At 70.5% G+C, this 166,422-nt stretch carries 141 protein-coding genes, 1 tRNA gene, 4 pseudogenes, 1 riboswitch and 1 other annotated feature; of the genes and pseudogenes, 84 read left to right on the top strand and 62 right to left on the bottom strand.

The window, feature by feature from the left end:
• The 5 genes from Q8W67_RS10950 to Q8W67_RS10930 all read right to left on the bottom strand — a co-directional run.
• Nucleotides 1-1,889, bottom strand: a 1,889-nt coding sequence (locus Q8W67_RS10950; RefSeq protein ID WP_305545069.1) for a TRAP transporter large permease subunit, incomplete at its 3' end; no start/stop codon positions are given.
• Nucleotides 1,890-1,948: 59 nt separating this feature from the next.
• Nucleotides 1,949-3,679, bottom strand: a complete 1,731-nt coding sequence (locus tag Q8W67_RS10945) for a thiamine pyrophosphate-binding protein (protein WP_305545067.1) — start codon at nucleotides 3,677-3,679, stop codon at nucleotides 1,949-1,951.
• Between the two features lie 24 nt (nucleotides 3,680-3,703).
• Entirely contained in the window at nucleotides 3,704-4,636 is a 933-nt protein-coding gene (locus tag Q8W67_RS10940) for an AEC family transporter (protein WP_305545064.1), read from the bottom strand.
• Between the two features lie 58 nt (nucleotides 4,637-4,694).
• The gene (locus Q8W67_RS10935; RefSeq protein ID WP_305545061.1) at nucleotides 4,695-6,272 is read right to left on the bottom strand and encodes a class I adenylate-forming enzyme family protein; all 1,578 of its coding nucleotides are present in this window, start codon (nucleotides 6,270-6,272) and stop codon (nucleotides 4,695-4,697) included.
• A gap of 38 nt (nucleotides 6,273-6,310) precedes the next feature.
• A complete protein-coding gene (locus tag Q8W67_RS10930; RefSeq protein ID WP_370693856.1) occupies nucleotides 6,311-7,276 on the bottom strand; it encodes a TRAP transporter substrate-binding protein in 966 nt (321 codons plus the stop codon).
• Between the two features lie 401 nt (nucleotides 7,277-7,677).
• On the opposite strand from Q8W67_RS10930, the gene Q8W67_RS10925 reads away from it, so the two are divergent.
• Nucleotides 7,678-8,397, top strand: a complete 720-nt coding sequence (locus Q8W67_RS10925; protein WP_305545058.1) for a GntR family transcriptional regulator — start codon at nucleotides 7,678-7,680, stop codon at nucleotides 8,395-8,397.
• A gap of 602 nt (nucleotides 8,398-8,999) precedes the next feature.
• On the opposite strand, the gene Q8W67_RS10920 is transcribed toward Q8W67_RS10925, so the two are convergent.
• The gene (locus Q8W67_RS10920) at nucleotides 9,000-9,908 is read right to left on the bottom strand and encodes a LysR family transcriptional regulator (protein ID WP_305545055.1); all 909 of its coding nucleotides are present in this window, start codon (nucleotides 9,906-9,908) and stop codon (nucleotides 9,000-9,002) included.
• A 150-nt stretch (nucleotides 9,909-10,058) separates the two neighbouring features.
• Between Q8W67_RS10920 and Q8W67_RS10915 the strand changes: the two genes are divergently transcribed.
• From Q8W67_RS10915 to Q8W67_RS10880, 8 genes and pseudogenes are all read left to right on the top strand, one after another.
• Nucleotides 10,059-11,270, top strand: a complete 1,212-nt coding sequence (locus tag Q8W67_RS10915) for an ABC transporter substrate-binding protein (RefSeq protein ID WP_305545053.1) — start codon at nucleotides 10,059-10,061, stop codon at nucleotides 11,268-11,270.
• Nucleotides 11,271-11,289: 19 nt separating this feature from the next.
• Nucleotides 11,290-12,198: a 3-hydroxyisobutyrate dehydrogenase gene (mmsB, locus tag Q8W67_RS10910; protein WP_370693855.1), complete on the top strand. Its 909-nt coding sequence runs from the start codon at nucleotides 11,290-11,292 to the stop codon at nucleotides 12,196-12,198.
• Between the two features lie 26 nt (nucleotides 12,199-12,224).
• Nucleotides 12,225-13,736, top strand: a complete 1,512-nt coding sequence (locus tag Q8W67_RS10905; RefSeq protein ID WP_305545050.1) for an aldehyde dehydrogenase family protein — start codon at nucleotides 12,225-12,227, stop codon at nucleotides 13,734-13,736.
• A 22-nt stretch (nucleotides 13,737-13,758) separates the two neighbouring features.
• Nucleotides 13,759-15,114 (top strand): NAD(P)H-dependent oxidoreductase, encoded by a 1,356-nt coding sequence (locus Q8W67_RS10900; RefSeq protein ID WP_305545048.1) that lies wholly within the window; start codon nucleotides 13,759-13,761, stop codon nucleotides 15,112-15,114.
• A gap of 42 nt (nucleotides 15,115-15,156) precedes the next feature.
• Nucleotides 15,157-15,438: a YciI family protein gene (locus tag Q8W67_RS10895; RefSeq protein WP_305545045.1), complete on the top strand. Its 282-nt coding sequence runs from the start codon at nucleotides 15,157-15,159 to the stop codon at nucleotides 15,436-15,438.
• Between the two features lie 138 nt (nucleotides 15,439-15,576).
• Complete coding sequence (gene dctP / locus Q8W67_RS10890) at nucleotides 15,577-16,596, top strand: TRAP transporter substrate-binding protein DctP (protein ID WP_305545042.1); 1,020 nt, start codon at nucleotides 15,577-15,579, stop codon at nucleotides 16,594-16,596.
• A 58-nt stretch (nucleotides 16,597-16,654) separates the two neighbouring features.
• Entirely contained in the window at nucleotides 16,655-17,431 is a 777-nt protein-coding gene (locus Q8W67_RS10885) for an enoyl-CoA hydratase/isomerase family protein (protein ID WP_305545039.1), read from the top strand.
• A 194-nt stretch (nucleotides 17,432-17,625) separates the two neighbouring features.
• Nucleotides 17,626-18,602 (top strand): annotated as a pseudogene (locus tag Q8W67_RS10880) (IS3 family transposase); the annotation flags it as partial.
• A gap of 257 nt (nucleotides 18,603-18,859) precedes the next feature.
• Here the strand turns inward: Q8W67_RS10880 and Q8W67_RS10875 are convergent.
• Together Q8W67_RS10875 and Q8W67_RS10870 are read right to left on the bottom strand one after the other, a co-directional pair.
• Nucleotides 18,860-19,268 (bottom strand): annotated as a pseudogene (locus tag Q8W67_RS10875) (transposase); the annotation flags it as partial.
• Nucleotides 18,869-18,987 (bottom strand) — a sequence feature (AL1L pseudoknot). It overlaps the preceding pseudogene by 119 nt.
• 307 nt (nucleotides 19,269-19,575) lie before the next feature.
• Nucleotides 19,576-19,651 (bottom strand) — tRNA-Ala (locus Q8W67_RS10870).
• A gap of 122 nt (nucleotides 19,652-19,773) precedes the next feature.
• Here Q8W67_RS10870 and Q8W67_RS10865 point away from each other — a divergent pair.
• Both Q8W67_RS10865 and Q8W67_RS10860 read left to right on the top strand, forming a co-directional pair.
• Nucleotides 19,774-20,076, top strand: coding sequence for a YggT family protein (locus tag Q8W67_RS10865; protein WP_305545037.1), 303 nt, complete (start codon nucleotides 19,774-19,776; stop codon nucleotides 20,074-20,076).
• Nucleotides 20,077-20,088: 12 nt separating this feature from the next.
• Nucleotides 20,089-21,132: a MaoC family dehydratase gene (locus tag Q8W67_RS10860; RefSeq protein WP_305545035.1), complete on the top strand. Its 1,044-nt coding sequence runs from the start codon at nucleotides 20,089-20,091 to the stop codon at nucleotides 21,130-21,132.
• 40 nt (nucleotides 21,133-21,172) lie between these two features.
• Here Q8W67_RS10860 and Q8W67_RS10855 read toward each other — a convergent pair whose 3' ends face one another.
• Entirely contained in the window at nucleotides 21,173-21,775 is a 603-nt protein-coding gene (locus Q8W67_RS10855; RefSeq protein WP_305545032.1) for an outer membrane protein, read from the bottom strand.
• Nucleotides 21,776-21,914: 139 nt separating this feature from the next.
• On the bottom strand, nucleotides 21,915-22,475 hold the full coding sequence (locus Q8W67_RS10850) for a L,D-transpeptidase (protein WP_305545030.1): 561 nt from the start codon (nucleotides 22,473-22,475) through the stop codon (nucleotides 21,915-21,917).
• 305 nt (nucleotides 22,476-22,780) lie between these two features.
• Between Q8W67_RS10850 and Q8W67_RS10845 the strand changes: the two genes are divergently transcribed.
• From Q8W67_RS10845 to Q8W67_RS10810, 8 genes are all read left to right on the top strand, one after another.
• On the top strand, nucleotides 22,781-23,173 hold the full coding sequence (locus Q8W67_RS10845; protein ID WP_305545027.1) for a hypothetical protein: 393 nt from the start codon (nucleotides 22,781-22,783) through the stop codon (nucleotides 23,171-23,173).
• A gap of 148 nt (nucleotides 23,174-23,321) precedes the next feature.
• Nucleotides 23,322-24,617, top strand: a complete 1,296-nt coding sequence (locus Q8W67_RS10840; RefSeq protein ID WP_370693854.1) for an efflux RND transporter periplasmic adaptor subunit — start codon at nucleotides 23,322-23,324, stop codon at nucleotides 24,615-24,617.
• Between the two features lie 9 nt (nucleotides 24,618-24,626).
• Nucleotides 24,627-27,791: a multidrug efflux RND transporter permease subunit gene (locus Q8W67_RS10835; protein ID WP_305545024.1), complete on the top strand. Its 3,165-nt coding sequence runs from the start codon at nucleotides 24,627-24,629 to the stop codon at nucleotides 27,789-27,791.
• 177 nt (nucleotides 27,792-27,968) lie between these two features.
• On the top strand, nucleotides 27,969-29,585 hold the full coding sequence (locus Q8W67_RS10830; protein WP_305545022.1) for an ABC transporter substrate-binding protein: 1,617 nt from the start codon (nucleotides 27,969-27,971) through the stop codon (nucleotides 29,583-29,585).
• A 9-nt stretch (nucleotides 29,586-29,594) separates the two neighbouring features.
• Nucleotides 29,595-30,575, top strand: coding sequence for an ABC transporter permease (locus Q8W67_RS10825; RefSeq protein WP_305545019.1), 981 nt, complete (start codon nucleotides 29,595-29,597; stop codon nucleotides 30,573-30,575).
• Between the two features lie 25 nt (nucleotides 30,576-30,600).
• The gene (locus Q8W67_RS10820) at nucleotides 30,601-31,572 is read left to right on the top strand and encodes an ABC transporter permease (protein ID WP_305545016.1); all 972 of its coding nucleotides are present in this window, start codon (nucleotides 30,601-30,603) and stop codon (nucleotides 31,570-31,572) included.
• Nucleotides 31,573-31,735: 163 nt separating this feature from the next.
• On the top strand, nucleotides 31,736-32,716 hold the full coding sequence (locus Q8W67_RS10815) for an ABC transporter ATP-binding protein (RefSeq protein ID WP_305545014.1): 981 nt from the start codon (nucleotides 31,736-31,738) through the stop codon (nucleotides 32,714-32,716).
• Entirely contained in the window at nucleotides 32,713-33,693 is a 981-nt protein-coding gene (locus Q8W67_RS10810) for an ABC transporter ATP-binding protein (RefSeq protein ID WP_305545010.1), read from the top strand. Before Q8W67_RS10815 ends, Q8W67_RS10810 begins: the two co-directional genes overlap by 4 nt.
• Before the next feature lie 362 nt (nucleotides 33,694-34,055).
• On the opposite strand, the gene Q8W67_RS10805 is transcribed toward Q8W67_RS10810, so the two are convergent.
• Together Q8W67_RS10805 and Q8W67_RS10800 are read right to left on the bottom strand one after the other, a co-directional pair.
• A complete protein-coding gene (locus Q8W67_RS10805; RefSeq protein WP_305545007.1) occupies nucleotides 34,056-34,961 on the bottom strand; it encodes a neutral zinc metallopeptidase in 906 nt (301 codons plus the stop codon).
• A gap of 145 nt (nucleotides 34,962-35,106) precedes the next feature.
• A complete protein-coding gene (locus Q8W67_RS10800; protein WP_305545004.1) occupies nucleotides 35,107-35,970 on the bottom strand; it encodes a uracil-DNA glycosylase family protein in 864 nt (287 codons plus the stop codon).
• A 262-nt stretch (nucleotides 35,971-36,232) separates the two neighbouring features.
• Here Q8W67_RS10800 and Q8W67_RS10795 point away from each other — a divergent pair, with 262 nt between their 5' ends.
• The 3 genes from Q8W67_RS10795 (at nucleotide 36,233) to Q8W67_RS10785 (ending at nucleotide 41,969) form a co-directional block, all read left to right on the top strand.
• Nucleotides 36,233-37,906 (top strand): electron transfer flavoprotein-ubiquinone oxidoreductase, encoded by a 1,674-nt coding sequence (locus Q8W67_RS10795; RefSeq protein WP_305544999.1) that lies wholly within the window; start codon nucleotides 36,233-36,235, stop codon nucleotides 37,904-37,906.
• Between the two features lie 152 nt (nucleotides 37,907-38,058).
• Nucleotides 38,059-39,927 (top strand): tetratricopeptide repeat protein, encoded by a 1,869-nt coding sequence (locus tag Q8W67_RS10790; RefSeq protein ID WP_305544997.1) that lies wholly within the window; start codon nucleotides 38,059-38,061, stop codon nucleotides 39,925-39,927.
• 368 nt (nucleotides 39,928-40,295) lie between these two features.
• Entirely contained in the window at nucleotides 40,296-41,969 is a 1,674-nt protein-coding gene (locus Q8W67_RS10785; protein ID WP_305544994.1) for a formate--tetrahydrofolate ligase, read from the top strand.
• 328 nt (nucleotides 41,970-42,297) lie between these two features.
• On the opposite strand, the gene Q8W67_RS10780 is transcribed toward Q8W67_RS10785, so the two are convergent.
• The gene (locus Q8W67_RS10780) at nucleotides 42,298-43,659 is read right to left on the bottom strand and encodes an 8-oxoguanine deaminase (protein ID WP_305544991.1); all 1,362 of its coding nucleotides are present in this window, start codon (nucleotides 43,657-43,659) and stop codon (nucleotides 42,298-42,300) included.
• A gap of 186 nt (nucleotides 43,660-43,845) precedes the next feature.
• Between Q8W67_RS10780 and Q8W67_RS10775 the strand changes: the two genes are divergently transcribed.
• Together Q8W67_RS10775 and Q8W67_RS10770 are read left to right on the top strand one after the other, a co-directional pair.
• Nucleotides 43,846-44,397 (top strand): MarR family winged helix-turn-helix transcriptional regulator, encoded by a 552-nt coding sequence (locus Q8W67_RS10775; RefSeq protein ID WP_370693853.1) that lies wholly within the window; start codon nucleotides 43,846-43,848, stop codon nucleotides 44,395-44,397.
• Complete coding sequence (locus Q8W67_RS10770; protein WP_305544988.1) at nucleotides 44,394-45,101, top strand: response regulator; 708 nt, start codon at nucleotides 44,394-44,396, stop codon at nucleotides 45,099-45,101. Before Q8W67_RS10775 ends, Q8W67_RS10770 begins: the two co-directional genes overlap by 4 nt.
• 26 nt (nucleotides 45,102-45,127) lie before the next feature.
• Here Q8W67_RS10770 and Q8W67_RS10765 read toward each other — a convergent pair whose 3' ends face one another.
• The 5 genes from Q8W67_RS10765 to Q8W67_RS10745 all read right to left on the bottom strand — a co-directional run bounded on the left by Q8W67_RS10765 (nucleotide 45,128) and on the right by Q8W67_RS10745 (nucleotide 49,700).
• Complete coding sequence (locus Q8W67_RS10765) at nucleotides 45,128-45,367, bottom strand: hypothetical protein (RefSeq protein WP_305544986.1); 240 nt, start codon at nucleotides 45,365-45,367, stop codon at nucleotides 45,128-45,130.
• A gap of 112 nt (nucleotides 45,368-45,479) precedes the next feature.
• Nucleotides 45,480-46,304, bottom strand: a complete 825-nt coding sequence (locus Q8W67_RS10760; RefSeq protein ID WP_305544983.1) for a 2-keto-4-pentenoate hydratase — start codon at nucleotides 46,302-46,304, stop codon at nucleotides 45,480-45,482.
• A gap of 42 nt (nucleotides 46,305-46,346) precedes the next feature.
• Nucleotides 46,347-47,237 (bottom strand): TIGR01459 family HAD-type hydrolase, encoded by an 891-nt coding sequence (locus Q8W67_RS10755; protein ID WP_305544980.1) that lies wholly within the window; start codon nucleotides 47,235-47,237, stop codon nucleotides 46,347-46,349.
• A 279-nt stretch (nucleotides 47,238-47,516) separates the two neighbouring features.
• On the bottom strand, nucleotides 47,517-49,052 hold the full coding sequence (hisS, locus tag Q8W67_RS10750) for a histidine--tRNA ligase (protein ID WP_305544977.1): 1,536 nt from the start codon (nucleotides 49,050-49,052) through the stop codon (nucleotides 47,517-47,519).
• Nucleotides 49,053-49,196: 144 nt separating this feature from the next.
• On the bottom strand, nucleotides 49,197-49,700 hold the full coding sequence (locus tag Q8W67_RS10745; protein ID WP_305544974.1) for a DUF3429 domain-containing protein: 504 nt from the start codon (nucleotides 49,698-49,700) through the stop codon (nucleotides 49,197-49,199).
• A gap of 402 nt (nucleotides 49,701-50,102) precedes the next feature.
• Here Q8W67_RS10745 and rho point away from each other — a divergent pair, with 402 nt between their 5' ends.
• From rho to Q8W67_RS10685, 12 genes are all read left to right on the top strand, one after another.
• On the top strand, nucleotides 50,103-51,458 hold the full coding sequence (rho, locus tag Q8W67_RS10740; RefSeq protein WP_305544971.1) for a transcription termination factor Rho: 1,356 nt from the start codon (nucleotides 50,103-50,105) through the stop codon (nucleotides 51,456-51,458).
• Nucleotides 51,459-51,875: 417 nt separating this feature from the next.
• Nucleotides 51,876-52,487, top strand: coding sequence for a nucleoside triphosphate pyrophosphatase (locus Q8W67_RS10735; protein WP_305544968.1), 612 nt, complete (start codon nucleotides 51,876-51,878; stop codon nucleotides 52,485-52,487).
• An 11-nt stretch (nucleotides 52,488-52,498) separates the two neighbouring features.
• Nucleotides 52,499-53,470, top strand: a complete 972-nt coding sequence (locus tag Q8W67_RS10730; protein ID WP_305544966.1) for a cation diffusion facilitator family transporter — start codon at nucleotides 52,499-52,501, stop codon at nucleotides 53,468-53,470.
• Between the two features lie 8 nt (nucleotides 53,471-53,478).
• Complete coding sequence (locus Q8W67_RS10725) at nucleotides 53,479-54,321, top strand: shikimate dehydrogenase (RefSeq protein WP_305545097.1); 843 nt, start codon at nucleotides 53,479-53,481, stop codon at nucleotides 54,319-54,321.
• On the top strand, nucleotides 54,318-54,971 hold the full coding sequence (coaE, locus tag Q8W67_RS10720) for a dephospho-CoA kinase (RefSeq protein WP_305544963.1): 654 nt from the start codon (nucleotides 54,318-54,320) through the stop codon (nucleotides 54,969-54,971). Before Q8W67_RS10725 ends, coaE begins: the two co-directional genes overlap by 4 nt.
• 74 nt (nucleotides 54,972-55,045) lie before the next feature.
• Nucleotides 55,046-55,255, top strand: a complete 210-nt coding sequence (locus tag Q8W67_RS10715; protein WP_305544961.1) for a hypothetical protein — start codon at nucleotides 55,046-55,048, stop codon at nucleotides 55,253-55,255.
• 87 nt (nucleotides 55,256-55,342) lie between these two features.
• Nucleotides 55,343-56,062 (top strand): DNA polymerase III subunit epsilon, encoded by a 720-nt coding sequence (gene dnaQ / locus Q8W67_RS10710; protein ID WP_305544958.1) that lies wholly within the window; start codon nucleotides 55,343-55,345, stop codon nucleotides 56,060-56,062.
• 153 nt (nucleotides 56,063-56,215) lie between these two features.
• Nucleotides 56,216-57,511: a PHB depolymerase family esterase gene (locus tag Q8W67_RS10705; protein WP_305544955.1), complete on the top strand. Its 1,296-nt coding sequence runs from the start codon at nucleotides 56,216-56,218 to the stop codon at nucleotides 57,509-57,511.
• 454 nt (nucleotides 57,512-57,965) lie between these two features.
• Nucleotides 57,966-59,108, top strand: coding sequence for an ATP phosphoribosyltransferase regulatory subunit (locus Q8W67_RS10700; protein ID WP_305544952.1), 1,143 nt, complete (start codon nucleotides 57,966-57,968; stop codon nucleotides 59,106-59,108).
• Nucleotides 59,105-60,088 carry an ATP phosphoribosyltransferase gene (gene hisG, locus Q8W67_RS10695; RefSeq protein WP_305544950.1) on the top strand — a complete coding sequence of 328 codons (984 nt, stop codon included), beginning with the start codon at nucleotides 59,105-59,107 and terminating at the stop codon, nucleotides 60,086-60,088. The genes Q8W67_RS10700 and hisG overlap by 4 nt, the downstream gene beginning before the upstream one ends.
• Nucleotides 60,089-60,099: 11 nt before the next feature.
• On the top strand, nucleotides 60,100-60,960 hold the full coding sequence (locus Q8W67_RS10690) for a LysR family transcriptional regulator (protein WP_305544948.1): 861 nt from the start codon (nucleotides 60,100-60,102) through the stop codon (nucleotides 60,958-60,960).
• 208 nt (nucleotides 60,961-61,168) lie between these two features.
• Nucleotides 61,169-61,882, top strand: a complete 714-nt coding sequence (locus Q8W67_RS10685; protein WP_305544946.1) for an aspartate/glutamate racemase family protein — start codon at nucleotides 61,169-61,171, stop codon at nucleotides 61,880-61,882.
• A gap of 7 nt (nucleotides 61,883-61,889) precedes the next feature.
• Here the strand turns inward: Q8W67_RS10685 and Q8W67_RS10680 are convergent, their stop codons facing one another.
• From Q8W67_RS10680 to Q8W67_RS10670, 3 genes are all read right to left on the bottom strand, one after another.
• Complete coding sequence (locus tag Q8W67_RS10680) at nucleotides 61,890-62,234, bottom strand: lysozyme inhibitor LprI family protein (protein ID WP_305544944.1); 345 nt, start codon at nucleotides 62,232-62,234, stop codon at nucleotides 61,890-61,892.
• An 82-nt stretch (nucleotides 62,235-62,316) separates the two neighbouring features.
• Complete coding sequence (hemJ, locus tag Q8W67_RS10675) at nucleotides 62,317-62,748, bottom strand: protoporphyrinogen oxidase HemJ (RefSeq protein ID WP_305544942.1); 432 nt, start codon at nucleotides 62,746-62,748, stop codon at nucleotides 62,317-62,319.
• Nucleotides 62,749-62,752: 4 nt separating this feature from the next.
• Nucleotides 62,753-63,895: a uroporphyrinogen decarboxylase gene (locus Q8W67_RS10670; RefSeq protein ID WP_305544940.1), complete on the bottom strand. Its 1,143-nt coding sequence runs from the start codon at nucleotides 63,893-63,895 to the stop codon at nucleotides 62,753-62,755.
• 465 nt (nucleotides 63,896-64,360) lie between these two features.
• Between Q8W67_RS10670 and Q8W67_RS10665 the strand changes: the two genes are divergently transcribed.
• Nucleotides 64,361-65,191: a pyruvate, water dikinase regulatory protein gene (locus Q8W67_RS10665; RefSeq protein WP_305544937.1), complete on the top strand. Its 831-nt coding sequence runs from the start codon at nucleotides 64,361-64,363 to the stop codon at nucleotides 65,189-65,191.
• A gap of 10 nt (nucleotides 65,192-65,201) precedes the next feature.
• Here the strand turns inward: Q8W67_RS10665 and crcB are convergent, their stop codons facing one another.
• From crcB to Q8W67_RS10615, 10 genes are all read right to left on the bottom strand, one after another.
• Nucleotides 65,202-65,594 carry a fluoride efflux transporter CrcB gene (gene crcB, locus Q8W67_RS10660; RefSeq protein ID WP_305544934.1) on the bottom strand — a complete coding sequence of 131 codons (393 nt, stop codon included), beginning with the start codon at nucleotides 65,592-65,594 and terminating at the stop codon, nucleotides 65,202-65,204.
• Nucleotides 65,595-65,678: 84 nt separating this feature from the next.
• A riboswitch (Fluoride riboswitch) is annotated at nucleotides 65,679-65,752 on the bottom strand.
• 90 nt (nucleotides 65,753-65,842) lie between these two features.
• Nucleotides 65,843-66,352, bottom strand: coding sequence for a hypothetical protein (locus tag Q8W67_RS10655; protein WP_305544931.1), 510 nt, complete (start codon nucleotides 66,350-66,352; stop codon nucleotides 65,843-65,845).
• Between the two features lie 179 nt (nucleotides 66,353-66,531).
• Nucleotides 66,532-66,975: an EF-hand domain-containing protein gene (locus Q8W67_RS10650; RefSeq protein WP_305544928.1), complete on the bottom strand. Its 444-nt coding sequence runs from the start codon at nucleotides 66,973-66,975 to the stop codon at nucleotides 66,532-66,534.
• Nucleotides 66,976-67,077: 102 nt separating this feature from the next.
• Nucleotides 67,078-68,310: a hypothetical protein gene (locus Q8W67_RS10645; RefSeq protein ID WP_305545094.1), complete on the bottom strand. Its 1,233-nt coding sequence runs from the start codon at nucleotides 68,308-68,310 to the stop codon at nucleotides 67,078-67,080.
• Nucleotides 68,311-68,564: 254 nt separating this feature from the next.
• A complete protein-coding gene (locus Q8W67_RS10640; RefSeq protein ID WP_305545091.1) occupies nucleotides 68,565-69,506 on the bottom strand; it encodes a tetratricopeptide repeat protein in 942 nt (313 codons plus the stop codon).
• 14 nt (nucleotides 69,507-69,520) lie between these two features.
• Nucleotides 69,521-70,453 carry a VWA domain-containing protein gene (locus Q8W67_RS10635; protein WP_305545088.1) on the bottom strand — a complete coding sequence of 311 codons (933 nt, stop codon included), beginning with the start codon at nucleotides 70,451-70,453 and terminating at the stop codon, nucleotides 69,521-69,523.
• Nucleotides 70,453-71,514 carry a VWA domain-containing protein gene (locus Q8W67_RS10630; RefSeq protein WP_305544925.1) on the bottom strand — a complete coding sequence of 354 codons (1,062 nt, stop codon included), beginning with the start codon at nucleotides 71,512-71,514 and terminating at the stop codon, nucleotides 70,453-70,455. The genes Q8W67_RS10635 and Q8W67_RS10630 overlap by 1 nt, the downstream gene beginning before the upstream one ends.
• Complete coding sequence (locus Q8W67_RS10625) at nucleotides 71,511-72,044, bottom strand: DUF4381 family protein (RefSeq protein WP_305544922.1); 534 nt, start codon at nucleotides 72,042-72,044, stop codon at nucleotides 71,511-71,513. Before Q8W67_RS10625 ends, Q8W67_RS10630 begins: the two co-directional genes overlap by 4 nt.
• A 24-nt stretch (nucleotides 72,045-72,068) precedes the next feature.
• Nucleotides 72,069-72,932, bottom strand: coding sequence for a DUF58 domain-containing protein (locus Q8W67_RS10620; protein ID WP_305545085.1), 864 nt, complete (start codon nucleotides 72,930-72,932; stop codon nucleotides 72,069-72,071).
• Between the two features lie 152 nt (nucleotides 72,933-73,084).
• Complete coding sequence (locus Q8W67_RS10615) at nucleotides 73,085-74,086, bottom strand: MoxR family ATPase (protein WP_305544920.1); 1,002 nt, start codon at nucleotides 74,084-74,086, stop codon at nucleotides 73,085-73,087.
• A gap of 236 nt (nucleotides 74,087-74,322) precedes the next feature.
• On the opposite strand from Q8W67_RS10615, the gene Q8W67_RS10610 reads away from it, so the two are divergent.
• Together Q8W67_RS10610 and Q8W67_RS10605 are read left to right on the top strand one after the other, a co-directional pair.
• Complete coding sequence (locus tag Q8W67_RS10610) at nucleotides 74,323-75,033, top strand: MgtC/SapB family protein (RefSeq protein ID WP_305544918.1); 711 nt, start codon at nucleotides 74,323-74,325, stop codon at nucleotides 75,031-75,033.
• Between the two features lie 95 nt (nucleotides 75,034-75,128).
• A complete protein-coding gene (locus Q8W67_RS10605; RefSeq protein WP_305544915.1) occupies nucleotides 75,129-75,815 on the top strand; it encodes an SDR family oxidoreductase in 687 nt (228 codons plus the stop codon).
• Nucleotides 75,816-75,868: 53 nt separating this feature from the next.
• Here Q8W67_RS10605 and Q8W67_RS10600 read toward each other — a convergent pair whose 3' ends face one another.
• Nucleotides 75,869-76,201 carry a hypothetical protein gene (locus Q8W67_RS10600; RefSeq protein WP_305544912.1) on the bottom strand — a complete coding sequence of 111 codons (333 nt, stop codon included), beginning with the start codon at nucleotides 76,199-76,201 and terminating at the stop codon, nucleotides 75,869-75,871.
• Nucleotides 76,202-76,490: 289 nt separating this feature from the next.
• Between Q8W67_RS10600 and Q8W67_RS10595 the strand changes: the two genes are divergently transcribed.
• From Q8W67_RS10595 to rnhA, 4 genes are all read left to right on the top strand, one after another.
• Nucleotides 76,491-77,336 (top strand): C40 family peptidase, encoded by an 846-nt coding sequence (locus Q8W67_RS10595; RefSeq protein WP_305544909.1) that lies wholly within the window; start codon nucleotides 76,491-76,493, stop codon nucleotides 77,334-77,336.
• A gap of 134 nt (nucleotides 77,337-77,470) precedes the next feature.
• Nucleotides 77,471-78,472 (top strand): 4-hydroxy-3-methylbut-2-enyl diphosphate reductase, encoded by a 1,002-nt coding sequence (gene ispH, locus Q8W67_RS10590; protein WP_305544906.1) that lies wholly within the window; start codon nucleotides 77,471-77,473, stop codon nucleotides 78,470-78,472.
• A gap of 238 nt (nucleotides 78,473-78,710) precedes the next feature.
• On the top strand, nucleotides 78,711-79,676 hold the full coding sequence (locus tag Q8W67_RS10585; RefSeq protein WP_305544904.1) for a homoserine kinase: 966 nt from the start codon (nucleotides 78,711-78,713) through the stop codon (nucleotides 79,674-79,676).
• Between the two features lie 7 nt (nucleotides 79,677-79,683).
• Nucleotides 79,684-80,157, top strand: coding sequence for a ribonuclease HI (gene rnhA / locus Q8W67_RS10580; RefSeq protein WP_305544901.1), 474 nt, complete (start codon nucleotides 79,684-79,686; stop codon nucleotides 80,155-80,157).
• A 176-nt stretch (nucleotides 80,158-80,333) separates the two neighbouring features.
• On the opposite strand, the gene zwf is transcribed toward rnhA, so the two are convergent.
• The gene (gene zwf / locus Q8W67_RS10575; RefSeq protein WP_305544898.1) at nucleotides 80,334-81,860 is read right to left on the bottom strand and encodes a glucose-6-phosphate dehydrogenase; all 1,527 of its coding nucleotides are present in this window, start codon (nucleotides 81,858-81,860) and stop codon (nucleotides 80,334-80,336) included.
• Between the two features lie 116 nt (nucleotides 81,861-81,976).
• Between zwf and dmeF the strand changes: the two genes are divergently transcribed.
• Complete coding sequence (gene dmeF / locus Q8W67_RS10570) at nucleotides 81,977-82,951, top strand: CDF family Co(II)/Ni(II) efflux transporter DmeF (protein WP_305544895.1); 975 nt, start codon at nucleotides 81,977-81,979, stop codon at nucleotides 82,949-82,951.
• A 154-nt stretch (nucleotides 82,952-83,105) separates the two neighbouring features.
• Here dmeF and Q8W67_RS10565 read toward each other — a convergent pair whose 3' ends face one another.
• The 6 genes from Q8W67_RS10565 to Q8W67_RS10540 all read right to left on the bottom strand — a co-directional run bounded on the left by Q8W67_RS10565 (nucleotide 83,106) and on the right by Q8W67_RS10540 (nucleotide 94,224).
• Complete coding sequence (locus Q8W67_RS10565; protein WP_305544892.1) at nucleotides 83,106-84,611, bottom strand: efflux transporter outer membrane subunit; 1,506 nt, start codon at nucleotides 84,609-84,611, stop codon at nucleotides 83,106-83,108.
• A 275-nt stretch (nucleotides 84,612-84,886) separates the two neighbouring features.
• Nucleotides 84,887-88,327, bottom strand: a complete 3,441-nt coding sequence (locus Q8W67_RS10560) for an efflux RND transporter permease subunit (protein ID WP_305544889.1) — start codon at nucleotides 88,325-88,327, stop codon at nucleotides 84,887-84,889.
• A complete protein-coding gene (locus Q8W67_RS10555; protein ID WP_305544885.1) occupies nucleotides 88,324-88,923 on the bottom strand; it encodes an endonuclease domain-containing protein in 600 nt (199 codons plus the stop codon). Before Q8W67_RS10555 ends, Q8W67_RS10560 begins: the two co-directional genes overlap by 4 nt.
• Entirely contained in the window at nucleotides 88,920-92,039 is a 3,120-nt protein-coding gene (locus Q8W67_RS10550) for an MdtB/MuxB family multidrug efflux RND transporter permease subunit (protein ID WP_305544883.1), read from the bottom strand. The genes Q8W67_RS10555 and Q8W67_RS10550 overlap by 4 nt, the downstream gene beginning before the upstream one ends.
• Before the next feature lie 343 nt (nucleotides 92,040-92,382).
• A complete protein-coding gene (locus tag Q8W67_RS10545; RefSeq protein WP_305544880.1) occupies nucleotides 92,383-93,780 on the bottom strand; it encodes an MdtA/MuxA family multidrug efflux RND transporter periplasmic adaptor subunit in 1,398 nt (465 codons plus the stop codon).
• Nucleotides 93,781-94,032: 252 nt separating this feature from the next.
• Nucleotides 94,033-94,224, bottom strand: coding sequence for a hypothetical protein (locus Q8W67_RS10540; protein ID WP_305544877.1), 192 nt, complete (start codon nucleotides 94,222-94,224; stop codon nucleotides 94,033-94,035).
• Between the two features lie 331 nt (nucleotides 94,225-94,555).
• Here Q8W67_RS10540 and Q8W67_RS10535 point away from each other — a divergent pair, with 331 nt between their 5' ends.
• The 7 genes from Q8W67_RS10535 to Q8W67_RS10505 all read left to right on the top strand — a co-directional run bounded on the left by Q8W67_RS10535 (nucleotide 94,556) and on the right by Q8W67_RS10505 (nucleotide 104,053).
• Nucleotides 94,556-95,710, top strand: coding sequence for an aminotransferase (locus tag Q8W67_RS10535; protein WP_305544874.1), 1,155 nt, complete (start codon nucleotides 94,556-94,558; stop codon nucleotides 95,708-95,710).
• Nucleotides 95,711-95,791: 81 nt separating this feature from the next.
• On the top strand, nucleotides 95,792-96,298 hold the full coding sequence (locus Q8W67_RS10530) for a DUF4112 domain-containing protein (protein ID WP_305544871.1): 507 nt from the start codon (nucleotides 95,792-95,794) through the stop codon (nucleotides 96,296-96,298).
• A gap of 124 nt (nucleotides 96,299-96,422) precedes the next feature.
• The gene (locus Q8W67_RS10525; protein WP_305544868.1) at nucleotides 96,423-97,634 is read left to right on the top strand and encodes an ABC transporter permease; all 1,212 of its coding nucleotides are present in this window, start codon (nucleotides 96,423-96,425) and stop codon (nucleotides 97,632-97,634) included.
• Between the two features lie 406 nt (nucleotides 97,635-98,040).
• The gene (locus Q8W67_RS10520) at nucleotides 98,041-98,583 is read left to right on the top strand and encodes a MucR family transcriptional regulator (RefSeq protein WP_305544866.1); all 543 of its coding nucleotides are present in this window, start codon (nucleotides 98,041-98,043) and stop codon (nucleotides 98,581-98,583) included.
• A gap of 204 nt (nucleotides 98,584-98,787) precedes the next feature.
• Nucleotides 98,788-99,297 (top strand): GAF domain-containing protein, encoded by a 510-nt coding sequence (locus Q8W67_RS10515; protein ID WP_305544864.1) that lies wholly within the window; start codon nucleotides 98,788-98,790, stop codon nucleotides 99,295-99,297.
• A gap of 15 nt (nucleotides 99,298-99,312) precedes the next feature.
• Nucleotides 99,313-101,007, top strand: a complete 1,695-nt coding sequence (locus Q8W67_RS10510) for a bifunctional diguanylate cyclase/phosphodiesterase (RefSeq protein WP_305544861.1) — start codon at nucleotides 99,313-99,315, stop codon at nucleotides 101,005-101,007.
• 253 nt (nucleotides 101,008-101,260) lie between these two features.
• Nucleotides 101,261-104,053 carry an EAL domain-containing protein gene (locus Q8W67_RS10505; protein WP_305544858.1) on the top strand — a complete coding sequence of 931 codons (2,793 nt, stop codon included), beginning with the start codon at nucleotides 101,261-101,263 and terminating at the stop codon, nucleotides 104,051-104,053.
• Nucleotides 104,054-104,065: 12 nt separating this feature from the next.
• Here Q8W67_RS10505 and Q8W67_RS10500 read toward each other — a convergent pair whose 3' ends face one another.
• Nucleotides 104,066-105,499, bottom strand: coding sequence for an FAD-linked oxidase C-terminal domain-containing protein (locus Q8W67_RS10500; protein WP_305544856.1), 1,434 nt, complete (start codon nucleotides 105,497-105,499; stop codon nucleotides 104,066-104,068).
• Nucleotides 105,500-105,704: 205 nt separating this feature from the next.
• Here Q8W67_RS10500 and Q8W67_RS10495 point away from each other — a divergent pair, with 205 nt between their 5' ends.
• Nucleotides 105,705-106,730 carry an SIS domain-containing protein gene (locus tag Q8W67_RS10495; RefSeq protein ID WP_305544853.1) on the top strand — a complete coding sequence of 342 codons (1,026 nt, stop codon included), beginning with the start codon at nucleotides 105,705-105,707 and terminating at the stop codon, nucleotides 106,728-106,730.
• A gap of 220 nt (nucleotides 106,731-106,950) precedes the next feature.
• Here the strand turns inward: Q8W67_RS10495 and Q8W67_RS10490 are convergent, their stop codons facing one another.
• The 3 genes from Q8W67_RS10490 to Q8W67_RS10480 all read right to left on the bottom strand — a co-directional run bounded on the left by Q8W67_RS10490 (nucleotide 106,951) and on the right by Q8W67_RS10480 (nucleotide 109,656).
• Complete coding sequence (locus Q8W67_RS10490; RefSeq protein WP_305544849.1) at nucleotides 106,951-107,745, bottom strand: SHOCT domain-containing protein; 795 nt, start codon at nucleotides 107,743-107,745, stop codon at nucleotides 106,951-106,953.
• Nucleotides 107,746-107,904: 159 nt separating this feature from the next.
• A complete protein-coding gene (locus tag Q8W67_RS10485; protein WP_305544846.1) occupies nucleotides 107,905-108,504 on the bottom strand; it encodes a nitroreductase family protein in 600 nt (199 codons plus the stop codon).
• 84 nt (nucleotides 108,505-108,588) lie between these two features.
• Nucleotides 108,589-109,656 carry a GSCFA domain-containing protein gene (locus Q8W67_RS10480; protein ID WP_305544844.1) on the bottom strand — a complete coding sequence of 356 codons (1,068 nt, stop codon included), beginning with the start codon at nucleotides 109,654-109,656 and terminating at the stop codon, nucleotides 108,589-108,591.
• A 73-nt stretch (nucleotides 109,657-109,729) separates the two neighbouring features.
• On the opposite strand from Q8W67_RS10480, the gene Q8W67_RS10475 reads away from it, so the two are divergent.
• On the top strand, nucleotides 109,730-110,764 hold the full coding sequence (locus tag Q8W67_RS10475) for a WcbI family polysaccharide biosynthesis putative acetyltransferase (protein ID WP_305544842.1): 1,035 nt from the start codon (nucleotides 109,730-109,732) through the stop codon (nucleotides 110,762-110,764).
• A gap of 12 nt (nucleotides 110,765-110,776) precedes the next feature.
• Here Q8W67_RS10475 and Q8W67_RS10470 read toward each other — a convergent pair whose 3' ends face one another.
• A complete protein-coding gene (locus Q8W67_RS10470; protein ID WP_305544839.1) occupies nucleotides 110,777-111,181 on the bottom strand; it encodes a response regulator in 405 nt (134 codons plus the stop codon).
• A 373-nt stretch (nucleotides 111,182-111,554) separates the two neighbouring features.
• On the opposite strand from Q8W67_RS10470, the gene pal reads away from it, so the two are divergent.
• The 5 genes from pal (at nucleotide 111,555) to glmM (ending at nucleotide 118,106) form a co-directional block, all read left to right on the top strand.
• Nucleotides 111,555-112,064, top strand: coding sequence for a peptidoglycan-associated lipoprotein Pal (gene pal, locus Q8W67_RS10465; RefSeq protein WP_305544836.1), 510 nt, complete (start codon nucleotides 111,555-111,557; stop codon nucleotides 112,062-112,064).
• Nucleotides 112,065-112,182: 118 nt separating this feature from the next.
• Nucleotides 112,183-113,199, top strand: a complete 1,017-nt coding sequence (gene ybgF, locus Q8W67_RS10460; RefSeq protein ID WP_305544833.1) for a tol-pal system protein YbgF — start codon at nucleotides 112,183-112,185, stop codon at nucleotides 113,197-113,199.
• A gap of 71 nt (nucleotides 113,200-113,270) precedes the next feature.
• Complete coding sequence (tilS, locus tag Q8W67_RS10455) at nucleotides 113,271-114,332, top strand: tRNA lysidine(34) synthetase TilS (protein WP_305545082.1); 1,062 nt, start codon at nucleotides 113,271-113,273, stop codon at nucleotides 114,330-114,332.
• Between the two features lie 27 nt (nucleotides 114,333-114,359).
• The gene (gene ftsH / locus Q8W67_RS10450; protein WP_305544831.1) at nucleotides 114,360-116,282 is read left to right on the top strand and encodes an ATP-dependent zinc metalloprotease FtsH; all 1,923 of its coding nucleotides are present in this window, start codon (nucleotides 114,360-114,362) and stop codon (nucleotides 116,280-116,282) included.
• Nucleotides 116,283-116,765: 483 nt separating this feature from the next.
• Nucleotides 116,766-118,106 (top strand): phosphoglucosamine mutase, encoded by a 1,341-nt coding sequence (gene glmM, locus Q8W67_RS10445; RefSeq protein WP_305545079.1) that lies wholly within the window; start codon nucleotides 116,766-116,768, stop codon nucleotides 118,104-118,106.
• A gap of 148 nt (nucleotides 118,107-118,254) precedes the next feature.
• Here glmM and Q8W67_RS10440 read toward each other — a convergent pair whose 3' ends face one another.
• Entirely contained in the window at nucleotides 118,255-118,593 is a 339-nt protein-coding gene (locus tag Q8W67_RS10440; RefSeq protein ID WP_305544828.1) for an MmcQ/YjbR family DNA-binding protein, read from the bottom strand.
• 288 nt (nucleotides 118,594-118,881) lie between these two features.
• Between Q8W67_RS10440 and Q8W67_RS10435 the strand changes: the two genes are divergently transcribed.
• Both Q8W67_RS10435 and Q8W67_RS10430 read left to right on the top strand, forming a co-directional pair.
• Nucleotides 118,882-119,856 carry an outer membrane protein gene (locus Q8W67_RS10435; RefSeq protein ID WP_305544825.1) on the top strand — a complete coding sequence of 325 codons (975 nt, stop codon included), beginning with the start codon at nucleotides 118,882-118,884 and terminating at the stop codon, nucleotides 119,854-119,856.
• Between the two features lie 261 nt (nucleotides 119,857-120,117).
• Nucleotides 120,118-121,014, top strand: coding sequence for an outer membrane protein (locus Q8W67_RS10430; RefSeq protein ID WP_305544822.1), 897 nt, complete (start codon nucleotides 120,118-120,120; stop codon nucleotides 121,012-121,014).
• Nucleotides 121,015-121,311: 297 nt separating this feature from the next.
• On the opposite strand, the gene Q8W67_RS10425 is transcribed toward Q8W67_RS10430, so the two are convergent.
• Nucleotides 121,312-121,860: an HNH endonuclease gene (locus Q8W67_RS10425; protein WP_305544820.1), complete on the bottom strand. Its 549-nt coding sequence runs from the start codon at nucleotides 121,858-121,860 to the stop codon at nucleotides 121,312-121,314.
• A 515-nt stretch (nucleotides 121,861-122,375) separates the two neighbouring features.
• Here Q8W67_RS10425 and Q8W67_RS10420 point away from each other — a divergent pair.
• Nucleotides 122,376-125,030 carry a DUF3772 domain-containing protein gene (locus tag Q8W67_RS10420; RefSeq protein ID WP_305544815.1) on the top strand — a complete coding sequence of 885 codons (2,655 nt, stop codon included), beginning with the start codon at nucleotides 122,376-122,378 and terminating at the stop codon, nucleotides 125,028-125,030.
• Here Q8W67_RS10420 and Q8W67_RS10415 read toward each other — a convergent pair.
• A complete protein-coding gene (locus tag Q8W67_RS10415) occupies nucleotides 125,010-126,023 on the bottom strand; it encodes a GGDEF domain-containing protein (protein ID WP_305544813.1) in 1,014 nt (337 codons plus the stop codon). The genes Q8W67_RS10420 and Q8W67_RS10415 overlap by 21 nt on opposite strands.
• A gap of 175 nt (nucleotides 126,024-126,198) precedes the next feature.
• On the opposite strand from Q8W67_RS10415, the gene Q8W67_RS10410 reads away from it, so the two are divergent.
• On the top strand, nucleotides 126,199-126,702 hold the full coding sequence (locus tag Q8W67_RS10410; RefSeq protein ID WP_305544810.1) for a CAP domain-containing protein: 504 nt from the start codon (nucleotides 126,199-126,201) through the stop codon (nucleotides 126,700-126,702).
• 24 nt (nucleotides 126,703-126,726) lie between these two features.
• Here the strand turns inward: Q8W67_RS10410 and Q8W67_RS10405 are convergent, their stop codons facing one another.
• Together Q8W67_RS10405 and Q8W67_RS10400 are read right to left on the bottom strand one after the other, a co-directional pair.
• The gene (locus tag Q8W67_RS10405) at nucleotides 126,727-127,560 is read right to left on the bottom strand and encodes a flagellar motor protein MotB (protein ID WP_305544807.1); all 834 of its coding nucleotides are present in this window, start codon (nucleotides 127,558-127,560) and stop codon (nucleotides 126,727-126,729) included.
• A 1-nt stretch (nucleotide 127,561) separates the two neighbouring features.
• Nucleotides 127,562-128,335, bottom strand: coding sequence for a motility protein A (locus Q8W67_RS10400; protein ID WP_305544804.1), 774 nt, complete (start codon nucleotides 128,333-128,335; stop codon nucleotides 127,562-127,564).
• Between the two features lie 275 nt (nucleotides 128,336-128,610).
• Here Q8W67_RS10400 and Q8W67_RS10395 point away from each other — a divergent pair, with 275 nt between their 5' ends.
• Nucleotides 128,611-130,395 (top strand): glucan ABC transporter ATP-binding protein/ permease, encoded by a 1,785-nt coding sequence (locus tag Q8W67_RS10395; RefSeq protein WP_305544801.1) that lies wholly within the window; start codon nucleotides 128,611-128,613, stop codon nucleotides 130,393-130,395.
• 232 nt (nucleotides 130,396-130,627) lie between these two features.
• Here the strand turns inward: Q8W67_RS10395 and Q8W67_RS10390 are convergent, their stop codons facing one another.
• A complete protein-coding gene (locus Q8W67_RS10390) occupies nucleotides 130,628-131,500 on the bottom strand; it encodes an alpha/beta fold hydrolase (RefSeq protein WP_305544798.1) in 873 nt (290 codons plus the stop codon).
• The gene (locus tag Q8W67_RS10385; RefSeq protein WP_305544795.1) at nucleotides 131,479-132,381 is read right to left on the bottom strand and encodes a YihY/virulence factor BrkB family protein; all 903 of its coding nucleotides are present in this window, start codon (nucleotides 132,379-132,381) and stop codon (nucleotides 131,479-131,481) included. Before Q8W67_RS10385 ends, Q8W67_RS10390 begins: the two co-directional genes overlap by 22 nt.
• 204 nt (nucleotides 132,382-132,585) lie before the next feature.
• Between Q8W67_RS10385 and Q8W67_RS10380 the strand changes: the two genes are divergently transcribed.
• The 4 genes from Q8W67_RS10380 to Q8W67_RS10365 all read left to right on the top strand — a co-directional run bounded on the left by Q8W67_RS10380 (nucleotide 132,586) and on the right by Q8W67_RS10365 (nucleotide 137,334).
• Nucleotides 132,586-133,476: a DMT family transporter gene (locus Q8W67_RS10380; protein WP_305544792.1), complete on the top strand. Its 891-nt coding sequence runs from the start codon at nucleotides 132,586-132,588 to the stop codon at nucleotides 133,474-133,476.
• 115 nt (nucleotides 133,477-133,591) lie between these two features.
• Nucleotides 133,592-135,142 (top strand): FAD-dependent oxidoreductase, encoded by a 1,551-nt coding sequence (locus Q8W67_RS10375; RefSeq protein WP_305544789.1) that lies wholly within the window; start codon nucleotides 133,592-133,594, stop codon nucleotides 135,140-135,142.
• A gap of 89 nt (nucleotides 135,143-135,231) precedes the next feature.
• A complete protein-coding gene (locus tag Q8W67_RS10370) occupies nucleotides 135,232-135,438 on the top strand; it encodes a hypothetical protein (protein ID WP_305544786.1) in 207 nt (68 codons plus the stop codon).
• A 213-nt stretch (nucleotides 135,439-135,651) separates the two neighbouring features.
• On the top strand, nucleotides 135,652-137,334 hold the full coding sequence (locus tag Q8W67_RS10365; RefSeq protein WP_305544783.1) for an acyl-CoA dehydrogenase family protein: 1,683 nt from the start codon (nucleotides 135,652-135,654) through the stop codon (nucleotides 137,332-137,334).
• A 54-nt stretch (nucleotides 137,335-137,388) separates the two neighbouring features.
• Here Q8W67_RS10365 and Q8W67_RS10360 read toward each other — a convergent pair whose 3' ends face one another.
• Both Q8W67_RS10360 and Q8W67_RS10355 read right to left on the bottom strand, forming a co-directional pair.
• Nucleotides 137,389-137,568: a hypothetical protein gene (locus Q8W67_RS10360; RefSeq protein ID WP_305544780.1), complete on the bottom strand. Its 180-nt coding sequence runs from the start codon at nucleotides 137,566-137,568 to the stop codon at nucleotides 137,389-137,391.
• A gap of 282 nt (nucleotides 137,569-137,850) precedes the next feature.
• Nucleotides 137,851-139,119: a glycosyltransferase family 4 protein gene (locus Q8W67_RS10355; protein WP_305544777.1), complete on the bottom strand. Its 1,269-nt coding sequence runs from the start codon at nucleotides 139,117-139,119 to the stop codon at nucleotides 137,851-137,853.
• A gap of 211 nt (nucleotides 139,120-139,330) precedes the next feature.
• Between Q8W67_RS10355 and Q8W67_RS10350 the strand changes: the two genes are divergently transcribed.
• The 5 genes from Q8W67_RS10350 (at nucleotide 139,331) to Q8W67_RS10330 (ending at nucleotide 146,021) form a co-directional block, all read left to right on the top strand.
• On the top strand, nucleotides 139,331-140,605 hold the full coding sequence (locus Q8W67_RS10350; protein ID WP_305544774.1) for a glycosyltransferase: 1,275 nt from the start codon (nucleotides 139,331-139,333) through the stop codon (nucleotides 140,603-140,605).
• Nucleotides 140,606-140,920: 315 nt separating this feature from the next.
• The gene (locus tag Q8W67_RS10345) at nucleotides 140,921-141,274 is read left to right on the top strand and encodes a phasin (protein WP_305544772.1); all 354 of its coding nucleotides are present in this window, start codon (nucleotides 140,921-140,923) and stop codon (nucleotides 141,272-141,274) included.
• Nucleotides 141,275-141,508: 234 nt separating this feature from the next.
• Entirely contained in the window at nucleotides 141,509-142,021 is a 513-nt protein-coding gene (locus Q8W67_RS10340; protein WP_305544770.1) for a hypothetical protein, read from the top strand.
• Nucleotides 142,022-142,158: 137 nt separating this feature from the next.
• Nucleotides 142,159-143,421 (top strand): N-acetylmuramoyl-L-alanine amidase, encoded by a 1,263-nt coding sequence (locus Q8W67_RS10335; RefSeq protein WP_305544767.1) that lies wholly within the window; start codon nucleotides 142,159-142,161, stop codon nucleotides 143,419-143,421.
• Between the two features lie 170 nt (nucleotides 143,422-143,591).
• Nucleotides 143,592-146,021, top strand: coding sequence for a penicillin-binding protein 1A (locus Q8W67_RS10330; RefSeq protein WP_305544765.1), 2,430 nt, complete (start codon nucleotides 143,592-143,594; stop codon nucleotides 146,019-146,021).
• A gap of 410 nt (nucleotides 146,022-146,431) precedes the next feature.
• On the opposite strand, the gene purQ is transcribed toward Q8W67_RS10330, so the two are convergent.
• The 5 genes from purQ to Q8W67_RS10305 all read right to left on the bottom strand — a co-directional run bounded on the left by purQ (nucleotide 146,432) and on the right by Q8W67_RS10305 (nucleotide 149,946).
• On the bottom strand, nucleotides 146,432-147,112 hold the full coding sequence (gene purQ, locus Q8W67_RS10325; protein WP_305544762.1) for a phosphoribosylformylglycinamidine synthase subunit PurQ: 681 nt from the start codon (nucleotides 147,110-147,112) through the stop codon (nucleotides 146,432-146,434).
• On the bottom strand, nucleotides 147,112-147,351 hold the full coding sequence (gene purS, locus Q8W67_RS10320) for a phosphoribosylformylglycinamidine synthase subunit PurS (RefSeq protein ID WP_305544760.1): 240 nt from the start codon (nucleotides 147,349-147,351) through the stop codon (nucleotides 147,112-147,114). The genes purQ and purS overlap by 1 nt, the downstream gene beginning before the upstream one ends.
• A 188-nt stretch (nucleotides 147,352-147,539) precedes the next feature.
• Entirely contained in the window at nucleotides 147,540-147,773 is a 234-nt protein-coding gene (locus Q8W67_RS10315; RefSeq protein ID WP_305544757.1) for a hypothetical protein, read from the bottom strand.
• 141 nt (nucleotides 147,774-147,914) lie between these two features.
• Complete coding sequence (locus Q8W67_RS10310) at nucleotides 147,915-148,514, bottom strand: ActR/PrrA/RegA family redox response regulator transcription factor (RefSeq protein ID WP_305544755.1); 600 nt, start codon at nucleotides 148,512-148,514, stop codon at nucleotides 147,915-147,917.
• Between the two features lie 46 nt (nucleotides 148,515-148,560).
• Nucleotides 148,561-149,946: an ActS/PrrB/RegB family redox-sensitive histidine kinase gene (locus Q8W67_RS10305; protein ID WP_305544753.1), complete on the bottom strand. Its 1,386-nt coding sequence runs from the start codon at nucleotides 149,944-149,946 to the stop codon at nucleotides 148,561-148,563.
• A gap of 325 nt (nucleotides 149,947-150,271) precedes the next feature.
• On the opposite strand from Q8W67_RS10305, the gene Q8W67_RS10300 reads away from it, so the two are divergent.
• The 10 genes from Q8W67_RS10300 (at nucleotide 150,272) to Q8W67_RS10255 (ending at nucleotide 162,268) form a co-directional block, all read left to right on the top strand.
• Nucleotides 150,272-151,549, top strand: coding sequence for a polyhydroxyalkanoate depolymerase (locus Q8W67_RS10300; RefSeq protein WP_305544750.1), 1,278 nt, complete (start codon nucleotides 150,272-150,274; stop codon nucleotides 151,547-151,549).
• A 624-nt stretch (nucleotides 151,550-152,173) separates the two neighbouring features.
• Nucleotides 152,174-153,760 (top strand): ABC transporter substrate-binding protein, encoded by a 1,587-nt coding sequence (locus tag Q8W67_RS10295; RefSeq protein WP_305544747.1) that lies wholly within the window; start codon nucleotides 152,174-152,176, stop codon nucleotides 153,758-153,760.
• 122 nt (nucleotides 153,761-153,882) lie between these two features.
• Nucleotides 153,883-154,824, top strand: a complete 942-nt coding sequence (locus Q8W67_RS10290; RefSeq protein WP_305544745.1) for an ABC transporter permease — start codon at nucleotides 153,883-153,885, stop codon at nucleotides 154,822-154,824.
• Nucleotides 154,821-155,765 (top strand): ABC transporter permease, encoded by a 945-nt coding sequence (locus Q8W67_RS10285; protein ID WP_370693852.1) that lies wholly within the window; start codon nucleotides 154,821-154,823, stop codon nucleotides 155,763-155,765. Before Q8W67_RS10290 ends, Q8W67_RS10285 begins: the two co-directional genes overlap by 4 nt.
• Nucleotides 155,762-156,775: an ABC transporter ATP-binding protein gene (locus Q8W67_RS10280; RefSeq protein ID WP_305544742.1), complete on the top strand. Its 1,014-nt coding sequence runs from the start codon at nucleotides 155,762-155,764 to the stop codon at nucleotides 156,773-156,775. The genes Q8W67_RS10285 and Q8W67_RS10280 overlap by 4 nt, the downstream gene beginning before the upstream one ends.
• Entirely contained in the window at nucleotides 156,772-157,785 is a 1,014-nt protein-coding gene (locus tag Q8W67_RS10275) for an ABC transporter ATP-binding protein (protein ID WP_305544740.1), read from the top strand. Before Q8W67_RS10280 ends, Q8W67_RS10275 begins: the two co-directional genes overlap by 4 nt.
• A 177-nt stretch (nucleotides 157,786-157,962) precedes the next feature.
• Nucleotides 157,963-159,102, top strand: coding sequence for an amidohydrolase/deacetylase family metallohydrolase (locus Q8W67_RS10270; protein WP_305544736.1), 1,140 nt, complete (start codon nucleotides 157,963-157,965; stop codon nucleotides 159,100-159,102).
• Between the two features lie 396 nt (nucleotides 159,103-159,498).
• Complete coding sequence (locus Q8W67_RS10265; protein WP_305544734.1) at nucleotides 159,499-160,491, top strand: Ldh family oxidoreductase; 993 nt, start codon at nucleotides 159,499-159,501, stop codon at nucleotides 160,489-160,491.
• 233 nt (nucleotides 160,492-160,724) lie between these two features.
• Entirely contained in the window at nucleotides 160,725-161,930 is a 1,206-nt protein-coding gene (locus Q8W67_RS10260) for a molybdopterin-dependent oxidoreductase (protein ID WP_305545072.1), read from the top strand.
• An 11-nt stretch (nucleotides 161,931-161,941) separates the two neighbouring features.
• Nucleotides 161,942-162,268, top strand: coding sequence for a cytochrome c (locus Q8W67_RS10255; RefSeq protein WP_305544732.1), 327 nt, complete (start codon nucleotides 161,942-161,944; stop codon nucleotides 162,266-162,268).
• A gap of 15 nt (nucleotides 162,269-162,283) precedes the next feature.
• On the opposite strand, the gene Q8W67_RS10250 is transcribed toward Q8W67_RS10255, so the two are convergent.
• Entirely contained in the window at nucleotides 162,284-162,532 is a 249-nt protein-coding gene (locus Q8W67_RS10250; protein ID WP_305544729.1) for a hypothetical protein, read from the bottom strand.
• A 146-nt stretch (nucleotides 162,533-162,678) separates the two neighbouring features.
• Here Q8W67_RS10250 and Q8W67_RS10245 point away from each other — a divergent pair, with 146 nt between their 5' ends.
• Together Q8W67_RS10245 and Q8W67_RS10240 are read left to right on the top strand one after the other, a co-directional pair.
• Nucleotides 162,679-163,764 (top strand): YeiH family protein, encoded by a 1,086-nt coding sequence (locus tag Q8W67_RS10245; protein ID WP_305544728.1) that lies wholly within the window; start codon nucleotides 162,679-162,681, stop codon nucleotides 163,762-163,764.
• Nucleotides 163,765-164,043: 279 nt separating this feature from the next.
• The gene (locus tag Q8W67_RS10240; RefSeq protein WP_305544724.1) at nucleotides 164,044-164,493 is read left to right on the top strand and encodes a MucR family transcriptional regulator; all 450 of its coding nucleotides are present in this window, start codon (nucleotides 164,044-164,046) and stop codon (nucleotides 164,491-164,493) included.
• A 45-nt stretch (nucleotides 164,494-164,538) separates the two neighbouring features.
• On the opposite strand, the gene Q8W67_RS10235 is transcribed toward Q8W67_RS10240, so the two are convergent.
• From Q8W67_RS10235 to Q8W67_RS10225, 3 genes and pseudogenes are all read right to left on the bottom strand, one after another.
• Complete coding sequence (locus Q8W67_RS10235) at nucleotides 164,539-164,793, bottom strand: hypothetical protein (protein ID WP_305544721.1); 255 nt, start codon at nucleotides 164,791-164,793, stop codon at nucleotides 164,539-164,541.
• A 203-nt stretch (nucleotides 164,794-164,996) separates the two neighbouring features.
• Nucleotides 164,997-165,569: pseudogene (locus tag Q8W67_RS10230) on the bottom strand (ATP-binding cassette domain-containing protein); the annotation flags it as partial.
• A 13-nt stretch (nucleotides 165,570-165,582) separates the two neighbouring features.
• Nucleotides 165,583-166,286: pseudogene (locus Q8W67_RS10225) on the bottom strand (IS5 family transposase).
• Nucleotides 166,287-166,422: the final 136 nt, after the last annotated feature.

Genomic DNA, 166,422 nt, shown 5'->3' with positions numbered 1-166,422 from the left:
AGGAATCCGATGGAGAACCAGGGGACGAGGATGATGGCGAGGAGGCCGACCAGGAGGGCCAGGATGTAGCCGACGATCGGGCGCATGCCGGCGTCCGGGTGGATCCGGCTGATGGCGCAGGCGGCGTAGTAGCCGACGCCGAAGGGCGGCGCGAACAATCCGATGCCCATGGCGAGGATCACCACCATCGCGTAGTGGACCTCGTGCACGCCGACCTGCCGGGCGATCGGGAACAGCAGCGGGCCGAACAGCACGATCGCCGGGATGCCCTCCAGCACCGAGCCCAGCACGATGAAGGCCGCCGCCGACACGAACAGGAAGCCGATCGCCCCGCCGGGCAGGCTCTTCATCGTCACCGCCAGCGTCTGCGAGAAGCCCGACTGGGTCAGCGCCCAGGCCATGCCGGTGGCCGCGCCGATGATCAGCAGGATCGCCCCCGACAGCGTCGCGGTCGTCACCAGCATCGGGTAGAGCCGCCGCCAGTCGAACTGACGGTAGATCAGCAGCCCTGCCAATGCGGCATAGACGATCCCGATGGTCGAGACCTCGGTGGCGGTGGCGATGCCCTCGACCACCGCGAAGCGGATCACGAAGGGCAGCGCCAGCGCCGGCACCGCCACCACGAAGGCCCGGCCGATGACCCGCCGCGCGGGCCGGGCGACGTGGCTCAGGTCCTCGCCGCGATAGCGCCACCACACGAGCGCGCAGAGCGTCACGGCGAGCACGAGGCCCGGCAGCAGGCCGCCGGTGAACAGGGCGGTGATCGACACCCCCGTGACCGAGCCGATGGTGATCAGCACGATCGAGGGCGGGATCGTCTCGGTCTGCGCGCCCGTCGTGGCCAAGAGCGCCACGAGGTCGCCCTCCTTGGCGCCCCGCGCCTTCATCTCGGGGAACAGCACGGGCGCGACCGCGGCCATGTCGGCCGCCTTCGAGCCGGAGATGCCCGACACGAGGTACATCGCCCCGACCAGCACGTAGTGCAGCCCGCCGCGCACGTGGCCGAGCAGGCTCGCCAGGAAGCCCACCATGGCCCGGGCCATGCCGGTCATCTCGATCAGCAGGCCGAGGAAGACGAACAGCGGCACGGCCAGCAGGATGAGGTGGCTCATGCCCTCGTCCATGCGCCCGACCACCACCATCGAGGGCGCGTTGGTGGTGAGCGTGATGTAGGCGAAGGTCGACAACCCGAACGCGAAGGCGATCGGCACGCCGGAGAAGACCAGCGCGCCGACGCCGAGGACGAAGAACAGCAGCAGATTGAGGTTGCCCAGCCCCGCGAACCAGGGCTGGAGCGCCACCAGCCCGGCGGCGAGGCCCCCGCCCAGCGCCAGCGCGCCCACGGTCAGGCGCCAGTCGGCGGTCTCCAGCAGGCGGATCGCCGCGACGACCAGCATGAGGCCGAGGCCGACCGGCAGGGCGGCGGCCCGCCAGGCGTTGTTGAGTTCCAGCGCGGGCGTCTGGACGAAGGCCTCCTCGCTGGCGAACTCCCAGGCCGGCTCCAGCAGCAGCGCCACGAAGATCAGGCCGGCCACCAGGGCGACCGTCTCCAGGAAGGCGCGCAGGCGCGGGCCGCTCATGGCGACGAGCGCGGTCATGCGCATGTGCTCGGCGCGGCGGAAGGCGACCACGGCGCCCAGCATGGCGAGCCACAGGAACAGGATCGAGGCCAGTTCGTCCGACCAGACCAGCGGTTCACGGAACACGTAGCGGCTCACCACCCCGCCGAGCAGCACGCCGATCTCGGCCAGCACGAGCAGCGCCGCCGGGATCTCCACGAGGTAGCCCAGCCCGTCGTCCAACCGGCGCAGCCACGGCCGCGCGCGCAGGGGCGGACCTGCCAGCTCAAGACCCGCCGCACTCTCCACCGCCGCGATGTCGATCTGCATGGCGCCCTCCCTTCAGGCGGTGACGCCGGGACTGCCGCCCGGTTCGTCGCGTTATCGATCTACGGTGTCTCGGTCGTACCCGTCGCACGCCATTTCCGTTCCGCCTCGTCCCAGGCGGCCAGCGGCTGAAGGTCGGGGACCCAAGCGAGGCCGGTTTTGGCGTCGGATGAGACGGCTTCGGGGGTCACCACAATGTCGAGAAGCGCCGGCCGATTGGCGAGCGCGCGCGCGATCGCCGGTCCGAGCTGCTCGGCGGTTTCCACGCGCTCCCCATGCATGCCGAAGGCGCGGGCCATCGCGGCGTGATCGCTGAACTGAAGCCGGGTTCCGACGATCTTTCCGTGGGTAACGGTCTGATCATGCACCTCGATCTGCCACGCGCCGTTGTTGGCCACGACGATCAGCACCGGCGCCTTATGACGCGCTGCCGTGTCCAGTTCGATGGCGTTGAAACCGAAGGCGCCGTCGCCTGTCGCGACCAGTACGGTCTTGTCCGGCTGAGCGAGGCTCGCGGCGATCCCATAGGGCACCCCGACGCCGATGCAGCCGAACGGCCCCGGATCGAGCATGGTCGGCGCCGACAGGCCGACGCGGGCAAAGCTCAGGAAATCGCCCCCGTCGGTGATCACGATGGCTTCGTCGCCGATCGCTTCCTGAAGGGCGGAGATCACGCGGTTCGGGTGAAGCCGGCCATCGCTGCCGTTGGGCGCCTCCGCCATCGTCTGGCGGAGCTTCTTCGCGCGGCCTTCGTGGTTCGCGCGGAGCTTGCCCGCCCAGTCCCGGTCGACGGAGGAGGGGCGGTTCCCCGCGATCTCGACCAGGGCCCGGAGGGCGGGGGCCGCCGCCGAGAGGATCTCCACCGCACCGCGGCGGTTGTCGCGCAGTTCCTGCGGGATATCGGCGATGCGCACGAACTGGGCGTTCCCGAATACCGCCGGGGAGCCGTAGGCGAGCTGGAAATCGAGGCGGCGGCCGACGGTGAGAACCACATCGGCATCGCCCATCACAGCGCCCCGCATGGCGGCGATCACCGAGGGGTGACTGTCGGGCACGAGGCCGCGGCTCTCGCCGGTGTCGAGGTAGACCGCGCCGAGCCGGTCGAGGAGCGCCGTCAGCTCCGGCCCGGCTCCCCGGGCGCCGCGCCCCGAGATCACCAGGACGCGCCGGGCGGACCACAGCAGCTCGACGGCCGCGGCGATCCTGTCGGGGTCGGGCCGGCCCAGGGAATACGGCCGGCGCGTGAGGTGCTCGGGCAGCTGCAGGGCCTTCGGCACCGGCGCGCGCAGGGTGTCGGTTGGGAAGTCGATGTAGGCGGGGCCCGGCTCGCCGCCCTCGCCAAGCGCGCGGGAGATCGCCTCGTCGAACTCGGCCAATGCAAGGGACGGCTCGCGCACGGTACGGGCGTAGCGGGTGATCGAGCGCACGATCGCCGTGTGGTCGAGATCCTGAAGGCCCCCGCGGCCCTCCTGCGCCCGCGGGCTCGTTCCCGAGATCACCAGGACCGGCGCGCGCGAGACGTGGGCGTTGGCGATACCCGTCACGGCGTTCGTCATGCCGGGGCCGGCCGTCACCAGGGCCACGCCGAGGCGCCCCGTCACTTCGGCATGCGCCTGCGCCATGTGCACGGCGGCGCGTTCGTCGCGCACGTCGACGATCGCGATGCCCTCCGCGTCGAGCCACATCCAGATCGGCATGATGTGCCCGCCGCACAGGGCGAAGACCCGCTCGACGCCGCGCGCCTTCAGCGACTTGGCGAGCAGGGCGGCGACGCTATCGGCGGTGACCTGCATGGGTAGGATCCTTTCCTGGCTGGCTCAGCCGAGCCACGCGACGAGGGCCGAGACGGTGAGGACGGAGACGAGGTGCGAGATCAGGATCGCCCCGGACGTCACGCCCGTCTGCAAGCCGTAGAGCTTGGCGATGGTGAAGGGTCCCGAGCCGATCGGCAGCGCGCTGAGCAGCACCGCCGCCCGCGCCCAGAGCGGGGGCATGTCGAAGAGCCCGAAGACGAACAGGGCTGTCACGGCCGGCTGAAACAGGAGCTTCAGGACGACCAGAAGGCCGATCTGGCGGGCATTGCCGGCTAGCGCACTCTCTTGTGCGAGGAACAGTCCGATGCAGATCAGAGCACAGGGAGAGGCCGCGCCGCCGAGGAGCTTGGCGGCGGTCTCCAGCGGCAGCGGCAGCGGCAGACCGGTGAGGCCGACGCCGAGCCCGGCGATCGGCGCGAGAAACAACGGGTTGCGCAGCAGCGAGACCGCGACCCGACGCATGGCGCCGAGACGACCGGCGCCCCGGCGCAGGTCGAGTTCGACCAAGACGATCGCGGTGAGGAACAGGACGCAGGCGGTGAACAGCGTCGCGATCACCGCCGCCGGCAGCCCGTCCGGTCCGAACACGAGCAGGCACAGCGGAATGCCCATGAAGCCGACGTTGCTGTAGCCCGCGTCCAGCCCCTCGATGCTGGCATCCGCCATCGAGCCGCCGCGCCGCCGCGCGAGCCAGAAGGCCAAGGCGAAGGTGACGGCGATTCCCCCCGCGAACCCCGTGGCGAAGCCGAACTGCCCGATTTCGGCCGGTGTGATCCGGGCCATCGTGGTGAAGATCAGCGCCGGCAGCGCGAGATAGACCGCGAAGCGGTTGATGCTGTCGGTCGCCTCGCGCGCGAACGCGCCCAGACGGCCGCACAGGAAACCGACGAGGATCAGCGCGAAGATCGGGACGGCTGCGTTCAGGACGGCCTGCATCGGACCATCCGCGGGCGGCGACAGAGACGGGCGGCGGGAGCGGCATCGCGAGCGTTCGTCAAGCCGGCACGCCCGTGCCGGGCCCGGCGCTGAACTGCTCCTTGAGCACCCGGTAGAGGACCTTGCCGGTGGCATTGCGCGGCACGGTCTCGGCCGCGACGAACGAGCAGGTGCGCGGCCGCTTGTAGCCGGCCAGCCGCTCCCGGCTCCAGCCAATCAGGTCGGCCTCGGCCAGGGTGGCGCCCGGATGGAGCACGATGACGGCGTGGACGCGCTCCCCCCACTTCGGATCGGGCAGGCCGATCACCGCGACGTCCTGCACGCAGGGATGGGCGCCCAGAGCCGCCTCGACCTCGGACGGATAGACATTCTCGCCACCGCTGATGATCAGGTTGCTCTTGCGGTCGACGAGCTGGATGAATCCGTCCGCATCACGCCGGGCCATGTCGCCCACCGTGCAATGGTCGCCCCGGAAGGCGGCGGCCGTCTTCTCCGGCAGCTTCCAGTAGCCGTCGAACGTATAGGGGTTGCAGGAATAGAGTTCGCCAGTTTCTCCGTCCGGCACCTCGTTGCCGTCCGCGTCGAGGAGCCGGATCGGCGCCGAGCCGACGCATTCGCGCCCGACTGAACCGAGCTTCGTGAACTGGTCGCGGGGGTGCAGCATCGTCACCCAGCCAGTCTCGGTGGCGCCGTAGAGCTCGTACAGGCCCGAATTGTGGAACAGGCCCATCACCGCCCGCTTGGTCTCCTGCCGGGCGGGCGCGGAGGAGATCATCAGCTTCGTCACGCGGTCGAGGTCGTAGCGCGAACTCTCCTTCGCCGAGAGGCCGAGCATCATGATGTAGTGGGTCGGCACGAGCGACGTGAAGGTCGAGCCGCCCTCGGCCAGGGTGCGCAGGCAGTGTTCCGGGTCGAAGCTCTTGCGCGAGTAGATCGTCGTCGCGCCTCCGCAATAGCTGAACGCCCCGAAGAAATAGAGCGAATTGGCGTGGCACATCGGCATGACGAGGAGCGCCCCGTCGTCGCGGTGGATGCCGAGTTCGATCTCGGTGCACAACGCCATGAGGCTCGCACCGCGATGGCTGCGGATCGCGCCCTTCGGGCTGCCGGTGGTGCCCGAGGTGTACATCAGCATCCAAGGGTCGGCCGAGGCGACGGCGACGTCCGGCTCGGCGTCGCTCGCGGACGCGAGGAGCGTCTCGTAGTCCCGGTAGCCCTTCGGGCAGGGGGCCCGACCGAAATGGACGACGTTGCCCTCCGGCAGGCCGAGCCCGGTCTTGACCTCCTCGAGGACGCCGGCCAGCTCGTCCTGGACGATCAGGGCCGACGCCTCGGCGTTGGTCACGATGAAGCGGATCTCGGGGCCGACGAGCCGGAAATTGATCGGCACCGCGACGAGTCCGGCCTTGGCGGTCGCCGCATAGATCTCCGCCCACTCGACACAGTTATAGGCGAGGACCGCGACGCGGGCACCCTTTTCCAGGCCGAGACCGAGGAGCGCGTTGGCCAAGCGACAGGCGCGCGCGTTCCACAGGCGGAACGTCATCGACCGTTCCAGGTCGCGGGCGCCGAGGCGCTCCGGTGCGAGTCGGGCATGCACCGCGAGCATCTGCCCGAGCGTCAGAAGCTCTTTCATAGCGAGTCCTCCCGAGTCCGTCTTCCGAGCCGGGCGCTTCAACCAATGGTGCCGGCGTATTTCTCAAGGAGAGCCCAGGCTTCCGGACCGAATTTTCCCTTCCAGGTCTTGTAGAAATCAGTCTTTGCGAGGGTCTGCTGGAATTGCACCGGATCGGTCGTGTTGAAGGTCAGCCCCTTGCCCTCCAGGGCCGCCTTCAGGGCCGCGCTGTCTTTGAGGTTGTCTTCGCGCTGTTTGAGAGCGGCGGCATTGAAGTGCTTGGCCATCACCGCCTGGAACTCGGTGGGGACCGTCTTCCAGACGCGACCGCTCGCCAGCAGCCAGAACCCGTCCCAGGCGTGGTTGGTGAGGGAGCAGAACTTCTGAACCTCGTAGAATTTCGTCGCGTTGATGATCGCCAGAGGGTTCTCCTGCCCATCGGTGATCTTGGTCTGGAGCGCGGCATAGGCCTCGCTCAGGGGGATGCTGGTCGGCGCAGCGCCCAGCGCCGCGAACAGCGAGACCCACAGCGGGACCACGGGCACGCGGATCTTGAAGCCCTTGAGATCCTCAGGACCGCGGATCGGATTCGTGCTCGTCGTGACTTGGCGGAAGCCGTTGTCCCACATTGCTTCGAAGGGCTGCAGGTTGGCCTTCTCGATGCTGCGGCGCATGTAGGCGCCGACCTCGCCGTCCATCGCCGGCCAGACCTTGTCGTAGCTCGGGAAAACGAATCCGATGGCCGGCAAAGCGGCTGCCGGCACCAGCGTCGACAGCAGGGTCGTGGGCATCGTCGCGAGTTCGAGGGCCCCTGAGCGCAGCTGCGAGATCATGTCCGTATCGCTGCCGAGCTGATTGTTCGGGAACACGGAGATCGATAAGCGCCCGTTCGTCTCCTGCTCGATGGCGCCGATGGCCTCGGCGAGCCGGACGTTGAGCGAGTGCGTCAACGGGACATCGTTGCCGAACTTCAGCTTCAGCGGCGCCCCCTGCGCACGGACGAGCGCCGGGCTGAACACGCCCACGGTGCCGAGGGCAGCGGCGCCCGCGAGTCCGAGGACGGTGCGGCGGTCGAGAACGGCGGTCCGGTTGCGGCGTGCGAAATCGTCGGTCGGCGTGATCACGGCGTCTCTCCCATCTTCGCCGTGTCGTGGACCTTCGTCCCGCGCGGCTTTTTTAAAGGCTCGGCGGCCGGGGCCCGCCGGGATCAGGTCTTGCGCCCAAAATCCGCGCGAACGACGTCGGCGCGGTTCAGGAAGGGCGTTCGAGTTTCGTTGCGATCGGCTTTTCCAGGCTGCAGCGCTGCCGATGATCCGGACCGGTCAATATTGAATTCAGATATCGTATGCGAATTTCGAATTTGCACAAGCCGGAAAATGGTGCAGGATCGCGAGGACGGGTGGCGCGGAATGTTCGGGCGGGAGTGATGGCGGACGGTGCGCCGGTGCCAAGTTTGGTCGAGCAGGTGTACGAGCGGATCCTCTCCGAGATCTGTGAGGGCACGCTCGCGCCGAACGCGCGGCTGATCCAGGATGAACTCGCGGCTGCCTACGAGGTCTCGCGGCAGCCGGTGCAGCAGGCGCTGATGTTGCTTCGCGAGCGCGGCTTCGTAGCCGACGCCCCGAAACGCGGGGTGATCGTGACGCCGCTCGACGCCGACGTGTTGCGGGACGTCTACGAGACCCGGGAAGTGCTGGACGGCTTGTCCTGCCGGCTGGCGGCCGAGCGGGGATCCGATCGCGCGCGGATTGAGGGGCCCGCACTGATAGCGCGGGGCCGGGAGGCGATCGCCGGGGGATCGGTCGCCCGGCAGATCGCCGCGGACGTGGACTTCCATCAATTCATCTACGCGATTTCGGGCAACCGGTCGGTGGAGGAGGCCGCGCATCCGCACTGGCACTTCATGCGCCGGATCATGGGTGCGGTGCTGCGGGTCGAACGCAACATCTCCAGCGACATCTGGAACGAGCACGCCGCCATCCTGAACGCGATCATTGCGGGCGAGCCCGGCAAGGCCGAGAAGCTGGGGCGCACCCACATCGCTCGTGCTTCGAAGAAGTTTTCGGGCCAACTCCGGGCTCTCCAAGAGCAGACGGCCGCCCGGCACAGGAGCCGTTCGCTAACGGCCTATCCCAGGGTCGGGTAACTGGGCGCCATCGAACGCCGCAGGACAAAGCGTTCGACGTGGATGTCACGATTTGAGCTGGCGCTCACGGACCAGATGGTTCCCGAGCTGGAGCGCCCGCGGAAGCGGTCGAAATGGCGGCACAACTGTAGACGCCGCGGGCGCCTGGCAAGCAATCCGCAACATCGGTTTTATCCTTATGAGCGGAGATGAAATCCAGCATTCGCTAACGACGGCAACTGAATGATTTAATTCTCATCCGATCTGATCGCTTCTAATTCAGCCGATACGGCTATGGCTGCTCGGAAGCTCGCTGTTGAAAAATAGCAAGCTGAGCATTGAAGATCTGAAAGGCGCGTGCGACTTCTAGCACTGCGGCCGAAGGAACGCGCGCCTTCAGAAAAGGCTTAGGCCAGCCTCTGTGACGGGGTTGGGCCGACGCCAGACGAGCAGGGAATGTCTGCGACGTCGTTCAATACCCCAGAAGCTGCCATTCTGCTTCCGACCAGATCCGGCCGGCCATTGGACTCCGCAACGAACGTTCAGCCGCAGCCAACGACTTCTGAGGGGCTACCATCGAGGCTTTCGCGGCGGAGCGACCGGCAGCCTCAAGCGTCGACGCATCAGGGACTTGAGGGCAAGAAAGCCGAGCGCGCCACGCGGACCACCGAGGCTATGAACTCGGAGGCGGTCTTGATCCGCGCCAGATGTGCCATGTCCGCATGCGTGAGCAGCCAGTAGGTGCGGGTGATGCGAACGCTCTGTGGCAGAAGGCGGACGAGGTCCGGGCACTTGTCGGCCATGAAGCAGGGCAGGATGCACAAGCCGGCGCCGGTCCGGGCCGCCGCCATCTGGGTGATCACGTTCGAGATCCGGATGACCGGCTGCAAGCCGGGCAGTGCGGTCGCGAAATAGTCGAGCTCCGGCGAGAAGACGAGGTCGTCGATATAGCCGATGAAGCGGTGACGATTTAGGTCGGCATGGCTCTCGGGTCGCCCGTGGCGGGCGACGTAAGCCGGAGCGCCGTAGAGCCCGAGTTCGTAGTCGCCGAGCTTGCGCGCATGGAGGCGCCCCGTCGCCGGCCGTGTGAGGCCGATCGCCAGATCCGCCTCGCGCTTCGACAGGCTGAAGGCTCGTGGCGTCGCCACGAGTTCAATCGACAGGCCCGGATGTAGCTCCGACAGTTCGCCGAGCCGTTCCGCGAGGCAGAAGGTCCCGAAGGCTTCCGGTGCCCCGATCCGCACCGAGCCCGTGAGGCCGACGACGGGATCGAACCTGTCGAGCCAGATGCCCAGCGCCGCCCGCTCGATCTCCTCGGCCCGGGGCAGCAGGCGCTCGCCCTCCGCCGACAAATCGTAGCCGGTCGGCCGCCGGTCGAACAGTTTGGCTCCGAGCGCCGTCTCCAGCCGCGTGATCCGGCGGCTGAGCGTCGTGTGCTCGACACCCATGCCGCGGGCAGCCTCGGTCAGCCGTCCGGCTCGGGCCACGGCCAGGAAGGCCTGAAGATCGTCCCACCGGTGCGTCGTCGCCATCTGTCAATCCGCGAGCGCGTGTTGTGCGGAAATTGACATAGACTGTCGGGAGCGTGTGCGCTTTTTTCGCTGCCATCCCGCCCTGCTCCAGGGGAGCCGGCGCAGGGACGAACGAGCGGCATCAGACCGCGACCCAGGGAGGATGGTGCGATGGCGCAGGCCCTTAGCCGTGCGGCCGCCGCGTTCCTGCTCGGCATCTGCTCCGCCTCGGCGGCGGAAAAGAGCGTCAGGATCGGCGTCATCAACGATCAGTCGTCGATCTATGCCGACATGGGCGGCCCAGGCTCCGTCGTCGCGGCGAATCTCGCGGTCGAGGATTCCGGACTCCGCGCCCGGGGCTGGAACGTCGAGATCCTGGCCGCCGATCACGGCAACAAGGCAGACGTCGCTTCCACGATCACCCGGCAATGGTTCGACACGCAGGGCGTCGACGCAGTGGCCGACGTCACGAATTCCGCCGCCGCGCTGGCTGTGAGCCAGATCGTGCGGGACAAGAACAAGGTCATGCTCGCCTCGGGGCCCGCCGTCTCCGATCTGACCGGCAAGGCCTGCACGCCGAACACGGTGCACTGGACGCACGACACCTGGGCCTTCGCCAACGGCATCGGCAAGGCCGTGGTCGAGACGGGCGGCAAGTCTTGGTTCTTCCTCACCGCAGACTTCGCCTTCGGCTATGCACTGGAGCGCGACACCGAAAAGATGGTCCTGGCGAGCGGCGGGACAGTGCTCGGCCACGTCCGGGCGCCGAACAATACCTCCGACTTCTCCTCCTACCTTCTCCAGGCGCAGGCATCGGGCGCGCAGGTGATCGGGCTCGCCAATTCCGGTGGCGACACCGTCAACAGCATCAAGCAGGCGGCCGAGTTCGGCATCGCCGGCTCGAAGCAGCGGCTGGCGGGGCTGCTCATCTACATCACCGACGTCCATGCCATCGGGTTGCAACTGGCGCAGGGATTGTCGCTGGTCTCACCGTTCTACTGGGACTTGAACGACGGCACGCGCGCCTTCTCGGTACGCTTCGCGGCGCAGCGGTCGGGAGCGAAGCCCTCGATGGTTCAGGCCGGCGTCTACGCCTCGATCCTCCATTACCTCAAGGCCGTGGAGGCCCTCGGCGAGGCGGGCGACGGGGCGAAGGTCGTCGCGAAGATGAAGGCGATGCCGACCGACGACCCTCTATTCGGCAAAGGCTATATCCGCGCCGACGGCCGCAAGATGCATCCGATGTACTTGTTCAACGTCAAAGCACCGTCCGAATCGCAGTATCCCTGGGATTATTACACTTACAAGGCGACGATCCCCGCCGAGGTCGCATTCCGGCCGGTGGCCGAGGGCGGCTGCCCGCTCGTCGCGAAGTCTCAGTAACGGACCAAGGGGAAAGAGAATGGCCCGGATCGGGTTCATCGGCCTCGGGCGCATGGGACTGCCCATGCTCCGCCATCTCGTCGAGGCGGGACACGCCGTGCGCGCCTTCGACATCAGCGAGGCGGCATGCGAGGAGGCGCGGGAGGCCGGCGCGGAAGTGTCCGCGACCTGCGCGGAGGTCGCTGCGGAGGCCGAGGGCGTGATCTCGATGGTCCCGACCGGCCGCCACGTGCTGGAGGTCCATACCGGGCCGGAGGGGACCCTTGCCAGGCTTCCGGCCGGCGCCCTGCTGATCGACTGTTCCACCATCGCGGTCGCGGAGGCGCGGGCCCTTCACGAGGCTGGGCGGAGCCGCGGGATCGCGGTCCTCGACGCCCCGGTCTCTGGCGGTGTCATGGGCGCGCAGGCCGGCACCCTGACCTTCATGGTCGGCGGGGAGCAGGCCGATCTCGATCGCGCCCGGCCGATCCTGGAAACGATGGGCCGCAACGTCTTCCACGCCGGACCCGCCGGCAACGGCCAGGCCGCCAAGGTCTGCAACAACCTGCTCGCGGGCATTTCGATGATCGCCGTGTCGGAGGCCTACACCCTGGGCAAGCGTCTCGGGCTCGACCCCGCGACGATGCGGGACATCGTCTCGACCTCGACGGGAAGCTGCCACGCCCTCGTGAGCTATCCCCCGGTCCCAGGCCTGCTGCCGAACGTCCCGTCGAGCCGCGAGTACCGGAACGGCTTCGCGGCCGACCTCATGCTCAAGGACCTGCGCCTCGCCGAGCGGGCGGCGATGGAGACCGGTTCGAGCCTGCCGCTCGGCACCCTGGCGGCGGCGCTCTACGGCCTGTTCTGCGGCGGCGGCTCCGGAAACCTCGACTACTCCGGCGTCATCCGCATGATCGAGGGTGCGCCGTCGCCTGCCGCGAACCCGTGAGCGCCCGACGCGCCGAAGGAGGCACCATGTCGAATCCGCACGCCGCGACCGGCTCCCCGCCGGCCACCCTCTCGAAGCAGATGCTGATCGGCGGCGCGTGGCGGGCCGCCGTCTCCGGCAGGACCATCGTCGTCGAGAATCCGGGGCGGCGCGAGCCCCTCGGGGAGGTTCCGAGGGGCGAGAAGGCGGATGTCGACCTCGCCGTCGACGCCGCCGCGGCGGCGTTCCCGGCCTGGGCCAAGGTCGCGGCCCGCGACCGCGGACGGATGCTGCTCGCCATCGGCGAGGCGCTGGAGGCCCGTCTGGAGGAACTGGCGCGCCTGATCGCGAGCGAGACCGGCAATGCCCTGCGCACCCAGGCGCGGGGCGAGGCGCGCATGGTCGCCGACGCCTTCCGGTACTTCGGCGGCCTCGCGGGCGAGTTGAAGGGCGTCACGATTCCCCTCGGTGAGGGCCAGCTCAGCTATTCGCGGCGCGAGCCTCTCGGCGTGGTCGGCGCCATTGTGCCCTGGAACGCCCCGGCCCAGCTCGCCTCCCTCAAGATCGCGCCGGCGGTCTGTGCCGGCAACACCATCGTGCTGAAGGCCGCCGAGGACGCGCCGCTCGCGGTGTTGATGATCGCCGGGATCTGCCAGGACCACCTGCCGCCGGGCGTCGTCAACGTCGTCACCGGGTACGGCCAGGAATGCGGCGAGCCGCTCGCTGCCCATCCGCGCGTGCGCAAGCTCAGCTTCACCGGCTCGACCGCCGTCGGAAAGGCGATCATGCGGGCCGCCGCGGAGCGCGTCGCGCCGGTCTCACTCGAACTCGGCGGAAAGAGCCCCTCGATCGTCTATCCTGACGCGAACGAGGATTGGGTGCTCGACGGGATCGTGGCCTCGATGCGCTTCACCCGGCAGAGCCAGTCCTGCACGGCCGGATCGCGCCTGTTCCTGCACGCGGACATCTACGACGCGTTCCTCGACCGGCTGGTCGCCCGCACCTCGGCCCTCAAGATCGGCGATCCCCTCGACGAGGCGACCGATGTCGGCTCGATCATCAATGAGCGGCAGTTCACGAAGGTCTGCGGCTATATCTCGGACGGGCTAAGGCGCCCCGAATCGCGGCTCGTGACCGGCGGCCTTCCGCCCAAGGAGGGGCCGCTCACCCGCGGCTACTTCGCGGTGCCGACGATCTTCGCCGACACCTCGAACGACTGGCGCCTCGCCCGGGAGGAGATCTTCGGGCCGGTCCTCGTGGCGATCCCCTGGCGGGACGAGGACGAGGCAATCCGCATGGCCAACGACAGTCATTACGGGCTCGCTGCCTACATCTGGTCCCGCGACATCGGCCGTGCCCTGCGGGCGGCCCACGCCGTCGAGGCCGGCTGGGTCCAGGTCAACCAGGGCGGCGGGCAGGCGCTCGGCCAGTCCTACGGCGGCATCAAGGAGAGCGGCATCGGACGCGAGATGTCGCTCGAAGGCATGCTCGACAGCTTCACCGAGACGAAGAGCGTGAACGTCAACCTGGCGCTGCCCCCGCCTCGCGAAGCCCGGTGACGGCAACGGGGAGACACCTGCGATGAACCTCTATCGATTGCTTCTGGAGCGGCAGGAGGCCGGCAGGCCGGTGACGGTCGGCCTGATCGGCGCCGGAAAGTACGGGACGATGTTCCTGGCGCAGGCCCGCACGACGCCGGGCCTGCAGATCGTCGCCGTCGCCGACCTCGACGCGTCGCGGGCCGCCCGGCAGCTCGCCTCCTGCAACTGGCCGTCTGAGCAGTACGCAGCCCGTTCCTGCGAGGACGCGATCCGCACCGGCGGGACCTACCTGACCGACAGCGCCGACGAGGTGATCGGGGCCGGGGGCATCGAGGTCGTCATCGAGGCGACGGGCGATCCGCGCACGGGCATCCGCCTCGCTCTGGCTGCCATCGCGGCAGGCAAGCACGTGGTGATGGTCAATGTCGAGGCCGACGTGGTGGCGGGCCCGCTGCTCGCCCGCCGGGCCAAGCAGGCCGGCGTCGTGTACGCGCTCGCCTACGGCGACCAGCCGGCGATCGTCTGCGAGCATGTCGACTGGGCCCGCGCCTGCGGCTTCAGGGTCGTCGCGGCCGGCAAGGGCACGCGCTACCTGCCGCGCTATCACCAATCGACGCCCGATACGGTGTTCGACAACCTGCCGGGGCTGATCGAGATCGAGGACCGGTCGTCGATCAACCCGAAGATGTTCAACAGCTTCGTGGACGGGACCAAGTCGGCGATCGAAATGACGGCGATCGCCAACGCGACTGGCCTCAAGGCGCAGCCGCAGGGCCTCGCCTTCCCACCCGCGAGCCGTTTCGAGCTCGCCGACGTGCTGCGCCCGAAGGCGGAAGGCGGCAGCCTGGCGATGGCCGGCGTGACGGAATGCGTCTCCTCGCTCGCCCGGGACGGGTCGGCCGTCCCGCACAACCTCGCCCACGGCACCTTCGTGGTGATCGAGGCGGCGGAGGACAGCGCCTACACGCGGGAATGCTTTCGCGAGTACCACATGCTGCCGGATTCGAGCGGGCGCTACGCGGCCCTCTACCGGCCCGTCCACTTCAGCGGGCTGGAGCTCGGCATCTCGGCGGCCTGGGCCGCACTGCTCAAGCAGCCGACCGGCGCCCCGACCTGCTTCAGCGCCGACGTGGTGGCGACCGCCAAGCGCGACCTAAAGGCGGGCGAGACGCTCGACGGCGAAGGCGGCTACTGCGTCTGGGGCCGGCAGACCCCGGCCGAAGTCTCGCTGAGCGAAGGCTACCTGCCCCTGGGGTTGGCGCAGCACGTGAAGCTCACCCGCGACGTGCCGATGGGTTCGGGACTTCGCTGGGACGATGTCGCCTTCGACGCGGACGATCCCGTCGTGCGCCTGCGCCGCGAGATGGAAGCCGCCTTCGATCCGCGCGCGGCTTGAGGCGGGAGTCGGGGACGGACGGCGCGAGAGGGGATCCCGGACATGCACTTCGTCATCCACTGTCTCGACACGGCCGATCCCTCGATCAGGCAGACGCATTATCCGGCACACCGGGCCTATCTGGCCGCGGCCCCGCTCAAGATCCTGATCGCGGGCCCCCTCCTCGACGAGGCTGGCGAGGCCCCGATCGGGAGCCTTCTGGTGATCGAGGCCGAGACCATGGAGGCCGCCCGAGCCTTCGCGTCCGGCGATCCCTTCGCCGTCAACGGCGCATGGGACAGCATCCGGATCTATCCGTTCACGAAGTCGGTCGAGAACCGGTGAGCGCGGCACAAAGCAGAGGCGAGCCCAGGCATCGGTCGCAGTCTACGCAGCGCACGTCAGCTTCGCCGCATGTGTCGGTCCGCGCGTGGCGCTCAGCGCGTCGTTCCAGATGAAACCACCGCACCATGAAGGTCAGCCATGCCGACGCGTCGCGATCTGCTGTCAGCTGCCGCGGCAACGCCGGCGATCTTCGGGCTCGGGGCGCAGGCGGCGACAGGGCGCGATCTGAAGATCTCGCATCAGTTCCCGGGCGGCAGCGAGGCGGATGGCGACTTCCGGGACAGGCTCTGCCGGACGTTAGCCGGCGAGCTGCGGCGGCGCTCCGAAGGCGCGCTCACTGCAACGGTCTATCCAAACGCGTCCCTGATGAAGACCAACGCCCAGTTCGCGGCGCTCCGCAAGGGTGCACTCGACCTCAGCCTCTTCCCGCTCGCCTATGCCGGCGGCCAGGTCCCCGAAGTCAATATCGGGCTGATGCCCTGCGTGGTCGCCTCCTACGCCCAGGGCGCGGCATGGAAGACGGCCCCGGTCGGGCGCAAACTCGAAGCGATTCTGGCCGAGAAGGGCATCGTGATCGTGGCCTGGGTTTGGCAGGCGAACGGCGTCGTGTCCCGCACCAGCCCGATCACCGGGCCCGACGACGTGCGGGGCCTCAAGACCCGGGGTGGTTCCCGGGAAATGGACATCCTGCTTCAGGCGGCCGGGGCGGCTGCCGTGTCACTGCCCTCGAACGAGATCTACGCGGCGATGCAGACGGGGGCGGTGGACGCTGTCGTCACCTCCTCGACCAGCATGATCTCCTTCCGCCTGGAGGAGACCGCCAAGCATCTGACGACGGCGCGCGACCGCACGTTTCTGTTCACCTTCGAGCCGCTGCTGATGTCGAAGGCGATCTTCGACGCCCTCGCGCCGGGCGAGCGCGATCTGATCATGGCGATTGGCGCCGAGTTGGAGCCGTTCGGGACGATGGGCTCGAAGGCCGACGACGACAGGGTAGCCCAGGTTTATCGGAGGGCTGGGGTGCAGGCGCACGAGATCGACGCGGCCGCCTTTGAGAAGTGGCTGACGCTCGCCCGCAATTCGACCTGGAAGGATTACGCGGGGCGCAGTGCCGACGCGGCGGAATTGCTGAAGCTTTCTCAGGACGTCCGGGCCTGAGCCGAACGGTGCACCGACGGCCACGGCCGAGCCGAACGTCGCGACAGGCGGGATCGACATGACCGGAACGATACTCGCGGGAAAGTCTGGCTCCCGCGCGACGCTGACGATCAGCTACCCGGAGCGGCGCAACGCGCTGACAATCCTGATGTGGCAGGAGCTGGCGGCGCAGGTGCGGGCCCTCTCCCGGGATGGCGGGATGCGGTGCGTTGTGATCCGCGGCGCGACCGCGGAGGCGTTCTCCGCCGGCGCGGATATCTCCGAGTTCGGCACCGCGCGCTCGACCTACGAGCAGGTGGTCCGGTTCCACGAGGAGTACGTCGGCGGTTGCCTCGGCGCGATCGCCGCCTGTCCCACCCCCGTCGTCGCTGCGATCCAGGGCGCGTGCTTCGGTGGTGGCCTCGGGATCGCCGCCGCGTGCGACATCCGGATCGCGGCGGAAGGTGCCCGCTTCGGGGCTCCAGTCGGCCGCATGGGGTTCCCACTCGCCCTCGGCGAGACCGAGGCGTTGTTCCGGCTGGTCGGGCCGTCGGTCACCGCGGAGCTGCTGATCGAGGGACGTCTCTTCGACGCGCGCACGGCCTGCGAGAAGGGTCTGGTGTCCCGAGTTGTCGAAGAGGACGACTTCGAGCGAGCGGTCGCTGCCACAGTGGAGAACATCTGCGCCAGCGGAATCCTGGCCGCGCGGTCGCACAAGCGGCAGATCCAGCGCCTGATGCGGGATGCCACCGCCGTAACGAGCGCCGAGCGGATGGAAGTGTACAGCTTCGCGGAGAGCGAAGAGTACCAGCATGGGGTCGCAGCCTTCCTTGCAAAAACGGATCGCCAGCGCTGATCGCGAGGGTATCGGCGGCGCTCTTCCGTATCCGGGACGCAGGTGTGTTCCGTCACATCATGTAATTTTGTGTGAGCCTCCGCGATCGCCGGCTGTGTTCAAATTGGTTGTCCTGACCAGATGGAGGGCTGACGCAAGGATCATCGCTGATCGGAGCGATCCTCCCTCGGATTCACGGACACCTCTGATACGCTCTGGCTGAGCGGGGAAGGTGTCGGAGGGCGAAGGCGAGACGGGCGTTCACGCCCGAGTTCAAACGCGAAGCGGTCGCCCTTCTGGAGAGCTGCGGCCGGCCGCAGATGCAGATCGCGGCCGAGCTCGGGATCCAGCCCTCGATATTGCGGCAGTGGCGTTCAGCGCTGAACGGGGCCTCACCCCGACCACGTCCGGCAGGATCGACGGCGATCTCGGCCCCAAGTCCTGTGGCCTCCCCGTCCGATCAGGCCGCCGAGATCGTCCGGCTGCGGTGCGAGCTCGACCGGACGCGCATGGAGCGCGACGTGCCAAAAAAGGCGATCGGCATCTTCGCGGAGATGCCCAAGTGACCTTCGCCTTTATCGAGCAGCATGCGCGGACCTGGCCTGTGCGTCTCATGTGCCGCGTGCTCGACGTCTCCCCCCAGCGGCTTCTACGGCTGGCGGTCACGGCCTGAGAGCGCCCACTCGGCCTCCAACCGTCAGCTCCTGGACGACGTCCGGCGCATCCATGCCGCCCACCATCGGCGCTACGGTGCCCCGCGCGTGCACGCCGCCTTGCGAGCGGAGGGCCGATCGGCCAGCCGTGGGCGAGTGGAGCGCCTGATGCGTCGGCACGGCATCCGCGCCCTGGGGGACCGTCGGTTCCGGCCCTGCACGACCGACAGCCGTCACGATCTCCCGATCGCCCCGAACCTCCTGAGGCAGGACGTCTCGGCCGCGCGGCCCGACACGGTCTGGCTGACCGACATCCCCTATCTGCCGACCGCAGAGGGCTGGCTCTACCTGGCCGCCGTCCTGGATCTAGCCACGCGCAAGATTGTGGGCGGGTCGATGCGCGATCATATGCGGACCGAGCTGACCGTGGCCGCGCTGATGATGGCCGCCCAGCGGCAAGCGACCGGCTGCCGGGCTTATCTGTCACTCGGCTCACGGGAGCGAGGCCATCCATGAGCCGGACGGGCGGCTGCTACGACTGTGAGAAGGTGCGTGCAGCCTGGGAGGCCTGACCCGTGCTTACGATTGACCACGTGTCATGGCGTTGATCTGTCGGCCCTCCAGGCTGCACCCGGGGCGTCACGAGACGTGACCTGATAGGAGCTTGAGGGAGTGCCGTCCCGTCACAGTCCTGTCCGCTCGCAGATCGCCTTCGGGTTCTACCGACCTGAAGGACCCGTATGCACGCTATCGCATCGGACGCCGTCGTCATCGGCGTCGACACGCACAAGGATGTCCACGTCGCCGGGGCGATCAGCAGCATCCTGCAGATTGGCTCGACCCCGTAGAGGCGTCCCGGTGCTTGTCGATGAAGGCGATCATGTCCGCGACCGGCGGTCGAGCTCCGCCATCGCAAAATACGCCGACGCCTTCCTCAGGATCTCATTGGCCAGCCGGAGTTCGCGCACTTCCCGCTCCAGCGCCTTGATCCGCTCGCGCTCGTCCGTCGTCTGCCCCGCCCGCACGCCCCGGTCGCGCTCGGCTTGGCGAACCCAGTTCCTCAGTGTCTCGCCCGAGCAGCCGATCTTGGCCGCGATCGAGCGGATCGCGCCGTATTGTGAGGCGTTGTCCCCTTGGTGCTCCAGCACTATCCGCACCGCGCGCTCGCGGACTTCAGGCGAAAAGGGTGGGGTTCTCTTCGTCATGGCTCCATCCTCGCAAGATCTGGAGCCTCCGGAAAACCCGGAGCGGTTCAGTTCCTGATCCTCGCGGCACGGCTCCTCGACAGCGCACTATCCCTGCGAACCCGCGTCTCATGGCGGGATGCGGAACGGTCTCTGAACTTCCGTCAGCCGGAGGGTCGGGAAAACGACAGACCCGCCGTCGAGAACGGGGGCGCCTTCAAGCCTGCGGTCAGCCGGTGGCGAGCGTCCCTGTGGATCACCGCTAAGCGCCTGCCGCGACAGCACTATCGCCACGAGCGCAGGACGCTGACTTTTCACCAGGAAAGCCTGGTGGAGCTGAGGGGATTCGAACCCCTGACCTCCGCAGTGCGATTGCGGCGCTCTCCCATCTGAGCTACAGCCCCGTCGAGGCGCCGGCCTTGTAGGCGCGGGCGGCTCAGCCTGTCAATTCCTGTTTCAACGCCGCCCGCCGCGCGCCGATCCGGCGCTGGGACGCGGGCGCCCCGAGGATAGCGCGCGGACCCGCATGAACGCCCTGATCTGGCTCTTCGACACGGTCGTCCAGCTCTTCATCTACGTCCTCATCGCCAGCGCGGTCTTGAGCTGGCTCGTGGCGTTCAACGTGGTGAATGTGCGCAATCCCCTGGTCGCCCAGATCGGCGAGGTGCTCTACCGGATCACCGAGCCGGTGCTGCGGCCGATCCGCAACCTGCTGCCCAATCTCGGCGGCGTCGACATCTCGCCGATCATCCTGATCCTCCTGCTGTTGTTCATCAGCCGCTTGTTGCATGAATACGCTGTGCCTCAGGCCTATATCTACGCGCAGTAGGATCGAATGCCCGTGAAGACCAATCCAGGCCGCTTCTTCGAGGATTTCCGCCTCGGCGAGACCATCCGCCACGCCACGCCGCGCACCGTGACGGTGGGCGATGTGGCGCTCTACACGGGCCTCTACGGCCCGCGCTTCGCCGTGCAATCATCGGACGCGTTCGCGCGCGCCTTCGGGTATCCGAAGAGCCCGCTGGACGACCTGCTCACCTTCCACATGGTGTTCGGCAAGACCGTGCCGGACGTATCCCTCAACGCGCTGGCCAATCTCGGCTACGCGGAGGGCGGCTTCCGGCGGCCGGTCTATCCGGGGGAGACCCTGTCGACCGTCTCCGAGGTGATCGGCCTCAAGGAGAGCTCAAACCGGCAGACCGGCGTGGTCTACGTGCGCTCGGTGGGCTCCGACGAGGCCGGCGAGACCGTGCTGAGCTATTGCCGCTGGGTCCTGGTGCGCAAGCGCGACCCCGGGGCCGCGATCGCCGAGGAGCACGTGCCGAGCCTCGCCAAGGTGGTCGATCCGCAGGATCTTGCGGGCGCCCTGCCGAAGCTCTCGGCCGGCGCCTACGACACGGACCTCGCCGGCAGCCCCCACCGCTTCCATGACTACGCGGTCGGGGAGAAGATCGACCATGTCGACGGCATGACCGTCGAGGAGGCGGAGCACCAGATCGCCACGCGCCTGTTCCAGAACACCGCCAAGGTCCATTTCGACGGCTTGGCCGCCAAGGATACCCGCTTCGGCCGCCGCCTGATCTACGGCGGACACGTGATCTCCCTGGCCCGGGCGCTCAGCTTCAATGGTCTGGCCAACGCCTTCGCGCTTGCGGGCATCAACGCCGGCCGCCACGTGGCGCCGCTGTTTGCCGGCGACACGGTCTATGCCTGGAGTGAGGTGCTGGTCGCGGCCGATATCGGCCGCGACGATGTCGGGCTCCTGCGCCTGCGCACGGTCGCCACCAAGAATCAGGCCTGCGGCGCCTTCCCGGACCGGGCGGGCGAGGGCTACGATCCGGCCGTGATCCTCGACCTCGACTACTGGGCGTTCGTGCCGAAATAGGGCGCGCGAGGCGCGGCTGTCGGGGGCGGCGCCATCACGTTCAGCGAAGCCCGTTGCCCACCACACCCGCCTCGACCGCCAGCGAGAGCCGGTCCGTGACCGCCCACTCGACGCCGACGCCCGCCACAGGCCGCACCGCGATGTCCTGGCGCGTGAAGGGCGGCGAGACCGGGGTCGGCCCGGCGCGCACCATCTCGTGCACGGCCACGGCCCCGGTCTTGGCGTAGAGCAGCACGTCCGGCGTCAGCAGGGTGCCGACTTTCACATGCAGGGCTCCGGCGAAGTCGCTTGCATAGGTGGCGCGCCCGAAGCCGGGCGTGAGGCCGCCGTCGAGGCCGGCCAGATAGTCGAGGCCGCCGCTGATGCCGTAGAGGATCCGGCCTTCCTGCCACATCCGGCCGCCCTCGAAACCGACGGTCGGGCCCGCGTAGCTGCCCGAATGCCGGGATGCCACGACCGCGAATCCGGTCGACAGGCGGGCGTAGGAGCCGGTCCAGCGGCTCGCGTCGTCGTCGGCGGGCTGGGGCCAGGCGAAGGAGGGCAGCGGCGCGAAGCCCACGGACGGCAGGAGTGCCTGGGCCGTGGCGGGACCCGCAGGCAGGATGCAGCCGCCGAGCAGGAGGGCGGCCGCGAGCCGGAGCATCGGACGAGAATCGGCACGTCTGATCATGCGGCGATGGTAGCCGAACGCCCACGGTCGGGACAGAGCGCCGGGCCCGGAGCGCGCGCCGCTCCGGATCGCGGACGGTGGGGGCGCCCGACGGCGCCCCGCCCTGGTTCCGTCAGTCGCGCACGACCACCTTGGTGCCGACCCGGACCCGGTCGTAGAGGTCGACCACGTCCTTGTTGGTCATGCGGATGCAACCCGACGAGACAGCCGCACCCATCGTCTCGGGCTCATTCGAGCCGTGGATCCTGTAGAGCGAGGAGCCGAGATAGAGGGCGCGGGCCCCGAGGGGGTTGTCCTGACCGCCGGCCATGTAGCGCGGCAGGTCCGGGCGGCGGGCCAGCATCTGCTGCGGCGGGCGCCAGTCCGGCCACTCCTTCTTCATCGTGACCGTCTTGGTGCCGGACCAGGAGAAGCCCTGCCGGCCGACGCCCACGCCGTAGCGGATCGCCGCGCCGCCGCCGAGCACGTAGTAGAGCCGGCGCTGGCGCGTCGAGACCACGATGGTGCCGGGCCTCTCCTTGCCGGTCCAGGCGACCGTGTCGCGCGGAATCGCCTGGCTGCGGAAGACGTTGAGGAAGTCCGCGATCGGCCCCCTGTCCAACGGGTTGGCGGAAGCGGGGGCGCTCCCGAGCAGGAGCCCGGCGAGGCCGAGCATCGCGATCCGTCTCGACATGTTCTCTGTCCTCCGCTGTCGCCGGCGTGCATTCCATGATCGGCGGAAAGCACGCCGGCGGCGTGTTGCATCGCCTCGTCCGCCGCACCGGCAGCCGCTGCCCGCGCCGTCGCGGTTGCCGCGCGGCCGTTCGGGACAGCCGGCACGGAATTCGCGGCAAGGTTGAGGCCGGCCCGGCGGGACGGGCGAATCCGACCGCCCCTGTGGGCTCCGCGCAACACCCGGTTGCCGGCGCGACGCCGGGGGTGATTGCGCCCGGGGAAGGTCGTGCTTATCTCCGGGTCGTGATCCGATCCGTCGCCATCATGGTCCGCCGCGTCGCGGGTACGCCGGACCGCCTCGCCCGGGGCCTCGCCGTGCTGGCAGTGCTCGTCGTCGCGGCGGCCGCGCTGGCGGCCTTGCCCCGGCCCGCCCCGGCCGCGGCGCTGGACGGACCCGGCTGTCCGGTTGCCGGCCTGGCCGTGGCGTTCCTGTCGGACGCGCAGGCTTCGGCCCCCGAGGCTGGCCGGTCGAGCTTCGACCGCACCGACATCTGCGCTGCCGACATCGAGATCCTCACCGACCTGGGGCTTCCGCGTGCGCCGGTGGAGGGGCCGCAGCCCCGTCATGCCGCTGCCGCATCCTATGGCTATGCCTCGGTGGTCGCGCCGACCTCTGAGCCGGGCGGCTCTCTGCACCGGCCTCCACGGGCGGCCTGAGCCGTACGGCCTCGCCCGAGGCGCCGCTATGAGCGCGTTCGCCTCTCCCGATCCCCGCCCAACCGGCGCGCGCGATCCGCCTCGACGAGGCGCGGCCTTTCCGCGCCGGCTTCAGCAGACGCATGTTTTTTCAGGAGCGTCGGAACCCGTGACCCGCACCACGTCCGCCAGAACCCTGCCCGGGGCCTCGGCCCGCCCGACCGCACGCCATTCGACCGCGATCTGGCCCGCGGCCCTGCTTCTGCTCGGCCTCGGGGCCTGCAACCCGAAGCAGGCGACCGCGCCCACGCCGCCGGTGCCGGAGGTGGGCTTCGTCACGGTGACGCCGCAGGCGATTCCATACCTGCGCGACCTGCCGGGCCGGGTGGCGCCAATGCGTATCGCCGAAGTCCGGTCGCGGGTCTCGGGGCTCGTGGTCAAGCGCCTGTTCGAGCAGGGCAGCCAGGTCAAGGAAGGCGATATCCTCTACAAGATCGACCCGGCCCCCTACGAGGTCGAACTGGCGAGCGCGGAGGCGGCGCTCGCCCGCCAGGAGGCCGCCCTGGTGCTCGCCCGCCAGCAGGCCGACCGGCTCGAGCAGCTGCTGACCCGGGCGACCGCCAGCCAGGCGCAGTACGATGCCGCCTTCGCCGGCAAGAAGCAGGCGGAGGCCGAGGTCGCGGGCGCGAAGGCGACCCGCGACCGGGCGCAGCTCAACCTCGGCTGGACCGACGTGCGCGCGCCGATCACCGGCCGCATCGGCCGGGCGCTCCTCACCGAGGGGACGCTGATCGAACCGGGCTCCACCGGCGCGCTCGCCACGATCCAGCAGCTCGATCCGATCTACGTCGACATCACCCAGTCCGTGGGCGAGCTGAACCGCCTGCGCCGGGATCTTGCCAGCGGCGAGCTCGCGCGGCTGGAGGAGAACACCGCCAACGTCCACCTGATCATGGACGACGGCTCGCTCTATCCGCTGGCGGGTCGCCTGCTGTTCTCGGACGTTACCGCCGATCCGAGCACCGGCCAGGTGACCCTGCGGGTGCAGTTCCCAAACCCGCATGACGAGCTATTCCCCGGCATGTACGTCCGCGCCCGGATCAAGCAGGGCATCGATTCCGACGCGATCGCGGTGCCGCAGCAGGCGATCCAGCGCACCGACGACGGCCGCGCCGAGGTCTGGCTGGTCCGGGCCGACGACACGGTGATGCGCCAGCCCGTCGAAGTCGGGCCGGTGGTCGGGCAGAATTGGCTGATCCGTGACGGGCTCAAGGCCGGCGAGCGGGTCATCGTCGACGGCGTCCAGAAGATCACCGTGGGCGCGAAGGTGAAGCCTGTGGACCAGACTCCCGTCCACGGGGAGGCGGGCCCGCGGCACGACGCCGACGAGACCGCCGACAAGCCGGCCGACAAGGCGGAGACCGCGTCCCAAGCCGCGCCTCAAGCCGCCGCCCAGCACCGCTAGAGCCCGATCATGGCACGCTTCTTCATCGACCGGCCGGTCTTCGCCTGGGTGGTGGCCCTGTTCATCTGCCTCGGCGGCGCCCTGGCGATCCCGAACCTGCCGGTGGCGCAGTACCCGGTGATCGCGCCGCCCTCGATCGCCCTGTCCACGGCCTATCCCGGCGCCTCGGTGGAGAGCCTCTACGTCGGCACGACCCGGCTGATCGAGGACGAGCTGAACGGCGCGGCCAACATCATGAGCTTCGAGTCGACCACCGACTCGTTCGGCTCGGTCAACATCACGGCGACCTTCCTGCCCGGCACCGACCCGGCGCTCGCCTCCGTGGAGGTGCAGAACAGGCTCAAGCGCGTGGAAGCGCGCCTTCCGGCGGAAGTGCGCCAGCAGGGCATCCTGGTGGAGGAGGCCTCGGCCGCGACCCTCAACATCATCACCCTCGTGTCCAAGGACGGGTCGATGGACGAGGTCGGGCTCGGCGACTTCCTGATCCGCAACGTCATCAACGAGATCCGGCGCATCCCCGGGGTCGGGCGGGCGACCCTGTACTCCACCGAGCGCTCGCTGCGGGTCTGGGTCGATCCCGACAAGCTGCGCGGGCTCTCGCTCAGCGCCGAGGACGTGACCGAGGCGATCCGCAACCAGAACGTCCAGGTCGCCTCCGGGGCGGTCGGCGCGCAGCCGAGCCCGACCCGGCAGGCGGTGACCGTGCCGATCATCGTCAAGGGCCAGCTCGGCACCATCGAGGATTTCGGCGCGATCGTGCTGCGGGCCAACCCGGACGGCTCGAACGTCCGCCTGCGCGACGTGGCCCGGATCGAGCTCGGCGGCGACGCCTACCAGTTCTCCACGCGGCTGAACGGCGGGCCCGCCGCCGGCATCTCGGTGACCCTGGCCCCCGACGGCAACGCCCTTGAGACCGCCAAGGCGATCCGCGCCAAGATGGAGGAGCTGTCGCAGTTCTTCCCGCCGGACCTGAAGTGGGACATCCCGTACGACATCACCCCGGCCGTGAAGGCCTCGATCGAGAAGGTGCTGCACACCCTGGTCGAGGCGGTTGTGCTGGTGTTCCTGGTGATGTTCCTGTTCCTGCAGAACATCCGCTACACCCTGATCCCCACCATCGTCGTGCCGATCGCCCTGATGGGCACGGTGACGGTGATGTGGATCTCGGGCTTCTCGGTGAACGTGCTCACCATGTTCGGCATGGTGCTGGCCATCGGCATCCTGGTCGACGACGCCATCGTGGTGGTGGAGAACGTCGAGCGGATCATGAACGAGGAGGGTCTGCCCCCCAAGGAGGCCACCAAGAAGGCCATGGGGCAGATCACCGGGGCGATCATCGGCATCACCCTGGTGCTGATGGCCGTGTTCATCCCGATGGCGTTCTTCCCCGGCTCGGTGGGCATCATCTACCGGCAGTTCTCGATCGCGATGGTGACCTCCATCGCGTTCTCGGCGCTCCTCGCCCTGTCGCTGACGCCGGCCCTGTGCGCGACCTTCCTGAAGCCGGTGGCGAAGGGCCACGGCCACGCCAAGGGCGGCGTGTTCGGGATGTTCAACCGGTTCGTCGACCGCGAGACCACCCGCTACGGCCGCGGCACCGCGTGGTTCATCCGGAAATCCGGGCGTGTGATGCTGGTCTACCTCGCCCTGGTGGCGGGTACGGCCTACGCGTTCGTCAACCTGCCCGAGGGCTTCCTGCCCGTGGAGGACCAGGGCTTCTTCACGGTCGACATCCAGACGCCGCCGGGCGCCTCCTACAACCGCACCCAGGAGGCCAACCGAAGGGTCGAGGAGCACCTGCTGGCCCAGCCCGGCGTCGCCACCGTGACGATGCTCAACGGCTTCTCGTTCTCCGGCCAGGCCCCGAGCACCAGCCAGGCCTTCGTCACCCTCAAGCCCTGGGACGAGCGCGACGCCCAGAATTCGGCCGCCGCCCTGGTGGCCGGCACCAACGCGGCGCTGGCGAGCTACCGCGACGCCACGGTGGACGCGCAGGAACCGCCGCCGGTGGACAATCTCGGCAACGCGGCCGGTTTCTCGTTCCGCCTCCAGGACCGGGCCAACCGCGGCTACGCGGCCCTCCTGTCGGCCCAGGACCAGCTGCTCAAGCTCGCCCAGGCGAGCCCCGTCCTCCAGAAGGTGAAGATCGAGGGCCTGCCGCCGACCCCGCAGGCGGAGCTGGTGATCGACCGCGAGAAGGCCGCGGCGCTCGGCGTCAAGTTCGAGGACATCAACGCCACGATCCAGCTCAACCTCGGCTCGGTCTACACCAACGACTTCCCCAACCGGGGCAAGATGCAGCGCGTCTACGTGCAGGCCGAGCAACTCCAGCGCATGAACGCGTCCGACATCCTCAATTACGCGGTGAAAAACGCCGGCGGAACGATGGTGCCGATGTCCTCCTTCGCGGAGCTGAAATGGAGCATGGGGCCGAGCCAGATCGTCGGCTTCAACGGCTACCAGTCGGTGCGCTTCACCGGGGAGCCGAACCCCGGCTACACCTCGGGCGACGCGATCAACGAGATGGAGCGGCTGATGCTCCAGCTGCCCAAGGGCTTCGGCTACGCCTGGACCGGGCAATCGTACCAGGAGAAGCAGGCGGGCAGCCAGGCGAGCCTGCTGCTGGCGCTCTCGGTGCTGATCGTGTTCCTGTGCCTGGCCGCGCTCTACGAGAGCTGGGCGATCCCGGCCTCGGTGCTGCTGGTGATCCCGCTGGGCATGATCGGCGCGGTGGCGGCCGTGTTCTTACGCGGCATGCCCAACGACGTGTACTTCAAGATCGGGCTGATCACGATCATCGGCCTGTCGGCCAAGAACGCGATCCTGATCGTCGAGTTCGCGCGTGACCTCTGGAAGCCCGGGACCTCGGTGGTGAAGGCCGCCGTGGAGGCGTCCACGCTCCGGTTCCGGCCGATCGTGATGACCTCGCTCGCCTTCATCTTCGGCGTGGTGCCGCTGGCCATCGCCACCGGCGCCGCCTCGAAGAGCCAGCAGGCGATCGGCACCGGCGTGATGGGCGGCATGATCACCGCCACCGTGCTGGCGGTGTTCTTCGTGCCCGTCTTCTTCGTGGTGGTGATGCGCGCCTTCCGGAGGAAGGCGGTGGCAGAGGGCGAGGCGGGGCAGGCCGAGGCGGACCCCCGGCATCAGCCGACGCAGGCCGCCGCCGAATAAGGGCTATCGGCGACGATAGGGCGGGATGGGCGCCCTATCGTCACCGAGTTCTGCGACCGGGCCACTTCAAGCGGACCCGGCATCTTGTATACAGATGGTCCGAAGCTTGCTGAAGCCGCGGTGGACACCCACCGGGCCCGCCGGCCGGTGTTCAGTCCCACGGTTCCGGAGATCCGCTTGTCCCGACCTGCCCTGAAGACCCTCGTCCGCGGCGTGGCCGCGGGCGCGGTCGCGACCCTCGCGTTCGCCGCCCTGCCCGCCCAGGCCGCCAACGTGTTCCGCTTCGCCTTCCAGGGTGATCTCAAGTCGCTCGACCCCTATTCGCTGAAGGAGAGCTTCACCGAGGGCATGCATGCGGCGGCCTACGAATCGCTCGTCACCCTCGACAAGGATCTCAAATTCGCGCCCCAGCTCGCCGAATCCTGGGAGACGCCCGAGCCGACCCGCTGGCGCTTCCACCTGCGCAAGAACGTCAAGTTCCACGACGGCTCGCCCTTCACGGCCGACGACGTGATCTTCTCCGCGCAGCGCGTGCGCGCGCCGGGTTCGAACTTCCAGACCAACGTCCCCGCCGACGCCGAATTCGTGAAGGTCGACGACTCCACGGTCGACATGGTGCTGAAGAAGCCGAACCCCATCGCGATCTACCAGTTCTCGACCTGGTTCATCATGTCGAAGGCCTGGGCCGAGAAGAACGGCGTCACGCAGCCGACCCCGGGTAACGCCACGACCCCGAGCTACGCCACCCTGCACGAGAACGGCACCGGCCCGTTCGTGATCGCCGAGCACCAGCCCGGCGTGAAGACGGTGTTCAAGAAGTTTCCCGGCTACTGGGGCAAGGTCGAGTCGAACCTCGACGAGGCGGTGCTGACCACCATCGCCAATCCGGCGACCCGTGTCGCGGCGCTCCTGTCCGGCGAGGTCGACTGGATCGATCCCGTGCCGCTGCAGGACCAGCAGCGGGTCAATGCCAGCGGCACCGCCACCGTGATGGCGGGCCCCGAGCTGCGCACGATCTTCCTCGGCATGGACCAGGACCGGGACGAGCTGAAGGATTCGAGCGTCAAGGGCAAGAACCCGTTCAAGGACATCAAGGTGCGCGAGGCGTTCTACCTCGCCATCGACGAGGACACGATCGCCAAGCGGGTCATGCGCGGCCAGGCAGTGCCCTCCGCCCTGATGATCGCCCCGAGCCTCTACGCCCGCGGGGCCGAGTTCAAGCGCCCGGCCACCGACCTGAAGAAGGCCAAGGAGCTGATGGCCCAGGCGGGCTACCCGGACGGCTTCTCGCTCACCATGGACTGCCCCAACGACCGCTACGTCAACGACGAGGCGATCTGCCAGGCCGTGGTCTCGATGCTCGCCCGCATCAACGTCAAGGTGAACCTGAACGCGCAGCCGAAGGCGAAGTACTTCGCCAAGGTGCTGGCCCCGAACTACGACACCTCGTTCTACCTGCTCGGCTGGACGCCGTCGTCGCTCGACAGCCACAACATCCTCTACGAGATCGTCGGCTGCCGGAAGCCCGGCGACAAGTCCGGCCGCGGCGGCTGGAACCTCGCCGGCTACTGCGATCCGAAGATCGACGCGATCGCCGACAAGGTCGAGGGCGAGACCGACAAGACCCAGCGCGACGCGCTGATCAAGGAGGGCTTCGACGTCCTGAACGCCGACTGGGGCTATATCCCGCTGCACCAGCAGGCCCTGGCCTGGGGCGTCTCCAAGAAGGTCCACCTGACCCAGCGCGCCGACAACCTGCTGCTGCTCTATTGGGTGTCGAAAGACCCCTCGTAGGGGCCCGGCGTGCTCGCCTTCCTGCTCCGCCGAGTGATCCAGGCGGCCGCGGTGCTCGCGGTCGTCGGCCTCATCGCGTTCTCGATGTTCCGGTTCGCGGGCGACCCCGTGAACCAGATCGTCGGGCCCGACACCACCGTGGCCGAACGGGCCGAGATCCGCAAAGGCCTCGGCCTCGACGACCCGGTGCTGGTCCAGTTCGCCCGCTACGCCGGCAGCGTCGTGCGGGGGCAGTTCGGCATCTCCTACCAGTTCCGGCAGCCGGTCTCGCAGCTGCTCGCCGAGCGCATGCCGGCGACGCTGGAACTCGCTCTCTGCGCCACGATCTTCGCGCTGGTCGTCGGCGTGCTGATGGGGGTGTACTGCGCGCTCCGCCGCGACTCCTGGCTCGCCGGGCTGTTCCAGGCGGTCTCGCTCATCGGCATCAGCCTGCCGACCTTCCTGATCGGGATCCTGCTGATCTACCTGTTCTCGGTGACGCTCGGCTGGCTGCCGTCGTACGGGCGCGGCGACACGGTGCGGCTCGGGCTGTGGACCACCGGCTTCCTCACCGCGTCCGGGCTCAAGGCGCTGATCCTGCCCTCGGTCACGCTCGGATTGTTCCAGATGACGCTGATCATGCGGCTGGTGCGGGCCGAGATGCTGGAAGTCTTGCGCACCGACTACATCCGCTTCGCCCGGGCCCGGGGGCTCTCCACCCGGGCCGTGAACCTGCGTCACGCCCTCAAGAACACCCTCGTACCGGTGATCACCATCGCGGGCCTCCAGCTCGGCTCGGTCATCGCCTTCTCGATCATCACCGAGACGGTGTTCCAGTGGCCCGGCATGGGCCTGCTGTTCGTCCAGGCCGTGCAGAACGTCGATATCCCGATCATGTCCGCGTACCTGCTGCTCGTCGCGCTGATCTTCGTGACCATCAACCTCGTGGTCGACATCCTCTACACGGTGGTCGACCCGCGCCTGCGGCTGTCGTCCGGGCGGGCCACGTGAGGGACGACGACATGGGAACCCGCCGATGAGCGGACGCGACATCGACGCGGGCGACGCCCCGCCGGTCCCCCTGCAGGCGGCTTCGCCCTCCCGGCTCGCGCGCTGGCGCGACTCCGACCTGCTGGCGAGCTTCCTGCGGTCGAAGACCGCGGTGGCGGCGCTCGTCGCCACGGTGCTGATGGTCGGGCTCGCCTTCGCGTCCCCCCTGATCGCGCCGCAGAACCCTTACGATCCGGCCCAGCTCGACCTGATCAACTCCAACCTGCCGCCGATCTGGCAGGCAGACGGTCAGGCGCCGTACTATCTCGGCACCGACGATCAGGGCCGGGACGTGCTCTCGGCCGTGCTCTACGGCCTGCGCCTGTCGCTGATCGTCGGCGTGCTCGGGGTGATCACCTCGGGCGTGCTCGGCATCGCGCTGGGCCTCGTCGCCGGCTACGCGGGCGGCGCCCTCGACACGCTGATCATGCGCATCGCCGACGTTCAGCTCACCTTCCCGGCGATCCTGATCGCCCTGGTGGTGGACGGTGTCGCCAAGGCGACCTTTGGCAGCGCGCTGGATGTCGGGCCGCTGATCGGGCTCATCGTCGTCTCGATCGGCCTGTCGTTCTGGGTGCAGTACGCCCGGACCGTGCGCTCCTCCGTGATGGTCGAGAAGGGCAAGGACTACGTCCAGGCGGCACGGCTGATCGGACTGTCGTCCCCGGTGATCCTGGTGCGCCACGTGCTGCCGAACGTCACCGGCCCGGTCTTCGTCATCGCGACGATCAACCTCGCTCTGGCGATCATCACCGAGGCGACCCTGTCGTTCCTCGGCACCGGCCTGCCCGAGACCATGCCGTCGCTCGGCACCCTGATCCGCACCGGCAACCGGTTCCTGTTCTCGGGCGAGTGGTGGATCGTCGCCTTCCCGGGGCTGGCGCTCGCCGGTCTCGTCATCGCCATCAACCTCCTGGGGGATTGGCTGCGCGACGCGCTCAATCCGAAGCTGCAATAATGGTGATGGACCTGCGCGTTTCCCGGTCGGACACGGGCGCCTCTCCCTCCCCCCTCTGCGGAGGAGGGAGAGGCGCATGCCAGATCCGGAACGGGATAGGCGAACACAGCAGCTTCACGGGGAGGATCCGCGGGGGATGGTCCGTTAAGGGAGCCGCCACGCCATGACCGAGACCATCCTCTCCGTGCGCGACCTCACGGTCGCCTTCGACACCCGCCGCGGGCCGCTCACCGCCATCGACCGGGTCTCGTTCGACATCGGCCGCGGCGAGATCCTGGGGGTCGTCGGCGAGTCCGGGGCCGGCAAGTCGGTCACCGGCTCGGCGGTGATCGGGCTGATCGACCGGCCGGGCCGGATCGCGGGCGGCGAGATCTCCTTGCGCGGCGAACGCATCGACAACCTGTCGCCCGAAGCGATGCGCCGGGTGCGCGGACGCCGGATCGGCATGATCTTCCAGGACCCGCTGACTTCGCTGGACCCGCTGTTCCGGGTCGGCGACCAGATCGTCGAGACCCTGCGCACCCACACCGACCTGTCGGCGAAGGCGGCCCGCAGCCGGGCCATCGACCTCTTGGCCGAGGTCGGCATCCCGGCCCCCGAGCGGCGGATCGACGGCTACCCGCACGAGTTCTCCGGGGGCATGCGCCAGCGCGTGGTGATCGCGCTGGCCCTCGCCGCCGAGCCGGAGCTGATCATCGCCGACGAGCCGACCACGGCGCTGGACGTCTCGGTCCAGGCCCAGATCATCACCCTGCTCAAGCGCCTCTGCCGCGAGCACGGCACCGCGGTGATGCTGGTCACCCACGACATGGGGGTGATCGCCGAGGCCGCCGACCGGGTGGCGGTGATGTATGCCGGGCGCGTGGCCGAGATCGGCCCCGTCGCCTCGGTGATCGCCAAGCCGCACCACCCCTACGCGGTCGGCCTGATGGGCGCGATCCCGACCCTGTCGCAGGAGGCCAAAAGGCTGAGCCAGATCCCCGGATCGATGCCGCGGCTCACCGCCATCCCGCAGGGCTGCGCCTTCAACCCGCGCTGCCCGAAGGTGTTTGCGCGCTGCCGGGTCGAGCGGCCGGAGCCGCAGGCGGTGGAGGCGAGCCGGGTGGCCTGTCACCTGTACGATTCAGCGGAGCGAGCGGCGTGAGCGCCTACGTCGAGGTCACCGATCTGCGCCGCCAGTTCGACGTCTCGAAACCCTGGCTCAACCGGGTGATCGAGCGCGAGCCCCGGCGGCTCCTCACCGCGGTCGACCGGGTCGGCTTCGAGATCGCCAAGGGCGAGACCTTCGCGATCGTCGGCGAATCCGGGTCCGGCAAGTCGACGGTGGCCCGGATGGTGGTCGGTCTGCTGCCGCCCTCGGCGGGCGAGGTGCGCATTACCGGGATCTCGATGACCGATCCGCGCCAAGCCGCCGCGCGGCGGCGCCTGCGATCGCGCATCCAGATGATCTTCCAGGACCCCTACGCGTCCATGAACCCGCGCTGGCGCGTGGGCCGGATCATCGCGGAGCCGATCCGGGCGTTCAGCCTGATCCAGGGAGAGGCGGCGATCCGCGCCCGGGTCGGCGAGCTGCTGGGGCTGGTCGGCCTGCACCCGGACGACGCGCGGAAGTACCCGCATGAATTCTCCGGCGGCCAGCGCCAGCGGGTGGCGATCGCCCGGGCACTCGCCAGCCAGGCCGAGTTCCTGGTGGGCGACGAGCCGACCTCGGCGCTGGACGTCTCGGTGCAGGCGCAGATCCTCAACCTGATGCGCGACCTGCAGGACCGGCTCGGGCTGACCTACTTGTTCATCTCCCACAACCTGGCCGTGGTCCGCCACATGGCGACCCGGGTGGGCGTGATGTATCTCGGCCGGCTCGTGGAGGTCGCGGTCGCCCGGGACCTGTTCGCCACCCCGCGCCACCCCTACACGCGGATGCTGCTCGACGCGGTGCCCGACCTCGCGCATGTCGGCCGCGCCCGCGTGCCGGTCTCCGGGGAGATCCCGAACCCGATCGACCCGCCCCCCGGCTGCACCTTCAACCCGCGCTGCCCGCTGGCGAACGACCGCTGCCGCACCGAGGTGCCGGCCCTCCTCGACGGCGTCGCCTGCCACGCGGTGCAGGAGGGGCGCGCCTGAACGGCGGGAGGCTGGAAGGAGGCCTCCGATCCCGCGGACCCGAGCCGTTCGTGCGGACCACATCCTCGGCGGCGTCGAACGTTTCCGCCAGCGACCTTCCAGCTCAGCCCACGCGCGCCCCGGCAGGCAGGCCTGCTTTGTTCCAGCCGGCCGTCGCGAGACCGCCGCGGCGTCACCGCCGCCATCGTCCGGGCACGCAACGAGCCGAAGTCCTGAGCCAAGGACAAGGGAGGGGTCGGGGCAAACCCGGCTCGGACGGAGGTCTGTGCGAACCGCAGACCTATGGCGGATGGTAAGCGCGCGAGCCTTCCGGAACCTCGGATCTCTTCAGCGACGCGATTCGTGACCCTGCCCGTCCCGCCTCAGTTGTCGGCCGTCCGGAACGTGTCGCAGGCCTTGGTCTGGCCGCTCTTGTAGCCCGCGGTGAACCAGCGCTGGCGCTGGGCCGAGGAGCCGTGGGTGAAGGAATCCGGCACCACGTAGCCCTGCGAGCGCTTCTGGAGCGAATCGTCGCCGATCTGGGCGGCTGCGTTCAGGGCCTCGTCGATGTCGCCCTGTTCCAGCTCGGCGTATTTGTCGTTGGAATTCTTCGCCCAGACGCCGGCCAGGCAATCGGCCATCAGCTCGATCCGCACCGACAGGCCGTTCGCCTCGGTCTTGCTCGACGCCTGCTGCTGGCGCGCCTGGACCTTGCCGAGAATGCCGAGCACGTCCTGGACGTGGTGGCCGACCTCGTGGGCGACGACGTACGCGTAGGCGAAATCGCCCTTCACGCCGAACTTGCTCGCCATCTCCTTGAAGAAATTCGTGTCGAGATAGACCTTCTTGTCGAGCGGGCAGTAGAACGGCCCCATGGCGGCCTGAGCCGAGCCGCAGCCCGAGCGGGTGCCGCCGGTATAGAGCACCAAGGTCGTCGGGGTGTATTGCTTGCCGGTCTGCTGCGGCAGGATCTGGCTCCACACGTCCTCGGTATTGCCGAGGATCTTCGAGGCGAACTGTCCGCTCTCGTCGGTGGGGGCTTGGCGCCGCCGGGACTGCGTCTGCGGGTCGGCCTGCTGCTCCTGCTGGCCACCGCGGCCGCCGATCCGCTCGGCGCCACCGATCAGGATCGCCGGGTTTATGCCGGTGAAGTAGCTGATGATCAGCAGCACCACGATGGTGCCGATCCCGAGGCCGCCCGCGCCGCCGCCGGGGAAGCCCATGCCTCCGCCGCCCTCGCCGCGGCGATCCTCGACATTGTCGGAGCTGCGTAGATCTTCCCAGCGCATGGTCCCGCCATCGATGCCGCGGTTGATGGCCGCGCCGGCCATTTCCGGCAGGCGCGGTTCTGGCTCCGCATCGTCCTCGCCCGAAAGCCGGCGCTCGGAACGATGCTCTAATGACGTGAGGCAAGGCCCGGTTCCGCGCCCGGGGTCAAGCTGTCCCGTCGAGGAGCGTCCGCAGGGCGCGGAAGTCGCGCCAGGCGAGGCGCTTCTGCACCGGCTGGCGCAGCAGGAAGGCCGGGTGCAGCGTGGCCAGCAGCTTCGCCTCGCGGGTCGGCAACTTGTACGGGAACAGGCGGCCGCGGGTCCGCAGGATGCCGTCCTTGGTGCCGGTGAGCGTCTGGGTCGCGGGGGCGCCCAGGCAGACGATCACCTCCGGGTCGACCAGCTCGATCTGCCGCTCGACGAACGGCCGGCACACCGCCACCTCCTGGGGGGTCGGGTTGCGGTTGCCCGGGGGCCGCCAGGGCACGATGTTGCCGATATAGGCGCTGGTCCGGTCGAGGCCGATCGCCGCCATCATCTTGTCGAGGAGCTGACCCGAGCGGCCCATGAACGGTTTGCCGATCCGGTCCTCGTCGGCGCCGGGCGCCTCCCCGAGAAACATCACCCGCGCCCCTGGATTGCCGTCGGCGAAGACGAGGTTCTTGGCGGTGAAGCGCAGCGGGCAGGCGTCGAAATCCGCCAGGATCCGCGCCAGCTCGTCCAGGGTCCTGGCCTCCCGGGCCCGGGCGCGGGCATCGCTCGCGGCCTCGTCCGGCTGGGCGCTCGCCGCGCGCCCGAAGGTGCGCGGCTGGACAGGGGCCGCCGGCGGAGGCGATCCGGGGGGGGGCACGAGGCCAGCGGGCCGGGGCGCCGCCTCCGGGCGCGGGGCGGCCCGCAGGCTGGGGGCAGGCGCGGCGGCCTCGCCGAAGCGGTCATGCGGCCGCTCGTCGAGGACCGCGTCGGCACCGGCCTCCACATGGAAGTCGAGATAGGCGATCAGGTCCGCTTGCGCGTCGGTGGGGCTTGGCATGCAGATCGGCATGTGGGGTGGTCGACGCCTGTGGACAACTCTCGAAACCGCTTCGCCCGGCAAGGACTTGCGTGACCGAACGGCGGGCCCTGAACGAACCGCCGTCCCCTCGTCCCTCGCCCCCGGATGCGGCATAGGGGAGCTTTGCCCGGACTCTGGGCCCCGGCGGCTTGCCTTTCTAGCTTGGAATCGCTTGAGACGGCAGCAGGGATGCCGGCCCGCCGACGAATCGGGCACGCCGATAAGAAACAGGAGGCCGAGAATGGCGCTGCCCGAACGCGAGAGCATGGATTTCGACGTGGTCGTGGTCGGCGCCGGCCCGGCGGGGCTCGCCACCGCAATCCGCCTGAAGCAGCGGGCGGCCGAGATCGGCGAGGAGATCAGCGTCGTCGTCGTCGAGAAGGGCTCCGAGGTCGGCGCGCACATCCTGTCCGGCGCCGTGATCGACCCGAGCGGCCTCGACCGGCTCCTGCCCGAGTGGCGCACCGATCCGGAGCGGCCACTCAAGACGCTCGTCCAGCGCGACGAGTTCATGATGCTCACCAAGAACAGCGGCATCACCCTGCCGAACCTGTTCTTCCCGAAGCTCATGTCGAACCACGGCAACTTCGTCGGCTCGCTGTCGAACGTATGCAAATATCTGGGCGCCCAAGCCGAGACGCTGGGGGTCGAGATCTATCCGGGCTTTCCCGCCTCCGAGGTGCTCTACGACGAAAACGGCGCGGTGGCGGGCATCGCCACCGGCGACCTCGGGATCGGCAAGGCGGGCGAGCCCCGCGAGGATTATACCCGCGGCATGGAGCTGCGCGCCAAGTACACGGTGTTCGGCGAGGGCGCCCGCGGCAGCCTGACCAAGGGGCTGATCGGGCGCTTCGCGCTCAACCGGCACAGCGACCACTTCAAGTACGGACTCGGCGTGAAGGAGCTCTGGCAGCTGCCGGATTCCACCTTCGAGCCGGGGCTGGTGCGCCACACCATGGGCTGGCCGCTGCCGAACCGGGCAGGCGGCGGCTCCTGGCTCTACCATTTCGACGACAACCTGCTCTCGGTCGGCTTCGTCACGCACCTGAACTACGAGAACCCGACCCTGTCGCCGTTCGAGGAGTTCCAGCGCTTCAAGACCCATCCGATGATCGCCGAGACTTTCGTGGGCGCCAAGCGCATCGGCTACGGCGCCCGGGCGATCATGGAGGGCGGCTGGCAATCGGTGCCGAAGCTGGTCTTCCCGGGGGGATGCCTGGTCGGCTGCTCGGCGGGCTTCGTCAACGTGCCGCGGATCAAGGGCTCGCACAACGCGGTCCTGTCCGGGATGCAGGCGGCCGACGCCATCGCGGAGGCCCTGAAGGCCGGCCGCGCCGGCGACGAGCTCACCGCCTACGAGGCCGGCTGGCGCGACAGCCCGATCGGGCAGGACCTGAAGGCGGTGCGCAACGTCAAGCCGCTCTGGTCGAAGTACGGCACGCTGCTGGGCGTCGGCCTCGGCGGGATCGACATGTGGGCGACCAGCCTGCTCGGCGCCTCGCCGTTCGGGACGCTCTCCCACGGCAAGCCGGACCATGCCTGCCTCAAGCCGCTCTCCGAGGTGACGCCGATCGTCTACCCGAAGCCGGACGGCAGGCTGACCTTCGACCGGCTCTCCTCGGTCTATCTCTCGAACACCAACCACGAGGAGGACCAGCCGCCGCACCTGAAGGTCCGCGACCCGGAACTCCAGAAGCGCTCCGAGCACGACGTGTTCGGCGGCCCCTCATCCCGCTACTGCCCGGCCGGGGTCTACGAATGGGTCGAGGACGCCGCCGCCAGCGACGGCGTGCGCTACCAGATCAACGCGCAGAACTGCGTCCACTGCAAGACTTGCGACATCAAGGACCCCAACCAGAACATCGACTGGGTCACCCCGGAAGGTCCGGGCGGCCCGAACTACCCGAACATGTGAGGCGACCCGGCCGGGCGGGAACGGGGCCGCGCCATCCTTTCGCCTTGCAGGGCTGGCGGGATGCGTTCAGTGTCCCGGCGTTCTCCGGGGACGCCCCGCCATTCTCGCGCCCGGCCCCTGGCGGGCCGGCGCCCAGGAGCCGCGATCGGTTCATGATGACATCACGCGCCCGCCGCAGCGCCTCGGCGCTCGCCCTGCTGCTCGCCGCCGGGCTGCCGCAGACCGCGCTCGCCGCCCAGCCGCGGGAATCGACCCCGGTGCTGGACTACGAGCCCGCGGATTCGCTGGAGGGCAACTTCCTCTCGGCCTACATCGCGGTCGCCTCCCGGGACACGGCGGCGGCGGCGAGCTTCTACCGCGAGGCGGTCAAGGCCGACCCGCGCAATGCCGAGCTGGTCGAGCGCGCCTTCATCTCGCTGCTCGCCGACGGCGCCCTGCCCGACGCGTTCCGCGCCGCCGAAAAACTCATCGCGCGCGATCCCACCAACGGGCTCGCCAACCTCTCCCTCGGGGTGCGCCAGATCAAGGCCGGCCAGTGGGCCGCCGCCCGCCAGAACCTGTCCCGCAGCGGACGCGGGGCCGCCACCGACCTGACCGCGACGCTGCTCACCGCCTGGTCCTACGCGGGAGCGGGCGACGGCAAGAAGGCGCTGGAGACGGTCAACAAGCTCCGGGGCGAGCGCTCCTACAACACCTTCCGGGACTACCATGCCGGCCTGATCGCCGCGGTGACCGGCGACAACGCCGAGGCCGAGCGGCGTCTCAAGGCCGCCTACGAGGCCGACCGCAACACCCTGCGCATCGTCGACGCCTACGCCCGCCTTGAGGCCAGCCTCGGCCGGACCGACCTGGCGATCCAGGCCTATTCCGACTTCGACCAGCTCTCGCCCCGCCATCCGCTGGTGCGCGACGCCCTGGACAAGCTCAAGGATGGCAAGCCGCTCGCGCGGCTGATCGGCAACGCCCAGGAGGGCGCCGCCGAGGTGCTGTACGGGCTGGGCGCCGCGAGTTCGACGCAAGGGGACGAGCTGCCCGCGGTGATCTACCTGCGGCTGGCGCTCTACTTCGCCCCGGACCACGCCCTCGCCCGGCTGACGCTCGCCGACACCCTCGACCGGATGAAGCAGCCCGAGCGCGCCAACGAGGCCTACGCGCAGATCCCCGCGACCTCGCCGCTCAAGCTCAACGCCGACATCCAGATCGGCCTGAACCTCGAGCAGATGGGCAAGAGCGACGAGGCTCTGGCCCATCTCGACGCCGCCATGAAGGCCCACCCGGACGACATCGACGTGATCACCGCGCTCGGCAACGTCCAGCGCGCCCGCAAGAAGTACGAGGAGGCGGCGGCGACCTACAGCCGCGCGATCGAGCTGATCGGAAACCGGCCGCTGGCGAACTACTGGACGACGTTCTACTTCCGCGGCACGGCCTACGAGCGCGCCAAGCAATGGCCGAAGGCGGAGGCCGACCTGAAAAAGGCGCTCTCCCTGGTGCCGGACGGCCAGCCGGCCGCCAAGGCGCAGGTGATGAACTACCTCGGCTATTCCTGGGTCGACCAGAAGATCAACATCGACGAGGCGTTCAAGCTGCTGCAGCAGGCCGCCGACGCCAGCCCCCGCGACGGCATGATCGTCGACAGCTTGGGGTGGGCCTATTACCGCCTCGGCCGCTGGGACGATGCGGTGCGCGAGCTTGAGAAGGCGATCGAGCTCAAGCCCGGCGATCCCACCATCAACGACCACCTGGGCGACGCCTACTGGCGCGCGGGCCGGCGCCTCGAAGGCAAGTTCCAGTGGCAGCACGCCAAGGACCTGAACCCCGAGCCGGACGACCTCGTGCAGATCAACGAGAAGCTCAAGGACGGCCTGCCGGACACCGAGAAGCCCACCGCCACCGCCGAGACCACACCGGCCCCGGTCGCCGCCCCGCACAACGCCGAGAACCCGGAGCTGCCCAAGGGGGCGCCCCAGCCGCACGAGGCGCCGGGTGCCGCCGACAAGGCCAAGAAGTCGGGGGGGTGAGCCGCCCTCCGAGCTCTAACCCCTCGGCCGAGCAGGGCGAGGCGGGCGAGGGACAGCGCGACGGGTCAGAACAGGACCCCCGTCGCGACCGGTCCGGACACGGTGCGTCCCGCTCCCAACCCTCCTTCGGGGCCCCCTGCCTCGCAGCGGGGGAAGGGACGCACCGTTTCCCGGGTAGCAAGAGTATTTTGTCGGCCAGCTCATAAAAATCGACGCGCTTTTCCGCCCGCTTTGACGCACAGTGCGCCGCCGCTCGTCGGGCAGCCTCGCCACGCCCCGGCTGCGCAAGGAACCCGCACGGCGAATCGAACCCGCACGGCAACAGCCGGCGGGCGGGCGCCGTGCCCGCGAGCCAGGGAGGAAGGCCCATGCCGTCAGATATCGAGATCGCCCGTGCCGCGACCCTGAAGCCGATCGCCCAGGTCGCCGAGAAGCTCGGCATCCCGGATGCGGCGCTCCACAATTACGGGAAGCACATCGCCAAGCTCGACCACGGCTACATCGCCGGGCTGGAGAGCCGGAACCCCGGCAAGCTCGTGCTGGTGACCGCGATCTCGCCGACCCCGGCGGGCGAGGGCAAGACCACCACCACGGTGGGCCTGGGCGATGCGCTGAACCGCATCGGCGAGAAGACCATGATCTGCCTGCGCGAGCCGTCGCTCGGACCCTGCTTCGGCATGAAGGGCGGCGCGGCCGGCGGCGGCAAGGCGCAGGTCGTGCCGATGGAGCAGATCAACCTGCACTTCACCGGCGACTTCCACGCCATCACGTCGGCCCACAGCCTCGCGGCGGCGCTGATCGACAACCACGTCTACTGGGCCAACGAGCTCAACATCGACGTGCGCCGCATCCATTGGCGCCGCGTCGTCGACATGAACGACCGGGCGCTGCGCCAGATCACCCAATCGCTCGGCGGCGTCGCCAACGGCTTCCCCCGGGAAGACGGGTTCGACATCACGGTGGCCTCCGAGGTGATGGCGGTGTTCTGCCTCGCGCGTGACCTCGCCGACCTCGAGGAGCGCCTCGGCCGGATCGTCATCGCCGAGACCCGCGACCGCAAGCTCGTCACGCTCAAGGACGTGAAGGCCACGGGCGCCATGACGGTGCTGCTCAAGGACGCCCTGCAGCCGAACCTGGTGCAGACGCTCGAGGGCAATCCGGCGCTGATCCATGGCGGCCCGTTCGCCAACATCGCCCATGGCTGCAACTCGGTGATCGCCACCCGGGCCGGCCTGCGGCTGGCCGACTACACCGTGACGGAGGCCGGGTTCGGCGCCGATCTCGGTGCGGAGAAGTTCCTGGACATCAAGTGCCGGCAGGCCGGCCTGACCCCCTCGGCGGTCGTGGTGGTGGCCACGATCCGGGCGCTCAAGATGCACGGCGGCGTCGACAAGAAGAGCCTCGGGGCCGAGAATATCGGCGCCCTGGAGAAGGGCTTCGCCAACCTCGCGCGGCACGTCACCAACCTGCGCGGCTTCGGCCTGCCCGTGGTGGTGGGGGTCAACCACTTCCACGCCGATACGGATGCCGAGCATGCCCGGCTCAAGGAGCTGTGCCGCGAGCGGCTCGACGTCGAGGCGATCACCTGCCGCCACTGGGCGGAGGGCGGGGCCGGCGCCGAGGAACTCGCCCGCGCCGTGGTGAAGCTCGCCGCCGCCGAGCCCGCGCCGATCCGCCACGCCTACGAGACCGAGGCGCCGCTCGCCGAGAAGATCCGGGCGATCGCCACCAAGCTGTACGGCGCCGCCGATATCCAGATCGAGACCAAGGCGGCCGGAAAGCTCGCCACCTTCGAGAAGGACGGCTACGGCCACCTGCCGATCTGCATGGCCAAGACCCAGTACTCGTTCTCCACCGACCCGAGCCTGATGGGCGCCCCCGAGGGCCACATCGTGGGGGTGCGCGACGTCCGGCTCTCGGCGGGTGCCGGTTTCGTGGTGGCGATCTGCGGGGAGATCATGACCATGCCGGGCCTGCCCCGGGTGCCCGCCGCCGACACGATCCGCCTGGATTCCGACGGGCAGATCGACGGGTTGTTCTGAGGGCGCGCGAGCGCGCTTTCCCGCGGTGGGGGAGGGCCCTCGCATAGGGAAGGCCGCGTCGCCCGAGGGTCTTGGACGTTGCACGGACGTCCAGGCCTCCACCCGTTCATTCCGGGGCCGCAAAGCGGAGCCCCGGAATGACAATGTGATTTATCGAGCGACCACCCGCATCGCGGGCAGACGACAGGTCTGAGAGAAAGCGGACTTCAACAGAAGCTCCTTCTACATTGTGATCGCCTCGCCCCCGCGGGCGCGCGCACCGGTCTGGCCACTGTCCTCACCGTCGGCAGAGGTATGCGCATTCCCCGCGCCCGCAGAGGGTGACCCCTCAGGCCCCACCGAACAGCGTCCGTGCCAGCCGCGAATGGTCCTCGCGCAGGCGGGCCGTGTCGACGCCGAGCGGCTGCCCGTCAATCACCCGCCACCGACCCGCCACCATCACCCGGTCGGCCCGGGTCGCGCCGCACAGGACGAGCGCCGCGAGCGGATCGTGGGCGCCGGAGAAGCGCAGCTCGTCGAGGGTGAACAGCGCGAGGTCGGCCTCGCGGCCCGGCTCGATCCGGCCGATATCCGAGCGGCCGAGGCAGGCGGCCGAGCCCTCGGTCGCCCAGCGCAGGGCGTCGAGATGGGTCACCGCCTCGGCCCCGTAGGTGAGCCGGTTCAGCATCAGCGCGTGGCGCACCCCCTCCATCAGGTTCGAGCTGTCGTTCGAGGCCGAGCCGTCGACGCCCAGCCCCACCGGAGAGCCTGCCGCCTCCAGCTCGCAGGTGCGGCAATGGCCGGACGCCAGGGTCATGTTCGAGGTCGGGCAATGGCACACGCCGACGCCGGCCTTGCCGAGCCGGGCGACCTCGGTGTCGTTGAAGTGGATGCCGTGGGCGAGCCAGACCCGATCGCTCATCCAGCCGACCTCCTCGAGGTAATCCACCGGACGACAGCCGAACATCGACAGGCAGAATGTATCCTCGTCCAGCGTCTCGCCGAGATGGGTGTGCAGGCGGCAGCCGTGCCGGGCGGCCAAGTCCGCGCTCTCGCGCATCAGGCGCTTCGTCACCGCGAAGGGCGAGCAGGGCGCGAGCCCAACCTGCACCATCGCCCCGGGGGCGGGGTCGTGAAACAGGTTCAGCACCCGCTCGCAATCGGCCAGGATCGTGTCGTCGTCCTGCGTCAGCGCCTCGGGGGGCAGGCCGCCCTCCCGGTCGGACAGGCTCATCGAGCCGCGGGTGATGGCGGCGCGGATGCCGAGGCTCCGCGCCTCCTCGACCTGGATGTCGACCGACTGCTCCAGCCCCTTCGGGAACAGGTAGTGGTGGTCCCCCGCCGTAGTGCAGCCCGAGAGCAGCAGCTCGGTATAGGCCACCCGGGTGGCGAGCCGGAACGCCTCGGGGGTGATCCGCCCCCAGACCGTGTAGAGCGCCTTCAGCCAGGGGAAGAGCGGCTTGTTGATCGCGATCGGATGGGCGCGGGTCAGCGTCTGGAAGGCGTGATGGTGGGTGTTGATCAGCCCCGGGATCACCACGTGGCGCGCGGCATCGAAGGTCTCGTCGATGGCAGCCGGCCGCCCGCCCGCGGCGACGCGCTCGACGATGCGGCTGCCCTCCACCACGACGCCGCCCCCGGCATCCTCGGCCAGGATGGCCAGGGGATCGCGGATCCAGAGGCGGCGGCCCTGCACGTCGGCGTCGCTCATGCTGTTCCCCTCGGTCACGGACCCGGCTTCGAGGGGTATCGGACCCGGGCGGGCACCGGCAAGCCCCACGGGGTGTCTCACCGGCGGGCGCCCCCGGGGTTGACGCTCCACGGTCGCGCTGAGACATGTCAGCGGGACTGACCTTATCGACCTCCCGGACGGTCCCCACGTGACGGCCTGCCCCCCGTGACCTCATCGGCACAGCGTGACGGCATCGCCCCTCCCGCGCCCGCTCCCGACGCCCCTTCCCGCCGGGCAGAGGGCGCCCTCGGCAGCGACGACCTGATCGAACTGCTGTTCTTCGCCTACCGGGACTTCGTCGGCGATCCCGACCGGATCCTGGCCGCCTACGGCTTCGGCCGGGCGCATCATCGGGTGCTGCACTTCGTCGACCGCTATCCGGGGCTGACCATCGCCGAGCTGCTCGACATCCTGCGCATCACCAAGCAGAGCCTCAACCGGGTCCTGAAGGACCTGATCGGGCAGGGCTACGTGGCGCAGAGGCCCGGCCCGAGCGACCGACGCCAGCGGCTCCTGTACTGCACGGAGACCGGCGCGGAGCTGGCCGCCGACCTCACCCGCGTCCAGGCCCGCCGCCTCGCCCGGGCGCTCGCCGCGCCGGACGCGCGGGGCTCCCCGGAGGACTTTCTGATGGCGATGATCGAGCCGGAGGACCGGGCCGCGGTCCGGCGCCTGATGGCCCGGCGCGGGGCCGCCGCCAACGGGGGCGGCGCGTGAGCGCCCCCGCCCGGGCCGAGCTGCCCGATACGGCGCCGCACGTCCTGGTGGTCGACGATGACCGCCGCCTGCGCGAGCTGCTCGCCCGCTACCTGACCGACCAGGGCTTCCGGGTCACCGCGGCGGCGAGCGCCGCGGAGGCCCGGGCCCGGGCCCAGAGCGTCGTGTTCGACGCGATGGTGCTCGACGTGATGATGCCCGGCGAGAACGGCTTCGACTACGCCCGCAGCGTGCGCGAGACCTCCCGGGTGCCGATCCTGATGCTCACCGCCCGCTCCAACCCGAACGACCGGGTGATGGGCCTGGAGATCGGCGCGGACGATTACCTGCCCAAGCCGTTCGAGCCGCGGGAGCTGACGCTGCGGCTCAACAACATCCTGAAGCGCAGCCTCCGTCCCCGCGAGGCGGCGGCCGAGGCCGTGACCTTCGGGCCGTTCGCGTTCCGGATCGACCGGGGCGAATTGCGCCGGGACGACGAGCTGATCCGCATCACCGAGCGCGAGCGCGAGATCCTGACGATCCTGGCGGTGGCCGGCGGCGCCAATGTCGAGCGCGAGCAGCTCGCCGGTCCCGGGGGCGCCGCCGCGGAGCGTACGGTGGACGTGCAGATCAACCGCCTGCGCCGCAAGACCGAGGTCGATCCCGCCAACCCGGTCTTCCTGCAGACGGTGCGGGGCGTCGGCTACCGGCTCGCGGTGGATTGAGCCGGCCGGAAGCCGGCGCGATCCGGCTACAACGCGTGCGGCTGGCCCGGCTTCAGCTTGAGCGCCTTGGAGACCCGCGTGGAGAGGCTGCCCACGATGGCGAGGGCGGCAGACCCGTCGGCCAGCGGCCGGACCGCCGCGATCGCCTCCTCGGCGCTGGGGTTCATCACCGCGTAGACCGTGGGGCTCGATGCGGCGCCGCCGGGCCGCTCCTCCGTCACGGAGACCAGGAAGGTGGTGTAGCGGCTCCGCGTGCGTCCAGGCATGTCCCAGCATGTGGCATGTCGGCTAACCATCACCAATGCCCGAGCCGCAGCCGACCCGGACAAAGGCATGCGCGACGCCGGGCGAATTTCGTGCCGCGCGGATGCCGGGGGTTCAGGCGAGGGCGAGGTCGAGGCCGGCCAAGGGCAATCCGGAAAGCCGCGTGGTCCAACGCTGCCCGGGGGCGACCGGCAGCGCGTCGGTCAGCGTGCCGGTCGAGACGACTTCCCCGGCCGCGAGCGGCAGGCTGCCGGGATCGTTAGCCAGCACATCGACCAGATGCCCGAGGGCCGCCAGCGGGCCGCCCCCGAGCACGTTCCGGCCGCTGCCCCTGTCGGCGACGGTACCGTCCCGGAGGAGATCGACGGAAAAGCCCGCGAGGCCGTCGATCCAGGCCCGGGCGGCCGCCGGGACGATCCGCACCCGTTCGCCGACCACCAGCAGGCCGTGCAGCCCGAAGGCCGCGACCGTGTCGGGGGCGGTGAAGCGCCAGCCGGGGAACAGCGACTGCACGATCTCGAAACCATGCGCCGCCCAGTCGAGGCAGCCGACCAGCGCGGCCGCGTCCATGCCGGGCTCGGGCACCCGGCCCAGGCCGAACACGATCTCCGGCTCGATCCGCGGCTCGACGAAGGCGGTCAGCGCCACGGGCCCGGTCAGCGCGGCCCGGTCGCGCAGGGTCGTGTCGTAGACATGCCCCCAGATCGGCTCGTGGATCCCATAGGCCGCCCAGAGCGTCGTGTTGGTGAAGCCGATCTTGCGGCCGACCGTCCGCTCGCCGCGGGCGACACGCAGGCGCCGGACCTCTGCGGCCACCCGGTAGGCGGCGGCCAGGTCGAGACCGGGATCCCAGCCGGTGGGGGGCGGGATCTGGCGGCGATGTTCGTGCGCCGCCAGGATCGTTCGGGCATGGGTCGCGGCGGGGACGGGCTCGGTCATCGCCGAATCCTAGCATGGCGGACCGGCGGCGGGGGCCGCCGCCTACCAGACCAGCCGCTCGATCACCGCGTCCGGGTGAACCGCCTGCCGACCCAGCCATGCTGCCACGTCGCCGAGGCGATGGTGCTCCGCCGAGACGCCGAGTTCCTCCGCGTGGATGCCCCGGGCGACGAGAAGGCTCGCGATTCCGAAGCCGCTCGCCCCCGCGATATCCGTGCGGATCGCGTCGCCGATCGCCATCACCCGGCTCGGGTCCACCGGGCCGCCGGACAGGTCGGCGCCCTTGGCCAGGGCCGCCTCGTAGACCGGCCGGTGCGGCTTGCCGGCATAGACCACCGCGCCGCCGATCTCGGCATAGGCCGCCGCGATCAGACCCGCGCAGGGGATCAGCCGGTTTCCGCTCTCGACCACGAGGTCGGGGTTGGCGCAGATCAGCGTAAGCCCGCGGGCGGCCAGGCGCGCCAGTTCGTCGCGGTAATCGTCGGCGGTCTCGCTGCGGTCGTCGAACAGGCCGGTGCAGACGATCAGGTCGGCCTCGGCCTCCGGGACGAGGCTGAGGTCGAGATCGTGGAAGATGCCGAGATCGCGCTCGGGCCCGAGATGCCGGATCCGGGCACCCGGGCGCGCGGCGATCAGCGCCCGGGTGAGGTCCCCCGACGTCAGGATCGCGTCGTAGGCCTCCCGGGGCACCCCGAACCGGTCGAGGATGCGCCCGACGCCGTCCCCCGGACGGGGCGCGTTCGAGACCAGGACCACCCGGCGCGGCCGCTCCCCCGGGAGCCCGCGGAAGCGGATCAGCGCCTCGCCGGCAGCCCCGTGCGCCTTCTGGCCGTCATGCAGCACGCCCCAGACGTCGCAGAGGAGCAGGTCGTAGCGGTCCGCCACCTGCGCGAGGCCGTCGAGGGTCGGGATCGGTGCGGGCGTAACGGTCATGGATGGGTCCGGTGGATGCGCCGCCCGACCGGGCGGGATCTGGCTGAAAACCAGGGTTTCGAAAGGTCCGTGGTCCGGCCCTTTCGAGGTGCCTGACGCAGCGGTTGGGCACCGGAGGGCTCGCGCCGGACGCTCGGTCCGGCGGACCTGTGCGTACGGACCGAAGAGATTGATCGGGTTGGCAAAACGCAGCGATCGCGGCCCAATCCAGCCACCTTGGAAAGCGGGGGTCCGATACCATTCGAAACCGGGACCTGAGCGTGCGGACCTGCGCGCCCGTCAGCCCTCGGCGGCCGTGAAGTGGCGGGCCAGCACGGCGCGGACCTGCGCCACCATGTCGGCCTCGGGGCAGGAGACCTGCGCCGGCCGCGCCGCCTTCCACTCGGCGTTGCTGCCGATGGTCTCGGCCGCGCGGGCGCCCTCGATCAGGTCCTTGATCTGGATCTCGCCGGCCAGCCGCTCGTTCGAGCCCTGGATGATCGCCACCGGGGCGCGGCGGCGGTCGGCGTATTTCATCTGCGCCTTCATGCCGGCGGCGCCGAGGTAGAGCTCGGCCCGGATGCCGTCCGCCCGCAGGAGGGCGACCAGCCGCTGGTAGTCGGCCATGTTCTCCCGGTCGAGGACCAGCACCACCACCGGGCCGGGCTTCTCGACGCCGGCGAGCAGCGGGCTCCCCACGAGTTGCAGGGCCGAGAACAGCCGCGAGACGCCGATCGAGAACCCGGTCGCCGGCACCGGCTCGGACCGGAAGCGCCCGACCAGGCCGTCGTAGCGGCCGCCCCCGGCCACCGAACCGAAGCGCACGGTCTGGCCGTCCTCATTGGTGACCGGGAAGGTCAGCTCCGCCTCGTAGACCGGGCCGGTGTAGTATTCGAGCCCGCGCACCACGCTCGGATCGGCCCGGATCACCTCGTGGCCGTAGCCGGCAGCGGCGCAGAGGCGCATGATCGCGTGCAATTCGGCGATGCCCTCGCGGCCCGTCTCCGATTCGCCTACCGCCTCGTGCCAGCCCGCGAAGAACCGCTCCCAGAACGCCAGCCGGTCGGCGCCGTCTCCCGCGTCGGCCTGGAACGACATGTAGGCGAGGATGCGGGTGATCGCCCCCTCGTCGAGGCCCGCGCCCCTGGTGAAGTCGCCGCTCTCGTCCTTGCGCCCGGCGCCCAGCAGCTGGCGGACCCCGTCGACGCCGAGCCGATCGAGCTTGTCGATCGCCCGCAGGACCGTGAGGCGCTGGCCGGCCTTGTCGGGGCCCGCCAGCCCGATCGCCTCCATCACCCCGTCCAGCACCTTGCGGTTGTTGACCTTGACCACGTACTGGCCGCCGAGCCCGAGCCGGTCCAGCGTGTCGGCCATCAGCATGCAGGTCTCGGCATCGGCCGCGACCGAGCCCGCGCCGACGATGTCGGCGTCGAACTGCATGAACTGGCGGAAGCGGCCGGGCCCCGGCTTCTCGTTGCGGAAGACGTAGCCGGCCCGGTAGCTGCGATAGGGCTTCGGCAGCGCGTCGTAATGCTCGGCCACGAACCGGGCGAGCGGCGCCGTGAGGTCGTAGCGCAGCGACAGCCACGCCTCGTCGTCGTCCTGGAACGAGAACACGCCCGCATTCGGGCGGTCGAGGTCGGGCAGGAACTTGCCGAGCGCCTCGGTGTACTCGACGAAAGGCGTCTCCAGGGCCTCGAAACCGTATAGCTCGAAGCTCTTCCGGATCGTCTCCAGCATCCGGCCCTGCGCGGCGATCTCGTCGGCGCGCCGGTCGACGAAGCCGCGCGGCAGGCGGGGCTTCAGGGTCTCGGCCCGGTTCTCGACCTTCGACATGTGAACGCGTTCGCTTCTCGCGGACCCGGAGCCCGGGCCTTGCATCGGGTTTGAATCGTCTCCGGCGCGGCGGAGAGCCTGGGGCCGGGCTCTAGAGCATGGCGCGCGAAAGGGGAATGCAGATCCCGCCCTGCGGTTAGGTTCTCAGTACGGCGCCGTGAGCTTGAGCCAGAGCAGGAGTGCGAGGCTCACCACGGCGATCGGCATCTGCAGCGGGCGCAGCCGGGCATGCGCCAGGGGCACCTCCCCGGCGCGCGCCGCGATCGGGTCGAGGATTCCGACGAGTGCGTAGCCCAGGATCAGCATCGCCAGGGCGGGGACCGCCTTGCCCATCACCGCCGAGAACAGGCTGAACAGGCCGAGCCCGTACAGGATCAGCATCGTCGCCATCTGCGAGAGCCGCGGGCCGCCCTCGGTGCGGAAGCTGACGCCCCGGTGCACGCCGGCCAGGAACAGCAGGATCGAGGCGGCGTAGATCAGGGTGAACAGGGCCACCAGGTAGTCGAGGGGCTGCCCGTTCAGCCACCAGGCCGCGGCGGCGCCGACGGCGATCGGCACCATCGGGCCGAAGCCGAAGACGAGGTCGAGCCACGGGATCCGGCGCGGCTCGTGGGTGGTGAGGGTGCGTCCGGTGGCGTCGTCGCGCATGTCGATGGGGCCGGGTTCTCGGGTTCAGGTCTGCTGCGCCGCAGCGCCGGGACGGTGAACGGCCCCGCGGGAGTGCGGTTCCTGGCCGGTTTCGTGCGCCGCATCTACCGGTGCGGAGGCTGCTGCGCGAGGCCCCTCTTGCCCGGCCGATCTTGCGAGGTGCTTGCGATCCTCACGCGAGCCCCTTGAGTACGGTGGAAAAACGCGTTATTTCTCCGTTGCCCTCGTCACAAGGTCAGCGCCGCAGCGCGCCCGTGAGCCGCGAGGGTCCTGCCGAAAACGGTCCAGCCAAGACGATCTTCGGGCCCCTCGCTCCGGCGCGGCCCGCTCTCCGGCGCCCGTCCCCCGGGTGCTTGGCGCAGAACCGGCCCTCCCTCCTTCTCCGTCGGTTGCAAGACACCCATGACGCCACATCCCGACGCCCTCGCCGACCTCGAGACCGCGGAACCGGCCGATACGCCCGTCACCCCGCAGGTTGCCGCCCTCGAGGGCGTGCGCGAGGTCAAGCTCTCCGATCTCAAGGCCAAGACGCCCACCGAGCTGACGGCCTTCGCCGAGGAGGTCGAGGTCGAGAACGCCTCGACCATGCGCAAGCAGGAGCTGATGTTCGCGATCCTGAAGCAGCTCGCTGCCAAGGAGGTCGAGATCATCGGCGCCGGCACCGTCGAGGTGCTGCAGGACGGCTTCGGCTTCCTGCGCTCGAACGACTCGAACTACCTCCCGGGCCCGGACGACATCTACATCTCGCCGACCCAGATCCGCCGCTTCGGCCTGCGCACCGGCGACACCGTCGAGGGCCCGATCCGCGGCCCCAAGGACGGCGAGCGCTACTTCGCGCTGCTGAAGGTGAACACGATCAACTTCGAGAACCCGGAGAAGATCAAGCACAAGGTCCATTTCGACAACCTGACGCCGCTGTTCCCCACGAAGCGGTTCAAGCTGGAGCTCGAGAATCCGACCAAAAAGGATTTCTCGCCCCGGATCATCGACATCGTCGCGCCGATCGGCAAGGGCCAGCGCGCCCTGATCGTGGCGCCGCCGCGCACCGGCAAGACCGTGCTGATGCAGAACATCGCGCAGTCGATCACCCTGAACCACCCGGAATGCTACCTCATCGTGCTGCTCATCGACGAGCGCCCCGAGGAGGTCACCGACATGATCCGCTCGGTGAAGGGCGAGGTCATCGCCTCGACCTTCGACGAGCCGGCCACCCGCCACGTGCAGGTCGCCGAGATGGTGATCGAGAAGGCCAAGCGCTTGGTGGAGCACGGGCGCGACGTCGTCATCCTGCTCGACTCGATCACCCGGCTCGGCCGCGCCTACAACACCGTGGTGCCGTCCTCCGGCAAGGTGCTCACCGGCGGCGTCGACGCCAACGCCCTGCAGCGGCCCAAGCGCTTCTTCGGCGCCGCCCGCAACATCGAGGAGGGCGGCTCGCTCTCGATCATCGCCACCGCGCTCATCGACACCGGCTCGCGGATGGACGAGGTGATCTTCGAGGAGTTCAAGGGCACCGGCAACTCGGAGATCATCCTGGACCGCAAGGTCTCGGACAAGCGCATCTTCCCGGCGATCGACATCACCCGCTCCGGAACCCGCAAGGAGGAGCTTCTGGTTCCGCCGGACGCGCTCAAGAAGACCTACGTGCTGCGCCGCATCCTCAACCCGATGGGCGTCACGGACGCGATCGAGTTCCTGCTCGACAAGCTGCGCCAGACCAAGAGCAACAGCGACTTCTTCGATTCCATGAACACCTGAGGCGGCGCATGAGCTCCGCGACCGGACCCGTGATCCGGTTGGACGGGACGCGCCCGCGGACCGCGTCCCGGGCGAGCCCTTGGTGGAGGCGGCGGACCATTGCGTCCGGGCGCGCGAGGCCGTGGACCGCAGCGACCACCGATTCCGCGCCTGCTCGCCGACGGGTTGCTGTGGGAACGCGGCCGGGCTCTGGCGACCCGCCGCCTGTCCCGACCTGTGCCGCCGCGGCACGGCGCGGCCGGACGCCGATGCGCCCCCGTTGACCTTCTCCTAACCGGGCCCTGCCACTCTGCACCTGGGAGCCAGGTTGCGTATCGGCTCCGCGACAGCCCCGCCGGCCGGTTCATCCCGGCGGCGGGGCTCGTCGCAGCGCGAACGCTGGCTTGCACCCGGCGCCCGATCCGTGACACTGGCGCGATGCCCCGCTCGCCCTGGACCGGTCCGGAACCGCTCCTCCTCGCCTCGACCAGCCCGACCCGGCGCCTTCTGCTGGAGAGCGCGGCGTTGCCCGTCGAGACCGCCTCGCCCGACGTGGACGAGCGCGCCCTGGAGGCCGACAGCCTCGGGCTGTCCCCGCCCGATCTCGCCCTGAGGCTCGCCCGCGCCAAGGCGGATTCGGTGGCGGCCCGGTATCCTGGGCGGGTCGTCGTCGGCGCCGACCAGGTGCTGGAGCTGGATGGTGCCGTCTTCCACAAACCCGCGGATGCCGCGCAGGCGCGGGCGCAGCTCACCCGCCTCTCCGGCCGCACCCATGCCCTGCATGCCGCCGTGGCGCTGGCCGGCCCCGTCCGCGACGCCTTCGTGGAGACCGCGCGGCTGCGCATGCGCCCCCTCGATGCCCGGGCGATCGCGGCCTATGTGGACTGCGCCGGCACGGACCGGGTGCGGTCGAGCGTCGGCGGCTATCAGCTCGAAGGGCCGGGCATTCACCTGTTCGAATCGGTCGCGGGCGACCACAGCACCGTCCTCGGCCTGCCGCTGCTGCCGCTGCTCGCCCGTCTGCGCGCCGCCGGATATCTGGATTTTTAGGGAGTTCCGTCTTGGCCGGGCACGATCATTCGCACGGTAGCCACGCGCACGGTCGTGACGCGCATCCAGGCCATGGCGGCCACGCGCATGCGCCGAAGAATTTCGGGTCGGCCTTCGCGCTCGGCATCCTGCTCAACACCGCCTTCGTGGTGATCGAGGCGGCCTACGGGTACGTCAGCAATTCCATGTCGCTGGTGGCCGATGCCGGCCACAACCTCTCGGATGTGCTGGGCCTTTCGGCGGCCTGGGTCGCCGCGATCCTGGTGCGCCGCCGCGCCAGCGCCCGCTTCACCTACGGGTATCGCGGCTCCTCGATCCTGGCCGCCCTGTTCAACGCTGTGTTCCTGCTGGTCGCCATGGGGGCGGTGATCTGGGAGGCCCTGGTCCGGCTCGTCCATCCGGAGCCGGTGGCCGCGACGACCGTGATGGCGGTGGCCGCCGTCGGGATCGTGATCAACGGTCTCACCGCGTGGCTCTTCGCCAGTGGCGCCAAGGGCGACATCAACATCCGCGGCGCCTTCCTGCACATGGCGGCCGATGCCGCCATCTCGGCGGGGGTGGTGGTCGCCGGCCTGGTGATCCAGCTCACCGGGCTCGCCTGGCTCGACCCCGCGGTCAGCCTCGTCATCGCGGGCCTCGTCGTCTGGGCGACCTGGGGGCTCCTGCGCGACAGCGTGGCGATGTCGCTGGACGCGGTGCCGCCGGAGATCTCCCCGGAGGCGGTGACCGGCTTCCTGCGCGGCCGGCCGGGCGTGGCCGACCTCCACGACCTGCATATCTGGCCGATGAGCACGACCAGCGTCGCCCTCACGGTCCATCTCGTGATGGCTGAGGGCCACCTGCAGCATCGTAACCCGGGCAATGGCTTCCTGGCGGAGACCGCCGAGGGCCTGCGCGAGCGCTTCGGCATCGGCCACGCGACCCTGCAGATCGAGGAGGCCGGCGGCCCGGCCTGCCACCTCGCCCGGGACTGCGCGGCGTGACTGAGGTCGTGATCCCCCGCGCCTTCGTGGTCGGCCACCCGATCGCCCATTCGCGCTCGCCGCTGATCCACGGCTACTGGCTGGCCGAGCACGGCATCCCGGGCTCCTACGAGCGCCTGGACGTCGCCCCGGAGGCGTTCGCGGACTTCATCCGGGGTCTGCCGGAATCCGGGTTGCGGGGCGGCAACGTCACGATCCCCCACAAGGAGGCGGCTTTCGCCCGCGTCGACATCCTGACGCCGCGGGCGGAAAAGATCGGCGCGGTGAACACCCTGGTGGTCGAGCCGGACGGGCGGATCCGCGGCGACAACACCGACGCGCCGGGCTTCTGCGCCCATCTCGACCACAGCCTCGGGGCCGGCTGGCTTGAGCGGGCGGGGGGCGGCACGGCCGTGGTTCTGGGGGCCGGAGGGGCGGCGCGTGCGATCGTGGTCGGACTCGCCGAGCGCGGGCTGCGGCGCATCCTGGTGGCCAACCGTACCCCCGCCCGGGCCGAGACCGTGGCGGCGCTCGCGCCGGGGATCGGCGCGGCCCTGGCCTGGGACGACCTGCCGGCGGCCCTCGGCGGGGCCGGGCTTCTGGTCAACACCACGTCGCTGGGCATGAAGGGCCAGCCGCCGCTCGATATCGACCTCGCCCCGATGCCGGCGGGTGCCGCGGTGGCCGACATCGTCTACGCGCCCCTGGAGACGGACCTGCTCGCCGCGGCGCGGCGGCGGGGGCTCGCGGCGGTCGACGGGCTCGGCATGCTGCTGCACCAAGCCGTGCCGGGCTTCGAGGCGTGGTTCGGCCTGCGCCCTTCCGTCACCCCAGGCCTCCGGGACCGGATCGTGGCGGACATCGTCGGATGAGGACGAAGGCGGGCTCCGGACCCGTCGTGCCGGGACCCTTCGTCCTTGGCCTCACCGGCTCGATCGGCATGGGCAAGTCGGCCACCGCCCGGATGTTCGCAGCCCTCGGCGTCCCGGTCCACGACGCGGACGCGGCCGTGCACGCGCTCTACGGCTCCGAGGGCCAAGCCGCCGCGGCGATCGGTGCGGCCTTCCCGGGCGTGCTCGATCCGCAGGGTGGCGTCGACCGCGTCCGGCTGCGCGCGGCGGTTCTCGACGCCCCCGACCGGATGGCGGCGCTCGAAGCGATCGTACACCCCCTGGTCCGGGCGGCCAGCGCGGCGTTCCTGGCCCGGCACGCGGACGCGCCGCTCGTCGTCCTCGACATCCCGCTCCTCTACGAGACCCGGGGCGAGGGCCGCTGCGATGCGGTCGCCGTGGTGAGCGCGCCGCCCGAGATCCAGCGCGCCCGGGTGCTGGCCCGTCCCGGCATGACCGAGGCGGCCCTCGATGCGATCCTGGCCAAGCAGATGCCGGATGCCGAGAAGCGGGCCCGGGCGGACTTCGTGATCGACACGAGCCGCGGCTTCCCGGCGGCGGAGGCCGAGGTGGCGCGGATCGTCTCACGGCTCACGGCGGCCGGTGCGCCGGCGCACCGGGCTGGCGGCTGACACGTCCGCGCGACGCCATATCTCCGCGCGTGCCCGATCCGCGACGGACCGAGCCCGCTGCGGGATGGACGACGATGACCCGGCGTCTCGAACTGATCGGGCGGGTATCGGCTGCCTGCATCCTCGCGGCCCTCACGCTGCTCGCAGCCGCCCCGGCGCAGGCCCGGTCTGCCGCCGCCTGCCCGCATCCGAAAAAACTCGCGGCCGGCGCCTGCGTGACCACCTGCCCGGCCGGCTACGAGGATCGGGGGCGCGACTGCGTGTACCGCAACCAGTCCCGGTGACCGGACGGGAATGGCGGGCACGGCGGATTAACCCCCGGGCCCTATCCGGCTAGGGTCCGGCCGCCTCATGATGCGAGTCCCCAAAACATGCTGCGCGAGATCGTCCTCGATACCGAGACCACCGGCACGGAGGCGCGGAGCGGCGACCGGCTGATCGAGATCGGCGCGGTCGAGCTGCTCAAGCACATCCCCACGGGCCGGACCTTCCACCGCTACTGCAACCCGCAGCGGGCGGTCTCCGAGGGCGCGTTCAACGTGCACGGCCTGTCGGACGCGTTCCTGTCCGACAAGCCGATCTTCGCGGAGATCGTGGGCGACCTCATGGACTTCCTGCGCGAGGGGCGCCTCGTCATCCACAACGCGCCCTTCGACGTCGGCTTCCTCAACATGGAATACGCCCGACTCGGGGCCTATGCGCCGCCGCCGATCCGGCTGGAGGACGTGGTCGATACCTTGCCGATGGCCCGGCGCAAGCACCCCGGGGCCGCCAACAACCTCGACGCCCTGTGCGCCCGCTACGGCATCGACAACACCCGGCGCACCAAGCACGGGGCGCTCCTCGACGCGCAGATCCTGGCCGAGGTCTATGTCGAGCTGCTCGGCGGCAAGCAGACCAGCCTCGGATTGCTGGACGCGCAGACCGCGTCTCCGGCGGCCGAACTCGCCGCCCAAGCGGTTCCGGTGGCGCCCCGGCCGTATCGTAGCCGACTGACGGATGAGGAGCGGGCCCGCCACGACAGCTTCCGGGCGAGCCTCGGGGCCACGGCGATCTGGGCGGAGTACATCGGCGCGGACGATCCCGCCTGAGCGATCTTGCCGCAGCGCACCTCGGCGTCTACTGCAATGCACAATCAGCCGACCGCGTGCCATCCTGGACCTCGGTGAGGATGATGCATGCGACGGTACAGGCGTGCGGGTTCCGGCCGCGACACGGATGCTGAAGTGACGAGGCGCGGACCCATGACCGACCCCTTCGGCAAGCTCAAGGACTTGCACGACGGAGAACGCCACAAGCCCGGCGGCTCGCCCTTCGCCGACCTGATCGAGGCCACCCGCCTGACCGGCCTGGGCCGCCTGGATGAGGCCACCGCCCTGATCCAGCGCAGCCTTGGCGGCCTCACGGCCGCGCCGCCCCAAGCCCCGGGGCAGCGCGGCGAGGCCCCGCGGGAGACCGGCCGGCGGGTCCCGACCGAATCTCCCGGAGAGATCAAAGCCGAGCCCCAGAGCGAGGCGCGAAACGCAATCCCCCGAGGCTCGGCCGCGGAGCCGGCGGTGCGGGTCCGCGAGGTGATCGGCCATGTCGTGCGGGGCCTGGCTCCGGTGCTGAAGGGACTGAGCCATGCGCGCCGGTCGCCCGGACAGCAGGCGGCCGGCCGGAAGGCCGCGGGCGAGAGCCGCTTCGTCGCCCTGAGCCACGTGGAGGCGGCAGGCACCCGCGACTACAAGCTGTTCATCCCGAGCGACCCGGTCGAGCCGGCGCCGCTGATCGTGATGCTGCACGGCTGCATGCAGAACCCGGACGATTTCGCCGCCGGCACCGGCATGAACCAGCTGGCCGAGCGCGCGGGCCTGTTCGTCGTGTACCCGGCCCAGAGCCGTCAGGCGCACGTTCAGCGCTGCTGGAACTGGTACGAGCCGCGCGACCAGCGCCGCGCATCCGGCGAGCCCGCGATCATCGCGGGCATCACCCAGGCCGTGATGGCGGCCCACGCCATCGATCCGAACCGGGTCTACATCGCAGGGATGTCGGCGGGCGGGGCCGCCGCCCTGAACATCGCCCGGGCCTATCCGGACCTCTACGCCGCGGTGGGCGTGCATTCGGGCCTCGCGGCCGGCTGTGCCCGCGACCTCGGCTCGGCGCTGATGGCCATGCAGGTCGGCGCACCGGGCCTCGCCCCGGCGGTGCAGGTCGGCGCCGCGCCGGCCGGGCAGCGCGTGCCCACCATCCTGTTCCACGGCGAGGACGACGGCACCGTGACCGTGCGCAACGCCGACCAGGTGCTGGCCCAGGCAGATGTCGCGGGGCTGACGGCCAGGTCCGAGACCTTCGAGGGCCGCGGCCATCCCTTCACCCGCACCCGCTACAGGGACGGGACGGGACGGGTCGTCGTCGAGGACTGGCGGGTGCGTGGCGCCGGCCACGCCTGGTCGGGCGGCCGCCCCGAGGGCAGCTACACGGATGCCGACGGGCCCGACGCCTCGCGGGCGATGCTCGACTTCTTCGCCGAGCATCGGCTCGGGGCCGGACAGCGTTAGGGCGTCGCCCCGAGCCTTGCAGAGGGCCGCCCTGCTCGGCTTCGGCCAGGCGCTTCCGGCCTGCGACGTGCTGGCGCTGATCGAGCACTGCCTGGAGCGGGCACGGGTGCCCGCGGCGGGGCCGGCCGCCGGAAGTGTCGTTGCCCCCTCGTCCGGCGGATCCGCAGCGGCTGCGGGGGCCTGCGCATCGCCGTGCCGCCCGCATACGCGGCCGCTGGCCGGCGAAAGCCGAAGCCGCGCTCTGCAAACCCCGCCCGCCCTACCAGGGCCCCGGTCGCCACGGCCGGGGTTCCGGCAAATCGGGCCCCTCGAACGGGCCGGGCTCCGAGCCCTTCGGAAACCCATGCCCTCCGGGGCCGATACCGACCCGCGCGCAGGGACAGCCCGACATCCCGCTCGCGCGTGTCGCCAAGTTCGGTCGCGACTGCTACGGAGCGCCCGCGAGGTGGATGCGATGACACGACCGGAGGCGGGTGAGACGGGGGCGGGCGATGCGGCGCGGACGCGGCTGCACGCGCATCTGGCGGCGGCGGGCTACCGGCCGGTGGCGCCCCCGGTGCTGCAGCCGGTGGAGCCGTTCCTGGAACTGTCCGGCGAGGACATCCGCCGCCGGATCTTCGTGACCCAGGACGCGGCCGGGGCCGAATTGTGCCTGCGGCCGGAATTCACCATTCCCGTCTGCCGCCTGCACCGGGCAGAGGCCGACGGCCAGGCGGCCGATTACAGCTATTGCGGCCCGGTCTTCCGGCTCGCCGCCGACGAGCCCGACGAGTTCTTCCAGGCGGGGATCGAATCGATCGGCCGCACCGACACGCCGGCCGCGGATGCCGAAGTGCTCGGCCTCGCCCTGGAGGGGCTCGCCCTGTTCGGCCGCACCGACCCGGCGGTGCGCCTCGGCGACATGGGCCTGACGGTGGCGCTGCTCGACGGCCTCGCGGTCCCTCCCGCGGCCAAGCGGCGGACCCTGCGGGCGCTCGCCGCCGGGCGCTCCCTCGATGCCGTGACCAATGGCGGCGAGGGCGCGCGCCCGGAGGACCCGCATGCGGGGCTGCTGGCGGCGATCCAGGGCCAGGACCCCCGGGGCGTGCGCGCCTTCGTGGAGGACGTGCTGGCGATCGCGGGGATCTCCGCGGTGGGCGGCCGCAGCGCCGGCGAGATCGCCGAGCGCTTCCTCGGCAAGGCGGCGGCGCAGGCCAATGGCGGGGCCGGGCTCAACGCCGAGAACCGCGCGATCCTCGACCGCTACCGGACCATCAGCGGGCACCCAGACGCGGCCGCCCGCGACCTGCGGGCGCTGGTGACCGACGCGAACCTGCGCCACGACGCCCTCTCGGCCGCCCTCGACCTGTTCGAGGAGCGCACCGGCTTCATCGCGGCCCGCGGCCTGCCGATCGAGCGCTTCCGCTTCCAGGGCGGCTTCGCCCGCAACCTGGACTATTATACCGGCTTCATCTTCGAGGTGACCGAGCGGGACGGCCCGATCCTGGTCGGCGGCGGCCGCTACGACGGGCTGCTCGGGCATCTCGGCAGCCCGGTCGCACTGCCGGCGGTGGGCTGCACCTTCTGGGTCGAGCGCGTGGCGGGGGCCGGACGATGAGCGCATCCGACACCACCCTGATCCTGGCGGTGCCGTCCAAGGGCCGGCTCCAGGAGAACGCCAACGCGTTCTTCGGCCGCGCCGGCTTGAAGCTGGCCCAGGGCGCCGGCGCCCGCGACTACCGGGGCAAGCTCGTGGGCGTCCCGGACGTCGAGGTGCGCTACCTCTCGGCCTCGGAGATCGCCGCGCAGCTCGCCTCGGGTGCGGCCCATCTGGGCGTGACCGGCGAGGATCTGATCCGCGAGACCCTGCCGGACGTGCGCGGCCAAGTGGAGCTGCTGACGCCCTTGGGCTTCGGCAACGCCACCGTGGTGGTCGCGGTGCCCCAGGCCTGGATCGACGTGCGGGCGATGTCCGACCTCGACGAGGTCGCGGCCCTCATGCGCGCCCGCCACGGCCGTCGCCTGCGGGTGGCGACCAAATACGTGAACCTGACCCGCCGGTTCTTCGCCGAGAAGGGGGTCGCCGATTACCGCATCGTCGAGAGCCTCGGCGCCACCGAGGGGGCACCGGCGGCCGGCTCGGCCGAGATCGTGGTCGACATCACCACCACGGGGGCGACGCTCAGCGCCAACGCCCTGAAGGTGCTCGACGACGGGATCATCCTGCGCTCCGAGGCCAACCTCGTCGCCTCGCTGCAGGCGCCCTGGGGCGAGAGCCAGCGGGCTGCGCTGCGCACGGTGCTCGGCCGCATCGCCGCCGAGGAGCGCGCCCGCACCACCCGGGAGGTCCGGGCCGCCATGCCGGAGACCGGCGCCATCGATCTGGCCAGCCTCGCCGGCCTGCACGAGGCCGAGTTGCCCTACGGCGCCCCGCGCGGGGCCGATGGCGAGATCGTGATGCGCTGCCCGGAGGGCGCCGTGTTCGAGCTCGCGGGAGCCCTGGTCCTGGCCGGCGCCCGGGCCGTGACGGTGCGGCGGGTCGACTACGCCTTCGCGGCGGAGAACCCGCTGGCGGAGCGGCTGCTGGCGCGGCTCTAAGACGCCCGGCGATGGAGCTGAAATGGCTCGAGGACTTCCTGAGCCTCGCGCGCACCGGCAGCTTCTCGCGCTCCGCGGTCGAGCGCCACGTCACCCAGCCGGCCTTCGGCCGGCGGATCCGGGCCCTCGAGGGCTGGCTCGGCGTCCCGCTGATCGACCGCAGCACCTACCCGACCGCCCTGACCCCCGAGGGCCAGCTCTTCCGCGAGACCGCACAGGAGACCGTGCGGCTGCTGCACGCGAGTCGCGACGCGCTCCGGGCCCGGACCCGGCCGCCGGCCCGGACCGTGTCGGTGGCCGCGCTCCACACCCTCGCGCTCACCGTCTTCCCGGGCTGGTACCGAAAGATCGAAGGCCGCACCGGCCCGCTCGGCAGCCGGCTGCTGCCGGGCGACTTCCACGCCTGCGTGCAGGCGCTGGCGGAAGGCAGCCACGATCTCCTGCTGACCTATCACCATCCCGGGGTGCCGATCCCCTTCGACCCGGCGGCGTTCCCGCACCTCGTCATCGGCCGCGACGCGCTGATGCCGGTGCACCGGCCTGGACCGGCCGCGCCCGACCTGCCGGGACTCGGCTACCCTGAGGATTCCTTCCTGGGCCGGGTGGTGGCGCTCACCACGGAGCCGGCGGCAGCCGCCCACGTCAACGAGAACGCCATGGCGGAGGCCCTGAAGTTCATGGCCCTCGCGGGCCACGGGCTGGCCTGGCTGCCCGCGAGCCTTGTCGCCCGCGAACTGGCCGAGGGCAGCCTCGTGGCGGCCGGGCCGGGGGCCGCGTTGGAGATCCGCCTCTACCGGAATGCCGGCCGCCGGCACGCCGCCCTCGACGCGGTGTGGCGCGCGGCCCGCGGACTGGCGGCCGAAGACGCCTGAACCCTGCCGCGGGCGAAACGGGGTTTCCGAAGGGCCTGCGGTCCTTTGGCCGGGTTCGGGGCGCGAAGCCCCGAGGGCACGGGGCTCTCAGCCCTGCCATAGGGGTCCAGGATTTTCGATGCCGGATCGGCATGGGCCGTGCCGACACGGCATTGGACCCCGGTGCGGCCGCCGCGCAAGGATGCGCCAGCGACGATCGGAGGCGGCGATGCTCGGTATTCTCGGCGGGATGGGTCCGCTGGCGACGGTGGATTTCCTGGCCAAGCTCGTGCGGGCGACGCCGGCCCGGCGCGACCAGGACCACATCCCGACCCTGGTCTGCTCGGCCGCCGACATCCCCGACCGGGTCGCGTCCATCCTGGGCCAGGGGCCGGACCCGCTGCCGGCGATGCGCGCCGCCCTGGCGCGCCTGGAGGCGGGGGGCGCCACCCGCATCGCCATCCCGTGCAACACCGCCCATCACTGGCACGCCGCTCTGCAGGCCGGGACGGCCCTGCCGATCCTGCACATCGTCGATGCCGTGGCCGACGACCTCGTCCGGTGCGCCCTTACCGACGGTCCGGTCGGCCTTCTGGCCAGCGAGGGGACCCTGCGGGCCGGCCTCTACCCGGAGCGGCTCGCCCGGCACGGCTTCACCTGCCTGACCCCGGATCCCGACGGACAGGCCGCGGTCGCCGGGGCGATCCACCTGGTGAAGGCCGGACGGGTCGCGGAGGCCGCGCCGATCCTCGAAGCGCAGGCCCTGTCCCTGACGGCGGCCGGATGTCGCCGGGTGGTGCTGGCGTGCACCGAGATCCCGCTCGCACTCGCCGGTGCCGGGGACGATCTGGCGTCCCTGATGGTGGACGCCACCGACGCCCTGGCGCGCGCCTGCGTGGCCGCCTGCCTGGCCGATGCTGTCGCGCTCCCGCTGGTGGCCTGATCGGCCGTCACTGCGGTCCCTGCTTGGCAAACTCTGAAAGGACCCCGCGCAGCACCTTGAGCCGGGTCTCGTAGAGGCCGCGCAGGCAGGTCACATCGGCTCCGCAGGCACGGCGCTCCTTGAGCCAAGCCTCCTGGTCGTCGCGGAGCTTGGTCTGGCCTCCCATGGGCAGCACGGCCTTCAGGATGTCGAACCGGGTCGCCATCTCGACGTCCATGTCGTTGAGGGGGAGGTGCGCGCAGACCGCCTTCTCGTCGGGCGTCTCGGCCTTCTCGCATGGGAAGCTCGCGGCCCGGGCGGGTGCGGCGGCGAGAAGAACCAGCGGTAGGGCGAGCAGGAAAACCTTGGTCATGGCCCCCAACGGCCCGGCCGGCGAAAGGCTCCGGCCGCCGCGCCTGCGCGGCGAGCCGTGCCCGGATCACGGGATACCGGGATCAGAAGCCCGGCTTGACCACCACCAGGATGACGATGCCGATCATCAGGAGCGTCGGAACCTCGTTGAGCACCCGGTAGAACCGATGCCCGCGGGCGTTCCGGTCGGCGGCGAAATCCTTCACCATCCGGGCGAGCCAGCCGTGGATGCCGGTCATCGCCAGCACGAGCAGGACCTTCGCCTGGAGCCAGGGGCTCGCGTAGAAGCCGCTCATCCAGGCAAGCGCCAGCCCGAAGACCCAGGTGGCGATCAGGGCGGGGTTCATGATCGCCTTGAGCAGGCGGCGCTCCATCACCTTGAAGGTCGCCGACTGCGCCTCGGAGCCCGGCGGCAGGCTGGCGTGGTACACGAACAGGCGCGGCAGGTAGAGCATGCCCGCCATCCAGGCGATCAGGCTGATCACGTGGCCGGCCTTGATCCAGTCGTAGAGCACGATCCTACCTGCGGAGCCGCGCGAGCATGCGCTCGACATGGGCGACCGGCGTCTGCGGCGTGATGCCGTGGCCGAGGTTGAACACGTGCGGCAGGCCCGCCGTCGCCTCCAGCACAGCGTCCACCGCCGCGTCGAGGGCATCGCCGCCCGCGACCAGCGTGTCGGGGTGCAGGTTGCCCTGCGTCACCGTGGCGGCCGGCACGTGCCCACGCAGGGCCTTCAGGTCCACCGCCCAGTCGACGCCGACCGCGTCGGCGCCGGTCTCCGGCACCACCCGGGCATGGCCGTCGAGGCCCGAGCCGCGGGCGAACACGATGATCTTCGCCCCCGGCACCTTCGCGCGGACGCCGGCGATCATCCGGGCGATCGGCCTCAGGGACCAGCGGGTGAGGGCATCCGCGGTGGCCGAGCCCGGAAGGGCACTCTCGGCCACGTCGTCCACCGGATCGATACCCCCCGCCGAGGCCGGCACGGCCCTCGGCAGGGTGCCGGCATGGGATTCGAAGATCTGCACCGCGTCGGCGCCGGCTTCGAGCTGGCGGACGAGATACGCGGTCTGGACCGTGACGAGGCGGTCGATCAGGGCGTCGACCAGCGCCGTGTCGCCTTCGGCCAGCGCTCGGGCGGGGGCGAGGTCCGGGGTGCCGCGGCCGCCGATCATGTAGCTCGCCACCGTCCAGGGGGCGCCGCAGAACCCGAGCAGGGTCGTCTCGCCCGGCAGTTCGGCGCGCAGCCGCTTCACCGTCTCGAAGACCGGCGCGAGGTGCGAAACGATCGCCGGGTCGCCGGCCTCGCGCAGCCGCGCGAACGCCTCCCGGCCGTCGAGCGGATCGAGGCGCGGCCCCTCGCCCTCGACGAAGCGCACGTCCTGGCCGAGCGCGTGGGGGACGACCAGGATATCCGAGAACAGGATCGCGGCATCGAAGCCGAAGCGGCGGATCGGCTGCAGCGTCACCTCGACGGCGAAGTCCGGACTGTAGCAGAGGTCCAGGAACGAGCCGGCCTCCGCGCGGGTTGCCCGGTATTCGGGCAGATAGCGGCCCGCCTGGCGCATCATCCAGGCGGGGGGCGGCCCGATCGCCTCGCCTTCGAGGACGCGCAGCATCTTGCGCTCGGTCCTGCGCTCCGTCCGCGGCGTCCCCGTCATCTGCGCCCCCAACCCGCTTGCCTCATCCCGCATGCCCGTCGGCGCGCCTCCTGTCGAGTCGCGACGCCTCCGATCCCCACACAGGTCCTCTCGAAAAGAAAAGAGAGATTCTAGGACTCTGTTTTTTCTATTGGGGGGGCTGATCACGGTGGCGCAACCGGGTCCACAGGCCGTCCCCGGCGGCGCGCCGTTAACGAGGCTTTAAAGGATTCGGTCCATCTTGCGAGAACCGGAAGGTCCGGCAGCACCTTGGGCACGCCGAGTCCTGTGCGCACCCCGGTTGCGTCCCGGATTCTCCCAGGCGCCCGGATTCCGTGCGTCCCGACGAACCGCCTGTGAACGGCGGAGTCGATAAGGCGTGGGGTCCGTGCCCTGGACCTGCCCGATGGGGCATCCTATCCACATTCATCGACTCCCCTGACGGCCGGCGGTGGACAACGCGGTCGCCGCGGCGAAGGAGACCGGATGGGCCGCAGCTACTTCCACCTCCATCTCGTCTCTGATTCCACCGGCGAGACGCTGATCAATGTCGGGCGGGCGGCGGCCGCGCAGTACGAGGGCGTGTCGGCGATCGAGCACGTCTATCCGCTGGTGCGCTCGGCGGCGCAGCTCGACCGGGTGATCTCGGAGATCCGGGCGGCCCCGGGCCTCGTGCTCTACACCCTGGTGGGTGGCGACCTGGGCGAGCGATTGGAGGAGGTCGCCCGCGAGACCGGATCGCCCTGCCTGTCGGTGCTGCGGCCGGTCCACGACCTGCTGCGCGCCTATCTTGGCGCCGAGACCACGGCCCGGCCGGGGGCCCAGCACATGCTCAACGCGGAGTATTTCAAGCGCATCGATGCGATGAACTTCACGCTCGCCCACGACGACGGCAACCTGCCCGAGGATCTGGAGGAGGCCGACGTGATCCTGCTCGGGGTCAGCCGGACCTCGAAGACTCCGACCTCGATCTACCTGGCCAATCGCGGCCTCAAGACCACGAACCTGCCACTCGTGCCCGGCCTGCCGCTGCCGCCCGCGATCGAGCGTGCCCGGAAACCCCTGGTGGTCGGCCTGTTCGCCTCGCCGGAACGCATCGTGCAGATCCGCCAGAACCGGCTCTCCAGCCTCAACGCCGACGAATCCTCGCTCTACGTCGACCGCTCGGCGGTGGCGGACGAGATCACCGCCTCCCGCCGGCTGTTCACGCGGAACCGCTGGCCGACGATCGACGTGACCCGCCGCTCCATCGAGGAGACGGCCGCGGCGATCGTCGATCTCTATCGCGACCACCGGCTGAAGTTCATCGCGGTGTGAGGGGGCCCCCTCAGGCGCTGCCGCCCAGGAGGGCCCGCACCAGGGCGAGGCCCGCCAGCAGCCCGATCAGCCCGCCCGCCACCGAGGCCAGCACGTAGCCCGCGGCCGCGGCCGGCTCGCCGCGCTCGTACAGGCTGATCGCGTCCAGCGAGAAGGTCGAGAAGGTGGTGAAGCCGCCCAGTATCCCGGTGGTCAGGAACAGCCGCGCCGGATGTCCCGCGGCGCCGCGCAGGGCGAACCCCTCCGCCAGCACGCCCATCAGGAACGAGCCGAGCACGTTGATGATCACGGTGGCGAGCGGAAACCCGAGTCCCGGCAGCAGCCGGGACACCGCGACGTTGACCCCGTGGCGGACGCCGCCCCCGAGCCCGGCCCCGAGGATGACGATGAGGGTGTTGATCATGCCTGCCCTTCCTGTTCGGTCGGGCGGTCCCATCTCGTCGTCGTGGCTTCGGCGCACAGCCCCACCGCGGACGACCGGGGCGCCCGTGCGGTAGGAGCCATCAGCCCGGCATGGCGACCGCCGGGCGGTTGTCGGGGAGCTCCATCCCCATCGCGTTCAGGATTAGCGCAGGACGGAGCCGAGGGGAATCCGGTTTTCCGGACACCCCTCACGATCGCCGCTGGCCGATCACCGGCTTCGCGGTCGGGCTACTGAACCGTGGCGAAGTGGCTGCGCTGCTCGATCTGAGCGGCGTAGAAGTCCTCGACGACCTCCCGCACCACCTCGGCCAGCTCGGTCCCCCGGTTCTCGTCGAGGTGGATGTCGCTGCCGACGCTCCGGCCGCTGGCGGCGCCGGCCGCCCCCGGGACCAGACGCTCGTTGTAGCGCTGGTTCAGGCCCGAGACCGAGATGTAGTTGCTGCCGCCGAGCTCGGGGCCGTACTTGATCTTGATCTTCTGCTCAGTGTCGGTTCCGCGCAGCTTCGCGCAGAGGCTGATGAAGTTGTCCTGATCGATCTTGGCCTCGAGGCCGGTGATGCTGCCGTGCACGTTGTCCGCCTCGTTGAGGACCTCGGCCATGAGGTTCAGGACCCCGACGACCGGCTCGAGGGCCCGGGTGCCCTCCTCGAGCAGCTTCCTGCGGAAGTCGTTGCTGCGGGCATCGGCAGCCTGCAGCCGCGCGCGGAACCTGTCCTTGACCTCGTTCGCGCGTGTCATCGCGTTCCTCCCTGATCGTTCGTTCTGATGCTTGTTTGCTCAGGCATCGAAGACTACGAAGCGAATTCAGGTGACGCAAGACAGTGCAAAATATTGATGCCTGCTCAGAACTTGGGCCGTTGCACAGGAATAGTACTTGCTCATAAGCTGTGCAACGGTCGACCGGCGCGCGGGCGCGCCTACTTCAGGAGCTGCAGCAGGCTCCGGCCGGCGGGGGTCTTGAGTTCCTTGGCGTCGAGCTTGCCGTCGCCGTCGGGATCGGCCGCCTTGAAGCGGCTCTCCACCAGGGCGAGGTACTCCTTGCGGTCGAGGGTGCCGTCGGAATCCGTGTCGGCGGCCTTCAGGTCCTTCTTGCTGACCCGGCCCTTCAGCTCCCTGGCGTCGACGGTGCCGTCCTTGTCGGTCTCGGCGGCGTCGAAGACCGTCCCGGCCGCGGCCTGGGCTTCGGCCAGATCGATCGTCCCGTCGTGATCGGTATCGACCGCCTTCAGCGTGCGCTCGGTGCCGGAGGACCGGGCGAAGGCTGCGCTCGGGAGGGCCGCCGGCAGGATGAGGGCGATCATCGCCGCGCGGGCGGCCGCGCGGGCGGGTTTATGCAGGCTCGGGTGCGGGGATCGAAGCATGACTCGACATCTCCGGTGGCGATCGGTGCCGGCAGCCAAAGCCGCCGTGAGGCCTCCCGTTCCCGCAAGGCCGTTCACAAAGCGCCGATCGGACGTTTCGCGTCAGCCGACCGGCCCGTCCAGGGGGGCCAGCCGCTCCGGGCCGGGTGCCCCGGCGACCGGCTCGGACCGCGACAGGGCGCGTGCCAGGTCCGGCAGGTCCGGGGCGGCCGTGTCCGACGCCCCGAAGACCGACCGGTCGAGGGCTGCGAACGCGGTCGCGAGATCGGGCCGCGCCTGCCAGATCCGGGCCAGCTCGGGCGCCTCCTGCCGGGCCGCCTCCAAGGCGGCGCGGAAGCCGGCCGGATCGCCGGCGCGCGCGGCCCGGTGCAGGGTCCTGCGGACGGCGGCGGACAGGCGCAGGCGCGGACGGCCCGCCCCGAAGCCGAGCAGCGCCAGGCCGAGGCCGAAGGCCGCGAGCGCCGCGGCGGCGGCCACCAGGGGCGAAGGGACGGCGGGCGGCGCCCGGTCGCCCTCCCGGTCGGGCAGGCCGCCGCCGATCTGCCGGGCCGGGATCTCGGCCTCGCGCAGGGTGCGGGTGTTGGTGTCGAACCACGGGATCGCGATGGCGTCGAGGGGGATCACCTCGGGCACCCCGGGCTTCACGTCCCACTGGTAGGTCGCCCGGGCCACCGGCCCCGCGGGGGTCAGCAGGGTCTCGCGGGTGACCGGCCCGGCGAAGGTGATGATGCCGCGGGTGCGCATCACTGGCCGCGGCGGCAGGCCCTCGGCGACCATGCCCTGGGCCTCCAGGGTGACGATCCGGCGGGTGGTCTCGCCGACCTTCACGGTCTCGGGGTCCGGGCTCCAGGAATCGGTGATCGACACGTCGCGCGCGGGCAGCCACCACGGTTCCTTGGCGTCCGGGCCGCCGGTGGCGCCGGTCCATTGCGCCACCGGGAAGGGGATCGGCTGCGAGCGCACCTCGACCACCCGCCGCTCGCCGACATCGTTGACGGTGAGCTTGTGGCTGAACGGCTCGATGGTGAAGTCGCCCGGGTGGTGCGGGAAGATCGCCACCGTGCGGTCGAACGCGATGGCGCTCTGGCCGTCCGGGAGCTTGGTCTTGCTCCAGTGGTCGCGGCCGAGCTGCGTCCAGGAAAAGTTCGCCAGCGAGGGCTGGACCACCTCCTCCAGCAGGATCGGCTGCTTGTAGACCCCGTGGATCTTCAGCAGCACCATCTCGCGGACGAAGGGCGCGCTGTTGCCGTTGAGCTCCGCCGTGACCGTGAGCGAGAGGTCGCCCGGCTCGATCTCGGCCCGGGCGGGGAGGGTGGCGAGCAGGGGCGCCAACAGGGCCGCGAGGAGGGTGAGCGGGACGGCGAGGTTCTGAGCACGCGCGCTCCCTCCCGCCGCCGGGGAAGGTCGCGCGCGCGTCAGCGCGGGTCGGGAGAGGGGCGCGACGGACCCGGAACGGTCGCCGGCCTCATATCCCGAACCGTCGCGCCGCCCCTCTCCCCCCCGGCTGCGCAGGGTACCTTTCCCCGCCGATGAGAGCGGGGAACCGCGCGTCTCGGAGACATCGCCCGACGTTGAATCCCAACACAGAATCACCACGGATTACTCCCGGCCGGGATGGCGGTGCCGGCCTCGATCCGGCGGGTCTGCTCGGCGCGCAGGCGCAGCTTGAGATAGCGGCCGGGATCGTCCGGGAGGGTCCGGAGCCAGAGCCGGTCGGGACGGATCTCGTGAGCCTCGAAGCTCTTCGTCACCCGGCGGACCTCGCGCTCGGGCGCCTCGGCGACCATGGCCGAGCCGCCGCCGGTGCGCCCGCGCCCGGCCGCGTCGCCGGCCGAGCCGCGGGCCTGGCCCCTGCCGGGGTCGATCGATTGCTGCTCGGCCCGGCCGCGGCGGGCGACCTTGCTGTTGCCGGGCAGGGAGGCGCTGGCGTTGGATTCCCGGTTGCCGGCCAAGCCCTCGCCGCTCGAGGCGGCGTTGATGTCGTTGTTCTGGTCTTGGTTGCCGGTGTTGTTGTAGCGGGCGCCGTACTGGGCGGTGCCGTTCGCGATGCCGCCGCCGGGGCCGCGGTCGATCACCTCCGCGACCATCCGGGCGATCAGCGAGCGGTTGGCCTGCGCGTCGGCGTCGCGCGGGTCGAAGCGCAGGGCCTCGTCGTAGGCCGCCAGCGCGCCGTCGAGATCCCCCGATCGCGCCAGCGCGTTGCCGAGATTGTAGCTCGCCCGGCGGCCGCCGTTGCGGAAGAGCGCGACCGCTTCGCCGTAGCGGCCGGCCTGGTAGAGGGCGGGCCCGCGCCAGGCCGGATCGACCATGAGATCGGCGGCGAGGCCGGGCAGGCCCAGGCCCATCAGCAGACGCCCCAGCCCGGTGCGGGGCTGCGAGACGGCGAGCAGGGCCACGAGGCCGAGGCCGGCGAGCGCCAAGCCGGCCAGCCGGACGATGCGCCGCCAGCTCACGAAGCGCCGCCGCCAGTCGGCGGTCAGGCCGGCGCGGATCGGGAGGGCGGCGCCGGTCTTCGGCAGGGTCCTCGGCAGGGTCAGCAGCGGCATCACGCGCTCCTGCGGAACAGGACGAGCGCCGGCAGGGCCGCGATCAGCAGCAGCCAGCGCCCGAGATCGGCATAGGCCAGCACGCCGTAGCCGCCGGCGGCGAGGTGCTGGGCTGTGCCGGCCCCGACCGCATCGAGCACCGGGCCGGGGCTGGCGATATCGGCGACGATGCCGCCGCCGGCCCGCGCCAGGGCGTCGAGCGCCGCCCGGTCGTGCTTGGGCGAGCCCGGCGGCAGCGGCTTGTCGGCTGGCACGAACAGGGCCTGGAGGCGCCAGCCCCGCTCGGCGATGCCGCGGGCCTCCCGGGTGGCCGCCTCGCCGATCCCGTCGCCGTCGCTGATCAGCACCACGTCGGCCGCCACCACGTCGGCCTCCGCGAGGGTGCGGCGAGCGAGCGCCAGCCCGCGCTCGGGATGGCTGCCGCGGTCCGGGACGGTGTCGGCGTCGAGGGCGAACAGGGTGGTGCCGAGGCTGTCACGGTCGGTGGTGGGCGAGGATGCGAGGTAGGCGTCGCCGGCATAGACGACCAGGGAGACGGCCCGGGTGCCGGCGGCCTCCGCCACGGCGGCGGCCGCCTGCCGGACGGCCCGGAGATCGCCGCCCTCGGCGACCGAGCGCGAGAGGTCGACGACGATCACGGTCTCGTCGAGGTTGCGGAAGGTCGCCCCGTCCTGGCGCTCCACCGCGGGGCCCGTGAGGGCGAGGGCGATCGCCCCGGCCGCCACCGCGGCGGCGCGGTTCGCCTGCCGCCGCCCGCCGAGCACGGCGCCGGTGCGGGCGAGATGGGCCATCAGCCCCGGATCGACCGCCCGCGCCCAGTCGCCGAGCGGCGCCGCCCGCCACGCCGCGCGCAGGGCCAGCAGGACCACGACGGGAAGAGCCGCGAACCACCACGGGCGCAGGAGCGCGAAGCTTCCGAGCGCGGCGAGCATCACGCGCCCCTCCGGGTCGCCAGCAGGGCGGCGGCGGCGGCCAGCGCCAGGGCGGCCGGCCAGGGCCAGAGGTCCCGGCGCAGGGGCAGGGGCGGGGCCATGGCCCGTCCGCCCTCCAGCCGGTCGATGGCATCGGCGACCCGGACCAGGTCGTCGGTGGTACGCACCCGAAAGGCCTCGCCGCCGCTCGCCTGCGCCATGTCGCGCAGGGTCTCGGTATCGACCACGTCCTGCTCGCCGTCGGCGTCCGCCATGTCCCGGGGACCGAGCGCGATGGTGTAGACCTTGATGCCCAGTTCCCGGGCCAGAGCGGCCACGTCCTTGGGCGCGGTCTGGCCGGCATTGTTGGCGCCGTCCGAGAGCAGGATCACGGCCTTCGCGGCCGGCAGGCGGGCCGGGGGCGCGCCGGATGCCTCCGCTTCGGCATCCCTGGGGTCGAGCCGGCGCATGGCGAGCCCGAGGCCGTCGCCGATGCCTGTGGAGCGGCCGCTGATGCCGATGGTCGCCTCGTCGAGGGCGCGCGCCACGGCGGCCGTGTCGAAGCTCGGAGCGGCGGCCACGTAGGCCTGGTCGGCGAAGATCACGAGGCCGATCCGGTCGCCCGCCCGGCGCCGGATGAAGTCCGTGCCGACGCGCTTGACCGCGGCGAGCCGGGTCACGGTCTCGCCGTCCAGGGCGAAGTCGCGCCGCTCCATTGAGCCGGACAGGTCCATGGCGATCATGATCTCCCGGCCCGAAGCGGGGAGCGCGGCGGCCGGCATCACCAGGCGGGGGCCGGAGAGCGCGACCACGAGGGCCGCCCAGAGGGTCCAGGTCAGGGCCGCGCGGCGCCGCCCGCGGGCGGCGAGGTCGGCGCCGGAGCGCGCCTCGCCCACCAGCGTGCCGGGCACGAGCAGGGCGCCGCTGCCGCCCTCCGGCTCGGCCGGGAGCAGGCGCGCGGCAAGCAGCGGCAGGGGCAGCGCGAGGAGCGCCCAGGGCGTCGCGAGGTCGAAGGCCGAGGCGAAGGCCGAGACCTGCGTGCCGAGCCAGGCGGGCAGGAGGCCGGTCAGGAGGCCGGTCATGTCCGCAGCCGTACGATCAGGCGGCCGAGCTCGGCGTCCAGGGCATCGAGGTCGGGGGCCTGCCGCCGGTAGAGCCCGTCGGCGAGTACCCGGCCGGCCCCCCGGGTGAAGAAGTCGGTGGCCAGCAGCCCGTCGAGGCGGCCGGCCCAGGCCGCCCCGGTCTCCCGGGCCGCGGCGCCGGTCGCCGGATCCGGGCCCGTCCTGAGACGCGCGCGCGCACGCCCGACCGGTCGCCATATCGGCGGCGCCTCCTCCAGCGTCCGGGCGAGGCGGCGCAGCAGGCGGGCCTGCGCCACGAGGCGCGCCTCCGGGTCGAGCCCGCGCGAGCGGGCGAGCTCGGCGAGCGCGGCCCGGCGCAGGCTCGCCCGGGCTCGGCCGCGCAGGTGGCGGACCAGCCCGACCAGCAGGGCGGCGAGGAAGCCCAGGGACGCGGCAGCGACGATCTCGCCCTGCACGGCGCCCGCGGCACCGCCGGGCAGGTGCAGGCCGCGGAGCTGGTCGAGGGTGAGGGGGGCGTCAGCGGGATTCATCGCACCGACCCGCCGCGCCCGGCCTCACAGAACGGCATCGAGGCGCTCCATCAGCGGCGCATAGGCCTCGGGGCCGGCCTCGACGTCGAGGCGGACCCCGGCGATGCCGCGGCGGGCATAATCGGCGAGCCGCGCCTCGGCCGTCCCGCCCTGCGTCGCGGACGGGAGCGCGGTCCCGCGGCGCCCGTCCGGGAGGGCGAAGGGGTAGTAGCCGGGGGGGCGGGCACGCTCGAAGGCGTCGCTGACCAGGATCAGCCGGATCGCGATCCGCTCGGCCAGCAGCGTCAGCAACTCGTCGAAGCCCGGGCCGGGGGCGTCGAGGGCGCTGGCGACGACGAGGTGGCCGCCCGACGGCAGCAGGCTGCGCGCCAGCCCGAGCGTCGCCTCCAGCGGCGGCTCCGCGCGGCCTTGCGCCTCCGGGGCCGCCGCGAGGGCGCCCGCATGCGCCTGGGCCAGGGCCCCGGTCACCGCGATCATGGCGCGCTCGCCGCCTGCCGGCCGCAGCACGATCGGCGCCCCCGAGGCCGCGACCGCGAGGCCGACCCGGCCGCCATCGGCGGCGACCCGCCAGCCGAGCAGCGCCAGGGCCTCGGCGGCCGCCACCGAGCGCAGCGCCCGGCGGGTGCCGAACAGCATGGAGGGCCGGAAATCAGCGAGCAGCACCACGGCCCGGTCACGCTCGTCGTGATGGGTGCGCACGTGCAGCTGCCCGGTGCGCGCCGTTGCGTTGCGGTCGATGAAGCGGCGGTCGTCGCCCTCGGACCAGAGCCGCACGTCCTCCGGCTCGGACCCCCGCCCGCGCCGCCGCGTGACGATGCCGCCGGGCAGCCCCGCCAGCGTCCGGGTCGCGGGCGCCGCGCCCCGCCGGGCGAGGTGGCGCAGGCCCATCAGCGCCTCACCCGAGAGTTGGATGCCGTAGCCCGCACCGTCGCGCTGCCCCCCTTGCAGGACCTCGTCCCGGCCCGAACCGCTTCGCAGGTCACCGTATCCCGCAGAGGAGGGAGGAGCGTCGCGTCGCGTGTGCAGGAACCCGAACACCCTCAGAGCGCCCGGACCCGCTGCACCAGCTCGCCGACGAGGCCGCGGGCTGTCTTCCCCTCGGCGGCCGCCCGCCAGGTCAGGCCGATGCGGTGGGAGAGGGCGTCCCTCGCGAGATCGGTGACGTCCTCCGGGATGACGTGGTCGCGGCCCCGCAGCCAGGCCCTGGCCTTGCCGGCCATCATCAGCGCCAGGGTGCCCCGCGGCGAGGCCGGGTGCTCGATCATCGCCCGCAGGTCCGGTGCCGCCGCGTCAGTGCGGGTCGCCGCCACCAGACGGACGAGATAGTCCTTGAGGGCGGGCGACACGTAGGTGGCCAGCGCCGCCTCCCGGGCGGCGCGCACGTCGGCGAGCGACAGGCGCACCGGCATCGCCGCGACGTGGTGGGTGATCTCGCCCTCCACGAGGTCGAGGATCGCCCGCTCGGTGGCTTCGTCGGGCATGTCGACCACGACGTGCAGGAGGAAGCGGTCGAGCTGCGCCTCCGGCAGGGGGAAGGTGCCGGCATGCTCGATCGGGTTCTGGGTCGCCACGACCATGAACGGGTCGGAGAGCCGGTGCGTCTGGCCCGAGACCGTGACCTGCCCCTCGGCCATGGATTCGAGCAGCGCCGACTGCACCTTCGGGGGCGCCCGGTTGACCTCGTCCACCAGGATCAGGGCGTGGAACAGGGGGCCGGGCAGGAACTCGAAGCTGCCGCTGTCCTGGCGCCAGACGGTGGTGCCGGTCAGATCCGCCGGCATCAGGTCCGGCGTGCACTGGATGCGCGCGAAGGAGCCGTCGAGGCCGTCGGCCAGCCGCTTGACGGCGCGGGTCTTGGCGAGACCCGGCGCGCCCTCGATCAGCAGGTGGCCGCCGGTGAGGAGCCCGATCAGCAGGCGTTCGACCAGGCCGGCGCTGCCGATCAGGCCGCGCTCCAGCCCTTCGCGAAGCGCCATGACGCGCCCGTACAGGGCCGCGTCCGGGGCGGCCTCGGGCCGGCGTTCGGCGAGGGCGTCGCTCATGCGGGGGACGATGTTTCGCGGCACGATGGTGCGCGGAGATATCCCGCCGCGGGGGCCGTATCCTGCATCCTGCACGTCTCCTCGACCGGGTCCCGAATTCTTAACGGATCCTCAGGCTGCTGCCGGTTTGCCCGCTGGCCGGTACGGCCGTCAATCCCGGCCATTCCACCGTTCAGGCCTCCTGCCGGGCCATGATGTCACGGTTTCGTCACCGCCCCGCTCTCAAGAGACGCCCGATGACCAGCTACGCCGCCCTGCCCGAAGAACTGAAATCGGCCATCGGCCTGCTCGTGGCCTTCGTGCTGGGCACGGCGATCGGGGCCGAGCGCCAGTACCGGCAGCGCACCGCGGGCCTGCGCACGGCGGTGCTGGTGGCGGTGGGCGCCTCAGCCTTCGTCGATCTCGGCATGCGCCTGACCGGCCCGGACGGTGGGACCCGCACGGTGGCCTACGTGATCTCCGGCATCGGCTTCCTGGGGGCCGGCGTGATCATGAAGGAGGGGATGAACGTGCGCGGCCTCAACACGGCAGCCACCCTGTGGTGCTCCGCCGCCGTGGGGGCGTTCTGCGGCGCCGACCTGCCCCTCGAAGCCGTGTTCGTGACGGTGACGGTGCTCGCCTGCAACACCGCGCTCCGGCCGCTCGTGAACGCCATCAACCGCGCGCCGATCCGCGAATCCGCGACCGAGGCGACCTACGAGGTCCAAGTCACCACCGCGCCGGGGGAGGCCGGTCCCGCCCAGGACCTGCTGGTGGAGCGCCTGGAGGCGGCGAACTACCCGGTCGGCAGCGTCGAGGTCGAGGAGCGCGGCGAGGGGGCGGTCGACGTGGTGGCGACCCTCACGGCCAGCGCCGTCAACGCGTCCGAGCTGGATGCCGTGACCAGCGATCTGGCCCGGGCGCCCGGCATCCGCCACGCCACTTGGTCGGTCCAGACCGCCGACTGATGCTTTGGGATTTTCCGGAGCCGGCGCCCGATGCGCCGGGGGATGAAATTTCGGTACCGGACCGCACCTTAATCCGGGCGATCCCGGAGAACCCCATGATTCAGTCACAGAGAAGCGCCCTCATCGTCGGGGCCTCGCGCGGCCTGGGGCTCGGCCTCGTCGAGACCTTCCTGAAGCGCGGCTGGCGCGTCACCGCCACCCAGCGCACGCCGTCCCCCGACCTCGCCCGCCTGGCGTCGGACGCTTTGCGCATCGAGACCGCCGATATCGACGACGATGCGGGCGTCGCCGCCCTGCACGACCGGCTGGCGGCGCAGCATTTCGACCTGATCTTCGTGGTGGCCGGCGTCGCCACGCAGGCGCACGAGCCGCTGCACGCGGTTCCCCGGGCGGTGGCCGCGCAGGTCTACCTCACCAACGCGATCAGCCCGATCCGCTTCGCCGAGGCCTTCCTCGACCGCCTGGCGCCCGGCGGCAGCATCGCCCTGATGAGTTCGATCCTCGGCAGCGTCAGCCTGAACCAGGATGGCGGCTGGGAAAACTACCGGGCCAGCAAGGCGGCGCTGAACACGCTGGCGCGCAGCTTCGAGATCCGGCACCGGGCCGAGAACGTCTCGGTGCTGATCCTGCACCCGGGCTGGGTGCGCACCGAGATGGGTGGGGCGGAGGCCGACATCGACGTGGCCACGAGCGTCACGGGCCTCGCCGACGTGATCGCGGCGCAGCTCGGCCGGCCCGGCGCCCACTACCTCGATTATCGCGGGCAGATTCTGGCTTGGTGACGGCGAATCGGCCTCGCCGGCCGATGGGGCCGGGCCGGACGGCCCCGCTGCGGTCAGCGCCGGGGATCGAGGGGCCGGCTGCGGCGCTCGATCACCACGGTCGGACGGGTGCGGCGCTCGACCACGACGGTGCGGGGCGCACGGCTCGGGCTCGCATGGGTCAGGATCCGCTCGGGCGCGCGCTCCGGCTTGATCTTCTTGGCCGCCAGGACGTGCGGGCGGACCTCGTCGGCCGGAAGCCCGATCAGGCCGGCGGCGATCTCGATCTGCTGCTCGACATCGTCGGCCAGATCCTGCGCGGCGGCGACCGCCTCGTTCACCGTCGGCGGCTCGCGGCGCACCCGGATCGGCGGCAGGTCGGCGAAGCTCTTCTGCGTCTTCTTCACGGGGCGACTCGCAGTCTTCATCCCAGGAAACATAGCGCCTTCCGCGCCGGTTGTGCAGTGCATCAAAATCGCCCGAAGCCCGTCCGGAAAACATGCCTCGCCGCAGTTGATACCGCATTGGGCACGGAACCGACGCTATCTCCGGAGGGGCGACTAATCCGTAGGCACGGACCAGGCGGTCCGGCATCGCGCTGCGGCATAATAGCGCGTCCCGTCCCGGGCCGCCAGCCACCGGTACCCGCCCCGCAGGGTCGGATCGCCACCGCACCGACGGTATAAGCTCGCCGCCATGACCGAATCACTCGATCCCCGCCTCACCCCATCGCGCCCGGACGTCGCCGACATCCGCCTGCGCGGCCGGGTCGCGGCGGAACGCTACGTCGCGGCGACACCGCGCCGGGTCGTGACGCCCGTCGCCCCCCTGCGACGGGGGCCGTCCCCGGAGGCGGGGCTCGACACCGAGGCGCTGCTCGGCGACGCCGTGGATCTCTACGCCGAACAGGACGGGTTCGCCTTCGTGCAACTCGTCCGGGACGGCTATGTCGGCTACATGCCCGCCGCCTGCCTGGGGCGGGTGGATCCCGAGCCGACCCACCGGGTCACCGCCCTGCGCACGTTCCTGTATCCCGAGCCGGACCTGAAGCGGCCGGTGCGCGCCCATCTCAGCCTCGGTGCGCGTCTCGTGGTCACCGGCGAGAGGGGCCCGTACCTGGAGACCCCGGGGGGCTACGTCTATGCCCGCCACTGCGCCGCGGCGGCGCATCGCGAGGCCGACTACGCGGCCACCGCCGAGCGGCTCGTGGGGACGCCCTACCTCTGGGGCGGCCGCACCAGCCTCGGGCTCGACTGCTCGGGTCTCGTTCAGCTCTGCCTCGACGCCGCGGGGCTGCCCTGCCCGCGCGACGCGGACATGCAGGAGCGGGATCTGGGCCAGCCCCTGCCGCTCGACTTCGACGGGCTGCGCCGCGGCGACTTGGTGTTCTGGCGCGGCCATGTCGGGATGATGCGCGACGCCCGGACCCTGATCCACGCCAACGGCCACCACATGGCGGTGGCGGTGGAGCCGCTGGCCGGCGCGGTGGCGCGGATTCTCGAGAACAGCTTCGGCCCGGTGACGGGGCTCCGGCGCCTCTGACCGGCGAACCCGGCCCGCCGCGGGTCAAAACCGCGCGGCAATCGTGCTACAGAGGCCGCCCGCGGCCGTCTTCCTGCCCGGTTCGCAGTCCAGGACCGTTGACAGGACAGCCCCGCCCTCGCCACATCGCGCCCATGACCGTCGAAATCGCGCCCCTCGCGCCCGTCCAGGGCACCACCGGCAAGCCGCCGCTGGAGATCCTGCTCTGCGCCCCCCGCGGCTTCTGCGCCGGCGTGGTGCGGGCCATCGACGTGGTCGAGCGGGCTCTCGCCATCTACGGGCCGCCCGTCTACGTCCGTCACGAGATCGTCCACAACAAGTACGTGGTCGAGAGTCTCAAGCGGAAGGGCGCCGTGTTCGTGCGCGAGCTCGACGAGGTGCCCGACGGCGGCGCCCCGGTGATCTTCTCCGCCCACGGTGTCGCCAAGACCGTGCCGGCGAATGCCGATTCCCGCGGGCTCACGACCATCGACGCCACCTGCCCGCTGGTCACCAAGGTCCACCGCGAGGCCGAGATCCACCACAAGCGCGGCCGCCACGTGCTGCTGGTCGGCCATTCCGGCCACCCCGAGGTGGTCGGCACCATGGGCCAGCTGCCGAAGGGCTCGATCACCCTGGTGGAGGACCTGGAGCAGATCGAGGCGCTGACGCCCGAGAATCCCGACAACCTCGCCTGGGTGACCCAGACGACCCTGTCGGTGGACGACACCCGCCACATCGTCGAGGCGCTCAAGAAGAAATTCCCGAACATCACCGGGCCCCACAAGGACGACATCTGCTACGCCACCACCAATCGCCAGGAGGCGGTGAAGCAGGTGGCCCCGCTGGTGGACGCGCTGATCGTGGTCGGCTCCTCGAACTCCTCGAACTCGCAGCGCCTGCGCGAGGTCGCCGAGCGGGTCGGCTGCCCGATCACCCGCCTCGTGCTCCGCGCCGAGGAGATCGACTGGCCGGCCTTCGAAGGTATCCGCAAGCTCGGCCTCACCGCCGGCGCCTCGGCCCCCGAGGTGCTGGTCGAGGAGATCATCGAGGCTTTCGCGGCCCGCTACGACGTGATCGTCGATACGGTCTCGACGGTGGTCGAGGACATGGTGTTCCCGCTGCCGCGGGAGCTGCGCAGCGAAGCGGCCGAGTAGGTCGCGCCGGGGATCCGTCCCCGAGGGCTTGTCCCAACCGCCCCCTCATCCCGAGGAGCCGCGCAAGCGGCCTCGAAGGAGGCTTCAAGGGATCGCGGCGGGATTCGGAGCCGTCCATCGCGGCCCACCAAGACGGGCCCCTCAGGACGAGGGAGTGGGTCGAAAGACCGGGGCCGTCGATGGCCGTGCGGCCCATCGGAAGCCTTGAACGCAGCAGTCCGAACCAGAGCGCGAACACGTGGCCGTCTACACCGAGGTATCCGACGCGGCGCTCGCTGACTTCCTGTCCGCCTATGCGATCGGCAGCCTGCTCTCGTTCAAGGGCATCGCCGAGGGTGTCGAGAACTCGAACTTCTTCCTGCACACCACCCAGGGCTCCTACATCCTGACCCTCTACGAGAAGCGGGTGCGGGAGGGGGACCTGCCGTTCTTCATCGGGCTGATGGAGCATCTCTCCGCCCGTGGGCTCGCCTGCCCGCAGCCGGTGCGGGACCGGGCCGGCACCGCGCTCGGGCGACTGTGCGGGCGGCCCGCCGCGATCGTCAGCTTCCTGGAGGGCGTGTCGGTCAAGGCGCCCGGCGTCGAGCATTGCCGGGAACTCGGCCGGGCGCTGGCCGCGCTGCACGGGGCCGGAGCCGATTTCGCGATGGTGCGCGACAACAGCCTCTCGGTGACCTCCTGGCGCCCGCTCTTCGAGCAGGCCGAGGCGCAGGCCGATTCGGTCTCGCCGGGGCTGGCGGAGCGCACCCGCTCCGACCTCGCGGTCCTTGAGGCGTCCTGGCCCGACAGCCTGCCGGGCGGGGTGATCCACGCGGACCTGTTCACCGACAACGTGTTCTTCATCGGAGACGCGCTCTCGGGCCTGATCGACTTCTACTTCGCCTGCACCGACGCCTTCGCGTACGACCTCGCGGTGTGCCTCAACGCGTGGTGCTTCGGCCCGGACGGCACCTTCCACCGCGACATGGCCACGGCTCTGATAGCCGGCTATGAAGCTGTCCGGCCGCTGGAGCACGCGGAGGTCGCGGCGCTGCCGATCCTGTGCCGGGGCGCGGCTTTGCGCTTCATGCTGACCCGGCTGGTCGACTGGCTGAACGTGCCGCCGGGTGCCCTGGTGAAGCCGAAGGATCCGCGCGAATTCGATCGCCGGCTTACCTTCCACCGGCAGGCGCGGGACGCGCGGGATTACGGCCGGCAGGCCTGAGGATCGGATGAGCACCGACGTGACCGAGACCGTGGCCGAGCCGTCCCGAGTGAAGATCTACACGGACGGGGCCTGCTCGGGCAATCCGGGGCCCGGGGGCTGGGGCGCGATCCTGATCTTCGGCGACACCCGGAAGGAACTCTCGGGCGGCGAGGCCTTCACCACCAACAACCGCATGGAGATCCTGGCGGCGATCGAGTCCCTGGAGGCGCTCAAGCGTCCCTGCCAGGTCGATCTGTTCACGGACTCGCAGTACCTGCGCCAGGGCGTCACCAGCTGGATCCACAACTGGAAGGCCCGGGGCTGGCGCACCGCCGACAAGAAGCCCGTGAAGAACGAGGACCTCTGGCGCCGGATCGACGCCGCCCGCGAGCGTCACGAGGTGGCGTGGCATTGGGTCAAAGGTCATGCCAGCGACCCACTGAACAACCGGGTCGACGCGCTGGCCGTAGCGGCGATGTTGCCGTTCAAGCGGCGCTAACGGGCGGGATCCCGGCCGGTTCAATGTGAGAATCGGAGATTTCCAAAGGCGCATGCCCTTTGGCGGGGTATCGGGGCCCGATGGAGCAGGGTTCCGCCCTGCTCCCGCAAAAGGACCCGGACCTTTTGAATCCGGGACTTTCAACGATCGATGCCGAGCCCCCTGGGCGCTGATCCTCAATCCGTCCGGCCGTCGAGCCCGAGCCAGTGTCGGCCGTCCCGGGCCAGGAGGTCGTCGGCCGCCGCGGGGCCAGCGCTGCCGGCCGGGTAGAACGCCACGTCGGTCTGCGGCCAGCCCTTGAGCAACGGGTCGACCGCGGCCCAGCCGGCCTCGATGTTGTCGGCCCGCTGGAACAGCGTCGCGTCGCCGATCATGCAATCGTACAGCAGCGTCTCGTAGCCGACATTCGGCTGGTCGGCGAAGAAGTCCTTGTAGCGGAACCCCGCGCTCACCCGGCCGATCTTCATCTGCGGCCCCGGCACCTTCACGTTGAACTCTGTGCCGACCCCGTGGTCCGGGTCGATCATGATCCGCATCACGGTCGGGCCGAGATCGGTGGTGGGCGTCTCCTCGAACATCTTGAACGGCGCCGGCTTGAACAGCACCGCGATCTCGGTGCGCCGCCCGGTCATGCGCTTGCCGGTGCGGATGTAGAACGGCACGCCGGCCCAGCGCCAGTTCTCGATGTTGAGCTTCAGGGCGACGTAGGTCTCCGTGACCGAATCCTTGGCGACATGCGGCTCGTCGCGATAGCCCGGCACGTCGCGGCCCTCCGAGGTGCCGGCGGTGTACTGGCCGCGCACCGCGTCCTCCGGGGGGATCGGCCGCACGGCCTCGGCGAGCTTCGCCTTCTCGGAGCGCACCGCCTCGGCGTCGAAGGAGTTCGGCGGCTCCATGGCGACCATGCAGAGCAGCTGGAACATGTGGTTCGGCACCATGTCCCTCAGGGCTCCGGTCGGCTCGTAGAATCCGCCGCGCTCCTCTACGCCCACAGTCTCGGCCGCGGTGATCTGGACGCTGTCGATGTATTCCCGCCGCCAGACCGGCTCCAGCAGGCCGTTTGCGAAGCGGAACGCCATGATCGACTGTACCATCTCCTTCCCAAGGAAGTGGTCGATCCGGTAGAACTGGCTCTCGTCGCCCTGTTTCAGGATGCGGGCGTTGAGTTCCCGCGCCGAGGCGAGGTCGGAGCCGAACGGCTTCTCGATGACGACCCGACGGAAGTCGCCGTTCTCCTGCTCGAGCAGGCCGGCCTGGCCGAGCCCGTCCACGATCGTCCCGAAGAAGCGCGCCGCCACCGCGCAGTAGAACACCGCGCTGCCCGTCACCCTGTCCTTGATCGCGGAAAAAGTCTCGGGCTTCTCGAAATCACCCTTGAGGTAGTGCAGCCGGTCGCGCACGAAGCCCCAGCTCGTCGGGTCGATATGGTCGGCGTGGAACTCCGAGGTCGGGTCCTTGCTGAACGCCTCCATGGTGTTCGTGAGGGTGTCGCGCAGGGAGTCGTCGGTGCCGTCGGAATGGTCGACGCCCAGGATCGAGAAACCCTCCGGCAGCAGCCCCGCCCCCGCAAGATTGTAGAGCGAGGGCATCAGCAGGCGCTTGGTCAGGTCGCCGCCCGCCCCGAAGATCACCAGCGTGCAGGGAGGCGCCGGCTCGGTGCCGCTGGCCGCGTCGTCCTTGAGGGCGGTCATCTGCTCGGCCATCTCTGACTCCTGTCCAGCTGCGGCGCAGCAAATCGGCGTGACAACCCACCCGCGACGAGGCCCGTTCCGGCGCGCATGGTCTATGAGGCACCGACCTTACGGTCGCGGAGGATCACGTGCATACCCATTCCCTCGAACCCTGGACCCACGGCCACACCTTCCTGGGAGACCGGCACGACCGGCACGCGCGCCGGACCTGGGCGGTGGTCGTCCTCACCGCCGCCACGATGGTCGCCGAGATCGCGGGCGGCACGTGGCTGGGCTCCATGGCCCTCGTGGCGGACGGCTGGCACATGTCGACCCACGCGGCGGCGCTCGGCATCGCGGCCCTGTCCTACCGCTTCGCCCGGCGGCACGCGGACGATCCCCGCTTCAGCTTCGGCACCGGCAAGTTCGGAGATCTCGCGGCCTTCGCCAGCGCGATCATCCTCGGCCTGATCGCGCTGCTGATCGGCGCCGAGAGCCTCGACCGGCTGCTCCACCCGACGCCGATCGGGTTCGGGCCGGCGATCCCGATCGCCGTCCTGGGACTGGCCGTGAACCTCGCCAGTGTCTGGCTCCTGCACGACGACCACGACGACCACGACGACCACGGCCGTCGCGGTCACGCGCACGGTGGCCACGGTCACGGTGGGCATGGCGGTCATGGCGGCCACGACACCAACTTCCGCGCCGCCTACCTGCACGTGCTGGCGGATGCGCTGACCTCGGTCCTGGCGATCGCCGCGCTGCTCGGCGGGCGCTATCTCGGCCTCGCCTGGCTGGACCCGGCCATGGGCTTGGTCGGCACGGTGGTGATCCTGGCGTGGTCCTGGAGCCTCCTGCGCACGGCAGGCCTCGTGCTCCTCGATGCGCGGCCCTCGCCGGCCGCCACCGCGGAGATCCGCGCCCGCCTGGAGAAAGACGGCGACCGGGTGAGCGACCTGCATCTCTGGCAGGTCGGGCCGGGCCATCGCGCCGCGGTGATCGCCCTCGTGAGCGACGCCCCGCAGCCGCCCGCACATTACAAGGCGCGGCTCGCGGGCGTGCGTGGGCTGAGCCACGTCACGGTCGAGGTTCAGCCCTGTCCGGGGCATGCCGGCGCGCATTGAGGCGTCAGGGGGCCGGTCGTCCAACGCGCGCACCCATCCTGAGGTGTCCGCGTCGGCGGGCCTCGAAGCAGGGCTCCTTCGCGGCCGAGCGATCTGCGATCGCCCGGCACCTCAGGATGGAGGAGGAGATCGGACGCCGCTACGTTGCAAAACACTACTCGTCCGCGCGCACCGCCTGGCCGCCCCGGTCGATCGGCAGGCTCGGACCCTTCAGCTCGGCATCGCTTGGCAGGGACCGCACGTCCCAGCCGCCGCCCAGCGCCCGGATCAGCGTGACGGCCGCAGTGAAGCGGCTGAGCCGGACCTGGAGCGCGTTGACCTCGTTGGTCACGAGCAACCCTTGCGCGGTCACCACCGTGGTAAAGTTCTGCGTGCCGGCCCGGTATTCGTTCAGGGTGATCTCCACGGCCTTGCGCGACAGGTCGACCGCCGTGTCCTGGGCCACCTGCTGCTGCCCGAGGATGCGCAAAGCGGCCATCTGGTTCTCCGCCTCCGCGAAGGCGGCGAGCACCACCTGCCGGTAATTGGCCACCGCCGCATCGTACCCGGCCTCCGCCGAGCGCAGGGCCGCCGTGCGAGCACCGCCGTCGAACAGGACCTCGCTCCCCGCGGCCGTCACCGACCAGACCTGGTTAGCGGCCGAGAGAAGCCCGTTGCGGGTGAGCCCTGAGAGTCCGCCCTGGGCCGAGATCGTCACGGTGGGGTAGAAGGCCGCCACCGCCACGCCGATGCGCTCGCTCTGGGCCTGCACGAGGCGCTCGGCCTGGGCTACGTCCGGCCGCCGCTCCAGCAGATCCGACGGGATTCCCACCGGCACGCCCGGCGGGTTGCGGGGAATGCCCGCCACCGGGATCGACACTTCCGAGGGCGGGCGCCCGATCAGGGTGGCGATGGCGTTGAGGTATTGCACGCGGGTCAGGCGCACCGCGATGGCTTGCGCCTCGATCGTCTGGACCTGGGTCTGCGCCGTGATCACGTCGGAGCGGGCCGCCACGCCCGCGGCGTACTGGTTCTCGGTGATCGCCAGGGTCTTCTTGAAGTTCCCGACGTTCTCGTCGAGCACCTTCTGGAGCGAATCGGCGTAGCGGACGGTCAGGTAGTCGGCGGCGACCTCCGCCTGGATGGTGAGGCGTGTCAGCGCGAGGGTGGCCGCGTCGGATTGGGCCAGAGCCGCCTCGCTCTCGATCGTCCGGCGCGTGCCGCCGAACAGGTCGAGTTCCCAGCTCGCCTGGCCGAGGAGCGACACGCTGGTGCGCTCGGAGCCGCCGCTGCGCGCCCGGGTGATGCTCGGGGCCCCGATCACCGTCGGATACAGGGCGGCCTGGGCCGAGGCGACCAGGGCCCGGGCCTGCCGGTAGTTCGCCACCGCCTGCCGCAGGGATTGGTTGTCGACGTCGACGAGCCGGATCAGGCGGTCGAGGGTCGGATCCTTGAACACCCGCCACCAGTCGCCGCGCTCCACCGCGTCGCTGGGCCTTGCCTCGCGCCAGCCCTTCTTCCGCGCCGCGACGACGGCCGGGCTGTCCTCCCTGGCGCCCCCCTGCTTGTAGGCCAGCGGCGTCTCGACGGAGGGCCGGGCATAGTCGGGACCGACCACGCAGCCCGCCAGGGCAGCCGAGAGGGGGAGGAACAGGAGGACGCGGTGTCGTCGCAAGCGCATGTTTCCGCTCCCCTGGGCGGGGGAGGGTGGCCCCTGCATCCGCCGGGCGCGGGGAGCGCCGTTGCCGGAAAGGTCGCGACGGGCTTCAGGTCCGGAACGGTCGCGCTGCCCCTCGCCCGACCCGTTACGCGGGCCACCCGCCTCCGCAGGGGGAGGGAACGCGCAGGTTCCCCCGCTCTCATCCGTCGATGATGTGTCTGCCTCGTAGCCCGCGCGGCGCGGAGGGACAGGCGCGCGCAAGGGCGCCGCCGATGTTTCACGTGAAAACGGACGCATCACTCTCCGGCCGGCAGCGCCGCTGCTCCACCTCGCCCGGCGCCCCTGCGGCGGGCGAGCACCCGGTGCCGGAGGCGATCGAGGGTGAGGTAGACGACGGGGGTGGTGTAGAGGGTCAGGATCTGGCTCACGATCAGGCCGCCCACGATGGCGATCCCCAGCGGCCGGCGCAGCTCGGCGCCCTCGCCGCTGGTCAGGATCAGCGGGACGGCGCCGAGCATCGCCGCCAGCGTCGTCATCATGATCGGCCGGAAGCGCAGGAGACAGGCCTCGCGGATCGCGTCCACGGGATTCGCGCCCCGGGTCCGCTCGGCGTCCAGCGCCACGTCGATCATCATGATCGCGTTCTTCTTCACGATGCCGATGAGCAGGAACACCGCGATCAGCGCGATGATGGTGAATTCGGTGCCGGTCACCAGCAGGGCCAGCACCGCGCCGACGCCGGCCGAGGGCAGGGTCGAGAGGATCGTGAGCGGGTGCACAAAGCTCTCGTACAGGATGCCGAGCACCGCGTAGACCGCCAGGATCGCGGCGAGGATCAGGAGCGGCTGGCGCGAGGCCGAGGCGACGTAGTTCTTGGCCGCGCCGGCATACTCGCCGTGGATCGTGGCCGGGAGGCGCAGGGAGGACATGGCCCGGTCGATCGCCTCGGTGGCATCCGACAGGCTCCTGCCCGGCGCGAGGTTGAACGAGATCGTGGTGGCCACGAACAGGCCCTGGTGACTCACCTGCACGGGGGCGCTCCCAGGCTCGATCCGCGCGAAGGCCGAGAGCGGGATCATGGTCTCCTTGGCGGCGGAGACCGGCGCGCTCGAGGAGGCACCGCCCTTGCTCGCCGCGATGGCGTTGGCCGAGGCATTGCGAGCCGAGTCCGACGCGATGGCGGCGGCGTTCGAGGCCGTGTCGGCCGTGCTGGCGGAGGCCGCCGCGACGGTGCTGCCCGCGCTGCTGCCGACCGCGCCCGTTCCAGCGGCGGCGCCCGTGGAGGTCGTGACGGAGACGCCGCTGCCCGGGCTGCTGGTGCCGGTGGCCGGGTTGGTGTTGACGCTCCCGCCCGCTGCCACGGTGCCGGCCACCGCGTTGGTGATGGCCGAGCCGGGCGCGTTGCCGCCGGAGGTCGAAACGTAGATCTGCTTCAGGGTCTCCGGCGATTCCAGGTAGCGCGGGGCGATCTCCATCACGACGTGGTACTGGTTCAGGGGGTTGTAGATGGTCGAGACTTGGCGCTGGCCGAAGGCGTCGTAGAGGGTGTTGTCGATCTTGTTCGGGGTGATCCCGTACCGGAAGGCCGTGGCCCGGTCGATCACCACGCGGCTCTCCAGCCCGCCCTCCTGCTGGTCCGAGGTGACGTCTGCGAAGGTCGGGTCCTTCTGGAGGGCGGCCAGCAGCTTCGGTGCGGCGGCGAACAGCTCCTCGGCGGTGTCGCCCTGGAGGGTGTACTGGTACTGGGCGAAGCTCTGGCGGCCGCCCATCTGCAGGTCCTGGCGCGGGAACACGTAGAGGCGCGCGCCGGCCACCTGCGCGAGCTTCGGCCGGAGCCGCGCCATCACGGCGGAGATCGGCGCCCGCTCGGTGAGCGGCTTCAGGCCGACGAACACGTTGGCCGAGTTGGTGCCGCGGCCCCCCGTGAATCCGACGACGCTCTCCACCGCCGGGTCCGCCCCGACGATCGCGGTCGCCTGCTTGAGCTTGGCCTCCATGGACTGGAACGAGATGCGCTGGTCGGCCTGGATGCCGCCCATCATCTGACCGGTATCCTGCTCGGGAAAGAAGCCCTTCGGGACGATGACGTAGAGGTAGACGTTGAGCCCCACGGTGGCGAGCAGGCTCAGGAGCACGAGGCGCGGATGGGCCAGCGCCACGGAGAGCGTCCGCGCGTAGGCGTCGAGCAGCCGGGAGAAACCGCCCTCCAGCATCCGGATCAGCAGGTTCGGCCGGTGTCCCGCCGCTCGTGCGTGACCCTCGGCCCGCAGCAGCCGTGCGCACATCATCGGTGTGGTCGTGAGCGACAGCACCAGGGAGATCAGGATCGACAGCGACAGCGTGACCGAGAATTCCTGGAAGATGCGACCGACGAGGCCGCCCATCAGCAGGATCGGCAGGAACACCGCGATGAGCGACAGGCTCATCGAGATCACCGTGAAGCCGACCTCCCGGGCGCCGATCAGCGCCGCCTCCAGCCGGGGCTTGCCCGACTCGATGTGGCGCTGAACGTTCTCCAGCACCACGATGGCATCGTCGACCACGAAGCCCGTGCCGATGATCAGCGCAGTGAGCGACAGGATGTTGAGCGAGTAGCCGAGCAGGTACATCGCCGAGAATGTGCCGATGATCGAGATCGGCACGGCGACCGCCGGGATCAAAGTGGCCCGCCCGGAGCGCAGGAAGCCGAACACCACCAGGATGACGAGGCTGACGGCCACGATCAGCGTCTCCTCGGTGGCGGCCAGCGAGGCGCGGATCGTGGCGCTGCGGTCGCCCGTGAGCTTGATGTCGATGCCGCCCGGCAGCGCCGCGGTGATCTGCGGCAGCGCCTCCTTCACGGCGTTGATGGTCTCGACCACGTTGGCGCCGGGCTGCTTGTAGACGAACAGCAGCACCCCGGGCTTGCCGTTGACGATGCCGAGGTTGCGCTTGTCCTCGACCCCGTCGAGCACTTGGCCCACATCCGTGAGCTTCACCGCGGCGCCGTTCCGGTAGGCCACGATGATGTCGCGGTAATCGTCGGCCTTGCGGCCCTGGTCGTTGGCGTAGAGCTGGTAGCGGCGCTCGCCGGCATCGATCTCGCCCTTGGGCGAGTTGGCGTTGGCCGAGGCCAGAGCCGCCCGGATGCCCTCCAGGCCGATGCCGTAGTTGAACAGCGCGGTGGGATCGAGCTCGACCCGCACCGCCGGCAGGGACGAGCCGCCGATATCGACGTTGCCGACGCCCGGGAGCTGCGACAGCTTCTGCTGCACCACGGTGGCGGCCGAGTCGTAGACCTGGCCCCGGGTGAGCGTATCCGAGGTCATCCCGAGGATGATGATCGGCGTGTCGGCGGGGTTGAACTTGCGGTACGTCGGGTTCTGCCGGAGCGAGGCCGGCAGGTCGGCACGCGCCGCGTTGATCGCCGCCTGGACGTCGCGGGCCGCCCCGTCGATGTCGCGGTTCAGGCCGAACAGCAGCACGATCCGGGTGGAGCCGAGCGCGTTCGTGGAGGTCATCTCGTTGACGTCCGCGATGGCGCCGAGCCGCCGCTCCAGAGGCGCCGCCACGGTGGTCGCCATGGTCTCGGGCGAGGCGCCGGCCATCTGCGCCTGGACCAGGATGACGGGGAAGTCGATCTGCGGCAGCGGCGCCACCGGCAGCTTCAGGAACGCGAACAGGCCGGCGAGCAGCACCCCGATGGTGAGCAGCGTCGTCGCCACCGGCCGGCGGATGAACGGCTCGGAGATGTTCACGGGAGGAGACTCCCGGATTCAAGCACGAGCGCCCGCCCTCCCCCCTCTGCGGGGGAGGGAGGCCCCTGCGTCAGCAGGGGTCGGGAGAGGGGAGCGCCGGTGCCGGACAGGTCATGACCTTGCCGCACCGCGACGGCCTTGCCCACCGCTTCGAGCACGGCGCCGAGATTGCTCAGGACGAGGTCGTTCGGGAATCTCAGGACGGTGAACCCCTGGCTCTTCAACCAAGCATCGCGCTTCGCATCGCGGCGGCCATTGATTGCGTGCGGTTCGCCGTCCAGCTCGACGATCAGGCGCGCGGAGGCACAGAGAAAATCGGCGATGTAAGGCGGAATCGGAACTTGCCGCCTGAACTTAAGCCCATGAAAGCGCCCGGCGCGCACCTGCTGCCAGAAAAGATCCTCCGCTTTGGTCCGCTCGCGGCGCTGGCCTTTCGCGAAGCTGCGCAGGCGGGCTGAGATCGCTTCGAAGCGGCGCCCGTCATCCCGGGATACGCCTCGTCCGGAGACGGCACTCCCCTCTCCCGACCCGCTTCGCGGGCCACCCTCCCCCGCAGAGGGAGGAGGGCATGCGGCGGACTCGTCCCGCCCCGTCACGGTATCACCTCCCCGCCCTCAAGCCCGCGTCGCCCCATGACGCGCCGCTCCAGGCGGTCGAACGCCAGATAGATCACCGGGGTCGTGAACAGGGTCAGCACCTGGCTGACGATCAGGCCGCCCGCGATGCAGATGCCGAGCGGCTGGCGCAGCTCCGAGCCGACGCCGCTGCCGAGGATCAGCGGCACCGCGGCGAACAGGGCGGCCAGCGTCGTCATCAGGATCGGCCTGAAGCGCAGCAGGCAGGCCTGGAAGATCGCCTCCCGGGGCGGCAGCCCGTCCTCGCGCTCCGCCTGGAGCGCGAAGTCGATCATCATGATCGCGTTCTTCTTCACGATGCCGATCAGCAGCACGATGCCGATCACCGCGATGATGTCGAGGGAGAGCCCGAACAGCATCAGGCCGGCGAGCGCCCCGATCCCCGCCGAGGGCAGGGTCGACAGGATGGTGATCGGGTGGATGAAGCTCTCGTAGAGCACGCCGAGCACGATGTAGACCGTGACGATCGCCGCCATGACCAGGAACAGCTCGTTGCCGAGCGCCGACTGGAAGGCGAAGACCGAGCCCTGCGGCACCACCCGGAACGAGGCCGGCAGGCCGATCTCGGCCTTGACCCGGTCGATCGCCTCCACGGCCTGCCCGAGGGCCGCGCCGGGTGCGAGGTTGAACGACACGGTGGTCGCCGGGAACTGGCCGAGATGCGAGATCAGCAGGGGCGCCCGACGCTCGCTGATCCGCGCCACCGCGGAGAGCGGCACCTGCCCGTTGGTCGCGGTGGAGGAGGGCAGGTAGATCGTCTCGAGGCTGCGCAGGGTCGTGTGCAGGGTCGGGTCGGCCTCCAGGATCACCCGGTACTGGTTGGACTGGGTGAAGATCGTCGAGATGATGCGCTGGCCGAAGGCGTCGTAGAGTGCGTTGTCGATGGTCGCCGGGGTGATGCCGTAGCGGCCGGCGGTCGGACGGTCGATGGTGACGTAGGCGGCCAGGCCCTGGCCCTGGTGGTCGCTGGCCACATCGGCCACCACGGGGGACCGCGCCAGCGCTTCGGTGAAGCGCGGCACCCAGGTCTCGAAGTCGCCGAGGTTCGGGCTCTCCAGGATGACCTGGTACTGGGTCGCCGAGACCGCGGTGTCGATGGTCAGGTCCTGGACCGGCTGCATGTAGAGACGCATGCCGGGTTCCCCCGCCGTCGCCGCCGTGATCCGCCGGATGATCGCGCTCGCCGAGGCCGTGCGTTCGTCCTGCGGCTTGAGGTTGATCAGCATCCGGCCGGAATTGAGCGTGACGTTCTGGCCGTCGACCCCGATGAACGAGGACAGGCTCGCGACGTCTGGATCCTTGAGGATGATCGCCGCCATCCGCTGCTGGCGCTCGGCCATGGCCGCGTAGGAGACCGACTGGTCCCCCTGCGTGATGCCCTGGATCACGCCGGTATCCTGCACCGGGAAGAAGCCCTTGGGGATGATCACGAACAGGTAGACGGTGAGCGCCAGCGTTCCCAGCGCGACCAGCAGGGTCAGGACCTGATGGTCCAGCACCACCCGCAGGGAGCGGCCGTAGGATGCGATGGTGCCGTCGATGGCGCGCCGGCCGAGGCGCGAGAGCATGCCCTCCCGGCGGCGGAGCTGGGTCTCGGGCGCGTGCTTCAGGAGCCGCGCGCACAGCATCGGCACCAGGGTCAGCGAGACCACCGCGGAGATTATGATGGTCGCCGCGAGCGTGATGGCGAATTCATGGAACAGGCGTCCGACCACGTCGCCCATGAACAGCAGCGGGATCAGCACCGCGATCAGCGAGACGGTGAGCGAGATGATGGTGAAGCCGATCTCGCGGGAGCCCTTGAGCGCCGCCTCGAGCGGCGAATCGCCGGCCTCCACGTGGCGGGCGATGTTCTCGATCACCACGATGGCGTCGTCGACCACGAAGCCGGTGGCGATGGTGAGCGCCATCAGCGACAGGTTGTCGAGGGAGAAGCCATAGAGGTCCATCACCGACAGGGCGCCGATCAGCGACAGGGGCACCGACAGGCTCGGGATCAGGGTCGCCGACAGGCTGCGCAGGAACAGGAAGATCACCAGGACCACGAGGGCGATGGCGAGCCCCAGCTCGAACTGCACGTCCTCCACGGAGGCGCGGATCGTGGTGGTGCGGTCGGTGAGCGGCGCCACCGCCACCGCGGCGGGCAGGCTCGCCTGCATCTGCGGCAGCAGCGCCTTGATCTTGTCGACCGTGGCGATGACGTTGGCGCCGGGCTGGCGCTGGATGTTGAGGATGACGGCTGGGGTCTCGTCGGCCCAGGCGCCGAGCTTGGTGTTCTCCGGCCCCTCGACCACGTCGGCCACCTCCGAGAGTATCACCGGGGCGCCGTTGCGGTAGGCGATGATCGCCGCGTCGTAGGCCTTCGGGTCGCGGATCTGGTCGTTGGCGTTGATCGCGTAGGACTGCTTCGGGCCGTCGATCGTGCCCTTGGGCGTGTTGACGTTGAGGTTGGTGATGGTCGTGCGCAGGTCGTCGATGTTCAGCCCGTAGGCGGCCAGCGCCCGGGCGTTGAACCGCACCCGCACGGCCGGGCGCTGCCCGCCCGAGATGCTCACCAGGCCGACGCCGGCCACCTGACTGATCTTTTGCGCCAATCGCGACTCCGCCAGATCCCGGACCTGGGTCAGCGGCAGGGTTTTCGAGGTCAGGGCGAGCGTCAGGACCGGCGCGTCGGCCGGGTTGACCTTGGCGTAGATCGGGGGTGCCGGCAGGTCCGACGGGAGCAGGTTCCCGGCGGCGTTGATCGCGGCCTGGACCTGCTGCTCGGCCACGTCGAGGGACAGGTCCAGGCTGAACTGCAGCGTGATGACCGAGGCTCCCGCGGAGGATTGCGAGGTCATCTGGTTGAGGTTGGCGAGCTGCCCGAACTGCCTTTCCAGGGGGGCCGTGACCGAGGAGGTCATCACCTCGGGGCTCGCGCCCGGATAGAAGGTCTGGACCTGGATCGTCGGGTAATCGACGGCCGGCAGCGCCGACACCGGCAGGTTCAGGTACGACACGCCGCCGACGATCAGGATCGCCAGCATCAGCAGCGTCGTCGCCACCGGGCGCAGGATGAACAGGCGCGACGGGTTCATGGAAGGCGCACCGCCGCGGCCCTTCCCCCCGTGCGGGCTATGATGGTTACATATCGGCTCGCGCAGGACGCAGCCCGCCCCCTCTCCCGAGCGCGAGCGGGGACCCGCGCCTCGTCGAGAGAGGTATGGGATCGGTCGCCCATGCCTGGGAGGATGGCCCGTGCGTCAGCGGAGGCCGGGTCGGGACGCCGTTTCGCCAGGAGGGCGCGACGGTGCCGCGGATGCTGCGACGCGCGCCGGTGACTGGCGCGTCGCGCAGCCCCTCTCTCCCCCTGCGGCGCAGGGAACCTGCTCTTGCAGTGGGGAGAGGGCGAGAGGCGGGATACGCGCGCCAAGGCCCGACTCACGGCTGCTGCCGGCGCCCGTGCCGGCGGCCGCCCTCCGGGGCCGCCGGATGGCCGGGATCGGCCGCCGCATCCGTCCCGGAAGCCGGCTTCGCACCGGGCTTCTCATCCGCTCCGGTGACCCCGCCGGTCCCGGCGGCCGCCTGTGCGCCCTCCGTGATCCGGACCTCGGCGCCGTCCTTCAACCGGTCGGTGCCGTCGGTGACGACACGGTCGCCCGGGTTCAGGCCGGAGACCACGACCGTGTTGGTCCCGTCGGTCTCGCCGGTCTTGATCGGCCGGACCGTGACCTTCTTGTCCCCGTCCATCAGGTAGACGTAGGTGCCGGGCGTGCCCTGGAGCAGGCCGGAATTCGGCACCAGCGTCGCGCCCCGCACCGTGTCGACGGTGAGCTTGGCGTTGACGAACTGGTTCGGGAACAACTCCTCGTCGCCGTTGTCGAACAGGGCGCGCAGCTTCACCGTGCCGGTGGTCGTGTCGATCTGGTTGTCGACCGTGTCGAGCTGGCCGACCGCGATCTCGTGGGCGTCGCCGCGGTCGTAGGCGCGTACGACGAGCTTTGCGCCGGCCCGCACCCGGCGCATCACCCGCGCCACGTCGTCCTCCGGCAGGGCGAAGATCACCGAGATCGGGTGGAGCTGGGTCACCACCACGATCGCCGTGGAGGCGGCCGAGATGTAATTGCCCTGATCGACCTGCCGCAGGCCGACCCGCCCGTCCACGGGCGCCGTGATGTGCGTGTAGGCGATGTTGAGCTTCTGCTGGTCGACCAGTGCCTGGTCGGCCGCGACCGTGCCCTCGTTCTGCTTCACCAGGGCGGCCTGCGTGTCGACGTTCTGCTTCGAGATCGAGTCCTGCCGGTTGAGCGTCTGGTAGCGCTGCAGGTCGAGTTTCGCGTTCTGCAGCAGGGCCTGGTCGCGGGCGAGCTGCCCCTGGTACTGGGCGAGCAGCGCCTCGTAGGGCCTGGAATCGATCTGGGCGAGTTCGTCACCCGCCTTCACGGCCTGACCCTCGCGGAACTTCACCTGGGTGAGATAGCCGCTGATCTGCGACTTCACCGTCACGGTGGCGAGCGGCGTCACCGTGCCGAGACCCTGGAGCACAACAGGCATGTCGCCGGCGGTGACCCCCGCGACGCCCACCGCCTGCGCCATGTCCGCGCCGCCATGCCGGCCGCCGCGGCCGCCGCTCTTGTGCGCGGCGGCCGGCTCGCCCGCCTTGTCGGTGCGCGCCTCGTACCACCGCTGGCCGATCGCCCCGGCGCCCGCCAGGAGGACGAGGATCACGAGCCAGCGGATCGGCCGGAAGCGCCGCCGCGACCGGCCGTCGCGCGCGGGCGCCTCGCCGGGCTGGTAGGCGCGCGCCGTATCGGTGCGGATCGGTGAACTCTCGTTCATGCCTGACTAGAGCACATGCCGGACGCCTGCGCGACCGATGGCACCCTATCCCTCGCTGTCCACGCCCCCATGGCGCATGTCCTTGCCGCGGCGCGGGCGCCGGGACGTCCCGGCCGCGCCGCGCTACGGCGGCTCCGACGGACTCATCCGGGAGCGTACGCTAACGCGGCTGTACGGAGCCCGGACGGTCCTGACCGCTGCGACATGTTCGATGCACGGGCGGCCGATCGATGCCCGGTCAATGCGCCGTCACTAGGGCGACGAGGTTTCAGCCGTGTTGCTGGGTTCCCCGGCCGAACCATCCAGTGCCGTCGCCGGTGTCGCATAGGCCTTCAGCACCGCGCAGAATGGCGCGTCCACGGGCGCGACCGGCACGCTTCGCCGCAGGGCGAGCCCGAGGCCGGTGATCAGCAGGGCAAGGAGAAGGCAGCGCGTCGTCCGCATCGTCGGTTCCGTGGTCCCTATCGGTAGCGGAGTGCCGGCCGCGGAAACGCCGAAAGGACCACTGATCCGGAGATCGGTGGTCCCAAACGGGGACCGGAGCGGCACACCCCGCTGCCGGGGCGAGGGGGCGAAGCCCCGATGACGAGAGCGCCGCTCCAGCCGTGATCGATACCTACGATACGAGTGATGAAAGTCAACATTCGTCACACTGCAATTCAACCAAGACGGGTGGGTCTGTGCGGGCCCGCACATTCCGCAGAACGCCGCCCGCGTGCTACAGGCCCGGCATGTTCCGGTCTCCCGCTGCGCCCGAAGCGGCGTCCCGCCCCGCATGAACCCGGTCTTCGCGGCCCTGCCGACCACGGTGTTCGAGACGATGTCGCGGCTCGCCCGCGACCACGGCGCAATCAATCTCGGCCAGGGTTTTCCCGACGATCCGGGCCCGGCCGACCTGCGCGAGCGCGGCGCCCGGGCGCTGGTCGACGGCTGGAACCAGTACCCGCCGATGATGGGGCTCCCGGTCCTGCGCGCGGCGGTGGCCGCCCATTACGCAGAGCACCAGGGGCTCGTTCTCGACCCCGAGACCGAGGTGATGGTGACCTCCGGGGCCACCGAGGCGCTCGCGGGCGCGCTGCTGGCCCTGATCGAGCCGGGCGACGAGGTCGTGCTGTTCGCCCCGATGTACGACGCCTATTTGCCGCTGGTGCGCCGGGCGGGCGGCGTTCCGCGGGTCGTCGCCCTGCAGCCGCCGGCCTTCCGCCTCGACGAGGGGGCGCTGGCGGAGGCCTTCGGGGCCCGCACGAAGGTCCTGGTGCTGAACAACCCGCTCAATCCGAGCGCGACTTTGTTCGACCGGGACGATCTCGCCCTGCTCGCCCGCTATTGCACGCGCTTCGACGTCACCGCCATCTGCGACGAGGTCTGGGAGCACGTGGTCTTCGACGGAGCCCGACACCTGCCGCTGATGGCTCTGCCCGGGATGCGCGAGCGGACGGTCAAGATCGGCTCGGCAGGCAAGATCTTCTCGCTCACCGGCTGGAAGGTCGGCTTCGTGATGGCCGATGCCCGGCTGATGCAGGGGCTGGCCAAGGCGCACCAGTTTCTCACCTTCACGACGCCGCCCAACCTTCAGGACGCGGTCGCGTATGGCCTTGCCAAGCCCGGCGCGTGGTTCGATGCCATGCGGGCGGGCTATGCCGGCTCTCGCGACCGGCTGGCCGGGGGCCTGCGCGACCTCGGCTTCCGCGTGCTGCCCGCCCAGGCCACATGGTTCCTCAACATCGACATCGCGGGCCTCGGCCACGCCGACGACGTGGCCTTCTGCGAGGCGCTCGTCACCCGCCACGGCGTCGCGGCGATCCCGGTGAGCGCGTTCTACCCGGACGCCTCCGTGCGAAACCTCGTCCGCCTGTGCTTCGCCAAGGACGACGCCACCCTCGACACGGCGCTCGACCGGATGAGCGGCCTTGCCGGGGGTGCGGCGTGATGGTCGCGCGGGCGTTCCTTGTGGGGATCCGGCCGGGGGGTCACATCGTTGGGGAGAATGGCCTCCCCACGGACCCCCGCGATGGACTTCACCCAGGCTCCCCGGCAGACCGCCAGGACTTGGCGCTTCGACCGCGCCGAGACTGTTCCCGGCGGCGAGACCTTCATCGGCGGCAGGCCACCGTTCCTGTCGGCGGATCTCAGCCGCGAGGCGAGCCTCGCCCGGCTGGAGACGCTGGCCCACCTCATGGACACGGCCTTCCTCATCCCGGGCCTCAACCGGCGGGTCGGGTTCGACGCGCTGATCGGCCTCGTGCCGGTGATCGGCGATGTGGCCGGCATGGTGATCTCGTCCTTCATCGTCTACGAGGCCAAGCGTCTCGGGGCGCCGCGCTGGCTGCTGGCCCGGATGGGGCTGAACGTCGCCTTCGACGGGCTGGTCGGCGCGGTGCCGCTGGCGGGCGACCTGTTCGACGCCGCCTTCAAGGCCAACCGCCGCAACGTCCGCCTGCTGCGCCGCTGGATGGAGCGCACCGGCGGCGTCCGCCCGAACGAGATCGACGGCATCGCGACCCGCCTCGACGGCTGATTGTCTTGGCCTCGGGTCTCACCGAGATCGTTTGCGCATCCGCGACCTTCCCTCTCCCCCCGCGGCGCGCGGTCTCCTCCCCTGCGGAGGAGGGCGGCGGTCTGGTCCTTCCAGGGTGGCGGTCATGAACGAGATCGCGCGCCCCGGCGACAGCGAGGTCGTTCCCGTGCCGATGCCCGGCGCCCAGCCGGTCGTCCTGCGTCCGGACGAGGGCGCACCCCCGCCGCCCGCCCCGGCGAACCGCCGCGGACTCTCGCCGCTCAGCCGGCGCCGGCTCGACAATTTCCGCCGCAACCGGCTCGGCTATTGGTCGTTCCTGATCTTCGCCACGCTGTTCGGCCTCAGCCTGTTCGCGGAGTTCCTCGCCAACGATCGCCCGATCGTCCTGTCCTACAAGGGGGAATGGCTGGTCCCGGTGCTGGTCGACTACCCGGAGGAGAAGTTCGGCGGCTTCCTGGCGGTGACGGATTTCCGGTCGCCCGAGATCCGCAGGGAGATCGCGGAGCACGGCTGGGCGATCTGGCCGCCGATCCGGTTCTCCTACGACACGATCAACGAGGACCTGCCGACGCCCTCGCCGTCGCCGCCGACCTGGACGCTCTCGGACGCGCAGTGCAAGCCGGTGGCCGAGAAGCTCGGCGGCGCCACCTGCGCCGACATCCCCTGGCACTGGCTCGGTACCGACAACACGACCCGGGACGTGTTGGCGCGGGTGATCTACGGCTTCCGCATCTCGGTGCTGTTCGGGCTGATCCTGGCCGCAGTCTCGTCGGCGATCGGCGTGGTGGCCGGGGCGGTGCAGGGTTATTTCGGCGGCTGGGTCGATCTCGCCTTCCAGCGCTTCATCGAGGTCTGGGGTGGCATCCCGACCCTCTACCTGATCATCATCATCTCGGCCTTCATCGCGCCCGGCTTCTTCGTGCTGCTCGGGATCATGCTGCTGTTCTCCTGGGTGGCGCTGGTGAGCGTCGTGCGCGCCGAATTCCTGCGGGCGCGGAACTTCGAGTACGTCCGGGCCGCGCGCGCGCTGGGCCTGTCGAACCTGCGCATCATGACCGTTCACCTGCTGCCGAACGCCATGGTGGCGACGTTGACCTTCCTGCCGTTCATCCTGAACGGCTCGATCACTACGCTGACCTCCCTGGACTTCCTGGGCTTCGGCCTGCCGCCCGGCTCGCCCTCGCTCGGAGAACTCCTCGCCCAAGGCAAGGACAACCTGACGGCGCCGTGGCTCGGGCTCACCGGCTTCCTGGTGATCGCCGTGATGCTGAGCCTGCTCGTCTTCGCCGGCGAGGCGGTGCGCGACGCCTTCGATCCGCGCAAGTCCTTCGCCTGAGGCCGGTTCGGCGCGCCGCAAGGCGCCCCGCCAAATGACGCGGGGACCGATGCGAATTTTACGGTTCTGCACAAACATTGCGCGATTTCATCGCAAAGCCGATGAGCCACGGCCCAAGATCATTTCAGGCGCCCTCTGAACTCGGGTGTAACGGTCTCTCCCGCCAACGAAAACCCGGCCGCGCGATCGCCGAAACATTCGCAGGTCAGACCTCGATAAATCGCCCGGGAAGTGTCGCCGTAATGCCGATAATGCAACCCCAACCTGTAAGCGTGGCCGGTTGATGCATACCTAAACTTTCAATCGCTCGCGAGGAATTGTATGGATCACCTTGCCTTTTTCCCAGACTGTCTTAACTCGCAGTAAGAGGGGACCACATCAGGCTTCCAAGCCAGGGAAAGAGAGAATGTCTGAAGCTACGCCGACATCCCAATTGCACTACATCGAACGGACCGTGGACGTCGTCGCGGCCTACGTCTCCAACAACTCCCTGCCGTCGGCCGAACTGCTGTCGCTGATCGCGAGCATCCACGAGGCGCTGAATTCCATCGGGTCCGGTCCGTCGACCTCGGCCGAAGAGACTGTCGAGCGCCCGACGCCCGCCCAGATCCGCAAGTCGATCCGCCCCGATGGTCTCGTCAGCTTCATCGACGGCAAATCGTACAAGACGCTGAAGCGTCACCTGACCAAGCACGGCCTCGATCCGCAGAGCTATCGCGAGCGCTACGGCCTGCCGGCCGACTATCCGACGACGTCGGCGAACTACTCGGCGCAGCGCTCCGCGCTGGCCAAGAGCCTCGGCCTGGGGCAGCCCGGCCGCGCTCTGCAGTCCGAGAAGCAGGAGGTTCCCGAGGACGAGGCGGCATCCACCCCCGCGCGCGGCCGCCGCAAGGCTGCCACCGCCCCGGTCAAGGGCCGCTCCAGCCGCAAGACGGTCGAGGCCGCCTGATCGCACCGGGACGGACCGGCCGGATGCGGGCTCTCGATCGGGAACGATCGGGAGCCTTTTCGGTTCGGAGACGGCACGGGGGCGCCCTCCCGTTCGGACCGGCACAACAACCGCTGGTTTAAACCTATGATAAGATCTGCAGCGTAGGGTCTCCACTCGGCAGAGCTCGCAGAGATCGGGTCCAACACGCCGGGAGTCGGATGGGTGTCGGGAGCGATCGCTTTGGAATGCCCCCTGGCGGGGCTGGAGACGCAACGCCTCCAGGCCCTCGGGAAGTATCAGATCGCGGGTACGGCACCCGAGGAACGGTTCGACACGATCACGCGGCTGGCCGCGAGCCTGTTCCGCGCGCCGATCGCCTACATCTCGCTGATCGACGAGCACCGCCAATGGCTCAAGGCGCAGATCGGTCTCGATCTCGAGCAGACGCCCCGGGTCAGCTCGTTCTGTACCCACACGATCCGTTCCGATGACGTCCTCGTCATCCCGGACACGCAGCACGATCCGCGCTTCTCGGACAATCCGCTCGTCACGGGCGCGCCGTTCGTCCGCTTCTACGCGGGCGCACCGCTGATCACGGCCGACGGGTTCCGGCTGGGCTCGCTCTGCGTGGCCGACACGGTCCCGCGCCGACACTTCCCGGCCCGCGATCGCCGCGCGCTGGCGGATCTGGCCGCGATGGTGGTGCAGCAGATGAACCTGCGGCACAGTTAGCTCGCACGGCTCTCCATGATGGGCTTTGCGAACGCCACCGAACTGGCGCTGCTCGCCATCAACCAAGAGGGGCGGATCCGGTTCGCCAACCGCGCTTCGGCCGCCCTGTTCGGCTACACCATCGACGCGTTGCTGGGCGCGCCCTTCGAGCTGATCTTGCCCGAGCGGATGCACGCGGCCCACAAGGCCAGCCTGGCACGGATCTTCGCGGGCGACGAGGCCAAGCTCGTCGGCCGCAGCACCATCGAGTTGATCGTCCAGCGCAAGGACGGCTCGGCCTGCCCTGTCGAGATCGCGCTGTCGCTCTGGCACGACGATCGCGGGCCGAACCTCGGGGCCATCATCCGGGACATCTCGGAGCGGCGCCGGCGCGATGCCGGCCTGCTCCGCCTCGCCCACCAGGACGCCTTGACCGGCCTCATCAACCGCCGCCGGTTCGAGGTCCTGCTGAACGACCTCTACCGGCACGGCAAGGCCGCCGCGGTGCTGCTCTTCGACCTCGACGGGTTCAAGGCCGTCAACGACAGCCTCGGCCATGCCGTCGGCGACGGGCTCCTGCAGGCGATCGCGAGCCGGGTCCCGGCGGAGCTGCCGCGCCGGGCCGTGATGGCGCGGCTGGGCGGCGACGAGTTCGCGGTCCTGTTGCCGGGGACCGGCGATCCGCTGGCGGCACGCGCCTGCGCCGCCGCGATCCTGACGGCGCTGGCGGATCCGGTCATGGTCGAGGCGCATGTGCTGCGGGTCGGCGCGAGCATCGGCTTCGCCCTGGCGCCCGACCATGGCCGGGACGGCGAGGAGCTGATCGCCAGTGCCGATCTCGCGCTCTACCGCGCCAAACAGGACGGCGGCGGCAGCGCCCGGATATTCCTGCCCGACATGCGCCACGCCGCTTTGGCCCGCCGGAACACCCAGGACGAGCTGATGCGCGCCCTGCACGGCGACGAGCTGGTGCTGCACTACCAGCCGCAGGTCTGCCTCGCGAGCGGCCGGCTCGTCGGCGCCGAGGCCTTGATCCGCTGGCAGCATCCCCGGCAGGGCCTTCTCCTGCCCGGCGCGTTCCTGCCAGCCATCAAGATGAGTTCGCTGGCCCTCCCGGTCGGGGCCTGGGTGCTGGACGCCGCCTGCCGCCAGGTCGCGGCTTGGCGCGCCCAGGGGCTGGCGCCCTTCCGGGTCGGCGCGAACCTGTTCTCCGCCCAGTTCAAGGCGGGCAACCTCGTCCGGGAGGTGGCCGATGCGCTGGCGCGCCACCGCATCGCGCCGGAGGCGCTGGAACTGGAGATCACGGAGCGCGTCGCCCTGCAGAACGACGACCGCACCCTCGGCACGATCCGGGATCTGCGCGCCCTCGGGGTGCGGATCGCCTTCGACGATTTCGGAACCGGCTACGCGTCCCTGAGCACCCTCAAGCGCTTCCCGCTGACGACGCTGAAGATCGACCGCACCTTCGTCAGCGACCTGCTCACCCAGGCCAAGGACGCGGCGATCACCCGCGCCATCATCCGGATGAGTAACGATCTCGGCCTCGACACGGTCGCCGAGGGCATCGAGACCCACGGGCAGGAAGTCGCCCTGCGGGCGCTGGGCTGCACGGTCGGACAGGGTTTCCATTACGGCCGGCCGATGCCGGCCGCGGCGCTGGCGGATCTGCTGACGGATCCTCCGGGGGGCGACGGGTGGTCGACGGGCCCGGACCTGAGCGCGGCCGGGTGAGGCGCGCTCGCGGAAACGGCCGTTCGAGCGCATCGGGCTGGATATCGGATCCGGGGCGATGCGCCGACTCGTCGCCCGGCACCGCCTTTTTCCCGAAAGCCGGCGGCCACCTTTCGGGGCGATGCTCCGTAACCAGACTTTGATCGCCTGGGAGAGCGATTGTAGACTCGACTCCCGGATCTGCTTGTTCGAACCAACAGCTCGTTAACGGAGCCCCTATAGCGCTGGTCTCGATATCGTTCGAGCGTGGCCGTTGGCTTCCAGGTCCATCATCCCGTTCATCACGCGCACGACCCGGCGCACCTGGCAGCAGGCGCTCGATCTGCGCGCCTGGGCCGCCCTCGGTCTCGCCCTCCTGATCACGGGCTCGGCCGGGCTGTTCATCGTCCACCTGCAGACGCGCGCGGTCGACGACAACGAGCGGAGCCTGAGTGGCCTCGCCACGGTCCTGGCCGATCAGGCGGACCGGTCCCTGCAGGCGATCGAGCTCGTCCAGGACGCCGTCCTGGCGGAATTCCGCACGGCGCAGGTCACTACGGCGGAACACTATGCCGAGACCGCCTCCAAGCTCACGATGCATATGGCGCTCCAGACCTGGATCGCCGCGCTGCCGCAGGCGAACGCCATCACCCTCGTGGATCGGGCCGGGACGCTGCTGAACTTCAGCCGCTACTGGCCGATCCCGAACGTCAACATCGCCGACCGGGACTACTTCAAGGTGCTGTCGTCCGACCGGAACCTGCAGCGCTACGTGGGCCGGCCCGTCCAGAACCGCGGGGACGGCGCCTGGACGATCTACATCGCCCGGAAGGTCGCGACGCCGGCGGGCGCGTTCCTCGGCCTCATCCTGGGCGCCGTCGAACTCGGCTATTTCGAGGATCTGTACGCGCAGATCTCGCCCGCGGACGATGCCGTCGTGTCGCTGTTCCGCAACGACGGCATGCTTCTGGTCCGGCACCCGCGCCGCGACGGGACGATCGGCCGGATCTTCCCGGGGGCGGGCGCGGCCCTGATCGCGTCGCGGAACATGCCCGGCGATGTCCTGCGCACGGTCAGCCCGATCGACGGTCAGGACCGCCTCATCGCGGCCCATGCGCTGAAGAACTACCCGCTGGTCCTCAGCGTCAGCCGCACCGCGGAGGCCTGCCTGGCGGCGTGGCGCCAGCAGGCGGCCATCGTCGGCACCGGCGCGATCCTGCTCGATCTGGGCCTGCTCGGCCTGGTCCTGATCGGCCGGCGGCAGACCCGCGCACAGGAGCAGCTCGCCCAGGCCGAGGCGGCCCGCGCCGCGGCCGAGGCGCGCGAGCGCAGCGAACGGGATCGCCGCGTCCAGGATGCCCGGTTCGGCATCGCCCTGGACAACATGGTCCAGGGCCTGTGCCTGTTCGATCGCGACGGCACGCTCATCGTCATGAACGCGCGCTACGCGCAGATGTACGCGGTCCCCGACGACCTGCGCCGGCCGGGTACCGCGCTCCATGCCCTGCTCGACCATTTGGGCGTCCCGCAGCGCGGCCTCGGACCCGTTGCCTCGCAGGCGCTCGTGACGGCCTGCGAGCGGACGGCGGCGCACGGCCACGCGGTCGCCCTCACCTGCGACTTCGCCGACGGCCGGGCGGTCGACGTGGTCCACGCGCCGATCCCCGGCGGCGGCTGGCTCTGCACCCACGAGGACGTCACCGAGCGCCGCCGGAGCGAGGCCCGTATGGCCCACATGGCCCGGCACGACGCGCTCACCGGCCTGCCGAACCGCCTGGTCCTGAAGGAGCGCATGGATGCGGCGCTCGGACGCCGCGACGGGGGCGGCCCGGCCACGGTGCTGTGCCTCGACCTCGACGGGTTCAAGGTCATCAACGACACCTACGGGCACCCGGTCGGCGACGCGCTGCTCTGCGCGGTGGCGGCCCGATTCGTCGACAGGGTGGCGCAGGACGACCTCGTGGCCCGGCTCGGCGGCGACGAGTTCGCCGTCGTCCAGGGGACGCCCGGCCCGCCCGCGGATGCGGCGCGCCTGGCCCGGCGCCTCGTCGAGGCGCTCGAGGCGCCGATCATGGTGAACGGCCACACGCTCGCGATCGGCACCAGCATCGGCATCGCGGTGGCCGAGGGCACGTCCGGCACGGCCGCCACGCTCCTGCGGCAGGCCGATATCGCCCTGTACCAGGCCAAGGCCGCCGGACGCGGCACCTGGCGCTTCTTCGACCCGGCGATGGATGTCGAGATCCAGCGCCGGCGGCAGCTCGGAACGGACCTGCGCCGCGCCCTCGCCGAGGGCCAGTTCGAGCTGCACTACCAGCCGATCGTCGGGGCGCACAGCCAGGCCCTGCACGGCTTCGAGGCCCTGCTGCGCTGGCGCCATCCCCAGCACGGCCCCGTCAGCCCGGAGGAGTTCATCCCGCTGGCCGAGGAGATCGGTCTGATCAAGCCGCTGGGCGCCTGGGTCCTGGCCACGGCCTGCACGGCGGCCGCTCGCTGGCCCGAGCCCGTCAGGATCGCCGTCAACCTGTCGCCCCTGCAGTTCATCGGCGAGGGCCTCGGCGCGGACGTGCGGGCGGCGCTCGCCGTCAGCGGCCTGAGCCCGGACCGCCTCGAACTCGAGATCACCGAGTCCGTCCTGCTGCAGGACAACGCCGCGAACCTCGCCCTCCTGCGGGAGTTCCGCGCCGCGGGCGTACGGATCGCCATGGACGATTTCGGGACCGGGTATTCGAGCCTCAGCTACCTGCACCGGTTCCCGTTCGACAAGCTCAAGATCGACCAGTGCTTCGTGCGCAGCCTCGCCCGCGATGGGGGCAGCGTCGCGATCCTGCGGGCCATGATCTGGCTCGGGAAGGCCCTGAAGATCGACGTCCTGGCCGAGGGGGTCGAGACGCCAGAGCAGGCGCAGATCCTGCGGGAGGAGGGCTGCCACGAGCTGCAGGGCTACCTGTTCGGCAGGCCGGCGCCCGTGTCGGGCCTCGCCGCGATCCTGGCCCTGACATCCGACAGCCTGCGCGCCCTCGGTCCGGCGCCGGACCGGGATGCCGAGCCCGGCGTGGCCGCCTGACCGTCGGCCCGGTCAGGCCCCCAGCCGCCCCTCCAGCGGGAAGACCTTGGCGGGGTTCAGCATCCAGTCAGGGTCGAACACGGCCTTGACCCGCATCTGCTGCTCCAGGTCCGCCTGCCCGAACTGGAAGCGCATCAGGTCGCGCTTCTCGATGCCGACGCCGTGCTCGCCGGTGAGGCAGCCGCCGACCTCGACGCAGAGCTTGAGGATCTCGTCCCCGGCGGCTTCCGCCTTCTGCAGCTCGCCCGGCTTGTTGATGTCGAACAGGATCAGCGGGTGGAGGTTGCCGTCGCCCGCGTGGAAGACGTTGGCGACCCGCAGGCCGTGGCCGGCGCAGATCGCCCCGATGCGCTCCAGCACCGGTCCGAGCTGGCCGGTCGGGATGGTGCCGTCCATGCAGATGTAATCGGAGATGCGTCCGGTGGCGCCGAAGGCCGACTTGCGGCCCTTCCAGATCGCGGCGGATTCGGACTCCGAGCGGGAGACCCGCAGGCTGGTCGGCCGAAAATCCTTCGCGATGGCCTCGATCCGCGCAAGCATCGCGTCGCATTCCGCATCGGAGCCCTCGACCTCGATGATCAGCATCGCCTCGGCGTCGCGCGGATAGCCGGCCTTCGCGAAATCCTCGGTGATCAGGATCGCCTCGCGGTCCATGTACTCGATCGCCACCGGGATGATGCCGGCCGCGATGATCGCGGCGACGCAATCGCCCGCATCCTCGACCTTCGAGAAGCCGACGAGGACCGGCCGCGCGCCCTCTGCGGCGCGCAGGATCCGCACGGTCGCCTCGGTGACGATGCCGAGCTGGCCCTCGGACCCGCAGATCAGGCCCAGCAGATCGTAGCCCGGGCTGTCGAGGTGCTGGCCGCCGATCTCGACCACGGTGCCGTCGTTGAGCACCAGGGTGACGCCCATCAGGTTGTTGGTGGTCACCCCGTACTTGAGGCAATGCGCGCCGCCGGAATTCATCGCGATGTTGCCCGCGATGGTGCAGGCGAGCTGGCTCGACGGGTCGGGGGCGTAGAAGAAGCCCTCGTGCGCCACCGCGCCCGAGATCGCCAGGTTGGTGAGTCCGCTCTGCACCCGCGCGCTGCGGTTCTCGAAATCGAGGTCGAGGACCTGGGTCATCTTGCCGACGCCCAGGATGATCGCGTCGCCCTGCGCGATCGCCCCGCCCGCGAGCGAGGTCCCGGCGCCGCGCGGCACCACCCGGACGCCCTCGGCATGGCAATACGCCATCACCGCCGCGACCTCCGCGGTGGTCGAAGGCAGAACCACCGCGAGTGGCATCTGCCGGTAGGCGGTCAGTCCGTCCGTCTCGAAGGCCCGGCGCTCGTCCTCGCTGGTCACCAGGGCCTCCGGGGCCACCAGGGGCGCCAGGCCCGCCAGGATCGCATCGCGCCGGGCGAGGATTTTCGGGTCGGGCTCGGGAAAGCGGATGGTCATGGGGCTTGGGCCCTCGTTGCGTGGTGGCGTGCCGGGACCATGGACCCGCGCGGGCGCGGCTTCAACCGGCAGGGCTTCGACCGGGATGCGGCGCTCCGTCGTCCCGGCGTCACATTTCAACCACGACGGCTCCATAGCGTCGCCGGACACGCTTCGCCTCGCCCTCGCGGCGCCGGATCCGGTCGCCGGGTCCAGATCGGAAACGATGAACGCTCCCGCCTCCAGCGCCCTGCGCGACGACCTCTACGATTCGGCGTCCGCGAACCTCGCCAGCACCCGCGACGTCGGGATCCGCAGCCTGCAATTGGGGATCACCGCCCTGCAGGAGACCAGCGCGGCGTTCCAGGGCAGCCTCGGCGTGGCCTTCGAGGAGGCGGTGCAGACGATCCTCCAGAGCAAGGGCCGGGTCATCGTCAGCGGCATCGGCAAGAGCGGGCATATCGGCCGCAAGATCGCCGCGACGCTGGCCTCCACGGGCACCCACGCGTTCTTCGTCCACCCCACCGAGGCGAGCCACGGCGACCTCGGGATGATCGCCCGCGACGACGTGATCATCGCCCTGTCGTGGTCCGGGGAGACCGCGGAGCTGTCCGACCTCGTGGGCTTCAGCCGCCGCTTCTCGATCCCGCTGGTGGCCATCACCCGCAACGGCGCCAGCACCCTGGGCAAGGCCGCCGATGTGCTCCTGGAGCTGCCGCGGGTGCGCGAGGCCTGCCCGCACGATCTCGCCCCGACCTCCTCCAGCCTGATCCAGCTGGCGCTCGGCGACGCCCTGGCGGTGGCGCTCCTGGAGCGGCGCGGCTTCACCTCGGCCCGGTTCCACACCCTCCATCCCGGCGGCACCCTGGCGGCCCGCCTCAAGACCGTGCAGCAGGTCATGCACGGCCCCCAGGACATGCCGCTGGTGCACGAGACCGCCCTCATGTCCGAGGTGCTGATCGAGATCGCGGCGCGCCGCTACGGCTGCGTCGGCGTCACCGACGGGGCCGGGCGCCTGGTCGGTATCGTCACCGATGGCGATCTGCGCCGCCACATGGGGCCGGAGATCCTCGACACCCCGGTCTCGGCGATCATGACCCGGGAGCCGATCACCGTGGAGCCGCACAAGCTCGCCCAGGCCGCCCTGGAACTGATGAACCGCCGGCTGATCACCGCGGTGTTCGCGGTCGCGGACGGACGACCCGTGGGCATCGTCCACGTCCACGACCTCCTGCGCGCCGGCATCGCCTGACCGGCCGGAGATCGGCCGACTAGAAGGGGGATACACCCGTCCGCCGCCTCATCCTGAGGGACCCGCGTCAGAGCGGGCCTCGAAGGAGCCCGCCGGAAGTGGCTGTGATCTCTGGAGGGCTCCTTCGCGGCCTACGCTACGCTTCGGCGCCTCAGGATGAGATCGCGGATGGGAGTATCGAAGTCTCGACGGCCGAAGGGGCCGGCGCTCGAACACGATCTCACAACCGCGCCAGAAGCTCGGTCTTCTTGTCGGAAAATTCCCGCTCGGTGAGCACGCCCCTGGCGTGCAGCTCCGCCAGCCGCTCGATGGTCGCCAGCACGTCGCGTGACGGCTCCGGCGCGGCGGCCGAGACCGGCCGAGGCCGGGAGGCGGGCGGTTCGGGGGGATCGGCCTGACGGGGGGCCGCCGTCTCGGCCTCGATACGGCGCAGGCGGTCGAGGGCGACGACGCCCTGCGGCCCGGTGAAGTCGAGGCTGCCGTTCGCCTGCGATACCCCAGAGATGGCGTGCTCGCCGGTGTCGTAGACCGCGATGCCGGAACCCGACTCGACGGCGAGCCGCCGAGTCTCGGGGAAGTAAGCGTAGCGCATCCCGTTCTGCGAGCCGGCGCTGGCGGGGTGTCCGAGACCGGCGGGCCACCATGCGCCGCCGCCGCGCTGCGATTCGGGCGCCGCCTCCGTGAACCCGTCCGCCGGCAGCGCCCCAGCGAGTTCGGTGCAGAGGGCGTCGACCCGCGCCTTCAGGCCGTCGTCGAACATCCGGCCGACCATCACCATGCCGCCGGCGAACCACTGGCCCATCCCGCCGAGATCGGGATGGTCGAACTGCGCCATCGTCCCGTGGCCGCGCTCCAGCGCCCGCATCAGGTGGCGCACCGCGTCGAGGCTGATACCATGGCGCTCGGCCACGGCGCGCAGACCCGATGCCCGGCCGGACCGGCCTTCATCGGGGAACGCCGCGGCGTCGCCGTCGGACGGATCAGACGGCTTCCAGTCCGAAGGCTTCGGGTTCATGAGCCGGCTCCCGAATCGTCGAAGGGCGGACAGGATGCGCACAGGATTCCCGGCCCGTCTGGCAAAGGGCCGGCTCCGAGGCGGATATCCTGAGGCCCGCCCCGGCGTCGTTGCGATGCCCACACAATCCCCGGTCGTGCAACCCGGTTCCGGAGCGCCCTAATCCACCGCGTGCGGGAAGGCGCCCGCGATGACGAAGTCCGTGATCGGCCGGCGGCCGTTCGGCGCCTCGCGGGGCCGCTGTTCCTCGGTGAGGTCGGCCTCAGGCGTCTTGCGGCCCACCGCGAAGGCGGCCTCGATCCGGTGATTCTCGGGCAGGCGCAGGACCTCGGGGGCGCGGACATGGTCGAAGCCGGCCATGCCGTGGGCGTGCCAGCCCTGGTGGATCGCCTGGAGCTGGAACGCCAGCGATGCGCTGCCCGTATCGAAGGAGTGGCTGTAGGACGGCTTCAGCGCGTCGCCCACCTTCATGAGGCCGTTCGAGACCAGGAACAGGATCGCGCCGGTGCCCGAAACCCATTTCTGGTTGGCGGGCACGAGCAGGCCGAAGAACGTGTCCCAGTTCGCGTCGCCCCGGAGCGCGTAGAGGAAGCGCCAGGGTTGCGAATTGTACGCCGACGGCGACCAGCGCGCCGCCTCGATCATCCGCATCAGCTCGGATTCGGGCAGCGCCTCGCCCGTGAAGGCGCGGGGCGAGTTCCGCGCGACGAAGACCGGGTCGATGTCGTGGTCGGGCCGGCGGGGCGGGGGAAGGCTCAAGGGATCGTCTCCGCGAGGGGCACAGGCGCCCGGGCAAAGCCGAGCTTGCCCGAAACGCTTGGCCGATGGCAAACCCTCTGACCCTCACGCCACGCTGCGCTCGATCTCCTCCTCGTCGCAGATCACCCCGGCATTGCCCTCGAACTCGGCCGCGAGGTCCACGGGCGCGTGGACCGGGGCCGCGCTCGCCCGGTCGCGCGCGAAGGTCGCCAGGAACAGGCGCATGACGTGGCGCACGCCCGCGTCGTTGATGGTGCGCTGGTCCTCGTTGTAGTAGCGCCCGGCATTCACGTTGCTCGTGACGATGTCGTAGGCGGGGAAGTAGACCGCCCGCGGGTCGCCCCGGCCGACCACCTCGCCGGCCGCCACCCGCAGCACCGACTTGGAGTAGCTGTTCGACTCCATCACGTGCCGGTCCATGTAGGTCGCGATCATCGGCACCGGCGAGACCGTGAAGATCACCCGCGCCTTCGGGTTCACGCTCCAGAGCCGGTCGAGGAAGCCGTTGAGGTCGGCGAGCACCTCCGCCGCGCCCGCGTTGACGCATTCGTAGAGCTCCGGGTCGAAGGTGCCGCCCGCGACCCCGGGGGCCAGCGGCAGCGCGGCGCCGTCGGCCCGCCAGCGCCAGCCCTCGGTGAGGCCGAGCGTCAGCACGAACACGTCGAGGGTCTCGAACAGCCGGCGCACCTCGGCGAGATGCGCGTCCCGGGCGGCGACGACCTCGGCCTCGCTGGCGAATCCCGCCGGCTCGACGGTCGGGCGGAACGGGTCGACGTAGCGCCCGTCGTCGCGCAGCCACGCCTTCAGCTCCGGCTCGAACCGGCCGTAGGCCCGGTCGAACAGCTGCACGAACTGGCGCGTGTAGTAGAGGTTGCCGTACCGGGCCGAGAAGGTGCCGAACTGGCGGGCATTGGCCTCCTCGGCGCTCATGCCGGGGGGGGGCGGCTCGGTCAGGTAGTAGTTGAAGCCGGCACCGCGCACCGCCTCGGCCACCCGCTGCGCGAAGCAGGAGCCGCCGGTGGCGACCTTGTCGGTCGGCCCGATCACGAAGGTGTCCTTCGGGTGCGGATTGACCGCGAAGGGCGGCACGTTGGTCACGACCTTGCGCCAGAATCGCTCGGCCGGTAGACCCGTATACGGATTCAACGCCATCCTCGAACCCTCTTCTTCACGACGGCCACCGCCCTCGGGGGCGCCGAGCCGTTCGCTGACACCGGCACGCGACGTGGCCCTGAACGATCTGCCCCGGCGCGCCCGCAGCGCTTTTTCTCTGTCGACGTCCAGTTGGGCGCCCACCTGGGCGACACCATGGCGAAACCGCTCGCGCACCGCCGCGTCGCGCGACGGGCCCGCCATCGCGGTGCTGGGCAATTGCCAGGCGCGGGGCGTAGCCCAGGCGATGCGCCTGCTCGCGCCGCGCAGCGCCGTGCGCTACCTGCCCATGGGCTCGCTGAAGCGCGACCACGGCCATATCGACGGCTTGATCCGGACGCTGCGCTCCCACGATCACGTCTTCTCACAGGCATTTCCCGCCGGGCTGATCCCGGGCGGCGACATCGCCACCTTGCGGGAGGCCGATCCGCGGCTCAAGCTGTTCCCGTCGATCGTGTTCTCGGCCTTCCATCCGGACATGGTCTATGTCGGGCAAGCCTCGGACCTGGCGGCCCTGAAGCTCGCCCCCTCGCCGATGGGGCAGTACCATTCGGCGATCGCGCTCTGCGCCCACCGCCTCGGCCTCGATGCCGGCCGCACCGCCGGCCTGTTCCGCGAGGACGTGTTCCGGCGCCTGGGCTATCTCGACCACTGGGATCCCGCCGTGCACGAACTCGTCGGGGCCGCCTCCGCGTTAGGCTTCGGCCTGGATCGCGAGGTGACCCGCTGGGCGCGCCGGGGCGCTTTCATGCACGTGATGAACCACCCCAAGGCCTTCGTCATCGGCGACATCGCCCGGCGGCTGCTCCAGGAGGGCGGCTTGGCGCCCGAGCCCGTGGAGATCGAGGATTACCTCGGCGACGAGCTGGCCCAGGATGTGGTCTGGCCGATCTATCCGGCGATCGCCGAGCATTTCGGCCTGACCGGCTCGTTCCTGTTCAAGATGAAGCCACGGGGCGACGAATTCCCGAAGCTCTACGACCTGCCGGGCTTCATCGCGGCGAGTTTCGCGATCTACGATGCCACGCCCCGCGGCGACCTCGCCTGCCCGCGGGTGGAGGCCTGGCTCGCCGCGCCGGAGATCGTGGCTCTGTTCCGGGCCGGCTGAGACCGGGCGGCCTCAGCCCGCCGCGCAGAGGGGGGCGCTGAGAGACGCCTCGCCGAGGCCCTCGACCATCATCCGGACCAGCCGGTTCACCTCCTGCACCTGGAACGGCTTGCGCAGGAACAGGCTGCCGGGCACGCCGCGGCCCCCGCTCGCGTCGGTCGAGGTGTAGACCACCGGCCGGTCGGCGTGGATCGCCCGGAACGCGTGGGCCACCGTCCAGCCGTCGATCAGCCCGGGCAAATGGATGTCGGTGAGCAGCCAGTCGATCTCAGCCCCGCGCGCGCGCAGGAGCGTCAGCGCGGCCTCACCCGTGGAGGCCTCGATCACCCGGATGCCCTGCGTCTCGCACAGGCTCGCGATGATCTCGAGGAGCAGGTAGCTATCCTCGACGATGAGGACGCACTGGGCGCTGGGCATGGTCAAGGTCCAGTGATCGACCGGTCGAATCAACAACCGACAGGGTTGAGGAATTCTTAACGGCCCTGCCAGATCGGCGACGTTCGCCCGCGACAGGTCCTGTTGCATCGCCGCAACCTGCGGGCCGGAAATGGCCGCGCTTGCCCGATCGCCCCGCAGCCGCCGCATTCCGGGCGCGTCAGCAGCCGCCTGCGTGCGGCAGCGCACGCCGCCGACCGGCGCGGGCCGCCAGGCCTATTGCTCCAGGCGCTCCGTGGTGCCGGCTGGAACCGTCGCTTAACCATCCGCGCCTACGACGGCGCTCAGGACTACGCGGACCCGCCTCGAAGACCCGCAGCCGGCCTTCGGCACCGCTCGAGGAGTTGAACGAATCATGCCCCAGCGCCTTCGCGCCCACCCCTTGCGTACCGCCGCCCTCGGCCTCGCGCTCTGCGCCGCCCTCGGGCTCGGCGCCTGCAGCAACGACAAGGACCTCGCGGACGCCTCCGCGTTCGGAGCGGGTGCCGCGACCCCGGGCAGCGCGCAGGACTTCGTCGTCAATATCGGAGACCGGGTCTTCTTCGAATCGGATTCCACCGACCTGACGCCCACCGCGACCGCGACCCTCGACAAGCAGGCGGCGTGGCTGCAGCGCTACCCGCGCTACACGTTCATCATCGAGGGCCATGCCGACGAGCGCGGCACCCGCGAATACAATTTCTCGCTCGGCGCCCGGCGGGCCCAGGCGGTCAACGACTACCTGGCCACCCGGGGCATCGCGGGGAACCGGATGCGGACGGTCTCCTACGGCAAGGAGCGGCCGGTAGCGGTTTGCAACGACATCTCCTGCTGGTCCCAGAACCGCCGCGCCGTGATCGTCCTCGACCGCGGCGCCGGCGCGTAAGCCGCCCCGCGGCAGCGTCGGGAGGCGTGACCGATCCCCGCCCCCGTCGCGCCGCAGTTTTGCCGCGGATCGGCGCATCTGATAGGGCCTCGCGCTTCCACCGGACCGCAGCCGCATCATGCCCGCCCGTCTACGAACCCACCTCGCGCTCACGACGATTCTCGGCGCCGTCCTCCTCGGTCATCCGGCCGCCGCGCAGGACGCCTCGGAACTTGTGGTGCGCCTCGGGCGGATCGAGAACCAGTCCCGGCTCATGGCCGGGCAGATCGAGACCCTCCAGTACGAGAACCGGCAGCTGAAAGAGCAGCTGCGCAAGTTCCAGGAGGACGTCGAGTTTCGCCTGAACGAGGGCAAAGGCGGCGGCCGATCCGCCCCATCGGCCGCCCCGGCTCCCGCGGCCCCGTCCGGCGCCGTCAACGGCGGCAATCCGGGCGCCGGGCGCCCGGGCAAGCGCGGCGACGCCTTCGATCCGTCACAGGCCCCCGGGGCCCCCGGGGCGCCGATGCAGCTCGGCAGCACGCAGCCCTCCGCGCCCCTGCCGTCCCGCGAGGCCGCGGAGGCGGTCGAGGCTGCCCCCGCACGGCCGCAGGCGCTGCCCCGGGCCGCGATCGACGACGAGGATCCGGATGCCGAGGCGGCCGCCCCCGGCTACGATGAGCCGGTGGATCTGCGGCCTCCCGCCCGCACCGGAGCGATCCCGGCTCCGGCGGCCCGCCCCTCCGAGAGCGTGGCCGCCACACGGACCGGCGACCCGGCCGCGGATTACGACGCCGCGGTCGAGCTGTTCCGCGCCCGGCAATACGAGCAGGCCGAGATGGGCCTGCGCCAGTTCATCCAGTCGCACCCGCGCGACAACCGGGTCGCCGGGGCGACCTACTGGCTCGGCGAGAGCTACCTCGCCCGCGGCCGCAACCGTGAGGCCGCGGAGCAGTTCCTCAAGGTCTCCACCGACTATGCCCGCTCCGCCCAGGCCCCGGAGGCGATGCTGAAGCTCGGCGTCACGCTCAACGCGCTCGGCGCCCGCGAGCAGGCCTGCGCAACACTCGCCGAGCTGGACCGGAAATTCCCGAACGCAGGTACGGGCGTCCGCCAGGGCGTCACCCGCGAGCGGAAGCGCGCCCGCTGCGCCGCTTGAGCGAACCGGACGACCCGGTCCTCCGCGCCATCGCCCCCTGGCTCGACCGGTGCGCCCGCGCCGGGCGCGGCGTGCTGCTCGCCGTCTCCGGCGGGCCCGATTCGACCGCCCTGATGCACGCCGCCGCGGCCGTCGGCGCGGCGCCGGGCGCATCCGCGCAGGTCGCCATCCAGGTCGCCACCGTGGATCACGGCCTGCGTCCCGCATCCGCCGCGGAGGCGGAGGGCGTCGCACGCGCGGCCCGGGCGCTCCGCCTGCCGCACGCGGTCCTGTCCTGGGCGGGGCCGAAGCCCGGCACCGGCCTGCAGGATGCGGCCCGGGCGGCCCGCTACGCCCTGCTGGCCGCCCACGCGGAGAAGATCGGTGCCGGCCTCGTACTCACCGGGCATACCCTGGACGACCAGGCCGAGACCGTGCTGATGCGGCTCGCCGCCGGCAGTGGCCCTGCGGGGCTCGCCGGCATGCGCGTCGAGCGCCCGCTCGCCCCCGGCATCGCGCTCGGGCGGCCGTTCCTGAACCTGCCAAAGGCCGCCCTGGTGGCGTGGTGCGAGGCCAGGGGCATCCTGCACCTGCGCGATCCCGCCAATGCCGATCCGCGCTTCGCCCGCGCCCGCCTGCGGGCCGCCTGGCCGGTCCTTGAGCGGGAGGGCCTGAGCCCGCAGCGCCTCGCCCGCCTCGCCGAGCGCGCCGCCCGCGACGACGCCGCGCTCCGGATCGCGGCGGAGCAAGCCCTGGACGCGGCTCTGCTCCCGGGAGGACCGCCCCTGCGTCTCGACGGCGCCGCGCTCGCGGCCCTGCCGGAGGCGGTGGCCCTGCGCTGCCTCGACGGGGCCCTGACGCGGGCGGGCGCCGGGCCCCGCCGTCTGGAGCGCCTCGAGGCCCTAATCCTCGGGACCCTGCTGCCGGCCCTGCGCCGCCGGGAGGCGAGTCGACGCACGCTGGCGGGATTCCTGGTCGCGTCCGATGCCGCCGGCATCATCAGCCTCGCCCCCGCTCCCCCGCGCCGGCAAAAGGCGGCCGATGCTGCCCTCGCCGCAGGGGGGCTCGACTTACTTGGCAAGGGGGAGCCCCCTGCTTACATTGGCGAGGTGTGCACGGATGGACCGACAAAGCCGAGCGGCGCGTCCGTCTAGGGGGTCGCACGCACCAAGGATCGATCGATGAACCCGAATTTTCGCAACTTTGCCTTGTGGGTCGTCATCTTCCTGCTGGTGCTGGCCCTCGTCACCCTGTTCCAGAACCCGGGGCATCGGGGGGGCGGCAGCGAGATCGCCTACAGCCAGCTCCTCAACGATGCCGATGCCGGCAAGATCCAGACGGTGGTGATCTCCGGGCAGGACGTGTCCGGCACCTATGTCGGGGGCGGCAATTTCACGAGCTACGCGCCCAACGACCCGAGCCTGGTCTCCAAGCTCCAGGGTAAGGGCGTGCAGATCACCGCGCGCCCGCCTTCCGACAACACGCCCTGGTTCATCCAGCTTCTGGTGAGCTGGCTGCCGATTCTCGTCTTCATCGGCGCCTGGATCTTCCTGTCGCGCCAGATGCAGTCCGGCGCTGGCCGCGCCATGGGCTTCGGCAAGTCGAAGGCCAAGCTCCTGAACGAGGCCCACGGCCGCGTCTCCTTCGACGACGTCGCCGGCGTCGAAGAGGCCAAGGAGGACCTGCAGGAGATCGTGGAATTCCTCCGCGACCCCCAAAAATTCCAGCGCCTCGGCGGCCGGATCCCGCGCGGCGTGCTGCTCGTCGGCCCGCCCGGCACCGGCAAGACCCTGATCGCCCGCGCCGTGGCCGGCGAGGCCAACGTGCCGTTCTTCACCATCTCGGGCTCCGACTTCGTCGAGATGTTCGTGGGCGTCGGCGCGAGCCGCGTGCGCGACATGTTCGAGCAGGCCAAGAAGAACGCCCCCTGCATCATCTTCATCGACGAGATCGACGCGGTCGGCCGCCATCGCGGCGCCGGCCTCGGCGGCGGCAACGACGAGCGCGAGCAGACCCTGAACCAGCTCCTCGTGGAGATGGACGGGTTCGAGGCCAACGAAGGCGTCATCATCATCGCGGCGACGAACCGCCCGGACGTGCTCGACCCGGCCCTGCTGCGTCCCGGCCGGTTCGACCGCCAGATCATGGTGCCGAACCCGGACGTCACCGGCCGCGAGCGCATCCTGCGGGTCCACGTCCGCAAGGTGCCGCTGGCCCCCGACGTCGACCTGAAGACCATCGCGCGCGGCACTCCGGGCTTCTCGGGTGCCGACCTGATGAACCTGGTCAACGAATCCGCGCTCCTCGCCGCCCGTCGCGGAAAACGCATCGTCACGATGCACGAGTTCGAGGACGCCAAGGACAAGGTCATGATGGGCGCCGAGCGGCGTACATTGGTCATGACCGAGGACGAGAAGCGGCTCACCGCCTATCACGAGGGCGGCCACGCCATCGTCGCCCTCAACGTCCCGGCCACCGACCCGGTGCACAAGGCGACCATCATCCCCCGCGGCCGGGCGCTCGGCATGGTCATGCAGCTCCCTGAGCGCGACAAGCTCTCCATGAGCTTCGAGCAGATGACCTCGCGGCTGGCGATCATGATGGGCGGCCGCATCGCCGAGGAGATGACCTTCGGCCGTGACAAGGTGACTTCGGGCGCCCAGTCCGACATCGAGCAGGCGACCCGGCTGGCCAAGATGATGGTGACCCGCTGGGGCTTCTCGCCCGAGCTCGGCACCGTGGCCTATGGCGAGAACAACGACGAGGTCTTCCTCGGGATGTCGATGGGCCGGCAGCAATCGGTCTCCGAATCGACCGCCCAGAAGATCGACGCCGAGGTCCGCCGTCTCGTCGAGACCGGCCTGGAGGAGGCGCGCCGCATCCTCGCCGAGCACAAGGACGACCTGGAGGCGCTGGCCCAGGGGCTCCTCGAATACGAGACCCTCTCGGGCGAGGAGATCCGCAATCTCCTGAAGGGCCAGCCGCCCATCCGCGATGGCGGCGACGTGCCCCCGACGCCCGCCCGGGGCTCCTCGGTTCCCTCCGCGGGCCGCGGCCGGCCGAAGGAGAGCGATGGTGGCCTGGAGCCGCAGCCGCAGGCCTGAGGCTACGGGACGAGACGGGAAGGGCGCCGAGAGGCGCCCTTTTTCGTCGTGCGCCGTGCTCCGGGCCCTCTGCTTGACGGAGCGCGGACCGTCACGCCTTGGCGGCGTCGTTCCTTCTCCCCTCCGCACCCCTCGCATCCCGAGGGTGCCCGGAATGAGCGCCCTGAAATCTGAGCGGACACGACGGACCCCCTCTCTCCTCCACCGGCCGCGAGGAGGCAGGGTGAGAAGGCTCCGGAAGGGCATACCCCGCCATGCCTCGGCACCCGCATCTGCGAGGCGCCCTTCCGCAAGGTGGTCCCGGGCTTCCTGACCGCCCCGGGCGTCGCGCCGACGCTTCCGACGATCCTGTCGCCCGGGACCGTGGACCCGCCCCATTTCGAACGCCTTTGTCGGGGAGCACCCGATTCACCTTGCCGGCACCCGAGCAACCGGCGACCGCTCGAATCTGCTAAGTTCTGCCCGGTCACCGGAGACGTGATGGTGCGCAAGTATTTTGGAACCGATGGCATCCGGGGCCGAGCCAACGGGGTGATCACCCCCGAGCTCGCCCTCAAGGTCGGGCAGGCGGCCGGCTTGGTGTTCCAGCGCGGCGACCACCGCCACCGGGTGGTCATCGGCAAGGACACGCGCCTGTCGGGCTACATGATCGAGACCGCGCTGGTGGCGGGCTTCACCTCGGTGGGCATGGACGTGCTGCTGCTCGGCCCCGTGCCGACGCCCGCGGTGGCGATGCTGACCCGCTCCATGCGGGCCGATATCGGGGTGATGATCTCGGCCTCCCACAACGCGTACGAGGATAACGGCATCAAGCTGTTCGGGCCGGACGGTTTCAAGCTCAACGACGCGATCGAGCGCGAGATCGAGGGGCTGATCGACGCTGAGCTGCACACGCGGCTCGCGGGTTCGTCCGATCTCGGCCGGGCCAAGCGCATCGAGAGCGTGCACGCCCGCTACATCGAGTTCGCCAAGCGCACTCTGCCGCGGCATGTCACCCTGGATGGCCTGCGCGTGGTGGTCGACTGCGCCAACGGCGCGGCCTACCGGGTCGCCCCCGAGACCCTGTGGGAACTCGGCGCCGAGGTGATCGCCATCGGCACCGAGCCGGATGGCTTCAACATCAACCGGGATGTCGGCTCCACCGCCCCGGCGGCCCTGGTCGCCAAGGTGCGCGAGCGCCGGGCCGATATCGGGATCGCGCTGGACGGCGATGCCGACCGGGTGCTGATCGTCGACGAGAAGGGCCACGTGGTCGACGGCGACCAGCTCATGGCGGTGGTCGCGCGCTCCTGGCAGGAGGACGAGCGGCTTACCCAGCCCGGGCTCGTCGCCACGATCATGTCCAACCTCGGCCTGGAGCGCTATCTCGGCGGCCTTGGCCTGACGCTCGCCCGCACCGCCGTGGGAGACCGCTACGTCCTCGAGCACATGCGCGAGCACGGCTACAATCTCGGCGGCGAGCAGTCCGGGCACATCATCATGTCGGACTACACCACCACCGGGGACGGCCTGGTGGCGGCACTGCAGCTCCTGAGCGTGGTGCAGCGCCAGGGCCGGCCGGTGAGCGAAGTCTGCCACTGCTTCGACCCGCTGCCGCAGATCCTCAAGAACGTGCGCTACCGGACCGGCGAGCCCCTGCGCCAGGACAGCGTCGTGAGCGCGATCGCGCATGCCCGCGCGCGGCTGGGCAATGCCGGCCGCCTGGTGATCCGCCCCTCCGGCACCGAGCCGGTGATCCGCGTGATGGCCGAGGGCGACGACCGCGGCCTCGTCAACGCAGTGGTCGACGAGGTGGTCGAGGCGGTGACCAAGGCCGCGGCCTGAGGTTTTGCGCGGACAAGTTCGGGTTTCCAAAGGGCCTGCGGCCCTTTGGCGGGTTTCGGGGGCTCCGCCCTGCACCCGCATAAGGTCCCGGACCACTTGAAACCCTGATGCTCGACGCTCGATCGCAGGTCCTGCAGAACCGGCTTGTTCACGCCGGATCGTAGGCGGCGCGCAGGGCCGCAGACGCGGTCGTCCGCCATGCGGCCAGCAGGGCGGTGCGCAGGGGCTCCTCCTCGCAGAGATCGAGGTCGAGGTTGGTCCAGCCGCGCCGGCCCCAGGCCCCGTCCAGCGGCGTGAACAGGTCCGGCTCGGCTGCGCACAGGGCGGCCTGGTCCTCCGGGGCGAGGCGCAGCACCACCCGCGCCTCCTCGACCCACAGGGTCGCGAACACCCGGCCGCCGACGCGAAAATCGGGGTTGCCGCTATGGGCGCCCGCCACCGTCTCCGGCAGCATCAGCGCCAGGATGCGCACCTCGTCGGGCAGCACGCAATCTCAGCCCGGCTCGCCCGCGGGCGCCGCCGCGGGACACGCGATGATCGGATCGGCCATATTGCCTCTCGTCGCCCGATAAGTGACGTCCCCGCGATCGTGCGCAGGCGGCGCGGCCAAGACAAGCAAATCCTTCCCCGAGCGGCGCTTTCGCCAGTCCGCAACGACCTCGCAAGGCTAACATTTAACGTTAAGCCGGATTTAAGACGTTCCATCCATCCTTCACTTCGTAACCCGAGCCGGCACGCCACGCTTCCGGCACACGAGTCCAGTGAAGGAATTCTCATGGCCCGCTCCAAGCTGAATGCCTTGGTGCGTAGCCTGACGCTCGCGGCGAGCGTCGGCGCGCCCTGCCTCGCCGCGGCTGCGGACCTGCTGCCGCCGCCTCCGCCGCCGCCTCCGCCCCCCGAGATCGAGGTCGGCGGCGGCTGGTACCTGCGCGGCGACGTGGGCGCGAGCGTCTATACCCGCCCGAAATACAGCGAGGCCTACGATTACACCGGCTACCCGGACGCCAACCGCTCGTTCGGCAACGAGGTCGGCGGCGGCGGTTTCGCGGGCGTCGGCGTCGGCTATCAGTTCACCCCGTACTTCCGCGGTGACGTGACCGGTGAGTACCGCTACTCGACAGGCCTGCGCGGCAGCGAGTACTATAGGGGCCCCGACTACGACAACGGGCTCGGTTCCTACGGGACGAACAAGTCCAGCGGCAACTTCGATTCCGCGGTGGTGCTCGCCAACGCCTATTTCGATCTCGGCACCTGGTACGGCATCACGCCGTTCATCGGTGGCGGCGTCGGCTACGCCTTCAACCACATTTCGAGCTACTCGACCAACCAGCAGTTCACCAGCCCGAGCTACGCCTACGATTACTCCAATGCGGGCTGCGGCTGCATCCCGTACGCGCCCGTCTACGACGGGAACGGCAACCCGGTGTACAACACCAACAGCGGCAGCAAGTTCTACAAGGACAAGACCACCGGCAGCTTCGCCTGGGCGCTCCATGCCGGTCTCGCTTACAACGTGACCGACGCGCTGAAGATCGAGCTGGCCTACCGCTACCTCAACCTCGGCAAGGCCGAGACGGGCGCGGGCTTCGTGCCGTGCTGCACTGACACCCTGCGCCCGATCAAGATGAAGGACATCGAGGCGCACGACGTGAAGATCGGCCTGCGCTACTACCTCGGCGGCCTCGTCTCGGCGCCGCTGCCGCCGCTGATGCCGGAGCCGGTCCCCGGTCCGCTGGTGCGCAAGTACTGAGCGCTCACCCGACCTGACGTCACTGCCAAGCGATGACGGCGCGGATGCCCTCCGCGCCGTTTTTCGTTGCGGCGCGGCCACCCCGTGCGGCCCGATGTGCGACCGTGACCGCTAACGCCGCCGGACGATACGCACCAAGATCAGAATGACCGGATCGGGATCCCGGAATCACGATCTCGAAACGGACGATTAAGGTTACTGGTCTATCACCGTATCGAGGCTCGATCCGCCGTCCGTCTCTTCAGTCCCAGGACGAACCCGATGCGTACCGTCACCCTTCCGCTGCTGGCGGTTCTCGGTCTCTGCGGTGTCAACACCGCCCGGGCCGCCGATCTCGACTACGATTACCTGCGCGGTGCCGAGTACGACCCGGCCCCGGCCCCCGTGATCGACTGGAGCGGCGTGTATGTCGGCGGACACGGCGGGTATTCGTCCGCGGCGCTCGGCAGCAAGGGGGCGCTGCAGCCCCTGATCTACCGCGACTCCCACGACACGACGGGCGAGGCCAATTTCAACGCCTCCACCCTGCTCAATCCCCCGTCGAAGCGGGTCGGCGACGTCAGCTTCGGTGCCTTTGCGGGCTACAACGTCCAAATCGACGAGTTCGTCTTCGGCGTCGAGGGGGATTACACTTATTTCGGCCGGATGGGCGTATCGAGCGACGCGCTGAGTCTCATAAAGACCACCTCTGGAACCCTGGAAACCGTCAACCTGTCCGGATCCACGGCCACGCGCGTCAACGATTACGGCACGCTACGCGCCCGAGTGGGCTACGCGCTGGGCAATTTCCTGCCCTACGTGACCGGCGGCGTGGCGATCGGGCGGGCGCGTGTCGCGGATGCGACGAGCTACCAGAACTACGGATTCGACCTCAACGCCTACAACGCGACCCTTGCCGGCACATCGACCTACATCACCCGCTTCGGCTACGCGAGCTTCAACCCGAACGCACCCTACAACGGGACCCCGTTCACGCACCTCCAGACCCAGTCGAAGACCAAGGTCGTCGCCGGCGTGGCGGCGGGTGCCGGCATCGAATACGCGATCACGCCGAACATCCTCCTGCGCGCCGAGTATCAGTATGTCCTGTTCAACGGTTTCGACGGGCACAAGGTCAACCTGAACACCGTCCGCGCCGGCGCGGCCGTCAAGTTCTGATGCGCGTCCCGCGTCGCCTTCGTGCCCCGCGTCGGCGGGAGATGCCCATGCGAATCCACCGATCCGTCCGAATCGTCGTCCCCCTCCTGCTCGCCGGCCTCGCCCTGGCACCTGCCCCGTCCGCGGCGTGGCCTGGAGACGGGCCCGAGCCGCATGTGGTTCGGCATCGGATCCGGGTGCGGTCCGTACCCGTCCCGCTCGCGCCGCCCGTGATCGTCCGGGGCTACCTGCCGCGCAACCCCAACGTCCCGATGTACAACGAGCCGCCTAGGCGCGGACCCGCTTGGTGAACCGGCCTCAGCTCTCCAGTTCGCTGTCCCAATACAGGTAGTCGAGCCAGGTGTGGTGATACTGGCGGTGGTCGAACTCGGGTTGCCGGTGGTGCAGCTCGTAGCGGGTCGGCCGCCGCGGCTCGGTCATCAGCGGCATGTCGGCCTCCTGCGGGGTGCGGTTAGCCTTGCGCAGGTTGCAGGGCGAGCAGGCCGCCACGACGTTCTCCCAGCTCGACAGGCCGCCGCGGGAGCGCGGCACCACGTGGTCGAAGGTGAGGCCGCCGGAGGGCAGGCGCAGGCCACAATACTGGCAGCTGAAGCCGTCGCGCAGGTAGATGTTGTAGCGGGTGAAGGCCGGGCTGCGGGCCAGCGTCACGTAGTTCTTCAGCGCGACCACGCTGGGCACCCGCAACGCCCGCGAGGGCGAGCGTGCCTCGACGTCGTAGCTCGCTACCAGGGTGACGCGGTCGAGGAACAAGGCCGTGAAGGCGTCCTTCCACGACCACAGGGAGAGCGGATTGTACGAGAGCGGCCGATAATCCGCGTTGAGGACGAGGGTTTGGAGATCCATCATCGGCGCGACTCTTCGGACTATCTCTGACGCGTATAACGCGCGGGAACGCGCCGGCGCCCCGCCAGCCCGTCCGAATCGGCCATTGACCGATGCAGGATGGGCCGGCGGGCGGGGCGTCGGCTCGGCGGGAGAGGCGGAAGGAGCAACAGGGCGGCGGGCCGGCGCGCGGGGGCGCCGGTCGGGGCGGTAGCATCCGGAACGCGGCCGGGCCGGACCGGCGTCACCGCCGGCCGCGCCCTTTCGCGTGACGACGAAAAGGCCCTGTCCATAAGGCGTTCATCTAATCCCAGCGTGACACCCTTGTGAAGCTTTTCCCGCTGAGCCCCGGGGACGCACCCACGGCAGGGCCGGCGGTCCTCCGATCCGACCCACGCTGTGCGGGGGGCACGGTTTCGCCCCATTGCTCCGCCACAGAGCCCGGCCTCCCGACAGGCCCGCGCGACTCGCCCGAATCGCCGGTCCTTCCGATGCCGGATTCCGGCCGCGCGCCCGGCGCGCCCGACGAGAGGTCGCCCATGATCCGCACGCCAGCGTGCTCCCGGACGTCGAAGGCCGCGCCGCGCCCGTCCGCCGTGCTCGCCCTTCTCGCCGCGCTGATGCTCGGAATCCCGGCCGCCGCACCCCTGCCGGCCCGCGCCCAGGCCGCGGCGCCGGCGGGCAAGCCGGCCGAGACCAAGGCGTCGGATGCCAAGCCTTCCGACGCCAAGCCTTCCGACGCCAAGGCTTCGGATGCCAAGCCCGCGGCACCCAAGCCCGAGATGTCCGAGCAGCACAAGGCGGTCCGGGCCAAGCTCGATGCCGACAAGGCGGAACTCGACGCCCGCGAGAAGCAGCTGTCGCATACCGACCTGACCGCGGCTGACCTGACCGCCATCCGCGACAGCGCCGGCACCGTCACCGAGGACATCCGCGCGCTGATCACCCGGCTCGACGCGCCCTTGGAGGCCGCGCGCGAGCGGCTCGCCCAACTCGGGCCGAAGCCGAAGGACACCGAGGAGAGCGCCGACGTCGCCGAGCAGCGGGTGGAGCGCGAGGCCGCGGTGACCCGCATCGACGAGACCCAGCGCCTCGCCCGCTCCCTGCTGGTGCAGGGCGACCAAATCATCGACCGGGTCTCCAACCGCCGGCGCGAATCCTTCACCCGCGACCTGTTCCAGCGCTCCCAGCCGCTGGTCAGCCCGGCGCTCTGGGCCAAGGTGATGGCTGACGTGCCGCGGGATACCCGCTCGCTCCAGAGCGCCGTGTCGGATATCGGGCTGCTGTTCTCCCGCAACGGCAGCATCGGCAACCTGCTGTTCCTCGGGCTCGCCTTCGGCGTCTCGATCGCGCTGTATTTCGGGCGCCGCAACATCGCACCCCGGGCCGCCCGCCGGGACAGCGCCGTCATCGAGCCGTCGCGGCGCGCCACGCTGCTCGCGGCCTGGCGGGTGATCCTGCTCGGCACGGTGCCGGCGGTGGCCGGCTCCTATGCGGTCTACTATGCGCTCGACGCCACCGATCTCCTGCCGTCCCGACTCCTGCCGGTGGCCGCCGCGATCCTCGGCGGCCTCGCCTTCATCGCCTTCGTCGAGGCCCTCTGCGACGGGCTGCTCAGCCCGGACAAGCCCGCCTGGCGCCCGGCCCCTGTCAGCGACTCGGCGGCCACGCGCCTGACCCGGCTGGCGGTGGGCATCGCCACGGTGGCGACCGTGGTGAAGTCCGTGGAGGCGCTCAACTCCGGGATCTCGGCGGCCCTGCCGATCTCGATCGCCACCCGCGGCCTCGGCGCCGTGGCCACGGCCCTGATCCTCGCGGTCGGCCTCCACCGGTTCGCCGATACCGAGCAGGAGGAGGAGGCCTGCTTCGGCCCCTACGTGCCGACCAAGACCACCACGGGCATCGGCGGACCGGCCCGCCTGCTCGGCTGGGCCGCGGTGGCGCTGATCGGGCTCGGCGCGCTCGTGGGCTACGTCGCCTTCGCGGCCTTCCTGATCGACCAGCTGATCTGGGACGCGGGCGTCCTGGTCCTGCTCTACCTGCTGGTCCAGAGCGTCGACACCTTCGTCGGCCGGGCCCTCTGCGACGAGACGCGCCTCGCCACCACGCTCCAGGCCAATACCGGTTTGCGCAAGCGCTCGCTGACCCAGATCTCGGTCCTGGCGACCGGGGCCACCCGGGTGGTCCTGATCCTCTTGGCCGCGCTCCTCGCGCTGGCCCCTTGGGGGCTCGATTCCACCGACATCGTCTCGTCGATCCGGCAGGCCTTCTTCGGCTTCAAGGTCGGCGACGTCACGATCTCGCTCTCGAGCATCGCCTTCGGCGTCGGCATCCTGGTGCTGGGCGTCTTCGTCACTCGGGCGGTGCAGCGCTGGCTGGAGCTGACCTACCTGCCGGCCACCGACCTCGACGCCGGCCTGCGCAACTCCATCACGACGGTCGCGGGCTATTGCGGCTTCCTGCTCGCCCTGGCCCTGGCCTTCTCGTATCTCGGCCTGAGCCTGGAGAAGCTCACCATCGTGGCGGGCGCCCTCTCGGTCGGTATCGGTTTCGGCCTTCAGTCGATCGTCAACAACTTCGTCTCCGGTCTGCTGCTCCTGTGGGAGCGCCCGATCCGGGTGGGGGACCAGGTGGTGATCGGCGACCAGGAAGGCATCGTGAAGCGCATCTCGGTGCGCTCCACCGAGATCCAGACCTTCGACCGCTCGGCTGTGATCGTGCCGAACTCGAACCTGATCTCCGGGGTGGTCAAGAACCGGGTGCGCGGCGACCGCTCGGGCCGGGTCAGCATCACGGTGAGCGTCCTGCGCAACCAGGACCCGGTGCGGGCCGCCGAGATGATCGCCGGCTGCGCGCAGGACCATGCCGACGTGCTGAAGGACCCGGCGCCCCGGGTGGTGTTCAAGAAGATCGGCGACCCGTTCCTGGAATTCGAGCTGCTCGTCTGGATCGTCGACGTGAGCCTCGGCCTGAAGGTCCAGACCGACCTGAACTACGCGGTGTTCGCCACCCTGTCGCAGGCGGGCTTCATCCCGCCGCTCGGCCCCGGCTCCAGCATCGTGACGGTGCAGGGCTTCGACACGATGCAGGCCGCGATGGGGGAGATCGCGAGCCGGTTCGTGCGGCCCGTGCCGGAACCCGAGGAGGCCGGGCGCGGTCCCCGCGACCGCGGCCTAAGGAGCGCCGGCGGCTGACCGGCGCGGGCCGTAGTCGATCCGGACCGCGTTCCGCCCCCCATCCTTGGCGGCGTAGAGGGCCGCGTCCGCCCGGCTGAACAGCTCTGCCGGCGAACCGCCTCCCGGGGCGATCCCAACCGAGGCGCCGACCTGCATCGCGTGGCTGCGATGGACGATCGGCCGGCCCAGCACTGCGACGATGCGCCGGCCCAGCTCCACCAGTCCCCGCGGATCGGCCGGCGCCTGCAGGAGCACGGCGAACTCGTCCCCGCCGATCCGCGCCACGAGACTTGCGTGCCGGCAGACGGCCGCGAGCCGCGCGGCGGCGCGCCGGATGCACAGATCGCCCGCGGCGTGGCCGTGGGTGTCGTTGATCCGCTTGAAGTCGTCGAGATCGACCAGGATCAGCGCCCCCACCTGCGCGGGCCGTGCGAGGTAGGCTCCCGCGTGGAACCGCTCCTCGAAAGCGCGCCGGTTGGCCAGGCCGGTCAGCGGGTCCCGGTCGGCGCGCCGGGTCAGCTCGGCCAGCCGGGCGATCTCCTCGGTGACGTCCTGCTTCATCCCGGCGATCCGGGTCGGCCGGCCGCCCTCCGCCTCCACCGCCGCCGAGATCCGGATCCAGCGCCGGCGCCCCTGTGCGGTGACGATCTCGGAATCGAGCCGGAACGTCCCGCACCCGAGGATCGCCCGCTCCCGGATCGTCTCCAGAAGCCGCCTGGAGGCCGGTTCGTAGAGTTCAAGGATCCGCGCGCGGTGCAGCGGGGCGCCGGGCGGAATCCCGAACAGGCCGTGGACGCCGCCGGTCCAGTCGAGGGTCTGGTCGCTCAGGCGGCAGGTCCACAGGCCTGCTGCGGCGCCCAACGCCCGCTCCCGCCGCGACAGCAGCGCCTCCTGCTCGCGGATGATGGCTGCCCGCAGGGCGAGCTCGGCCGCAAGATGCGCGGCGCCCCCATCGTCGGCGATGTCCGCCCCATACCGGGTGCCGGATCGATTTCGGGCCGCATCCGGCATCGCAGGCTGTCGCTCAGTCGGCTGAATTGTGCTTTTTTAGACCAATACCACTTGAGGATCCCCTAACCTGCCGGGTGCGGAATCGGACAGCATCGCCTATATCCCGCGGCCGGGCGGCACGGCCGTCGGATGCGGCGGGCAAGACGTGACCAGACGGGATTCGAGCGGTCGATTCATGAGAGGCGGCCTGCGCTGCGCCACGGGCTTGGCCGGGATGGCCGCCGCAGCGCTGCTCGGCGGCTGCACCACCGAGGCGCCGACCACCTCGGCGCTGCCGAGCATCTACCTGCCGCTCGCCAGCGACACGGCCCATGTCGACGTCGATGCCGCCCGCGACATGATCTCGTCCTATCGCCGCAACCGCGGCGCGGGGCCCCTCACGGTGGATCCCGAATTGCAGCGGCTGGCGGAGGCGGAGGCGGCCGCGATGGCGCTGGCCGACCGGCCGAGCCGGGCTCAGACCGTGAAGGCCGCGGTGGGGCGGCTCGGCTACGCCGACGTGAACGCCAACCTCTCAGCCGGCTACCACACGCTGGCCGAAGCGTTCTCCGGCTGGCGCGAGAGCGCGCCGCACGACGCGACCATGCTGGACCCCCGGGCGACCCGGATGGGGATCGCCACCGCGTACGCGCCGGGCTCGAAGTACAAGGTCTACTGGGCTCTGCTCACGGCCAAGTAGATCCCGATCAGAGCCCGGGCGCCCTCACGGCAGACCCTTCACGTTCGGCACCGGGGGGGCCTCCTTCATCAGCGTCACCGTCACGCGTCGGTTGGCCGCCATGTAGGGATTGTCGGGGAACATCGGTTCGGTGTCGGCCTTGCCGGCGACCGACGCGAACCGGTCGTCCGGCAGGCCGGCGCCGGCCAGGATCTCCCGCACGCTGATCGCGCGCCCCGCCGACAGCTCCCAGGGAGGCGCGGCCGGGCGCTGGCCGGGCCGGTCGGTGGCGGTGAACCCCGTGACGGCGATGCGGTTCGGCAGCTGGCGCAGGGTCGGAGCGAGCTTCTCGAGCAGGCGGCGGGTGCGCTCGTTCGGCCGGGTCGAGCCGTCCGGGAACATCGAGCGCCCGTCTTGGTCGACGATCGACACGTCGAGGCCGTGCTCGGACCGGGCGATCACGACGTTCTTCGACAGCTCGGCGATGTCGGGCATGTCCTGCAGCGCCTGCCGCAGGGAGGCCGCCGCGAGGCCGAAATTGTCCGGCTCGCCTGTGTCGGTCAGGCCGAACTCGCTGCTCTGATCGATCCGCGGCGGCGTGGTCCGGTCGGTGGCCTGATCGGGGGGCACGTCGCGCAGATACTTCACGTGGTCGGCCGCCGGCAGCCCCTCGCTCTCGAGGATGCCGGCGAACCGGGATTCCTTGTTGACCCCGAAGGCGTCGCGCATCGAGCCGGCCACCACCTGCATCTTCTTCTGGTCCTGCGTCGAGTACGCCGCGACCATCACGAAGAAGCTCATCAGGAGGGCCATCAGGTCCGCGAAGGTCACGAACCAGCCGTGGCCGCCATGCGCGCCGCCGCGCTTCTTCTTGGCCATGTCAGGCGGCCGGCTCGAGGAGCGCCTCGCGGTGGTTGTGCGGCAGGTAGGCGACCAGCATCTCGCGCACGAGGGTCGGGCTCTTCTGGTCGCGGATCATCAGGATGCCGTCGATGATCAGAGAGCGCGAGACGTCCTCCTCCTCCAGCTTGACGTGCAGCTTGTCGGCGAGCGGCAGCGTGATCAGGTTGGCAATCACCGCCCCGTACAGGGTGGCGAGCAGGGCGGTCGCCATGGCGGGCCCGAGCTTCGAGGGGTCGGACATGTTGGCGAACATCGCCACCATGCCGAGGATCGTCCCGATCATGCCCCAAGCCGGGGCGCAGTCGCCGTAGGCCCGGTAGACCTTCGAGCCCTCGTCGAGATGCATCAGGAAGTTGTCACGGTCGCGCTCCATCGTGTCGCGGATGAACTCGCGGTCGTAGCCGTCGGCGATGTAGCGGGCACCCTGCGCCAGGAACGGGTCGGAGATCTCCATGTTCTCCAGCGCCATCGGGCCGGACTTGCGGACCACGTCGGCGATCTTGGTGATCTCCTCGATGAGTTCCTGCGGCTTCACCGAGCGCATCATGAAGGCGAAGCGCAGGCCCATCGGAAGGCCGTGCACGATCACCGAGAAGGGGAAGCGGATCATCGTGGCCGCGGTGGCGCCGCCGAACACTACGACCACCGCGTGCTCCGACGCGTAGGCGCCGAAATGACCGCCATCGAGCATGATCAGCCCGACCACGACGCCGAGGCCGGAGAGCAGGCCGAGTGCGGTTGCGAGATCCATGCTGCGGGCGCCCGATGCGAAATCGTAAGGAAGCGGTCCCAGCGGTCGCATGCGGCCGGGTTGCCCACAGCGGTAGGAAATCTTGCTGAACGAACCGTAAAGGCGCCGCTTTTGAACCTGTATGGCGCCGTCATCGCCCGTTCAGGCACGGCCCGGCATAAGCCGTGTCGTGCGAGGGGTTTGGCGGCGGGGACGGCGTTATGCGCCCGACGCGCAGACCTTAAGGGATGGCGTGAGACCCGGATCACACGGGCCGCGCCGGGGGCGTCGGAGCGGTGGCGATGGTTCGTCTGTACGGGCGGGTCCTGGGATTCCTGAAGGCGGAGCGGCGGCTGGCTACCGCTTTGGCTGTCACCAACATCGTGCTCGCGGTCGCGGCCTTCGCCGAGCCGCTGCTGATGGGCCGGATCATCGACCAGCTGACGCATCTCAAGCGCGGCGGCAACGCCATGGGTACCATGCTGCCCCTGCTGGCCGCCTGGGTGGCCTTCGGCTTCTTCACCATCGCGGCGGGCGTGTTCATCGCGCTCCACGCCGACCGGCTCGCCCACCGCAACCGCCTGTCGTCGATGGCGAGCTACTTCGAGCACGTGCTCGACCTGCCGCTCGCCTTCCACTCGGCCAACCATTCGGGCCGGGTGCTGAAGGCGATGCTGGAGGGCACCAACGGCATGGCCTGGCTGTGGCTCGGCTTTTTCCGGGACCACCTCGTCGCCCTGGTCTCGCTGGTCGTGCTCCTGCCGCTGACCCTGTTCATCAACTGGCAGCTCGGCTCCATCCTGGTGGTGCTGGTGCTCGCCTTCACGGCGCTCACCACCTTCGTGATGCGCCGGACCGAGACGCTCCAGGGGCAGGTCGAGGAATTCAATTCCGGCCTCGCCGCCCACGCATCGGACGCGCTGGGCAACGTCGCGGTGATCCAGTCCTTCACCCGCGCCAAGGCCGAGAAGGACGCGATGCGCGGCATCATCACGAACCTGCTCGCCGCGCAGATCCCGGTCCTGTCCTGGTGGGCGCTCGCCAACGTGGCGACCCGGGCCTCGGCGACCATCACCATGACGGCGATCTTCGTCACCGGCATCTGGCTGTACCAGGCGGGCACCACCACGGTGGGCGAGGTCGTGGCCTTCATGAGCCTGGCCACCGCCTTCGTGGCGCGGCTCGACCACGTGGTCGGCTTCGTCAACGGCCTCTTCCAGCAGGCGCCCAAGATCGCCGAGTTCTTCGAGATCTACGACACCGTGCCGGCGGTGGCCGACCGTCCGCAGGCCCGGCAGGTCGCGCGCTTCGCGGGCGAGGTCACCTTCGAGGACGTCGCCTTCTCGTATGATGGCCGGCGCAAGGCGCTGGACGGGGTCTCGTTCTCGGCACGCCCCGGCGAGACCGTGGCGCTCGTGGGCACCACCGGCTCGGGCAAGTCGACGACGCTGGGCCTCCTGCACCGCAGCTTCGACCCGGCTTCCGGCGCGATCCGCATCGACGGCCTGGATGTCCGCGACATCGGCCTCGCCTCCCTGCGCCACAACATCGGCGTGGTGTTCCAGGAGCCGATGCTGTTCGCCCGCTCGATCCGCGAGAACCTCCAGGTCGGCCGTCCCGACGCGACCGATGCCGAGATGCTCGACGCCCTGGAGCGGGCCCAGGCGGGCGCCTTCATGGCGCGCCAGCCCGACGGGCTCGACACGGTGATCGGCGAGCGCGGCCGCTCCCTGTCCGGCGGCGAGCGCCAGCGGCTCTCGATCGCCCGGGCGCTCCTGAAGAACCCGCCGATCCTGATCCTCGACGAGGCGACCTCGGCCCTCGACGCGGCCACCGAGCGCAAGCTCCAGGGCGCCCTGGAGGCCGTGATGGCGGGGCGCACCACCTTCGTGATCGCTCACCGCTTGGCCACGATCCGCAACGCCGACCGCATCCTGGTCTTCCACGAGGGCCGGATCGTCGAGGCGGGCACCTTCGACGCGCTGGTGGCGGAGAACGGCCGCTTCGCCGAACTCGCCCGCGCCCAGTTCATGGCGTCCGAGGCCGACGAGGATGAGGGGCGGCTGGCGCTGGCGGCGTAGGGGCTCGGCCGCAAGTCTCTCGATCCCCGCGCTTTTCCCTCTGCGGCGAGGGGGCCGGGATGGGGGGTGTTTCCGGACGGAGCGCAGCGGTCCCTCCTGCACAACCCCCACCTCCGGCTCCTCCCGCGAGGGGCTGGAGCGCTCGCCCGGTGTCACGGCCTACGAACGCCAGCCTGACCGGGACAGGGGCGCGGTGCATCCGTGACTTCGGTGAGAGAAGCGGCCGCCCGGCTCACATCCACCCGATCCGCGCGAAGAACCCCGCGATCTCCTGCGCCGCCCGGTCGGGATCCTCCCGGTGGGGGAAGTGCCCGACTCCCTGGAACAGTGCGCAGTCGAGATCGGAAAAGGTCTCGCCCAGACGGTCGGTCCAGGCGGAGGGGAAGATCGGGTCGAATTCGGCCCAGCGCACGCAGGTCGGCACGCCGATCGGCGGCAGGGGCGGGGCCTCGCCCTTGAGCATCGCGATCCGGCCGGCATGGGCCGCCCGGTAATGCGCGAAGCCGCCCGCCAGGTTTCCGGGCTTGCGGAAATTGTCCACGAAGGCGTCCAGCACCCCATCGAACGCCTCCGTCCGGTGCGACCAGTGCCGCAGGAAGTGGCCGATATAGGCGGCACAGCTCTCCCGGCTGGCGCCCACCAGCGTCACCGCCAGGTCCATCTGGTTGAAGGACTGGTACCAGATCTCGCTGAGGCGGTCCGGCGCCCCGAGGCGGGGGCCGATTCCGGGATAGACGAAGTCGAACAGGAACAGGCCGGCGCAGCGTTCCGGGTGGGCCCGGGCGAGCGCCTGGATCACCGCCCCGCCGACATCGTGGCCGACGATGCCGGCCCGGGCGATCCCGAGAGCATCGAGCAGGGCCACCATGTCGGCGGCCTGCTCCGGCGGCCCGAAGGCGCCGGCGGGCTTGTCGCTGTCGCCGAAGCCGCGCAGGTCCGGGGCGATCAGGGTGTGGCGGGCGGACAGCCGCGCCATCACGGGCTCCCAGGTGAGCCAGAATTCCGGCCAGCCGTGCAGCAGCAGCAGCGGAGTGCCGGTGCCGCAGCGGGCGACGTGCAATTCCGCGCCGTCGACCTGAATCCTCAGGTGCTCGATCCGGTCCATCGTCCCTCCATCTCGGCGCGCCGCGCCAGCATCCGCGCCTGGAGCCGGCTGCGGCGGGCGGCGATCACCGTGCCGTTGATCTCGCCGCCGAACAGGAACATGGCGGCGAGCCAGTACAGGAACACCAGGAACACCATCGCGGTGGCCAGGCCCCCGTAGGTCGACGCGTAGGCGTTCGAGAAGCGGTCGAGGTAGAACCCGAAGCCGAGGCCTGCGAAGAACCACAGCACCAGCGTAACCCCGATTCCCGGCAGGACCGAGAGGATGGAGCGCCTTCCGGCGGCGACGAACTTGTGGGCGATGACGAGGACAATGCTCAGCAGCAGGGCGGTGACCGCGATGCGCCCGATCGCCACGGTCAGGCTGAGGGGCTCCAGCCCCGGCGCGACCAGAACGACGTTGCGCCAGATCAGCGGCCCCAGCACGACGAGCAGCGCGAAGGCCAGCATGGCGAAGGCCCCGCACACGACGTAGCCGATCGATTCGAGCCGCGTCAGCCACCAGGGACGGCTCTCGCGCAGGCCGTAGGCCCGGTTCAGGCCGACCCGCAGGCTCTCGACGCCCGAGGAGGAGAAGTACAGGGCGAGCAGCGCGCCGAGCGTCAGCACGCCGCTGCGCTGCTCGGTGAGCACGCGATGCACCTCGCCGACGATCGGCTTGGCGATCTCCCGGGGCCAGGCATCGAAGATCAGGATCCCGGCCTCGTCGGCGAGCGACTGCGTGCCGAACAGGCCGGCGACCGCCGCCAGCAGGATCAGGAACGGGAACAGCGACGTCAGGGTCGAGAGCGCGATGTGGCTGGCGATCGCCCAGCCGTCATGGGCGACGAAGCGCTGCGCGGCGAGGCCTGCGACCTGTAATCCGCTGCGGAGAGGTTTCACGGGTGTCCAACGATCCTCGTGGCGGGCGGGCCCGCCGATGAACGGTGCCCGGGCCGGCCCGTCAACGCCGCCGGCGCCGTCCGGTCCCGTTCGCGGCCCGGTGAAGCGCCCCGGCCACGCCGGGCGCGTTCGGTCGGCCCGTGCGGTTCGGCGGCCCGAATCATCGTTGCCACTCGCGCGGCGGCATGCTCCGTCCGCCCGGCCATGCCCCATCCCGAACGACCCTCGACGCTCGCGGCCAGCGCCCTCCCAGCTTTGTTCGTCCCGATCTGGGCGACGGGCTTCATTTCCGCGCGCGCCGTGGTGCCGCACGCCGACCCGCTGGCTTTCACGGCTTTCCGGTTCACCGGCGTCGCCCTGGTGCTGGCCGTGATCGCGACGGCGGCGCGGGTGCGCTGGCCGGGCAACCGGGCGGGCTGGCGCGATCCCGTGGTCGCCGGATTCCTGATGCAGGGCGTCTACCTGTCGGGTGTCTTCTGGGCGGTGAGCCGCGGGCTGCCGGCCGGGATCGCGGCCCTCGTCGGCAGCCTCCAGCCGCTGCTGACCGCGCTCCTGGCGCGGCCGCTGTTGGGCGAGCGTGTCAGCGCCAGGCGGGCGCTCGGCATCCTGCTGGGCTTTATCGGCGCGGGCCTCGTGCTCGCCCCGAAGCTCGGCGCCACCGACCCGTCCGGGATCCCGCCGGGCGCGCTGGCGGTCAGCCTCGTGGCGGTCCTGGCCCTGACGCTGGGCACGCTCTGGCAGAAGCGCACCGGCGGCCGGGGCGACCTCCTCGCCAACACAACGCTGCAGTTCGTGGGTGGCATGGCCTGCGCCATCCCGCTGGCGCTGGCCTTCGGCAGCCCGGAATTCGATCCGGCCCCGGCCCTGTGGCTCGGGCTCGCCTGGGCGATCCTGGTCAATTCGGTGGCCGGGATCCTGCTGCTGCTGGCGCTGATCCGGCGCGGTGCGGTAGCGGGCGTCGCCGCCCTGTTCTTCCTGGTGCCGCCGGTCGCGGCCGGCCTGGGCTTCCTGCTGTTCGGCGAGGTGCTCACCCTCGTGCAGGGCGCCGGGATGGCGGTGGCGGCGCTCGGGGTCGCGGTGGCGAGCCGAGGCTGAGCCGCCCGCCGGACGGGTGGGACCTGCGACCGCGCTGGCCGGCAACCCTGGGCCGCGTCGCGACTTGATGCGCGCGGGCCCGTCATGGCCCGGGCCGCCACCGAGGGAGGCAACCATGCTGCAGGACAAGCCCCGCGAGATCCGGCTCGCGCTGGACGCGATCCCCCCCGGCGGCATGGCCGAGGGGAAGGCGGGCGAGGACGCAGTGCTGTTCGTGCGCGATGCCGGCGGGGTGCGCGCCTTCCAGGCCAAGTGCCCGCATCTCGGGGCGCCCCTCGCCAAGGGCGAGATCTGCGGGCAACGGATCTACTGCCCGTGGCACAAGGCGGCGTTCTCGGTCGCCGACGGCACCCTGGAGGAGCCGCCCGCGCTCGAATCGCTCACCCGCTATCCGGTGCGGATCGAGGGCGGCGAGGCGGTGGCGACGCTCGCGCCCGAGCCCGTCGGGCCCAAGCAGGCCCAGACGCCGATCGCGCACGTGCTGATCGTCGGTACGGGTGCTGCGGCCGCGGCCTGCATCACGACGCTCCGCCGCGAAGGCTTCTCCGGCGCGATCACGATGGTCGGGCGCGAGGCGCACCCGCCCTACGACCGGACCAAACTCTCCAAGCAGTTCCTGGCCAAGCCCACCCCGGCGGAGAAGACCCTGCTGGAGCCCGATTTCTCCGCCGCCCACCGGGTCGACCGAATCGAGGCCACGGTGACCCGGATCGAGCCGGCCGCGCGCAGGGTCACGCTGGCGGACGGGCGTACCCTCGAGGCCGATGCGCTGCTGATCGCCACCGGCAGCCAGGCTGCCGTGCCGGATTTTCCGGGGCGCGAACTCCACGGCGTGATGACGCTGCGCAGCCTCGACGACGCTCTGCGCCTCAGCGCGGCGGCGGAGGTGGGCCGGCGCGTCGTGGTGATCGGCGCGGGCTTCATCGGCCTGGAGGCCGCCGCCTTCCTGACCAAGCGCGGCCTGTCCGTCACGGTGCTGTCGCGGGAGGCCGTGCCCTTCGCCAAGCGCTTCGGCGAGGCCGTAGGCGCGGCGCTGAAGCGCTACCATGCGGGCAACGGCGTCGCGTTCGTGACCGGGAGCGTAGCCCGGATCGCCGGCAGCGGGCGCGTGCAGGCGGTGGAGACCGAGGACGGACAGAGGCTGCCGGCCGATATCGTGCTGATCGGTGCCGGCGCCCTGCCGGAGACCGGCGTGATCGCCGGGGCGGAGCCGGACGAGAGCGGCGGCATCCCGGTCGGCCCCGACCTGAGGTTGGCGGACAGGGTCTGGATCGCCGGCGACATCGCGGCCTTCCCGGAGCGCGGCAGCGGGCTCACCGCTCGGATCGAGCATTGGCGGCTGGCGCAGCAGCATGGGATGTACGTCGCCCGGGCGATCCTCGGCGCCAGCGGCGGGTTCGCCGACGCGCCGTTCTTCTGGAGCAACCAGGGCGACAAGCGCCTCGATTACGGCGGCTACGCGCCCGGCTTCGACCGGATCATCCTGCAGGGAGACCCGGAGGCCCTGGACTTCATCGCCTTCTACGTCCGCGCGGACCGCGTCACTGCGGCCTGCAGCATCGGCCGCAACCGGGCCTTCACGGCGTTCCTGCACCTCCTCGGCGAGGGTCGCCTGCCGACCCCCGAGGCGATCGAGCGCGGTGCGGATCTTCATGCCCTGGTGTAGGGGAACCACGGCGGCCGACGGCGTCTTTCGCTTGACGATGCCCAGGCGCCGAAGAGCCGGGCTGGAAAAGCCGGACCCTGGGAGGCCGCATGAACCAGATCCTCGTCGTCGCGCTCATCTGCGCCGCCTCCGTCCAGGCTCCGGACTGCTCGCGCGACACGGCGATCGACGTGGTCACGGGCCCGGCCCACACGCTTCAGGAGTGTCTGATCCAGGGCCCGGTGCTCGCGGCCAATTCCGGCTTCAAGGGCGAGGACGGCGCCTATGTGAAGACGCGCTGCGAGCAGAAGCACTGAGCCGCGCCCGGCCGCCAAGGTCTCGCCGGGCCGCACTCTTCAACACCGGGCCGGACTTCACGTCGGCGAAGGGTGAACCCGGCCGCAAGCACTGAGGGCGCGGCATCGCATTCAACTTGAGTTCAAGACGGGCCAAACGAAATCTGCTTCGGCCCCGGCCTCGGGCGGGTTAGAAGACGAGAATCCAATAAGACGCCACGCGAGCAAAAAATCATGTCCGCATCCCCCGCCATTCAGTCACAGCCACAGGACCTCGTTACCCTGGCCAAGGCCGCCGGCGAGAGCGCCAAGGCGCTCGTGGCGGAAGCCACGCGGCGTGTCCGGACCCGCATCCTCGGCACCGACGGTCGGATCGATGCGGGCAAGCTTGAGGCGCAGCAACACGCCGCTCACGGGCTGGCGTGGCTCGCGACCTACGCGGAGGCGGTCGCCGAACTCGGCGGCTACGCCGAGCGCCTGCAGGCGGAAGGCCGGTTCGGGGAGACCGAGGCGCTCCTCGTCAGGATCGGCGCGGGCGAGTACCTCGATCAGCTCTTCTCGGGCATCCCGATGAGCCAGGGCGAGATGGTCCGCCCGACCGGGTCGCTCGGCCTCTCGGCCAAGGAGGTGGCGCAGTACCGCACGGAGGCGGTCGAGACGCTGATCGCCGAGGGCAACACCCCGGACAACCGCGCTGCCTTGGTCGCCCTGATGCGCGACGGCAGCGGCGCGGCCACGGTGGGCGCCTCGGGCCTCGACGAGGACATGGAGGCGATCCGCTCCGAGATGCGCCGCTTCGGCAAGGCCGAGGTGGTCGACAAGGCCCACGCCTGGCACCTGCAGAACGCCTACATCCCCATGGAGGTCGTCACCAAGATGGCCGAGCTCGGCGTGTTCGGCCTCACCATCCCGGAGGAATACGGTGGCATGGGCATGCCGAAGACGGCGATGTGCGTCGTCTCGGAGGAGCTGTCCCGGGCCTATATCGGCGTTGGCTCGCTCGGCACCCGCTCGGAGATCGCCGCGGAGCTGATCCTGTGCGGCGGCACCGAGGAGCAGAAGCAGCGCTTCCTGCCGAAGATCGCGAGCGGCGACATCCTGCCCACCGCCGTCTTCACCGAGCCGAACACCGGCTCCGACCTCGCGAGCCTGCGCACCCGGGCCGTGCAGGAGGGCGACGTCTGGAAGATCACCGGCAACAAGACCTGGATCACCCATCCGGTCCGCGCCGACATCATGACCGTGCTGGTGCGCACCAAGCCCGAGGAGAAGGGTCATCGCGGCCTCTCCATGCTGATCGCCGAGAAGCCGCGCGGCACGGATGCCGACCCGTTCCCGGTCCAGGGCCTGTCCGGCGGCGAAATCGAGGTGCTCGGCTACCGTGGCATGAAGGAATACGAGCTGGCCTTCGAAGGGTTCGAGGTGCCGGCCGGCAACCTGCTGGGTGAGGTCGAGGGCAAGGGCTTCGCCCAGCTCATGCAGACCTTCGAGTCGGCCCGGATCCAGACCGCGGCCCGGGCCATCGGTGTCGCCCAGTCGGCCCTCGACGTCGGTCTGCGCTACGCCGAGGAGCGGGTCCAGTTCGGCAAGGCGCTCGTCAACTTCCCCCGGGTCGCCGACAAGCTCGCCATGATGGCGGTGGAGATCAACATCGCCCGCCAGCTCACCTACTTCTCGGCCCGCGAGAAGGATGCCGGCAAGCGCTGCGACCTGGAAGCCGGGATGGCCAAGCTGCTCGGCGCCCGCGTGGCCTGGGCGGCCGCCGACAACGCGCTCCAGATCCACGGCGGCAACGGCTTCGCGCTGGAATATCCGGTCAGCCGGATCCTGTGCGACGCCCGCATCCTGTCGATCTTCGAGGGCGCGGCGGAGATCCAGGCTCAGGTGATCGCCCGGCGCCTGCTCGAAGCCGCCTGAGCGGGCCGATCCGGAAAGAACCGTCGGGCGGACCGTGCCGCCCGACGACCGGTCTCACTTGGTGATCTTCACCGAGACGGGATCGCTCGACGGGAACGTCTCCTCGAGGGCCTCGTCCAGGCGCTCGTCCATCTTTTCCTGCTCGTTCTCGGGATTCCGCTTGTCGTCCGGCTTGGCGCTGCCCTGCCGGAGCCCGGGTTTGGTCGCGCTCTGACGCTTCTGATCCTCGGCCATGGTTCTCCCTCGCCGGTGACGGGTGCACGCGATGGTGCCTGTGCGCGTCAACGCGACGGAGGGCGGGAGTTTCCGATCTTCTCGGCCCCGCGAGGCTTCCTGCGACGTGAAGGACGTCCGGTCAGCAGACGCCGCGCCGGTCTCCCGCCCCGCAGCGGGCCTTGCGGATTCACGCATCGCAGCTCGCTGAAGGGGGAGGAGGGCGCGCGTCTTGCCCGGAACTCGGGGCCCTTCGGTTATGCAATCCATCGATCAGGCCCTGAACGGCACGGCGAATCCGGTTCAGGCCGTCACCGCCGACCGCTCGGGCTTCGGCTCCGCCACCCGCCCGCGTGCGGACGCCCCGATCATCACGGCCTCATAGACGCCCTCGAGCCGGTCGAGATGGACCTCGGGGGTGAGCGGCGCAGCCCAGTAGCGGGCGTGTGCGGCCTGGCCCATCCGGGCGGCGAGCCTGTCGTCTGACAGGCGGCGCAGGTGCGCGGCCAGCGCATCCGGGTCGCCCGAGCGGAACCAGAGCCCGGTCGTGCCATCGAGCACCGCCTCCCGGCCCGCGCAGGCATCGCTGACGATCACCGGCGTGCCGCAGGCCAGTGCCTCGTAGACGGTCAGCGGCTGGCCCTCGTACCAGACACTCGGGAAGACCAGCGCCCGGGCCTGCCGCAACAGCGTTTCCACGGCGGCGGGATCACGCCAGCCGAGCATCAGGGCCTCGGGATAGCGGGCGGCGAGGTCGCCCCGCTCGGAGCCATCGCCGACGAAGACCGCCCGTACCCCCGCCCGCCGGGCCGCCTCGGCGAAGATCGGGGCGCCCTTCTCGGTGGAGATCCGGCCGACGAACAGGAAGTCGCCCGGCGGCCCTGCCTGCACCGGCTGTTGGGCGACCGCGATCGGGTTGTCGACCCGGTGGAACACGGTGCCGCCGGGCATGAGCGGCCGCACCACGCTCTCCTGGAGGTCACTGATCGTGATGACGTGGGCGAACAGCTCCGGCAGCCGGGCCACGTGCGCGAGCCCGGCGTGGCGGATCATCCGGGCGACCTTGCGCGGGTAGCTGCGCGCGTCGCAGTTCGCCAGGATGCAGGAGGCCGACATCGGCGTGCGGTGGCAGATCCGCTGCTCCGGATACGCGTAGAAGCCGCCGGTCGGGCAGACCAGGAAGAACTCGTGCATCGTGTACAGGCAGGGCAGGCCGGAGGCCCGCAACGCCGGACCGATGGCGGGCGAGAGCGCCTTGGCGAAGGCGTGGACGTGGACCAGGGTGTCCCGAGGATCGCAGGCGGCGAGCTCCGCCGCGAGGGCGCGGGCCGCGGCGCGGTTCCAGATCGCCTGGGCCGCGAAGGCCAGCTTGCTGCGCGCCGTGGTGACGTCGTCCTGCTCCAGGCAGACGACGCGGATGCCGGCGGCCTCCAGCCGCTTGTCGACCGGGCCGACGGCCGCGAACAGGCTCACACGGAATCCGCGGGCGGCGAGCCCCAGGGCGGATTCGATCGCGACCTTGGCCTGGCCGCCGTTGATCGAGGCATGGTCGGCGACGAGGACGACGTGCACGTCAGGAGTTCCGCCGCTCTGATCCGGGATCGAAGTCTGTAACGACCGGCGGTTGATCGCCCGTAAACCCGCCCGCACTTATCCTCGCGGCTGTTGCTGGAGCGTCGCCCTGGGCATCGGACCCAGGACGATGCTCCAGGGCTTTGATGTTGCATCGTCTTTTCCGAAAGCCGGCAGCCACCTTCGGGACGATGCGCGAGCGAGATTGTCCATGCACGTCGTGATCCTGGCCGAGTTCGCGACCGCCAGCGGCGGCGCCGAGAAGGTCGCCCTGGAATCGGCCCGCGGGCTCGCCGAGTCGGGCCTCGACGTGACCTACGTCCAGGCGATCCCGGGTCTGGTCGATCCCATGCTGGATCACGCCAGGATCCGGCGCATCGAACTCGGCCTGCCCGACATCTGGTCCCTGGCGGGCGCCCGGGCGGCGGCGGCGGGGATCTGGCATGCGGCGGCGGCGCGCCGGCTCGCCGCGGCGCTCGGCGCGCTCCCCGCGCGGCCCGACTGCGTCCACCTGCACCAGTGGACCCGCACCCTGTCGCCGGCGGTGTTCCCGGTCCTGTCCGGCCTCGGCGTGCCGGTGGTCGTCACCCTGCACGACTATGCCCTGGCCTGCCCGAACGGGGTCTACTACCGGTTCGACCGGGCCGAGCCCTGCGGGCTCGCGCCGCTCTCGGCGGCCTGCCTCGCCGCGCCCTGCGACCCCCGCAGCCGCCTGCACAAGCTCGTGCGCGTCGCCCGCACGGGCACGCTGCGTCAGGCGCTCCGGGGGCGTCCGCTCCACGTCGTCCATGTCTGCGACGCCAGCCGGCGGCGGCTGGGCGATCTGCTGGGCGGCTACACCGTCACCCACCATCGCATCGACAACCCGGTCCGGCCCTCGGAGGGGCCGGCGGCGGACCCCGCCCGGGGTGACGCGATCGCGTATGTCGGGCGCCTGACCCGGGAGAAGGGCGCCGACCTCGTGGCCGATGCCGCCCGTGCCGCAGGCCTTCCCGCCCTGTTCATCGGCGAAGGCCCCCTGGAGGCGGCGCTGCGTGCCAGGCCGGGCGTCGAGGTGATCGGCTGGCAGGCGCCCGGAGCGGTCTGGGAGCTGCTGCGCACCCGCGCCCGCGCACTCGCCGCCCCGTCGCGCTGGTACGAGACCGGGCCGCTCACCGTCTACGAGGCCCTGGCGGCCGGCATTCCGGTGGTGGTCTCCGAGCGGTCCGGGGCCGCCGAGAAGGTCCGGGACGGGCAGACCGGCTTCGTGGTCGTCCCCGAGGTCGGGACCCTGGCGGCGGCGTTCGCGGCCCTGCGGGACGACGCCCGCGCCGGAACCTTCGGGGCCGAGGCCCGCGCCCGCTTCCGCGCGGAGCCGATGACCCTCGCCAGCCACGCCGCCGCGCTCCGGTCCCTCTATGCCGGGCTCGTCGGAACCGCCGCGGGTGCGATGCACCATGCCGGGTCGGGATCCAGGCTGAGCCGATCCGAAGCGGGGCCGGCCTGATCCCGGCCGACAAGACTCAGCCCCCTTCTCGGGGCTATCGACAGCCAATAAGATTGATGTAAATCGGCATAAGACCGTTTTGATCCTGCGAAGATGATTCGGGAAACGGCCGAGCTCTATCCTCGGCGATCCGTTCGCCGAAACGGTGGTGCGAGGACTTGTGGAGACGCGGGTTCGGAATTTTATCGGGCATTCCGAAGTCGGCTCAGGGCCCGGAACATGCACTTGACTTCTTGTTGCAGTGCAACATATAGAGGCGCGTCACCGCGGACGCAGATCGGCGTTCCGCCCCGAGACAGCGTCCTGGAGACTCCGATGCAGACCCCGAACTTCGAGATCCCGACCGAGATGCGCGATTTCGCCGAGAAGAGCGTCGACCAGGCCCGCAACGCCGTCGGCACGATGATGGCGAACGCCGTGAAGGCGGCCGAGCAGGTCCAGACTTCGGGGCAGACCCTCCAGTCGACCATGACGGCGGCGCTCGCCAAGGGCTTCGATCACGCGCAGGCCAACGCCAACGCGACCTTCGACTTCGCGCAGAAGCTCGTGCGCACCAAGGACCTGCGCGAGGCCTTCGAGCTGCAGTCCGAGTTCGTGCGCAGCCAGTTCGCCGCGCTTCAGGCCCAGGCCAAGGATTTCGGCGCCCTCGCCCAGAACGCCGCCCGCTGAGGCCGGCCCGGTCCGCCGTCGCGGACCGATCGCGGCGGTGCCCGAACCGACCGGGGCGGCACCGTCAAGTTCCGAGGTTCCGGAGGGATACGCCATCCGCCCGGACCTCATGATCCTGTGCCGCCGCGTCACGCGCCCGGCGAGGCGCCGTCGGACAAGCCGCGCGGACGGCGGTCTTTTCCTCCGGCCGCCCCTCCGCCACGATGAGCAGGCGCGGACGAGGAGATCGCCCGAATGGGAAAGCCGCGTCGACCGAGAGGTCCCCGCTCCGCCTGGGAGCCCAAGCCGGCCCTCGAGCCCAAGCCGGCCCTCGAGCCGGATGTGCCCGAAGCCCGCACCGAACCGTCGGCCGCCGAGAGCCCCGAAGCCGTCGCCCCGAGCCGGAACGACGCGGAACAGGAGGTGCGGCACGCTCCGGTGGATGCCGGCGAGCCGGTCGTCGCGACCGTGCAGGCGCTCCCGACCGTTCCGGTCCCTCCCGCTGCGGACGCAAGCCCCTCCGCAGGACGCCGGGCCACCTTCGCGCCCGCTCGCCTCGACATCGCCGGCATCGGCACCACGATCGCCCGCTACATGCAGGGCGAGGGCGAGGCCGTCGTCGCCCATTGGCGTGCCCTCTCGGATGCCCGCTCGCCGGCCGACGTGGTCCGCCTGCAGATGGGCGAGGTTCAGCGTGCCGCCGATGCCTCGCTGACCTGCTGGAGTACGGTCGTCCGTCAGGCGAGCCGCGTCGTCGCGTTCCGCTGACGCGCCATCGCCCCGCCTGTCCCGGGTTGTCGCATCGCGGCAACAACGGCGACCGGATCGAACCGTCCGGGGCAACCATCGGTTAACCACGTCGGTCCTATGCCGTAACGGAGGGCACGGGAGACGACACCGGACCGATGCCGAGCCGCGCGCGCCTGATCCGTTCCGCATGCCTCTGCCTCGCCCTTGCGTTGGCGGGAGCCCCTGTCGCTGCGCAGAACGGCGACAAGCCTGCCGGGCCGGCCCCTGCCGTCGCCATCGGGGCCGATCTCGCCAGCCAGGCCGGCACCACGCGGCTCACCCTGACCCTGTCCCGGGCCGTGGAGGCCCGCGGCTTCGTGATGGAGCGGCCGGACCGGGCGGTGATCGACCTGCCGGAGGTCAACTTCCAGCTCGATGCCGAGTCCGGGCGCCGTCGCGACGGGCTGGTGCAATCCTTCCGCTACGGCCTGTTCGCCCCCGGGCGCTCGCGGGTGGTGATCGACCTTGCTGCGCCGGCGACGATCGGGCGGATCGAGACCGTGACCCGGCAACGGGACGGCGCCGTGCTGCTCACGATCCCGCTCCAGCGCGCCGACCGCGAGGCGTTCCGCAAGGCGGCCGCCTCCGGCGATCCCAGGCCCGCGCAGGCGCGCAGCGCCGCCCCGGAGCCCACGGACCAGCGCCCGCTGATCATGGTCGATGCCGGGCATGGCGGGACCGATCCCGGGGCGATCGCGGTGGGCGGGGTGTTCGAGAAGGACATCGTGTTCGGCTTCGCCCAGGCGCTGGTCGGGAAGCTGGAATCCGGCGGCCGCTACCGGGTCCGGATGACCCGCGACCGGGACGTGTTCGTGCCGCTCGCCGAGCGCGTTCGCCTCGCCCGCGAAGCCAGGGCCGACCTGTTCGTGTCGATCCACGCGGATTCGATCTCGGCGGCGCCGCAGGTGCGCGGCGCCACCATCTATACCAATGCCGAGAAGGCGACCGACGTCGAATCCGCCAGGCTCGCCGAGCGCGAGAACCGGGCCGATGCCGCGGCCGGCACCGACGCCGCCGAGGCGCCCCCGGACATCGCCGACATCCTACAGGAGCTGACGCTGCGGGAGACCCGCGGCTTCTCCTCGGGCTTCGCCCGCACCCTGATGGGCCAACTCGCTCCGGTGATGGAGATGAGTTCCAAGCCTCACCGCGAGGCGCGCTTCATGGTTCTGCGCTCCCCCGACGTGCCGAGCGTGCTGGTGGAACTCGGCTATCTCTCGAGCAAGCACGACCTGGAGATGCTGCAATCGCCGGACTGGCGGGCGAGCGTCACCGGCTCCATGGCCAAGGCGATCGAGCTGTTCTTCACCAATCGCGCGACGCTGGGGCGCCCGGCAGTCACGCGCCGGTCGGCGGCCGCCGCCCCAGTTTTACCATAGATAGAGTGTCGATACGGGCCGTCCGAACGCCCCGTCGCACCGCCGTCGAAACCGGCATTCCGAGGGGGCCTCACGGGAGCGTCCGGGAGCCGGCCGCGTCGAGCATCGACGCCCGTGCCGGATGAGCCGAACCCGGCATGCGGCCGGGCCAGCGACGAGCGGAACACCGGATGCGTCTGATCCTTCGTTTCTTCGGGATCCTGTTCAGCGCCGGCGCGGTGCTGTTCGTGGTCGGCGCTGCAGCCGGGGGCTACTTCTACTGGAAGTACAGCCAGGACCTGCCCGACCACGCCGCGCTCGCCAATTACGAGCCTCCGGTCATGACCCGCATCCACGCGGCCGACGGCTCGCTGCTGGCGGAGTATGCCCGCGAGCGCCGGCTGTACCTGCCGATCCAGGCGATGCCTAAGGTCGTGGTCGCGGCCTTCCTGTCGGCCGAGGACAAGAACTTCTACAAGCACGGCGGCATCGATCCCGAGGGCATCGTGCGCGCCTTCCTGACCAACGCCAAGTCGGGCAAGCGCCAGGGCGCCTCGACCATCACCCAGCAGGTCGCCAAGAACTTCCTGCTCTCCTCCGAGCAGACCTACGACCGCAAGATCCGCGAGGCGCTCCTGGCCCTGCGCATCGAGGCGGCCTACTCCAAGGACAAGATCCTGGAGCTGTACCTCAACGAGATCTTTCTGGGCACCATCGTGCCGGGCCGGAACCTGCACGGCGTCGCCGCGGCCGCGCTCGACTATTTCGGCAAGTCGGTCCACGAACTGACCATCAACGAGGCCGCCTACCTCGCCGCGCTGCCGAAGGGGCCGAACAACTATCACCCCTACCGCAAGACCCAGGCGGCCCTCGATCGCCGCAACGAGATCATCCGCCTGATGGCGGAGAACAACTACATCACCCGTGAAGAGGCGGATGCCGCCAAGAAGATGCCGCTCGGGGTCAACCCGCGCGTCGCCTTCCCGAACGCCGCCAACGCCAACTACTTCACCGAGGAGGTGCGCCGCGAGATCTCCGAGCGCTACGGCGAGAAGAAGCTCTACGAGGGCGGCCTCTCGGTGCGCGCGACCCTCGACCCGAAGATGCAGGGCTGGGCCCGCAAGGCGCTGGTCGACGGTCTTGTGCGCTACGATCAGGCTCATGGCTGGCGCGGCCCCGTGACCAAGGTGGATCTGACCGGGCGCGACTGGGGCCTGGCGGCCGCGGAGGTCCCGTCTCTGGGCGACGTCGCGCCCTGGCGGCTCGCCGTGGTGCTGGGCAACGGCGGCGGCGGCGTGCAGGTCGGCCTCCAGCCCAAGCGCGAAGCGTCGGGCCAGGTCGCCAAGGACCGCGAGACCGGCGTGATCGTCCCGGACGGCATGCGCTGGGCGGGCCGGCCCAACCTCCAGCCCGGCGACATGGTCTATGTCGAGGCGATGGATGGCGGCCGCGGCCAGTACCGCCTGCGCCAGAAGCCCGAGGTCTCCGGCGCCATCGTGGCGATGGATCCCAACACCGGCCGCGTCCACGCGATGGTCGGGGGCTTCTCGTACGACGAATCCGAATTCAACCGCGCCACGCAGGCGATGCGTCAGCCCGGCTCCTCGTTCAAGCCGATCGTCTACTCGGCGGCGCTCGACAACGGCTACACGCCTTCGTCGATCGTGCAGGACACGCCGATCACCATCGAGGCCGGCCCCGGCCAGGAGGCCTGGACGCCTTCGAACTACGACGGCAAGTCCGGCGGCCCGCACACCCTGCGCTACGGGATCGAGCACTCGAAGAACCTGATGACGGTGCGGCTCGCCAAGGATGTCGGCATGCCGCTCATCGCCGAGTACGCCCGGCGCTTCGGCGTCTACGACGATCTGCTGCCGGTGCTGCCGATGTCGCTCGGCGCCGGCGAGACCACGGTCATGCGCATGGTCACGGCGTACTCGATGCTCGCCAATGGCGGGCGCCGCATCCGCCCGACCCTGATCGACCGGATCCAGGACCGCATCGGCGAGACGATCTACCGGCACGACAACCGCAAGTGCATCGGCTGCGACGCCGAGAAGTGGTCCGGCCAGGACGAGCCGAAGCTGGTTGACGATTCCGAGCAGGTGCTCGACCCGCTCACCGCCTACCAGATGGTCTCGATCATGGAGGGCGTCGTCCAGCGCGGCACCGCGACCCTGCTGAAGCAGATCGGCAAGCCGCTCGCCGGCAAGACCGGCACCACCAACGACGCCAAGGACGCGTGGTTCGTGGGCTTCTCGCCGGATCTGGCGGTCGGAATCTATATCGGCTTCGACAAGCCGCGCTCGCTCGGCGACCGCGCCACCGGCGGCGGCCTCGCGGCGCCCATCGCCCTCGAATTCTTGAAGGTCGCCCTGAAGGACAAGCCGCCGACGCCGTTCCGGGTGCCGCCGGGCATCAAGCTGATCCGCGTGAACCTCGCCTCCGGCACCCGGGCCGGCTCGGGGGAGGGCGCCGGCACGATCCTGGAGGCGTTCAAGCCCGGGACCGCGCCGCCCGATTCCTACGTCGCGCCGCCCTCCTCGGCCGGCCAGGCCGCGGCCCCCGCTTCGGTCCCGGCGGATGCCGACCGGGCCGCGCAGGCGGGCGGCCTGTACTGAGGCAGACTCCCTCGATCCCGATCATCGGTCGGGATCGAGGGAGATCGTCGCAACGGATCATCGACACACGCGGTGCTTTCCTCCTCCTTGCGGCTACGGGCTACCCGGGTCTGCATCGGGGACGCGGTCACGGGGCAGCAGCCGGAGATGCGCGCCCTCTCCGGACAAAGCTTGCCTCTGAGCCGCCGGGGACCGGAATCCGATATGTGAACTTCATAGGCTGCCCGGTCCGGGACCGCGTCCCGCCGGACAGAAAAAAGCCGCCCGGTGAGGGCGGCTTCGATGAGTCATCAGGGAGGCATCAAACAGAGCGGACGAGAGAGATCCAGCTCGATATCCAGAACTTCTGGATGCCTCTTTATTTCAAACGAATGTTAATAATAGGTTAAAATAAGTTTTCGGTCCATGATTTACGCGGCCAGACTGTCGAACAGCCCGCGCCCGTCGGTCCCGCCGATCAGCCCGTCGACGAAGTTTTCCGGATGCGGCATCATTCCGAGAACGTTGCCGCCCTCCGCATAGACACCCGCGATCGCGTTGAGGGAGCCGTTGCGGTTGGCCTCGACCGTGATGGTCCCGGCGGCGTCGCAGTACCGGAACGCCACGCGGCCCTCGCCCTCGATCCGCGCCAGCGTCTCGGCATCGGCGAAGTAATTGCCCTCGCCGTGCGCGACGCAGACGTCGATGACCTGACCCTGCCTATAGGCGCTCGTGAAGCGCGTATCGGCGCGCTCGACCCGGAGCGTCTGCCGGTGGCAGATGAAGCGCCGGTTGACATTGCGCATCAGGACACCGGGCAGGAGGCCCGACTCGCATAGGATCTGGAAGCCGTTGCAGATGCCGAGCACGAGGCCACCCCGGGCCGCGTGGGCCCGCACGGCATCCATCGCCGCTGCGCGCCCGGCGATCGCGCCGCAGCGCAGGTAATCGCCGTAGGAGAAGCCGCCCGGCAGGACGGCGAGATCGGTCCCGGCCGGCAGGTCGTGGTCCGCGTGCCAGACCAGGCTCACGCGCGCGCCCGACCGGCGCAACGCCCGGGCGACGTCGCTTTCGCGGTTCGAACCAGGGAAGACGACGACCGCGGCGTGCATCAGAGGATCTCGATCGCGTATTTCTCGACGACGGTATTGGCCAGGAGCTTCTCGCAGGCCGTGCGCAGCATTGCCTCGGCGGCGGAGGCGTCGCTCGCCGACACATCGAGGTCGAAGACCTTGCCCTGGCGCACGCTGTCGATGCCCTCGATGCCGAGGGACTTCAGGGCGGCCTCGATCGCCTTGCCCTGTGGGTCCAGCACGCCGGTCTTCAGGGTCACGATGATACGGGCTTTCATGAGGCTTCGGGTCTCCCGCATCGGCGGAACAAGGATGGAACCTGCGGCATCGTTACACAGGCCAGGGTCGGTCGTCTCTAGCAGGAAGGACGCCGGCCTGTCGAACCTCCTGTCGGGGGCCTCGCCGGCGAAAGCCGGCCCGATCCCGGACCAAGATTCCAAGGCCGATCCACCAAGCTGGTCCGGGTCTAGCGGTGGGAGGGTCGGGTCCGCAGCGGCTCGATGCTGGTCGCCCGACGCCACAGCTGGAGCATGATCCACGCCGCGAACACGCTGAAGACACCCATCAGCACGTGGCCCACCCGCTCGCCGAAATCGAACAGGCCTGCGATGGCCCAGCCGGCCGCGATGGCCACGGCGAACACCTCGGTGCCGACGAGGACCATCATGCTCAGGATGGTGATGGCATTGCGCCCGTTCACGACACTCGTCCCCCGGTCGATTCTGTGCCCCGGGGCGAAACCTTCCGGGGACGCCTGCAGCTACCTCACCGGGGAGGGGCTATGCAACCGCGCGGCGGCACACGCGATCCCGGGTCGGCCCGGGATCGCCGTCACCGGCCCTCAGCGCGGCGCGCGCTTGGCCAGGATCCGCTGCAGCGTCCGCCGATGCATGTTCAGGCGCCGGGCCGTCTCGCTGACGTTACGGCTGCACAGCTCGTAGACGCGCTGGATATGTTCCCAGCGGACCCGATCCGCCGACATCGGGTTCTCCGGCGGGTCGGCACGCTCGCCGGGCTGCGCCATAAGCGTACCGTGGATCTCGTCAGCATCGGCGGGCTTGGCGAGGTAGTCGAAGGCACCGAGCTTCACCGCGGTGACGGCGGTCGCGATATTGCCGTAGCCGGTGAGGATCACGCCGCGCGCCTCCGGCCGACGCTCCTTCAGCCGGGCGATCACATCGAGGCCGTTGCCATCGCCGAGGCGCATGTCGATCACCGCGAAGGCGGGGGCTCGCGCCTCGACCGCGGACACGCCGTCCGCGACGCTGTCGGCCACTTGAACGTGGTAGCCGCGGCTCTCCATGGCGCGGGCGAGCCGCGTCGAGAAGGGCTTGTCGTCATCGACGATCAGCAGGCTACGATCGGTGAAGGCGGCGAGCGGATCGGCATCACTGATCACGGCAGCATCGACGGCCGCTGCTGTCCCGGGCTGCGTCAGCATCCGGCACTCCTTTCGAGTTTACGTCGGTAGGTACTTGGTCCGATCCTTATATAGGCACGACATCGCGCGGGGGCAGGGGCGCTCGGATATTGTGATCCGGGGAATGACGCGGTGCCGCACCCCGCTCGAAAATATGGCGGGCCCAGGAAATCCGCACGATGGCGCCATGCGCGCCGGGTGCCGAGACGTTCATCAGCGCCATCTGTGCGCCCGAGCGCTCGATCAGGGTCTTGGCGATGAACAGGCCGAGGCCGAGGCCCGCCCCCACGGTCTCGCCCGCCTGCGGCCGATCGGGACTGCGGGTCGTGACGTAGGGCTCGCCCGCCCGCAGCAGCACCTCGCTGGAGAAGCCCTGTCCGTCATCCCGGATCTCGATCCAGACCCGATCCTGGGTCCATCGCCCCTCCACGGTAACGCGGGCTTCGGCGAAGTCGACGGCGTTGTCGAGTATGTTGGCGAGGCCGAACATCACCCCGGGGTTGCGGCGGCAGGCAGGCTCCGTGCCGTCGCCGGCGCTGGACACGGCCAGGTCGGCGCCGAGCGCGCGCTGGGGCGCCACCAGCTCCTCCACGAGATGGCTGAACGTGACCGTCTCCAGGAAGCCCGCGCCGTCGCCGTCCAGGGAGGTCAGCTTGCCGAGGATGCTGCGACAGCGGTCTACCTGCTCCCGCAGCAGGTTGAGGTCCTCGGCCACCGCCGGCGACGCGCTGGGCCCGAGCTGGCGGATCAGCTCCTTGGTCACGACCATGATTGTGCCGAGCGGGGTGCCCAGTTCGTGGGCCGCCGCCGCCGCGAGACCGTCCAACTGCGACAGGTGCTGCTCGCGCGCCAGCACGAGCTCGGTCGCCGCCAGAGCCTGGGCGAGAAGCCGTGTCTCCTCCGCGACCCGCCACGCGTAGACGCCCGTGAAGGCCGTACCGAGCAGGATCGCGGTCCAGACCCCGGAGATGTACAGGAAGGGCAGCTCGAGGCGCCCGTCCGAGAACCAGGGCAGCGGCCGGTGCACCAGGGCGAGCAGCGTCGCGAGCCCCACGGCCAGCAGGCCGAGCGCCAGGGTCCGCTCGGGCGGCAGCGCCGTCGCGGAGATCAGGACCGGGGCGAGGAACAGCAGCGAGAACGGGTTCTGCAGGCCGCCCGTGAGGAACAGCAGGGCCGCGAGCTGCACGATGTCGAAGGCGAGCAGCAGCGCCGCGGAATCGTCGCTCAGGCGGTAGCTCGCCGGGAAGCGGATGCGCAGCGCGAGGTTCAGCCAGGACGAGGTGGCGATCACCAGGAAGCACCAGCCGAAGGGCAGGGGCAGGCCGAGGCCGAACTGCGCTCCCACCACGGCGGCGCTCTGGCCGGTGATGGCGAGCCAGCGCAGGCGGACGAAGGTGTCGAGCCGCAGGTGTCGGGCATCGCGGCCGAGGCCGCTGAGATCAGTGTCGGGCATGCGGTGCATCGGTGCGTCGCGGTCGGGCCGTGCCGGCCGGATCCCAGGCGCATGTCGCGTGGGCGGGGGGCCGGGCAAGGGGTCCGGGCCGAGTCGTCACGAGGAACGTCGTCACAGGCAAGTGGCGCGGCGGCCGGGATGTTCCACAATCGTTCAGGGTGGAACCTTATGCTTGCGTGCCGGGTTGCAACAGGCTCTGAGCCTGTCTGTGGCTGGACGCCGCGGCCTGGAAAAGCCGGAGGCGTCCGGTAGCCCGGATCGCGTTTCTTCCCGCGACGGACAGGTGTCCCTCGTGTCGGAGAGCGCCAGAGACCGTGAGGTTGCGATGCTCCTGGCTTACTCGATGTTCGAGGGTGCGCGTGCCCTGATGGCGCCGGCCCGGGTAGCTGCTGACCTCACCCGCTACGGTCTCCAGCTGCCCGGAAACCCCCTGGCCTACGGGCCCTACGCGCGGGCGGTCAGCGCCGGCTGCGAGATGTTCGAGCGCGTGACCCGCCGCTACGGCAAGCCCCCCTTCGGACTGACCGAGACGGTGGTCGATGGGGTTCCGGTCCCTGTGACCGAGCGCATCGTCTGGGAACGGCCGTTCTGCCGCCTGGTCGCGTTCGAGCGCGCCTTCATCACCCCTCCGGCGGAGCCCCAGCCGAAGCTGCTCATCGTCGCACCGATGTCGGGGCACTACGCCACGCTCCTGCGCGGCACGGTCGAGGCGATGCTGCCGAACCATCGCGTGTTCATCACCGACTGGACCGATGCCCGGATGGTGCCGCTGGTCGCCGGGCAGTTCGATCTCGACGCCTATATCGACTACCTGACCGAGATGTTCGCCGTGCTCGGGCCGGACCTGCACGTCATGGCCGTGTGCCAGCCGGCGGTGCCGGTGTTCGCCGCAGTCGCCCTGATGGAGGCCGCGGACGACCCCGCTGTGCCGGCCTCGATGACCCTGATGGGCGGCCCGATCGACACGCGGTGCTCGCCCACCGCGGTGAACTGCCTCGCCCAGGAGCGGGGCCAGACTTGGTTTGAGCGCAACACGATCAGCCTGGTCCCGCCGATCTATCCGGGCGCGTGGCGGCGGGTCTATCCGGGCTTCCTGCAACTGTCGGGCTTCATGGCCATGAACCTCGACCGACACGTCACCGCCCATTCGGACATGTTCGACCACCTGGTGACGGGCGACGGCGATTCGGCCGAGAAGCACCGGGAGTTCTACGACGAGTACCTCGCGGTGATGGACCTCACGGCGGAGTACTACCTCCAGACCGTGCAGACCGTGTTCGTCGACCACGCGCTGCCCAAGGGCCGGATGCGGCACCGCGGCACCCTGATCGACCTCGGGGCGATCCGCCGCTGCGCCATTCTGGCCGTCGAGGGCGAGAACGACGACATCTCCGGGGTCGGGCAGACCAAGGCGGCCCTCGACCTGACACCGAACCTGCCGGACGCCCGAAAGGCCTACCACCTCCAGGGCGGCGTCGGGCATTACGGCGTGTTCAACGGCTCCCGCTACCGCGCGGTGATCGCCCCACGCATCGCCGCCTTCGTCCGCGCCATGCAGGCGGCTCCCGGCGCGCGCGGCGGGCATCTGCGCCGAGTGGGCTGACGCGAAGCCGGGCCCGCGGTGGGTCGAGCCCGATTCGACGGGGCCGGATGCATTTCGCCGCGCTGCGCTCCGGCGCCGCGGGGCGATCGCACGGATTTCGGACGGACTTGCGTCTCGAACGCCCTTGCGCCGTCGGTTGGACGCAGCGCGCTCCCTTCCCCGCTCGGGCTACGGGATCCCCGCATCGCGTCGAGAAGCGCCCGCGGCCCGAAAGGGGGTCGGTCCGGAAACATCACGCGGCCTCTCCCTCGCAGAGAGGGAAGGTGGAGGCGTATCCGGAAGCTGCCCTCATCCGCCGACGCCGGGTGAATACGGAACCCGAGCGGGCGGGGGAGCCTGTCGCCTGAGGGCGCGTTCACAGGGCGCTGTGTGCACATAATTTACCGCGTCGGCGAAGCTGGCGCGAGGCTTGCGTGAACCGCCCCGCATGCCGATGACCGCAAATCCCGCAGCGCCCGTTTCGTCCCTGACTCTGCTCCGCACCCGGCGGGCGGGAGGACGCGTGCGCTAGCCCCGATCCACAGTCGGGCATTGCGCCTTCGCCGCATAACCGTTCACACTCGCGCACAAGGTGCGGGCCGGCAACCAGGGCTTGAGACCCGCACCGGCCAGGGAGAGATCACGATGGACCGCAGGACGTTCCTCAAGGGCTCGGCCGCGCTCGGGCTGGCCGCCCCGCAGATCGCGATGCCGGCGGTCGCGCAAGGCGCCAAGGTGCTGCGCTTCGTGCCACAGGCGAACCTCGCGAATTTCGATCCGGTGTGGGGCACGCAATACGTGGTGCGCAACGCCGGCACCCTCGTCTGGGACATGCTCTACGGCGTCGACGAGCAATTGAAGCCGCAGCGCCAGATGGTCGAGTCCGAGGAGGTCTCGGGGGACCACCTGACTTGGACCTTCCGGCTGCGCTCCGGCCTCAAGTTCCACGACGGCGAGCCGGTGCTCTCGAAGGACGTGGTGGCGAGCCTGACCCGCTGGATGGCCCGGGACCCGATCGGCCTGATGATCCGCTCAATCCAGGACGACCTTTCCGCCGTCGACGACCGGACCTTCCGGTGGCGCCTGAAGAAACCGTTCCCGAAACTCCTCTACGCGCTGGGCAAGACCAACGCCCCGATGGCCCTGATCATGCCGGAGCGGATCGCCAAGACCGACCCGTTCACGCAGATCACCGAGTATGTCGGCTCCGGCCCGATGAAGTTCGTCCGCGGCGAGTGGGTGCCCGGCGCCCGGGCGGTGTTCGAGAAGTTCGCCGACTACAAACCTCGCGACGAGCCGAATTCCTGGCTGGCGGGCGGCAAGCGCATCCTGGTCGACCGGGTCGAGTGGGTGATCATGCCGGACGCCGCCACCGCCTCGGCGGCCCTGCAGAACGGCGAGGTCGACTGGTGGGAGAACCCGATCTCCGACCTCGTGCCGCTCCTGCGCAAGAACGGCAGCATCAACGTCGACATCGCCGATCCGCTGGGCAATGTCGGGTCGTTCCGGATGAACCACCTGCACCCGCCGTTCGACAACCCGAAGATCCGCCAGGCCGTCATGACCGCCATGAACCAGGAGGATTACATGCGGGCGATCGTCGGTGACGACGACGCGCTGTGGAAGAAGCTGCCGGGCTTCTTCACGCCGGGCACGCCGCTGTACAGCGAGGCGGGCGGGGCCTCCGTCGGCAAGGGCGACATCAAGGCCGGCCAGAGGATGCTCAAGGAGGCCGGCTACAAGGGCGAGCCCGTAGTCTGCATCGTGGCGCAGGATCAGGCGATCACCAAGGCCCAGGGCGACATCACCGCCGACCTCCTGAAGCAGATGGGCTTCAACGTCGAGTTCGTCGCCACCGACTGGGGCACTACCGGCACCCGCCGGGCCTCCAAGGCGCCCCCGTCCCAGGGCGGCTGGAACATGTTTCACACTTGGCACGCGGGCGCCGACACCATCAACCCGGCCGGCTATCCCGCGGTGCGGGCCAACGGCGACAAGGCGTGGTTCGGCTGGCCGAACCTGCCGCCCGTGGAGGCGGCCATCTCCGAATGGTTCGACGCGGCCGACCCGGCGGCCGAGCGAACCGCCATCGACAAGGTCAACGCGGCCGCCTGCGAGGGCGTGGTCTACGTGCCCACCGGGTTCTTCCTCGGCTACCAGGCGTGGCGCAAGAATGTCTCGGGCATCGTCAAGGGCCCGATCCCGTTCACCTGGGGCGTGTCGAAGGCGTGACGGGGCGCGACGCGATCGTCCCGTTCGGCGCGATGCCCTCCCTCTCCCGTGCGGGAGAGGGGACCCGCGTCTCGGCCGGATACCGCCCGGCGCGCGCGCAACCCATGACATAGCGGGGACTCATGCTCGGCTATATCGGCAGGCGCATCCTGGCCACCATCCCGGTGATGGCGGTGGTCGGGCTGTTCGTCTTCAGCCTCCTCTACTTCGCCCCCGGCGATCCGGCCGCGATCATCGCGGGCGATCAGGCGACGCCGGACGACGTCGCGCGCATCCGCGCCTCGCTCGGCCTCGACCGGCCGTTCCTGGTGCGGTTCGGCGAGTGGTCCTGGCAGATCCTGCACGGGGATCTCGGCACCTCGATCTTCACCAACCTGCCGGTCACCACCATGATCGCGCAGCGGGTGCAGCCGACCGTGTCGCTGATGCTCGTCACCCTGGTCTTCGCCATCGTGGTGGCGGTGCCGCTCGGGGTGGTGGCGGCCTGGAAGGCCGGCAGCCTGATCGACCGGCTGGTCATGGGGCTCGCCGTGCTGGGCTTCTCGGTGCCGGTCTTCGTGGTCGGCTACGTGTTGGCCTACGTGTTCGCCCTCGAACTCGGCTGGCTGCCGGTTCAGGGCTACACGCCGATCGAGCAGGGGCTGTGGCCCTGGTTCGCCAACCTGATCCTGCCCGCGGTGACCCTCGGGCTCGTCTACATCGCGCTGATCGCCCGGGTGACCCGGGCGACCATGCTCGACGTGCTGCAGCAGGATTACGTGCGCACCGCCCGCGCCAAGGGCTTGGCGCAGGGGCCGGTTCTGTTCGTCCACGCCCTCAAGAACGCCGCGGTGCCGATCGTCACCGTGATCGGCATCGGCATCGCGCTGCTGATCGGCGGCGCGGTGGTGACCGAGACGGTCTTCGCCATCCCGGGGCTCGGGCGCCTCACGGTCGATGCGATCCTGCGGCGCGACTATCCCGTCATCCAGGGCGTCGTCCTGCTGTTCAGCTTCGTCTACGTGCTGGTGAACCTCGCCATCGACCTGTTCTACACGTTGCTCGACCCGAGGATCCGCTATTGACCGCGACCGTCGCGCCCCTCCCCAGAGGCCCTGTCGCGAAAGGGCCGCCCCCCGCGGGCCTCGCCGTCGCGGCGCCGATGCCGGACGTGATCCCAGTGCGCAGGCGCCGCGGGCCGGTCTGGGGCTACGTGCGCCGCAACCCGACCATCGTGGTGGGCGGCCTGCTGCTGCTCGTCGTCTTCCTGATGGCGGTGCTCGCGCCCTATCTCGGCACCGTCGATCCAACTGCCCTGGCCCCGGCCAAGCGCACCCGCGTGCCCTCGGCCCAATACTGGTTCGGCACCGACATGCTCGGCCGGGACATTTATTCGCGCGTGGTCTACGGCGCCCGCATCTCGCTGCTGGTCGGCTTCTCGGTGGCGTTCCTGGCCTCGGTGGCGGGCCTCGCGGTCGGTCTCGTGTCGGGGATGGTGCGCTGGCTCGACGGCTTGGTCATGCGCATCGTCGACGGCATGATGTCGATCCCGCCGATCCTGCTGGCGATCACCCTGATGGCGCTCACCCGCGGCTCGGTCCAGAACGTCATCGTGGCGATCACCATCGCGGAGATCCCCCGGGTCGCCCGGCTGGTGCGCGGTGTCGTGCTGTCCCTGCGCGAGCAGCCCTATGTCGAGGCCGCGGTGACCACGGGCACGCGCATGCCGGCGATCATCTGGCGCCACATCCTGCCCAACACCCTGGCGCCCATGACCGTGCAGGCGACCTATATCTGCGCCTCCGCGATGATCACCGAGGCGATCCTGTCGTTCATCGGCGCGGGGGTGCCGCCGTCGACGCCGTCCTGGGGCAACATCATGGCCGAGGGCCGGGCCCTCTGGCAGGTGAAGTTCTACATCATCCTGTTCCCGGCTATCTTCCTCTCCCTCACCGTGCTCGCGGTGAACCTCGTCGGCGACGGCCTGCGCGACGCCCTCGACCCCCGCATGGCCAAAGACGCATGAGGAGCACAGGCGTGAGCGGCGTACCCCTCCTGTCGATCGAGAACCTGCAGGTCCATTTCCGCACCCCCGACGGGGTGAACCGGGCGGTGGACGGCGTCTCCTTCGCGATCCAGTCGGGCGAGACCCTGGCGATCGTGGGCGAGTCCGGCTGCGGCAAGTCCGTGACCTCGATGTCGATCCTGCGGCTCCTGCCCGAGCCGCCGGCCCGCATCGCCGGCGCCATCCGGTTCGAGGGGCGCAACCTTCTCGACCTGCCGGACCGCGCGATGCGCAAGATCCGCGGTAACGAGATCAGCGTCATCTTCCAGGAGCCGATGACCAGCCTGAACCCGGTGCTGACGGTGGGCCGTCAGATCGGCGAGACCCTGCGCCTGCACCAGGGCCTGAGCCGGCGCGAGGCCGAGGCGCGGGCGGTCGAGATGCTGACGCTCGTCGGCATCCCCGAGCCCGGGCGCCGGGTGCGGGAATATCCGCACCAGCTCTCGGGCGGCATGCGCCAGCGGGTGATGATCGCCATCGCGCTCGCCTGCTCGCCGAAGCTGCTCATCGCGGACGAGCCGACCACGGCGCTGGACGTGACGATCCAGGCCCAGATCCTCGACCTGATGCGCGACCTGAAGGCCCGCGTCGGCGCCGCGATCATGCTGATCACCCACGATCTCGGCGTGGTCGCGGAGGTCGCCGACCGGGTGGTGGTGATGTATGCCGGCCGGAAGGTCGAGGAGGCGCCGGTCCGCGAGCTGTTCCGGGCGCCCCGACATCCCTACACCCGCGGCCTGATGGGTGCCGTGCCGAAGCTCGGCGCGGTGGAGCATGGCGCCACGGAGCGGCTGGCCGAGATCCCCGGCATGGTTCCGAGCCTGAAGCACCGGATCGAGGGCTGCGTCTTCGCCGGGCGCTGCCCGGACGTGACCGACCTGTGCCGCGCCTACGCCCCGGCCCTGGAGCCGAAGGCGCCGGCGCACCTCGCCGCCTGTCACTACGCGCCCAAGGACGCGCTCGCGGCATGAGCGCCACGCCCGCACCCGCTTCCCGCACCCTGCTGGAGGTCAACGACCTCAAGAAGCACTTCTCCCTCGGGGGCGGCCTGTTCGGCCGGTCCAACCGCGTGCTCAAGGCCGTGGACGGCCTGTCCTTCACGGTGGCGCGGGGCGAAACCCTGTCGCTCGTCGGCGAATCCGGCTGCGGCAAGTCCACGGTCGCCAAGGCCCTGATGCGCCTCTACGCCCCCACCGCGGGGCAGGTGGTGCTGGCGGGGCGGCGCATCGACGACCTCTCGGCCGGGGCGCTCAGGCCCCTGCGGCGCCACATCCAGATGGTGTTCCAGGACCCGTTCTCGTCGCTGAACCCGCGCATGCGGGTGCGGGCGATCCTGGCCGAGCCGATCCGGAATTTCGGGCTGGCCAAGGGCTCGGCCGACCTCGAGGGGAGGCTCGCCGCCCTGATGGAGCGGGTCGGTCTGCCGCGCGAGGCGCTCGGCCGCTTCCCGCACGAGTTCTCGGGGGGGCAGCGCCAGCGCATCGGCATCGCCCGGGCGCTCGCCGCCGAGCCGGACCTGATCATCTGCGACGAGGCGGTCTCCGCCCTCGACGTCTCCGTGAAGGCGCAGATCGTCAACCTGCTGCGCGACCTGCAGCGCGAGCTCGACCTCGCGATGCTGTTCATCTCGCACGATCTGGCCATCGTCGAGCACATGACCCACCGGGTGGCGGTGATGTATCTCGGCAAGATCGTCGAGCTCGGCCCGCGCCGGGACCTGTTCCTGGCGCCCAAGCACCCCTACACGCAGGCGCTGCTCTCCGCGGTGCCGATCCCGGAGCCCGGCGCCGGCCGTACCCGCATCGTGCTCAAGGGCGACGTGCCGAGCCCGATCAACCCGCCCGCGGGTTGCCGCTTCCACACCCGCTGCCCGCACGCCTTCGACCGCTGCCGCGTCGAGGAGCCCCTGCTCGAACCCGTGGGCGCCGACCACTTCGCCGCCTGTCACCTCAACGACGCCGCGGTCGCCCAGGCGGCCTGACGGGGATGTCGGCCCCACCCCCGCCCGTCATCGCGAGCGCAGCGGGGCGAGCCGGGCCAGCGCGACCCTTCGGGGACGTTGCGCCTCTGGGTCGGTTGGCTGCGCTCGCAACGACGGGGCGTCGCCGGCCACCCGGAACGATCCGCCGCCTGCCCTCATGAACACCCGGAGACAGCCTTGCAGCACGACCTCATCCTGAAGGGCGCGCGGGTCATCGACCCGTCGCAGAACCACGACGGGATCTGCGACGTCGCCTTCGCGGACGGCCGCGTCTCCGGCTTCGGCCGCGACCTGCCCGTCGGCCCGGGCACGCAGGTGCGGGACATGGGTGGCGCGATCGTCACCCCGGGCCTGATCGACCTGCACACCCACGTCTACTGGGGCGGCACCTCGATCGGCATCGATGCCGACGCGTTCTGCCGCACCTCCGGCGTGACCACCTCGGTCGATACCGGCAGCGCCGGGCCCGGCAATTTCGCGGGCTTCCGCAAGCACGTGATCGATCGCTCGGAGGCGCGGATCCTCGCCTATCTCCACGTCTCCTTCGCGGGAATCTACGCCTTCTCGAAGACCATCATGGTCGGCGAGAGCCAGGACCCCCGCCTCATGGCCCCGCGCGAGGCCGTTGAGGTGGCCGAGGCCAACCGGGACGTGATCGTCGGCATCAAGGTCCGGGTCGGGCGCAATTCCTCGGGAGACCAGGGCACGGCGCCGCTCAACATCGCCCTCCAAGTCGCCGAGGAGACCGGCCTGCCCCTGATGGCCCATATCGACGAGCCGCCGCCGAGCTACGAGGAGGTGCTCGCCATGCTGCGCCCCGGCGACGTGCTGACCCACGCCTTCCGGCCGTTCCCGAACTCCCCCGTCACCGCCCAGGGCGCCGTGAAGCCCGCCCTGCGGGAGGCCCGGGCGCGGGGCGTGCTGTTCGATATCGGCCACGGCAAGGGCTCGTTCGCGTTCAAGACCGCCCGGGCCATGCTGGCGGGCGGCTTCATGCCGGATACGATCTCGTCCGACGTGCATCAGCTCTGCATCGACGGGCCGGCCTTCGACCAGGTCACCACGATGTCGAAGATGCTCTGCCTCGGCATGAGACTGCACGACGTCATCGCCGCCTCCACGGTCAACGCCGCGGTGGCGCTCAAGCGGATGGAATACGGCACCCTGACGGTCGGGGCCTTGGGCGACGCCACCGTGCTGGCGGTGCGGGACGGCGCCTTCGACTACGTCGACACGCGCGGGGAGCACATGACCGGCGCCCAGCGGATCACCTCGGAGGGGGTGGTGCTGCGCGGCAGGTGGTGGCACCCGGTTTGAGCGACCCCGCGCGGGATCGTCCCTGGCGGATGAAACGCGCCTCCTTCCCCGGCTGTCCGCTCCGTCCACCGCCTCCCTGCAGACCGCCTCCAGCGCGATGATCTGCCGGCTCACGGCCGAGGCCGCCGGGCGCTCCGAGCCGGTCCGCAACAGAGCGAGGAAGTAGCGAAGGGCGCGGTCGTTCATCGGGGGGACCACCCCCCAGTTTGTTAAGACAGGACGATCACGCACGACCGGGTTGCTCGTTCGCCCGCTTGAGAATCCAATCGGGGCCGGATCAAGGAGCGACACCGCGGGCGATTCGACCGGCGCGCCGAGCCCGATCTGCAACAGCCCGCCGCGGGTCGAGCAGGTGTCCCGTGCGGGCTGTCCATCGCCATCCGGAGCCAGAGGACCATGCCGATCCTGACCCTCGCGGAGGCTCACGCCCTCGCGGCCGCCGCCTTCCGCCGCTGCGGGGCAGCCCCGGCTTCGGCCGACAGCACCGCCCGCGCCCTGGTGGCAGCCGAGGCTGACGACCTGAAGGGTCATGGGCTGTCGCGGGTACCGGGCTATGCCGCCCAATTGCGGACCGGCAAGGTTGTGGGCGATGCCCGGGTGTCCGTGACCCGGCCCCGGCCCGGCCTCCTGGCCATCGATGCCGGCCACGGCTTCGCCTACCCGGCGATCGATGCAGCGCTGGCCGAGCTGCCGGGACTGGCGCGCCGGCAGGGCATCGCGGCGGCCGGGATCCGGCGCTCGCACCATTGCGGCGCGGCCGGGCGACCGGTCGAGGTGCTGGCGGAGGCCGGATGCGTCGCGCTCCTGTTCGCCAATACGCCGGCCGCGATGGCGCCCTGGGGCGGGAGCCGCGCCGTGTTCGGCACCAACCCGCTGGCCTTCGGCTGCCCGCTCCCCGGCCGGGCGCCCGTGGTGGTCGACCTCGCCCTCTCGAAGGTCGCCCGGGCCAACATCGTCGGTGCGCGGCAGCGCGGCGAGCCGATCCCCGAGGGCTGGGCCCTCGATCGGGAGGGGCGCCCGACCACCGACGCCACCGACGCCCTCCAGGGGACGATGGTGCCGCTGGGCGACGCCAAGGGCACGGCGCTGGCCCTGATGGTGGAACTCCTGGCCGCCGGCCTCACCGGGGGGAACTTCGCCGCCGAGGCCAGCTCGTTCCTCGACGCGGAGGGTGATCCACCGGGGACCGGGCAACTGATCCTGGCGATCGATGCCGCTGCCTTGAGCCCCGCGGCGCCGGAGCGCTTCGCCGCCTTGGCCGGTTCGATCGAGACCCAGGATGGCGCACGCCTGCCAGGGAGTCGGCGCCTCGACCGGCGCGCCCGCGCCGCCCGGGAGGGGCTGGCGGTCCCGGATGCTCTCGTGGCCGAGATCGAGGGGCTGGCATGATCACAGGCGGCCGCTGTTTCCCGTAAAACATCCGAGGCCGGGCTTCCCGGTCGGCCGGCGCCCTTCTGCGGCGAACCCTCCGACACGGGCTTGGCGGCTGTCTCACCCGCCGTCGGTTCGGGGCAGAAATTCTGATACACCGACGGGATAAGGCGTCCCTTTGATCACCGAATCAGGGGAGCGCCGGCACACGATCACCCGGTTCTCTGGTACCGAGGAAGAGGAAGGTGATGATGGACCCTCTCGACAGGCGCGCGCTGCTGCTGCGGGGCGGTCTCGGCGCATTCGCGGCGGCGGTGCAGCCGCTGCGGGCCCTGGCCGGGGATGTCGAGCTTCCGTTCGGCAACGGTCAGCGTCCGCTGGTCGCCTATCCGGGCAAGCGCCCGCTCCTCCAGACCACCGCCCGGCCGCCGCAGCTCGAGACGCCGTTCTCCGTCTTCGACGAGGGCGCGATCACCCCCAACGACGCCTTCTTCGTGCGCTACCACTTGGCCGACATACCTCTGGAGATCGACCCTGACGCCTTTCGTCTGGAGATCAAGGGCCATGTCGAGCGGCCGGTCTCGCTCTCCCTGGCCGAGATCAAGGCCCTACCCGGCCAGACCGAGATCGTGGCGGTCAATCAGTGCTCAGGCAATTCCCGGGGCTTCTTCGAACCGCGCATGGCCGGGGGCCAGCTGGCCAACGGCGCCATGGGCTGCGCCCGCTGGACCGGCGTGCCGCTGAAGAGCGCGCTGGACAGGGCCGGCGTGAAGGCCGGGGCCGTGCAGGTCGCCCTCGACGGGATGGACGGACCGGTCCTGCCCGAGACCCCGGACTTCGTGAAGGCCCTGAGCCTGGACCACGCGCGCGACGGGCAGGTGATGCTGGCCTGGGGCATGAACGGGGAGGATCTGCCCTGGCTCAACGGCTACCCGCTCCGCCTCGTGGTGCCGGGCTATTACGGCACCTACTGGGTCAAGCACCTGAATGCCGTCACCGTCCTGGACGCGCCCTTCGACGGCTTCTTCATGAAGACGGCCTACCGCATCCCGGACAATGCCTGCGCCTGCACCGAGCCCGGCAAGGCGGCCACCGCCACGGTGCCGATCAATCGCCTCAACGTGCGCTCGTTCCTGACCAGCCTGACCGACGGCGCGCGCGTGGCGGCGGGCTCGGTGCGCCTGCGCGGCATCGCTTTCGACGGCGGCTCCGGGATCAGGACGGTCGCGGTCTCCGCCGATGACGGACGGACCTGGATGGAGGCGGCGCTCGGCCAGGATCTCGGCGCCTACGCGTTCCGGACCTGGTCGCTCGGCATCGACCTCGCTCCCGGAGCACACGTCATCCGGGTCCGGGCGACAGCCAACGACGGCAGCGTCCAGCCGATGGAACCGCGCTGGAACCAGTCCGGGTACATGCGCAACGGGGTCGAGACCACCCGGGTACGGGCGGCGTGAGGAGGAACGGGATGCGCGCGCTTCTTCGCGGATCGATCGTCCTGGGGCTGATCGCCGGTCCGGCGCTCGCCGCGCCGCGGACCTACGCGGTGCCCGACCCAACGGCGCAGCTGACGCCACCCAAGGGCGGCGGGGGCGCCTCCCACGCACAGGGCTACGAGGCGGCCCAGGCCAATTGCCAGACCTGCCATTCGGTCGACTACATCGCCACGCAGCCGCCGGGACGCGGCAAGGCGTTCTGGGAGGCCGAGGTGAGCAAGATGATCAAGGCCTATCACGCCCCGATCGACGAGGCGGACGGCCACGCGATCGCGGCCTACTTGGCGGATACGTATTGAGCTTGGCGGCGAGGCTCAGCGCAACGCCAAGGCCTGCGCGGCATAGGCGGCGACGTTCTGCACCATCGGCATGTCGTAGGCGTAGATGCGCCCGGCCAGGATCGCCAGTGCGAGCGTCCAAAACACCGCGCCACCGATCCGACGGGCCGTCCGATCACCGGCCGCAGAGGTAGGCGGGCAGGCGCGCGCCACGCCGTCGGCGACGGGTTCGCCGAACGGGTCGAACGCCAGCGTCGTCGACCGGATGTCAGGAGTGATGCGCATGATCGTAAATGTCGCGCTTGCGCCCCTCCCGTGCAATGGAGGCGTCTTCCGAAGTTTTCCGTCGCCGTAGAGTGTCCTTCTCTCTTGCGCCGGTGCGGCGAACGTTTTCTTCCTCTTGCCGTGATGGCGATCCCGGAGCGACTCTCGTGAGCCCTGAAGCTTCCTCCAAGACGGGCTCCACCCAGGCGCACGCGAACGGGGCGGCCTCCACCGCCTCGGTGCTGCCGGGCATCGCCCTGTGCGCGGCGATCACCGCCGTGGCGCTGGCCGCGCAGGCCCTGGAGGAGCGGGTCGCCGGCCATCCCTATATCGAGGCCCTGGTGCTGGCGATCCTGATCGGCATCGCGGTGCGCACCGCCTGGACGCCGGCCGACCGGTTTCGAACCGGCATCGCGTTCTCCGCCAAGCAGCTTCTCGAGGTCGCGGTCGTCCTGCTCGGGGCCTCGCTCAGCCTCGGGGCGATCCTCGCCTCCGGACCCGCGCTGCTGGCCGGCATCGTCGGCACCGTGGTGGTCGGCATCGCCGCGAGCGTCGTGATCTGCCGGGCGCTCGGGCTGCCCGCCCGCATGGCGATCCTGGTGGCCTGCGGCAACGCGATCTGCGGCAACTCCGCCATCGCCGCGGTGGCGCCGGTGATCGGGGCCCAGCCCAAGGACATCGCGGCGGCCATCGCGTTCACGGCGGTGCTCGGCGTGCTGATGGTGCTCGGGCTGCCCCTGTTCGTCCCGCTCGCGGGCTTGAGCGACAACCAGTACGGGGTTCTGGCGGGGCTGACCGTCTACGCGGTGCCGCAGGTGCTGGCCGCGACCGTGCCGGTGAGCCTGCTGAGCACCCAGGTCGGCACCCTGGTCAAGCTGGTGCGCGTGCTGATGCTCGGGCCGGTGGTCGTGGCATTCTCGCTGATCGCTCCACGTCTGCCCCGGGAACCCGGCATGGATCGCGCCGCCCCGCGGGCCCGCCCCGGCCTGACCAAGCTGGTGCCGTGGTTCATCCTCGGATTCCTGATCCTGGCCACCTTCCGGTCCCTGGGATTGATCCCGGACGCGGCGGTCAAGCCGCTGACGCAGCTCGCGGGCGTCCTCACCGTGCTGTCCATGGCGGCGCTGGGCCTCGGCGTCGACGTGCGCGTGCTCGCCCGGGTCGGTGGCCGGGTTACCCTCGCGGTGACCGCTTCGCTCGCCGTCCTCATCGGCGTCAGCCTCAGCCTGATTCGCGGCCTCGGGATCGGCTGAGACCGCAAACATTCTTCGATCGCGCTCGCCGCACGTCGATCACGCTCATGCATCAGGCATCGTATTCCGAATTTTTCGCAGGCTACAGCCTGTAAACCTCGGCGAACGGGGCCGACGCACAGCTTAACCGGAGGCTGTTGAAGGTCCCGTGTCCTTCGATCCTGCACTAAAATGCACGTTCGACAGGCATGCGGGCGGCAAGTCGATCTTGACACTAGGGTGGTTTTTGCTTTGGAACCATCGGTGCCATCGTCGAAACCTGAGAGTGGACCTCGCGCAGTGCCCGAAGAGAATCCTGAGAGCAGCGCCGAACTCCCCGCGCTGGTTGGCGCCATCGTTGCGGCCTACGTCTCGAACAACCCCGTTCCGCCGGCAGCCCTGCCGGTGCTGATCGCCAGCGTACACGGCGCCCTCCTCAATCTCGGACAGAAGCTGCCCGCGGAGGCGGCACCCATCGTCGAGCCGCCGACCGCGGCGCAGATCCGCAAGTCGGTCCAGCAGGACGGCATCGTCAGCTTCATCGACGGCCGGTCGTACAAGACGCTGAAGCGCCACCTGACCGCGCACGGCCTGACGCCCGGGCGGTACCGCGAGCGCTACGGGCTCCCGGACGACTACCCGATGACGGCGCCGGGCTACGCCGCGCAGCGCTCGGCCCTCGCCAAGGCGATCGGTCTCGGTGTGCCGGGTGCCCGCGCCGATCAGGGCAGGACCGGCACCGACGGCTGACCGGCGGTTCGACGCGGCTTCTGCCGGCCTATGGCCGGCAGGCCGTCACCGTCCGCGGAACGGCAGCACGTGCGCGGTCGTTCCGGGGAGCAGCCCGCGCGCCGGGCGCCCGAACGTGTCGGCCCAACTCAGGTAGATGATCTTTGCGCTGGTGACGGCGGATGCCGCCTCCGGCTTCTGCGAACGGCGGTTGCCGGTGCCGATCCAGCGCTCGGGCCGATGCTGGTTCCCGCCGCGCGAGACCGGCTGGCACCGCCTGCGGGGGGGGCGGGGATCGTCCGGCTTGGCTGAGAGCGACACGTCAAGAGTCCCCGTCCGCGTCCGGGGCGCGAGCGGGGACGGACGTAGTGCTCGGCCGTAGATCCGCCGGGACGCTCGGCCCTCGACAATGCGCGCATCCTACAGGATGGTCCGTATCGCGACAGGGCGACTCCGTCCAAAAAACTTGTCGCTGCGTCCCATCGCGTCCCACGCGCGCGGTACCGGTCGCCTTCCCCGCGCGGCTACGAGACCCGGGCGCCGGGCACCGCCGCCAGCAGGCTGCGCGTATAGGCGTGTTCCGGGGCTGCGAACAGGTCGGCGGTCCCGCGCATCTCCACGATGGTGCCGCGATGCATCACGGCGATCCGGTCGCAGATCGTGGCCGCCACCCGCAGGTCGTGGGTGATGAACAGCATCGCCAGCGACAAGCGTTGCTTCAGGTCCTCCAGCAGATCCAGCACCTGCCGCTGGACCGAGACGTCGAGCGCCGAGACCGCCTCGTCGGCGACCAGCACGTCCGGCTCCATGGCGAGCGCCCGGGCGATGCCGATGCGCTGGCGCTGGCCCCCCGAGAAGGCGTTCGGGTAGCGGGCGGCGGCCTTCGGGTCGAGGCCCACGAGGTCGAGGAGGCTGCGGGCCCGCGCCCGCGCCTCTGCGGCCGGCACCCCGTGGGCGATGGGGCCCGTCGTGATGATCTGCTCCACGGTGCGCCGGGGATTGAGCGACGCGAACGGGTCCTGGAAGATCATCTGGATGCGGCTGCGCTTGTCCCGCAGCTCGGCCTTTCCGAGCGCCGTGTAGTCGAGGTTCCCTAGGGTCTGGACTCGATCAGCACCAGAAAGCGATGACGGCGGCGAGGGCGACGGCTGAGGCATAGTTGCGGGCGAGCTTGTCATATCGGGTCGCGACGCGGCGGAAGTCCTTGAGGCGGTTGAAGGTCGCCTCGATGCGCCAGCGCTCCCGATAGCGCCGCTTGTCGTGGCGGATGCGTCGTTTGCGACTGCGCTTGCCCGGGATGACCGGCGTGATGCCCTGCGCCCGCAGATCGGTGCGCAGCCAATCGGCATCGTAGCCCTTGTCGGCAGCCAGCCGCCGGATCCGGCCAGGCGCTTCGGCCAGCACCGCAGGCGCGGTCGTCACGTCGCTGGCGTTGCCGGGCGTCAGCAAGAGGACGCCGGGGCGGCCGAGGACATCGGTGAGCGCGTGGATCTTGGTCGTCTGGCCGCCGCGCGACGGGCCGATGGCCTGTGTCCGCGCCCCCCTTTGCCGCCGTGGGCCGAGCGGTGGGCCCGCACATAGGTGCTATCGAGGGCGGCCGCATCGCCCGCCCACCCGGCCTTGGCCAGGTCCGCCAACATGGCCTTCCAGAAGCCGCGCCGCGACCATCTGTTGAACCGGTTGTAGACGGTGGTGCGCGGCCCATACTCCGCCGGACAATCACGCCAGCGGCATCCCGATGTGAGCACGTGCAGGATGCCGGAGATGATCTGCCGGTCGTCCTTGCGCTCGGGGCCGGGCTGGTCTCTGGGCATGAACGGCTCGATCACCGCCCACTGCTCATCGGAGAGCCAGAACAGGTCCGCCATCGCCACCTCCAGGCTGCAAAACAGTCGCCTGGAATCACAAACTGGCAAACCCGGCAACAGCTTGGTTCGGTTCACACCCTAG

Origin of the sequence: Methylobacterium sp. NEAU K, from assembly GCF_030700285.1 — a bacterium.
Taxonomy (GTDB): Bacteria; Pseudomonadota; Alphaproteobacteria; order Rhizobiales; family Beijerinckiaceae; genus Methylobacterium.
This window is presented reverse-complemented; position numbering and strand designations above follow the sequence as displayed.

Excerpts from the sequence above, each read along its gene's own strand:
- Q8W67_RS10855 (WP_305545032.1), bottom strand. The coding sequence starts at position 21,775 with ATGCTCCGGCTCGCGGCCGCCCTCCTGCTCGGCGGCTGCATCCTGCCT.
- Q8W67_RS10525 (WP_305544868.1), top strand. The coding sequence starts at position 96,423 with ATGAACGAGATCGCGCGCCCCGGCGACAGCGAGGTCGTTCCCGTGCCG.
- Q8W67_RS10495 (WP_305544853.1), top strand. The coding sequence starts at position 105,705 with ATGAACGCTCCCGCCTCCAGCGCCCTGCGCGACGACCTCTACGATTCG.
- crcB (WP_305544934.1), bottom strand. The coding sequence starts at position 65,594 with ATGATCAACACCCTCATCGTCATCCTCGGGGCCGGGCTCGGGGGCGGC.
- Q8W67_RS10605 (WP_305544915.1), top strand. The coding sequence starts at position 75,129 with ATGATTCAGTCACAGAGAAGCGCCCTCATCGTCGGGGCCTCGCGCGGC.
- zwf (WP_305544898.1), bottom strand. The coding sequence starts at position 81,860 with ATGGCCGAGCAGATGACCGCCCTCAAGGACGACGCGGCCAGCGGCACC.
- Q8W67_RS10670 (WP_305544940.1), bottom strand. The coding sequence starts at position 63,895 with ATGACGGGGACGCCGCGGACGGAGCGCAGGACCGAGCGCAAGATGCTG.
- Q8W67_RS10390 (WP_305544798.1), bottom strand. The coding sequence starts at position 131,500 with ATGGACCGGATCGAGCACCTGAGGATTCAGGTCGACGGCGCGGAATTG.
- Q8W67_RS10820 (WP_305545016.1), top strand. The coding sequence starts at position 30,601 with ATGAGCGGACGCGACATCGACGCGGGCGACGCCCCGCCGGTCCCCCTG.
- Q8W67_RS10470 (WP_305544839.1), bottom strand. The coding sequence starts at position 111,181 with ATGCCCAGCGCCCAGTGCGTCCTCATCGTCGAGGATAGCTACCTGCTC.
- Q8W67_RS10800 (WP_305545004.1), bottom strand. The coding sequence starts at position 35,970 with ATGCCAAGCCCCACCGACGCGCAAGCGGACCTGATCGCCTATCTCGAC.
- dnaQ (WP_305544958.1), top strand. The coding sequence starts at position 55,343 with ATGCTGCGCGAGATCGTCCTCGATACCGAGACCACCGGCACGGAGGCG.
- Q8W67_RS10780 (WP_305544991.1), bottom strand. The coding sequence starts at position 43,659 with ATGAGCGACGCCGACGTGCAGGGCCGCCGCCTCTGGATCCGCGATCCC.
- purS (WP_305544760.1), bottom strand. The coding sequence starts at position 147,351 with ATGAAAGCCCGTATCATCGTGACCCTGAAGACCGGCGTGCTGGACCCA.
- Q8W67_RS10610 (WP_305544918.1), top strand. The coding sequence starts at position 74,323 with ATGACCAGCTACGCCGCCCTGCCCGAAGAACTGAAATCGGCCATCGGC.
- Q8W67_RS10615 (WP_305544920.1), bottom strand. The coding sequence starts at position 74,086 with ATGAGCGACGCCCTCGCCGAACGCCGGCCCGAGGCCGCCCCGGACGCG.
- Q8W67_RS10290 (WP_305544745.1), top strand. The coding sequence starts at position 153,883 with ATGCTCGGCTATATCGGCAGGCGCATCCTGGCCACCATCCCGGTGATG.
- rho (WP_305544971.1), top strand. The coding sequence starts at position 50,103 with ATGACGCCACATCCCGACGCCCTCGCCGACCTCGAGACCGCGGAACCG.
- Q8W67_RS10275 (WP_305544740.1), top strand. The coding sequence starts at position 156,772 with ATGAGCGCCACGCCCGCACCCGCTTCCCGCACCCTGCTGGAGGTCAAC.
- Q8W67_RS10415 (WP_305544813.1), bottom strand. The coding sequence starts at position 126,023 with ATGCCGGATGCGGCCCGAAATCGATCCGGCACCCGGTATGGGGCGGAC.
- Q8W67_RS10430 (WP_305544822.1), top strand. The coding sequence starts at position 120,118 with ATGCGTACCGTCACCCTTCCGCTGCTGGCGGTTCTCGGTCTCTGCGGT.
- Q8W67_RS10790 (WP_305544997.1), top strand. The coding sequence starts at position 38,059 with ATGATGACATCACGCGCCCGCCGCAGCGCCTCGGCGCTCGCCCTGCTG.
- Q8W67_RS10925 (WP_305545058.1), top strand. The coding sequence starts at position 7,678 with ATGGCGGACGGTGCGCCGGTGCCAAGTTTGGTCGAGCAGGTGTACGAG.
- Q8W67_RS10650 (WP_305544928.1), bottom strand. The coding sequence starts at position 66,975 with ATGCTTCGATCCCCGCACCCGAGCCTGCATAAACCCGCCCGCGCGGCC.
- ftsH (WP_305544831.1), top strand. The coding sequence starts at position 114,360 with ATGAACCCGAATTTTCGCAACTTTGCCTTGTGGGTCGTCATCTTCCTG.
- Q8W67_RS10690 (WP_305544948.1), top strand. The coding sequence starts at position 60,100 with ATGGAGCTGAAATGGCTCGAGGACTTCCTGAGCCTCGCGCGCACCGGC.
- Q8W67_RS10425 (WP_305544820.1), bottom strand. The coding sequence starts at position 121,860 with ATGATGGATCTCCAAACCCTCGTCCTCAACGCGGATTATCGGCCGCTC.
- Q8W67_RS10545 (WP_305544880.1), bottom strand. The coding sequence starts at position 93,780 with ATGAACGAGAGTTCACCGATCCGCACCGATACGGCGCGCGCCTACCAG.
- Q8W67_RS10410 (WP_305544810.1), top strand. The coding sequence starts at position 126,199 with ATGAGAGGCGGCCTGCGCTGCGCCACGGGCTTGGCCGGGATGGCCGCC.
- Q8W67_RS10755 (WP_305544980.1), bottom strand. The coding sequence starts at position 47,237 with ATGACCGTTACGCCCGCACCGATCCCGACCCTCGACGGCCTCGCGCAG.
- Q8W67_RS10805 (WP_305545007.1), bottom strand. The coding sequence starts at position 34,961 with ATGCGCTGGGAAGATCTACGCAGCTCCGACAATGTCGAGGATCGCCGC.
- Q8W67_RS10705 (WP_305544955.1), top strand. The coding sequence starts at position 56,216 with ATGACCGACCCCTTCGGCAAGCTCAAGGACTTGCACGACGGAGAACGC.
- Q8W67_RS10895 (WP_305545045.1), top strand. The coding sequence starts at position 15,157 with ATGCACTTCGTCATCCACTGTCTCGACACGGCCGATCCCTCGATCAGG.
- Q8W67_RS10340 (WP_305544770.1), top strand. The coding sequence starts at position 141,509 with ATGGGAAAGCCGCGTCGACCGAGAGGTCCCCGCTCCGCCTGGGAGCCC.
- Q8W67_RS10745 (WP_305544974.1), bottom strand. The coding sequence starts at position 49,700 with ATGCGCGACGACGCCACCGGACGCACCCTCACCACCCACGAGCCGCGC.
- Q8W67_RS10530 (WP_305544871.1), top strand. The coding sequence starts at position 95,792 with ATGGACTTCACCCAGGCTCCCCGGCAGACCGCCAGGACTTGGCGCTTC.
- Q8W67_RS10635 (WP_305545088.1), bottom strand. The coding sequence starts at position 70,453 with ATGCTCGCCGCGCTCGGAAGCTTCGCGCTCCTGCGCCCGTGGTGGTTC.
- Q8W67_RS10845 (WP_305545027.1), top strand. The coding sequence starts at position 22,781 with ATGGTCCGCCGCGTCGCGGGTACGCCGGACCGCCTCGCCCGGGGCCTC.
- Q8W67_RS10630 (WP_305544925.1), bottom strand. The coding sequence starts at position 71,514 with ATGACCGGCCTCCTGACCGGCCTCCTGCCCGCCTGGCTCGGCACGCAG.
- Q8W67_RS10785 (WP_305544994.1), top strand. The coding sequence starts at position 40,296 with ATGCCGTCAGATATCGAGATCGCCCGTGCCGCGACCCTGAAGCCGATC.
- Q8W67_RS10920 (WP_305545055.1), bottom strand. The coding sequence starts at position 9,908 with ATGGCGACGACGCACCGGTGGGACGATCTTCAGGCCTTCCTGGCCGTG.
- Q8W67_RS10435 (WP_305544825.1), top strand. The coding sequence starts at position 118,882 with ATGGCCCGCTCCAAGCTGAATGCCTTGGTGCGTAGCCTGACGCTCGCG.
- Q8W67_RS10510 (WP_305544861.1), top strand. The coding sequence starts at position 99,313 with ATGATGGGCTTTGCGAACGCCACCGAACTGGCGCTGCTCGCCATCAAC.
- Q8W67_RS10345 (WP_305544772.1), top strand. The coding sequence starts at position 140,921 with ATGCAGACCCCGAACTTCGAGATCCCGACCGAGATGCGCGATTTCGCC.
- Q8W67_RS10350 (WP_305544774.1), top strand. The coding sequence starts at position 139,331 with ATGCACGTCGTGATCCTGGCCGAGTTCGCGACCGCCAGCGGCGGCGCC.
- Q8W67_RS10885 (WP_305545039.1), top strand. The coding sequence starts at position 16,655 with ATGACCGGAACGATACTCGCGGGAAAGTCTGGCTCCCGCGCGACGCTG.
- Q8W67_RS10490 (WP_305544849.1), bottom strand. The coding sequence starts at position 107,745 with ATGAACCCGAAGCCTTCGGACTGGAAGCCGTCTGATCCGTCCGACGGC.
- Q8W67_RS10915 (WP_305545053.1), top strand. The coding sequence starts at position 10,059 with ATGGCGCAGGCCCTTAGCCGTGCGGCCGCCGCGTTCCTGCTCGGCATC.
- Q8W67_RS10260 (WP_305545072.1), top strand. The coding sequence starts at position 160,725 with ATGGACCCTCTCGACAGGCGCGCGCTGCTGCTGCGGGGCGGTCTCGGC.
- Q8W67_RS10850 (WP_305545030.1), bottom strand. The coding sequence starts at position 22,475 with ATGTCGAGACGGATCGCGATGCTCGGCCTCGCCGGGCTCCTGCTCGGG.
- Q8W67_RS10685 (WP_305544946.1), top strand. The coding sequence starts at position 61,169 with ATGCTCGGTATTCTCGGCGGGATGGGTCCGCTGGCGACGGTGGATTTC.
- Q8W67_RS10365 (WP_305544783.1), top strand. The coding sequence starts at position 135,652 with ATGTCCGCATCCCCCGCCATTCAGTCACAGCCACAGGACCTCGTTACC.
- Q8W67_RS10795 (WP_305544999.1), top strand. The coding sequence starts at position 36,233 with ATGGCGCTGCCCGAACGCGAGAGCATGGATTTCGACGTGGTCGTGGTC.
- hisS (WP_305544977.1), bottom strand. The coding sequence starts at position 49,052 with ATGTCGAAGGTCGAGAACCGGGCCGAGACCCTGAAGCCCCGCCTGCCG.
- Q8W67_RS10335 (WP_305544767.1), top strand. The coding sequence starts at position 142,159 with ATGCCGAGCCGCGCGCGCCTGATCCGTTCCGCATGCCTCTGCCTCGCC.
- coaE (WP_305544963.1), top strand. The coding sequence starts at position 54,318 with ATGAGGACGAAGGCGGGCTCCGGACCCGTCGTGCCGGGACCCTTCGTC.
- Q8W67_RS10500 (WP_305544856.1), bottom strand. The coding sequence starts at position 105,499 with ATGACCATCCGCTTTCCCGAGCCCGACCCGAAAATCCTCGCCCGGCGC.
- Q8W67_RS10370 (WP_305544786.1), top strand. The coding sequence starts at position 135,232 with ATGAACCAGATCCTCGTCGTCGCGCTCATCTGCGCCGCCTCCGTCCAG.
- Q8W67_RS10815 (WP_305545014.1), top strand. The coding sequence starts at position 31,736 with ATGACCGAGACCATCCTCTCCGTGCGCGACCTCACGGTCGCCTTCGAC.
- Q8W67_RS10900 (WP_305545048.1), top strand. The coding sequence starts at position 13,759 with ATGAACCTCTATCGATTGCTTCTGGAGCGGCAGGAGGCCGGCAGGCCG.
- Q8W67_RS10310 (WP_305544755.1), bottom strand. The coding sequence starts at position 148,514 with ATGCTGACGCAGCCCGGGACAGCAGCGGCCGTCGATGCTGCCGTGATC.
- Q8W67_RS10295 (WP_305544747.1), top strand. The coding sequence starts at position 152,174 with ATGGACCGCAGGACGTTCCTCAAGGGCTCGGCCGCGCTCGGGCTGGCC.
- Q8W67_RS10535 (WP_305544874.1), top strand. The coding sequence starts at position 94,556 with ATGAACCCGGTCTTCGCGGCCCTGCCGACCACGGTGTTCGAGACGATG.
- Q8W67_RS10300 (WP_305544750.1), top strand. The coding sequence starts at position 150,272 with ATGCTCCTGGCTTACTCGATGTTCGAGGGTGCGCGTGCCCTGATGGCG.
- Q8W67_RS10905 (WP_305545050.1), top strand. The coding sequence starts at position 12,225 with ATGTCGAATCCGCACGCCGCGACCGGCTCCCCGCCGGCCACCCTCTCG.
- Q8W67_RS10765 (WP_305544986.1), bottom strand. The coding sequence starts at position 45,367 with ATGCCTGGACGCACGCGGAGCCGCTACACCACCTTCCTGGTCTCCGTG.
- Q8W67_RS10305 (WP_305544753.1), bottom strand. The coding sequence starts at position 149,946 with ATGCCCGACACTGATCTCAGCGGCCTCGGCCGCGATGCCCGACACCTG.
- Q8W67_RS10255 (WP_305544732.1), top strand. The coding sequence starts at position 161,942 with ATGCGCGCGCTTCTTCGCGGATCGATCGTCCTGGGGCTGATCGCCGGT.
- purQ (WP_305544762.1), bottom strand. The coding sequence starts at position 147,112 with ATGCACGCCGCGGTCGTCGTCTTCCCTGGTTCGAACCGCGAAAGCGAC.
- Q8W67_RS10540 (WP_305544877.1), bottom strand. The coding sequence starts at position 94,224 with ATGCGGACGACGCGCTGCCTTCTCCTTGCCCTGCTGATCACCGGCCTC.
- mmsB (WP_370693855.1), top strand. The coding sequence starts at position 11,290 with ATGGCCCGGATCGGGTTCATCGGCCTCGGGCGCATGGGACTGCCCATG.
- Q8W67_RS10835 (WP_305545024.1), top strand. The coding sequence starts at position 24,627 with ATGGCACGCTTCTTCATCGACCGGCCGGTCTTCGCCTGGGTGGTGGCC.
- Q8W67_RS10625 (WP_305544922.1), bottom strand. The coding sequence starts at position 72,044 with ATGAATCCCGCTGACGCCCCCCTCACCCTCGACCAGCTCCGCGGCCTG.
- pal (WP_305544836.1), top strand. The coding sequence starts at position 111,555 with ATGCCCCAGCGCCTTCGCGCCCACCCCTTGCGTACCGCCGCCCTCGGC.
- ybgF (WP_305544833.1), top strand. The coding sequence starts at position 112,183 with ATGCCCGCCCGTCTACGAACCCACCTCGCGCTCACGACGATTCTCGGC.
- dctP (WP_305545042.1), top strand. The coding sequence starts at position 15,577 with ATGCCGACGCGTCGCGATCTGCTGTCAGCTGCCGCGGCAACGCCGGCG.
- Q8W67_RS10280 (WP_305544742.1), top strand. The coding sequence starts at position 155,762 with ATGAGGAGCACAGGCGTGAGCGGCGTACCCCTCCTGTCGATCGAGAAC.
- Q8W67_RS10330 (WP_305544765.1), top strand. The coding sequence starts at position 143,592 with ATGCGTCTGATCCTTCGTTTCTTCGGGATCCTGTTCAGCGCCGGCGCG.
- Q8W67_RS10760 (WP_305544983.1), bottom strand. The coding sequence starts at position 46,304 with ATGACCGAGCCCGTCCCCGCCGCGACCCATGCCCGAACGATCCTGGCG.
- Q8W67_RS10935 (WP_305545061.1), bottom strand. The coding sequence starts at position 6,272 with ATGAAAGAGCTTCTGACGCTCGGGCAGATGCTCGCGGTGCATGCCCGA.
- Q8W67_RS10480 (WP_305544844.1), bottom strand. The coding sequence starts at position 109,656 with ATGGCGTTGAATCCGTATACGGGTCTACCGGCCGAGCGATTCTGGCGC.
- Q8W67_RS10360 (WP_305544780.1), bottom strand. The coding sequence starts at position 137,568 with ATGGCCGAGGATCAGAAGCGTCAGAGCGCGACCAAACCCGGGCTCCGG.
- ispH (WP_305544906.1), top strand. The coding sequence starts at position 77,471 with ATGACCGTCGAAATCGCGCCCCTCGCGCCCGTCCAGGGCACCACCGGC.
- Q8W67_RS10380 (WP_305544792.1), top strand. The coding sequence starts at position 132,586 with ATGCCCCATCCCGAACGACCCTCGACGCTCGCGGCCAGCGCCCTCCCA.
- Q8W67_RS10665 (WP_305544937.1), top strand. The coding sequence starts at position 64,361 with ATGGGCCGCAGCTACTTCCACCTCCATCTCGTCTCTGATTCCACCGGC.
- Q8W67_RS10865 (WP_305545037.1), top strand. The coding sequence starts at position 19,774 with ATGAACGCCCTGATCTGGCTCTTCGACACGGTCGTCCAGCTCTTCATC.
- Q8W67_RS10565 (WP_305544892.1), bottom strand. The coding sequence starts at position 84,611 with ATGCGCTTGCGACGACACCGCGTCCTCCTGTTCCTCCCCCTCTCGGCT.
- Q8W67_RS10940 (WP_305545064.1), bottom strand. The coding sequence starts at position 4,636 with ATGCAGGCCGTCCTGAACGCAGCCGTCCCGATCTTCGCGCTGATCCTC.
- Q8W67_RS10655 (WP_305544931.1), bottom strand. The coding sequence starts at position 66,352 with ATGACACGCGCGAACGAGGTCAAGGACAGGTTCCGCGCGCGGCTGCAG.
- Q8W67_RS10680 (WP_305544944.1), bottom strand. The coding sequence starts at position 62,234 with ATGACCAAGGTTTTCCTGCTCGCCCTACCGCTGGTTCTTCTCGCCGCC.
- Q8W67_RS10945 (WP_305545067.1), bottom strand. The coding sequence starts at position 3,679 with ATGCAGGTCACCGCCGATAGCGTCGCCGCCCTGCTCGCCAAGTCGCTG.
- Q8W67_RS10595 (WP_305544909.1), top strand. The coding sequence starts at position 76,491 with ATGACCGAATCACTCGATCCCCGCCTCACCCCATCGCGCCCGGACGTC.
- Q8W67_RS10520 (WP_305544866.1), top strand. The coding sequence starts at position 98,041 with ATGTCTGAAGCTACGCCGACATCCCAATTGCACTACATCGAACGGACC.
- Q8W67_RS10265 (WP_305544734.1), top strand. The coding sequence starts at position 159,499 with ATGCCGATCCTGACCCTCGCGGAGGCTCACGCCCTCGCGGCCGCCGCC.
- hisG (WP_305544950.1), top strand. The coding sequence starts at position 59,105 with ATGAGCGCATCCGACACCACCCTGATCCTGGCGGTGCCGTCCAAGGGC.
- Q8W67_RS10250 (WP_305544729.1), bottom strand. The coding sequence starts at position 162,532 with ATGCGCATCACTCCTGACATCCGGTCGACGACGCTGGCGTTCGACCCG.
- Q8W67_RS10735 (WP_305544968.1), top strand. The coding sequence starts at position 51,876 with ATGCCCCGCTCGCCCTGGACCGGTCCGGAACCGCTCCTCCTCGCCTCG.
- Q8W67_RS10420 (WP_305544815.1), top strand. The coding sequence starts at position 122,376 with ATGATCCGCACGCCAGCGTGCTCCCGGACGTCGAAGGCCGCGCCGCGC.
- Q8W67_RS10715 (WP_305544961.1), top strand. The coding sequence starts at position 55,046 with ATGACCCGGCGTCTCGAACTGATCGGGCGGGTATCGGCTGCCTGCATC.
- Q8W67_RS10550 (WP_305544883.1), bottom strand. The coding sequence starts at position 92,039 with ATGAACCCGTCGCGCCTGTTCATCCTGCGCCCGGTGGCGACGACGCTG.
- Q8W67_RS10400 (WP_305544804.1), bottom strand. The coding sequence starts at position 128,335 with ATGGATCTCGCAACCGCACTCGGCCTGCTCTCCGGCCTCGGCGTCGTG.
- rnhA (WP_305544901.1), top strand. The coding sequence starts at position 79,684 with ATGAGCACCGACGTGACCGAGACCGTGGCCGAGCCGTCCCGAGTGAAG.
- Q8W67_RS10405 (WP_305544807.1), bottom strand. The coding sequence starts at position 127,560 with ATGGCCAAGAAGAAGCGCGGCGGCGCGCATGGCGGCCACGGCTGGTTC.
- Q8W67_RS10620 (WP_305545085.1), bottom strand. The coding sequence starts at position 72,932 with ATGGGCCTGCGCCACCTCGCCCGGCGGGGCGCGGCGCCCGCGACCCGG.
- Q8W67_RS10375 (WP_305544789.1), top strand. The coding sequence starts at position 133,592 with ATGCTGCAGGACAAGCCCCGCGAGATCCGGCTCGCGCTGGACGCGATC.
- Q8W67_RS10700 (WP_305544952.1), top strand. The coding sequence starts at position 57,966 with ATGACACGACCGGAGGCGGGTGAGACGGGGGCGGGCGATGCGGCGCGG.